At 34.8% G+C, this 222,921-nt stretch carries 184 protein-coding genes, 2 tRNA genes, 2 other RNA genes and 13 pseudogenes (1 of these 201 running past the window's edge); 118 read left to right on the top strand and 83 right to left on the bottom strand.

Annotated features, from left to right (window positions below):
- Positions 1 to 9 precede the first annotated feature (9 nt).
- Positions 10 to 5,373 carry an ankyrin repeat domain-containing protein gene (locus tag ABWU23_RS07230; protein WP_353271021.1) on the top strand — a complete coding sequence of 1,788 codons (5,364 nt, stop codon included), beginning with the start codon at positions 10 to 12 and terminating at the stop codon, positions 5,371 to 5,373.
- A gap of 337 nt (positions 5,374 to 5,710) precedes the next feature.
- Here the strand turns inward: ABWU23_RS07230 and ABWU23_RS07225 are convergent, their stop codons facing one another.
- A complete protein-coding gene (locus tag ABWU23_RS07225) occupies positions 5,711 to 6,607 on the bottom strand; it encodes an Rpn family recombination-promoting nuclease/putative transposase (RefSeq protein ID WP_353270578.1) in 897 nt (298 codons plus the stop codon).
- Between the two features lie 113 nt (positions 6,608 to 6,720).
- Here ABWU23_RS07225 and ABWU23_RS07220 point away from each other — a divergent pair, with 113 nt between their 5' ends.
- The 4 genes from ABWU23_RS07220 (at position 6,721) to ABWU23_RS07205 (ending at position 11,028) form a co-directional block, all read left to right on the top strand.
- The gene (locus ABWU23_RS07220) at positions 6,721 to 7,620 is read left to right on the top strand and encodes a helix-turn-helix domain-containing protein (RefSeq protein ID WP_353270577.1); all 900 of its coding nucleotides are present in this window, start codon (positions 6,721 to 6,723) and stop codon (positions 7,618 to 7,620) included.
- 206 nt (positions 7,621 to 7,826) lie between these two features.
- Entirely contained in the window at positions 7,827 to 8,495 is a 669-nt protein-coding gene (locus tag ABWU23_RS07215; protein WP_262986483.1) for a RadC family protein, read from the top strand.
- A 270-nt stretch (positions 8,496 to 8,765) separates the two neighbouring features.
- On the top strand, positions 8,766 to 10,007 hold the full coding sequence (locus tag ABWU23_RS07210) for a hypothetical protein (protein WP_353270576.1): 1,242 nt from the start codon (positions 8,766 to 8,768) through the stop codon (positions 10,005 to 10,007).
- 91 nt (positions 10,008 to 10,098) lie between these two features.
- Positions 10,099 to 11,028, top strand: coding sequence for a helix-turn-helix domain-containing protein (locus ABWU23_RS07205; RefSeq protein WP_353270575.1), 930 nt, complete (start codon positions 10,099 to 10,101; stop codon positions 11,026 to 11,028).
- A 59-nt stretch (positions 11,029 to 11,087) separates the two neighbouring features.
- Here the strand turns inward: ABWU23_RS07205 and ABWU23_RS07200 are convergent, their stop codons facing one another.
- The 24 genes and pseudogenes from ABWU23_RS07200 to ABWU23_RS07085 all read right to left on the bottom strand — a co-directional run bounded on the left by ABWU23_RS07200 (position 11,088) and on the right by ABWU23_RS07085 (position 34,521).
- Positions 11,088 to 12,008, bottom strand: a complete 921-nt coding sequence (locus ABWU23_RS07200) for a patatin-like phospholipase family protein (protein WP_353270574.1) — start codon at positions 12,006 to 12,008, stop codon at positions 11,088 to 11,090.
- Positions 12,009 to 12,028: 20 nt separating this feature from the next.
- Entirely contained in the window at positions 12,029 to 12,256 is a 228-nt protein-coding gene (locus ABWU23_RS07195) for a hypothetical protein (protein WP_353270573.1), read from the bottom strand.
- Positions 12,257 to 12,323: 67 nt separating this feature from the next.
- On the bottom strand, positions 12,324 to 12,854 hold the full coding sequence (locus tag ABWU23_RS07190; RefSeq protein WP_353270572.1) for an ankyrin repeat domain-containing protein: 531 nt from the start codon (positions 12,852 to 12,854) through the stop codon (positions 12,324 to 12,326).
- A 52-nt stretch (positions 12,855 to 12,906) separates the two neighbouring features.
- Positions 12,907 to 13,842 (bottom strand): contractile injection system protein, VgrG/Pvc8 family, encoded by a 936-nt coding sequence (locus ABWU23_RS07185; protein WP_213863737.1) that lies wholly within the window; start codon positions 13,840 to 13,842, stop codon positions 12,907 to 12,909.
- A pseudogene (locus tag ABWU23_RS07180) lies at positions 13,843 to 14,051 on the bottom strand (tail protein X).
- Positions 14,048 to 14,404 carry a phage tail protein gene (locus tag ABWU23_RS07175; protein ID WP_353270571.1) on the bottom strand — a complete coding sequence of 119 codons (357 nt, stop codon included), beginning with the start codon at positions 14,402 to 14,404 and terminating at the stop codon, positions 14,048 to 14,050. Before ABWU23_RS07175 ends, ABWU23_RS07180 begins: the two are co-directional and overlap by 4 nt.
- Positions 14,404 to 16,668: a phage tail tape measure protein gene (locus tag ABWU23_RS07170; protein WP_353270570.1), complete on the bottom strand. Its 2,265-nt coding sequence runs from the start codon at positions 16,666 to 16,668 to the stop codon at positions 14,404 to 14,406. Before ABWU23_RS07170 ends, ABWU23_RS07175 begins: the two co-directional genes overlap by 1 nt.
- A gap of 115 nt (positions 16,669 to 16,783) precedes the next feature.
- A complete protein-coding gene (locus ABWU23_RS07165) occupies positions 16,784 to 17,038 on the bottom strand; it encodes a phage tail assembly protein (protein WP_353270569.1) in 255 nt (84 codons plus the stop codon).
- Between the two features lie 88 nt (positions 17,039 to 17,126).
- Complete coding sequence (locus ABWU23_RS07160; RefSeq protein WP_353270568.1) at positions 17,127 to 17,633, bottom strand: phage major tail tube protein; 507 nt, start codon at positions 17,631 to 17,633, stop codon at positions 17,127 to 17,129.
- A 14-nt stretch (positions 17,634 to 17,647) separates the two neighbouring features.
- Positions 17,648 to 18,805 (bottom strand): phage tail sheath C-terminal domain-containing protein, encoded by a 1,158-nt coding sequence (locus tag ABWU23_RS07155; protein ID WP_353270567.1) that lies wholly within the window; start codon positions 18,803 to 18,805, stop codon positions 17,648 to 17,650.
- 15 nt (positions 18,806 to 18,820) lie between these two features.
- Positions 18,821 to 19,378, bottom strand: a complete 558-nt coding sequence (locus ABWU23_RS07150) for a hypothetical protein (RefSeq protein WP_353271022.1) — start codon at positions 19,376 to 19,378, stop codon at positions 18,821 to 18,823.
- 22 nt (positions 19,379 to 19,400) lie between these two features.
- Positions 19,401 to 20,856: pseudogene (locus ABWU23_RS07145) on the bottom strand (hypothetical protein).
- Complete coding sequence (locus tag ABWU23_RS07140; protein ID WP_265022291.1) at positions 20,853 to 21,047, bottom strand: hypothetical protein; 195 nt, start codon at positions 21,045 to 21,047, stop codon at positions 20,853 to 20,855. The pseudogene ABWU23_RS07145 and the gene ABWU23_RS07140 overlap by 4 nt, the downstream one beginning before the upstream one ends.
- Complete coding sequence (locus ABWU23_RS07135; protein WP_353270566.1) at positions 21,047 to 22,039, bottom strand: hypothetical protein; 993 nt, start codon at positions 22,037 to 22,039, stop codon at positions 21,047 to 21,049. The genes ABWU23_RS07140 and ABWU23_RS07135 overlap by 1 nt, the downstream gene beginning before the upstream one ends.
- Before the next feature lie 128 nt (positions 22,040 to 22,167).
- Positions 22,168 to 23,457, bottom strand: a complete 1,290-nt coding sequence (ltrA, locus tag ABWU23_RS07130; protein ID WP_353270565.1) for a group II intron reverse transcriptase/maturase — start codon at positions 23,455 to 23,457, stop codon at positions 22,168 to 22,170.
- 510 nt (positions 23,458 to 23,967) lie between these two features.
- Positions 23,968 to 24,219 (bottom strand): annotated as a pseudogene (locus tag ABWU23_RS07125) (hypothetical protein); the annotation flags it as partial.
- Between the two features lie 11 nt (positions 24,220 to 24,230).
- Complete coding sequence (locus tag ABWU23_RS07120; RefSeq protein WP_353271020.1) at positions 24,231 to 26,165, bottom strand: DUF4815 domain-containing protein; 1,935 nt, start codon at positions 26,163 to 26,165, stop codon at positions 24,231 to 24,233.
- A 1-nt stretch (position 26,166) separates the two neighbouring features.
- Positions 26,167 to 26,667: a hypothetical protein gene (locus ABWU23_RS07115; protein ID WP_353271019.1), complete on the bottom strand. Its 501-nt coding sequence runs from the start codon at positions 26,665 to 26,667 to the stop codon at positions 26,167 to 26,169.
- Positions 26,621 to 27,994: a hypothetical protein gene (locus ABWU23_RS07110; RefSeq protein WP_353271018.1), complete on the bottom strand. Its 1,374-nt coding sequence runs from the start codon at positions 27,992 to 27,994 to the stop codon at positions 26,621 to 26,623. The genes ABWU23_RS07115 and ABWU23_RS07110 overlap by 47 nt, the downstream gene beginning before the upstream one ends.
- Before the next feature lie 41 nt (positions 27,995 to 28,035).
- A complete protein-coding gene (locus ABWU23_RS07105; protein WP_353271017.1) occupies positions 28,036 to 28,821 on the bottom strand; it encodes a hypothetical protein in 786 nt (261 codons plus the stop codon).
- 10 nt (positions 28,822 to 28,831) lie between these two features.
- Positions 28,832 to 32,647, bottom strand: coding sequence for a neuraminidase-like domain-containing protein (locus tag ABWU23_RS07100; protein ID WP_353271016.1), 3,816 nt, complete (start codon positions 32,645 to 32,647; stop codon positions 28,832 to 28,834).
- A 98-nt stretch (positions 32,648 to 32,745) separates the two neighbouring features.
- Positions 32,746 to 33,498 (bottom strand): Tc toxin subunit A, encoded by a 753-nt coding sequence (locus ABWU23_RS07095; RefSeq protein ID WP_353270559.1) that lies wholly within the window; start codon positions 33,496 to 33,498, stop codon positions 32,746 to 32,748.
- Between the two features lie 17 nt (positions 33,499 to 33,515).
- A complete protein-coding gene (locus ABWU23_RS07090; protein ID WP_353270560.1) occupies positions 33,516 to 33,812 on the bottom strand; it encodes a hypothetical protein in 297 nt (98 codons plus the stop codon).
- 25 nt (positions 33,813 to 33,837) lie between these two features.
- On the bottom strand, positions 33,838 to 34,521 hold the full coding sequence (locus ABWU23_RS07085) for a hypothetical protein (RefSeq protein ID WP_265027167.1): 684 nt from the start codon (positions 34,519 to 34,521) through the stop codon (positions 33,838 to 33,840).
- Positions 34,522 to 34,772: 251 nt separating this feature from the next.
- Between ABWU23_RS07085 and ABWU23_RS07080 the strand changes: the two genes are divergently transcribed.
- From ABWU23_RS07080 to ABWU23_RS06985, 20 genes and pseudogenes are all read left to right on the top strand, one after another.
- A complete protein-coding gene (locus tag ABWU23_RS07080) occupies positions 34,773 to 35,261 on the top strand; it encodes a sigma-70 family RNA polymerase sigma factor (protein ID WP_065095315.1) in 489 nt (162 codons plus the stop codon).
- A 52-nt stretch (positions 35,262 to 35,313) separates the two neighbouring features.
- The gene (locus tag ABWU23_RS07075) at positions 35,314 to 36,126 is read left to right on the top strand and encodes an ATP-binding protein (RefSeq protein ID WP_353270561.1); all 813 of its coding nucleotides are present in this window, start codon (positions 35,314 to 35,316) and stop codon (positions 36,124 to 36,126) included.
- 23 nt (positions 36,127 to 36,149) lie between these two features.
- Positions 36,150 to 36,956 (top strand): AAA family ATPase, encoded by an 807-nt coding sequence (locus ABWU23_RS07070; RefSeq protein WP_353270562.1) that lies wholly within the window; start codon positions 36,150 to 36,152, stop codon positions 36,954 to 36,956.
- A gap of 31 nt (positions 36,957 to 36,987) precedes the next feature.
- Complete coding sequence (locus ABWU23_RS07065) at positions 36,988 to 37,479, top strand: hypothetical protein (protein ID WP_264374871.1); 492 nt, start codon at positions 36,988 to 36,990, stop codon at positions 37,477 to 37,479.
- A complete protein-coding gene (locus tag ABWU23_RS07060) occupies positions 37,476 to 38,660 on the top strand; it encodes an AAA family ATPase (protein ID WP_353270563.1) in 1,185 nt (394 codons plus the stop codon). Before ABWU23_RS07065 ends, ABWU23_RS07060 begins: the two co-directional genes overlap by 4 nt.
- 35 nt (positions 38,661 to 38,695) lie before the next feature.
- Positions 38,696 to 40,786 (top strand): AAA family ATPase, encoded by a 2,091-nt coding sequence (locus ABWU23_RS07055; protein WP_353270564.1) that lies wholly within the window; start codon positions 38,696 to 38,698, stop codon positions 40,784 to 40,786.
- 150 nt (positions 40,787 to 40,936) lie between these two features.
- Positions 40,937 to 42,460 (top strand): hypothetical protein, encoded by a 1,524-nt coding sequence (locus ABWU23_RS07050; RefSeq protein ID WP_262986568.1) that lies wholly within the window; start codon positions 40,937 to 40,939, stop codon positions 42,458 to 42,460.
- A 90-nt stretch (positions 42,461 to 42,550) separates the two neighbouring features.
- Positions 42,551 to 43,317: pseudogene (locus ABWU23_RS07045) on the top strand (IS5 family transposase).
- A gap of 1,325 nt (positions 43,318 to 44,642) precedes the next feature.
- Positions 44,643 to 45,932: a group II intron reverse transcriptase/maturase gene (gene ltrA, locus ABWU23_RS07040; RefSeq protein WP_353270565.1), complete on the top strand. Its 1,290-nt coding sequence runs from the start codon at positions 44,643 to 44,645 to the stop codon at positions 45,930 to 45,932.
- Between the two features lie 128 nt (positions 45,933 to 46,060).
- Positions 46,061 to 47,053, top strand: coding sequence for a hypothetical protein (locus ABWU23_RS07035; RefSeq protein ID WP_353270566.1), 993 nt, complete (start codon positions 46,061 to 46,063; stop codon positions 47,051 to 47,053).
- On the top strand, positions 47,053 to 47,247 hold the full coding sequence (locus ABWU23_RS07030) for a hypothetical protein (protein WP_265022291.1): 195 nt from the start codon (positions 47,053 to 47,055) through the stop codon (positions 47,245 to 47,247). The genes ABWU23_RS07035 and ABWU23_RS07030 overlap by 1 nt, the downstream gene beginning before the upstream one ends.
- Positions 47,244 to 48,699: pseudogene (locus ABWU23_RS07025) on the top strand (hypothetical protein). The gene ABWU23_RS07030 and the pseudogene ABWU23_RS07025 overlap by 4 nt, the downstream one beginning before the upstream one ends.
- A gap of 22 nt (positions 48,700 to 48,721) precedes the next feature.
- Positions 48,722 to 49,279: a hypothetical protein gene (locus ABWU23_RS07020; RefSeq protein ID WP_353271022.1), complete on the top strand. Its 558-nt coding sequence runs from the start codon at positions 48,722 to 48,724 to the stop codon at positions 49,277 to 49,279.
- A 15-nt stretch (positions 49,280 to 49,294) separates the two neighbouring features.
- The gene (locus tag ABWU23_RS07015) at positions 49,295 to 50,452 is read left to right on the top strand and encodes a phage tail sheath C-terminal domain-containing protein (protein ID WP_353270567.1); all 1,158 of its coding nucleotides are present in this window, start codon (positions 49,295 to 49,297) and stop codon (positions 50,450 to 50,452) included.
- Positions 50,453 to 50,466: 14 nt separating this feature from the next.
- Entirely contained in the window at positions 50,467 to 50,967 is a 501-nt protein-coding gene (locus tag ABWU23_RS07010; protein WP_065094343.1) for a phage major tail tube protein, read from the top strand.
- A 16-nt stretch (positions 50,968 to 50,983) separates the two neighbouring features.
- Entirely contained in the window at positions 50,984 to 51,235 is a 252-nt protein-coding gene (locus tag ABWU23_RS07005; protein WP_015588509.1) for a phage tail assembly protein, read from the top strand.
- A gap of 112 nt (positions 51,236 to 51,347) precedes the next feature.
- Positions 51,348 to 53,519, top strand: a complete 2,172-nt coding sequence (locus ABWU23_RS07000) for a phage tail tape measure protein (RefSeq protein WP_353271015.1) — start codon at positions 51,348 to 51,350, stop codon at positions 53,517 to 53,519.
- A gap of 3 nt (positions 53,520 to 53,522) precedes the next feature.
- A complete protein-coding gene (locus ABWU23_RS06995; protein ID WP_353271014.1) occupies positions 53,523 to 53,939 on the top strand; it encodes a phage tail protein in 417 nt (138 codons plus the stop codon).
- 10 nt (positions 53,940 to 53,949) lie between these two features.
- Positions 53,950 to 54,123: a tail protein X gene (locus tag ABWU23_RS06990; RefSeq protein ID WP_255586148.1), complete on the top strand. Its 174-nt coding sequence runs from the start codon at positions 53,950 to 53,952 to the stop codon at positions 54,121 to 54,123.
- A 1-nt stretch (position 54,124) separates the two neighbouring features.
- Complete coding sequence (locus tag ABWU23_RS06985) at positions 54,125 to 55,093, top strand: phage late control D family protein (protein ID WP_353271013.1); 969 nt, start codon at positions 54,125 to 54,127, stop codon at positions 55,091 to 55,093.
- Here ABWU23_RS06985 and ABWU23_RS06980 read toward each other — a convergent pair.
- The gene (locus ABWU23_RS06980) at positions 55,070 to 55,606 is read right to left on the bottom strand and encodes an ankyrin repeat domain-containing protein (protein WP_353271012.1); all 537 of its coding nucleotides are present in this window, start codon (positions 55,604 to 55,606) and stop codon (positions 55,070 to 55,072) included. The two genes, ABWU23_RS06985 and ABWU23_RS06980, sit on opposite strands and share 24 nt — an antisense overlap.
- Before the next feature lie 124 nt (positions 55,607 to 55,730).
- Between ABWU23_RS06980 and ABWU23_RS06975 the strand changes: the two genes are divergently transcribed.
- Both ABWU23_RS06975 and ABWU23_RS06970 read left to right on the top strand, forming a co-directional pair.
- Positions 55,731 to 55,949 (top strand): hypothetical protein, encoded by a 219-nt coding sequence (locus tag ABWU23_RS06975; protein ID WP_191110950.1) that lies wholly within the window; start codon positions 55,731 to 55,733, stop codon positions 55,947 to 55,949.
- A gap of 4 nt (positions 55,950 to 55,953) precedes the next feature.
- Positions 55,954 to 56,872, top strand: a pseudogene (locus ABWU23_RS06970) (patatin-like phospholipase family protein).
- A gap of 201 nt (positions 56,873 to 57,073) precedes the next feature.
- On the opposite strand, the gene ABWU23_RS06965 reads toward ABWU23_RS06970, so the two are convergent.
- Positions 57,074 to 57,226: a hypothetical protein gene (locus ABWU23_RS06965; protein WP_174516912.1), complete on the bottom strand. Its 153-nt coding sequence runs from the start codon at positions 57,224 to 57,226 to the stop codon at positions 57,074 to 57,076.
- Between the two features lie 517 nt (positions 57,227 to 57,743).
- On the opposite strand from ABWU23_RS06965, the gene ABWU23_RS06960 reads away from it, so the two are divergent.
- The 11 genes from ABWU23_RS06960 (at position 57,744) to ABWU23_RS06910 (ending at position 81,235) form a co-directional block, all read left to right on the top strand.
- The gene (locus ABWU23_RS06960; RefSeq protein ID WP_353271011.1) at positions 57,744 to 60,344 is read left to right on the top strand and encodes an ankyrin repeat domain-containing protein; all 2,601 of its coding nucleotides are present in this window, start codon (positions 57,744 to 57,746) and stop codon (positions 60,342 to 60,344) included.
- A gap of 95 nt (positions 60,345 to 60,439) precedes the next feature.
- Entirely contained in the window at positions 60,440 to 61,519 is a 1,080-nt protein-coding gene (locus tag ABWU23_RS06955) for an ankyrin repeat domain-containing protein (RefSeq protein WP_208571648.1), read from the top strand.
- A 372-nt stretch (positions 61,520 to 61,891) separates the two neighbouring features.
- The gene (locus ABWU23_RS06950; RefSeq protein ID WP_353271010.1) at positions 61,892 to 70,489 is read left to right on the top strand and encodes an ankyrin repeat domain-containing protein; all 8,598 of its coding nucleotides are present in this window, start codon (positions 61,892 to 61,894) and stop codon (positions 70,487 to 70,489) included.
- Between the two features lie 121 nt (positions 70,490 to 70,610).
- Positions 70,611 to 71,360 carry an NTP transferase domain-containing protein gene (locus tag ABWU23_RS06945; RefSeq protein ID WP_265027770.1) on the top strand — a complete coding sequence of 250 codons (750 nt, stop codon included), beginning with the start codon at positions 70,611 to 70,613 and terminating at the stop codon, positions 71,358 to 71,360.
- 124 nt (positions 71,361 to 71,484) lie between these two features.
- Positions 71,485 to 72,438, top strand: coding sequence for an NAD-dependent epimerase/dehydratase family protein (locus ABWU23_RS06940; RefSeq protein WP_353271009.1), 954 nt, complete (start codon positions 71,485 to 71,487; stop codon positions 72,436 to 72,438).
- The gene (locus ABWU23_RS06935) at positions 72,395 to 74,722 is read left to right on the top strand and encodes a glycosyltransferase (RefSeq protein ID WP_353271008.1); all 2,328 of its coding nucleotides are present in this window, start codon (positions 72,395 to 72,397) and stop codon (positions 74,720 to 74,722) included. Before ABWU23_RS06940 ends, ABWU23_RS06935 begins: the two co-directional genes overlap by 44 nt.
- On the top strand, positions 74,683 to 76,359 hold the full coding sequence (locus ABWU23_RS06930; protein WP_353271007.1) for a WG repeat-containing protein: 1,677 nt from the start codon (positions 74,683 to 74,685) through the stop codon (positions 76,357 to 76,359). The genes ABWU23_RS06935 and ABWU23_RS06930 overlap by 40 nt, the downstream gene beginning before the upstream one ends.
- A gap of 4 nt (positions 76,360 to 76,363) precedes the next feature.
- Positions 76,364 to 77,353 carry a phytanoyl-CoA dioxygenase family protein gene (locus tag ABWU23_RS06925; protein WP_353271006.1) on the top strand — a complete coding sequence of 330 codons (990 nt, stop codon included), beginning with the start codon at positions 76,364 to 76,366 and terminating at the stop codon, positions 77,351 to 77,353.
- Entirely contained in the window at positions 77,354 to 79,129 is a 1,776-nt protein-coding gene (locus tag ABWU23_RS06920) for an ABC transporter ATP-binding protein (protein ID WP_353271005.1), read from the top strand.
- Between the two features lies 1 nt (position 79,130).
- Positions 79,131 to 80,180, top strand: a complete 1,050-nt coding sequence (locus tag ABWU23_RS06915) for a threonine aldolase family protein (RefSeq protein ID WP_353271050.1) — start codon at positions 79,131 to 79,133, stop codon at positions 80,178 to 80,180.
- A complete protein-coding gene (locus ABWU23_RS06910) occupies positions 80,177 to 81,235 on the top strand; it encodes a threonine aldolase family protein (RefSeq protein WP_353271004.1) in 1,059 nt (352 codons plus the stop codon). The genes ABWU23_RS06915 and ABWU23_RS06910 overlap by 4 nt, the downstream gene beginning before the upstream one ends.
- Here the strand turns inward: ABWU23_RS06910 and ABWU23_RS06905 are convergent.
- Positions 81,232 to 82,234, bottom strand: a protein-coding gene (locus tag ABWU23_RS06905) for an IS630-like element ISWpi10 family transposase (RefSeq protein ID WP_353271003.1) whose coding sequence is annotated in 2 segments (ribosomal slippage) — positions 81,232 to 81,723 and positions 81,725 to 82,234 — 1,002 coding nt in all. Because the reading frame shifts where the segments join, the coding sequence is not laid out codon by codon here. The genes ABWU23_RS06910 and ABWU23_RS06905 overlap by 4 nt on opposite strands.
- Positions 82,235 to 82,464: 230 nt before the next feature.
- Here ABWU23_RS06905 and ABWU23_RS06900 point away from each other — a divergent pair.
- Positions 82,465 to 83,610, top strand: coding sequence for an MFS transporter (locus tag ABWU23_RS06900; RefSeq protein WP_010405355.1), 1,146 nt, complete (start codon positions 82,465 to 82,467; stop codon positions 83,608 to 83,610).
- A gap of 17 nt (positions 83,611 to 83,627) precedes the next feature.
- Here ABWU23_RS06900 and ABWU23_RS06895 read toward each other — a convergent pair whose 3' ends face one another.
- Both ABWU23_RS06895 and ABWU23_RS06890 read right to left on the bottom strand, forming a co-directional pair.
- Positions 83,628 to 84,935, bottom strand: a complete 1,308-nt coding sequence (locus ABWU23_RS06895) for a UDP-glucose dehydrogenase family protein (protein ID WP_353271002.1) — start codon at positions 84,933 to 84,935, stop codon at positions 83,628 to 83,630.
- Between the two features lie 47 nt (positions 84,936 to 84,982).
- Positions 84,983 to 85,882 carry a DMT family transporter gene (locus ABWU23_RS06890; RefSeq protein WP_353271001.1) on the bottom strand — a complete coding sequence of 300 codons (900 nt, stop codon included), beginning with the start codon at positions 85,880 to 85,882 and terminating at the stop codon, positions 84,983 to 84,985.
- 408 nt (positions 85,883 to 86,290) lie between these two features.
- Between ABWU23_RS06890 and ABWU23_RS06885 the strand changes: the two genes are divergently transcribed.
- A complete protein-coding gene (locus ABWU23_RS06885; protein WP_149168725.1) occupies positions 86,291 to 87,763 on the top strand; it encodes a hypothetical protein in 1,473 nt (490 codons plus the stop codon).
- Positions 87,764 to 87,771: 8 nt separating this feature from the next.
- Positions 87,772 to 89,862: a hypothetical protein gene (locus tag ABWU23_RS06880; RefSeq protein ID WP_353271000.1), complete on the top strand. Its 2,091-nt coding sequence runs from the start codon at positions 87,772 to 87,774 to the stop codon at positions 89,860 to 89,862.
- A 667-nt stretch (positions 89,863 to 90,529) separates the two neighbouring features.
- On the opposite strand, the pseudogene ABWU23_RS06875 reads toward ABWU23_RS06880, so the two are convergent.
- From ABWU23_RS06875 to ABWU23_RS06850, 6 genes and pseudogenes are all read right to left on the bottom strand, one after another.
- Positions 90,530 to 91,637 (bottom strand): annotated as a pseudogene (locus ABWU23_RS06875) (IS3 family transposase).
- 84 nt (positions 91,638 to 91,721) lie between these two features.
- A complete protein-coding gene (locus ABWU23_RS06870) occupies positions 91,722 to 91,928 on the bottom strand; it encodes an ankyrin repeat domain-containing protein (RefSeq protein ID WP_353271049.1) in 207 nt (68 codons plus the stop codon).
- A gap of 9 nt (positions 91,929 to 91,937) precedes the next feature.
- A complete protein-coding gene (locus ABWU23_RS06865; RefSeq protein WP_007551899.1) occupies positions 91,938 to 92,069 on the bottom strand; it encodes an ankyrin repeat domain-containing protein in 132 nt (43 codons plus the stop codon).
- A 297-nt stretch (positions 92,070 to 92,366) separates the two neighbouring features.
- A complete protein-coding gene (locus ABWU23_RS06860) occupies positions 92,367 to 92,741 on the bottom strand; it encodes a helix-turn-helix domain-containing protein (RefSeq protein ID WP_007549999.1) in 375 nt (124 codons plus the stop codon).
- A 22-nt stretch (positions 92,742 to 92,763) separates the two neighbouring features.
- Complete coding sequence (locus ABWU23_RS06855) at positions 92,764 to 93,093, bottom strand: helix-turn-helix domain-containing protein (protein WP_007549995.1); 330 nt, start codon at positions 93,091 to 93,093, stop codon at positions 92,764 to 92,766.
- 51 nt (positions 93,094 to 93,144) lie between these two features.
- Positions 93,145 to 94,068: a hypothetical protein gene (locus ABWU23_RS06850; RefSeq protein ID WP_012673225.1), complete on the bottom strand. Its 924-nt coding sequence runs from the start codon at positions 94,066 to 94,068 to the stop codon at positions 93,145 to 93,147.
- A 198-nt stretch (positions 94,069 to 94,266) separates the two neighbouring features.
- Here ABWU23_RS06850 and ABWU23_RS06845 point away from each other — a divergent pair, with 198 nt between their 5' ends.
- Positions 94,267 to 94,815, top strand: a complete 549-nt coding sequence (locus tag ABWU23_RS06845) for a hypothetical protein (protein ID WP_353270999.1) — start codon at positions 94,267 to 94,269, stop codon at positions 94,813 to 94,815.
- A 104-nt stretch (positions 94,816 to 94,919) separates the two neighbouring features.
- Positions 94,920 to 95,348 carry a hypothetical protein gene (locus ABWU23_RS06840; protein WP_353270998.1) on the top strand — a complete coding sequence of 143 codons (429 nt, stop codon included), beginning with the start codon at positions 94,920 to 94,922 and terminating at the stop codon, positions 95,346 to 95,348.
- A gap of 136 nt (positions 95,349 to 95,484) precedes the next feature.
- Here ABWU23_RS06840 and ABWU23_RS06835 read toward each other — a convergent pair whose 3' ends face one another.
- From ABWU23_RS06835 to ABWU23_RS06825, 3 genes are all read right to left on the bottom strand, one after another.
- Positions 95,485 to 95,856 carry a helix-turn-helix domain-containing protein gene (locus ABWU23_RS06835; protein ID WP_041582616.1) on the bottom strand — a complete coding sequence of 124 codons (372 nt, stop codon included), beginning with the start codon at positions 95,854 to 95,856 and terminating at the stop codon, positions 95,485 to 95,487.
- A 34-nt stretch (positions 95,857 to 95,890) separates the two neighbouring features.
- A complete protein-coding gene (locus ABWU23_RS06830) occupies positions 95,891 to 96,223 on the bottom strand; it encodes a helix-turn-helix domain-containing protein (RefSeq protein ID WP_041582615.1) in 333 nt (110 codons plus the stop codon).
- A 103-nt stretch (positions 96,224 to 96,326) separates the two neighbouring features.
- Entirely contained in the window at positions 96,327 to 96,986 is a 660-nt protein-coding gene (locus tag ABWU23_RS06825) for a RadC family protein (RefSeq protein ID WP_012673223.1), read from the bottom strand.
- A 332-nt stretch (positions 96,987 to 97,318) separates the two neighbouring features.
- On the opposite strand from ABWU23_RS06825, the gene ABWU23_RS06820 reads away from it, so the two are divergent.
- The 5 genes from ABWU23_RS06820 to ABWU23_RS06800 all read left to right on the top strand — a co-directional run bounded on the left by ABWU23_RS06820 (position 97,319) and on the right by ABWU23_RS06800 (position 105,127).
- Positions 97,319 to 98,158, top strand: a complete 840-nt coding sequence (locus ABWU23_RS06820) for a polysaccharide deacetylase family protein (RefSeq protein WP_265016630.1) — start codon at positions 97,319 to 97,321, stop codon at positions 98,156 to 98,158.
- Positions 98,113 to 99,669: a penicillin-binding transpeptidase domain-containing protein gene (locus tag ABWU23_RS06815; protein WP_264687761.1), complete on the top strand. Its 1,557-nt coding sequence runs from the start codon at positions 98,113 to 98,115 to the stop codon at positions 99,667 to 99,669. Before ABWU23_RS06820 ends, ABWU23_RS06815 begins: the two co-directional genes overlap by 46 nt.
- Positions 99,670 to 99,795: 126 nt before the next feature.
- Positions 99,796 to 100,869 (top strand): hypothetical protein, encoded by a 1,074-nt coding sequence (locus ABWU23_RS06810; RefSeq protein WP_353270997.1) that lies wholly within the window; start codon positions 99,796 to 99,798, stop codon positions 100,867 to 100,869.
- 1,072 nt (positions 100,870 to 101,941) lie between these two features.
- On the top strand, positions 101,942 to 103,315 hold the full coding sequence (locus ABWU23_RS06805) for an ankyrin repeat domain-containing protein (protein ID WP_353270996.1): 1,374 nt from the start codon (positions 101,942 to 101,944) through the stop codon (positions 103,313 to 103,315).
- Positions 103,316 to 103,612: 297 nt separating this feature from the next.
- Complete coding sequence (locus ABWU23_RS06800) at positions 103,613 to 105,127, top strand: secretion system protein (protein ID WP_353270995.1); 1,515 nt, start codon at positions 103,613 to 103,615, stop codon at positions 105,125 to 105,127.
- A 7-nt stretch (positions 105,128 to 105,134) separates the two neighbouring features.
- Here ABWU23_RS06800 and ABWU23_RS06795 read toward each other — a convergent pair whose 3' ends face one another.
- The 7 genes from ABWU23_RS06795 to ffs form a co-directional block, all read right to left on the bottom strand.
- Positions 105,135 to 106,070: an outer membrane protein gene (locus ABWU23_RS06795; RefSeq protein ID WP_253309242.1), complete on the bottom strand. Its 936-nt coding sequence runs from the start codon at positions 106,068 to 106,070 to the stop codon at positions 105,135 to 105,137.
- A 66-nt stretch (positions 106,071 to 106,136) separates the two neighbouring features.
- Entirely contained in the window at positions 106,137 to 107,372 is a 1,236-nt protein-coding gene (mtaB, locus tag ABWU23_RS06790; RefSeq protein WP_253309241.1) for a tRNA (N(6)-L-threonylcarbamoyladenosine(37)-C(2))-methylthiotransferase MtaB, read from the bottom strand.
- Positions 107,373 to 107,643: 271 nt separating this feature from the next.
- Positions 107,644 to 107,802, bottom strand: a complete 159-nt coding sequence (locus tag ABWU23_RS06785; RefSeq protein WP_253309240.1) for a hypothetical protein — start codon at positions 107,800 to 107,802, stop codon at positions 107,644 to 107,646.
- A gap of 141 nt (positions 107,803 to 107,943) precedes the next feature.
- Positions 107,944 to 108,615: a P44/Msp2 family outer membrane protein gene (locus tag ABWU23_RS06780; protein WP_353270994.1), complete on the bottom strand. Its 672-nt coding sequence runs from the start codon at positions 108,613 to 108,615 to the stop codon at positions 107,944 to 107,946.
- Between the two features lie 566 nt (positions 108,616 to 109,181).
- A complete protein-coding gene (locus ABWU23_RS06775; protein WP_064125278.1) occupies positions 109,182 to 109,496 on the bottom strand; it encodes a YbaB/EbfC family nucleoid-associated protein in 315 nt (104 codons plus the stop codon).
- Positions 109,497 to 109,517: 21 nt separating this feature from the next.
- Positions 109,518 to 111,002 (bottom strand): DNA polymerase III subunit gamma/tau, encoded by a 1,485-nt coding sequence (gene dnaX, locus ABWU23_RS06770; protein ID WP_265016627.1) that lies wholly within the window; start codon positions 111,000 to 111,002, stop codon positions 109,518 to 109,520.
- Positions 111,003 to 111,022: 20 nt separating this feature from the next.
- Positions 111,023 to 111,112, bottom strand: an RNA gene (gene ffs, locus ABWU23_RS06765) — signal recognition particle sRNA small type.
- A 61-nt stretch (positions 111,113 to 111,173) separates the two neighbouring features.
- Here ffs and ABWU23_RS06760 point away from each other — a divergent pair.
- Positions 111,174 to 111,338 carry a hypothetical protein gene (locus ABWU23_RS06760; protein ID WP_187297265.1) on the top strand — a complete coding sequence of 55 codons (165 nt, stop codon included), beginning with the start codon at positions 111,174 to 111,176 and terminating at the stop codon, positions 111,336 to 111,338.
- A complete protein-coding gene (locus ABWU23_RS06755) occupies positions 111,335 to 111,988 on the top strand; it encodes a glutathione S-transferase family protein (protein WP_064125276.1) in 654 nt (217 codons plus the stop codon). The genes ABWU23_RS06760 and ABWU23_RS06755 overlap by 4 nt, the downstream gene beginning before the upstream one ends.
- 1 nt (position 111,989) lies before the next feature.
- Here the strand turns inward: ABWU23_RS06755 and ABWU23_RS06750 are convergent, their stop codons facing one another.
- On the bottom strand, positions 111,990 to 112,637 hold the full coding sequence (locus tag ABWU23_RS06750) for an O-methyltransferase (RefSeq protein WP_253309236.1): 648 nt from the start codon (positions 112,635 to 112,637) through the stop codon (positions 111,990 to 111,992).
- Between the two features lie 258 nt (positions 112,638 to 112,895).
- On the opposite strand from ABWU23_RS06750, the gene ABWU23_RS06745 reads away from it, so the two are divergent.
- Entirely contained in the window at positions 112,896 to 113,174 is a 279-nt protein-coding gene (locus ABWU23_RS06745) for a DUF2671 domain-containing protein (RefSeq protein ID WP_253309235.1), read from the top strand.
- Between the two features lie 29 nt (positions 113,175 to 113,203).
- Here ABWU23_RS06745 and ABWU23_RS06740 read toward each other — a convergent pair whose 3' ends face one another.
- From ABWU23_RS06740 to ssrS, 3 genes are all read right to left on the bottom strand, one after another.
- Positions 113,204 to 113,902, bottom strand: coding sequence for a DsbA family protein (locus ABWU23_RS06740; RefSeq protein WP_253309234.1), 699 nt, complete (start codon positions 113,900 to 113,902; stop codon positions 113,204 to 113,206).
- A 53-nt stretch (positions 113,903 to 113,955) separates the two neighbouring features.
- On the bottom strand, positions 113,956 to 114,417 hold the full coding sequence (locus tag ABWU23_RS06735; protein ID WP_253309233.1) for a type II toxin-antitoxin system RatA family toxin: 462 nt from the start codon (positions 114,415 to 114,417) through the stop codon (positions 113,956 to 113,958).
- A 19-nt stretch (positions 114,418 to 114,436) separates the two neighbouring features.
- Positions 114,437 to 114,598, bottom strand: a non-coding RNA gene (ssrS, locus tag ABWU23_RS06730) — 6S RNA.
- Between the two features lie 109 nt (positions 114,599 to 114,707).
- Here ssrS and ABWU23_RS06725 point away from each other — a divergent pair.
- The gene (locus tag ABWU23_RS06725) at positions 114,708 to 115,319 is read left to right on the top strand and encodes a phospholipid-binding protein MlaC (RefSeq protein WP_353270993.1); all 612 of its coding nucleotides are present in this window, start codon (positions 114,708 to 114,710) and stop codon (positions 115,317 to 115,319) included.
- Positions 115,294 to 116,583, top strand: coding sequence for a bifunctional folylpolyglutamate synthase/dihydrofolate synthase (locus ABWU23_RS06720; protein ID WP_265045152.1), 1,290 nt, complete (start codon positions 115,294 to 115,296; stop codon positions 116,581 to 116,583). The genes ABWU23_RS06725 and ABWU23_RS06720 overlap by 26 nt, the downstream gene beginning before the upstream one ends.
- An 812-nt stretch (positions 116,584 to 117,395) precedes the next feature.
- Here the strand turns inward: ABWU23_RS06720 and ABWU23_RS07290 are convergent.
- Positions 117,396 to 117,545, bottom strand: a pseudogene (locus ABWU23_RS07290) (DnaJ domain-containing protein); the annotation flags it as partial.
- Between the two features lie 932 nt (positions 117,546 to 118,477).
- Entirely contained in the window at positions 118,478 to 118,897 is a 420-nt protein-coding gene (gene ndk / locus ABWU23_RS06710; RefSeq protein ID WP_253309229.1) for a nucleoside-diphosphate kinase, read from the bottom strand.
- Between the two features lie 113 nt (positions 118,898 to 119,010).
- Here ndk and ABWU23_RS06705 point away from each other — a divergent pair, with 113 nt between their 5' ends.
- The 3 genes from ABWU23_RS06705 to ABWU23_RS06695 all read left to right on the top strand — a co-directional run bounded on the left by ABWU23_RS06705 (position 119,011) and on the right by ABWU23_RS06695 (position 121,719).
- On the top strand, positions 119,011 to 119,871 hold the full coding sequence (locus ABWU23_RS06705; protein ID WP_353270991.1) for a hypothetical protein: 861 nt from the start codon (positions 119,011 to 119,013) through the stop codon (positions 119,869 to 119,871).
- Complete coding sequence (hemH, locus tag ABWU23_RS06700; protein WP_353270990.1) at positions 119,872 to 120,819, top strand: ferrochelatase; 948 nt, start codon at positions 119,872 to 119,874, stop codon at positions 120,817 to 120,819.
- 78 nt (positions 120,820 to 120,897) lie between these two features.
- Entirely contained in the window at positions 120,898 to 121,719 is an 822-nt protein-coding gene (locus ABWU23_RS06695; protein WP_353270989.1) for a hypothetical protein, read from the top strand.
- A 3-nt stretch (positions 121,720 to 121,722) separates the two neighbouring features.
- On the opposite strand, the gene gshA is transcribed toward ABWU23_RS06695, so the two are convergent.
- Positions 121,723 to 122,883, bottom strand: a complete 1,161-nt coding sequence (gene gshA / locus ABWU23_RS06690; protein ID WP_353270988.1) for a glutamate--cysteine ligase — start codon at positions 122,881 to 122,883, stop codon at positions 121,723 to 121,725.
- Positions 122,884 to 123,010: 127 nt separating this feature from the next.
- On the opposite strand from gshA, the gene hslV reads away from it, so the two are divergent.
- Both hslV and hslU read left to right on the top strand, forming a co-directional pair.
- On the top strand, positions 123,011 to 123,565 hold the full coding sequence (gene hslV / locus ABWU23_RS06685) for an ATP-dependent protease subunit HslV (protein WP_096617344.1): 555 nt from the start codon (positions 123,011 to 123,013) through the stop codon (positions 123,563 to 123,565).
- 1 nt (position 123,566) lies between these two features.
- The gene (hslU, locus tag ABWU23_RS06680) at positions 123,567 to 125,057 is read left to right on the top strand and encodes an ATP-dependent protease ATPase subunit HslU (RefSeq protein ID WP_353270987.1); all 1,491 of its coding nucleotides are present in this window, start codon (positions 123,567 to 123,569) and stop codon (positions 125,055 to 125,057) included.
- 68 nt (positions 125,058 to 125,125) lie between these two features.
- Here hslU and ABWU23_RS06675 read toward each other — a convergent pair whose 3' ends face one another.
- Both ABWU23_RS06675 and ABWU23_RS06670 read right to left on the bottom strand, forming a co-directional pair.
- Entirely contained in the window at positions 125,126 to 126,067 is a 942-nt protein-coding gene (locus tag ABWU23_RS06675; protein WP_264731576.1) for an FKBP-type peptidyl-prolyl cis-trans isomerase, read from the bottom strand.
- Positions 126,060 to 126,851, bottom strand: a complete 792-nt coding sequence (locus tag ABWU23_RS06670; protein ID WP_253309222.1) for a polyprenyl synthetase family protein — start codon at positions 126,849 to 126,851, stop codon at positions 126,060 to 126,062. Before ABWU23_RS06670 ends, ABWU23_RS06675 begins: the two co-directional genes overlap by 8 nt.
- A 145-nt stretch (positions 126,852 to 126,996) precedes the next feature.
- Here ABWU23_RS06670 and acpP point away from each other — a divergent pair, with 145 nt between their 5' ends.
- The 4 genes from acpP (at position 126,997) to thyX (ending at position 130,803) form a co-directional block, all read left to right on the top strand.
- On the top strand, positions 126,997 to 127,257 hold the full coding sequence (acpP, locus tag ABWU23_RS06665) for an acyl carrier protein (protein ID WP_341811841.1): 261 nt from the start codon (positions 126,997 to 126,999) through the stop codon (positions 127,255 to 127,257).
- Positions 127,258 to 127,270: 13 nt separating this feature from the next.
- Positions 127,271 to 128,539: a beta-ketoacyl-ACP synthase II gene (gene fabF / locus ABWU23_RS06660; protein WP_253309221.1), complete on the top strand. Its 1,269-nt coding sequence runs from the start codon at positions 127,271 to 127,273 to the stop codon at positions 128,537 to 128,539.
- A 122-nt stretch (positions 128,540 to 128,661) separates the two neighbouring features.
- Positions 128,662 to 129,939, top strand: a complete 1,278-nt coding sequence (murA, locus tag ABWU23_RS06655; RefSeq protein WP_353270986.1) for a UDP-N-acetylglucosamine 1-carboxyvinyltransferase — start codon at positions 128,662 to 128,664, stop codon at positions 129,937 to 129,939.
- Positions 129,940 to 129,948: 9 nt separating this feature from the next.
- The gene (gene thyX, locus ABWU23_RS06650) at positions 129,949 to 130,803 is read left to right on the top strand and encodes an FAD-dependent thymidylate synthase (protein WP_265017404.1); all 855 of its coding nucleotides are present in this window, start codon (positions 129,949 to 129,951) and stop codon (positions 130,801 to 130,803) included.
- Between the two features lie 72 nt (positions 130,804 to 130,875).
- Here thyX and ABWU23_RS06645 read toward each other — a convergent pair whose 3' ends face one another.
- Positions 130,876 to 133,722, bottom strand: a complete 2,847-nt coding sequence (locus ABWU23_RS06645; protein ID WP_309165694.1) for an ankyrin repeat domain-containing protein — start codon at positions 133,720 to 133,722, stop codon at positions 130,876 to 130,878.
- A gap of 742 nt (positions 133,723 to 134,464) precedes the next feature.
- On the bottom strand, positions 134,465 to 135,286 hold the full coding sequence (locus tag ABWU23_RS06640) for a hypothetical protein (RefSeq protein ID WP_353270985.1): 822 nt from the start codon (positions 135,284 to 135,286) through the stop codon (positions 134,465 to 134,467).
- 97 nt (positions 135,287 to 135,383) lie between these two features.
- On the opposite strand from ABWU23_RS06640, the gene ABWU23_RS06635 reads away from it, so the two are divergent.
- On the top strand, positions 135,384 to 135,605 hold the full coding sequence (locus ABWU23_RS06635) for a hypothetical protein (RefSeq protein WP_253309216.1): 222 nt from the start codon (positions 135,384 to 135,386) through the stop codon (positions 135,603 to 135,605).
- Positions 135,596 to 135,871, top strand: a complete 276-nt coding sequence (locus tag ABWU23_RS06630; protein WP_353270984.1) for a type II toxin-antitoxin system RelE family toxin — start codon at positions 135,596 to 135,598, stop codon at positions 135,869 to 135,871. Before ABWU23_RS06635 ends, ABWU23_RS06630 begins: the two co-directional genes overlap by 10 nt.
- Before the next feature lie 43 nt (positions 135,872 to 135,914).
- Here ABWU23_RS06630 and ABWU23_RS06625 read toward each other — a convergent pair whose 3' ends face one another.
- The gene (locus tag ABWU23_RS06625; protein WP_253309214.1) at positions 135,915 to 136,418 is read right to left on the bottom strand and encodes a hypothetical protein; all 504 of its coding nucleotides are present in this window, start codon (positions 136,416 to 136,418) and stop codon (positions 135,915 to 135,917) included.
- A gap of 75 nt (positions 136,419 to 136,493) precedes the next feature.
- Here ABWU23_RS06625 and ABWU23_RS06620 point away from each other — a divergent pair.
- The 3 genes and pseudogenes from ABWU23_RS06620 to ABWU23_RS06610 all read left to right on the top strand — a co-directional run.
- A pseudogene (locus ABWU23_RS06620) lies at positions 136,494 to 136,771 on the top strand (IS630 family transposase); the annotation flags it as partial.
- A gap of 267 nt (positions 136,772 to 137,038) precedes the next feature.
- Positions 137,039 to 138,368: pseudogene (locus ABWU23_RS06615) on the top strand (IS110 family transposase).
- On the top strand, positions 138,365 to 139,642 hold the full coding sequence (locus ABWU23_RS06610) for an ankyrin repeat domain-containing protein (protein WP_353270983.1): 1,278 nt from the start codon (positions 138,365 to 138,367) through the stop codon (positions 139,640 to 139,642). The pseudogene ABWU23_RS06615 and the gene ABWU23_RS06610 overlap by 4 nt, the downstream one beginning before the upstream one ends.
- 85 nt (positions 139,643 to 139,727) lie before the next feature.
- On the opposite strand, the gene ABWU23_RS06605 is transcribed toward ABWU23_RS06610, so the two are convergent.
- The 6 genes from ABWU23_RS06605 to ABWU23_RS06580 all read right to left on the bottom strand — a co-directional run bounded on the left by ABWU23_RS06605 (position 139,728) and on the right by ABWU23_RS06580 (position 144,856).
- A complete protein-coding gene (locus ABWU23_RS06605; RefSeq protein ID WP_253309412.1) occupies positions 139,728 to 140,147 on the bottom strand; it encodes a DedA family protein in 420 nt (139 codons plus the stop codon).
- Positions 140,148 to 140,153: 6 nt separating this feature from the next.
- The gene (gene cysS / locus ABWU23_RS06600) at positions 140,154 to 141,527 is read right to left on the bottom strand and encodes a cysteine--tRNA ligase (protein WP_253309411.1); all 1,374 of its coding nucleotides are present in this window, start codon (positions 141,525 to 141,527) and stop codon (positions 140,154 to 140,156) included.
- Positions 141,520 to 142,176 carry an exopolysaccharide biosynthesis protein gene (locus ABWU23_RS06595; RefSeq protein WP_253309410.1) on the bottom strand — a complete coding sequence of 219 codons (657 nt, stop codon included), beginning with the start codon at positions 142,174 to 142,176 and terminating at the stop codon, positions 141,520 to 141,522. The genes cysS and ABWU23_RS06595 overlap by 8 nt, the downstream gene beginning before the upstream one ends.
- Before the next feature lie 226 nt (positions 142,177 to 142,402).
- Positions 142,403 to 143,497, bottom strand: a complete 1,095-nt coding sequence (locus ABWU23_RS06590) for a hypothetical protein (RefSeq protein ID WP_353270982.1) — start codon at positions 143,495 to 143,497, stop codon at positions 142,403 to 142,405.
- Between the two features lie 289 nt (positions 143,498 to 143,786).
- Positions 143,787 to 143,954 carry a twin-arginine translocase TatA/TatE family subunit gene (locus ABWU23_RS06585; protein ID WP_006013840.1) on the bottom strand — a complete coding sequence of 56 codons (168 nt, stop codon included), beginning with the start codon at positions 143,952 to 143,954 and terminating at the stop codon, positions 143,787 to 143,789.
- Between the two features lie 173 nt (positions 143,955 to 144,127).
- Complete coding sequence (locus ABWU23_RS06580) at positions 144,128 to 144,856, bottom strand: ABC transporter ATP-binding protein (RefSeq protein WP_253309408.1); 729 nt, start codon at positions 144,854 to 144,856, stop codon at positions 144,128 to 144,130.
- 148 nt (positions 144,857 to 145,004) lie between these two features.
- On the opposite strand from ABWU23_RS06580, the gene ABWU23_RS06575 reads away from it, so the two are divergent.
- The 14 genes from ABWU23_RS06575 to ABWU23_RS06510 all read left to right on the top strand — a co-directional run bounded on the left by ABWU23_RS06575 (position 145,005) and on the right by ABWU23_RS06510 (position 161,657).
- Positions 145,005 to 145,081: transfer RNA gene (locus ABWU23_RS06575), tRNA-Arg, on the top strand.
- 433 nt (positions 145,082 to 145,514) lie between these two features.
- Complete coding sequence (locus ABWU23_RS06570; RefSeq protein WP_353270981.1) at positions 145,515 to 145,664, top strand: hypothetical protein; 150 nt, start codon at positions 145,515 to 145,517, stop codon at positions 145,662 to 145,664.
- Between the two features lie 91 nt (positions 145,665 to 145,755).
- On the top strand, positions 145,756 to 146,130 hold the full coding sequence (gene rpsL / locus ABWU23_RS06565) for a 30S ribosomal protein S12 (protein WP_353270980.1): 375 nt from the start codon (positions 145,756 to 145,758) through the stop codon (positions 146,128 to 146,130).
- 5 nt (positions 146,131 to 146,135) lie between these two features.
- Positions 146,136 to 146,615 carry a 30S ribosomal protein S7 gene (gene rpsG, locus ABWU23_RS06560; protein ID WP_253307294.1) on the top strand — a complete coding sequence of 160 codons (480 nt, stop codon included), beginning with the start codon at positions 146,136 to 146,138 and terminating at the stop codon, positions 146,613 to 146,615.
- A 21-nt stretch (positions 146,616 to 146,636) separates the two neighbouring features.
- On the top strand, positions 146,637 to 148,709 hold the full coding sequence (gene fusA, locus ABWU23_RS06555; RefSeq protein ID WP_253307295.1) for an elongation factor G: 2,073 nt from the start codon (positions 146,637 to 146,639) through the stop codon (positions 148,707 to 148,709).
- 11 nt (positions 148,710 to 148,720) lie between these two features.
- A complete protein-coding gene (gene tuf / locus ABWU23_RS06550; protein WP_353270736.1) occupies positions 148,721 to 149,893 on the top strand; it encodes an elongation factor Tu in 1,173 nt (390 codons plus the stop codon).
- Positions 149,894 to 149,906: 13 nt separating this feature from the next.
- Positions 149,907 to 149,979 (top strand) — tRNA-Trp (locus ABWU23_RS06545).
- 19 nt (positions 149,980 to 149,998) lie between these two features.
- Positions 149,999 to 150,199 carry a preprotein translocase subunit SecE gene (gene secE / locus ABWU23_RS06540; RefSeq protein WP_205517846.1) on the top strand — a complete coding sequence of 67 codons (201 nt, stop codon included), beginning with the start codon at positions 149,999 to 150,001 and terminating at the stop codon, positions 150,197 to 150,199.
- Complete coding sequence (nusG, locus tag ABWU23_RS06535) at positions 150,189 to 151,025, top strand: transcription termination/antitermination protein NusG (protein ID WP_309166466.1); 837 nt, start codon at positions 150,189 to 150,191, stop codon at positions 151,023 to 151,025. The genes secE and nusG overlap by 11 nt, the downstream gene beginning before the upstream one ends.
- A 2-nt stretch (positions 151,026 to 151,027) precedes the next feature.
- Positions 151,028 to 151,468 carry a 50S ribosomal protein L11 gene (locus tag ABWU23_RS06530; RefSeq protein ID WP_253307298.1) on the top strand — a complete coding sequence of 147 codons (441 nt, stop codon included), beginning with the start codon at positions 151,028 to 151,030 and terminating at the stop codon, positions 151,466 to 151,468.
- Positions 151,469 to 151,472: 4 nt separating this feature from the next.
- Positions 151,473 to 152,126 (top strand): 50S ribosomal protein L1, encoded by a 654-nt coding sequence (rplA, locus tag ABWU23_RS06525; RefSeq protein ID WP_253307299.1) that lies wholly within the window; start codon positions 151,473 to 151,475, stop codon positions 152,124 to 152,126.
- Between the two features lie 12 nt (positions 152,127 to 152,138).
- A complete protein-coding gene (gene rplJ, locus ABWU23_RS06520) occupies positions 152,139 to 152,657 on the top strand; it encodes a 50S ribosomal protein L10 (protein ID WP_253307300.1) in 519 nt (172 codons plus the stop codon).
- Between the two features lie 26 nt (positions 152,658 to 152,683).
- The gene (gene rplL / locus ABWU23_RS06515; protein ID WP_253307301.1) at positions 152,684 to 153,085 is read left to right on the top strand and encodes a 50S ribosomal protein L7/L12; all 402 of its coding nucleotides are present in this window, start codon (positions 152,684 to 152,686) and stop codon (positions 153,083 to 153,085) included.
- Between the two features lie 58 nt (positions 153,086 to 153,143).
- On the top strand, positions 153,144 to 161,657 hold the full coding sequence (locus ABWU23_RS06510) for a DNA-directed RNA polymerase subunit beta/beta' (RefSeq protein WP_353270979.1): 8,514 nt from the start codon (positions 153,144 to 153,146) through the stop codon (positions 161,655 to 161,657).
- 6 nt (positions 161,658 to 161,663) lie between these two features.
- On the opposite strand, the gene dusB is transcribed toward ABWU23_RS06510, so the two are convergent.
- The gene (gene dusB, locus ABWU23_RS06505) at positions 161,664 to 162,626 is read right to left on the bottom strand and encodes a tRNA dihydrouridine synthase DusB (protein WP_264735904.1); all 963 of its coding nucleotides are present in this window, start codon (positions 162,624 to 162,626) and stop codon (positions 161,664 to 161,666) included.
- Between the two features lie 28 nt (positions 162,627 to 162,654).
- Positions 162,655 to 163,935, bottom strand: a complete 1,281-nt coding sequence (locus tag ABWU23_RS06500; RefSeq protein WP_265045400.1) for a hypothetical protein — start codon at positions 163,933 to 163,935, stop codon at positions 162,655 to 162,657.
- A 143-nt stretch (positions 163,936 to 164,078) separates the two neighbouring features.
- On the opposite strand from ABWU23_RS06500, the gene serS reads away from it, so the two are divergent.
- The 6 genes and pseudogenes from serS to ABWU23_RS06470 all read left to right on the top strand — a co-directional run.
- Entirely contained in the window at positions 164,079 to 165,356 is a 1,278-nt protein-coding gene (gene serS / locus ABWU23_RS06495) for a serine--tRNA ligase (RefSeq protein WP_264687727.1), read from the top strand.
- A 34-nt stretch (positions 165,357 to 165,390) separates the two neighbouring features.
- Entirely contained in the window at positions 165,391 to 166,662 is a 1,272-nt protein-coding gene (gene purD / locus ABWU23_RS06490) for a phosphoribosylamine--glycine ligase (RefSeq protein WP_253307305.1), read from the top strand.
- A gap of 368 nt (positions 166,663 to 167,030) precedes the next feature.
- Entirely contained in the window at positions 167,031 to 168,338 is a 1,308-nt protein-coding gene (locus ABWU23_RS06485) for a hypothetical protein (RefSeq protein ID WP_353270978.1), read from the top strand.
- The gene (locus tag ABWU23_RS06480) at positions 168,331 to 175,152 is read left to right on the top strand and encodes an ankyrin repeat domain-containing protein (protein ID WP_353270977.1); all 6,822 of its coding nucleotides are present in this window, start codon (positions 168,331 to 168,333) and stop codon (positions 175,150 to 175,152) included. Before ABWU23_RS06485 ends, ABWU23_RS06480 begins: the two co-directional genes overlap by 8 nt.
- Positions 175,153 to 175,391: 239 nt before the next feature.
- Positions 175,392 to 175,769: a head decoration protein gene (locus tag ABWU23_RS06475; RefSeq protein ID WP_264687786.1), complete on the top strand. Its 378-nt coding sequence runs from the start codon at positions 175,392 to 175,394 to the stop codon at positions 175,767 to 175,769.
- A 34-nt stretch (positions 175,770 to 175,803) separates the two neighbouring features.
- Positions 175,804 to 176,013 (top strand): annotated as a pseudogene (locus ABWU23_RS06470) (major capsid protein); the annotation flags it as partial.
- Between the two features lie 112 nt (positions 176,014 to 176,125).
- On the opposite strand, the gene ABWU23_RS06465 reads toward ABWU23_RS06470, so the two are convergent.
- A complete protein-coding gene (locus ABWU23_RS06465; RefSeq protein WP_353270976.1) occupies positions 176,126 to 177,085 on the bottom strand; it encodes an IS110 family transposase in 960 nt (319 codons plus the stop codon).
- Positions 177,086 to 177,312: 227 nt separating this feature from the next.
- On the opposite strand from ABWU23_RS06465, the gene ABWU23_RS06460 reads away from it, so the two are divergent.
- From ABWU23_RS06460 to ABWU23_RS06370, 19 genes and pseudogenes are all read left to right on the top strand, one after another.
- Entirely contained in the window at positions 177,313 to 177,642 is a 330-nt protein-coding gene (locus ABWU23_RS06460) for a head decoration protein (RefSeq protein ID WP_264688489.1), read from the top strand.
- 72 nt (positions 177,643 to 177,714) lie between these two features.
- A complete protein-coding gene (locus ABWU23_RS06455; RefSeq protein ID WP_353270913.1) occupies positions 177,715 to 178,719 on the top strand; it encodes a major capsid protein in 1,005 nt (334 codons plus the stop codon).
- A gap of 102 nt (positions 178,720 to 178,821) precedes the next feature.
- On the top strand, positions 178,822 to 179,127 hold the full coding sequence (locus tag ABWU23_RS06450; protein WP_353270975.1) for a hypothetical protein: 306 nt from the start codon (positions 178,822 to 178,824) through the stop codon (positions 179,125 to 179,127).
- Complete coding sequence (locus ABWU23_RS06445; protein WP_253308966.1) at positions 179,128 to 179,511, top strand: phage tail protein; 384 nt, start codon at positions 179,128 to 179,130, stop codon at positions 179,509 to 179,511.
- Between the two features lie 108 nt (positions 179,512 to 179,619).
- The gene (locus tag ABWU23_RS06440) at positions 179,620 to 180,096 is read left to right on the top strand and encodes a hypothetical protein (protein ID WP_264688407.1); all 477 of its coding nucleotides are present in this window, start codon (positions 179,620 to 179,622) and stop codon (positions 180,094 to 180,096) included.
- On the top strand, positions 180,083 to 180,538 hold the full coding sequence (locus ABWU23_RS06435) for a phage baseplate assembly protein V (RefSeq protein ID WP_253308964.1): 456 nt from the start codon (positions 180,083 to 180,085) through the stop codon (positions 180,536 to 180,538). Before ABWU23_RS06440 ends, ABWU23_RS06435 begins: the two co-directional genes overlap by 14 nt.
- 8 nt (positions 180,539 to 180,546) lie before the next feature.
- Complete coding sequence (locus ABWU23_RS06430) at positions 180,547 to 180,801, top strand: PAAR domain-containing protein (protein WP_353270974.1); 255 nt, start codon at positions 180,547 to 180,549, stop codon at positions 180,799 to 180,801.
- Positions 180,785 to 181,888 (top strand): YhcG family protein, encoded by a 1,104-nt coding sequence (locus tag ABWU23_RS06425; protein WP_253308962.1) that lies wholly within the window; start codon positions 180,785 to 180,787, stop codon positions 181,886 to 181,888. The genes ABWU23_RS06430 and ABWU23_RS06425 overlap by 17 nt, the downstream gene beginning before the upstream one ends.
- 19 nt (positions 181,889 to 181,907) lie before the next feature.
- The gene (locus ABWU23_RS06420; RefSeq protein ID WP_253308961.1) at positions 181,908 to 182,243 is read left to right on the top strand and encodes a GPW/gp25 family protein; all 336 of its coding nucleotides are present in this window, start codon (positions 181,908 to 181,910) and stop codon (positions 182,241 to 182,243) included.
- A gap of 2 nt (positions 182,244 to 182,245) precedes the next feature.
- A complete protein-coding gene (locus ABWU23_RS06415; protein WP_253308960.1) occupies positions 182,246 to 183,028 on the top strand; it encodes a baseplate J/gp47 family protein in 783 nt (260 codons plus the stop codon).
- Entirely contained in the window at positions 183,028 to 184,188 is a 1,161-nt protein-coding gene (locus ABWU23_RS06410; protein WP_264688208.1) for a phage tail protein, read from the top strand. The genes ABWU23_RS06415 and ABWU23_RS06410 overlap by 1 nt, the downstream gene beginning before the upstream one ends.
- A gap of 194 nt (positions 184,189 to 184,382) precedes the next feature.
- A complete protein-coding gene (locus tag ABWU23_RS06405; RefSeq protein WP_265016401.1) occupies positions 184,383 to 185,183 on the top strand; it encodes an ankyrin repeat domain-containing protein in 801 nt (266 codons plus the stop codon).
- A gap of 313 nt (positions 185,184 to 185,496) precedes the next feature.
- Positions 185,497 to 185,997, top strand: a complete 501-nt coding sequence (locus tag ABWU23_RS06400; RefSeq protein WP_264688210.1) for an ankyrin repeat domain-containing protein — start codon at positions 185,497 to 185,499, stop codon at positions 185,995 to 185,997.
- Positions 185,998 to 186,268: 271 nt separating this feature from the next.
- Positions 186,269 to 186,511, top strand: a complete 243-nt coding sequence (locus ABWU23_RS06395) for a hypothetical protein (protein ID WP_253309514.1) — start codon at positions 186,269 to 186,271, stop codon at positions 186,509 to 186,511.
- A complete protein-coding gene (locus tag ABWU23_RS06390; RefSeq protein ID WP_265045279.1) occupies positions 186,471 to 188,063 on the top strand; it encodes a recombinase family protein in 1,593 nt (530 codons plus the stop codon). The genes ABWU23_RS06395 and ABWU23_RS06390 overlap by 41 nt, the downstream gene beginning before the upstream one ends.
- 57 nt (positions 188,064 to 188,120) lie before the next feature.
- Positions 188,121 to 189,351 (top strand): annotated as a pseudogene (locus ABWU23_RS06385) (IS256-like element ISWpi15 family transposase).
- A gap of 256 nt (positions 189,352 to 189,607) precedes the next feature.
- On the top strand, positions 189,608 to 190,876 hold the full coding sequence (gene proS / locus ABWU23_RS06380; protein ID WP_264688213.1) for a proline--tRNA ligase: 1,269 nt from the start codon (positions 189,608 to 189,610) through the stop codon (positions 190,874 to 190,876).
- Positions 190,873 to 191,244 carry a holo-[acyl-carrier-protein] synthase gene (locus ABWU23_RS06375; protein ID WP_253309486.1) on the top strand — a complete coding sequence of 124 codons (372 nt, stop codon included), beginning with the start codon at positions 190,873 to 190,875 and terminating at the stop codon, positions 191,242 to 191,244. The genes proS and ABWU23_RS06375 overlap by 4 nt, the downstream gene beginning before the upstream one ends.
- Before the next feature lie 517 nt (positions 191,245 to 191,761).
- The gene (locus ABWU23_RS06370; RefSeq protein WP_253309487.1) at positions 191,762 to 193,258 is read left to right on the top strand and encodes a proton-conducting transporter membrane subunit; all 1,497 of its coding nucleotides are present in this window, start codon (positions 191,762 to 191,764) and stop codon (positions 193,256 to 193,258) included.
- On the opposite strand, the gene ABWU23_RS06365 is transcribed toward ABWU23_RS06370, so the two are convergent.
- From ABWU23_RS06365 to ABWU23_RS06345, 5 genes are all read right to left on the bottom strand, one after another.
- The gene (locus tag ABWU23_RS06365; RefSeq protein ID WP_253309488.1) at positions 193,255 to 193,926 is read right to left on the bottom strand and encodes a VirB8/TrbF family protein; all 672 of its coding nucleotides are present in this window, start codon (positions 193,924 to 193,926) and stop codon (positions 193,255 to 193,257) included. The two genes, ABWU23_RS06370 and ABWU23_RS06365, sit on opposite strands and share 4 nt — an antisense overlap.
- Before the next feature lie 58 nt (positions 193,927 to 193,984).
- Positions 193,985 to 194,779 carry a hypothetical protein gene (locus ABWU23_RS06360; RefSeq protein WP_253309489.1) on the bottom strand — a complete coding sequence of 265 codons (795 nt, stop codon included), beginning with the start codon at positions 194,777 to 194,779 and terminating at the stop codon, positions 193,985 to 193,987.
- 73 nt (positions 194,780 to 194,852) lie between these two features.
- Positions 194,853 to 195,674 (bottom strand): DNA polymerase III subunit delta', encoded by an 822-nt coding sequence (locus ABWU23_RS06355; RefSeq protein WP_253309490.1) that lies wholly within the window; start codon positions 195,672 to 195,674, stop codon positions 194,853 to 194,855.
- A gap of 17 nt (positions 195,675 to 195,691) precedes the next feature.
- Positions 195,692 to 196,279 carry an L-threonylcarbamoyladenylate synthase gene (locus ABWU23_RS06350; RefSeq protein ID WP_253309491.1) on the bottom strand — a complete coding sequence of 196 codons (588 nt, stop codon included), beginning with the start codon at positions 196,277 to 196,279 and terminating at the stop codon, positions 195,692 to 195,694.
- Between the two features lie 118 nt (positions 196,280 to 196,397).
- Positions 196,398 to 196,868 (bottom strand): hypothetical protein, encoded by a 471-nt coding sequence (locus ABWU23_RS06345; RefSeq protein ID WP_264688217.1) that lies wholly within the window; start codon positions 196,866 to 196,868, stop codon positions 196,398 to 196,400.
- A 75-nt stretch (positions 196,869 to 196,943) separates the two neighbouring features.
- Between ABWU23_RS06345 and miaA the strand changes: the two genes are divergently transcribed.
- Positions 196,944 to 197,837 (top strand): tRNA (adenosine(37)-N6)-dimethylallyltransferase MiaA, encoded by an 894-nt coding sequence (miaA, locus tag ABWU23_RS06340; protein ID WP_253309493.1) that lies wholly within the window; start codon positions 196,944 to 196,946, stop codon positions 197,835 to 197,837.
- Positions 197,838 to 197,840: 3 nt separating this feature from the next.
- On the opposite strand, the gene ABWU23_RS06335 is transcribed toward miaA, so the two are convergent.
- Entirely contained in the window at positions 197,841 to 198,779 is a 939-nt protein-coding gene (locus tag ABWU23_RS06335; protein ID WP_264688491.1) for a hypothetical protein, read from the bottom strand.
- A 257-nt stretch (positions 198,780 to 199,036) separates the two neighbouring features.
- On the opposite strand from ABWU23_RS06335, the gene recG reads away from it, so the two are divergent.
- Complete coding sequence (gene recG / locus ABWU23_RS06330; RefSeq protein WP_353271048.1) at positions 199,037 to 201,076, top strand: ATP-dependent DNA helicase RecG; 2,040 nt, start codon at positions 199,037 to 199,039, stop codon at positions 201,074 to 201,076.
- Positions 201,077 to 201,693: 617 nt separating this feature from the next.
- On the opposite strand, the gene cgtA is transcribed toward recG, so the two are convergent.
- The 3 genes from cgtA to murC are packed head-to-tail and all read right to left on the bottom strand — an operon-like array spanning position 201,694 to position 205,497.
- The gene (gene cgtA, locus ABWU23_RS06325) at positions 201,694 to 202,716 is read right to left on the bottom strand and encodes an Obg family GTPase CgtA (protein WP_264688220.1); all 1,023 of its coding nucleotides are present in this window, start codon (positions 202,714 to 202,716) and stop codon (positions 201,694 to 201,696) included.
- Positions 202,704 to 203,969: a phosphopyruvate hydratase gene (gene eno, locus ABWU23_RS06320; protein WP_253309496.1), complete on the bottom strand. Its 1,266-nt coding sequence runs from the start codon at positions 203,967 to 203,969 to the stop codon at positions 202,704 to 202,706. The genes cgtA and eno overlap by 13 nt, the downstream gene beginning before the upstream one ends.
- Positions 203,970 to 203,973: 4 nt before the next feature.
- Positions 203,974 to 205,497, bottom strand: coding sequence for a UDP-N-acetylmuramate--L-alanine ligase (murC, locus tag ABWU23_RS06315; protein ID WP_353270973.1), 1,524 nt, complete (start codon positions 205,495 to 205,497; stop codon positions 203,974 to 203,976).
- A 26-nt stretch (positions 205,498 to 205,523) separates the two neighbouring features.
- Between murC and ABWU23_RS06310 the strand changes: the two genes are divergently transcribed.
- Both ABWU23_RS06310 and ABWU23_RS06305 read left to right on the top strand, forming a co-directional pair.
- Positions 205,524 to 206,198 carry a septal ring lytic transglycosylase RlpA family protein gene (locus tag ABWU23_RS06310; protein ID WP_253309498.1) on the top strand — a complete coding sequence of 225 codons (675 nt, stop codon included), beginning with the start codon at positions 205,524 to 205,526 and terminating at the stop codon, positions 206,196 to 206,198.
- Positions 206,199 to 206,543: 345 nt separating this feature from the next.
- Positions 206,544 to 207,965 (top strand): AAA family ATPase, encoded by a 1,422-nt coding sequence (locus tag ABWU23_RS06305; RefSeq protein WP_253309500.1) that lies wholly within the window; start codon positions 206,544 to 206,546, stop codon positions 207,963 to 207,965.
- A 598-nt stretch (positions 207,966 to 208,563) separates the two neighbouring features.
- Here ABWU23_RS06305 and glyA read toward each other — a convergent pair.
- The 3 genes from glyA to ABWU23_RS06290 form a co-directional block, all read right to left on the bottom strand.
- Entirely contained in the window at positions 208,564 to 209,841 is a 1,278-nt protein-coding gene (gene glyA, locus ABWU23_RS06300) for a serine hydroxymethyltransferase (protein ID WP_264688225.1), read from the bottom strand.
- 46 nt (positions 209,842 to 209,887) lie between these two features.
- The gene (locus ABWU23_RS06295; RefSeq protein ID WP_353271047.1) at positions 209,888 to 211,093 is read right to left on the bottom strand and encodes an MFS transporter; all 1,206 of its coding nucleotides are present in this window, start codon (positions 211,091 to 211,093) and stop codon (positions 209,888 to 209,890) included.
- A 184-nt stretch (positions 211,094 to 211,277) separates the two neighbouring features.
- On the bottom strand, positions 211,278 to 211,439 hold the full coding sequence (locus ABWU23_RS06290) for a hypothetical protein (RefSeq protein WP_264735850.1): 162 nt from the start codon (positions 211,437 to 211,439) through the stop codon (positions 211,278 to 211,280).
- 142 nt (positions 211,440 to 211,581) lie between these two features.
- Between ABWU23_RS06290 and ABWU23_RS06285 the strand changes: the two genes are divergently transcribed.
- Positions 211,582 to 212,070, top strand: coding sequence for a hypothetical protein (locus tag ABWU23_RS06285; protein WP_353270972.1), 489 nt, complete (start codon positions 211,582 to 211,584; stop codon positions 212,068 to 212,070).
- An 82-nt stretch (positions 212,071 to 212,152) separates the two neighbouring features.
- Positions 212,153 to 213,383: pseudogene (locus tag ABWU23_RS06280) on the top strand (IS256-like element ISWpi15 family transposase).
- 85 nt (positions 213,384 to 213,468) lie between these two features.
- On the opposite strand, the gene ABWU23_RS06275 reads toward ABWU23_RS06280, so the two are convergent.
- Both ABWU23_RS06275 and hemE read right to left on the bottom strand, forming a co-directional pair.
- Entirely contained in the window at positions 213,469 to 214,662 is a 1,194-nt protein-coding gene (locus ABWU23_RS06275) for a pyridoxal phosphate-dependent aminotransferase (RefSeq protein ID WP_264687845.1), read from the bottom strand.
- A gap of 69 nt (positions 214,663 to 214,731) precedes the next feature.
- Positions 214,732 to 215,748 carry a uroporphyrinogen decarboxylase gene (gene hemE, locus ABWU23_RS06270; protein ID WP_353270971.1) on the bottom strand — a complete coding sequence of 339 codons (1,017 nt, stop codon included), beginning with the start codon at positions 215,746 to 215,748 and terminating at the stop codon, positions 214,732 to 214,734.
- A 402-nt stretch (positions 215,749 to 216,150) separates the two neighbouring features.
- Here hemE and ABWU23_RS06265 point away from each other — a divergent pair, with 402 nt between their 5' ends.
- Positions 216,151 to 216,969, top strand: coding sequence for a transporter associated domain-containing protein (locus ABWU23_RS06265; RefSeq protein WP_253307227.1), 819 nt, complete (start codon positions 216,151 to 216,153; stop codon positions 216,967 to 216,969).
- A gap of 71 nt (positions 216,970 to 217,040) precedes the next feature.
- On the opposite strand, the gene ABWU23_RS06260 is transcribed toward ABWU23_RS06265, so the two are convergent.
- Positions 217,041 to 217,694 (bottom strand): histidine phosphotransferase family protein, encoded by a 654-nt coding sequence (locus ABWU23_RS06260; protein ID WP_353270970.1) that lies wholly within the window; start codon positions 217,692 to 217,694, stop codon positions 217,041 to 217,043.
- A gap of 133 nt (positions 217,695 to 217,827) precedes the next feature.
- Here ABWU23_RS06260 and purM point away from each other — a divergent pair, with 133 nt between their 5' ends.
- Positions 217,828 to 218,865 carry a phosphoribosylformylglycinamidine cyclo-ligase gene (gene purM / locus ABWU23_RS06255; RefSeq protein WP_353270969.1) on the top strand — a complete coding sequence of 346 codons (1,038 nt, stop codon included), beginning with the start codon at positions 217,828 to 217,830 and terminating at the stop codon, positions 218,863 to 218,865.
- Here purM and purC read toward each other — a convergent pair.
- Positions 218,862 to 219,584, bottom strand: coding sequence for a phosphoribosylaminoimidazolesuccinocarboxamide synthase (purC, locus tag ABWU23_RS06250; RefSeq protein WP_253307224.1), 723 nt, complete (start codon positions 219,582 to 219,584; stop codon positions 218,862 to 218,864). The two genes, purM and purC, sit on opposite strands and share 4 nt — an antisense overlap.
- Positions 219,585 to 219,658: 74 nt before the next feature.
- Between purC and trmD the strand changes: the two genes are divergently transcribed.
- The 4 genes from trmD to ABWU23_RS06230 all read left to right on the top strand — a co-directional run.
- A complete protein-coding gene (gene trmD, locus ABWU23_RS06245; RefSeq protein ID WP_264328690.1) occupies positions 219,659 to 220,369 on the top strand; it encodes a tRNA (guanosine(37)-N1)-methyltransferase TrmD in 711 nt (236 codons plus the stop codon).
- Positions 220,353 to 220,730, top strand: a complete 378-nt coding sequence (gene rplS / locus ABWU23_RS06240) for a 50S ribosomal protein L19 (protein WP_253307222.1) — start codon at positions 220,353 to 220,355, stop codon at positions 220,728 to 220,730. The genes trmD and rplS overlap by 17 nt, the downstream gene beginning before the upstream one ends.
- A gap of 249 nt (positions 220,731 to 220,979) precedes the next feature.
- Positions 220,980 to 222,230 carry a PstA family ABC transporter permease gene (locus tag ABWU23_RS06235; protein ID WP_353270968.1) on the top strand — a complete coding sequence of 417 codons (1,251 nt, stop codon included), beginning with the start codon at positions 220,980 to 220,982 and terminating at the stop codon, positions 222,228 to 222,230.
- Between the two features lie 6 nt (positions 222,231 to 222,236).
- Positions 222,237 to 222,921: the 5' portion of a phosphoribosylformylglycinamidine synthase subunit PurQ gene (locus tag ABWU23_RS06230; protein WP_264687850.1), read on the top strand. Its footprint extends 113 nt past the window's final position; the window shows 685 of its 798 coding nt (coding positions 1-685); it begins with the start codon at positions 222,237 to 222,239; its stop codon lies off the right edge, out of view.

Genomic DNA, 222,921 nt, shown 5'->3' with positions numbered 1-222,921 from the left:
AAAAACCATATGGGAGTACCTAGTGAAAAAGTGATAATTGCTGGCATGTACTCAGGTCAAGTCATTGTTGATTTTAGCTATAGTAGCTCTGACGTTACAAGTAGTTATCAGAAATACCTTAATGGTGGACGGAACTATGGTTATGATCACTATCTGATGCTGTGTAATTACTATCAGGACATTACAATAGAAGGAGAGAAAGGGCAACACCAGTATATTATCAAACTACCAGATACATTAAATAGCAAAACTTCATTGTCGCCAATAAGGCTCAATTTAAAAATAAAAAACAAAGTGGTGTCTTATCAAAACATACCTTATAGTATCATTGATTTTGCTGAGTTAAGTGTAACAGATGTTGATGGTATAAGCATAGAAGAAGGTAAAAGGGATTATATAAATGAATGTTATGGCAAATCAATCTCTGACCTTACAGAGGGTAGTTTAGAGATACAAGATATTACAATACTTGATAGTAAAGGTACTAAATGGTCTTTATCCATTGGGTTAGTTGATTATTTTAAAAATCCAGAGAATCAACAAATTGTATTACGAATAAACAATGAGCTTTATAAAATCGATAGTACAAACTTAAGGCTTGAGCATCTAGAGATCAATCCTAGCTTTTTCAGATACTATCAACCAGAGGAACAAGGATTACAAATTTATCATAATCAACCTATCGATAAAAATGATATTGGTTTGGTTGATTTTAGAGATAAGTCTATATTGGATTTTGATACCGAGATTACTGATGATAGTTTAGTGTTATCACATAAAAATAATACCTTAGCAAAAGTAGAAAATTGGAATACCTATCAACCAGCAAGAGAAATGGTGTTCGCTTTTAATGATACGATGGTTTCTAATTTGAAATGCATAGTTTCTGCTTGTAATTCGGAAGATATTCTAGAGGACTTTAATAAGGAGAAAGTAACTTTATTAAAGGAGAAAATGTTTGATGCTATAGTGCGAAACAATATTAATGAAGCTAAAGGTTTAATTAGAAAAATTGAAAGTGTGAATACTGAAAGTAAGAATGAATTAACGCCTTTATGTATGGCTATTCAAGGAGGTAGGTTAGATGTAGTAAAAGTTCTTTTTGATAGAAAGGATTTTAGTGTTGAAAATAAGGACGCCCTTCCTCTGCACTTAGCTGCTCAGGAGGGTAAATTAAATATAGCTGAGTTCCTTATCGATAAAGGTTATGATATTAAAGCTGAAGATAAAGATAGTAGAACACCTCTTCGTATAGCTGGTTGCAATGGTAATTTAGATGTGGTCAAATTCTTCCTTAGTAAGGATGCAACAAATATTGAGGATAGAAACAACGATCCATATAAGATGATGGAAAGGGTTAAGGTTTTAAAGAAGGAGATTATTAATCAAGCAGAAACCGTGCCTAACGTAAAAAGATGGGCAGAGTTTTTTGTAGAAAAGTTAAAATATTCAATAAAAAATGTAGTAAAAGAGAAGCTAAAGGATGGTATGTTACATGATCGTTATGGTTCGGTTAATACACTTGCTAATGACATTTATAATTTCGATCAAAGGTTGTTTAATAATACAATTAAGGGAGTGATAAATGACGTATATGGGAAAGTAGATACGAAAAAAATATTAAGTTGTGTAGAAAGCCATAATGATGTTAGTCAGCGTATATTGGGTTATGTGGCTGTATTTAACGCAATGCAAAGAAATAATGATTTAAATAATGATGCAGTATTTAAGTTAGCTTACTATGTCAAAGAAGTAATGGAGATGAAGAACTATTCTGATGTCAATCAAGAAGATAGATCTAACCTTGAGAAACTAAAAGGCAGATTGCCAGAATCAGTGAGAAATGCAGTATTTGCGTCAGAAGTATGCATTAAAAATATTGATCATAATGAATATTTATATGCTGCTAATAGTTGTTTTAATTATGACAGCAATAGAAGAAGAGTATTTACTTGGATTTCAAAGGATGAAAAAAATGATAAGTTTAGGTGGAAGATTAAACCTGATGGTGACAACTTTAATATAGTGAATGCTGAATTTAATGAAAATTTATATGCTGCTAGTGATTATTTCAATTATGACAACGACAGGAGAATGGTATTTACTTGGGTTTCAGGTGGAGGAGTTGCACGAGATGTGTGGATGATTAAACCTGATGGTAACAACTGTTCTATAATGAATGTTAAGCTTAAAGAACATTTATATGCTGCTGATTATGCTAAATATGACAATGATAGGCGTAGAGTATTTACTTGGATTCCAGGAGATCAGGTTCTGCAAGGGATGTGGATAATTGAAGATTGTGGGTCTAATGTAAGAAAAACGAGAAATGCAGATGCTGGTTCTAGTTTAGATATAGTAAGGGTTTCAAGGCAAGCACAATTAGATCATGCATTGTTGAATGTAACAAAAGTTGGCAATATTAGTGAAGTAACAGGCCTTGTTAATCAAGGAGCTAATGTTAATACTGAAGACAGAGATGGTAATACTCCTGCACGCAATGCTGTATTAAAAGGTCACTTTGGTATATTTAAATACCTTGTTGAAAATGGCGTTAGTTTAGAGGGTAAAGATCATCGTTGTGGCCCTTCTATATGTGATGCTTCTTATAGTGGTAATTTGGATATACTAAAGTACCTTATTAGCAAATGTGTTGATATTAATGATACTGATAAAAATGGTTGGACACCGCTACATTTTGCTGCATGGAGAGGCTTCTTAGAAGTTGCTAACTTTTTAATAGAAAAGGGTGCTGATATTAACGCTGAGAACATTTTTGGCAGAAAACCTATACAAATTGCCGCTGAAAACAATAACAAAGACATTATAGATTTTTTTCTCAGCAAAGGAATGAGCATTGATGATACTGGTAGAGATGGTCGGACGTTACTATACTTGGCCTCTCGGAATGGTCACTTGGATTTAGTAAGGTACCTCGTAGATAAGGGGGCTAACGTTTACACTCAAGACAAAGGCGGTAAAACATTGCTGGATATTGCTACTGATCAAAAACACAATAATATTGTAGAGTATTTAAAACGAGTGCAATTAGATAAAGAATTATTGATTGCAGCACAATATGGAAATCTTAGCAAAGTTGAAGATCTTGTAAGTCAAGGAGCTAGCTTAAGTGCTAAGTATAGCGATGGCCGAACTCTTATGCATTGTGCTGCTTATGGGGGCGAGCTAAATGTAGTAAAATATCTTGTGGTAGGTGAAAAAAGTAGTTTAAAAATTAAAGATAATAGTGGTAGAACTCCCCTTCACTATGCTGCTTACAATGGTAAACTAGATATAGTAAAATATTTTATAGACGAAGAAAAAATTGATGTTAATATTAAAGATCATGGTGGCTGGGCGCCTCTATATTATGCTTCTTGTGGTGGTTATTCTAATGTAATAAACTACCTTGGTAAAATACATAATTCAGATTTGATAAGTAACTTACAAGGAAATTCTACGTCTTTAGAAATCCCAAATAGTAATAACATTGAGGTTCAAGACGAACTTGGTAGAACACCCTTACATCTTGCTGCCAAAGCAGGTGATCTGAGCAAAATAAACCTTCTTTGTGATGATTATAATGCTAATATTGAAGCTCAAGACAATTTTGGTTATACACCAATTTTTTTCGCTACTCAATCAGGAAAATTGAATGTAGTGAGTCTTGTTCTTTATTATGGTGCTAATATTAATGCTCAAGATATGTATGGTTCTACGCCTTTACACTATGCTGCTCAAGAAGGTAACTTAGGTATGATTCAGCTTCTTCTTAGTAGATGTGCTAGGATTGAGCTTCTAGATAGGAATGGTTGGACACCTATACTTTTTGCTGCTCGAGAAAGTAAATGGAATGCAGTAGAACTTCTCGTTAGTAAGGGTGCTAAATTTAATAATGAAATAACGTATCAGGGAACACCTTTACATTTTGCTGTTCGAGAGGGTAATTTGGATACGGTTAAATTTCTTATTGATAAAGGTGCTAATATTGAGTCTCAAGACGACTATAATAAAAAACCTTTGCATCTTGCTGTTAGGGTGAACAGATTGGATATAGTAAAATTTCTTCTTGATAAGCACGCTAACATTGAGGCTAGAGACATGGATGGTGATGTACCTTTAGAATTGGCTATTCAAAGTGGTTACAAAGATATAGAGGAAGTCTTAAGGCAAGCACAATTAGATCTAGATAAAGAATTATTGAATGCTGCAAAAAGCGGAGACCTTGATAAAGTTAAAGAATGTATCAAACGGGGTGCTTATATTAATACTAAGAGTAGTAATGGAAGGACTTCTTTACACTGGGCTGCATTTGAAGGTTGCTTACCCGGAGTAGAGTATCTTATAAAGGAAGTTGCTGACATTAATGCTAAGGATAACACTAGTAGGACTCCTCTACACTATGCTGCTAGAAATGGTCATTTAGATGTAGTAAAATACCTTATAGAAGAAGGTGCTGATTTTGAAGTTAAAGACAAGGATGATAAAACACCGTTGGATCTTGCTTCTTGGAAAAAACATAATGATGTTGTAAAATATTTAGAGAAAATCAAAGAAGAAAGAGACAAAACTGTTCAACGCAAACGCCGTCATCACCATGGAGATCATGCTCGTCACCATATGTCAAGAAAACCACTTGCTATAGATTCAAGTAATCAACCTGAAATAGCAACAAGCAGTGCAATAAAACCATCTTCCTGGATAAATGATTTATTTAATTGGGTAAAAGGCTCTGTAGGTGGATTATTAAATTCTAAACCTACATTATCTAAGGAAACATCAAGCACTTCAAGTCCAATCTCACAAGTTGATGCAAAAATGGATGTAAATGGTACAATAATGTTACTTGACGTGCTCGTTAGAAAGGTTACGGGTCAGAAGTATATTTCTACTGTAGATCAGTCTATATCTCCACTAGAAGCACAGGGCTATGCACTCAATATTACAAAGGGATTTGAGAAAGTAGTAGAGCAAGCTGCATTAAAAAGTGGCATATCAATGCACCGGTTAAATATTGATTATATGGGAATGCAGAAAGAGATTACCAGAGAAGTCATGAGTGGTAAATTTAATGAAATTTCAGGGATTTTAAAATCGTATGTAGAGAAAGCATGTCCTGGTGAAGAAGCTGGTAAATTAAGTCCAAAGAAATTTGAAAAGTTTATAGCTAAATTTAATAAGGGTCTGCTAAATCAATCAATAGAGCAGATATTACACAACAGAGATGGTAGATTAGAAGTTGATGGTGCAAAGCAAATGAGTTTAGAGCCTCAAAGTTATTTAAGTAATGCTTCAGTTCACAGCCATTCAGAAGTATCAACTTGTCTTTCTGAGATAGGAGTAACCAAGCTTGGAGGTAATCTCAATAGGTAGGTTATAATATAAGAGGTGGAGCTATAATATGCCAAGTAGTAGAAAATTTAAAGTGAGGGTAGTCAAAATAATTAGGGAACCAGTATCAAGTTTGATGGTCTTAATACTAAAATGGATAAAGTAGACATTAAATGCTAAGTGGTTAATGTGTTTTCCATATTGAACTTACAGCACGTAGCTTTGATATAGAAGTTTGGGTAACGTTATGATAGTAATTTATATAATTCTATGTGTAATCTTTATAGCCATTTTAGACAGTTCACTAGATTCTTAATGAGGGGATATTTCTAACTTAGAGAAGGTTTGCATAAATGTTGAAGTGAATAAGTTGTAGTATTTATGTTTTTTCCCTGAGTTGTAAAATTTCAGAATGAGAGAGACCGGTAATTTGAGCTATAACATCTATAGGGACACCGGCCTTGAGTGAGTTTTTGGCTACTTCAATATCCCTTTCTTTGCGACCTTCCACTCTGCCTTTTTCATGGCCGATTTGGATGCCTTCATGTTTAGCATCATCAAGTTTTTGTTCCAAGATAGCAGCTTCTTTTTGTAAATCCATTACCCTTTCTTCATAAGCTACAAGATCTTTCTCATTCCAATGAAATTTATCTAACTCATCATATGCTAACTTTATTATTGGTGATTTTTCTGCTATTTTTCTTAAATCTTCATCAGTTGTTTCTTCTGCATACTTAAAGAAAAAGCACCATCTCTCAACCGTAGTTTCCAACTGCTCTACTTTGCTTTTTGTAAATTTAGGTAGTTCAATAAAGACAAATTGAAAATCTTTTAAATAATGTCCGTTAGTCTTTATATCGCGTACATTATGAGTGGAAATATAATAAACATCTGAAGGAAAAAGAGTACTATTAGAAATAGCAATAAAGAATACTTTCTTAAAATCAATGTAATTACCAGACTGTCTTGAGTAAGCCTTAGCAGCATAGAGTTGAGCACGTTTTTCAAAGCCTTTATCACGAGCGAGCTGCATTTCCGCAATATATCTATTTCCGAGAGAATCCTTACAGAGGACATCAACGATACTCTGTTTATCAGAAGCAATCTCAGGATTCATAATGGTGCTGAGGAACTCAACATCCTGAATAGCATTGACTCCAGTAAAGCCTAAGATATCATTCAAAAAATGGATAAGGATATTCTTATTTTTTTCAGTACCAAAAATTTTCTTAAATGTTAAGTCTAATTTTGGATCGAGAAACTTGGAAAGAGCCATGAGAAAGTAAGATAAAAAGCATTAATAATTATACACAATTGTGAAGAAATATTCAACTAAAATGCAAACATTTTGTATATCTTTATTTGGTAGTATTAACCTGTATAATATTTATGGCAAATATCTCGATAAGGTACCAGATAGCACAAAAAGTAAGGAGCTGGAGGTTAAAGAGAAAATATACTCTGAAAGACTTAGTAGACAAAGCAAGCATAAACTACCACACGCTGCTAAGATATGAGCAAGGAACATGTGGTATTCCAGTTGAAAAGTTAAAAATCATAGCAGAGTCGTTATCAATCCCTATTAGAAATCTCTTTCCTAGACGAAAAGTACTAAAAGAAAGTAGTTGTTTCGACAAAGCTAAGACCCAGGAAATGTATAATTTTATAGAAAAAACAGGAGGACACAAAGCAATTTATGCATTAACCAAATCTATCCGAGCTGAGGAAGAAAGTAATATAAAAGCAGCAAGAATAAAAATTGCAAAGAATCTAGTTAAAGCAGGGTTTGATAATGACATTATCTATCGAGCAACAGGCTTACCAATTGAAGAATATGCTGATAGAGAGAATATCGGCTGTACAAGCCAAAACGGAGGACAAGAGATCAAGAAGTGGAGAATAATCAGAGGCTATACGCAAGAAGAATTAGCAAAAAAGCTAGATGTAGGTCCCTCACAGATACATCACTATGAACAAGGTAGCGTTACTCTTTTAAGTGAAAGGTTATGGGAAATAGCAAGAGAATTATCAGTAGATGCTGAAGATCTAATAAAGGAATACAAAGAAAGTGATTGCGAAGGAGAAAATGAATTATTAAGTTTGGCAAGAGAATATAGAAAAATTGACGATCAAGAATCACGAGATGAGCTAAATATATGGGTAGAATTTTTATTGCAAAGAAAGCAAATTTACAAAGAGAAGATTAATAAAATAGAGGAAATGAAAGTTGCAAATAATTTACTTCAGTTAGGTTTTTCTACTGATGCTATTTCTAAAATAATTGATTAATAACAATTTTTTTTACATGAAGAATTAATTTTCAATTAGATAAAAATAAATATCTATTAAGATTTTAACCTATTCATAAGAAAATAAGTAAAAAAGATTGAAAAATTGATTTGACTTCACTCGGAAGCTATGGCTTTATGCCAATGCTGATAAAAAACAGCAGTAAATAATTAAAAACAATTTGTTATTAACGAGGAGTATATTTTATGAATAATGGTAAAAAACTTACAGAAGAAATAGAGAGAGTATTACAGAGTGGAGGAGGAAGTGCTCTATTTGATCGTGAGATAGTGTCAGTGCTTCTAGGAGCAGTTCACGACAGAAAGCAAGCACAAGATGTTACTAAAACTCTAATGGATAACTGCCCAGGAATAGGAGAAATTTTGGGACGAGAAATCGATGATCTGAAAATGATAGAAGGAATGACTGAACATGCAGCTGCAGCAATTGAATGTGTGAAAGAAGCTTATAAGAGAGCACTCAGAGAAGGGTTAAAAAGAGGACCTGTAATGGATAGCCAAGAAAAGCTGATAGAGTATGTAAGGGTAAATATAGGCTTTTCAGCAAAAGAAGCTGTTCAGATAATATATTTGGATAAACAGAACCGTTTGATAAGAGATGAAGTTTATTTTGGTACAATAGACGAAGTACACCTATCTGAAAGGAAAGTGGTAAAAAAGGCATTATCAATGGAAGCAGCATCGATAATATTATCTCATAATCATCCGGGAGGAAGTTTAGAGCCATCAGAAGATGATAAAGTAATGACTAGAGAATTAGTGTCAGCATGTCAAGGAGTGGGAATTGAGTTAGAGGATCACATTATTATGACAGACAAAGGATATTGCAGTTTTAAGGAAAGAGAGCTGTTATAAACCAAATTTCAATTGCTTGAGAAGTTTGGCTACCACACAGTAGCAAAAAAACTTAGTCAAGAATCTGTATTGGAGAATTACAAAATATGAAAGGTCTTTGTATAATTTGTATATTAAGTCGTAATTAAAGAATAAAAATCCTAAAAAGCTATTCTTTTATTATAAATAGTTGCAAGATATACAAGATCTTTTTATAATTTGCGTATTAAGTTAATTATAAAGCAATAAATTGCTCTGTAGACTTGAATAACATGCTTAATAGGAGGCTATATGACTACTAAAAAAACAGTATCATTTGATGATATGGATGGAAATACTTATGAGTTAATCATTGATTCTAAAAAGTTACCAAAAGGACTTTATAGCGCTATTGAAGGTATAAAGCGTACTGATAAAAAAAATCAGCAGCCTATACTTGTAGACGAGACTGATCCGAAAATATTTGATGATAAAAGTAGGTTTGAGAAGCCTGAAGGTGTGCCTTCCCCTAGCGATGTTTCTGAAAAATCAATCAATCTTGGAGAAGGACGTAAGATTTATAACACAAAATCTTCAAATCGTCAAAATCCGTTTATTCCAGCCTTAAGTAAGATAGAGCCAAGTGCAAGTGAAAATGCAGAATTGAGATGGTTTAAAAATGCAGTAGTAAAGGCAAAAAGCGTAGAAGAACTGAACAAAACTATAGACCAAGCATTAAGTTCTGGAATCAGGATAAATGCGTATAGCGAAGGACAGAAGAGTTTTGCTGATACAGTAATATCGAAAGTATCTTCGATCAAATGCAAAAAAAATGAGAAGGAAGACATAATATGTGAATTGATGCTAAATGGAGCAATATTCAGTTACGATCTATTGCAGGATAAGGGAATAAGTGAGATGCATAACAAACTGTATCAAGAGGTTCGTCCACAGATAGATGAGTGGCTTAAAGAACTGAGAGAAATCGGTGAAAGTGCTATTGAAAATGAAGGAATCATAGAAGACGTGGAAATGGATAATCAGACGTTTTTTATGAAATTTTCTGAAAATAGTAAGGTAAATATTGCAAGGGTATTGGAAGGTACAAAAAATTTAGGGTTAACCACAAGGGAGGTAAAATTAGGAGGTGATGTTATAGAAATAGGAAATAGTAAGGTTGAAGTTAGAATTGGAAAAGAAGGTGAAAGGAATTACGTTGATGTGTCTGATAATAGTGCTTTTGAAATAACATTTCCTACAAGTATTGGTAGCCTAAAAATTGTAGTATACCATAATGCGGAAAATGACAGTCAAGTAGAGGTCAGAGTGGCAGATAAAGAAATGTGGTCTGAACTACAAAAGAGAGGGGAAAATATAGGAAAAGGGTGTTTTTTTGGAGGAATGACGGTCACAGAAGCGGTAGAAAAAGGAAGTTTTCCTAGGAGTGGCAAGTGGAGTAAAGATAAGGTTGAAAAGACAATTAGTAATAGCGAAACATTATCGTGGGTTGATAAGGTATGTGGAGGTAGTAAAGAAACTTCTCGGAAACTTTAAACGAAGGGAGGTTTTCTTCCCTTCTTACTTACAACCATAAAATTGAAAAAGGCTTTCTAACAGATGTTTATTTCGGTAAAATTGTTACGATATGGCAAATATCTCTATAAGATACAAAATAGCACAAAAAGTAAGAAGCTGGAGGCTAAAACAAAAGTATACCCTAAAAGATTTAGTAGATAAAACCGGCATAAAATATCATACATTGCTAAGATATGAGCAAGGAGCATGTGGCATTCCAACTAAAAAATTAAAAGTCATAGCGGAAGCATTATCAATTCACGTTGGTAGCTTGTTTCCTAGACAAAAAGTACTGAGAGAAAATTGTTCTTTTAACAAAGAATGGATGATAGCAAAAATAAAGGGACAAGAGTCATGCAAGTTGATTCGCGATTTAACTGGGTTTATTCAAGCTGAAGAGGAAAATAATGTAAAAGCTGCAAGGGTAAGCATGGCCAAGAACTTAGCGAAAGTGGGGTTTGATAATGATATTATCTATCGGGCAACTGGTTTATCAACTGATGAATATGATAATAAGGAGAAAAAAGGCTCTGAACATTCAAACGAAGGACAAGAGATAAAAAAGTGGAGGATAATAAGAGGATATACTCAAGAGGATTTAGCAAGAGAGCTAGATATAGGACCATCACAGATACATCACTATGAACAAGGTAGTGTTACTATTTTAAGCGAAAGATTATGGGAAATAGCAGAGAAGTTATCAGTGAATGCTGAAGATCTGATGAAGAAGTATGAAGAAGATAATTGCAAAGCAGAAAACGAGCTATTAAGTTGGGTGAGAGAGTCTAAAAAAATTGACAATCAAGAATCACGAGATGAACTGGATATATGGGTAGAATTTTTATCGCAAAGAAAGCAAGTTTACAAAGAAAAGATTTATAAAGCAGAGGCAATAAAAGTTGCGAATAATTTACGTATGTTGGACGTTTCTATTGATGCTATTTCTAAAATAACAGATTTATCTATTGATGAGCTTGAAAATTATGCTTTTAAAACTTAGCCTGAACTTCAGTAGTTTGCTTATTCATAAATAATATATTTAAATATTAGAGAGAATGATTATATATTTAATATATCTATACAGAATTTCTCTATCACTTTCTGATTATCCTCTATCATTGCATTTGCCTCTTGCTGAAGAGATTTGATATTTTTTGATGTAATATTATCCATGTCAGGTGATGCTATTTTTAACTGTGATTGTATTCTTAAATACTTACTACCTATAACTTGATCCAACTGATAATTTACTGCATCTAAACTTGAGGCAAAAATTACATTCAACAGCGGTTTTATCCAACCTATCTTTCCAAATTTCCTCGAGTTAGAATACCTTATACTTCTATCTGTTCTGCCAGTACCTATCGATAACAGTAGAATATCATCATTTGGAAATAACCTCTTACCACTTGCATATGCACAAGCCGCTGGATTATTGGCAAAAACCCCTCCATCCACTAATACTCTGTCTATCTGGTTGATTTTTAGATGTTTTGGTATGAAATAAGTAGGTGCAGCTGTTGTAGCTCTGAGTGCATCTTTCAGCTTAATATTACCTTCTTTCCAGCTTTTGAAGAAAAATGGACAATTATTGTTAATATCGTAACTTGTGATTAGCAAATTACTTAATGTCTTTTTTAGAATATCCTCTCCAAAATATTTATCCAGTACAGATTCAATATTTTTATGTGGATATTGTGCGCAGTGAAACCAAGATAGTATTGATCGCCTAAAAAATGAAGACTTAAAAATATATGGTCCATATTCCCGATAGAACTCGACTAAATCATTAGCAGAATATTGAGGTTTATCTTTTTTACATAATCCTGCTACAACAATTCCACCGGTTGAAGTACCTGCTATAAGATCAAAGATTTCAGCTACCCTCTTTCTTGTTCTTTTTTCTATTTCTGCTAGAATAATGGCAGGAATGATTCCTCTAATTCCACCTCCATCAACGGATAAAATATATTTAATCATTATGAATTTAGGTAAGGGTATTAAGATTTAATTTTTCCGCCTAGAACGTGTAATTTAAACTCATCCAATTCCTCAGAAAGATTTTTTACCCTTTCCTCAAGTACTAACACTTTTTCCATTAAACCATATTCAATAAGTTTATCGTGAAATTGTACCCTTGAGTCTAACTTGGATAACCACCATATGATTGCTACTGTTTGGATTAATAACGTGATAATTACTGTAATTGGGATTTTTTGCTTTTTCATGTGAAAGTATTAATCTGTTATGGATAGTTTTGGAAGTTTATATGGAGATCATAAAAAACTTGCAGCTTTAGTGATTTCTTTCTGTTGATTCGTATCGATCCTCTGCTTCTGCAAGTAGCTTTATTATTTCTCTGTAAGGTTTATCTTTATTGTGCCTTGATCTTAGTACAGCTACATCTCTTGGGTTTTTCCCATCTGTGTCTCTAATGGTAGGGTCTGCACCTTTGTCTAATAAAAACTTAATAACTTCTAGGTGTCCTTCACCTGCAGCGTGATGTAAAGCTATTCTTTTAAATGCATTTCTATCAAGTGCGTTTATATTTACTTTTTCCTCTTCTATTAAAAATCTGATAATGTCTAAACATCCTTTTCTTGCTGCAAAATGTAACGTTGTTCCACTCAAGTTTGGAGCCATGTCTTTTACTAAAAGTTTTACTATTTCTAAGTTGCAATTATTAGTAGCCACTTGTAATGTTTTGTTATAATTATCTGCAGCTTTAGATCTTTGGTAGCAATAAGTAATAACAACACATACCATTAATATTATAAACCATACAAAATGTATTTTTTCCTTTTCATTACATTTCAGTTGACTCATATTCAGTAGTTTCTTTACATTGAATAGACTATATACTTATTTTTCCTTAACGTTACTTACTCAAAGATGCTGATAACATAGTAAGGTAGCCTGAGCTATTTAGAGTATGCTCCGCTCTATTAACTATCCATTCACCATCTACCGCTTGGTTAAAGTCTATAAGATTAAGTTTAGCTTCTGCAAAAATTTGAGGATTACCAGGCATAGTTATATCTAAAGTTTCATTGTTACGCTTCAATTGTTTCAACTTGGCATTTGCTGCACTCAGCGCTGACTCTGCATTAGAGTAAAGTTCCAGCATAATATAACTTGGCTCGCTACTACCAACTGTTTCTTTAATAGTTTCGCCCTTTTCATAGCTGTGCCATTTTGCTACTACTGAATTATACTTATCACGTACGGTAAAATGCACTTTCCAATTAATTGTGTCTTGAGTTCTAATAGTCGTTGTTCCTAAAGCTTTTCCTGTGGCTGATTTTGCCATATTTTTTGAAATAAACAATATATACCCACCAGCTAATTTTGCCATTGCTTCACGCTCTGTTGCGATCTTTGTTAACAGACTTATATCACTTTCATCTGCCTGATTAATATGGGGTATCAATACATTCTTAAATTCCTCAGCGACTTTGTATCCATATCCATGTTTTTGAGCTATTTCTTTTACTAAGTTTTCTATGGTAATTTGGCGCCATTCTTTTGATACTTTTGCCTTCAAAGATATTCTTAAATTTGTTGCATGAGCTTTTATTAGTAGGGTCTTAGGTGGGCCTTGTATCGTAACTTCATTGACTGTATATACACCCATTGGAAAGATTCCCGTTTCCTTATAACCTAGTGCTATGTTCAATTCATTTGGAACTTCTACATTTTCATTGCCATAATCAACACATACCTCTGCGATATCATCTATAGTACCAGATTCATCAGTAAGATGCACCGATATTACATGATCTTTTATTCCTTCAATGCTAAATTCAGGTTTCATTTATTCCCACACTTTTAACTTCGATTTTTTTAATTGCTCTTGTATTCTAGGTAACCTGATCTTTAATCCTGCAGGCAAAAAACTTCCATACTCTGCAAGACCAGGATTAGCCTCAATACTATTTCTACTGCTCCAGAGCTATATCCATAGTGCTTAAAACATATGTAATCTAACATTTCATTTTCTCGGGTTATATAATGTACTGTCATACATAACTCCTTAAACTTAAGCTAAATTCAACCTTTTTTGGTAATCCACAGGGAAAATACGACGTTTGCTTTTCTTCCAACCGCACAATAACAAATCTTCCCAAAACATTCCCTAAATTGTCTACTAAGATACTTGGTTCATGATTTTTCTCAGTTTCTTTCATACTTTTTAATTGATTTAAATCATTCAGATTATGGAAATAAACTATTCCTTCTAAGTCTATATTTTCTGTACCTTGGCCAATATTTTGTAATGAAGGTATTTTACCAATACACTCAATTGTACTCCAACGATTTTCTTTACTATACCTTACACTTGTTGGAGAAAGCTTATGTTGACCAAGTGATAGCATTAGTAAATTGGTTCTATTGAATCAAATAGAACGTCTCGCGATTTTTCTCTTATTCTTTTTATCACTGCATCGGCAAGACTACGTACATCTTGGTTAGGTTCTGCTTTAATACTTATATTAAATGTAAAAGTTTGATTGAAAATTTTTTGTTCACACTTTTCACAGTCTTTTAAAACTTTCTCTGAATTATCTGCTACAGAACCTTTTTCTGTAATCACACTTTCAATATTCGTTCTACTATTCGAAATTCCACTAAAAGCATTATTATTTAATAAAGGATTTCCTTTACTAAAAACATTTCTATTTTCACTAGTTGCACTGCCTATTTTTGCTTCTACTGGTTTCTCTAATGCTTTTATTGGATTATCATTAAACAATTTTCCTATACCAATCCAATTTTCTATAGGTTTTGTAATTGATTTCCAGATACTTGAGAAAAAGTCCTTTACCTTTTGCCAATTAGCGATTACAAGTGCTGCACCAACTGATAGTCCAGCAATAGCAGCTCCTATAGGATTGGTTAGCGTTAAAGCTTTCAGTCCCATGATTACTGCTGGAATTACTCGTGCTGATAACGAAGTTAATACTGGCAAAAGTGTTCCATGCAAAATAGCATTAAAAGTTAATAGTCCACCTCCAGCCAATGCAAATGCATAACCAAAACCTACCACTGCAATCTTGCCAATAATAAGAGCTGAAATTATGCTCATAACTCCTGTAGTCAAAATTGGACACTTCTCTGCAAACCAAGCTATACCTGTAGATATAGACCTCAAAATCTTACTTATCCAATTTAAAGGAGGTAGCATAACTGACCCTAAGTTCATTCCTAGCTCTGCTATTGTATTTTTAAGTAGCTGCAAATTATTTGCTGTAGTACTTGCACGGTTATTAAATTCCTTTTGCATAGATTTATTATACTTTTCTTTATCAGTCACAAAACCTATTGCTTTTTTATATTCTTCCAAACTCCCAACTATCAATGCAATATCATCTTGATATTCTTGACCGAAGAGGTTGAGAAGAATTTGCGAACGTTCCTGTTTATCTATTTTCTCTAAAGTTTTAAAAAAGTAGAGTAATGCTTCTTGACCGTTTTGAGCAACTTTTTGTGACATCTCTTCTGCAGTTATTCCTATGGATTCCAATGCTGCTCTGAACTCTTTTCCCTGTCCTTCAGCAGTCTGAAGTTTACTAAGTAGAGCGTTTATTGCAGTTGCTGCTTTTGCTGGTTGTTTACCTAAACTAATGAAGGCATTTACTAAACTACTTGTTTCCTTAATATCAAGACCAAACTGTTTTGCAGTACCACCAACTATTGCTAGAGCTTCAACCATATCTTTTGCTTTGGCAGCAGTGTTATCTGATAGGTAATTTATAACATCACCAACTCCTTCCATCTTCTCTACTGCAATTCCATAAATGTTAGCGAGTTTAGCTATGGAATCACCAGCTTGTTCGGCAGACATGTCAAATGCTGTGGCCATTTTAGCTACTGTTGTGGTAAATTCAAGTAGCTTATCTTTGTCGATACCAAGCTGACCACCACTTGCAGCTATTTTTGCTAACTCTGCAGCCGATAATGGTATTTCACGGGATAATTTCTTCAATTTTCGAGTAAATATATTAGCTTCATTATCACCATTAAATTCTACTACTTTCCTAACGTCAGCCATGGCACTCTCAAAGTCAATCGCAACTTTAATTGGCGCTGCAAGTGAAAGCCCTAGTCCTATAGTCTCCATTACTTGTGATCTATAATGCGCTTTTTTTGCCAAAGCATTTTGCTGTTTTTGTATTACAGATCCTAATTTATTGTATTTCCCTTTGAGTACTTCAATAGATGAACCAAGTTTAGTTTGATCCCTCACTAAAGATTTAATATCCTTTCCACTTTTTCTTATTTCTTCATTTAATGTATGAAGTATATCTCTCTTTTTGATATAAGCCTCTTTTGCCTTTGATGCCGATGCTTTCAATTTTTCGAATTCATTTCTCAGTGCTTTGCTTGGTTCTTTTTTTTCCTTTTTTTCTTTAGCAATTGCTGCAGCTGATTCTTTTGCTTTCTTCTCCGCTTCCTTCCAATTCTTCATGGCTTCAAGGGCATCATGATTTAGTTGCTTAAATTTGGAAACAGATTTCATTGACGAATCAAGTTGCCTTATACTATCACCCAACTTAGAAAGCTTTGCTGCACTACCTGTCATTGCACTATTAAAACTGCCATCTAACGTTGCACCTATTTTTATTGAAAGCATTGACATTTTTTTGTTACTCCTTCACTTACTTCTAACCACTTTAGAAACTCTTTTGTACTCATATTAATAATTTGCTCAATTCCACTTCCTGTTGTTGAGCTAAGTTTTAAAATATTGAATCTTAACTCCTCTGTTCCAGCGGCGACAAAAAACCTTTTAGCACCTTCTGTATTTCTACATAATCTTTAATACATAAATCTTCAACTACTTCTTTTGGTACGGATGCTAGATTAGCAATTAAAGCTACTTCTTTCAAAGCTTCTCCTTCTATGCGTTCTATAGCCAGTAAATCTCTTACTTTAGGTTCACGCATCGATAATTCTGAGACAGAAATTCCATCAACTGTTATTGGGTTATTAAGTGTTATAGTTTCCATAAAATTCTCCTAAAAAATAAAATATTTTTACACTTTTAAAGTTATTTTAATATACTTCTCCTTAAAAAATAAAATTTCAAATAAGTTTTCATATTCCTAGAATCGTTTGCAGCAAGGCCATTTGATCAACACCATTTATCTTTCTAATCATATTTTCAGCGTCGATCTCTATCAGTTCATTACCACCTATCGTAAGTTTATAATAATGGGCAGCTACAGTGCATTTGAGAGTGGCTTTTTCAGCAGGTTTCCAGCTACCAAAATCAAATTCTTTGAATATGCCTCTGAGATTGATTACTACAGCTTCAATATCGTTACTACCACTCCCTTGCATTCCACCACGGAGCGTCAAAGAAACTGAATTCCCATTTATTAGACCAAATAGCCTAAACAGCTCTGTATCGTATTCAGAAAAAGTGAAATCTGCTTCAAGCTTCTCCATGCCCATATCAATATTTATTGGAATATCCATACCACCAGCTCTGTATTCTTCTGTTTTTATGGTAAGTTTTGGCAAGGTTACTTCATCTATTTTTCCTGCATAGCCACGACCATCAACAAATACGTTAAAATTCTTTAGGATCTTTGGTAACATCTCTCTTTCTCCTTTTACAATATTGCGCCACTCACAAGGTGTGACCTGAAAGTAATCTGTTCAGCTGGATATGGCGGTGTAAACTCAAAATCAAAATACACTTTTCCGCTTGCAATATTTGCCGGTGTATTGAGTTCGGGAGTTGCATAACATTTTCCGCTGATAATTGCTCCTTGTGCTTTTAAATTGGCCAAATAAGAATTCACCCCCTCAATCACATCATCTATATAAGTTTTAGTGATATTGCGATCAACTGCCCATAAATGAGCCCTAAGTAAACTATCGTTAATTAAATCTGCAGTCCTTCTCACTGACAAAAAAGCCCATTTTGAGTCATTTGAACATGTTCTATTTCCCCAAAGCCTATAGCCATTTTGATGAATTATCGTTGTTACTTCATTTTCATTCAAGTGGTTTGCTCTACAATTTGTATTACCGAGCGTAAAATCAATAGGCCTGCTTGTTCCAACAATACCGTTTATCTTTTTATTTGAAGGTGAATGCCAAAATCCTTGTTCGCTATCTACTTTTGCTATTAAACCAGCTACAAATGAACTTGGAGGGAGAATTTCTTCTTTTCCTTCAATAAGTACCTTAACCCATGGATCAACTACGTAAACTCTTGAGCTGCCTACACTTTTTCTCCATTTTATTGATTCTTCATCATTAGTATTTGGTCCATCTGCTACTATTATGCTTCTCAGCTTTTCTGCTATAGGAATTAATGCTGCAACTACTGGATTTTTGCCATCTTCTGGTAGTTGGTGAGTAAATTGAGGTGCAATTAATATTCTTGGAGCAATATGAACTATGCTTTCACTGCTTAAGAACGCTTGAATTCCCTGATATTCTCCAGTTTCTTCGTTAACTCCACCAATGACATTGCTGAGCGTCTCTTCTACTTTCTCCTCAACTCGAATAACTACTACTGTTGCACCAATTTGGGAAAAAATTGCATTAATAGCTGAAGGCAAAGTCCCAGATTGACCAAGTTTTGCTGCTTCTTTTAAGCTTCCTGCTATTAATATTGGTTTATTTAGTGGAAACTTTTGCCCGTCAGCATCAGGTGCAGTACCAATTACTCCAATTACCGATGATTTAGCTGTTCGTACTGTCCTCGCTCCTGAGGTAACCTCGATAACATTTACTCCATGTAGAAACTGTTCTGTCATTTCTTTTTCCCCTTTTCAACTTTCTTGCATTTTTTGTTTACAATTATCTAGCAAAGTTTGCAGCTCTTCCTTACTTTTAGCTTCACCGATTTCCCTTTCAGCTATATCCACCAATTCTTCGCACTTGATTATTGCTTTTTTCGCTCTTTTTGCTTTTTCCTGAATTATTCTTGCCATTTCTACTACTGAAATTCCTCGGACTTTTGCTAATGGCTCTATAATTTCTGCATCTTTTTTGTCTATAGATTCTGGTGCTGCTAAAATGTTCTCTGCGGCTTTTGCTTGTATTTCGTACGACTTAGACTTCTGATGAGAATATCCTGCGTATTGGTGAGTATAGTTATCATAATAAGCATGAAGATTAGAAAGTGCAGAAAACTTCGCATTTTGTAGTAACTCCAATTCAATATCTTCTTGATTCCGCTGAGCAATTTTGCCTCCTTCTGTTAAACAATAGCTTTTTTGCCAATCAAAATCTTCTGGTGCTTCATACCAATCATTTTCAGTTGGCTTGCTTTCAAGTGTTGTTGTCTCTACTTGTTTGTTATTTTCAAATCTAATATAAATTGGCATTGGTTTTCTCCGTTTTCTAGTATCAATTCCAAATTTTGTGGGTGGCATCTAATCCTGGACATTGCCAAGCTCTTAGCGTTCTCTCTACGTCCACCTCAAGTCCTGTGGTGAGAAAATTGCTACGTATGTTATAAATTCCCCCACTGGATAAATTGACCATAGTTGTGTACATAATTTGATGCAAGCATACCTTGACTAACTTGTGTTCTGGAATACAGGTAAGATGATGTGTAAAGTAATATTGCAACTGTTTTTCCTGCTGGAATCTCCACATTACCAGATCCAGCTAATTTGCTATCAGAACTCGTGTATTGGTAAACATTTTTCCACATTATTTTAGAGATTCTTGACTTACTGGAATTAGTATTATCTGGCGTTCCCACAAATAATCCTGCACCTCCATACTCCGTACTCGAATATGATGATCCAACAAATTCTATTGCTTTATTTATGTTCACATTGGTTGTATTTTTTACAAATACTACTCCAAGTGCAGCATATGGGTAATAGTATATCTCATCATAACTACCAGAAAAACTTTTTGTGCATAACTCTCCGTAAATAAATGTTCCTTTACTTCCCTCTATAAAACTTAGTTGTCTTGGCCGATAAAAACTAACGTAATCTGTATCGTATGTATGGCTACCTGCTAGTAGTTGTAACATATAGTCAGTTTTTGTTATATCACTACTCCACTTTCCAAGCTCTGTCATAAAAGTTCCGTGGCCAAAGTAATTATTTTTTCTTCCAAGTACACCAAATAAGAAAGGTAATGACCCTGATTCAACCATGTTGCGCTTTCTTATTTCATTTATAAGAGACGCTTTTAACTGTTCATCCCGAGTTTTTACCTCATTAGAGATGTTTTCAATTCGAGTTTCTATTTCTCCTATAATTGATGAGCCAGGTGGTACATTATTAACAGCACGAAAATCTTCTACTAAACCTTTAAGACCATCTTTATGACTGTTACTAATGCTATTTATTGCTGCAATATTGGCATTCTTTCTCGTATCAAGTAGCGATATGTGCGAATCTGATTATGCTTTTAAAGTATTTAAGGAATTATCCCTAAGCTTGTTGATTTCATTAACAGACTCTGTTTTTACTGCAGTTATTGCTGATATTGAGTTTGTTTTATTGCTGTTTATATCATTTAGGTGTTTTTTTGCACTATCAAGAAGTTCTTTTAGCTTACCATCAGTCATTTGCACAATTTCAGAAACCGCACTTTTGTCGACTATTGATTCCAATGCTTTAGCAAGATATGCTAATTGATCTGGTGTACTGTTTTCTACTAAATCCTTAAGCCTCTTTTGTAGTGCATCAATTATTCCTTTTACCTCAGTCATCTGCACAATGTCAGCAATAGCTTTTTTATCTGCTATCAATTCCAGCGATTTTGCAAGATATGCCAGTTGATCAGGTGTGCTATTTGCTGCTAAATCCTTTATTCTTTGGTATATTGCTTCTTTCATTCCCAAAAATTCAAAAAAGTTTCAAATCTAAATCGTTTAAAATTATTTTTTAGTTGATTATGCTCATCTTCTCTTTCGGTAATATCTTCATCTATTTTTTCTATAGCTCTTCGAATACGTACCACATCTTGAACTGCAATATTTTCTGGATGAGGCAGTGGATATTCTCGTTTGGTTTGGTCAACAGTCATTATGTGACAATCACTCTGAGATTTTTTACCTTAGGGCGATAAACAACTGTTCCACTTAAAACTAATTTTACCCTAGTCTCATTGCCATTAAAGTTTGTCAGCACATGAGTTCTCTCTACCCAATTTTCTCCAATTGGTTTTCCTGATGTTAAATTTACTAATTGCCAATCCACGTTTTTTTGTACATATGCTTTAACATCTGCAGTGCCAGGTATTAGCGCATCATAGGTAATTGTTATCTTAGTGTTAGCTCCTGCTGTAATGCTCCTAGTTACATAATCTCCTTTTTCCCCTATATTACCCATAACTAGCTGTAACCCAGGATATAGCACTGGACTTTTTTCTCGCCCTCCTTTTAGGCTTGCTTTTACCGTTAATTCTCCATTTATTCTTTCGCGCAGTGCAAGCGGCAAATTATCAGACAAAAAGTTTTCTCTTCCCTCTTCATCTGTTAAGATAAATTCTACATTGGTATCAAATGCTACTTTTTCAACGTTCGTCAAAACTATCAAATCCGATACATTATTCGCATTGACTTTGCCAAGATTAAAAAGGTGAAAAAGTTCGCTAAATTTTGCAGCTAGTAATCGAAAGGTAAGGTCTAAATTCTGATGTGGTGTCCAGGTACTTGCATTGCTTGATGAAAGTAATACTCCTACTTGATAAGGCTGACTCGTTACCCAACGGCTATTTACTGCATCATATTTGCCAAGCTCTGCTATTTTTACTGCAGTACCAGGATCATCAGTAAGTAGCACTATTGCATACTCTTGTTCTGCATGGCAAAACACTGGTGGCCATTCTATACGTGTTGCTGTTCCATCTATCTTTATATCTTTTGGCTCAATATAACTTTCAGCAATGACAGTCTGCGAGGGCATTCCCACTGCTGTTTCTCTAATCTGCACAACAACACGTTTTTTGCCGTTATTTAGTAGGGTCGAGAACTGGCGCGCCTCTTTAGGGTTTGGTGGCTGATCCATTATTTTCATGTTGGGCCTCAATCCAAAATTCCCATGTTTACGTTTCCAATTCCCGCCTCATCAAACGCAGCATGCGGATTTCCCGCACTACGCTTTCCTAGTAGATTCTTACCAAAGTTTATAACATATTGTGCTGGTTAGGCTTTCGGAACGTAATATCTTATTCTATAGTCCGAATATAGACCAAGGGTCTCATATATACATTCGCTACTCCACCTTTTCCAACCAAATCCTTTTGCTTTTCTGGCTTGCATCATATTGCGTCTTGTTTTCTTCTCTACCCACTGTTTAACGTAGCTGAAGCTTCGACTTGAGTTTCCTATTCTAAAGTAGTTTACCCACCCTCTCAATATCGGATTGATGATCTGAATCACTCTCCGTATTGGTTGCGATTTATAGTTACTGAATACCTTCTTCAACTTTTGAAGTAGGCTTGTTCGTGTTTTCATCTGTGGTGTTATCTGTACTCTCCACTTTCCTTGTTTTGTAATTTTCTTTCGAAAGTCAAATCCTAGAAAGCTGAATGTTTCTCCTCTCTTTAGATTGGCAATTTTTGTCTTTTCTTCATTTACACTTACTTCTAGTTTTGCTAATTCTTCTTGTAACCTTTTGTACACTAATTTCTCGAGCCATTCCCATCTCTGGTACCCATCTATCAGTATCACTAAATCGTCTGCCCATCTGGCGTATTCTATACGTTGATATTTTTCTTCCCTGGTCACCTCTTTTGCTCTCTCTAGCATTTTGTCTACCTCATTGAGGTATATATTGCTCAACAACGGTGAGATCGGCGACCCTTGCGCTATTCCTCGTTTTCCTCCTACCTTAAGGATTAGCTTGATCAAGTGCATGATTTCTTTATCATTTATTCTCTTGGCAATTTTCTCCATGAGAATATGATGTCGTACGTTATCAAAATAGGATTTCAGGTCTACATCAATACATTTTGTATTGCCTTTGATTGCTGCTTTCGCTACTCTGCTTACTGCTTCATGCGCTTTTCTCTTGGGTCTATATCCATATGATCCGTCCTGAAAGTCAGATTCATATATCGGTTCAATTATTAGCTTTAGTGCACTTTGCACTATTCTATCCCGGATGCAGGGTATGTTCAACGTTCTGAGTTTTCCCCCAACTTTTGGTATTTCCTTTCTCCGGTTCCTATTTGGGCTATAGGTTTTGGTTATTAGTTCATGTCTTATTTGCTGAAGATACTTTTCTAAGCCTTCTGCCTCTATCGATTTGAATGTTACCCCATCAATTCCTGGTGCCCCATTGCTTTTCTTTGTTAGCTTATATGCTTCTTCTAGTGTCTCCATCTTGCAGACGTGTACATATATTCCCCAGAATCGCCATTCCGGTTCTGCTTTCGCTTTGATATATATCTTTCTTCTCAGGTCTTGTAATTTTATTGGCATTTTTGTCATTTTTACCTTTACCTTCCTTTTGTTAAAAGATCTCTACTAGTAGGGTGCCTTTGCTCCATGGGCGTTACCCCATTTCTTCGCTACTACACACCCATCCGCCACCCTTTCATCTTCGGTTCATTTCCTGTTTTCCAGTTATAGAACCTACCACTCCAAGGTTTTTCTCCTTGGGATGAGGAGGGTTTCTCCAGTTGCTTTATATGTCCTTATTACCATGCTGCCACTATCACCCCGCTAAAGTAGGTATGCTGTATCATTCGTGTTTCAGCCTCCTATATTGCTTTCGCCCTGGTTTGGTGGGCTCGGCCTTTAGTACTTAGAGTTTTTCGGGGCCACCCATGTGTTCGTTTTCACTGCGGCCTGGTAATTCGCCATTATCCTACGATAACGTTGTCGGTAGGCTTCAACATTTTGGTTTCCCTCCACATTGCTACCCTAGCTACAGGACTCCGACTTTTATCCTGGTGGGTCTGACTCCCACTGAACATCTTCACCTTCTCTGGACACACCAAACCATAACTCTAGACCTCCTATGTGTCTGCTCTCATTTAAAGTAAATGTTTGTGCTAAAGGATCAACTCTTCTTGCTGCGATAACTCTTCTTCTTTCTTCTATAGTAATAGTTTTTTTACCAGTATAAGTTGCCTCTCCATAGCTTCCTTTATCCCCATAAAACTGTACTAATTTAGTACCTGCTGGAATGTTTGCTGGTACTTTCACCTTTCCCTTTAATTTTCCCTGGTTGTTAGCTCTTTTTTCCACTTTTTTTTCCTCTATGCCATAGGTATAATAGAAATGCCATCAAATTTTATTTCCTTAAGCTTTTCATCTGGCTCAAAACCTTCAATTTCAAAATTCTGTACTGCTTCTCTCATAAATTCAGTTTCGTATGAAGTACTTGACAGCAGCTCTGTCGTTTCTTTAGCATTAAATACTCTGGTTACTGGACTTTTCCAATTTGTTTTTACCTCCGTCCAGTGATCAATGTTTTTATTTAGAGTAATTTGTGCCGGGACTGGATCAAAAGCTTGATATGGATTAATCTTTTCTCCTTTAGTCTGTAAAAGCTGCTCCAGTACCGGTTCAAGTTCATATGGCAAAAGATATCTTTCCCCAACTTTTTCAATATCTGCAACTTCTACATCTATTGGCAGAACTAGCTCTCTATTTACTATTGCTGCAGACTGCGAAATTCCTTGATTGCGCATATCATCATCAAAGAACGGATCTACAAATACCCCTTTTTTGGTGGTAGGTTCTCTTGAATTTGCATCACTGCGTAAACCTTCCTCTGCAACCAGCGCATAAAGATCATTTATTCCTTTTTTCATTGCTTCAAGCTCATTCATCGGTACAGCATGAATAGCATTATTCACTATTTTTACCCCTTCTTTTTCCCCGTTTTTCCACGTTTGGTGAATGTAGCAGAGCAAAAGTTGTCCACTAGGTGCTTTAGGCATCGATGGTCGCCAAGGGTGAGAAATTCCTTTTATTCTTCTTACCACTCCTTTGATATCGATAGTAATTAAATCAAAGCGGGGCATTTTCCAGGTGTAATCAACTAAAACCAAGCTATTATCAACTGCTCCTTTTACTTTACATCCCTTTTCATTTATATCTTCAGGGCTCACATGAGTACGACAGCGATAAGTTATTTGATAACTACTCCCAGGTGCTGGTTCTTTGCCAGGTAATGACCAATCAATGTTTCCTGCGTTTAGTTTATAATCTGCACTATTTTCATAAATAACGTCTCCTTGTTTAACTTGAATAATCTCAAGTACCGCAGAGTCAGGTATTGGATCAACAGCTCCTGAGTATGAACCGTGAGTAACAGTAATGGTTTTTTGAACAGTGATATCTACTTTTTTGATTTCACTTATTAGAAAATCATTAACCTTCAGTTCCATTACTCTTTGGCTATTTGGCTGAAAAGTATGTGGTTCTGATTCAACTGATTTTATATCCGGATCTTCATCAAAAGAAACACGAATACTGTGAGGAAGTTCAATCTCATAGCCATCAACATGAGCTTTGCCCTCATTAATCACAAATATTTCTCCCCCTTTTTCGTCCCTTTGCAAAAACATCACTTCAAGGCCATTTACTACGTAGGAACCATTGGCTTCTTTGTCATAACGAGCAAGAGCTGTGGTTACTATGTTTGCTTGTGGAGGTGGTGAGTGCTGAATGAGAACTCCATTTTCAATGTTATAAATTGGATAAAATTCTCCATCAGTGGTGGAAAAACGTGGAGAAAGACCTTCTGCTTGATAACCCCAAATGGTGGAAACTTTAAGTCTTGCTGCCCCTACTTCTTGATAATTACGCGTACCAACTGCAGGATCACGAAGATTCTCATCCTCTAATTCTGTAATAGTGGATAGGGCGAAAAAAACACCGATGCGAACTGTGGTATTCAGTGGAATAATAAATCTTTTTCCCCCTACTTTTCTCACCGCTCCACGAAGATAGATTTTTCCCGATTCAAGTGTGACTTCGCCGGTTTCCCCATCTATGATACAATTGCTTCCTGTTATAACATCACCATCACGAAATATCGCATCTCCTATGCCTTTGAGCTTGAAAAGAGCATACTCTTGAGTCTCGTTTAATTCTGCTGACTGTAAACCCCTTCCTGCCAGGAATAAGCTTTTTTCGTACTCTTTGTCAGGATCAAAGCGATTGTAATAGCCGTTTAAACTCATGTTACTTCCAATTGACTTCAGCCTTATAAGGGATTATCACCGTAATCTCCTCTATTTTATTCGCATTAGTTGCTTTAATGACCCAATCATTCTCCAGCTGAGTTACAGTGACTTTATGAGTATCCTTATCCCAAACGTTATTACCCAGTTTTATATTTACCTCACTCCCATCTGCTATTTTTGGTACGAGATAAACACCGTTTAAATCAATTTCTGGATTTTTGATTCGAGTCGAAAAAGAGGGTTTAAACTTAAACTCTCCTGATTGTTTAAATCTTTGCCACTTTTCTTGATCTACCTCACTTAACTTCACTGCCAACATGTCGTAATAGTACTTTAGCTTCGGCAGAGCTTTTACTTTGTTACTTAACTCTTTTCCTCCGTTAAATGCAGTATAATCAAGATGTATAATCACATCAGAAACTTTTTCAGTATTTTGTAGCTCTAAAATCCAATCAGATACCGCCCCCTGTACCTTCAAATGGTAGATAACGTTCATCATTGAAGTTTAATTCAAATAATCCACTATCTGCTTGGTTTCCTTTTGATATTGCTATCTGTTGACCTGTTTTCCAATTTACCCTTATCGACTCATTTGATTCATCACTTTCACCAAGTAATGATTTTATTGCCTCAATGTCAGGTTTAAGTACTACTCTATTGCCTGTTTGCTGCAAAGTAGCATGAATATCCTGATAAGGAGCAACTTCTTCTCTAATAGTAATCCTTATACTCTTGATCTTACGGCAATAATGACCTGGAAAATCAAGGTCAAACATCTTTTCTGTTAATGCAAACTTACAGCTTCCTTTTGTTTTTAAGTCATTGATTGCAATAGGACTTAGAGGTATTGTTTTAGTAATCTCCAGAGCTCTTTCATTATTATCAAGATACTCTTTAGCCATTTGCTCAAGAGCAAACTTCAAGCTATGACCTGCAAGTAATCCTTCTTTTAAGCTGTTCCAAGAGCTTGCTGTAACAAATACTCTATCGTTATTCAACTCATACTGATAAGTTTTTTCCATCTGTTTTACCATTTCTAAAGCCATCTTATAAGCTTGGAAATAAATCACAGCTATTTGCCCTTTCATCCAGTTATAGAGCTCTTTACTTGTAAATTTACTTTCAAAGAATTCTCTTTTTTCCTGGTTTTGCTTGATTGACTCTTGATGTGCTTTTAATTCTTGCTCAGCAATAGCTTGGTTAATTTGATTAGCCTCTATTGTATGATTAATCTGCTTCACATCACAGGTAGCTAACTTTTTCTGTAAATCCCAATCCTCATCACGTCTTTGATAACTTGCTATAATGTTGCATAATTCAGCACCATCTCTCATATTATCTGCTAAGGCACTGACAGATTCTGCTCCTGCTTCTACGGAAAAACCGGGATGAAAACCGCCATTAGAAAAGCCAAATATTGTAGGTGTCCAATGAGTTAACGCTGCAGCTCCAAATGTACCAGAAGCTCCAAGTCTTGTTGCAATTGCTCCAGAACGCAAAGTTACTCCTGTTAATTCAAGAGCTGATAAACCATGGAGTAATCCACTGAGAATTGGTAAATCAGAAAATACACCAGAACTAATTAATTTTTCATAATGCGATCTACGCTCCTCAGCATTATTTAAACTTGCACTTAGTGCATCTTGTTCTTTCTTTAAAGCTTCTATGGTCCTTTCTTTAATCGATGAGATTAAATTACTGGTTATCCCTTCTTGTTTATTGTAAAAAATAGTTAATGATTCAGCATCTCTCTTTTCCAAAACATCAAGTAACTCTGAGCCAAATTGCATCACAGTTTCAACTATTGATTTTGCATAACTCACCATCTGACTGAATCGATAATGTGGTAGTTGTATTTGTGGTAATTCTACAGAATGGCCTCCAGTTGCTTAGGATTAAGCGGTGGCTGGAATAAAGGCGGTACTGCTTTTTTGCCTCCTATATCTAAACAATGTCTTATCTTGTATAAACGATCTTCAACTTTATCCCAAAGACCAATAAAGCTCTTGTTTTCAGGCTTGCAGAAGTAATTGCTGTATTTGATAAGATCATGAGCTTCATCAGATTGAACTTCAGGTTGTGAACCAGAGGGTAGTTCTGTTTCCAGTTGCAATAAATCATGCTGTTTCAATTCATTGAAGGATTGAGGCTGAACTGAAAAATTCCCTTTTTTAATAGGTTTTGGGCCAAGTAAGTCCCAAGCTCTGATATATAACATCGTAGCTTGATTTAATGCTTCCCATGATCCCTTAGCAAAGAGCATGTCTCTCCAATCGATAAGATTGTTTACGTAAGATATGATGATGTACTTTTCAAATGAAGTTACATGTTGTTTTGCAATGGTGTATGGATCAAATGGATCAATTGCAAGTTCTGTATTAGTTTGCGTATCATTTAGTGATGCAACGATACCGTCATTGTTATGCCCTGCAAAAGGCAAAAACTGCCATGCTTTATCATTGGTAGGGTTGAAGATATATTGATACCATTTTCTTGCTGTAGCAAAATCTTGCTCTTTGTGCAAATGCCAAGCAACCAGCATTGGAATATGGAAAAATATTTCCCATAGATAAAGGCCATAAGCGCCACTGAATTCCAAATCATCACTTGGACGCTCAATTACGCTATCTTGTGGCTTAAATCTCGCAAACAAAAGTTTTTCTTCATTTTGTGGACCTAATATGTGATTCTAAGGTTAAAATACTTTTTGGCCCACCAGCATAAGCTTTTTGACGTAAATAGCGAACATTGCCAGTGATGTTTAACCTCGTAAAAGAGAATTTTATATCTTTAAAATTAGACTTTGGGGTTTCGCTAATATATTCAAACTCAAGTTTATCCTTATTTATCTTATAAGTTGATTGCTCACTAATTGCAGATAAGTTGTAATCTTTAGGTAAAAGCAAGAAAGATTCACGAATATTTTCACGCTCTAAGTTACCTTCAACAATGAACCAGCCTGGTTTGTTTATTACTTGCTGTGATAAGGACTTTTTAAAATCATTTAACAATATTAATTGCTTAGTAGAGTCATTTTCATATAAAAGTGTAGCATTACCATCTTTATTGGTAACATTGGTTTGAAAGATATTTTTGGTTTCTCCTAAAAGAAGCTTATCGTCATAGTTAATTGCATCATAAGATGGATATTGAAATTTATTTAACCGTATTTCACATTTTAATATGTTACCACGTATATCATTACCAAAAAACGTTACTTTGTTATCTTGAATAGAGTGGACAACATGACTTACACCAGTAGTAGTCATAGATGTCCATTTGTTAGTTTCGTCATCATAGATATTGATTTGTTGAGAAGCTCCATCAGCTGGAAAGAAAATAGCCCTTTTGCCTACCACTACTGCTGACACATTAGCTACTGCTCTACTAGCTTCATGAGTTTTCCATTCTCCTTTTTCACTATCGTAAATATCTATTTTTGCAGAATAACGACTTCTTTCAGGAATGTAACCACCAAAGAAAATAGCCTTCTTTCCTACTACTACTGCTGCTGCATCCATTCTCGCTTCACTAGCAGTGTGAGTTGACCATCCTTCTGTTTCACTATCGTAAATATCAACTTGTGCAGAGCTGTGATGATTACTTTTCTGACCACCAAAGAAAATAGCCTTCTTTCCTACTACTACTGCTGGAACCAAACGTGCTTCACTAGAAGTATGAGTTGACCATCTTCCTGCTTCATCATCATAAATATCTATTTGTAATGAGTACTGATCATTACCTTTATTTCCCCCAAAGAAAATAGCTTTCTTACCTAACACTGGTACTGTTGTCTTTTCAAGGTATCGAGCTTCACTAGTGGTATAAGTTGTCCATATTCCTGTTTTATCATCATAAATATCTATTTTTCCAAAGCATTCTTCACCTACACCACCAAAGAAAATGACCTTTTTGTCTATTACTGCTACTCCTGGATATAATCGCGCTTCACTAGCAGTATGAGACGTCCATTGTTTGGTTTTATCATCATAAATATCTATTTTTGCAGAGTATCGGTTTGGTCTCTCTTTATAACCACCAAAAAAAATAGCCTTCTTTCCTACTACCGCTACCTTTGCAGATTGTCTAGCTTCACTAGCGTTGTGAGTTGTCCAATTTCCCGTTTCATCGTCGTAGATATCTATCTTTGAAGAGAATTCAGTCAGATCGTAGGTGTCTCTCTCTGAAGAGGATTTACTTTTTATGCTGCCCCAAAAGAAAATAGCCCTCTTTCCTACTACTGCCACTGCCACTTCACTGCGTGATTCTACAGTGGGATGAGTTATCCAGGTTTCATTGTCATTATCATAAATATCAACTTGAGAAGAATACTGAAAATCAGGGTAACCACGAACCGTACTTCGAAAAAAAAGAACTCTATTGCCAATCACAACACTGTGTGTGTCAGGAAGTTTTTTGTTTAAATTCATAGCACGGGTTTCATAAGTCAGGTTATTAATAAACACTCCCTTCTGATTCTCACTGGCAACTAAATCTTCATCAAGAGTAAATAGATTAGACGGGCTTTCACTATCAAACTTTGTTTCACCTATAATAACTACAATCCGTCTTTCTTCTCCACCTTGTTCTTTTAGATAAAAAACTGCTACTTTCTTCCAGTATAATTTTTTTGCTTCATCAACTGGATCTATTTTAATATCACTTGCAAGCTTTTGTGGTGCTGTCCAACTACCACTTGGTTTTTGAAAGATGTAATTAATCGTTGCATCAATTCTTTTTTCGTTATCTTTCCCTTTTTCAATTTGCTGGACCCAAAATATAAATAATCTGTTGAACGCATATATTGGAGTAACTGTCTCAACTGGAATCGATGCTTCTATTTTCTCCCACGCAGTCCAGTAGAGGATATTTTGGTTTTCTTCATCAAATATTGCTATGCGGTAATAATAATCGTATGGTTGCGCAAGAGTTCTGCCAATAACGTACAGTGTATTTTTTTTATCTACTCTTTCAAAACAGCTATCAACTATCTTTAAGCTGGTTACTTGTTCAAAATCTTCAAAATACTTCATGTATGCATCACTTACTCCTTCATCGGTGATGTTTCCTTGCATTAAAGTATTCTGTAGCTTTTTGTATTCTGGAGTAACAATTCTGCGTAATGTTGGATTTAAGTAGTTTTCTGGATATAATTTTATCTTATTGCTTGCTTCCCACTCCCGATAACTGGACAGCCATTTCCATTTTTCTTCAGTGAATTTCTCATCAACCTTTATATCTTCTTCTATCATAGCGCGATGAATGTATAGCTGAACACTATTTAGTGCTGCTTTAATCGGCGAAATCTTTGAACATTCACTCATTTCAACATCTATCAGCAAGAATCCATAGAGATCCCTCATGTTTTTCAGGTCTTGATTGATATGTATCATGTACCTTGCGAGAATATCCCGCTTTTCTCTTGCTAAATATCCTTCGTCTTCTTCAGTAATGAGCTCCAAATCTCGAGCAACATCAGTGTATTTTTTCCACTCATCATTTCCACTTACTTTTAAATTATATAAATCCTTGAGCTTTAGTAGAACTTTGACGTTAATACCAGCTATATCCATGAGAGGTTTAATCTTCATCAGAGAGCCTACTGGATCTTGCTTCTCAAAACATGGCCTAAATATTTTGACCTCTTTAATAGCTTCTAGCGTATCTTGATTCCAACCAGTTAGCTGAACCATTTTTTCTATTATTTTGTCACTTTTGTAGTCATTTCCATATAGCCAGCTTATGTATTCTGGCAACTTAGAATATAATCCCTTTAGTGTTCTATAGTTTGCTAAAGTCTTGATCTGCTCAATTGACCAGGTTTCTTGTCCTCCATATGCACTCTTGTAATTTGCAATACTCTCTACTTCAAATTTTAATGTTGTAAATACATCTATATTATGAAGAAACTTTTCTAAAAATCCTCTGTCTGAAAATGATTGCGGATTCTCTGGATCAGCAGTAAATGTATAAATAGCATCTAGTATTTCAGGTTGAATATTACCTACAAACTTATACACCTCGTTATAGAAACTTTGCTGATCTTTTACTCCTTGTACTGAATTGTGCAATTGTTCTGCAAGTTGCTTGCTTGAGGCAGGATCAATCAATCTGCGTATTTGCTCTGTCGTAATTGCATGTTTTGTTAGCCAATCATTAAACTCAACTACATTGTCTTGATTTACTCCTTCTATCTTTAATTGTGATAAGAGCTCTGCTATTGGTATGTTTACTAATCTTGCAAGCAGAACTTGTTTGTATACTTTTAAAATTTTTTCTCCGAATACCTCTTGATCATTGTGGTAGTTAATTAAAGAAGTTAATTCATTACTCTTTACTCCTAAAATATTTTGTAATGTACTATAGTTACTTGCTGTGGCAGCTAAATCTTTGAGGCTTTTTTGACTTAAAAGTGCTTTAAATTCTGGTAAACTGTCAATTTTATTTGATATACCCTCTGGTAGACTATCAGCATACAATGCAAATATTTTAGCTAAAGGTTGTTGAAATTTTTCATGTAGATTTTTAATCTTTGCTATTTTTTTCTGATCAATTTTACCCTCACTTAGTGCTTGAGTTAACTCATCAAATGACCAGTGAGTTTGTTTGCTAAACGAATAAAGCGATGTAGAAAGCTTAGTGCTTGGTTATCAAGGTTATCTATAATTTGTTTTTTGTGCTCATCTATAGTTTGTTCTGTAACGGCAAGTATTATTGAACCTTTAATTTTATTATAGCTATCAAGTAATGACTGAAGTTTATCGTGCTCCATACCTGTTTGTGCAATGAATTTATCAACATTTTTTAGTTGATCTATTTCCCCATCTTTTATTCCATATACTTCTTTTAAATAAGTTTCTGTTTTGTTATCAGACGTAATTACTTCATATTCTTCCGGAGAAAGACATAAAAACTCTGCATCAGTATCAGCATTTGCAATGAGTATTTTATATATCTCTGCTAAGCTTGTCTTATGCTTCTTAAGATAAGCACGTATACTCATTAGTGGAAAATTTGCTGGAAGGTTAAAAGGATATTTGGCAGTTGCAAGTTTACTTAGAACATCATCTCCAAGATCATGCTTTAGCTTTTCCTCCATTATCTCATTTACGATTTCAAGATATAACTTCTCTTTGTTGGTATTGTCGCAATCGAGTTTGATATCGTAGAGATCTGGACGACGTTCTTCGAGTGATTTAGTTGGTTGTGCTGTAATATATTTACCAACTATTTCCAATAACTTAACCAGATAAGCTGCAGGACTTAGTACTGATTGGCAACTTTCACACTGATTGTAATCATCAGTATTAAAGATTTTTGATATATGCATGTTTTCCCCTATAAATTTTAATGTATGTTGCAGCAGCGTTGAGCTCGATAATGAAGCTCAGAAATTTCCTTAGCATTTGCTACATAAACTGAAATAAACTTCTTTCTGGCTACAGCTTTTTGGTAGATATCCCGTGCCGTGCTTTCTAAAAATGTATCTTTTACTACTTCAACAAACCTATTCTCGGATAAGTCAGTAATTTTAAACACTGAGTCATATAAGAAGTTTTCATCGTCTTTAAAACTCAGTAGCTGCTCAGCAGTGGAATCATCAAGTCCCATCTTCTGTAAACGAATAAGCGCATCATTTGTCATTTCTTTTTTTCCTTTCATAAATTTTTTAAAATGTTACTACAAAGGCAAATGTTTCCCGGGTTGCTGCAGTTCTGATAAGTGGTACGGTGTGTTCTAAAACTAATAAGATTCCAGGATTTTCCACGTCTTTTGGTTCAAAATATCTTTGTCCTCTAGGTAACCCTTCTTTTACTTTAGTACCAACCATAACCCCTAATTCCCTTATCACTTGATTTGCTGCGTCCGTGAAATCGAAAGTAAATTTAAGATAGAGATTATTAGTTGGTACATTTGAGGGCCTAAACCTTCCAGAAGGGGTCAAAAGCTCTCCATTCTCATCACCTGTGCAGAAGAGCACTTCGTTCGCAGTACGTCTGCCAAGCTCATTGAGCAGTTTTTCAGAAGTTATCAGCTCTGGTGGTGTGCTTTCACTATATTCTACAGTAACTGCACTATTTGCCCTGATAGAGCTATTTCCCGTACGTTTAATTACACCAGTACTGCTATCAACTATATAATCTATACTTGGCTGATAAGTTGTTTGTCCTGTAAAAACCCTTACATCTTTAATAGTATGGTGATTTAGAGCTATTTCACCCTCAATAAAAACTTTTTCGACCTGATGGCTACTTTCCCAATTGGCATCACCACTACCCCAAGCAAGATGTATAACTTGCTCTTTTATGCTGGCTGCTATTGCTGCTCTTCCTGATTGTGTAAGAATTGACACCTGTGATGAGTTTGAAAGGCTTATATAATATATATTCAGGATTTGGAAAATTTTTGTCCAAAAAAAATGAATTTTTGCCTAATTTTTTGTTGCAGTATTATTTAAAAATCGAACTGTATTATTCTCGAAAAAAAACAATAGAATATCAATAGGTTAAAAATTGCATCTGTATTATTTATTTTTGCTCCTGTCCTACAAAGTGCACCTATAAGTTCTCATCCTTAAAGCATTAATTGTTTTAGGGAAAAGTTATGAAACTAAAAACTGCCATAGTTGTTCAAAATATACGGTATCAAGCTAAGAGATTAAAACTTTTTGAATGCTTTGCTCATGAAACTCATGAAGATCTTGAGCAAGAACTTTTCTGTGAAATTTGGACTTATCTTGATAGATATGATGAAAGTAAAGGTAGCTTTAACACTTTTGTAGCAAGATTAACTGAACGTCGTGCCAATAACTTATTGGAGAAACAACTATGTATTAAACGCAACATTAATAACTACGTCAATATTGAGAAAACAGAAGCTTTTGAAGATGAAGTAGCAAAACGTACTGATGTAGATTACATGATTTCAACGCTACCAAGAAAGATGCAAAAGATATGCGAACAACTCAAGTACTTTAACTTATATGAAGTTGCTAAGATGAACAACATATCAAGAACTACTTTAAATACTATGGTAAGAAAAATACGTATAAAACTCTCTTCCATCTACTACAAGAGCAAAAAGAAAAATTGAACATAAATTCTACCTTTCCTGAATATATAACATATACCATTGAGGTGAATAAATGACTTTTAAAATTTTAAACAATAATGAAAGATTGAAAACAACTACAGGCATAAAAGTAGTAATTTTTGGTCCTTACGGTATTGGTAAAACCAGCCTCTTAAAGACTATAAGTGAACCAACACTATGTCTTGACTTTGAAGCAGGTCTGCTTGCTGTTCAAGATTGGCAGGGAGATTCAATTAGTGTTCGTACTTGGAATCAAGCTCGGGATATTGCCTGCCTAATTGGTGGTCCAAACCCTGCGCTGAAATCTGACCAAGCATACAGTCAAAAACACCATGAACATGTATCTGGCAAGTATAAAGATCTTCTTTCTGAAGTTTCTAAATACCGATGCATCTTTGTGGATAGTATAACCGTTGCTTCACGTTTATGTCTTTTATGGGCAAGGATGCAACCTGAGTGTTTTTCTGATAGATCGGGAAAAGAAGATAAAAGAGCTGCTTATGGGTTACTTGCTCAAGAGATGATGGCATGGCTCAATCAGTTTCAACACATCAGAGATAAAGACATCATCATAGTTGGCACACTAGGTCAATATCTTGATGACTGTAATCGTTCAACATGGCTACCTCAATGTGAAGGGGCTAAAACTGCTAGTGAGATTCCAGGGATAGTTGATGAGGTAATCAGCATGGTTGGAATCAAGAAAGATGATGGAACAGAGAAACGTTCATTTGTCTGTCAGACTATTAATTCTTGGGGATATCCAGCTAAAGATCGCAGTGGCTGCTTGAATATGGTTGAAGAACCACATTTGGGTAAATTACTTGCAAAAATTAAAGCCAAAACTTTGGCACCTATTGCTTAATTAAAAATTGGAGAATAATTATTATGGGACAAAGCTTTTTCAATATCGGTCAAAAAATTCCCTTTTTCAGTGTGAAAGAATACTTGAATGATCAATCACCAATACCAGAAGATATAATCTCACCAAGAATTTTAACAAAAAGAGGCTTATTGGTACTGGGTGGCCCACCTAAAATCGGCAAAAGCGACTTTTTGATCTCTTGGCTTGTCTACATGGCTGCTGGTAGATCATTTCTTGGTATGATGCCAAATAGACCTTTGAAGATCTTCTACATGCAAACTGAAATTGAGTATGACTATATGAAGGAACGTTTGCAACAGCTTCAACTTGATAAGGAACTTTTGGATATAGCTGCCAATAACTTAATTATCACGCCAAAAGTGCAATTATCTTTCAGCAGTGAAGAAATAGATGAAATCAAAAATACTGTTAAAGAGCGTTTTAAACCTGATATTATTGCGATTGATCCTCTTCGTAATATCTTTAACTCAAGTGAATATGGCAACGAAAATGACAACAGCGCTATGCTATTCTTCTTGCAAAAAACACTTGAAAGACTGAGAAATGTTATCAATACAGATTCGGGCATAATACTCACTCACCACACAAAAAAACTGTCCAAAAAGATGCTGGAAGAAGATCCATTTCAAGGCCTAAGCGGTGCTGGATCTTTACGTGGATTTTATAGCACTGGCATGGTGATGTTTGCTCATGATGAGGAAAACACTGTCCGTCAAATAGTATTTGAGCTTCGTAATGGTGAGCGTGTAGCAAGCAAGCTTGTCAATAAGATAAATGGTCATTGGCAGCTTGTAGACCAATGGAGTTGATTCTTTTTTTACTTAATTTATAGGGAACAATATGCTAACAGATTTTTTAACTGATTTTAATACTGCAAAATTACAAAGTAATTTAATACCAAAAGGTACAATAGTCAAGGTAAAAATGGCAATTAAACCAGGAGGTTATGAAAATTGGTTCACTAAAAGCTATGCTACCGGCAGCATCTATTTAAACGCTGAATTTACTGTCACTGAAGGTCCATATGCAAAACGCAAGATTTTTCAAGTAATTGGTATTAAAAGTGGCAAAGCAAGAGTTGAAGGAGAAGATGTTTGGGCAGAAGCTGGACGTTCTATGCTTAGAAGTATTTTAGAGTCAGCACGGAACATTCATTCAAATGACACTTCAGAAAAAGCAGCTATTGCTAGAAAAGTCAACTCTATAGCTGACTTTAACGGGGTAGAGTTTACTGCAAAAGTTGGTATTGAAGCTGATCGGTATGGAGAAAAGAACAAGATTGCTACGGTTATTACTCCAGAACAATCTGAAGTTGATTGGTTGCCATTTTGAAGTACGACGAAGAGAAGCTCTGGATTGCTGTAATTGAGAGAGCTATCAAAGATGCAGCAGGAAAAAATCTAGAGCTAAAGAAAGAAGCAATTAAATGGTTTGATTCAGAGTCTTTTGAAACTGTTTGTGAGCTAGCTAATCTCAGCTCTAAACGTATGAAAAGTATGTATGGGGGTTTTATGCAGAGAAAGGAAATAAAAGGATTATTGATTGATAATATTAAGGAGTGTGTACCTTACCTAATTCCAAACGGTAATTTTTATCGAGAGAGGACTTATGTTGGCAACTGTGACGGGGATATGATTACAGTTAAAATAGTGGGTAAAGAAGCTGGAAATTGGCATAATTTTACTAAAGGAATTAGTGGTGATATCATTGATCTTTGGACTTTAGTGAAAGGTGATATAAATTCCGCTAAGAAGTGGTTAAATACTAAAGAAAACACAACAAAACATAAAATTACATCGTTTTCAGCAAGGCATTACTTGAATGATAAATCACCAATGCCAAAAGATATAATAGGCCCAAGAATTCTAGCTCCAAGTGGTCTTTTGGTCATAGGTGGAACTCCAAAAATAGGAAAAAGTAATTTTCTACTTTCCATGTTAGTACATTTAGCTGCTGGAGTATCATTTCTTGGTATGAAGCCTGCAAAGCCACTTAAGATATTCTATCTACAGAATGAAATGGAATATGATTACATAAGAGAGCGCTTACAGAAGCTAAGAATAAGCAAGAAAATCCTTGATGAAGGAACAGAAAACTTAGTTATTACTAAAAAAGTACAGTTAACTTTGAATGTGGAAAAAATAAAGGAAATTATGTCGGAAAATCTCGATGTAAAAACAGTTGATCTTATAGTAATAGACTCTGTTTTTGATTATAGGAGTATGATCTCTTTTCTGCAAAATAGTATTGATGAACTACGCTCTATAACTAATCCTACGGCTGGAGTAATAGTTACACATTACACAAAAAAAGTGTCAACAACCACGTTAAAAAAGAATCCATTTCAAGCATTGAGTGGTGCTAATGTTTTAAGAAGTTTATATACATCTGGAGTAATGATATTTAGGCCAGAAAGGAATACTCTGCAATTGATGTACGAACTTAAAAACGGCAAACCAATACCAACAAAATTCATAAACATGGTTAACGGACGCTGGATAGCCACAGCTTAACCAAATTTCTAAACTTTAAATATATTGGAGATTTTATGGGTATCTATTGTGATTTTAATACTGCAGCTCCACGAAAAAATGCACCGTTAGTAGAAAAAGAACAACTTAAAGCTCAGCTTCTGTTAAATATCAGATCATGCCTTTCATATCTATTACCAAGAGGAACTTTTCGTGGTGATAAGTTTTATGTAGGCAATGTACAAGGTGATAAAGGAAAGAGTCTAGTAGTAGAATTAAGTGGTAGTGAAGCTGGCCTATGGCATGATTTTGCAACAGGAGAAGGTGGTGACATTATCGACCTTTGGGCGGGAGTAAATAGAAAAAGTACAAGAATAGAGTTTCCTGAAGTAATGGCTTCTATAGCTGAATGGTTTGGAAAAAAACATACTAGGAAATATAAAAATCTAGAACAATTTTTAACATGCAGTTGGAACTACTACGATGAAAACAATCAAGTTATTGTCATAGTCAACCGTTATGATCTTCCCGGAGGAAAAGAATATCGTCCTTTTGATGTGAAAAAATCTATTTTTACTGCACCAGAAGTAAGGCCTCTATATAATATTCCAGAAATCTTAAAGTCTGATAAAGTTATTCTGGTTGAAGGAGAAAAATGTGCAGAAGCTCTGATAAAACAAGGTATTACAGCAACAACAGCAATGTCTGGAGCAAATGCACTTATTGAGAAAACAGATTGGACTCCACTTAAAGGTAAAAATATTATTATTTGGCCAGATAATGATGAACCAGGTAAAAAGTATGCTGAAAATGCTACTACAAAACTTATTAGTTTAGGTATTGCATCACTTTCTATGATTAAAATTCCAGAGAATAAACCGAAAGGCTGGGATGCTGCTGACTATTTACAAGAAAGCACAAACGTCTCTGATTTTATCAAGAACAACGCAAAAAAAGTAATGATTAAACCGCCACTAAAGATTTTAGACTGGAGTGCAGAACGCTTTGTAGGTCCGGTACCAGAGCAAAAGTTTCTTGTTGAGGGAGTATTTCCTTTAGGAGTTACTTCAATAGTGGCTGCTATGGGAGATACAGGTAAAGGCATGCTTCTTCTTGATCTAGCACTTAAAGTTATAAGTGATAAAGATCAGATATGTAGTTTTGGTTCATTTGTTACTGAGCATGGATCAGTGGTAATTTTTTCAGCAGAAGATGATGCAAGTGAGATACACCGCCGCTTAGAACGACTCGACCCTAAGTGCGAAAGGTTAAAACATAAAGATAAATTATTTATTGTACCACTGCCAAATGTCAGAGGATCACTTACAATACTCAGAAATGTTCGTGGTAAAATCGTTGAAATTTCTCCTGAATTTGAATCAATCATGAAGCAGCTCGAGGAAATAAAAGATCTAAAACTGATAGTATTTGATCCACTTGCTTCATTTATTCATGCAGATATAAATGCTGATCCTGCTGTAGGAGATTATCTGATGTGTTTGCTATCTGATCTAGCGTGTAGTACTGGAGCTGCAATTATTACTGCTCACCATATGAGAAAACCAAAAGGAGAAAAACCTATACTAACTGTTGAGCAAGCAAGAGATGCAATTAGAGGTACCTCTGCCCTTGTTAATGGTGTTAGATGTTCATATGCTTTTTGGCCAATAGAAGATACAGCTAAGCTAGAAATCTTTAGGTCAATGGGTGAGACTCCAAGACAAAATGCTTTATTTTCCGGGGCAGTTGTTAAAGCAAATGGGTTAGCTGATCGCACTGTACGTACTTACCTAAGAAATCAAGAAACAGGACTACTAGAAGATATAACGGCACAATTAAAAGTTAAAGACATTAGTGATAAAAGTCTTAAGATATACCTTATCAATGCAATTAAACGATCTGCTATTGCAGGACATCCATTTACTCATACAGGAAGCACAGGAGTATATAAACAACGGCATAGGCTACCTGAAATCTTTCACAGTATGGGAAGAGATAGATTAGAACGTGTGGTGCAGGAGCTTTTGCAGGCAAAACAATTAGTAAAAGGAATGTCTAAAGGTTCAAGAGAAGATAAGTGGCTTGACGTTATAACAGGACCATTTGCTTGTGGTATAGGAAAATTCACTCCTGGAGCTGAAGATTTTAGCTGTAGACAAAGCTTATAAGTCTCTATCTTTATTTACAAATCCCTCATACAGGTTTAAAATACTATAAATAGGGATTCTAAAATATACTATCAGTTTTCTTAATATATTATCAAATTATTTATCATTATATGATACAACTTACAGCATATTTATAGTAAGGTGTTAATCATGAAAGAGGCAAAGAAGAATCCAGTAGTTAGATTAAAGGCTACAGCTAAAGAATTTAATTTTCTTAAATTAAGAACAGATCAAGCTAATAAATTAGCGAATTCCGGTGAAACAATGTTCTTAGATTTTCAAAGGATGAATTTTATTATTAACGGAAAAGAGATAGATAAAAATCTTATTATTGCATTTAAGGAAGGAGCTAAAGATTATAAAAATGAGATTTTTAACCGTGATAATTTTGATAACCTCTCTGAAGAAGGTAAAGCTTTTATGGAACCAGTACTTAAGGAGCTTGATCAAGATAGACTATCTGAAGTTTGGGAAAATCATTGTAATAGCCCTACAGTTGCTGATGAAAAAAAAATTGATGAATATAGAAAGGAATTTGAGAGATTTTATAACACAGGGAGAAGCTCTTATCATCTATTCTCCAAAAAAGATTACCGTGCATTAGCAAAGGAAACTTTCAAGGAAATGTTTAGATACGCTGAAGCAGAAATACCAAGTGATGCTATTTTAGAAGAGTTAGTCACCAATTGTAATCAAGCAGGGTATGGGGCTGGTATATTTAATGAATCTCATGCAGCACTCAGTAGTTGTAGCTTAATTCCACACAGTCCTAAAAAAGCGCTAAACATTTACTGCACTGATCACAACTGCATAAAAGTGACGTCTGATATGGCAATGCCTATAACCACGGTTGACAATCCGGAAGAGAAAATATGCGACCTATCCAGCTCATTAGAATTCACACTCGAATCTCAAAATGACAAAGATGATATAATATATAAAGAAGGTAAATTATCACTCACTATTCCTGAAGAGTTAAAAAATTATAAAGATAATGGCAAGAGCTTGTTTGACATTATTAAAGAATATTTTCAGAAATTTTGTGCAGAATTAGGATTTAAACATAAGACAAAAATACAAATAGAGCATGACTTAGGTACTCAAATCAAAGTAAGTAACTACTTAGGTGACACAATATCAATCACAGGATCAGATGCAAATAAAGAGTTTATCCATCTTTTAAGCAAAAATCTCAGAGGGAGGTTATTGGAATCAGGAGTTGCTCTAGGAGATGAAGATGTTGATGGTATTATTGAAGTTAGAGTATCTGCAGTTATGGATCTACTTAGTGATTATGCCAAATTGGAAGATAATAAAGAAAACAGGGAGTTATTAATAAGTGAAGTAGCAGATAATTTAGGGCTTTCCTTTCAAGGTAAAATATCATCAGAAGTATTAGGATCTTTACCTTTTTTGATAAAAGATAAGGTTAATCATAACCAAGTTCAGTTTGTTGTAAATATTTTTACCAATTTAATTATTGAAGGGAAAAGCGAGATGTATGAAAAAAAGGGTGCGATTAATGCAATTGATGCAATTCATCAGAAGGTAGATAAGGCAATTGTTGAACAAGAAAAAAAAGCAACCAACAAACAAGATATAGAAAATGATAAATGGACAGATAGAATCAAAAAACAGAGATTATCTATGGAACCACATGAACATTTACATTAAAAACACTGGTATGCTCTTTAAATATCTTAGAACCTGTCTTGAAAAGAAAAAAAGGGAATGATGAGGTAAGTTAAAAATAGGAGGTAAGAATTGTATCCAAGCGATATAAGTGACAAGGAATGGGAAATTTTGGAGCCACATGTTGCACAAGGAGCAATAGGGAGGCCAAGGAAGCACAACATCAGAGCAATTATTAATGCAATAAGGTATATAATGAGAGGTGGCTGCCAATGGCGAATGCTGCCAAAAGACTTTCCGCCGTGGAAGACTGTGTATGATCATTATTTTAGATGGCGTAATAACGGAAAATTGCAGGAAATACATGACACTTTGGTGAAAAAGGTAAGAGAAATGGTTGGTAAAAATGATACACCATCAGTTGGGATAATAGACAGCCAGTTAGTAAAAACAACTCAAAAAGGGGATCCAGAGGTTACGATGCTGGCAAGACAATAAAAGGCCGTAAACGCCATATTATTGTAGATACATTAGGCCTAATCAATGTAGCTGACGTTCATAGTGCAAGTGTTCAAGATCGTGACGGCGCTCTGAATCTTTTTTCTCAAGCTAAACAGAAAACTCCAACATTACAGAAGTTTTTTGCTGATCAAGGATATACAGGTGAGCTTCAAAATCGCTGTTTTCTGAAGACAGGATGTCTACTCACAATTGCCAAAAAAGCTAGTGATTCTGTAGGGTTTTAGGTCATTCCTAAGCGATGGATTGTTGAAAGAACTTTCGCTTGGCTTTCGAATTTTAGGCGCATGAGTAAGGACTATGAACACTCGCCACTTACTTCAAAAACTAATATCTTCTTTGATATGATTACTATTATGCTTGCTAAATTAACCGTTTAAATCTTTTCAAGACATGCTCTTAGAGTTTAATCTATTTTTTTATTCAATCTACTTAATCAAAAATATTAACTTTGGAGCCAGAAACTACAACCTATTATAAGCTATGATTTCAATTAAAAAGGGATAAGACATCAAATGGTTGAATTACATTCCTGATTCCTGGGTTATTCACTAAACAGTTAGAAATCAAGGAAGCTAAAACCTGCATAAAACCTAGACTTTTTGACCTACATTCCTAAAAGCATTCCTAGTAACTACATACTTAAAGTTAGCTAATATGGCTGATTTTACCATTCCTAAAACTCTTATATATTATATATATATAATAACAATAGTAATAAATAAAATAAATATATAAACTACAAATAAATAAAACTTATCAAAAAGAAGGAAGATCAAAAAGACCACCGAAAAACATTATTTAGATTTAATGAAAAAAATACAATTTAGAGACAATTGCGGTTAGTACGATTTTAAAGGGATTTTACGACTTCATGGTACAATTGATCACTGAGACCTAAGTTGCTCGTGTAGGATAGCTTAAAACTCAATTACGAGGCATTTCTTTTGCTTTAAACTTTTATCTTTGTAAAAGAAACCCTTGCCTAGCTTATCACGTTTTTTATTCGTTGTAAAATATTTTTTCAAAATAATAAACCAGATGAACGGCAAAGAACAGAAGCGACTGCGAGACGGAATGCTTTGTGTTGAAGGCCTTGTTTTCCTTTTCTACCTTACTATAAACTACTGATTAAAGATACAAAAATAAAAAGAAGCAAATACAGTATTTTAAAGCATTTTATGAGTTATGGTTTGGTGTGTCCAGAGAAGGTGAAGATGTTCAGTGGGAGTCAGACCCACCAGGATAAAAGTCGGAGTCCTGTAGCTAGGGTAGCAATGTGGAGGGAAACCAAAATGTTGAAGCCTACCGACAACGTTATCGTAGGATAATGGCGAATTACCAGGCCGCAGTGAAAACGAACACATGGGTGGCCCCGAAAAACTCTAAGTACTAAAGGCCGAGCCCACCAAACCAGGGCGAAAGCAATATAGGAGGCTGAAACACGAATGATACAGCATACCTACTTTAGCGGGGTGATAGTGGCAGCATGGTAATAAGGACATATAAAGCAACTGGAGAAACCCTCCTCATCCCAAGGAGAAAAACCTTGGAGTGGTAGGTTCTATAACTGGAAAACAGGAAATGAACCGAAGATGAAAGGGTGGCGGATGGGTGTGTAGTAGCGAAGAAATGGGGTAACGCCCATGGAGCAAAGGCACCCTACTAGTAGAGATCTTTTAACAAAAGGAAGGTAAAGGTAAAAATGACAAAAATGCCAATAAAATTACAAGACCTGAGAAGAAAGATATATATCAAAGCGAAAGCAGAACCGGAATGGCGATTCTGGGGAATATATGTACACGTCTGCAAGATGGAGACACTAGAAGAAGCATATAAGCTAACAAAGAAAAGCAATGGGGCACCAGGAATTGATGGGGTAACATTCAAATCGATAGAGGCAGAAGGCTTAGAAAAGTATCTTCAGCAAATAAGACATGAACTAATAACCAAAACCTATAGCCCAAATAGGAACCGGAGAAAGGAAATACCAAAAGTTGGGGGAAAACTCAGAACGTTGAACATACCCTGCATCCGGGATAGAATAGTGCAAAGTGCACTAAAGCTAATAATTGAACCGATATATGAATCTGACTTTCAGGACGGATCATATGGATATAGACCCAAGAGAAAAGCGCATGAAGCAGTAAGCAGAGTAGCGAAAGCAGCAATCAAAGGCAATACAAAATGTATTGATGTAGACCTGAAATCCTATTTTGATAACGTACGACATCATATTCTCATGGAGAAAATTGCCAAGAGAATAAATGATAAAGAAATCATGCACTTGATCAAGCTAATCCTTAAGGTAGGAGGAAAACGAGGAATAGCGCAAGGGTCGCCGATCTCACCGTTGTTGAGCAATATATACCTCAATGAGGTAGACAAAATGCTAGAGAGAGCAAAAGAGGTGACCAGGGAAGAAAAATATCAACGTATAGAATACGCCAGATGGGCAGACGATTTAGTGATACTGATAGATGGGTACCAGAGATGGGAATGGCTCGAGAAATTAGTGTACAAAAGGTTACAAGAAGAATTAGCAAAACTAGAAGTAAGTGTAAATGAAGAAAAGACAAAAATTGCCAATCTAAAGAGAGGAGAAACATTCAGCTTTCTAGGATTTGACTTTCGAAAGAAAATTACAAAACAAGGAAAGTGGAGAGTACAGATAACACCACAGATGAAAACACGAACAAGCCTACTTCAAAAGTTGAAGAAGGTATTCAGTAACTATAAATCGCAACCAATACGGAGAGTGATTCAGATCATCAATCCGATATTGAGAGGGTGGGTAAACTACTTTAGAATAGGAAACTCAAGTCGAAGCTTCAGCTACGTTAAACAGTGGGTAGAGAAGAAAACAAGACGCAATATGATGCAAGCCAGAAAAGCAAAAGGATTTGGTTGGAAAAGGTGGAGTAGCGAATGTATATATGAGACCCTTGGTCTATATTCGGACTATAGAATAAGATATTACGTTCCGAAAGCCTAACCAGCACAATATGTTATAAACTTTGGTAAGAATCTACTAGGAAAGCGTAGTGCGGGAAATCCGCATGCTGCGTTTGATGAGGCGGGAATTGGAAACGTAAACATGGGAATTTTGGATTGAGGCCCAACATGAAAATAATGGATCAGCCACCAAACCCTAAAGAGGCGCGCCAGTTCTCGACCCTACTAAATAACGGCAAAAAACGTGTTGTTGTGCAGATTAGAGAAACAGCAGTGGGAATGCCCTCGCAGACTGTCATTGCTGAAAGTTATATTGAGCCAAAAGATATAAAGATAGATGGAACAGCAACACGTATAGAATGGCCACCAGTGTTTTGCCATGCAGAACAAGAGTATGCAATAGTGCTACTTACTGATGATCCTGGTACTGCAGTAAAAATAGCAGAGCTTGGCAAATATGATGCAGTAAATAGCCGTTGGGTAACGAGTCAGCCTTATCAAGTAGGAGTATTACTTTCATCAAGCAATGCAAGTACCTGGACACCACATCAGAATTTAGACCTTACCTTTCGATTACTAGCTGCAAAATTTAGCGAACTTTTTCACCTTTTTAATCTTGGCAAAGTCAATGCGAATAATGTATCGGATTTGATAGTTTTGACGAACGTTGAAAAAGTAGCATTTGATACCAATGTAGAATTTATCTTAACAGATGAAGAGGGAAGAGAAAACTTTTTGTCTGATAATTTGCCGCTTGCACTGCGCGAAAGAATAAATGGAGAATTAACGGTAAAAGCAAGCCTAAAAGGAGGGCGAGAAAAAAGTCCAGTGCTATATCCTGGGTTACAGCTAGTTATGGGTAATATAGGGGAAAAAGGAGATTATGTAACTAGGAGCATTACAGCAGGAGCTAACACTAAGATAACAATTACCTATGATGCGCTAATACCTGGCACTGCAGATGTTAAAGCATATGTACAAAAAAACGTGGATTGGCAATTAGTAAATTTAACATCAGGAAAACCAATTGGAGAAAATTGGGTAGAGAGAACTCATGTGCTGACAAACTTTAATGGCAATGAGACTAGGGTAAAATTAGTTTTAAGTGGAACAGTTGTTTATCGCCCTAAGGTAAAAAATCTCAGAGTGATTGTCACATAATGACTGTTGACCAAACCAAACGAGAATATCCACTGCCTCATCCAGAAAATATTGCAGTTCAAGATGTGGTACGTATTCGAAGAGCTATAGAAAAAATAGATGAAGATATTACCGAAAGAGAAGATGAGCATAATCAACTAAAAAATAATTTTAAACGATTTAGATTTGAAACTTTTTTGAATTTTTGGGAATGAAAGAAGCAATATACCAAAGAATAAAGGATTTAGCAGCAAATAGCACACCTGATCAACTGGCATATCTTGCAAAATCGCTGGAATTGATAGCAGATAAAAAAGCTATTGCTGACATTGTGCAGATGACTGAGGTAAAAGGAATAATTGATGCACTACAAAAGAGGCTTAAGGATTTAGTAGAAAACAGTACACCAGATCAATTAGCATATCTTGCTAAAGCATTGGAATCAATAGTCGACAAAAGTGCGGTTTCTGAAATTGTGCAAATGACTGATGGTAAGCTAAAAGAACTTCTTGATAGTGCAAAAAAACACCTAAATGATATAAACAGCAATAAAACAAACTCAATATCAGCAATAACTGCAGTAAAAACAGAGTCTGTTAATGAAATCAACAAGCTTAGGGATAATTCCTTAAATACTTTAAAAGCATAATCAGATTCGCACATATCGCTACTTGATACGAGAAAGAATGCCAATATTGCAGCAATAAATAGCATTAGTAACAGTCATAAAGATGGTCTTAAAGGTTTAGTAGAAGATTTTCGTGCTGTTAATAATGTACCACCTGGCTCATCAATTATAGGAGAAATAGAAACTCGAATTGAAAACATCTCTAATGAGGTAAAAACTCGGGATGAACAGTTAAAAGCGTCTCTTATAAATGAAATAAGAAAGCGCAACATGGTTGAATCAGGGTCATTACCTTTCTTATTTGGTGTACTTGGAAGAAAAAATAATTACTTTGGCCACGGAACTTTTATGACAGAGCTTGGAAAGTGGAGTAGTGATATAACAAAAACTGACTATATGTTACAACTACTAGCAGGTAGCCATACATACGATACAGATTACGTTAGTTTTTATCGGCCAAGACAACTAAGTTTTATAGAGGGAAGTAAAGGAACATTTATTTACGGAGAGTTATGCACAAAAAGTTTTTCTGGTAGTTATGATGAGATATACTATTACCCATATGCTGCACTTGGAGTAGTATTTGTAAAAAATACAACCAATGTGAACATAAATAAAGCAATAGAATTTGTTGGATCATCATATTCGAGTACGGAGTATGGAGGTGCAGGATTATTTGTGGGAACGCCAGATAATACTAATTCCAGTAAGTCAAGAATCTCTAAAATAATGTGGAAAAATGTTTACCAATACACGAGTTCTGATAGCAAATTAGCTGGATCTGGTAATGTGGAGATTCCAGCAGGAAAAACAGTTGCAATATTACTTTACACATCATCTTACCTGTATTCCAGAACACAAGTTAGTCAAGGTATGCTTGCATCAAATTATGTACACAACTATGGTCAATTTATCCAGTGGGGGAATTTATAACATACGTAGCAATTTTCTCACCACAGGACTTGAGGTGGACGTAGAGAGAACGCTAAGAGCTTGGCAATGTCCAGGATTAGATGCCACCCACAAAATTTGGAATTGATACTAGAAAACGGAGAAAACCAATGCCAATTTATATTAGATTTGAAAATAACAAACAAGTAGAGACAACAACACTTGAAAGCAAGCCAACTGAAAATGATTGGTATGAAGCACCAGAAGATTTTGATTGGCAAAAAAGCTATTGTTTAACAGAAGGAGGCAAAATTGCTCAGCGGAATCAAGAAGATATTGAATTGGAGTTACTACAAAATGCGAAGTTTTCTGCACTTTCTAATCTTCATGCTTATTATGATAACTATACTCACCAATACGCAGGATATTCTCATCAGAAGTCTAAGTCGTACGAAATACAAGCAAAAGCCGCAGAGAACATTTTAGCAGCACCAGAATCTATAGACAAAAAAGATGCAGAAATTATAGAGCCATTAGCAAAAGTCCGAGGAATTTCAGTAGTAGAAATGGCAAGAATAATTCAGGAAAAAGCAAAAAGAGCGAAAAAAGCAATAATCAAGTGCGAAGAATTGGTGGATATAGCTGAAAGGGAAATCGGTGAAGCTAAAAGTAAGGAAGAGCTGCAAACTTTGCTAGATAATTGTAAACAAAAAATGCAAGAAAGTTGAAAAGGGGAAAAAGAAATGACAGAACAGTTTCTACATGGAGTAAATGTTATCGAGGTTACCTCAGGAGCGAGGACAGTACGAACAGCTAAATCATCGGTAATTGGAGTAATTGGTACTGCACCTGATGCTGACGGGCAAAAGTTTCCACTAAATAAACCAATATTAATAGCAGGAAGCTTAAAAGAAGCAGCAAAACTTGGTCAATCTGGGACTTTGCCTTCAGCTATTAATGCAATTTTTTCCCAAATTGGTGCAACAGTAGTAGTTATTCGAGTTGAGGAGAAAGTAGAAGAGACGCTCAGCAATGTCATTGGTGGAGTTAACGAAGAAACTGGAGAATATCAGGGAATTCAAGCGTTCTTAAGCAGTGAAAGCATAGTTCATATTGCTCCAAGAATATTAATTGCACCTCAATTTACTCACCAACTACCAGAAGATGGCAAAAATCCAGTAGTTGCAGCATTAATTCCTATAGCAGAAAAGCTGAGAAGCATAATAGTAGCAGATGGACCAAATACTAATGATGAAGAATCAATAAAATGGAGAAAAAGTGTAGGCAGCTCAAGAGTTTACGTAGTTGATCCATGGGTTAAGGTACTTATTGAAGGAAAAGAAGAAATTCTCCCTCCAAGTTCATTTGTAGCTGGTTTAATAGCAAAAGTAGATAGCGAACAAGGATTTTGGCATTCACCTTCAAATAAAAAGATAAACGGTATTGTTGGAACAAGCAGGCCTATTGATTTTACGCTCGGTAATACAAATTGTAGAGCAAACCACTTGAATGAAAATGAAGTAACAACGATAATTCATCAAAATGGCTATAGGCTTTGGGGAAATAGAACATGTTCAAATGACTCAAAATGGGCTTTTTTGTCAGTGAGAAGGACTGCAGATTTAATTAACGATAGTTTACTTAGGGCTCATTTATGGGCAGTTGATCGCAATATCACTAAAACTTATATAGATGATGTGATTGAGGGGGTGAATTCTTATTTGGCCAATTTAAAAGCACAAGGAGCAATTATCAGCGGAAAATGTTATGCAACTCCCGAACTCAATACACCGGCAAATATTGCAAGCGGAAAAGTGTATTTTGATTTTGAGTTTACACCGCCATATCCAGCTGAACAGATTACTTTCAGGTCACACCTTGTGAGTGGCGCAATATTGTAAAAGGAGAAAGAGAGATGTTACCAAAGATCCTAAAGAATTTTAACGTATTTGTTGATGGTCGTGGCTATGCAGGAAAAATAGATGAAGTAACCTTGCCAAAACTTACCATAAAAACAGAAGAATACAGAGCTGGTGGTATGGATATTCCAATAAATATTGATATGGGCATGGAGAAGCTTGAAGCAGATTTCACTTTTTCTGAATATGACTCTGAGCTCTTTAGACTTTTCGGATTGATAAACAATAATGCTGTTTCTCTTACTTTAAGAGGAGGTTTGCAGGGAAGTAGTGATGCCGAATCAGTAGTAATTAACTTAAGAGGGCTCTTTAAGGAACTTGATTTTGGTAACTGGAAGGCTGCTGAAAAAGCAACACTAAAATGTATAATTGCTGCCAACTATTATAAGCTTACCATTGATGGCAGAGAATTGATTGAAATTGACGCTGAGAATATGATTCGCAAGATCGATGGTGTTGATCAAATGACTTCTATGCGCACAGCTTTAGGAATTTAACTAAAAGGGTAAAACAATGCAAAAAATTAAATTAACTGAACCAATAAAAATCGATGGAATTTTAGTTTCAGAGCTAACTCTACGCCGTCCAAAAGTTCGAGATCGTTTAGCTGTTGAACGTATGGGTAATAGCGATGCAGAGAAAGAAGTAGCACTGATTGCAAATCTTGCAAGTATTTCAAGAGAAGCAGTAGAAGAATTTGATTTAGCAGACTACAATAAGATTCAAGAAACGTTACAAGGTTTTTTGTCTCAGCAGAAGAATTGAGGTTGAGCATATTATCACTTAGCTCAATGGTTGGTGGTGGAATCAATCAGTGGCTTGATATGGATATTGAAGAATTTATTACTTGGTTTGAAAGTAGCGGAAAATTATACAAATGAAGGCAATTTCTATAGTAATTGGAGCAACACTGCAAAGCAGTTTTAATAGTACGATAGCAGGTAGCACGAAGCAACTTTCTCGTATTGGTAGTACGATAAAACAACTTGAATCATCAAGTAAATCAGTATTCAAGTTTAAACAATTAAGCCACGATGCTCTGCTTGCTAGGCGTTCTTGGAATGAACTGGAAATAAAAACAAAATCTCTGGCTAAACAGATAAAAAATGTAGAAGCACCAAGTAAGAGCCTGCAAAATGAATTTACAAGATCCAAAGCTGCAGCACTGAAAGCTAAAACGGCTTATTTACAAAAAAGAAGTGCTCTCCACCTACTACGCACTGAGTTCAGTAAAAGTGGTAGAGATATAAAATCTCTTATTGGAGATCAAGTTAAACTTGGCTCTTCTATTGAAAAGCTTAAAAATAACTATACAGCTTTAAATTCCGTAATGCAAAAACGTAAAGGAGTTTTAGCGCAAAGAGCAAATTTCAAAGCTCAAATGATGGATGCTGTGGCACTTGGCCTCACCCTTGCAGCACCACTTAAGGCTGCAATTAGTTTTGAGAGTGCCATGGCTGATGTAAAGAAAGTTGTAAAGTTTGAAGATACAGATGTAAATGGCTTGACAAAACTTGGTGAAACATTAAAGGGGATGTCACGAACAATTCCGCTATCTGCAGCAGAACTTGCGCAAATTACTGCAAGTGGTGGGCAGCTTGGTATTGAAGCTAAGGATCTTACGGTTTTCACAGACACTGTGGCCAAGATGGCAACTGCATTTGATATGTCAGCAGAAGAGGCAGGAGATGCTATTGCTAAGCTCTCTAATATTTACCAAATTAAAATTGGTGAAATGAAAAGCGTTGGTGATGCGATAAATCATATCTCTGATAACACTGCCGCAAAAGCTAAGGACATTGTTCCTGCACTAAACAGAATTGGTGGTACGGCAAGGCAATTTGGCTTAACTGTAGCGGAAGCAGGAGCTCTGGCAAGTAGCTTCATTAGTCTTGGCAAAACTCCTGAAAAAGCAGGTACGGCAATCAATGCAATGCTTAGCAAGCTGCAAACAGCAAGTAAACAGGGTGGAAACTTTCAAAAAGCTTTTCAGCAGCTAAAAATAAATGCTAAGGAATTTGAGAAAGCAATTGGCAAGAATGCACAAGGCACATTAGTTAAGTTTTTAGAAACAATTGCAAAACTAGATAAGCAAGAACGTTCTAGCGTTCTCTTTGATCTCTTTGGCCTTGAATATCAAGATGATATAGCACTACTTATTGGTAGTCTTGATGAATACAAAAAATCTTTACGATTAATAAACGGGGAATATAAGGGCTCAATGCAAAGGGAGTTTGAAAATAGAGCAAATACTACAGCAAACAACCTTCAGTTACTTAAAAACTCAATAGCAGAAGTAGGAATGAATCTTGGTTCTGTACTATTACCACCTTTAAATTTTACTGTTAATCTTCTGAGGTCAGCAACTACACAAGTAGCACTTTGTGCCAAGGAATATCCAGTACTGACTACAGTGATCATAAGTACGATTGCAACATTGATTAGTATTAAAATAGCAGCCATATCTCTTGGATATGCTTGGACTTTTGTAAAAGGTTCCTTATTTGCTCTTTTATCTACTTGGAAAATGTTTGGATCTGTTGTTACTTTGGTAAAAATAGGTCTTTCTGCAGTTTTTCCAGCAATAATTGCTGGATTTAAAGCATTGACAATTGCCGTAATGAGCAACCCTATGGGGCTGATTATTGGTGGTCTTGCTGTTGCTGCAACTTTGATAATTACCAAATGGCAAGTGGTAAAGAACTTTTTTGTTACTATCTGGGAATCGGTAAAAATTGTATGGAAATCTTTTTCTGATTGGGTAGGAAAGTTTTGGAATAATATTACTCAGCCTTTTAAAACAATCAATAATCTATGGAGCAAAAAAAATGAGGCTAAACTAGAAGTTAGATCTGTAAGTAATACTATAAGCGACGCCCTTAAGCACCCAATTGCAGCGCACAATAAGACTATAGAGAATAAAACACACAATAATCACTTTAATGTTAATATTCACCCAAGCTCTGGACAAGACGTACGTAGTATTGCTGATGAAGTAATGGAGCGAATTAGAGAGCAATTTAGTGGCGCACTTTATGATATAAATTAAATTATGCTGTCTCTTGGTCCATATAGATTTTCATTAACTGAGCGAGGTTTCACACGCAGGAATGAATATCGCTGGCCTGCACTTGAGCGTGTTGGAGAAAAGCCATTACTTCAAAGTATTGGTCCTGGAGAGGACGTTATTGAGCTTGCGGGAGTAATCTATTCAGGAGGACTGGGGCAAATAAATAATATGCGAAATTTATCGAAACCTCTTTTACTCATTGATGGCCAAGGTAACATTTTAGGCCATTTTGTTATTGTGAAAATAGAAGAAACGCAGAGATATTTTTTTCCAAATGGTGAAGCAAGAAAGATTGAGTTTCACTTAAGTTTGAAGCACTATGATAACGTGTTGTCAGACGGATCACTAAATAATCCAGTTGATGATATACAACTTGATAATGATATATTACAAAACTAAGGAAAATGATATGTTAGATTTAATCTGCTGGAACTACTATGGATTCAGCTCAGGAGCAGTTGAGATTGTGTTAAGAGCTAATCCTGGGCTTTCAGAGTACGAACTTCTTCCTGCAGGATTAATCATTAAACTTCCTGTTATTCAAAAAGAGACACAAAAGCAAGTAGTAAAACTATGGGATTAAAATGACACCAGACTTTAGTATTTCAGTAGAGGGAATTTTAATCACTGAGTTGATAAAAAGTCGGTTAGTATCAATGCATATTACTGATGAAGCTGGAGTAATAAGTGATACTGCTGTAATTCATCTTGATGACCGTGATTCATTATTTGAAATTCCTAGAACTGGGGCAAAGCTAAATATTTTACTTGGGTATAAAGAAACTGGCATTGTGCCGATGGGAGATTACATAGTGAATGAAATTACGCTACAAGGCCCGCCACAAGGACTAAAAATCAAGAGTCATGCAGCGGATCTAAAAGAGTCATTAAAGGAACAAGTGTTTAATGAGTGGCATCAAATCACCTTAAATGATTTGGTAAAAAAGATTGCAGACAAATATGGCTATCAAGCTAAGGTTGCTGCAGAGTTTGCAAATATCATGATATCACATATTGATCAGACTGCAGAGAGCGATATGCATTTTTTAACCAGGCTTGCTCAAATTTATGGAGCAATAGCAAAACCTGCTGGAGGGTATTTACTGTTTGTTTCAAAAGGAAAAGCAAAGTCAGTTACCGGAAAAACTTTAAGCACTATTACTTTAACACCTAGAGATATTACAAATTGGAAAGTAAAATTTAATGAGCGTAATCAATATGGCTCGGTTATTGCTTACTGGTATGATTATGAAAAAGCAGAGACAATAACGGAAAAAGTAGGTGATCAAGAACCAAGCTATATTTTGCGAGATATTTATGCAAGTAGTGATTTGGCACAAAGTGCAGCATCTGCGAAGTTGAATCAGCTGATGAGTAATGCAGCAACACTCAATGTCACAATGCCAGGAAATCCTGAATTATTTGCTGAAGCAAAGATTAATCTTTCTGGATTTCGCAAAGGAGTTTATGGTAAATGGATAATAAATAGGGCTGAGCATGTAATTGATAACCTTGGCTATCGTACTATATTAACAGCAGTTATGGGAAAATAAATTGATAATTTCCTCATAAATATCTTTTTTTTCTTTATTATTGTTTAATTCCTCTACAGCAAGATCTAAAGGAGTTTTTTTATCTTTGTTTTTAGCAAGAGGATTTGCTCCATTTTTCAGTAGAAATTTAACAATTTCCAAGCATCCTTCCTGTGCAGCATAGTGCAAAGCTGTCCAGCCAAAAGCATCAGTAGTGTTTACATTAATGCCTTCTTCAATTAGAAATTTTACAACTTCCAAACAGCCTCCGCTTGTAGCATAGTGTAATGATGTTGCACCAAAATGATGAGTAGCATTGATATCTACTACATTTTTTATTAAGGATCTTACAGTATCTAAATTACATTTTTTAGCTGCAGTAGATAATGTTTCCAGATCATTGCCACTTGCCTTACTTTTTATTGGCACATCTTTTGATAATTGGTCTGTACTAAAGTGCTGATACAGAACAATAACGCATATCATCGGTATTATTGAACTTGTTAACAATTTCCAAAAAAGGCTAGATTTCATGTTGATTATATTATTTACATCGCTTGTTTAGTGCAACTAATTAACTTTATTTTAGAAAAGATTTTTTGGACGTATTTTTGATGAATCTTGTATATGTATATATACAACTTTTCCTTTAAAAAAGATGACAAACACAGGAAAGATTCCTATGGCAGTAATTGCTACTATGGTGATACAAACAATAGCATTGATCTGGTGGCTAGCTAAGCTCGACTTAAGAGTGCATATGCATGATAAATTTATAGAGCAAAATCAAAGGACTACAGAAATCATCTATCGCCTTGAAGAAAGAGTTAAAAATCTTGCTGAAGAAGTTAATGAACTTGAGCAGAAACACAAATAAAAAAGTGGCAAAGTATATTTTATCCGTTGATGGAGGTGGAATTAGAGGAATCATTCCTGCCATTATTCTAGCAGAAATTGAATCTAGAACAAGAAAGCCAATTTCCCAGATTTTTGACTTAATGGCAGGAACCTCAACCGGTGGGATTATTGTTGCTGGACTTTGTAAAAGCAATAAACCTCAATACTCTGCCAATGATTTAGTTGGACTTTACCAAGAGTATGGAGCTTATATCTTTCAATCATCATTTTGGAGAAAATCAATTGCTTCTTGGCTGAGTGGTTCTCAGTACTCGTATAGAAATATGGAATTTATTCTCAACAAATACTTTGGTGAAAGTACTATGGCCGATGTTGCAAGTAATCTACTGCTCACCAGTTATGACATTCACAATAGTTGTGAATTTTTCTTCAAAAGTTGGAAAGAAAAAAACATTAAGTTGAAAGATGCACTCAGAGCTACAACAGCTGCTCCAACGTACTTCACACCAAAACGTCTGAAAATTAGCCAAACAGAGAGAGTGTTGATAGATGGCGGAGTGTTTGCTAATAATCCAGCAGCTTGTGCATATGCAAGTGGCAAGAGATTATTTCCAAATGATGAGATTATACTGCTATCAATAGGCACTGGTGGAACAGATAGAAGTATAAAGTATGCTAACTCAAGGAAATTTGGCAAAATAGGGTGGATCAAGCCACTACTGAATGTGATGTTTGCTTCTGGATTGGATTGCGTTGATTATCAACTAGAACAAGTAATAGATGATAAATACATAAGAATACAATCGCAATTGAAAGTAGCATCGACTGAGATGGACAATATTACACTCAAAAATATCAAATTTCTTCAGCAAGAGGCAAGTAAAATGATAGAGGAACCAGAAAGTGATAGACAAATTCTGCAAGCAAAATCGAAAACTATAACTGAGCTAGAAAAACAAAATAAGCGAGTTTCTAGTATCTACTTTAATAAATTTACTAAAATATTTTTTTAATATTATATATTGAATACAGAAGCACAAGAATTTCATCCAGTAATGCAGATAATTAATTATGTAATCACCTTTGTTGGTATTTTAATATATTGTGTAGAAATCAGTAAACTAATGTTGCTTTTAATTCAGGTTAAGTTTTGGAAGCATGATTTTCAAGTTCCTCAATAGATAAATCTGTTATTTTAGAAATAGCATTAACAGAAACGTCCAACATAAGTAGATTATTTGCAACCTTTATTGACTCTGCTTTGTAAATCAGGAATGTTGCACCAAATGTTGACATTAAACTTTATGATATGAGGTATCTTTGATGTTTTTACGCTACTAAATTCATGATATCCATCTCTTGGCGATTTAAGCCTATTTTTAGAGTATTTATAAAAAGACGATAAGACCCCTTCTACATCTAAAGCCTAAAATGCAATTCTCAGATGATCTCTGACAGACGTTTTTTTCATCAACACATTCAAAACAATAAAAAGATTGAATATTTCTTCACAATTGTGTATAATTATTAATGCTTTGGTGCACGTAACGATTATACTTTAAAAAGAATGTTGGCTACTGAGAAGAATGAAGACATCTTCATCAGAAAAAAAAGGGGCAAAAACAGAGAAAATTGATGTAACTACTTAAGGCAGGTGTCTCTATTGCAGCTGAGACAGCTGATCACTCATGATCAAATAAAAAAGTTATAAGCACACAGATTGGATCACAGTATCTTTTTTAAGAAGAAGATTTATCTTGCTTAAAAACTTGTAGATACTATATTTTACATAAATTCTTCATGCGAGGCCTTTATGTTTACTAATAGAATATCTAATAATCTGGATCAGCTACAATTTTTTGTAGAGTTTTTAAACGAAAATTATGAAACTCAGAAACATCTTAGTCTTACACCACTACATTTAGCAGCAGGAAATGGTCAGTTGGATTTAGTCAACACTTTATTAGGAGGGGGTTTAGATATTAACTCAGAGATTAAGTACGATGGCTTTACGCCACTGTATTTTGCAATTGCAAAAAATCACTTAGAGATGGTTAACTTTCTTATTGCTCATGGAGCAGATGTAAACCATAGGGCCATTCTAGGCTTTACACCTTTAAGTTTTGCATCCCAGCAAGGATATTTAGATATAGTCAACACCTTGATTGCAAATGGAGCAGATCTTAGTACTAAAACAGATAAACTTAATACACCTTTACACCTAGCAGCAGAGAATGGTCATCTAGATATAGTAAATGTTTTTATTGAAAAGGGATTAGATGTTAATGCTGTAAATAATGATCGAGCAAGACCTTTGCATTCTGCAGTACAAAATGGTAACCTCGAAGTAGTTAAAGCTCTTATTTCACAAGGGTCTAATATTAACGCTGGATCTTCAGGCATAGGTAATCGTAAAGTTGATGCAAACATTACACCCTTACATCTGGGAACACAAACTGGTAGGTTAGATATAGTTAAAGTTCTGCTTGAAGCGGGAGCAAACGTTAATGCAAAAACAGATGATAAGATTACACCTCTACATTTAGCGTCTCAAAATGGCTTTTTAGAGTTAGTAGACATTTTACTAAAAGCAAAATCTAATGTTAATGCTAAGGATTATGAGAATCTTACACCTCTACATTTAGCAGCAGAACGTAATCACTTTGGAGTAGTTAAGTCTCTTCTTCTCGTAAGGGGAATTGATGTTAATGCTAAGGACCACGATAATTCCACAGCTTTACATATAGGATCTCAGAATGGTCACTTAGAAGTAGTGAAGCTACTAATAGAGAAAAAAGCCAATGTTAATGCTAAAAAAAACGAAGGTTTTACACCTTTGCATCTAGCAATTCAGCAAAGTCATTTCGAGGTGAGTGATTTTTTAATTAAAAATGGAGCAAACATTAACACCGTGGATGATCAGAATTGGACTCCTTTACATAATGCAGCATATAATGGTTTTTCTTTAAAAATAGTAGAGAGCTTAATTGCAAAAGGAGCAAATATAAATGCAAAGATGGATGATGGTAGAAGAGCTCTACATTTGGCAGCAGAACATAATCGCTTGGAAATAATGAATTTCTTGATTGAAAATGGAGCAGATATTAATGTTCTAGATAACAGAAGTTGGACTCCTCTACATTGTGCAGCATATGATGGTAGTTTAGAAGTTGCTAAATCTTTGCTTGATAAAGGAGCAGACATTAATGCTAAAACAGTTAAAAGTACTACACCTCTACACTTTGCAGTAGACCATGATCATTTAGAGGTGGTTGAATTGCTCTTAGAAAAGGAAGCAGATATTAATGCTTTAGATCACACAAATTGGACTCCTTTACATTTTGCAGCAGAAAAAGGTTATGATCAGATAGCAACCGTTCTATTGAAACATGGTGCTGATGTAAATGTAAAAGAAAATCAAAATAAAGGCACAGCCCTACATCTTGCAGCTCAATATGGTCATCCTAAGGTAGTTAAAACTCTTATTATAAATGGAGCGGATGTTAATGCAAAAATGGATAAAAATGCTACGCCTTTACACTTAGGGGCACAAATTGGTAATTTAGATATAGTTAGGTCTCTACTTATGAGCGGATCATACTTTAATGCTAGAGCTGAAGGAGGTAGATATGTTTTACCATTACACTTTGCGGAAAGAAGAGGAAACCCAGAAGTAATAAAATTACTAAAATTGGTTGAGAAGTTATTTAAGGCTATAGAAGATAATAATTATTTAGGAATTGAGAGTTCCATTAGAGATGGAGCAATCATTGATTCGAAGAACGTGGATGGAAGAACGCCATTACATTATGCTGTTAATAATGGGCACATAAAAGTTGTAAATATCTTGCTAGCAAATGGAGCTGATGCTACTCAAGTCACTAACAAGGGTAATACACCATTACACACTGCTGCTTCCAAAGGTCATAAAGAAATTATTGAAGCTTTGTTACAACGTGTAAGCCACAATAAATTGAGTGATTTTATTAATGCTAAAACAATAGTTAAAGGCACTACATCGTTGCATGTTGCTACTGAAAATAGCTTTTTCGAAGCTGTAAAATCTTTGTTGAAACATGGTGCAATTTATAACATCAAGAATAAAGAAGGTAAAACACCACTTGATCTTTCTCGAGACCAGAATATTACTAACCTATTGAAATTAGTAGAAGAGCTATTTGAAAATGCAAAAAATGGTAATGTTGAAATTATCAGTGAGCTGAGAGCAATAAAACCCGATGAGCGCGTAGCTGTAACAAATGCTCGTGATGATCAAGGCAAGTCATTAGTCCAGGTTGCAGTAATCAATAAACACTCAAACCTTGCAAGTAGATTATTAGAAATATTAAAAAGTCCAGATCAGAGTTTACAAGATGTCAGCGTAGAAAATAGAGTAAAGAGTTTAAAGTTATAGCTCTCTTAAATGAAACTCTAATGAGGGTGCCAAGATCTAGAAAATATACAAAAATTTTGTTACAAAATAGTGAAATTTAGGAGGATTTTAAAAATATGCTAAATAATAATATTAACAAAGAATTAGAAAAAGCAGTCTATGAACGAAACTTAGAAAAAGTTAAAGCTCTTTTGTCTGCAGGTGCTAATGCTAACCTTAGAGTAGAAAGGAATAGAGATACGTTACTTCATACTACTAGTAGTGTAGAAATTACTAAAGAGCTTTTGTTAGGTGGTACCGAAGTCAATTCAAGAAACATGTATAGTGAAACTCCACTACATTCTGCTATAACACTGGGGAAGGAATTAGAATTAGTTAGAGAACTTCTGAAACATGGTGCTGATGTAAATGCAACAAACCGTAAAGGCAATACTGCACTGAACCATGCTGTAAAAAAAAGTGGTAAAAATCTGGAAGTAGTTAAAGAACTATTAGAATATGGAGCTGATATTAATATAAGAAATCGTGAACGACGGCTTTATGATAATTGTTCCACATCTTTAGATAACGCTGTAAGTGATCTAGCATGCGCTAAATTGTTGATTAAATTTACTTTAGTAAGGAACTTCAATAAGGATTACGGAAAAATTATTGACTTATCTCCTTATAAAGGATGCAGTAATTACAGTAAATTATCAAGTTATCTAGATGACTGTGTTTGTGAAATTCTTCAAATGAAAACAGATGAAATAAAAGATAGCCTTCCACTATATGAATTTGTTACAAATAACTTCAACATACATGTACTATATAATAATCAATTATCTGTAAGACTAGCAAAAATTGATTATTCCATACGCTATCCTATATATAATGATATCATATTAGATAAGGTAAAACCTTTTTTAGAAAGAGCAGATTTGTTAAATAAGTTAAGTAAGATACAATTTTATACTAAATTAGATGTGGCAGATCAAGATGCCAAAGAAAAGAAAATTATTCTGGATCATGATTCTACATATAATATAACTGAATATCTATCTAATGATAACTTGTTAAACTTTATAGTAGCGTTTGATGATTCCAATAAACGTACTTTTCAATCTTTAAGTTCCTTAAATAATCTCGTAGAGCCTGGTACAAGACTTTATGAAACTTCTATAAGTAATGATACCAAACGTGCAAGATTAGAATAAATACATTTTTTGTCAGTACTAGAGTTTTTTATGAACAACAATTAGTCGTATGGTTCCAGAGAGGTGATACATAAGAGATTGCTATAATGCCAAAACACTAAACTTAGTGCTTTTTTATGTAAGTTGATCATCATTTCTCTTTGTTGTTTTCAAACGGGTTATTATTAGTAGGTGTTACTAAAAATTTAAACAACCAACACATTTCCCACACCCAAAATCAAATGTTGTGAAGGCTTTTCGTCCTGAAATTGCAGGATTAGTAGATATTCTCTCAAAAATATTTTATTAACAAAAGATGCTATTTTAATTTTTGCCATATTAAGTAAACTTTGCTATTCTAATACTGGTGTAAATATATCTCAGAGAGGGTTTATGCATGTACCTAAACAACAAACCAGTTTTTATCAAGAAGATAAACAGTTTTTATCACGTTCTTACACATCAAAAGAGGAGTTTATTAGAGAATATAAAAAGCTCTACCGCAGAAAAGCAAAAGCTGAAGAACTTTATCTCCTGGTTTTAACTGAACTCGAAGAGGCAATATCAGATGGTAATGTCGACAGCTTAAAAAAATTAAGCAATTTTATTAATTACATAAGTGATGCAGAAGATCAAGTAACTTTGAGAGACTATTATGATAATGCTAACAATCCTGTTAAGAGTACTAACTTAGTTATCTTAGCTTGTAAACACAATAAGGTAAAGATTTTAGAATACCTACTTGGCAATAATAGTAAAATTCTCAGTAATTTATCTGTTGGCATCAGAGAAACTACTATATTACCAGATGATGAGGATGAAACATGCCATAATGCGTTTTATTATGCTATACGTTCAGGTAATGTTGAACTTCTTGATACACTCATTAATAAATGGCCAGGTAATTATTTTGCTGTTCATTTCAGGGAATTAGATGAAATTCTTTCACGAGCTTATGAGGAATTAAAGCTAAAGAACGTATTATTATCAGAAGAGATAGAAATTTTTGTTGAAAATAAATTGATAAACCTCCGTTTTTTCTCTAGTGCTTCTGGACAAGATCAGAATGTGAAGAGTTATCTTAATAACATAAGAGAGCGGATTGAGTTAGTACTTCAAAATATTAGCCTGTTAAAGGCAGAGTATTCAAACACAGAAAAAGTAGATGAAAAGTTTTTATTCATAGCAAAATTTATTGCACAAAATATTCATATATTAAAGCGGCAGTTGAAATCAACCTACGATAGACTACCTTGGGAAGAAATGGAATTTTGTTTGATCAGTTTTGTTTCTTCTCACATAAAACGACAGGAAATGAATCTATTCTATAATGCCACATTGAATAAAAGTAAAATACTAGACCACTTGGAAAATTTTGCAAAGAAACTTAAAGAAGAAAAAGATATTATAGAAGGTGTGGACATTGGTAAATTTGCTGATCTCCCGAAGTTAAAACGTGAGAGGGTTGTTGCAGAGATCGTTAGCAATTATCCTCAATTTGGAGAGTTGTATAGCGATTATCAACAAATTAGGGATATTCATTCTTTAGAGAAAATAAGTGATTATATAAAGTTGGCATTATCAGCTAATCCTAAAGAAAGGGAAGGACAGTTAATTATTACAAGGGTTTTACAGGTTATTGGTGAATATTTAAAAAACACTCTAGAATCTCCCAAGTTATCTAGCACTACAAGCGAGCTTCTTCTACTATCATTACCAAAGAACACAAGAGAAGTCATTATAGATTTACGTAACTCACTATCACATGCTTATTCACTCTCTAAAAGAACAGAGATTGAGGAAAATACAGATGTTAATTTTTTTATTGGTGTTCAAAATGACACTAAGAAAGTTGGTGATGTGATTACTAGTATTCTTTATGACAACAAAATTAAAACTGTCAGAATACTTCTAAGAAAAATTATTAATAGTGAGAACTTGGATGAGATAAAAGAAGTCACCGAAGCGTTTAGCAACGCTAAATTAGATGAAATAACCTCAGGAAACTTTGTAACAATGGAACACGAAAAGCTTAAAAAGCTCATTGCAGAACTAAGCAATAGTGTAACTGAAAAGACAAGTCACGAGCAAGAGCTGTTTAATAAAATTAATAACATAATCAATTGTGCAGGAACTCAATCAGAAAATATCAGAACTGATTATATTACAGGGTTTGCATTATTAAAGAGTTTAAGTATTGGCTTTAGTGATAATAAGATTGACCATAACGTTATTAGGGGAATGAAATTTCGTGCTAATAAAACATTAGAGAATATTGTTCCCCGAATAGAATCTCACAGCCTTAAAGAGATTGCTGAGCTATCGAAGAAGATTTCTCATAGTGTTAAGTCAAGAATACAAGAAGACAACCTTGATGAAGTAAATAGATTAACTTGCGAAATTTTTTATATTGCTGAATTTGGAACAGGTGATATCAAATGGATTGAGGAATTAAGAGAAAAGTTGAATGAGAAAGGTTCTTTTATTCCTGCATACAAACAAAAGAAGACTTACAATATAACAGAAGAAAAATATAATAACCAACTTGCACTGAAGCTATCTGAACTGAAAAGTATTTTAAGGAATAACGCATTGAGTGGTAAATTAATTGAAAAACTCCCTTCCTATAAGAGTAATAAGAAATTGCAAGCAGTAGTAGAAATGCTTGTTCTGGATATAATGTCAATCTTAGGCACCTCAAAGAATTATCTAGAAAACAATTTACTTTTCTTAGATGAGAATACTCCTTTACTAACTGGAAAATGTTTGCGTAATCACTTAGCACACGATAATGCCTTGGTTGATGTATTGTTATCTGATCCCTCAATAGCAGTTATCTTAAACGCTAAAAAACTTACTTCAGAAAACATAATGAAAAGTAAGAAAAAAGTTGGCAAGTTAGTGAGAGACGATCCTTCCAAATTGAAGGATAAATACGATCAAGGTCTTATTACTATTACTAATCAGGAAAGAATGTTTGTCGCATTGGAAGAAGGGAATCTCGAAGACTTAAAGAGTTATCTCAAAAAAGGAGCAGACATCAATGCTAGAAGTATTAACTTATGGACTACATTACATTTTGCTGCTAAGGGACCTAGTCTTGAAATTGTAAAATTTGTTCTTAATCAAAATTTAGACGTTAATGTTAAAGATATTAATGGTCAAAGCCCACTACAGATCGCTGCTGCACATGGAAGAAAAAATATTGTGAAGTTTTTTGTAGGGGAAGCTGGTTTATATGTTGATGATGCAGATAATCATGGCAAAACACCACTACACATTGCAGCCCAAAATGGTCACAAGGATACTGTTGAGGTTTTATTAAAAAATAAAGCCAGTACTGTTACTCAAGATATGAGTGGTCTTTCACCTTTATATTATGCAATAAGAAATAATCATGTTAATGTTGCTAAGGTTCTACTAGAAAAAGATACGAATGTTGATATTAATGAGGCCATGGGTGGCTTTACTCCATTGCATGAAGCTGCAGAAAGTGGTCACCTGGAGTTAGTTAATTTCTTACTTCAAAATAAGGCAGACGTTAATGCTAGAAATGACAGAGATTGGACACCATTACATGCAGCGGCGTTTAATGGCCATCTGGAAATAGTAAACGCTTTAATTCTGAAAGGGGCAAATGTTAATGCTAGTGTCATAAATGGTTGTACACCATTACACTATGCAATAGAAAACGGTCATGAAAAGATAGCTAATATTTTATTGAAGCATGGAGCTAATGTTAATGTTGTTGACAAAACCTATAATAACACACCTTTGCACTACGCAGCAAAAGATGGACATGAGAAAATTGTTAAGGCTTTACTGACAAATAAGGCAAATGCTAGTATTGCCACTGTGGAAGGTATAACCCCACTACATTTTGCAGTGCAGAGTGGCCACTTGAAGATAGTTGTTGCTCTTCTTGAGCATGGGGTTAACATTCGCGCTAAAGATAAAAATAATGCTACGCCATTACACTATGCAGCAGAGAGTGGTCATAAGGCAGTTGCTGAGCTTTTAATAAAAAATGGAGTAGAAATCAATGATAAAGCCAATAATAATCTAACACCATTACATGTAGCTGCTCTGAAAGGTCACAAAGATATTATTGAACTCCTAATAAGAAATAAAGCTGAAGTTAGAGCTCAAGACATTAAGGGTAGTACACCATTACATGCAGCTGCTATGAACGGTAGCAAAGATGTTATTGATCTCTTGATAAAAAATAAAGCTGAAGTCGATGCTAGAACTAATGATGGTATGACACCATTACATTCAGCTGCTCTAAATGGCCGTGGAGATGCTGTTGTTTTCCTAATAAAAAATAAAGCTGAAGTAAATGCTAAAGCTAATTATGGTCTTACACCGTTACATGCAGCTGTTGTAGAAGACCATAAAGACGTTGTTAATCTTTTAATAAAAAATAAAGCTAAAGTTAACGCGGAAGGTATTGCAGGCAGTACACCATTACATGTAGCTGTGGAAGCAGGTCATAAGGAAATCGTTGAGATTCTGGTAGCAAATGGAGCCAATGTTAATGTTAAGAGCAATAACCTAACACCATTGCTTTCTGCTATTAAATATAATCATAAGGAAATCGTCGAAGTTCTTATAGCAAATGGAGCTAGTGTTAATGTAGAAGGTGGTGAACCTTTATTACTCGCAGTTCTTGCTGGCTACAGAGATATTGTAGAGATTTTGCTAAGAAATAAAGCTTATGTTAACACAAAAGGTCCTGAAAATACTACACTATTGCATTTGGCTGCTAAAAGAGGTGATAAGGAGATAGTAAATGCTCTGATAACAAAAGGAGCTAATGTTGATGCTATGACTATTAATGGTACAACACCGTTATATCTTGCAGCACAAGAAGGTCATGGGGAAATTGCTGAAACTTTGATAGCAAATAGGGCTAATGTTAACATTGTAAATGTTGAAGGTGCTCCGCTACATATAGCTGCAGGACACGGCCATGATAATGTTGTTGAAGTCCTATTAAGTAATGGAGCAAAAATTAATGTTAAAGACAATAAGAGTAGAACATCTTTAGAATTAGCAGTGTCACATGGTCATTTGCAAGTGGTTAAAATGTTACTGCAGTATAAAAAAGTAGATATGAATGCTAAAGGCAATGATGATTGGACTATACTGCACATTGCTTCACAGGAAAGTAACTTGGAAATGGTAAAATGTCTAGTAGATGAAGGGTCTAATATTAATGCTAAAAATGCCTCTGGATCAAAGCCTATACACATTGCAGCTAGAGAAGGTTATAAAAATACCGTAGAGTTTTTCCTTAGCAAGGGGTTGAGTATTAATGAGCTTGGTGCAGCTAACCAGACATTACTACACTATGCTGCAATGAAAGGTCGGTTAGAAGTTGTAAAGTATTTGATAGCACAAGGTGCTGACGTTAATGCTAAAGATACTAATGGCTTAACCCCTATGCATATTGCTGCTAATTTTGGTTATAAAGACGTTATTGAAGTTTTATTAAAAAATGGTGCAGTTTATAACGCTGTTGACAAGCTTTGTAGAAGACCATTAGAAATGACTAACGATAAAGACGTTATCAATCTATTAGCATCAACTGAGAAATTATTTGAGGCTGTAAAACGTAATAGCTCTTCAGAGGTTGAGAATTACATTCAAGCAGGAGCGTTTGTTAATGCCAAAAATGCTGATAGTGTAACACCATTATATTATGCTGCATGGAAGGGCTATGATGGAGTTGTCAATATTCTATTACAAAATAAAGCTAATCCTAATGTGGTTGGTAACAAGGGGTTTACTCCTCTGCATTATGCTGCTAAGTTCTCTCACTTAAAAGTTGTAAAGGCCCTATTGTCTAATGGTGCAGTATACAATGCTGTCTCTGACAGTGGGAAAACACCATCAGATTTTACTGTGGATAAAAGTATAACTAGCTTATTTAAACTAGTCAGTGAATCATTTAAAAAGGTTAAAGATGGTAATGCTCAAGTTATTAATGACCTAAATAAGATAAAGGATATTGATACAGTAAAAGCAGTGATGAGTGCTCGTAATAGAGAGAACAAAACGTTAGTAGTTGCTGCAGTACATAGTAACTTTTCAAAAGTCGAGCAGTTGAAGCAGATATCGCAAAGTGACGTATCCGCTCAGATTGATACAGCTTTAGTGCTCTTGAATCAAGGCAATTACCAAAAAGCCTTAAGTATTTTCAGAAGCGCATTTGAAAGAAGAAAAGAAATACTAGGACCAGACAATCCTGGTACTTTAGATATTCAGACATATATAGCCAAAGTGCTATATAAGCAAGGAATTTACCAAGAAGCTTTAAATATGCTTGAAGAGATTTTTCAGAAACAAAAAGAAATGCTGGGTTTAAACGATAAGGATACTTTAAGTACAAGAAGTACAATCGCTTTAGTGCTGCATAGACAGGGGAAAGATGAAGAAGCTTTTAATATTTATCAAGAAGTCTATCAGAGACAAAAGGAAATACTAGGGTCAAATCATTCAGATACCTTAAATACTCAGTTTCACATGGCATTAGTATTAGATAAACAGGGAAAATATGAAGAAGCGTTAAATATCAATAGGGCAGTTTTTGAAAAGAGGAAAGAAACACTAGGTACACATGATCTAGCCACTGTGAGTGCCAAAAATAATATAGCAATGGTACTAGCTAACCAAGGTAAATACGAAGAGTCCTTAAAAATCTATAAAGAGGTTTTTGAAAAGAAGAAAATAATTTTAGGTATTAATCATGCTGATACCTTGAGAACGTTACATAACATTGCTGGGGTACTCTTCAATCAAAATAAACATCATGAAGCCTTGAAAGCTTTTCAAGAGGTTTTAAATATCCAGAAAAAAGCTTTACAACAAAATCACCCAGAAACCTTGAATACTCAATACAACATAGCAAATGTACTTTTTGCTCAAGGGAAATGGATCAGCGCACTTAAAGTCTACAGAGAAAGTTTTGATCAAAGAAAAGCTGTTTTTGGACCAAGTCATCCGAGTGTTTTAGATATTTTAAAAAAGATAGAGATGATTAATTTTAGATTTAAGCTTGAGGGTAGCGAAGCATCAGAGGTTCTCCAGCATCTGCAGAAAGATATCAACATTGCTGCTAGTAAAGGTGATATACGAACTGTTCAGCGTCTGTTAAAAGATGGAGCTGATGCCAACGATAAAGATATTGATGGAAGAAAACCGTTGCATTACGCTGTTAGCAATGGACACATAGATATAGTAAACATCTTACTAACAAATGGAGCTAATGTTAGTCAAGTTACTAATAAAGGTAATACACCATTACACACTGCTACTTCCAAATGTTACAAAGAAATTGTTGAGGTTCTGTTACAACATATCAGTCGTGATAAATTAAATGACTTTGTTAATGCTAAAACTACTTCTAGTGGTACTACATCACTTCATGTTGCAGCTAAAGGTGGCTCCTTGGAAGTTGTAAAATCTTTATTAAAACATGGTGCAATTTATAACATCAAGAATAAAGAAGGTAAAATACCTATTGATCTTTCTAAGGACCAAAGAGTTACTAACTTACTGAAATTGATCGAAGAATTGTTTAGAGATATAAAAAATGGTAATGTTGAATCTATCAGCAAGCTAAGAGCAGTAAAACCTGATGAGTTCTTAGCTATAACAAATGCTCGTAATAATCAAGGGAATACATTATTGCAAGTTGCTATAGCCAATAAACATAAGAATATTGCAACTAAATTGTTAAAAATGCTGAAGGAGCCAGATCAAGTTCAATCACAGTTTAGCCCTGAATGTGAGTTGGATCAACTTGAGAAGCTTAAAAGTGCTACAGAGGTGCATATCCGTTTTTCTGAGCTTTACCTTCCTATGTTGCGTAGCATGTCGCAACCATATAGTTCAGAAAAGAATACTTCTCCTTGGAAAACTCTTAAGGAAGGTTCTTATTACCTAGGAAATGCATATCGCTTAGTTGAGGTATACAAAGATTGTGTACCTGGTTCGATAAATAATAAAAGCATACAGTCAGTAAATGATATGCTAGTAGCACTAGAATTTGATCCAAAACACATAACGTCAGGGTATACAGATGAAGCTTACGGTGGGAAGGCTGAATGCTTCGTTTCCAAAGGGCAAGGTACAAAATATTATAAGTTATTGCATAGTGAGTTAAAGAAAGATGTAAGATCGTTCATAGAAATGGTTGAACTTAATATTGACATTCCTGTAAAAAGGTTTTTAGAGTCAATCAATCAGAGGTTACAGTCTGCTTTTTCTGAAAAGTTACTTGAGGCCATAGAAAATGACAATCCTTTAGCGGTTGAGAATTGCATCAAAAGAGGGGTAATTGTTAACTTCAAAGATACCGATGGAAGAACACCATTACACCATGCTGTTAACAACGGCAACATAGATGTTGTAAGTACCTTATTAAAAAATGGAGCTGAAGTTGCTCAAATTACTAACAAGGGCAATACGCCATTACATATAGCTTCTTCCAAAGGTTACAGAGAAGTTGTTGAAGTTTTATTACAATATGTAAGTCGTGATAAATTAAATGACTTTATTAATGCTAGAACAACTTCTGGTGGTACTACATCACTTCATGTTGCGGCTAAAGGTGGCTCCTTGGAAGTTGTAAAATCTTTATTAAAACATGGTGCAATTTATAACATCAAGAATAAAGAAGGTAAAGCACCACTTGATCTTTCTCGAGACCAAAATATTACTAACCTATTGAAATTAGTAGAAGAGCTGTTTGAGAATGCAAAAAATGGTAATGTTGAAATTATCAGTAAGCTGAAAGCAATAAAACCTGATGAGCGCGTAGCTGTAACAAATGCTCGTAATGATCAAGACAAGTCATTAGTCCAGGTTGCAGTAATCAATAAACACTCAAACCTTGCAAGTAGATTATTAGAAATATTAAAAAGTCCAGATCAGAGTTTACAAGATGTCAGCGTAGAAAATAGAGTAAAGAGTTTAAAGTTATAGCTCTCTTAAATGAAACTCTAATGAGGGTGCCAAGATCTAGAAAATATACAAAAATTACAGTGGGATTTACATCTTACTAATTATGAATTAACTTACTACCTAATCAATTCCTGAGTTATGTATGAGTAACATTTTGATAATATTAGCAGCAGGAAAGAGCAGTAGAATGAATTCTGAATATTCAAAAGCGTTGCACCAAGTGGGAAATCTTACTCTTTTAGAACATATAATTTCTAATGCAAAATTGCTGAGTCTAAAAAGCTTATCAATTGTTGTTAACAACTCCCTTCTAAAAGATTTAGAAAACTTTGATAGCCTAAAAAGTATAATCGATCAATATAATATAAAACTAATAATGCAAGAAGATATTACAGGCACTGGCACTGCAGTTAAAATTGCTCTAGAAAATCTGGAGGAGTTATCTGATCAAGACATAGTTTTAATACAGTATGGAGACACTCCCTTTATATCTAGTGATACAGTTATGAAAATGACTGATTGTTTAAAGTATAATAATTTAGTTCTTCTTGGATTCAATAGTCAAGATGAACAATATGGAAGATTAGTAATTGATAATTACGGAAATGTTCAAAAAATCCTAAAAAATGGAGATAAAATGCTTCTTGCAAACTCTGGAATAATGGTTTCATATGCTAAAGATCTCTTTACCTTAGTAAAAGAAATAAAATTTAATAATTCGACCAATGAATATTGTCTTAATGATATAGTGCCCATTGCAGCAACCAATAACTTGAGTGTAGGTTATGTAGTTTCTGATGAAAGAGAAGCAATGGGAGTAAATAATAAGGAGGATTTGATTAAAGCCGAACACTATTTTCAAGAAAGAAGGCAGCCAACTTTTCTTTCATAACTACATTTTTTTATTCATTAATTTAAGTTGACATTTGTTTTATACTGGTTTTATAATACCCTTTAATTCTTACTTGTAAGATAATTGGTATGACAAATTTTCCTAGTTGTAGTAGAGGGTATACATGGGGATATTAATAACAGGTGCTGCAGGTTTGATAGGGTCAACCTTGGTGAAAAAGTTAGAAAACCAAGGCCATGAAGTAATAAGCTGCGATATTAGGTTTCGCGATAATCCACTCAGTTTTTTTTCAGAAGATATAGTACCACTACTTGCTAAGTGTACAGGAATTATTCATCTGGCTGCAATTTCTCGAGTTATACATGGTGAACTTTATCCTGAACTGTGTAGAAAAATTAATGTTGATGGTACAATGCAGTTTTTAGGGTTATGTAAGTCACTTTCAAATAAACCATGGTTTATATATGCAAGTAGTAGGGAAGTCTATGGAGAGCAGAAGGAACTGCCAGTTACAGAATCTGCTAGTATCGATCCAATAAATAATTATGCCAAAGGTAAAGCATTTATTGAGGAACAAATAACAAGTTCAAAAGATTTTAATGTAGCAATATTACGCTTTTCAAATGTATACGGTGGTTTACTAGATCATAACAGTAGAGTAATTCCTGCACTCTGTATTAATGCATTAAGAGGTGATCCAATTAAAATAGAAGGTAAAGAATGTGTTTTTGATTTTACCTATTTGGATGATGTTATAGAGGGTATATGCTTAACTGTTCAATATTTACAAAGCGAAAAATCTTCTCTTCCTGCTATTCATCTTACTACTAATAGCCCATGTACTTTAGAAAACTTAGCAAAAACAATATTAAAAGTCACAAAAAGTGATTCTAGAATTGATTTTTATCCTCCAAGAAATTTTGATGTAACTAAGTTTCATGGTGATTTTACTAGAGCTAAAGAGCTACTTGGTTGGTCTCCAAAACATTCATTAGAAGTAGGATTAAGTAAATTTATAAAAAGTCTACAAAACAATACACAAGAATATCCTAACAATATAGATATGGTAATATATGAAAATATTAAAAGTTATTCATGGTTACCCTCCGTATTATAGTGCTGGTTCAGAGGTTTATAGCCAAACTCTTGCTCATGAACTAGCAAATAACAATGAGGTACAAGTATTTACTAGGTATGAAAATAGCTTTTTACCTGATTTTTATTACACTACAGTCCTAGATAGTAGTGACTCTCGAATCTTACTGCATTTAATTAATATACCCACAGCTAAATATCGTTACAAATTTATCAATGAAGAAGTAGATATACAATTTAAAAGAGTAATAGATAACTTTCAGCCAGATCTTATACATTTTGGTCATCTTAATCATCTATCAATTACTTTACCAGAAATTGCTTTTAAAGAAAATATACCTACAATTTTTACGCTACATGACTTTTGGTTAATGTGTCCAAGAGGAAGGTTTATTCAACGCAATTCTGAAGATTTGTTACGGCTTTGTGATGGACAAAAGGATCAAAAATGTGCAACTCAATGTTACAAAGGATATTTTACAGGAGATGAAGAATTCCTGAATTTAGACATAAATTATTGGGAACAATGGGTTGCAACTAGAATGAAGCACACAAGGAAAATAATAGACTATATAGATTACTTTATTTCCCCATCGAAATTCTTGATGGACAAATTTACTCAGGATTTTAATGTTCCGATAAACAAAATTTCTTATCTTGATTATGGTTTTGATCTCAATCGTCTTAAGAATAGAAATAGAGCACAAGAAAAAGAGTTTATTTTCGGTTATATTGGTACTCATACTCCCGAAAAAGGTATTGATCTATTATTGAAAGCTTTTTCTCACTTATCATCTAAAGTAAAACTTAGAATTTGGGGAGCAGCAAGAGAAGAAACTAAAGCCTTAAAAGCGATTGCCAATCAGTTTTCACCTGTTGTTAAAGAAAGAATAGAGTGGATGGGAAGTTATGATAATAAGAATATAGTTACTGACGTATTTAATAAAGTCGATGCAATAGTCGTTCCTTCAATTTGGGGTGAAAATTCACCGTTAGTAATACATGAAGCACAGCAACTTAGAATACCAGTTATAACAGCCGATTATGGTGGCATGGCAGAATATGTAAGAGATGGACTATTATTTAAGCACAGAGATGCAAGTAGTTTGTCAGAAAAAATGCAAGTCCTATCTACAAATCAGGAGTTATACAATAAACTTACCCAAAAAGGCTATCCTTATACTGAAAATGGAAATATACCTTCTATAAGTGAGCATACTGAAAAACTTAACAAGATTTACCGTAATGCTATTGAAAAGAAAGGCAAATCAGTAGCTGTTAAACCCGGTCCTTGGAGAATTACTTTTGATACTAATCCAGATTACTGCAATTTTGCTTGTATAATGTGCGAATGTTTTTCACCATACAGCAAAGTTAAAGAAGAAAAGAAAGCTAAAGGAATAAAACCTAAGATACTGTCGATAGAAACTATCAGAAAAGTAATTAAGGAAGCAGCTGGAACACCTTTAAGGGAAATCATTCCTTCTACTATGGGTGAGCCTTTAATGTATAAAAGCTTTGATGAAATAATCAATTTGTGCCATGAGTTCGGCCTGAAGCTTAACCTCACGACCAATGGTTCTTTTCCTATTAAAGGAGCTAGAAAATGGGCTGAACTACTGGTACCAATTTTATCTGATGTTAAGATTTCCTGGAATGGGGCAACTAAAGAAACTCATGAAAGAATCATGAAAGGTTCAAAATGGGAAGTAGTGACAGAAAATTTAAAAACTTTCCTTGAAGTTAGAGATAAATACTTTAGCGATACAGGTGAAAGGTGTACCGTTACTTTACAATTAACATTTTTGGAAAGTAATTTACATGAACTCTATGACATAGTTAAGATGGCCATAAAAAATGGCATAGATAGAGTTAAAGGACATCATCTTTGGGCACATTTTGAGGAAATTAAGGATCTATCTATGAGAAGAGATGAGTTAGCAATTAGTAGATGGAATACAGAGGTGAGAAGGTTATATGAGCTTAGAGATAATATGCTATTACCAAATGGTAAAAAGATAAAATTAGAAAATTTTACAATTCTTTCTCAAGAAGGTATTAAGGATTTGGCTCCAGGTGGTCAATGCCCATTTTTAGGTAAAGAAGCATGGATAAACAATGAAGGAAAGTTTAGTCCTTGCTGTGCTCCAGATGAACTCCGTAAGACATTAGGAAATTTTGGTAATGTTAATGAGGTTAAACTCGAGGAAATATGGCAGAGTAGTGAGTACCTAAGCTTACAAAAGAATTATTTAAATTACAAATTATGCAAAACATGCAACATGAGAAAACCTTTGATCAATTAATCAAAGATAATCTTAGATCTATTAAAATTTCACCGTGTGAGAGCTTTCACGAATTACTAGGAAATCCTTTGTATGAAAATAGGTTTATAAAGGTTGGTAAATTTCATGAGCCCGGTCTTGCACCGGTTTATGATCAGACAGGTGCTTATCATATCAATGTAAGAGGAGAAGCAGTTTATCATAATAGATTTCTAAAAACTTTTGGATTCTACTTTAATAGAGCAGCCGTAGAAGATGATACAGGGTGTTACCATATTGATTCATCTGGATGTAGAGTATACAAACAGTCTTATCAATGGATTGGAAATTATCAGGAAGATGCTTGTGTAGTTAGAAGACATGATAAATGTTTTCATATTAATTTAAATGGCAACAGGATTTATCAGGAGGAATATGATTATGTTGGAGATTTTAAGGATGGTATCGCTGTAGTCTATAAGGATGGTAAAGCTACACATATTAATCATCATGGAAAGTTGGTACATAATAAATGGTATAAAAAACTTAATGTTTTTCATAAAGGGTATTCTATTGCAGAAGATCAACATGGTTGGTTTCATATAGATATTAATGGTGATCCTGTTTACCAGCAGAGATTTAAAATGGTAGAAGCATTTTATAATGGGATGGCAAAAGTTGAAACTTTTGAAGGTGTGTTAGGACAAATCGATATTACCGGAAATGTAAAGTTTAGTATTTTTGATTTAGGTAAAGAATCTCAAGTGCATAGGATTTCTGCAGAACTTTCAGCCTTTTGGAAAACTTACCTAACAAGCGTTGCTATTGAACTTGATTTGTTAAACATTTTACCTGCAACTGTGCCGTTTTTATCTAAAAAGTTAAACATTATCGTACCAAATCTAGAAAGGCTGTTAAGGGCGTTGTGGGAAATAGGGTTTATTGATTATGATAAGGACGAGGACTTATGGAAACTATCATCAAAAGGTAAGTGTTTTAAGGAAATACCATTTTTGCCAAAAGCAGCAACAATGTGGGCAAGAGTTGCCGCTGAAAAGAATTGGTTAAATATTGCCGATATACTAAAACAGAAGTCAATCTCTTCATTTGAATCTTTTAAGGAAAGAGAAGCATCAGAAGATAAGAAAATAGCATTTTACCAAGCATTGCTAGGATATTCTAGGTTTGATACTAAAGAGTTTAATTCTAGGATTAATATAGATGGTGCTAAGAATATATTGCTATTTGGTGTACATTCTTTATTTCTTGCTTATTCTGATATACACAATAAAGGTTCCATAGGCCTATATAACGAACATAAAGTGCCAAGACAGTTAGTAGAAAATTTAAAAGTCAAACTTATAACTCAGGAAAAACTATCAGCTACAAATTATGAATTAGGTGTCTTTTGCCGCTTTCTACAGCATTATGATGATGATAAAGTATTGTCTTATTTAAAATTGGTCAAAGGAATATCTCGTATTTTATTGATAGAAACTATTTTAGATTACCGCTCTCCAGCTGGAGGCTCTGTAGATATTAATGTCATGGTTGAAACAGGAGGTAAACTAAGAACATTAAGCGATTGGGAAAAAATACTCAAACAAGTAAAAGGATTCAAAATTTCTTCTGTTGTACCTTTAACAGATTACTTATCAGTCATTGATGTCAGGTGTTAATCATATGGAAATACTACAAAAAAATGGTTTTTTTATTATCAAAAATCTGGTTCCTTTAAAGCTAATAACTCAGTCTTTAAGTGATATAACAAATAAAATATCAAAGCTATCCCAAGAATTAAGTGTTTCAACTTCTGACTACTTAAACTGTAACGGCAGATGGGGCATGTTATCTCAAGTAACTAGAATTATCTCTCAAGCATTAGATAAAATTATTAAAAATTACCTTGAAAAGTCACTTCAGTGTCAGATACTGCAGAAAAAATCAAATGTTATATGTAAAACTGCTGATTTAATAGATGCAGTTCCCTTCCATCAAGACATCTCCTATAGTTTTAATGATCCTTACCACTTTTCCGTTTGGTTAGCTTTGAATAATGTCAGTGAAACTTCAGGTGCACTACAAATTATAGAAAACAGTCATAAATGGGAAATACAGCCTTTAGTTGATTTTTGGTACCCATATTTTTTTGATCAGTACTCAAATAACCGAGAAAATTACAAAATTAAGTCACTACCTATTTCAGCAGGAGATGCAATAATTTTTGATTCACGGTTATGGCATGGTAGTGATAAGAATACAGATGCTAAAGATAGATTTGCTTATGTAACAAGGTGGATTGTAAAAGATCAAAACCTTCCCTATGTGCCAAAACCTCAGCCTTCAGTTTTTGGTATACTCAATTGTGGTGAGTTAACAGAATCTATACTGAGAGAATGCTTGTCATTATTTGGCTACCAGGAAAGTATAAAAGCAAAAAACATGGAAGAACTTATCAAGAGCTGGTTAGCCTTTATTACAGACACAACTACAAATATTTCTGAGATCGACACTACTAAGGCTAAGCGAGATTTATATAAGCTACTTATTCTCAATCAAGCATCAGCACTACATGATGCTGGAGACATCTCAGGAAAAATATACAAAAATTTATGGTTTTCACTACTTGTATTTCTCAATAAAAAAGTCAACGTAGTGGAGCTAGCATTATAAATGAACAGAAGTAGAGTTGATAGCTTCAAATGTGTATTGATGTTCATCCTGAATATAGTATCTAAATTCAAACTTAATGTACTTATAATGTCTTTAGTTGCCCTGGTGGTAGCTGTTGATTTGTCTTTTAGAAAGTATTTAGTAAAAAATATTCTAGATACAGCTGTAAAATATCAGGAAGGTAATGTAATTGAAAATCTTTTATTACCTGTAAGCGCTTATCTTGGTATGGCATTACTTATCACTACTGCTTTTAGATTCTATGGCTATTTTGTTGACATTCGAATGTTTACCTTAATGCGTCAAAAGATAGCTGATATGTCTTTTTGTAGGCTACTCCAACACGACCATTCCTATTATCAGAACAATTTATCTGGAAGCTTAGTACATAAGGTCAGTAACTTAATGGATAGTGTGATAGAGTTAATAAGATTGCTTATAGATTGTTTTTTCGGTTACAGCATAGCATTAGTCTTAGCTATTTATACCTTATCATTAGTAAACATAAAATTTGCAATCGCTACATTCACTTGGGTAAGCATTTTTATTTTAGTATCGATTTTCAGCTTTCGTGTACTTACTGAACTAGCTGATAATTACTCTAAACAAAATTCACAAGTAATAGCTAGTATAGCAGATAGTATTTTAAATGTTATATCAGTAAGGTTATTTTCTCAGCAAGCACATGAGAGACACAAATTTTTTCAAATATGCAAGAAAAGAACTATTGCAGAGAGAAAATTGCAGTGGGCATACTTTTGTCTTTGGTTTATATATGGCTATTCATTCGATATACTCCAAGCAGTAAACTTGTATTTTTTAATTCATGATTATCAATTGAACAAGATCGCAATAGGAGATATTGCTCTTGTACTTGGAATTAATATATCGATTATAGAGTTTCTTAACCATCTAACTAGGAATCTTACCCAATTTTCTACTCATTTCGGCAAAGTTTCAGATGCATTGCCAATCTTGACTACTGTACCAGAAATTCAAGATAAGGAAAATGCTAAAGAATTAAATTTATTAAGTGGAAGAATAACGTTTAATAATGTTTCTTTTTCTTATGAAGGTCAGGAGTCATTATTTCAAGATTTTTCAGTTACCATTAATCCTTGCGAAAAAGTAGGTCTAGTTGGTTATTCTGGAGGTGGTAAATCTACTTTTATAAACTTAATCCTAAGGCTATTTGATGTTAAAAAAGGTAATATACAGATTGATAATCAAATAGTATCAGAAGTTACACAGAGTTCTTTGAGGCAACAAATATCTGTAATACCTCAAGACCCATTGTTATTTCATGATACTATTTTAGCAAACATCATATATGGTAAACTTCAATCTACTATCGAAGAAATAATGAGAGCTGCAAAGCTGGCTGGTATTCACGATTTCATTATGACTCTACCAGATCAATATGGAACTACAGTCGGAGAAAAAGGCATCAAGCTATCTGGAGGAGAAAGACAAAGAATAATAATAGCAAGGGCATTTTTAAAAAACGCTCCAATACTATTTCTCGATGAACCAACTAGTCAGTTAGATTCTATAACAGAAAAAACAATTCAAATGAGTTTATTTAAACTGATGCAAAATAAAACTACGATTACTATAGCACACCGTATTTCTACACTTTTACACATGGACCGAATTCTAGTATTTAACAAAGGAAAAATTGTCCAAGATGGTAAACATGCTGAACTAGTTTCTAAGCAAGGTCTTTACAAGGAACTTTGGAATGCTCAAATTGGTTGTTTGAATGGCAAAAAATAAGATGGAAAAAATTATTGATCTGAGAAGTGACACTACAACTCTGCAGAGCTCCAACGTTATACATGCAATAAGTAATGCAACTGTTGGAGATTTTGCTTATGGTGAAGACAAAAGCTGTAATGACTTATCAGAATATTGCAAACAATTATTCAAAGTAGAAGAAGCATTATTTGTAACCAGCGGTATGCTTGCAAATAGATTAGCCATTGCCAGTCAAACAAGTCCTGGTGATGAACTAATAACTCATTATAATTATCACGTTAATTTTTTCGATAGTGCAGGCAATGCAAAAGTAAATAATATCGTATTTAATTGTATTAGAAATAATAGCGGAATCTTAGATGTTGCTGAAGTAGAATATGCTATTAATTCTAAGCCGAGGTATAAAATTTTTGCTCAGGTGAGTCTTGTTTCTATAGAAAATAGTATAAATGGTTTTAATGGTAAAATTTATCCTTTTGAAAAACAAGTCGAGTTATATCACTTTTTAAAAGCTCACAATGTAAATCTTCATTTAGACGGTGCAAGAATATTTAATGCTCATATCGAAACAAATATTGCTTTAGCAGATTATGCTAAATATGTGGATACAATGAGCTTTTCTTTTACTAAAGGACTTGGCGCTCCTTTTGGTTCAATGCTTATGGGTAAAAGAGAGATAATTGAAAGGGCTAAAAAGCTACAGGTTTGGCTAGGTAGTGGTTATCATCAGATAGGGTATTGTGCTAATGCAGCAAAATACGTACTACAGAATAATATCTCTAGGCTTAAAGAAGATAATAAGCTCGCTAAATTACTTGCAGATAAGATTAAAGAAATTCCACACATAAAACTGGTACTACCTTATCCAGAAACTAATATAGTAAGCTTTAGTATAAAAGCACTAAATGTAACTAATGAGGTTTTCTTGAGTAAGTGCCAAGCTTATGGTTTATTGCTTTTTCCTTGGCTCGAGTCTCATATAAGAGCAGTTACCCATCTTGGCACAAAGGAAACAGACATCATGAAAGCTGCTGAAATTATAAAGGAGGTTGTGTTAAATTTAATATGAGAATAAAAATAGATTTCTTTAGCGATTCAAACACTGACCCTTCAGCTAAAATGAGGGAAGCGATGGCTAAAGCAAAAGTTGGAAACGAAGCTGCATGTGAAGATCCAACTGTGAACGAATTAGTGGCAACCGCATGTAAAATATTAGGTAAACCTGCAGGAATCTTTTTGATTTCAGGAACGATGTCCAATGTAATTGCTTATAAAGTACACATTCAAAGACCTGGTGATTACTTGCTGCTTGATGAAACTTCACATCCGCTCATAGTACAATCTGGCTTGATTGCAGCCCAGGCACATGCTACTCCTTTGCCCATCAAAGGTACGAGAGGAATATTTACTGGAGAACAAATTGTTGAGTTTATTACTCGTCCTAGTTTAAGAAATATTCCGAGAGTTGGGCTTGTTTCTATCGAACAAACGACAAATTTTGGTGGTGGAGCTGTGTGGCCTTTAGAATATATTCAAGAGATCTCAAGTCTCTGCAAAGAGAATGACGTATTCACTCATTTAGATGGAGCAAGACTGTTCAACGCTTGTGCTCATACTAAAATATCTCCAAAGGAGTATGCAAGTTATTTTGATTCGGTATTTATTGATTTTAGTAAAGGATTAGGTGCTCCAATGGGCGCAATATTGCTTGGAAGTGAAGATTTTATTGAAAAAGCTTGGTACTATAAGTTTCAAATTGGCGGAGGTATGCACCAAGCTGGCATTATTTCAGCTGCATGTTTATATGCTCTACATAATAATGTAAATTCTTTAGAAGAAGATCATAAAAAAATGCAGCACCTTATAGAAGGCCTAGACTCCATAGATCAAGTTATAATTGATATTGACCTGTATAAAACTAATATAGCGTATTTTTCATTACTTACTAATTGTATATCTACTCAAGAATTAATAAACGTACTAATGACAAATTATGGAATTAGAATGGCTAACATCAAAGGTAAAATCAGAGCTATAACACATAGAGATATAAGCTATGAAGATATTAATACTACTGTATCTGCTATAAGAAAGATACTAAGTAATACCAAACTCCATTACTAATCGAACAAATAAGAAACATTACAAACTCGTTTAATAGTAGCACTGGAAATACTGACAATAAAATTACACAGAACATCTTCAAGTAAGCCTATGGTATCGTAGACTCTGTTGCGTAAAGTATTGTGCTTGATATATTGCCACAACCTCTCAACAGGATTCAGTTCTGGTGAATAAGGAGGCAAGTATATAATGGTAATGTTTTTCTGAATTTTCAAACTTTTTGATCTATGCCAGCCTGCACAATCCATTACAAGAAAGGCTTTTTTCGTGCCTAAATCTTTCGACATCTGCTCCAGAAATATATTCATACAATCAGTGTTTACATATGGAGCAAGTAGGCTAATTTTCTTACCACTTCTTGGATTTACCGCACTGTAGATATAGAAATTTTGTCTACCAATTTTCATTTTAACCTGCGTTCTGACCCCTTTTTTAAACCATCCGTGTCCGATTTTTGAATGAGTTCCAAATCGTGATTCATCAAAAAAATACCTCCTTTTCAGGGTGGGAATTGACTATTTTATTGAAGTATTTTTTAAACTCTTCTTGCTTGTTTTTATCTTGTTTATGGTGAATTGGCCTCGGTGTTATATAAGAAAACTTCATCCTTTGTATCTCACGATGCACTGTTGATTTGCTAATGTTTAGGCCAAATTTCTCTGAGATTTTTATTTGCACTTCCTTAATAGTAATATTTGGATTTCTTTCTACCCATATTTCAATTTGCTCACGTTGATTTTTGTTTAATTTGCTTTTTCTTCGCCGCTGAGAAGGGGAAAATAATTTTTCTACTCTACCAAATTTTAGATGCTTTATCCATTCAGTCAAAGCAGTCCTTGAAATTTTACATATTCTTGCAACAGCGCTTATACTACTTTCTTTTCCTGCTATCACCGCTTGTAATTTTTTTGAAACATATGCGTTATTTCTTACCTTTTTTAACATTTCTTTCGCTAAATTTACAACTCTTTCGTCTAATAGTTTTGACCTTAATGCCATTTATACCTCGCTATTTCACTTACTCTAGTATGACTTTTTTCCCCATTATTCTCTATCTGTTCTTTCTATAGCGGGAATTGGTATAAGTAATTTTCTGCACTAATTGTTTGCAAACTTCTTGTCAAACAATATTATACCAATATAGTATTATGCTAGCATCTGCATAGAGCTATTTGGGAATAGGTGTGAACTTTGTCTTCTTTCAATATTTACTATTCTTCTGTGGATATATGCTGCTTTATTTATCAAGACAAAGTATACCAATTGCTCTGCCACTGTTAATAGATACTGACCATGTAAAATTAAGCTATTTTTTTGCCTGCTTTTCTTTTTTTTATGGAGTATCAAAATTTGTTAATGGAATAATAATGGACTCCAAAAATAATCCATTATTTATGTTTGGGCTATGCAATATTGCAACTGGATTATTAACCATTGGTATAACTTTATCATATAATAATCTAACTTTATTACTGTTAACATTAATATTATTAGCTTGGACACAAGGGTTAGGTTGGCCAGCTATTACCAAGTTTATGGTTACAAACTCTAGCATCTCTTCAATTGCATCATCATGGGGAGTTATGAGCGCATCTCAGCAACTTGGTTCTTGTATTACTTTAATTGTATTACCAAGTATAATTAAAATATATGATGCAAAAAGTGCATTTTTGTACTCTGGTTTCTTATGCTTACTTTTTGGAATTTATATAATATTAAAGGCATATTACAAAGAAAGTGCCAACTTTACTACCTATTATAAGGTGCAGAAATCTCAAATAGGTATCAAGGTAACAAGTTCCATATGGTTTCTATGTTGTGCTACTTTTTGTGCTTATATTATAAAAATGGGAATCTTCTTTTGGTTTCCTATAATTTTAAAGAATAAATTACAAATTTCTCTTGTACAATCCTCACTAATAACAGGCGTATATGATTTAGGTGGAATCCTTGGAACTTTAATCACAGGAAGAATTAGTGATATGTACTTCTTTCAAAATAGAAGCTTGCTGGCATCACTTTATATGTTGGGTATAGCACTCACTTTTATTGCAATGAACTTTGGTCAAAACATAATTCTTATGAACCTTGGTGCAATCTTATCAGGATTCTTTATATTTGGAGTGCAAGTACTGACAGGTGTTATAGCTGTAGAAATTGCTCCACAAAATAATGTATGTGCAATTGTAAGCTTAACAGGATTATTTGGGTATATTGCAAGTTCAATATTTTCATGCGTGCTCTTAGGAGTACTTGTTAAGCACTGTGGTAACAGTATTATGTTTTCATTTTTTTCCATTTGCTCTGTTGTTGCACTCGTTTGCTTTTCCATACTATCAAGCAAAGATCTAAAAAAACTAAGTAAAGCGGTGTAAAAAAAATTTCTCAACAGTTAAACTTTGTAGATAGACTTTTTACCCAAGGAATAAACATGGTAACCATATCTTAGTAATAGCTCGCTATCTAATAAATTACGGAAATCAAAAACATTAGGTGCAGCCATAATACTCTTTAAACTTGCAAAATCTTGATTTTTAAATTCTTTCCACTCCGTTAATAATAATAAGGCTTTCGCGTCTCTTGCAGCTCCTATAGCGCTGTCCGCGTACTCTATATCCTTTAGAATTTGCCTAGCATTATCCATCCCTACTGGGTCATATGCAGTAATTTTAGCCTTGTTATTCACTAACAATTTTGCAATATCTATAGCTGGGCTATTTCTTACATCATCAGTACCAGACTTAAAAGTTAGCCCCCATATCGCTATTTTTTTATTTTGGACTCCATTTAATACATATTCTACCTTTTTAGCAATGTTTGTTATATGATTATAGTTAGATTCCTTAACTGAATTTAAAATTTGTAGCTTGACATTGTGATCTTCAGCAAGCCCTATTAAAGCTGACAAATCTTTAGGAAAACATGATCCTCCAAATCCTGGACCAGCTTTGAGAAATTCCTTACCTATTCTATGATCCATTCCCATACTGTTAGCTAAAAGGTCAATGTCTGCTCCTAATAGCTCACATAAACCTGCCATCTCATTGATAAAAGCAACCTTTGTTGCTAGAAAAGCATTAGAAGCATATTTAATCATTTCAGCAGTAACTGTATCAGTGACTATTAACGGAATATTCTTATCTATAAATGATCTATATATAACTTCTAGTTTTGCCCTAGCTAGCTTAGTTTTTACTCCTATTATTATCCTATCTGGGTATAAAAAATCTGATACTGCAGAGCCTTGCTTGAGAAACTCTGGATTAACTCCCAAATCAAAGTTATAGCCCTTATTAGATAAATAATTATATATATTTTCTGCAGTACCAGGAGGAACAGTTGACTTTATCACTATTAAGCAATCTTGATTAACTCTCTCAGACACTTCACTTACTGCATTATATACATTCTTTAAATTTGCATTTCCTAGGGAGTCTGATGGAGTATCTACAGTTATAAATACTACTTCTGTATTGGGATTTATTTGAAAATACGAATCGAAAAATCTTATCCTTTGTGACTTTATATTATTCTCTAAATAATCTGCTAATCCAGGTTCATATAGAGGAATTTTCCCTGATTTCAAAAGTTCAATCTTCTCAGTATTTATGTCAATGCAATCAACTTTATGGCCCTGCTCCGATAACATTGTACCAGATACTAAGCCTACATACCCTACTCCTATAATAGTTATGTGCATTTTATTATCACCTTAAAAATATAGCTTAGCATCTAAAATAAATACCATTAACAATTATAAACTTTTGTTGTTACATTATTTTTTTTAATTGCCTTACTTTCCGAATAAGCTATAAATAAGGTTGATGGTATTAATATCAAAGTACCATATAAAGCACTTTTATCAGGTAATTCATTAAATATAACGTATGTTACTATTGCAGAAATTATTAGCTCTATGTATCTATACGGTGCAAGTGCAGTAGCATCAGTAAGAGCAAAAGCTTTTAACATGAAGAACAGAATTAGGTTTGAACTTATTCCTAAAATCAGCAGTAATACTAACTCCAACAAGGAAGGCATATGCCAATAAAATAACAAAGGTGGAGTAGAAAAAATAGTTGTCGTTAGAGCTGAATAAAATAACATACTTATTACTGACTCTTTTATTACAAGTTTCTTATTAAGTATATCTAATATAGCAAAGATCAATGCAGATACAATAAAAATAAGAATTTTAGGATTAAAATCTTCACTATGAGCTTTAGTAGTAATAGCAATACCAATAAAACCAATGACAGCTACTACCCATCTTTGCCAAATTATATTTTCTTCCAGAAAAGGAATTGCAAGAAGTATAACAAATAATGGTATAGAAAAACTTATAATCGTTGCAGTTACTATGGGGAAAACAGTCAACCCGTAAGTCCATAAGGTCATTCCACAAAACAACAACCCACCCCTGGTTATTTGAGTAGATATTTGACTTGTTTTAAAGGTTTCTATTCCATAGTAAAACATAAAAGGTACAAGGGTAATAGTGGTAAACAGAAAGCGGAAAAAAATTATTTCAAAACTCTGAAGATGTAAACTTAGATATTTTGATATAGTATCATTAGCTACACTACTAAGTAAGCTAAGTATAAACCAGATAACCCCAAACAAATAAGCTCTCAATCTGTAATCCATAAAGCTTCTGATTTAATAGATACGATGTACTCATATAATTTTACTACAAAACTAATAATATAAAAGTTTTCTGATGTACGTCCCCAGAATGTGATCGTAAGGGTTCATTATAAATAATTCGGGAAATTTCGTCTCTTTAGACATATTAAGAGCTATGTAACGAACGTTTATATTTGTGAGTAATAGTAAGGCTCAAGGTAAGGAAAATGCTAGTGAGGTAAAGTAGAATAACGTTAATTTGATAATTTAAGCTCATTCCCTCTTGCTACATCTCTCTTTAATATCTCCTCTTTTGCAGCAGGTCTATAATTACTGCTTAAATTTAGGTGCACACTAATTTTTCGATTTATATATTATTCTAATGCTTGTATAATACCTTCATTGAATATTTGATTTTGAGGTAATTAGATGCCAAAAAGTAAAACTAAACGTGGAACGGAAGATTTGAAGGGTAATGCAGGCCCAAGCAAAAGATCTCGTCTCAGTTCTGATCCTAAAAAAAATAAAGAGATTATCTCTAGCAAAGTAATAAGTAAGCTAAAGGATGTTGTTAAAGGTGATAGAACTTCAGCTATTGAGGAATGGGTCAAGTCTCACCCTGTAACAGTAGAGGGTCTAACCGTTGAGCAATCGGACCTCTTATGTAATGCGTTTCGTGATGAATCTTGTTGGTCAGGTGCGACACTAGATGTTGCTAAATTGGTAGGAGAATTAGCTAAATCAGGTGTGTTGAATCCATTTGCTATATATAAAATAGCATGTATTGAGTGTGTAGAGAGTGAAATTAAGCAATTATTTGACAAGGCGTTAGAGTCTTTTAGATCTGACTTATCTCATAAAGGTGCATGTGAGGAAGATAGGAATTTAGCTTGCAGTGATAAGCTTGCAAGAGTTGAATTGTTAAGTTCCATGGGAAGACGTGATCCTGTTTTCAATTTCTGGATTGATCAAGAATCAGGTAACCTTAGAGAAAATATAGAAGCAGAAGATGGATTTAATAAGGCTGTAGATTTCAAGTGGAGTAAGGGAGTGGAACACTTCTATAATCGTCTGTGTTCTGAAGAAAAATTAGTGAAAGAAGAGAGAGAAAAATTGCTAGTTTCTGCTATTGCAAAATTATCTCCATTGCAATCTAGCTATAAACTTGCTTCTACCTTAAATTCCCTTCTAGGTAAAGTCATAAGCGCAAAAGTAGATCATAAGTCACTACTTGGGCTACCGAATAAGAAAGATAGGGGTGTGATCTATCGTCCTCTTAGTTACTTAGTAGAGCACGGTTTTCTTTGCACAACTAAGTATGTTATCCAGTACTTGAGCGAGGGATGTTCAAGATCTGAAGTAGAGAAAATGCTTTCACCTAGAGGATATGCACATCTTCTCTCATCGCTTTCATTTGTTGTAGTTTCTAAAGATTATGACTTGGATAACAGGAATGAAGCAAGGTCAGCTATTAGCAGTCTTTGGGAATCTAGTGTATTTAACCAAAATAAAATAAATGTTGTCGATCCTTTTAAAGATAGGATTGCTTTTGTTGCAATGGAAAATGCAATTTCAAATTTGATTGTAGATCAGGAGAACAGCAAGGATACTCAAAGTGCTGGCGATGGTGAAAAAGTTGATTTGGTCTTGAGTATTTTAAAGTTTGCTAAAGATTGTTGTTCAGACAAAAGCTTTAAATCATTAAAAGAGAGGATAGCAAATAGTTTAGATAAAACAAGGAATTCTAAGATGATAGATGCAACTAGCTCCTGCAATTTAATAGAAGAGTTGTGTAAGTCAGCGAGAAATTTGAATTTATTCTCTGCTAGCACTGAAGGTCCTCAATCTACGTTAGTGGGTACTAATGTTAGTATTTCGCCTGCTGCAGTTGTTAACAAATAGGAGTATTTATGCATGGTAATAATGAAGATCGTGAATTAGTTAGGGCTTTATTAAGTGGAGGTTGTGATGAGTTTAGTAGACAATTTGTAGGTTTTTTAAACAACTGTCCATCTTTTTTGCATTCGGCTAATAAGCCTGGCTTTTTTCCTACATTCTTTTTTGGTATGTTTTCTACTGCACATGATGCAGGTATATTAGTTGAAGATGAAAGAGTCTATTTTCGTTTTGACAATTATGGAAATCTAAAAGTTGCTGTTCTCACTAATAAAGAAAATAGAAGAATAGTCAGGTGTTATACTGTTGCTGATAATGAGAACAGCCCTGGGTCAAGGTTTAGTGCAGAAGAGAAGCAGCAGGTAGAAGAGAATCTTCCACAAGAATTACAGGAAGATGAGGATCTGGATTGGGAAGAGTATAAAATATTTCGGTTTGGAGAAGAATGTAGGTTTATTCATGAAATAGATAGATTTCCTCAACGTGATGAACCTGGAGCTCCAATTTTTCATGAAATTAACCCAATCAGAGAACAAGGTGAATTGTTAGACCTGATGAGTGAGTTGGCAAATGACGATACAGGAGAAGTGCGTACTAATGTTAAAAGAATTTTGGAATATGTTATTGATATCCATGATGAACATGAAGATAGCTTAGTGTTTCGTGCAGAGTCTGATTACCACGGTTTTCTGTGTGGGTTTTTAGTAAATTTTAGATACCGAGCTGTGGCTGATTTCTACCCAGAGCTACTTATAGGAAAAGGTTATGCAGATGTTGTTTTGCTTGTTCGTGGTGTTGATCAGACAAATGATTCGGTTCCAATTATAATTGAGTTGAAGGTTGGTGATGAGGAAGGATTAGAGCAAGCTAAAGATTATGCTAAAAGTTGTTCTGTTTCGTCTTTGCCTATTCATACCTCATCACCAAGTGCTGTTTGTGTAGCGTTAAATTTTCAATTACGTGGAGGTGCTGGTCTCCGAACTTCTGTGCAGGCCTTTTCAGAAGGTGGTCTTTCCTTAATACCGGGTTTACTACATCCTCATGGAAATGGAGTTAGGGGAAATGTAAAACGTTTTTTACAACCCATAGCATCAGAGTTCACTCAATCGCATCATTGTAACACTTTTTCCTGTACGTCATCGTTTGTTTTTGGAAATGTTTTATCTACAAGGAGGGACTTAGAAACAAATGATGGGCGGGAGGTAAGGGTTACCAAGTATCTATTTAACCACTCTCAGGGAGAGAAAATGAAACGTACAGGTGGTAGGGGAGATGCAGCAGATATTGTAAGCCATGCGTTAACTTTAGCTCTATTTTTATCAAATATTGGTTTTTTTGTGCTTCACATTTTTCGTCGTTTAAAGTGGCAGACTTTACCAGACAAGGCATTGAACCTGTCGTTACTGCCTCAAGCCACAGATGATGCTAAGGTGCGTCAAGTACTTTGTGAAGTAGACGTCCAGGGTCATCTGGAAGTGGCTTCTGCAAAGAAATTCGAATCACTACGTGCTTACTCACGTTCTCATAGTGAAGGTTATTTCGAGGGAAGGTTTTCAGAACAAATGGGTAATGTTAGGAATTTACATCAACTTGCAGATCAGTTGATGAGTGCTGAGCCTAATTTTGGTAATGATAGTAATGTTAATGGTGAGTACAGGGCTAGGTATGAAGTTTTATTTAATGAGATTTCTCGTCTGTTGTCTCCGTTATTAAATGGAAACCGTCTACTCGTGAACAATGAAGCTAAATTTCAGGCTTTGTTGCGTGGGATATTTCAAAGTTGCGATAATCCTGCCAAGGTAATTATTGAGTTCCAGCTACAGAGAGGAAGGAAAATAGACCTAGTATTATCAAAATCTGCGGAAAATGATGATACTCATCCAATTGGAATAGAGTTGAAGTATGCTAACACCGCAGAACAAGTTGAACGAAAAAGGGTGGAGGCAAATCGACAGTTAAGTGAATACGAATTTTGTGGAGGATGCAAGCGTATTACTGGGGGAGATGCGATGGTTTTGTTATACGCTATATTAAATGCTGTAGGACAAGAGCAGGATCTGATATTGATTGGTGGGCTTCGTAGAGCATCTGGGTTTTCTAGATGACTTGTAACTAATAAAAGTACCAAAGATAAGGTTGTTTATGGGTAAAATTATGCATTAAGCTAGAGTACGTTTGAGTAAGGTTGGAGAAAAAGCAAGGTCTTTGAGCAAGAAAATTTGATTTATGTTTTCTTAAGTTAAAGTTAACCTGATGAAGTTTGTATAATTTATTGTTGGAGTTTTTTTGTTCTATTTTTACTGTAAGTTCAATCTGCTCTATCTTTGGTCTTTTTTTCTTAGTTTTGCGGCAAGTCTAATATTTTTACTACTTAATGGAATAACTTGCAGAAAGTGGAGATATAATGCTAAGGCAGAGGAGCTCAGACAGTTATCTTAAACAATAAAGAAATACTAAAGGCAAAAGATACGCTTGCGTAGTTCGAAAGCTTTCTATAGGATAAGCCTCACCTGATTTACAAATAGAATTGTTATGTTAGATGTTTGCTATTTATTCTTAAGCTCATTTTAACAGCATTTTGCTTTTTTTAGTATGTAGGGGTTTTCTAGGAATTATCCTACTGAATTCTATGATATTATTTTTTGTAACATTGTTATACATTATAATGCACCCATTTGTCTAGACCATTTTTTTCAAAGTGATCCGATTTTTAAAATGAATATGTTGATAAATACGTCGACACATATTTAAAGTATTTATGAATATATTCATTTACTGTTTATGATAATAGAGATCAGCAGGAACTTTATAATGTAGAGTCTGATGTCGCCTTCTATAGTTATACCAAGCAACAAAATCGTTTATTATAAGATTCAAATCTCTGATACTATTTGGTCTATAATAATATATAGCTTCTTGCTTTAAAGTTCTCCATAAGCGCTCAACAAATATATTGTCGAAGCAACGTCCTTTATGGTCCATACTGATTTTAATATTAGCACGCTCTAATTCCATAATAAAGTTGTAGCTAGTAAACTGCACCCCTTGATCACTATTAAAAATCTCAGGTTTACCTTGTTTTAGAGCTTCTTTGAGAGTATAAAGGCAAAATCCAGCATCGAGATATGGTGATAATGAATGAGCAATAATATAGCGACTATACAAGTCCATTATTGCCACAAAATAGACAAACTTACCTTCTACCATAATATATGTTATATCAGTAGCCCATACCTGATTAACTCTACAAATAATCAAATCTTTGAGTAAATAAGGATATATTTTATGCTTTTTTTCTTTAATACTTGTATTACATCTTTTTCTACAATACAGCCCACTAATCTTCATTTTTTTCATAATTCTTAAGATTTTTTTGTGATTGACTACTACTCCACTCGCTATGATCTCAGCAGTAATTTTACGATATCCATAACGGCAATCAGAAGCCAAATATACTTCTTGAATCAAATTTCACTTTCGTTATTAATTATAGGCCTATAATATAGGCTAGATCTGCAAATCCCCAGTAAATCAGCCTGTTTCCTAATTGACAGATCAGAATCTTTTTCTATAAATCTTACTCTATCTTTTTTGCTTATTTCAGTAATTTTTTTTTCAAATAACTATTTTCCACTGTCAATTCTCCTATTACTTTATGTAAACTTTCTATTTCTTGCGCTAAGATTCTTTGTTTTCTCGCACTTTCACTTTCTTCAACAAATAGGTCTTTTAACCTTGCCAATACTCTATCACGCCAATCATATAGATTTGTTGATGGTATTTTATATTCACTACATATCTCAGCTGTGCTTCTTTGATTTTTTATTGCTTCCAAAGCTATCTTTGCTTTTAACTCTGGTTCATATTTTTTTGTTGCCATACTTTTACCCCTTTACTTTCCTACTCGGATCAACCATTTTTTTTTGGTCTAGTTTATGGGGTGCATTATATTCTATGAGAAATTCTACAGATGGTAAATGGCCTTCCTTGGCAGCATAGTAGACTGATCTGTAGTTTTAGAATTATTAATAAATGATTCTTGTTGTTGCTTTTCTATTAGAAGCTTTACAATTCCTAGATATCCTTTATTGGTAGCATAATGCAAAGGAGTCCAATTGTTTTTACCTTTTGTACCAACTTCTACTCCCTTATTAAGAGAAAATTTTACAATATCGATATTTCAAAAATCAGCTGCAATATGAATAGGCTTGTTTTCGTCATTAGTTTTAGCGTTAAAACTTACACCTTTATTATTTACTAAAAATTTTGTTACTTCTAAGCTATCAAACTTAGCTGGATGGTGCACAGCCACCTTGACCAAAAAATCATCCCCCTATCGCGTTCTTATCATTATGCCTTATACGCTGTATTACACCTTCAGATATAGTCATTGCTAACCTCCAACATCCTTGCTAATAAACCCTCGCTAAAACTGCCGAAAAGACTTTATAAGTTAATATTCTAAATCTCAATATTTTATGGTGCAGGTTTTTATTTTTAAAACATTATACTTTGTGTAGGGTATAACTACACGCATCAAAGTGAAAGAAAAGCAAAATGATGAAGAAAATGAAAGTTTAAGTTTTCTTCAACGACTCAAGGAGAGAATTTATGCTTTAAAGCCTGTATTAGCAAGAGCCTTAATCACTAAATGAACAATGTCACGCAGAGTTTCATCCTCAATTTTTCTATATTCCCTCACTAGCCTTGATATTTCTTCGCTGCCTACATCGCTATGGAAGGCCTTATCATGTAAGTCTTCAGAGGCTTTGGTAAAAAAATACGACATATCAACCGATAGTACTTCTGCTAATTTATATAACCTATCAACTACAAGCCTAATCTCTCCGCTTTCATATCCTTGTACATGCTGAAATGAAATTTCAAGCTTTTTTCCTAAGTCTCTTTGACTAAAACCACACATTAGCCTTCTTTTCCTTATTCTTTCACCTATTTGTTTATCGATAGGATGTTGTATAGTCATTTTACGTATCAGGTAATATTAACTATGTATTATCACTTTGAGAAAAAGATTTTACCAATATATAAACTGCACTACGTAACCTTTTGCTCTTAATTTCGTTATATCCTTTGACTAACTTTAGTATTTCTTCATCATAAGCTTCATGTGAGTCAGTGTGCATATCAGTAAAAAAGTTAGCAACATCTATCGATAGTGCTTTTGCTAAATCATATAATCTACTGGCCAAAACACAATTTGAACCATTTTCGTACTTTTGTATCTGTCTATACGAAACACCTATTCTCTTTCCCAATTCGGTCTGTGTCAAAGCACGATCTAACCTAAGTTGTTTTATTTTTTTACCTAATTGCACTTTTCACCTCTTATTCAAATTTACAACAAATTTTATGAAGTGGAAAAAAAGCTAGCAAAGTAATTGCTTTAATAATTTCTGCCTCTCGCTAATTAAATCGTTTGGCCTTACGTATTTTTTCTCAATTTCCCTCATCTCTTTTTCTCGTTCTGCAATGCTATTTCGTATTACTTCAGCCGAGTATCTGCTTTTGCCACTTGCAAACTCTGATCTTAATCTTCTAACCTTGTATTCGAGCTCAGCAAATCTTTCGTGTTGCTCAAGAAGTTCTATCATATGACTAATTTCAGAGTTTAGCTTTTTTTCCTCAACATCTCTTACAATAAAAGAAAGTAGAAGCTTATCTATTTGGTAATCAATATTTGGTTGAGCAGCAAATAGATCAATTATGGCTTTTACGTCAGTAGGATTTGTAACTAGTAAGTTAAAATTACTACATAAAAAACTATAGAACTTTATCGTCTTCTCAAGATAATTTTTCATATCTTGTGATAATTGCAATTCTTTGTGAATTCCTGACAGCAATATTTTCAATTCTTCCAAGTATTTCGTGTCAAAATTACTTACTTCTGTAGGTGAAAGGATCATTAGCAGCTTTTTTACAAGCTCAACATCATTTAACTTTACTGCATTATAAAGAGCTTTTTCTTTATCTTCTTTTAAATCATAAAGCTCTGATGAGTTATCTATGCTGAATAGATATTCAGTATTTCCTTGAGGAGAGTAGATTAAAATGTCCACTTCTCTTAGCGGGTGATCATCATTAAACTTTTCTAGTAACTGCTTATCGGTAGTTTCCTCTATTGCTACAACTGCTTTGCTTACCTCTTTCAACTTTGCAATATCATCTCTTGAGTTTTCAAGTATATCTTTAGCCTTGTCTAGCAGCTGCTCATATAGAACTATTTTTTCTTCATCATCAAGTAGCTGACAATGCTTTTTCAGCTTTTCAGTAGAGTAAGATAGGATATCCATTTTTTTCAATTTTACGATTACGATACCCCATTTTTGTTGAAACTGAAATAATTTTTATAGGATGTGTTTTTCTAGTGTAGATGCCCGCAAAACTTGTTATTATAATATACAGTAAATCAATAAGTCGTATAATATTAACAATTAAATAATATTTATCACGATATGATCGAATAGTAATGAAATTAAGTGAGGGTTACAATGAAAAAAATAAATGGTAAAAAATTGTCTAGTAAAATGTTAAAAGCGGTAGAGCGAATAGCAAAAGAAGGGTTATTACCTAATTTTATAAAAGCTGCTCCAACAGCAAATAAAAAGATTAGTAAATTACCTGTCTTAACATATCCTGAGGAGCTCAATCCATTTCGATCAGCTTTATGCAAGATAAGGCTAAGTGAATATGAAAATGTGAAATTAAATGAATTCTTGGAAAAAGCTATTGCAGCTGAAAATCTAGACAAATTAAGTAAAATCGTCGATGAAGCTTTGGATTTAGGAATAAGAGTAAACGCTCGCAACGAAGATGGCTTTAGCTTCACTAACGTTACAATGTTTAAGATGTATCGTGATGAATTCAAAGAAAATAAACAAGAAGATATAATCAGAAAGTTAGCCTTACATGGAGCAGATTTTAATGTACAAGTTGATAAGAAAATAGCTGAAATGTATCAAAAAGTGCAAAAAAAATTGAGCCACAAATATATAGTAGGCTCAAGAAACTTAGGGAAGTTGGAGAAGACGCTACTATAGAAGGAACTGTTGAAGATGTAGAAATCGATAATAAGACCTTCTATATTGAATTTTCACATAGCTGCATAGTTGATGTTGCCAAAGTTGTAGAAGGTGCAAAAAATTTGGGCTTAAGTAAAGGAGACTTAAATCTTGGCGGTAGTATCATAAAAATAGGTGATGGTGAAGTTGAGGTCAAAACTGGGAAAGACGGTAAAAGAAATTACGTAGATATATCCGATAACAGCGCTTTTACAGTAACACTTTGCACTAGCCTAGGAGAGCTAAATTTAATGGTATATCATGACACAGAAGACTATCATCAAGTACAAGTTGAGGTAGAAGATGAAGAAATGTGGAACGAGTTGCAAGAAATAGGAGAAATCGTAGGAAAGGGTTGTTTATTTGGTGGAATGTCTGTTAAAGAAGTAGTGGAAAAAGGCAGCTTTACTAGATGTGGAAGGTGGGGCGACCAAAATTCTAAAAGTAGTGAGACCTTTTCTTGGGTGAGCAAATTAAAAGATACCAAAACGACATCTGTAGGACGTTCTTGATTGGTGGCTATGTTTTTACATAGCCATAATTATTGCAAAGTAAAGTAGTTCTTGAAATTTAATCAAAATTACCATAAAAAATTTACCTTAACTAGCATTGCTTGTAGAAGTGGATTGAAGATATATTCAGGCAATATTATTTATTGGCAAGCGCTTTTATCACTGAATGCACAATATCACGCAACGTTTCATCCTTAATTTTCCTGTATTCCCTCACTAGCCTTGATATTTCTTCACTACCCACATCGCTACAAAAGGCCTTATCGTGTAAGTCTTCAGAAGCTTTGGTAAAAAAATATGACATATCAACGGACAAAGCTTCTGCCAAATTATACAATCTATCAATTACAAGCCTTACCTCTCCAGTTTCATATCCTTGTATATGCTGAAATGAAATTCCGAGCTTTTTTCCTAAGTCTCTTTGGCTAAAACCGCATATTAACCTTCTCTTCCTTATTCTTTCACCTATTTGTTTATCAATAGGATGTTGTTCATCTTGTACAATCATTTATTAATATATTAACTGAGGTATTGAAGCAATACTAACTCTCATTGTAACTTTGAGAAAAAGATTTTACCAATATATAAACTACGCTACGTAACCTTTTGCTTTTAATTTCATTATATCCTTTGACTAATTTTAGTATTTCTTCATCATAAGTTTCATGTGAGTCGACATGCACATCAGTAAAAAAATCAGCCACATTAATCGATAGTGCTTTTGCTAAGTCGTATAGCCTACTGGCCAAAATTTGGTTTGAACTATTTTCGTACCTTTGTATTTGTCTATACGAAACGCCTATTTTCTTTCCCAACTCAGTTTGTGTTAAACCACAGTATAATCTAAGTTCTTTTATTTTTTTGCCTAATTCCACCTTTCATTACTAATTTTAGCTGCTCAAGCTTATATTGAATTTTTTAATTTATGAAGTAGAAAAAAAGAAGGAAAGTTGGAGAACTTTCCTTCCGGTCTACAGATTACAATAAACCACTATCATAAAAACTAAAGTGGCTCTTCTGTGTTACGATTATGTGATCTATTAATTTCATTCCTACATTTTCGCAGGTTGCAGCTAATGTAAGTGTGTTATCCTCATCCTCCTTTGATGGTTCTGTATCTCCACTTGGATGATTATGTGAAATTGCAATAGATGATGCATCGATCAGTAATCCCTGTTTGATTATTTCTCTCACATATAGAGGTACTCTGTCTATAGTTCCACAGTCTTGAATATACTCGTATATCAAATGACCACTTCGATCTAAGTATATTACTCGCAAGCTTTCCTTTCGTGACTGCCCTATTGCTGTTTTAAAGTATTTTAGTAGCTCTTCTCTGTTATCAAGAATCGACAGCTTTTTTAACTTACCTTTCAGTATCCTATCGAAAATCTCTTTCAGACAAAAGATACTTGCTATTGCTCCATCATTCATTCCTGTAACATTTTTTAGCTCATGAAAGTCAGCGTTAATTACCCTTCCTAAACTACTAAAGAGCTCTATTAGCTTTTTGGCCACTTCTCTTCCTTCTTCACATTCAGATAGAGTACGTTCCAGTAGCTCATGGTCAAGTAAAGACCTGCCTCTACTTGATAAAATGCGAGTTTCCAATTTTTCTTTTCTCTCACTATTATTCATAAAAACCTCCAAGGTCAACATTATATACAAATTCAACGCCAGCTTTCTGACGCAGTAGTTCTCGAGGAATAACCCTTTTGAACTCTAAATTTGCAATGTTGTCCTTGTTGCTTTAAAAGCTGGAATACCATTTGCCATATGAATTTGTGCATTGACATTTACTGTGCTAATTCCCTGAAGCGCAACGGTATTTATATTTGCAATCATAATATATTATATAAAATTGTTAATATAATATATTAAAGAAGTGATGAAGTAAAGGCTACAGCAATTAAAGATGGCTTAACTTAGCAAAAAAGTGCATAGTATCCTATCACTTTGCTGATTACAAAATGTTTATAAGGATAATAACTTTTCTTTTGCTATACTCAAGCGCGGTTTTCTGTGGTGATTGTAATTTTAATTTACCATACTGTGGGCTCAGTTGTAATCTGGATCTATCATATAGAAATTTAAGTAATATAAAAAAATTGTTGAATAACGACGATAAGTTTGTTGCGCTTACGTTTGATGATGGGCCTTCCAACAATAGAGTAAACGATATTATTAATGTTCTGGAAAGCTATGAAGCAAAAGCAACGTTTTTTGTGCTTGGTGAACGTATAAATAAAAAAACATATGAGATAGTAAAGAAAATCCATGAAGCAGGTCATGAGTTAGGCAATCACTCTTGGTCGCATAGGAAGTTGACATCACTTTCAAGTGAGGAACAATTGCAAGAATTGGAAAAGACAAATACAGCAATTAAAAATGCAATAAAACAAGATGTAAAATGGTTTCGCCCGCCATATGGATGTCATGACGATAATCTGATTGAAAATACTGATCAATTAAATATGTATTCAATATTATGGACAGTTGATTCGCTAGATTGGCAAGGTGATAAACCAGAAGCTTTAGTTGAAAGAGTTTTAAGTAATGTACATAATGGAGCAGTTATACTGTTTCATGATCACAATAACAGATCAAACACAATTGAAGCTTTACCTCATATTATTAAAATACTAAAAAAATCGGGTTACAAGTTTGTTACCTTAAGTGAGTGGGAGGAAAGGGTTTGTAATACGGTAAAAGCCAGAAGTGTAACAATAAAAGAGGGGGAAAAAGTGCGTTTTGAAGGAATGTTATGTGGACAAAAAACAAAGTCTTTAACCGCAGAGCATTCATATTAGGTGGTATTCAGCTTACCATTTCCGCTATTTTTAGCTATAGGTTATATAATTTACAAATACGAAACAGACAAAAGTACGAAGCACTATCTAATAGTAATAGAATAAGAGTCGCTACTATTATGCCTCAGCGGGGCAAAATTTTAGATAGGAATAGCACTGAACTTGCGGTAAACAAAATTTCGTATGTTGTTCTGTTTGATGGGCAAAAAACTTCTGGTGAGGAGGTCGATTTGCAAACATTATCAGAAGTCGAGTCTAAAATAGCAAGATCGTCAGAAACAAAAGTAACTGCTCTTTATAAACGTTATTACCCGTTTGGTTCAATATGTTCTCATGTAATTGGATATACAAAAAGACAGCAAGGCATAAACGAAGTAGGAATCAGCGGTATTGAATATACATATGATCATATATTGAAAGGCAAGTCAGGAAAATCTGAGCAGGAAATAAATTCTAAAAAACGCGTCATAAAAGAATTATCAAGCATACCACAACAAGACGGACAAGATATACAGCTAACAATTGATATTAATCTGCAAGAGAAAATCGCAAAGGTATTTAAAGATCACCAAGGCTCCGCAGTGGTAATTGATGTAAGTAACGGAGAAATTTTAGCACTATATAATTCACCTTCTTACGATAATAATCTTTTTGCTAGCAGACTATCAAATGAGACTTGGGAAAGCTTGAATACTCCTTCATTACCACTTGTGAATCGTGCATTGTCGTATCAAATTCCACCTGGTTCAATATTTAAAGTAATAGTTGCGCTTGCGGGTTTAAAAGACGGGATAATAATACCAGAAGAGAAATTCTCGTGTAAGGGCTATATGAAAATAGGTGAGCGGAAATTTCGTTGCCTGAAAAGCAAAGTCCATGGGTATGTATCTTTAAATGAGGCAATGGCATTATCATGCAACACTTACTTTTATAACATAGGAAAAAAAATAAGTGTAGACTCTCTGGTGGAAATGGCCAGAAAATTTGGTATTGGCGGTGGGTCGCTGATTGGAACGTTTAAGGAAGAAGCTCCGGGATTGTTGCCCGATAGAGATTGGCGCGCACGAAAACTATATTCGCAGTGGTATTTAGGTGACACTATCAACTTAGTTATAGGACAAGGGTATTTGCTTACAACACCACTGCAGCTTGCAGTTCTTGCAGCGAGGATTGCAACAGGAAAAGAGGTAATTCCCCACATTGAAATGAGTAATACAGTGCAAAATTTCCCTGACATTGATGTAGATTATGAGCATTTTAGCATAATTCGAAAAGCTATGTTTGACGTGGTGAATTCTAACTATAGAAAAGGGCTAAGCAGCATACAAATTGCCGGCAAAACCGGTACACCAGAGATAAACTCTAAGGGTGAAAGTCATAAGTTATTTATCGCTTATGGTCCTTACCATAACCCGCGCTACGCAATCTCTGTGTTTATAGAACACGGCAAAGCCCCGCGCCAAGATGTTGCTATGGCTAATGAGATATTTCAATACATGCTTGAAAAGTAACTATAAATATTATGGCTATTACTTGTCGTGTATTATCTTAATATAAACATTAATTTAGTCATAAACTATTGACGAATGATGATAATCTAGTTATTATTAAATTATCATTAACAAGTGAAGTAAAAAATGCGTACATCAAATCTTGGTCCTTTAATTGCTGTTTTATCATTATCTGCATTTAGTTTCACAGCTGGTCAATATCTTCCTTATGTTATTACAGCAATTTCTGGTTCTGGTGCCATTGCAGCAGTTCCTTTAGCAATTTTTGCTGTTTCTACGGTTGTTGCATTGGCTTCAGTGATATATCTTATTAAACGGGCCATTTCTATAGCTGGTAATGAGAAAAAAATAGATCTGAGTGGAAAAGAATTTGATCAGTCTGACCAACAACATACTGAATTTCCAGAACCAACAAAAAAATCTGTGTGTGAAAATGGTACTGATCTGAAGAATAAGTCAAGTACGCCTACTCTTTCACAACATCAGCTAACACTTGGTGTAGCAATTCCTCCATTAACTGGTACTCCACCACCACCACCTCCTCCTATGCCAACTCCTGAGCAATTGAATCAAGCAAGTGGTGCACCAGCTCCCAAGCTTACGATGCAAACCAAGGATGATGATATGTTCGCAGGGATAAAGAATGTAAAACTAAAGGAAACTGGTGGTCCTAGTATGCCTAAAGCTAATAATGATTTGCTTAAGGCAATAAAAAAAGGAACAAAACTCACGAACAAGAAAGAGTCTGACAAGAGGGAGAAAGAGAGGTTAAATAAACTGGAAGATGTGCAACCAAAAAATCTTATAGATGTTTTGTCCAAAAAGCTTCAGTCTCGATTTAAAGCAAATTATTCGAGTGATAGTGATGACGAAGATGACGATCAAAATCGTACACTTAATAGTGAATGGGAAGATGAACATCAAACACCTCCAAACCACCAATCAGACGATGAAAAAGGAACAAGCACTCCCGAGAGTGGTTATAGATCTGATGATGTGGATCAACAATATCCTAAAATTGCAGCTTTGCCAAGCCACCAACCAAATACAGAAAAGCCACCAATACCTCCTAAGCCTGCTAATTTACAAACAGGACCTCAAGCTCCTCCTGCAACAACAGTGACTGAGGTGAATAGTGAGGTGAAAGATCCATCTACTCTTCCTTTTAAGGATCGCAAGGCACAGTTTGAGGGCAAATGAATTTCTTCCATTTGCCCTCTTCATAAGTAGCTATACAACAAAGCCCACTGGGATCCAGAAAAAAGGATGGTGTCATCCAAGTAGCTGACACTGGTTCCTTTATGACGGCAGTGCCCAGACACTGGTTCACTCTATAATAGTATCATTCCAGTGCCCCTTTCTCCTGTCATCCGAGTAGCTCCTTTCTTGTCATTCCAGTGCTCCTTTTTTTGTCATTCCAGTGCGTGACACTGGAATCCAGCCTTTTCATAATCATCAAAACGTTGTATTTTAACATAAAACGGCTACTTTTATACTCACCAACTTAGCTAGATCCCAGTGCCCTCTTCTTGTCATTCCAGTGCGTGAAACTGGAATCCAGCCTTTTCATAATCATCAAAACGTTGTATTTTAACATAAAACGGCTACTTTTCACTCACTAACTTAGCTAGATCCCAGTGCCCTCTTCTTGTCATTCCAGTGCGTGACACTGGAATCCAGCCTTTTCATAATCATCAAAACGTTGTATTTTAACATAAAACGGCTACTTTTATACTCACCAACTTAGCTAGATCCCAATGTCTGGGCACTGGGATGACAAAAAAAGGAGCACTGGAATGACACCTCTCTTGGGCTCTTTTAGCTACAAATATTTAAGAAATTTACCAAATGAAAAAAAAGGCAAAAGAAGCCCCGAGTAGCGAGTTTTGACTCTATATTACTGTAAGTGGCGCTGTAATAATGTGCTGACGCTTAGTTTAAGCGCGGTTTGGCTGAATGTAGAAAAAATTTAAAAGACATGCAGCCGCTATAATTTTATGTAATCCGCCAAAAAATACCCTAAGTTTTTTACTGAATTTTGTCATTGAGCCTGCAGGTCAAAAACAAGTTTTGAGTCATAAATACCCTTATTATCATAATAAGGGGGCTGGAGGAGTTTGTCAAGTGGTTTTTTTGTTTCATCCAACGCGCTGCCAAAAGTTTGTTATGCAAGAATGCATAGTATCCTAGCCATTTCTCACAGATTCATTTAAACTTAATCAAGTAGGAGTATTATTAACGCGAAAAGGGTTCAATTAGAGACTTAAGTGATATGGCGCGTGAGGAAGATATAAACCAATTAGTAGAAAATGGATTTGATATTAACTCAAAAGATGCAAGTGGAATCACTCTCTTGCATAAGTTCACAAAAGAAGGCGATTTAGTTGGAGTAAAATCATTGCTAGAGCACGAAGCTGATTTTAATGTCGTAGACAACGAAAATAGAAACCCACTGCATTACGCCATTATGCATGGACACAAGAAAATTGCTAAACTTTTTGTTAATCAACTGACAATCAATTCCAAGGATAAAAATGGATTCACTCCACTGCACCTTGCTGCACTACAAGATGACACGGAATTAATAGATTTTTTGATAACAAAAGGCGCAAAAATTAATGAAAAAGACGCCAAAGAGGGCTATACTCCTCTTCATATAGCTTCACTATACGGTTCTAAAAAAAGCGTCCAAATTTTAATTGATAGCGGAGCAAATCTCGAATGTGAAGATAACAATTTTCGCACTCCTTTGTTTTTAACTATCTATCAATGCACTGCACATTATGACAGCAGAGCAGAAATTATAGAATATCTGATAAAGAAAGGTGCAAATATAGAAGCCAAAGATGCAGAAAATAACACTACGCTTTTCCTAGCAGCGTATAACAACAAAATGCAAATAGTTAAACTTATTGCAAAAAGACAGCAAGCAAGTAACGATGAAATTAAACTTAAAGAGTTTTTTTGCACAAAAAACAACCATGGTTTTGATGCATTAGATTGCGCTATTGAGCATAATAATAGAAAAATGGTAACATTTCTTGTATCAAAAGGAATAGATGCAAATGATCAAGATTTTAATGGCAACGCCAGGCTGCATAAAGCTAGCCATAATGGTAACACTAAAACAGTTAAGCTCTTATTGAAGCTTAAGGTAAACATTAATGCTGTTACTAAATGTAACAGCACTCCCTTGCTACTGGCAGTTAAAAAAGGCCATACAAAAATTGTGAAAATGTTATTGGAAGTTAGAGCCAATATGAACATTTGTGAGCAACAAGGTTTTGCACCTCTACATCTTGCTGTTCAAAAGGATTATTTTGATATAGCTCAGCTGTTAACAGAAAAAGGTGCAGACCTTAACATTAAGTGTAATAACGGTCATACCGCAATAGATATATTCATTAGCAAGGCTCATAGCAAAAAAAACATCGAAGAAAATTACAAAAAATTTTGTAGATTTTTGATGCTTTACCTGAAAGAGCTACATAGTAAACACAAAGCCTGTTGTATACTTTCAACCCTAGCTCTAAGCTTAACAATTATAGGCTTACCATTTATTTTTAAGCCTATTATTAAATATAGAGAAAGAAGTAAAATATATAAAAAAACTAAGGCTATGCTGGAAAACTTACTCTACATTTAAGTACAAGAGGGGCGTACAAAAAAACATATATAGCTATACCGCCACGGCGCTAACGAGTAGCGGAATGACGAGTTACTATACCGCCGCGAACCGTCATACCGTCACGGTATCTCTAGATCCCGCTAACACGTAGCGGGATGACGGTTTTTCAAATCGTCGGTAAATCTAAGTCAGTTTAGCTATAGCCAGTGTAGGTCAAGCTAATATATGACAATTATCTGCTCGATGAAAACGAAATTAAATACATTTTTAATATTTTTATAGAAATCTATTAGTATAGATCTATATGCTGTTCTAATGGCTATTTTTAAATGCTTAATACTCCTCTTCATTATTTCTTGCACACACCTGCCTACTAAGCAACATCTCACTAATATAGGCAACGAAGATCATCATGATATAGGTGAGCACGATTATTCGTTGCAGCAATACAACACCTCTTTGGAGATTAATGAACCGGCAATACCAGAAATTATGCCTTTACCAATAGAGTTTCCCGATCTCACAATCAGTAATCAGCTTATTTCTATTAATGTTAGTGAAGAAGTATCAGTAAAAGATTTGCTGATTGAGATAGGAAAACTTTCTGACGTTAACTTGGATATAGACCCAAAAATATCAGGTAATATTATTTTAAAGCTAAAAGATAAGAATATAAATGAAGTAATTCAGAGTATAGCAAATAGCGCCAAATTGCGTTACTCAACAAGCAATGGTGTAATTAGAATTGAGCAGGACTTGCCATACACGCAAAATTATTACGCAGACTTCATTAATATTCAACATTCTGCTCAAAGCAGTTTCGTCATTAGTAACAATATTACTAACAGTGATGGAAGTCACACTGATAGGGACTATAACAATGTTATGAAGTCTCAATACAGTAGTGACTTATGGAATTCATTAGAAAAAGGCTTGAATGCAATAATGGATGTTAACGGGGTGGATGATGGCGAATTCCTTTCATCCAACAGAGAAGCTGGTGTTATTATTTTGAATGCTAGAAAAGATATCCATAAAGCTGTTGAAGAATATATTAATAAGGTTAAGAAATTAGCGTCTTCTCAAGTAATGATAGAGGCAAAAATAGTTGAAGTTGTGTTAGATGACAAATATCTTTCTGGTATAAACTTAAATGACTTACGCGATGGAACTAAGTCTATAATAAATCAAGATAACTCCATTATTAACCTAGCAATGAACTTTGGTGCGAGTGATCTAGGAGATTTAGTAAGAAATTTAGACAAATTTGGCACTTCAACTGTAATTTCAAGCCCCAGAGTACATGCTATAAATAATCAGCAAGCGATGATTTCATTTACTAAAAACCATATTTATTTTACTTCCGACATACAAAAAGATACTAGAAATTCTAATCAGACCTTAATTACCAAGATGAATAGTGTTCCAATAGGTGTTGTGCTAATAATCCACCCAAGCATTAACATTGATACTAGTGAAATATTCATGGATATACATCCAACTTTATCAAGAATTAACGGCTACATTAAAGATCCAGATATAGAGTACATCGCACAGCAGAGTAAAATGAAATTAAATAGCGACATTCCAATTGTTGAAATCAGAGAAATGAACTCTATGTTAAAAATTAAGAGCGGTGAAATTATGGTAATCGGCGGGCTTATAGAACATAGGGAAGATAAGCAAAGCTTTAAAGCTACATTACATCAGAAGTCAAAAAGGCTAGCGAATAACATTAGAACAGTAGAAACTGTCATTTTTTTAAAAGCAACAATCGTACCAACATTTGGTTTGTTAGATAGAAAAGATAAGAATTTATATATATATTAAATCACTACTAAAAATTAAATATCAAACCAACTTCAATATTATGAGTGGATATGTCATCTGCAACAGGTATCGGAACGCTAAAGTAACGATAGCCGAGAAAGGTTTTGACTTCTGGGATTATTGAATAGTTAATACCAAGCTTTATTTGATAAGCAAACCAAGGAACATTAAGTGGCATTGAACTTTGGGGTGATCCATTAATTCTTTTTAATCTAAAAACTGTTGGTCCTATACCAAGGCCGATGTATGGAGCAAATTGCGTATCCTGAAAGCTGGGATTATAATATAAGTTTAACAAAAACGCAAATATACTTGCTGATTTATCAAATACCAGAGGAGAATTACTATTTTCAATATTGGCTCTAGAATACATGGCTTCAAAATCAACTCGGCCATTTTCTCCAGCATAGTAACCTAAAGATATGCTGTTAACCCATTGGAAATCAATTTTACCATTAAATTCTTTTATGCTTTTAATTTCATTTGCCACTATATTTTTTATCATAAAACCATAATGACTTTCAACTAAAGTTAGGACTCTCTCCCCTATTGCCTTTATACCCTTTACAAATGTTTCTGAATTATCATGGTATACCTTACCACCGTTAGCACTAACATAAAAATCAAGTTTTTTTGATTTTTCTTTTGTAGGCTGCTCATTATCAGCTTGATCTGCAATACGTGACCACATATTTTTCTGATCAGCTACTTGGAGAATAGAAGGTTGTTCAGTAGGACTACTTTCAAGTTCTTGATATTTTAAATCATTTATTAGTATTTTTTTCTCAGTAACCTCTTCAGAATGCATTACATCTTCATTATTGTCCGTTTCTAGTTTTAAGAGTTGTACTTGCTCAATGTGTGTATTACTAATATAAGTAATAAAAAAATAGACACATGGAATGAAAATCAAAAATAAAGTAATAGATATTTTAGTTATCACAAATGAACCCATAATTATCATTTATAGTATAACTACTATATCATATATTTCTTTAATGTACAAAAATTAAGAAAGAATATTTCCAATTAGATAATTATTTTCCACTCCTTTAACATTAACTTTCACAATACTCTTGGCTTGAGCTTTTGATTCAAGCTTTACTAATGCAAAATTTTCTGTTCTACCGACATTATTTTGCTCAACCAGAACGCTTTGTTCAGTGCCTATCAAAGATTGATAAAAGCTACTCATCATTTCTCTATTCATTTCTCTTAAATTTTTTACTCGTTCTTTACGCACATTCTCTGGTACTTGTGGCATTCGTGCAGCAGGTGTATTCTTCCGCTCTGAATATGGAAAAGCATGTAGGTAAACTATATTTGTTTTTTTCAGTAAATCAACTGTATCCTGAAACATTTCATCAGTTTCTGTTGGAAATCCAGCAATAATATCAGCGCCAAATGCTATATTAGGCCTCAAGCTCTTCATTTTATGACAAAATTCTATTACTTGTTCTCTGTTGTGACGACGCTTCATTCTCTTTAGTATTAAATTATTACCAGATTGTAGACTCAAATGTAAATGAGGCATAAGTCTTGACTCATTAGCTATTAAATCCATTAATTCGTCGTCAACTTCAGCAACATCGATAGAGGAAAGTCTTAGCCTCTTCAACTCTGGTATATCTTTTAAAACTCTCCTAATCATTGAACCAAGTGATGGCTTGGCAAACAAATCTGTACCAAAGTCAGTAATATCAACACCTGTAAACACTACTTCTTGATATCCATTTTCTACAAAGATCCTAATTTGCTCTATAATACTGTTTATTGGCACAGATTGATTATTCCCTCTTGCCTCAGTAATTGAGCAAAATGTGCAGCTATGATTACAACCATTTTGAATTTCAATAAATGCCCTTGATTTATCTTCAAATCCATTAATTAGAACAGGTTCTGATTTGTTTACTTGGTTATCACTGACTAAGATTTTATCGTCATTTAGTAAGTAATTTTCAGCTTTTAGCTTATCTTGATTACCGAGCACTTTACTTACACCAGGAATGCTACTGTAAACTTCTGGATCCAACTGAACAGCACAACCAACTACGATAATTTCTTTACTTGGGTCGTTTTTATAGATCTTACGTATTTTTTGCTTTACTTGGCGTTCTGCTTCGTTTGTCACTGCACAGCTATGTACCACAACAACATTTTTTCTTTCTGCTTTTTTTAATGCTTCTTTGATTAACTCACTCTCGTAAAAATTTAGACGACAACCAAATGTTATCACTTCATTCATGCTAGTATTTTTTAGACCTTACAATTTAAATTATATCACACATCCAAGCAAAGTCTCTTGCATGACCATTGTTTTGGTAGATAAATGCTATGCAAGCAGCAGACACTGGGATGGCTTTGTTGCATAGCAACGTAAGTTTTTTCCAGAGTAAATAATTTTATGCGACTATTTCAAATTTAGGCATACCAATTACGTTGCAAATATCATTTTATAAACCCGACTGTTTGTCTCAAACCTATTCTGAACAGATGGGTTATTATATGTATCAAAATTACCACTTTGTTGCTGTAAATATTGTTGCCACCCTGCATTTTGGCCCAATTTCATACCAATTTTCTATGGCTTCGTTGATATCATGAAAAATATTTCCTCTTTTTTCTAGAAACTTGTTATATTCGTTTTGGTTACTGACTCTCATTTTTTGTGGCATATTTATCCTTAAATCGTCATTTTATAATGAATTTAGTCAGTAATCACTAGTTTTTCTGAACGCTATGCAACAAAGCCACCCCAGTGTCATGCTACTTGAATGACAAGAAAAAACCCACTGGGATAACAAGATTGAGATAGACTAGAAATTAAACGCTACTCCAGCTTCTGCACCAACAGTGCTGTAAAGAACTTTGAGTTCCCCTTTGCCGTCTTTGTCAGTTTTATCAAAGTTAGCACCATAAGAACCGAAATAGCGAGCTCCAGCGTAAAGTTTGACTTCTGGAGTTACATCGTAACTAACACCAGCTCTTGCTTGACCAGCAAAAGCAAATTTACCATTTTGACTACTCACAGCAGTTGCCAAAGGTGTGCTAATATACGCTGCACCAACACCAACACCAACATATGGAGTGATAGGCATGTCTTCAATCGCTACATCGTAATAAACGTTAACTAATCCTGAAATTGCTGTTAAGCTTTCTGCAACTGTATCACCTACTACATCTGCATCTTTATTCAACCATGAGTAAAGTCCTTCAACGTCAACCCTGATGTCGTCCATTTTATAACCAAACGCACCACCGCCAGCTATAAAAGATGCTTTTAAGGGACTATTATTGTCTGTGCCTGATTTATGTGCAATACCATCAACTTTTGTGAAAAGAGGTAAAATTTCACCGTTGTATTGCAAACGAACGTAGTAGCTAGTTTCTTCATCACTTATTGGACCAACAGGATCTGAGAAAGCAGAGTTTGATAAACTTAGCAACGTTGCTAAAGCGGCTGCTGAAAAAAACTTTTTATAATGCATAATTGTCCTCGTAAAAAAAAATTAAAATTCCACTTTAGCAGTCTAAGTAACAACTAAAGTTAAGTCAAGTGCTAACTTAATAACACAAAATATTCTACATTTTAACTAATTTTTAGGAGAAGACAAAGATTTTATTAATGAATAAATAGAGTTACACGACTTTTGATTTTTTGGTATAGCTAACATAGGTAAGATTTACTATCGAAAGACCTCGTCATTCCGCTGCTTGTTAGCGGATGAGATACCGTGACGGTATGACGTAGGACTGCTGTCATTCCGCCACGTGTTAGCGGGATCTAGAGATACCGTGACGGTATGACGTAGGACTTGCTGTCATTCCGCTACGTGTTAGCGGCTGAGATACCGCGAATGAATCGCGGTATGACGGTTCGTGGCAGCAGACGATAACCTCATCATCCCGCTACATGTTAGCGGATGAGATACCGCGAATGAACCGCGGTATGACGTAGGGCTGTGCTAGCTATAGGTGCATTATATGAAGAAGTACTGGCGTTAGAAATATTAAAAAAGAAATACTTACACTAAAAGAAACTTCAGTAGTAAATTCAAAAAGGAAGTTTAAACCCAGGTGGTAAACCCATCATACCTGCAAGATCAGAAGTTGCATTTGCCATATCTTCTTCTGCTTTTTTAACGGCATCATTAAACGCTGCTGTTACTAAATCCTCTACTATATCTTTTTCCTCATTTCTCATAAGTTCTAAGTCTATGTTCACCTTTTTAGCTTTATAGCTACCTATTTTTATGACTTCCACTAATACAGAAACTTTGCCACCACCAGAAATACCTTGAAACTCTTTCCCAACATATTTTTCTTGAGCTTCTGCAAGCTTTTTTTGCATCTCTTGCGCTTGTTTCATTATTTGACTAAAATCCACAACTTACTCCTTATTTTCTATATTAACTACTTTTGCACCTTTAAATGTATCAAGTATATCCTTAACTGCAGGTGCATAATTTAAATTACTCACTTCCCTATTTATATAACCCGTATCAACTGTAATAACCCACTCCTGCTGAGTCACCTGGTTTAAGTAATTTTTTAAATCATTGCAAAAATTACTATCCAACTTAGATACAGCTTTTAATTTTAAATATCCAGGTTTACAATCTATTAATTGTAGATTATTACACAGTTGTTTGTAAAGATAAATTTGGTTACTCCGCCTTAATAGTTGCAAAACTTTGTCAAAATCATAATTTTGTTGCTGTTCATTTCCTATACTATGCGTATTTCCCTGCTGTGCATTCTGCGAAAGAATTTTTTTGACCACTTGCTCCGGAGAAGGCAGATCAGAAAGATAACAGAGGCTAATTAACATCATTTCAGCAGCAACATCGTTGCATGTTGAAGTTTTTATATCTTGAATACCTTTAAGCAACACCTTCCACAATCTCGAAAAAAATATTAAAGACTTCTTTATACTTAAATCTTTTATCCTGTTCTTTTCATACTCTGTAACTGCATTATCAATTTCTTTTGTAATCAAAAAACGGCATACTAACTGAATTGTTTGCAATAGACCTTCAAAAATACTAAGTGGGTTTGCTGTTTTTATCGCCTTGTCAAACACTGATAGAGCTTTCTGTAAATCACCTTCTAATATTGCTCCTAATAGATCGAATATAATATCTTTATCCACTAGGCCAAGTATGTCTATCACATTTTTAGTGGATATTGCACCATCTTTGCTATATAGCACTGCTTGATTCATCAAAAACAAGGCGTTACGCATTGAATTTCCAGAATGTCGTGCAATTAACTCTAATGCCCCCTTTTCAATGGAATAACTCTCTTTTTGTGCAACATCATTTAAACGTTCTACTATTTTAGCTACAGGAATGTTGTGTAAATCAAATCTTTGACAACGTGCAATAATAGTTATTGGTATCTTTTTTATTTCTGTAGTTGCTAAAATGAATTTTACACTAGAGGGTGGCTCTTCTAGGGTTTTAAGTAATGCGTTAAATGCACTGCTGGATAACATGTGTACTTCATCTATAATGTAGACTTTGAATTTAGAGCTTATAGGTGAATAGCAAATATCTCCCAGGATTACTTTAACATCGTCAATGCTAGTGTGACTTGCTGCATCAATTTCAATCACATCTGGATGGCTTGAATTTTTTATTGCTAGACAATTTTCACATGATCCGCAAGGTTCAAAAATTGGCCCCAGGGAACAATTCAAACATAAAGCTATTATCCTTGCAGTGGTGGTTTTACCAACTCCACTACTACCAGAGAGCAGTATAGACTGTGGGATTTTGTTTAAAATAAAAGCATTTTCTAATACACGCACTAATATATCTTGACCTACTAGATCTTTAAAGCTACTAGGACGATGTTTTAATGCTATATTCATAGCCTCTGATAAAACAAATAAGAAATAGGTATGCAACCCAAAAAGGTTCTGATATGGCTGCTTCATTTCTGATCTGACCAAATTACAGAGTTTTTGCCTGCATACCTTATAAAATATTATACTTTTTTTTTTATTTAGCAAGGTATATCCTATATTAGTCTTATAATTTATATGTTAGACCTTTTGCAACATTACTTTGGAGTAAACAACTGTTACCTAAAATACTCTTCTCTTGTCATTCCAACTTGGATCCAGAGAAAAAAGATGTGGATTTCAGTGTCACACACTGGAATAACAACCTATAGGTACTGGGATAACAAAAGAGGAATATTATGATTTTATATCATTTTCCTCTTTGTCCATTTTCACGAAAAGTTAGAACTTTTCTAAAAGAAAAAAAATTAGGCTGCGATCTAGTGTATGAAAATCCGTGGGAAAAACGGAATGAATTTATGGAGATCAATCCAACTGGGCAAGTACCAGTATTAATAGATAATAACTTTGTAATAGCGGATAGTAATGCCATTTGTGAATATATAGAAGAGACTTACAATAGCGACGTCAAATTACTTGGTTCATCCACTATTATTAAGTCTAAAATACGCGCTCTAATCAATTGGTTCGACAACAAATTTTACAATGAAGTTACTAAGTATATTATGAATGAAAAAGTAATTACTAACCGCAGCCCTGACTCTAGATTTCTTCATGCAGCTCAGCATAACCTGCCTTGCCATATGGAATACATCGAACACTTAATTAACAAGAACGTTTGGCTTGCAACTGATAAGTTCACTTTGGCTGATATTGCTTTAGCATCGCATATTTCCGTAATGGATTATGTAAGTAGTTTTCCATGGGAAAAAAGTAAAATTTTAAAAGAATGGTACTCCATTGTTAAATCAAAGCCTTGTTTTCGTGAGATATTATTAGAGAGAGTTTCCGGTTTAACCCCTCCTAAACATTACGCTGACCTTGATTTTTAACTTATGTTAGCTTTAAAGCTACAGTCATTCCTTCATCAGTTGGAATCAATATAGAGAAATATTTCTTTTCATCTGATAATCTATTATTAAACTCCCTCATAGCATGCCATGATTTTTCTGATACTTCTTTTGGAGGCGATTCTAAAAATACTGTATTAAATAATAGAGTGTTATCTGCAACGATTAGCCCATCTTGTTTAATGTATGACTCTGCCCAATCTAAATACTTAGGATAACTACTTTTGTCAGCATCGATGAATATCATGTCAAATGGTGCCTTTGCTGATAATTCATTAATTTTTTCCAATGCATCACCTTCTATTAGAGTAATTTTATCACTTAGATTAAAAGCACTAAAATTTTTTTTTGCTATTCTTGAGTGTTGAGGATTATTTTCTATTGTATATATATGACCGTCTTTCAGTAGAGCTTTTGCCATGCAAATCGACGAATAACCGTATAACGTGCCAATCTCAACAATACTTTTGATTTTATGGATTTTTATAAATAAACTTAATAGCTTTCCTTCTTCAGGGCCAATCTGAATATGTTGCTTTTTTTCAAGAATACAATATTCTTCTATTTTTTTATATTCTTTTGCAAATAGATTTCTTATATATGATAATTTTATACTAAAATTATTACGCATTACGTTTTATATTATAAATTAGGGAAGCTTAATTCATACACAGTTTATAAATATAATAATATAGTTTAAAATAATAAAAACATTTATTTTAAGTTATTATTTCATAGTATAAAATTTTAAGTGACAAAAATTATTATATATCGTACTATGGTTAACTAGTATAATAAACAATCGATTATTATACTAGAATTAAAGGGATTGTTTATGCGCATTTCTCTTTTTAAAATATAATTTTTATAATCAATTAGAGGGGGTTATATGTCTTATACTATTGCTAGTGAAGTTGAAACGTTAAACAAAAAATCTAACAAGAATGAAGGGGTTATGTTACTACATAATCCAGCTTATCGTGAAAAGTATAAAGAACGTTTTAATGAAGCTCAGAGAAAAGTTATGGATATGGTTCAGTTTTATGATGGGACAATAGTATTAATAGAGAATAAAATCGCTATGTATTACTACACTTGGCACAGTAAAAAAAGAGAGTTTGAGCGTAAAAAACAACAAACAGTAGTGAAAAACAATGACTCAGCATAGAGTCTTTTATATGGTAAGCTACAGTGGTATTACTTCACTATAGCTTTTCCATATAATTTATCTATCACATCAGTAAGATATTTCAGCTCTTTATACCCTTCATGTTTAACTTTATTATGCTCTATATATGACTTACCATCATCGTTAAGCTTGATGAAAAATATTGGAGTGGCTGTGATACCAAGTTTATTGATTGCCAGTGATTTATCATTTACGATTTTATCCATAATTTTCTTATCATTAATGCATTGGTTAAATGCATCTTGCTTTAAGTTGCTTAGTGCAGCAATTCTTTGTAGTAAAGTCAAATCACTTAAATTGTAGTAATTCCACGAATCTATTGAGTTAAAAACAGCTTTGTTAAAATTAAAGTAGTCTTCTTGTTTTTCGTAGCAATGACTTAGCATTGCAGCCTTTAGCCCTCTGTAATCCAAAGGAAAATGACGAAATATATATAACATCTTACCTGTGTCTATATATTTCTCTTTAATTTTAGGAAAAACATTCTTATGAAAAAGAGAGCAGTGATAGCAAGTTAATGAAGCATATTCTATCATTAGAATTGGTGCTTTTGGATCTCCTAATAATTTATCATCAGGTAATAGTGATAGTAACTCCTTTGATGTTATTTCATTAGTTTCTTTTTGAATATGTTGGTTACTGGATTTAACAACTGCATAAGAATTAACACTCATAAGAATTAGTAAAAACAATAGTCTGAAAATCATTACAATACAAACACTTAACTTACTAAAAAAATTACATATTTATATTAATAATGTCAAGATAACTTTTGTTTAGCAAGGCTTTCAGCCCTATCTTTAAATGCAGCAATTATTTTACTCTGTGTATATTTATATACTGAGTTTAATAAAGTGGAAAATGAGTTGGACTTAAACTTAAACTCTATATAAAACTTTACCATAGTTTTATTTTCATCTATGGGAATGAATTGCCATTCATTGTATAGATGTTTAAATATTCCATTTGATGATACAGCTTTTATCCAACCTTCATTTGTTCCACTTGGAGAAAGAAAGGTTACTTCTGATGTGTACTTTCCTTTAATTCCATGAAAAACTGCGAGAAGATCCACAACCATTTGGTTGTCAATTTTTTCTTTTATATAAACGGCTTTGCACCAAGGAACAAAATCAGGATACCTTTCAACATCAATTACAATTTGGAATACTTCATTAGGCGAACATAGGAAGGTACCTTGTTCTCTGCATTGATGAAGCATAAATTTAGTACCAATCAAAAAAGGATCCGTATCTACCGTCAGCCTTAGTAGATTCCTGAGACCTGAAGTTAAGGTGGGCATCGCATATTAGTTTCAACGAAACCAGCAGAGGCAATTCCCTTCTCTAGAAATTATCGCTCGGGAAATTTAACTTAACTCATAACGCATAGCACAGACCCTTACTTGAATTATAGATGATTTACACAGGGCATGTCTATAGGTATATTAAAGTCAGCGATTATTATTTAATCTTTATTAAATTTTGCATTTTAAGTATTATAGTTTATCTTATGAACATTACTAAAGTTTTAATCATTATTGTTTTTATTGCAATTTCTTCAAGAGCTTACACTAGTTGTACAGATCACAAAATTTTTGTGCATACTATGAAGCAACAAGTGGATGGTATATCTACAAAAGGAAATAGAAAAAACCTAGGGCATGTACACGAAAAGCTTCAGGAGGTCATTCAGAATAATGTTAACCTCAAAGGAATATCGCAATTCGTTATAGGAAAACATTGGGCTTTAGTTAAACAAAAAGAAAAAGAAGATTTTTTAAGAGAGTATGAAGTGTATCTTACGCGTTTGTGCGTTAAAATTTTATATAAATACATGCATGATAGTGAAATGATCATAATGAGTACAAAAGCAGTTGACGATGAAACTTGCTTAATTGGTACAAGATTTTCTTACGGTGATGAAGAATTTACAAATATTGATTTTAAAGTTACTAAAAATAACAGTTCTTTCTTGATAAGTGATGTTGTAATGAGTGGAATAAGTATTGCTATTAATCAACGTTCTCAATTTAGTGAAAAAATCGACACGCATGGCATAGCAAGCGTTATAGCTGAATTAAAATGCAATACAATCCATGATATATATGCCTCATTGGCCTAAACCGCTTGGTAGTAGACCAAAGGATTTTTCTCTTGATCGCATAAAAAGCTTTCTAAATAAATTGGACAATCCTGAGAAAAAAATGCCTCCCGTAATTTATATAGCTGGGACTAACGGGAAAGGCTCAACACTAGCATTTATAAGATATATAATGCAAGCAGCAGGGTATAAGGTCCATGCATACACTTCTCCACATTTGGTGAATTTTAATGAAAGAATAGTTATTGCAGGCAGTTATATCGACGATAATGAATTATATAGCTTATTAGAAGAATGCCGTGCCGTGATTGCAGAACAACCTATCACTCTGTTTGAAGCTGCAACTATTGCAGCTTTTTTAGCTTTTTCTCGTCATAAAGCCGATATTACTTTAGTTGAAGTAGGTATGGGCGGAAGACTTGATGCAACAAATGTTATAGATAGTCCGATTTTAACAATAATTACTTCCATTGCCCTTGATCATACAGAATATCTTGGCCCTACTGTAGAAATTATAGCAGGTGAAAAGGCTGGAATAATGAAACCTAATGTTCCTTGCGTAATAGCACCACAAGAAAAGTCTGTGATGAGTACACTAGAATTCCATGCAATAAATAAGAAATCTCCTCTATATAGAGGAGGTCTTGAATGGAATTGCAAAAAAAAGAACAACAAAATGGTTTTCCAATCAGCTATTCAATCAATAGAATTTCCTTTGCCATCTCTGAAGGGTGAACACCAAATAATCAATGCAGGAAACGCCATTGCAGCATGTAGTATTTTAAGTGGAAAATATGGATTTGATATTGGAGAAGAGGATATCACTTCAGGTTTACAGCGTACCTACTGGCCTGCACGACTAGAGCTAATAAAAGAGGATAATTTAATTTCCCTACTACCGAAAGATTGGCAATTATTTTTAGATGGTGCGCACAATAATGACGGTGCTAGAGTGCTATCTCAGTGGGTAAAAGATAATTTTGCTGAAGGTATCTATATAATTTTTGGTGTTACTCGTAACAGAAATGTGGCAGAGTTCTTAGAGCACTTAAAGCCATATATCAAGCTACTATGTGCGGTTTGTGTTAAGTCTGAACCTAAAGCAACAAATACAAATTTGATTAGGGAAAAAGCCAATAACATAGGAATAAAAGCAGTTGAATGTGAATCAATTGGCGATGCAATATCAAATCACATATTAAAAGCCTCTATCCAAAACATCAAAACCATACTAATCTGTGGCTCATTGTTCCTAGCTAGAGACTTCGCTATGGAGAATAACTAACTTTGATGATATGTGAGCATTAACTGACCGATGGGGAAATAACTTTGATTGCTCATAGTACTGCTTGGTTGTTCGTCATCAACTTCTACAAGTGGACCATCACCTTTAAATTGCTCCTCAATTGAATTTATAGTCGTCTTTTTGAGAATATAATTACTTGCAGCATTGAAAACAGGTGAAGTAACAATTAAAAGCTTGAATGGTAATGAAAGTAATAAGCCGGATAACATCATAGAGTTAGTTATACCAAAGCCGTTGGCAACTAAATCTAATCCCACACCGAAAAACATTAAAGATGTACAGATTATGTTGCTCAAAATAAATGAATTTTTTAGCCACTTTAATTTAGTCCTATCACTCTTTGAAAAATTTTCGCATTCTTGGTCAAAGTAAAACAATAATAAAATATTAGTCTGATTATTAAACTCTTTTCCATTTCTAGTATAGATGCTCTTGATAGCTGAACTCAAAATAAATCCTGCTAACAAGGGAGCAAGAAAACCTACTGCTATTGGTACATTACAAGAAATACCATTAATGATTAAAAATGCAATTGATGTGAAGAATACTAAAAGACTTCCTAAGAGATGTGAATAAGAAGAATATTTTGAATAAGCAGTTACATTATTGTTAATTGACTGCTGCTTATTATAGAGTTTATTTCTGTGCTTATCATCTAAGTATTTTTGCAATTCTTCATAACTGCGACTCCACAACTTACCGCGTAATTCTTTTATTAAATTATTTCTTTTATTGAGACCTTTCTCCAACGGCTCTATTATAAATTCTTCAAAAAATGGCTTATTTAATGCAATAACCTTAAATTTCTCCTCCGCTTCTTTATTGTTTGGGTTTTTATCTGGGTGATATTTTAACGATAATTTACGATATTGTTCACTAAACTTTTTATTAATATTCTCAATGCCAGAATTTACCACATCCTTCTTCTGAATACCAAACATTAAAAAAAACCGCTTAAAAGCGTGATACTCATTTTCATTCAAAATCTTTCTAGCCATATTACACCTACAAATTAACTAACTATTAATGTTCTATAATATACATATTTCCAAACTATGTCAATTATTTCATCAATATCTCTGGTAAAAATTATTTCTGTTATGACTAGCATGATAAGTGTATGAAGCGACTAAAATTGTCATTACAGCGCTTAGTGTACGACAGTGCTCCAACATTTAGGGTTGCAGTTTACTTGTAAGCAAGCAAACTGAGTTGGTGAGTATAAAAGTATAGCTTCTACGTCATAACGCCGCGGTATCTCTAGATCCCGCTAACAAGTAGCGGGATGACGAGATGCCACCGCGAACCGTCATACCGCGATTCATTCGCGGTATCTCTTAGCCGCTAACAAGCAGCGGAATGACGAATTTGTCGTCATGCTGCCGCGAACCGTCATACCGCCGCGGTATCTCAGCCGCTAACAAGTAGCGGGATGACGGTTGTCGTTTAGCTATAAATATTTAAGAAATTTACCAAACGAAAAAAAAGGCAAAGAAATCCCGTGGTAATTAGTGTTCACTCCCTAATCCTGCAAATTGGCGTACTATACTGTCTTAAACGACTTATAAGCGCGTTTCAGCTTATATAGGCAAAAACCTAGAAATGTTGTGAAGACATAGGATGCACATAGTGCAAAAAATTAAAAATAAGACGCCAACTACGTTGTTTTTTTGCTGTTTAATCTGCACAGATGAAGATAACTGAATACCTTCAGTACCATGATAAGAGGGCTGGCGGAGTTTGTCAAGGAATTTTTTCGTTTCTATGTTGTCAGCTACTTGGATTTGCCACCTGTTAATTACAACGTTCGTACAGATGTATGCTTGACATAGGATCCAGAAAATTTAGTTATATATAGGAAAATCTGATTTGACTACACCAACTCACGTTCAGCAAAAAAGAAAGCTATCTCCTTACGAGCATTTTCTAGACTATCCGAGCCGTGAACTCTATTTTCACTAATGTCATCAGCAAAATCACCCCTGATTGTACCTTTATCTGCCTGCTTTGGATCGGTAGCTCCCATGATTTGTCTGTATTTACTTACTGCATTTTCACCAACTAAAACTTGAACTATCACAGGACCAGAAGTCATAAACTCTACCAATTCCCCAAAAAAAGACCTATCTTTATGAATTTCATAAAACAGCTCTGCTTGTTTTTTTGTCAGTAACATCATTTTTTGTGCTATAATTTTGAGCCCAGAGCTTTCAATGTATGAATTTATCTTGCCTGTAATATTATTTTTTACTGCATCAGGTTTTAATATCGAAAGTGTTCTCTCAATTGCCATATTATCTCCTTATATAAAATAGTATATTTATAGATTTATTTTATTGTAAATTTTGATTTGATAAAAGCAGTTTTTTATTTATAGTTAAGAATAAACCATCAAGGGAGTATTGTATGCATACTTGTTGTAAAAAAACTAATGAAAAACCTGAATCTACTACCAAACAACTGGTTGAAACTGAATCTACTGCTAAAAAATTGGTCAATAACTTGAAATCGTCAATTTTTTGTGGAGCAAAAGGGTTTTTAACTTTTAATTTGGCTTTTTTAAGTTATTTAGAATATGGTATGTGTGACCATATTCTACAAAAGCAAGGAAAAAGTAATAATCAATACACGGAGCTAAAAAAAGGCGCTGCCTTTGCAATAAAAAGAAACACTATTCCATTTCTTGAAATGGCTATCATAGTGCCATTTGTTTGTTTTGCGCTGCCAGCTATGGTAGGTAGTATAAGTCTTATGCAGTGTGCGCTTATATGTGCTGCATTGATGGTTACAACATGCTTTTTTGTAAGAACTTTTCACGTGCGTGAGTGGTCACTAGAAAAATGGACCAAACATAGTACACAAGAAATAGATGGGCAATTTAAGAAAGATACTATAAAATTTCCTATCTTTGATCAAAATAGAAAGCATATTGAGTATAATTCGCCTAACTCAGGGCGACCACTGGATGAAACAAGTAGCACCTCTCTTTTCGTTAAAGTTTTACTTTTTCCCCTCAAGGTTCTTCTGAATGTCCTGCAAAGTTGTATAATGCTATCTTTAGCTGCTGTTGAACTTCTTGAAACGGTACCAAGTCTTTTTGTCGATACATTTTTCGATTGGAACTTCACATCCACCAAGAGTAACCTGAAGAGATCAGGCCACTTATTGTATGCCAGTGTAAGAAATTTAGTGCCTATAACTAAATTTGATGAGTGTGTAGCTAATTTTATAGGCATCCCAGAAGTAACTTGTTGTAGTAGTGCGTAGGTGAAAAAGGCAGTTATCTTATTTAATCTTGGCGGGCCTGATTCACTAAATGCGGTCCGTCCTTTTTTATTCAACCTTTTTTATGACAGGAGAATAATCAATCTACCGAATCCCTTTCGGTTTCTTTTAGCAAAGTTTATATCTGCGAAACGAGAAAATACTGCACGAAAAATATACGAGGAAATCGGAGGTAAATCGCCAATTCTGGAGAATACAAAAATGCAAGCTAATGCTTTAGAACTAAAATTAAATGAAGATAGAAACCATGTACACAAGGTATTCATTTGCATGCGCTATTGGCATCCATTTGCTGACGAAGTTGTTAAAAGTGTAAAACAGTTTGATCCTGATGAAGTAATTTTGCTGCCACTATACCCTCAATATTCAACTACCACAACTTTGTCATCCATCGAAAATTGGCAAAAAAATGCTAAAAAGCATGGCCTAAAATGCAATACAAAAATAATTCATCATTATTATGACAATGAAAACTTTATTGAGGCTCATACTAACTTGATAGCCAAGTACTACAAATTAGCCAGCAGGATTGGTAAGCCAAGAGTCCTATTTTCAGCTCATAGCTTGCCCCTTAGCGTTATTAAAAAAGGCGACCCTTACGCTTCACAGGTAGAAAGAAGCGTAGAGTTAATAGTAGAAAAGTTAGCTATCAATAACTTAGATTGGTCAATATGTTATCAGAGTAAGATTGTTCCTGTAAAATGGCTAGAGCCAAGCACTGAAAGTGAGCTATCACGTACAAAAGCTGATGGTGTACCTGTAGTTTTATCACCTATATCTTTTGTTTCTGAGCATTCAGAAACTCTAGTTGAACTTGATATAGAATATAAAGCAATTATCAAGGATGGATATTATTTTCGCGTACCAACTCTCAGTATTGATTCCTTGTTTATAAAATGCTTAGCCGATTTATGCATAAATCACCCTTAAAGTCCTGATTTATAGGGCTTTTCTTCAAGGCTTTTATGTGATAGAATAAAAGGGAGTTATTATTTTGTTAACTATTTCATGCCAAACAAGCTAAAAAAGAAATCTAACATACTCGCACAAAAGGTGCATGATATTTATGATCATGATTTCAGGAAGGTAATCTGCATCACAACAGTTTTAACAGCCCTATTGTGTAAGATTTCACTGCAATTTTGCTGCGAGTTCATTGACAATAATAGATACAATATCTTTCTTATACGGAATGTTGCTCGACTAGTAAAGTTTCCGACATCTATTCTATATATTGCCCATTCTGCATTTACTCTACAGGATCTAATTAAGGATTACAGAAACCCTGAGAGTAAAAAAGAGCTGGCAAAAGTTGTGGGTAAATCGGCTAATCTTGCAAGCAGCATCATAGAAGCATTGATGATGTTGAAAGTCATCCATTTTTTTACTAGGGGTAATGGAGACGTAATAAGTCACATTCACTTAACATCAACGATCCTATTTCTGTTTATTTCAGAACCTATAAGCTACTATTATTCATGGAGAAAATACCTAGATAATAAGGATCCTGAAAAGTCTGCTAAGTGTAAGAAGGACCTTATTATCAGCACATTAACTTTGTCATTAGGTTTGTTAAACTTCATATTAAAAAGAATGGAGACTGCAACCATACCAATAAACTTAGGTAATGGTATAATCTATAATTTCAACTTAAGCGTAACAGTTAGCATAATATATAGTGCAGTATTTCTGGCAGTTCAGCTTGACAAATTGTTTCAACAACCTGTCAATGATGATCCTTCCACTGAACTTGATAATGCTGGCCATAACCATATTCAGCCCGGTAATGATGATAATGATCTGCCCGATGGCAACGCTGTGGGAATGTAAGGGTTAGAGGTGAAAAGATTTTATTTCTACTGCCAACGCTAGTACTGCTAATTTGCCAACAATACTCCAAAGTGACAGAATTTTACCTTCCACAACCTGGCTAACATCATGAAACTCGCAGTCAGTGGCATTCAAGCTAGAATATACATCTTTCCTGCTATTACATCGGTATAAGTAACATGTTGGAGTATCTCCTATATAGTATATCAGCGGTTCTGCAGAACTGCTTTTAAATATGTCAATGGTTGGTACACCTTCTTGTATAATAACGCTATTGATTGCTATTCCTTCTTTTATCTTTTTCATTTTATGACGCTTTTTTTTATTGAGATTTAATATTTCCTCTCCACTTGTTGCTGTTATAATGCCCATCCCATATGTGCCATTGCTTGCTTTGATAAAAACGTAAGGTTGTGTTTTTATTTCATATTCCTCATACTTTTTTTGCACTAGAGATAATATTTGGTCAACTTTAGTCGCTACTGCTCCTAGTAATGAATCATCATTAAAGTCAACTCCATTACAGCTTTCTGTAAGCACAGAAATAAGCCATGGGTCCATTTTAAATTCGCTACAAAATTCGGACGCTAATTCTTGATAGATTTCAAAATACTTAAATTTCTGTCTGCTATGCCAACCGTATAGTGGGCTTGGTACTATATCTTGCTTTACGTCTTTTAGCGTGTCTGGAATGTGGCTCGTCACATCACGATTCAGTATAATAACATCAGGCACAAATCCTGAAGTTGTCTTTAGCAGAGAGTTTTCTTTCACGATAGTTTCATATGGTTCTATTAAATTATATGCTTCGTTGTGAAAGAGGCCAATTCTAGTTTCAAAACCTGCGAGCTGCAGTACTTTCTCTATAACAAATACGTTTTCTATATACATTTTATTTCGTGTGTAATTCTCCGGTATTATAAGAGTCTTTTTATATTGTTTTGTTTCAAAATAACTTTTTATTAGTTTTGCTGCTGTTGCTCTTGATGTCTCACTTAGATTGTTGAACCCTGCAGGAAATAAATTAGCGTCCACTGGGGCAATTTTGTAGCTGGAGTTTCTAAGATCTATAGAGCTATAAAATGGCAATGTAAGGCCGTTAAATTTTGCCTCAAACCAATTATTTATACTTTTTTCCAAATCTGGGTGAATTATGTTTTGCATCTACACTTTAAATGTTATAAGGAAGGTATTATATTATAAGCTATAATTAAACATATTTAGCAAATTTGACTAAAGATTAAAGTAAAGATTAAAGTATAATGAGATTCTTATTTAAAGTAATAGAAAAATGATTCAACACGATAACAATAAAATGTATGGAACTACTATACTGTCAATTAGAAAAGATAAAAGCGTAGTAGTAATAGGTGATGGACAGGTTTCACTGGGCCACACTGTTATAAAATCCGGAGCAAAAAAAGTTAGGCGTCTTTCTGGTGATTCTGTAATTGCCGGTTTTGCTGGAGCAACAGCCGATGCATTTACTCTCTTTGAAAGACTAGAATCTAAACTTGACAAGCACCCAGGGCAATTAATGAGAGCATGTGTTGAACTTGCAAAAGACTGGAGAATGGATAAATATCTAAGAAAATTAGAGGCTATGATGATTGTTGCAGATAAATCTATTTCATTAGTAATTACGGGAACAGGTGATGTTCTTGAACCTGAAGATGGAATCGCAGCTATTGGCTCTGGGGGAAATTTTGCTCTATCTGCAGCAAGAGCTTTAATTGACATTAAAGGAATATCAATAGAAGAGATTGCAAAAAAGGCTATGAAGATAGCTGGCGATATATGTGTTTATACAAATCATAATGTAGTTATTGAAAAGATAGAGGAGTGATATGTCTTCCAAGCAAAAAACTTTGTGCACTAATTTTTCCAATCAGCCTATAACCCTTTCAGAAGGGCGGCCTTGTAGTAGTGACACCTATGATGAAAAAAATGACCTCTATAAAGATACTAAGAGTGGTTTTGATTCAAATGACAGCGATATTCAAGTTAATGACAGTACTCAAGTTTTGTTAGATGACCTGCCACCACAGAAGATAGTTAAAGAATTAGATAGATTCATAATCGGACAGGATGATGCAAAGCGTGCTGTTGCTATTGCGCTCAGAAATCGTTGGCGTCGCAATCAGGTTCCATTTCCATTGCGTGATGAAATCATACCTAAGAATATATTGATGATCGGTCATACAGGGGTTGGTAAAACTGAAATAGCTCGCCGCTTAGCAAAACTTGCCGGTGCACCGTTCATAAAAATTGAGGCAACGAAGTTTACTGAAATAGGATACGTTGGACGTGACGTTGATTCGATAATACGCGATTTAGTTGATGCAGCAATAGTTTTAGTTAAAGAGAAAGCCCGTAAAGCCTTAGCTAACAAGGCTTTAATTTTAGCTGAGAAAACAATAGTAAACTCTATGGTAGGCGAAAATGCAACCGAAGAGAGTAAAAAAATTTTTAGAGAAAGGTTGAGGAATAAAGAGTTTGAGGACGGAGAAGTTTCTATTAACGTCAGAGAGAGCAAGAGTATGTTACCTACTTTCGATATACCAGGCATGCCAGGTGGGCAAGTTGGTATGATGAATATAACAGAAATAGTGGGCAAGATGTTTAACGGGAGCAAAAAAACAAAAACTATTACGGTGAAGGTAAAAGAAGCGCGTGAAATATTAATTAATGAAGAAAGTGAAAGGCTAATCGATGAAGATAAGATAATCAAAGAAGCCATTGATCTTGTTAGTAATGACGGTATAGTATTTTTGGATGAAATAGACAAAATTGCAGCGCATACAGAAGTAAAAGGTGAAGTAAACAGAGAAGGAGTGCAACGCGATCTGTTACCACTACTTGAAGGAACAACTGTTACAACTAAGTATGGCCATGTAAAAACAGACTATATATTATTTATTGCATCTGGTGCTTTTCATCAGTCTAAACCATCTGACCTCTTACCGGAATTACAGGGCAGATTACCGATCAGGGTAGAACTTAAGGCACTTACTCAAGAGGATTTAATAAGAATATTAAAGGAACCAGAATCTAGTTTGTTAAAGCAGTACATAGCTTTAATGAAAACAGAAAATGTGATGCTTGAGTTCACTGATGATGGTATAAAAACCATAGCTGAAATAGTGTTTACAGTTAATAGGCAAGTGGAAAATATAGGCGCAAGAAGGCTTCACACTATCATGGAGAAGCTTTTAGATGAAATAAGTTTCATTGCTTCTGAGAAAAATAGCGAAAAATTCATTATAGACAGCAAGTATGTAAAAGATAAACTTGAGTCAATTTCGAAGCAGCTTGATTTATCTAAGTTTATACTTTAGGAAAAACAAAAAGCCTACTTTAAGTAGTATAGAGAGTGTTCAGAAGGTCAGCCAGTAAGCCTAAAATTTCAGCTATATTCTTTAGGCTGTTTTTCAACAGTAGAATGGTGTGCTGCGACCTCTTGCTTAATATCTAAGCTTAAGTCAATTATTGAGATATTTTCTTCATCATAATCTATGTCTTTTATTAACATATCGTCAGTAATAGTCAAAAGGTCAGGCGGAGAAAGAATAGTTCTTTTATTACCAGCTCTCATTCCCACAACTCCAAGCTCTATAGCAAGTGGTATTTTTTTATCGCCAACCCTAAATTGCACTGTTTGATCTTTGACTATATATTCCCCATTATGCTCCTTTACGCTATATTTAACTGATATCTCATCACCGCACCTTACTTGTTTTCCAGTCTTGTTAATTAAGTCATTAAAAACCATCAGATTATTCACTGAGTCGGGATATTTATCCTTTACTTCGATCAGTTTGACGTAATAAGAATTAAAATTCATTTTGTTATCATTGGCAATAGTAACTACACGCTCTCCGCCTTCTTTCATACCTATCACCCCTAAACCCACTTCTTTTAGGTCATCTTGACCTATTTTCAAAGTAACATCAGAAACTTTGCTAGGGAGTGTTGCTGAGTTATTATTAGAAATTTTATATATTTGCAATAGGACTTCCATGCCACAGAAAGCCTTGCTGCCACTGCCTTCAGTAATTTCATAAAAATTTATCGAATCTTCTTCCTTTTGCTGCGTCATTTCTTCTAAATATTCTGTTAGCCCATGCTTTTCAATATAGCGGTCGAGTGCTGATTCAAGTATTGGCTTCACTAGATAATGTGCTATTGTCTGTATCAAACCACCATGCGTGGCACTTATCTCATAAAGCTTGTCCTTTTTTCCCGGTTTACCTTTGTTTATATAGACAATAGTAAACATAAAAGCAGAGGTTAAAGTGAGAATCATTACTATGGAAATAAGCATTTGTAATATAATTTTTCTAACCATCTTTCTTTACTTGATTCAATAAATCATATAAATAATTAGTATCCCCTGAAAGCGCACTCAAATTATCCAAGCCTTGTTTAAAGAGGGCGTCTATATAGTCCTCTACTTCACTTTTACCAAGTACAGACATTAGATTATTTGTTTTATCTTGTTCGTAATCTTCAATATCATCCTTAGCTTGAAAGATAAGCCCTAGGTTTATCCCGTAGTTATATAACGCTTTACGTTGCTTATCTGTAGCATTCCCTATTATAGCACCTATTTCACATGAAGCTGCAAATAGTTTTGCGGTTTTCATCAAATGAATTTCTTTTATTTTGTTAAAATCTGCACCAATATCTAAAATCTGTCCTCCTACCATTCCCCTAATTCCTATTGCCTGAGAAAGAACTTTCATGATTTCACAGCATTTCTCATTTAACGAAGATAATACCTCAAAAGCCAGAGTAAGTAGTGCATCTCCGGCAAGCACTGCTGTTGCTTCATCAAATTTTTTATGGCAGCTTAGCTGGCTTCTGCGAGTATCACTGTTGTCCATGCACGGTAAATCATCGTGAATTAGAGAGTAAGCATGAACAAATTCAATTGCTGCAGCAACTGATATTACTTTTTTAGCTTCCGCGTTAAACACTCGCGATGAAGCTACGACTAAAAAGGAGCGTATATGTTTTGCAGGAGCAAGGAGTATATAACGCATAGCTGATATAAGCTTATTCTCGCTATTTTCTGGTAAAAGTTTATTTACTTCTACAATAAGCAAATTTTTTGTTGTTTCGTCTAGCATTTTTGAATTGTTAATTGTTTAGCACGTAACGCTAGCCAGCTAGGGCAGTAGAAAACTTTGCTGTAGTTTACCAGTTATAAAAGATATTGCAAACATAAAAATTTTTTATAACATCAAAGAATAGGTTATTTTTTTGGTAAGAAATGTGAATAGCGAACTAGCAAAGAGCACTAGAGAAGACATAGAAGAGAAAGTGAAAAAGATTATACTAGAGCACATTAGTAAGGATGTAGAGAAATTCAACAGCTCTTCAAAGCTTTCGGAGCATGGTGCAGACAGTTTAGATGCAGTTGAAATCATCATGGCAGCAGAAGAAGAGTTCGGAATAGAAATTCCAGATGAAGACGCACAAAAAATGGAAACTATGGAGCAAATAGTTGAGTACATTAATAGTAAAAAAGGCTAATAGTTAGTGTTAAATGAGCAGAAGAGTAGTAGTCACTGGTGTTGGTTTAATCACTCCACTAGCGGCAGATGTTGACAACACTTGGTCAAGGCTGATAAAAGGCGAGTCTGGCATAAAAGCAATCAATACAGATAGATTTGACTCTTCTGATCTTGCTTGCAAGGTTGCAGGGCAGGTGCCTGTGCAATCCGATAACATTGAGAATTACTTTAATCCTGTAGGTTATATTTTTGAAAAAGATCTAAAAAGAACGGATCGTTTTATTCATTACGGCATTGCAGCAGCGATTCAAGCTGTGGAAGATTCATCTTTAGAAGATTCAAAAGTAGATAGAGAACGTGTTGGCGTAACTATTGGCTCTGGTATAGGTGGTCTTCCGTCAATTCAGGAAAATGTTATTACCATGCAGGAAAAAGGGCCCAGACGTGTCAGTCCATTTTTTGTCCCTGCAAGTCTAATAAATTTGATATCTGGCCATATTTCTATTAAATACGAATTTACAGGTCCAAACGATTCAGCAGTAACCGCATGTGCAACAGGTGCGCATGCAATCATAAATTCAGCAAGAACTATAAAACTTGGTGAAGCGGATATTATGATTGCAGGTGGAGCAGAAAGTGCACTGTGTAGAGTTGGAATTGCAGGTTTTGCGTCTATGAAGGCATTATCAACTAAATTCAATGATAAACCGGAAGAAGCTTCAAGGCCATGGGATGCAGAACGCGATGGTTTTGTTATGGGTGAAGGAGCAGGTATATTGGTGCTGGAGGAATACGAACATGCAAAAAAAAGGGGGGCAAAAATACATGCAGAACTGGTTGGGTACGGACTCACAGGAGATGCGCACCACATTACAGCACCACATCCAGAAGGAAGAGGCGCATTTAAGGCAATGCAGCTTGCCTTAAAAAGTGCGCAAATTAATCCAAATCAAGTAGGATATATCAATGCACATGGAACTTCAACGCCACTTGGAGATAAAATTGAAGTAATAGCAATGAAACAGTTATTTGGTGACTACGTTTATAAAATACCTGTTTCTTCAACTAAATCTTCTATAGGACATTTACTTGGTGCTGCAGGGAGCGTTGAAGCAATATTCAGTATTCTTGCGTTAAATAATGGAATTATTCCGCCAACCTTAAATTTACATAAACCTTCAGAAGGATGTGATTTAAATTTTGTACCGTTTAAAGCTCAGGAGCATAAAATTCAATATGCACTTTCTAATTCGTTTGGTTTTGGTGGCACTAATGCATCGCTCATCTTTGGACAAGTGTAATCAATTTTGCTGCTAAATAGCTAAAATGTACGAACATTATGATCTGTGATAGCTATATTATCTGTAATTTGCCTTTTACTGTCGATTTACTATACTTATTTGGTAAGATCTAGCTTAATTAAATGCACAAAATATTAGTAAGTAGTAACCATAAACCTCTGGTCGGAAAAATCAAGATTAATGGCTCAAAAAATGCTGTTTTACCAATAATGGCAGCAAGTCTATTGAGTAGCTTCTTGGTAATTTTGCATAATGTACCTGATTTAATTGATGTGCATCTAATGTCTAAGCTGCTTGAGAGTCTTGGAGCGAAAGTGAATTTTACACGCAATAAAGATTATAAAGCAAATCATACTTTGGAAATTGATTGCAGTAATATCAACAATCACGTAATGTCACACGAAACTGCAAGTAAGCTGCGAGCATCTCTTTTAATGCTAGGTCCAATTCTCAGTAGATTTGGTAAAATCACAACAGTCTTTCCTGGTGGATGCAATATCGGAAAGCGTCCCGTTGATATGCATATCAAAGCATTAGAAGAAATGGGAGCTAAAATTGAAGTTGAAGGCTGTAATATAATTGCAACAGTGAAAGGAAAGCTACAAGGAAAAGAAGTTATACTTGAGAAAATAAGCGTTGGTGCAACAGAAAATGTAATAATGGCAGCAACACTTGCAGAAGGAGTGACAATAATAAACAATGCTGCAACGGAGCCGGAAGTTCTTGATTTAATAGAGTTCCTAAAGAAAATGGGTGCTAATATTGAGATTAGTGATACAAGGATCACAATAACAGGAGTTGAAGAATTAAATGGATGTGTTCATAAAATAATACCAGATCGCATAGAAGCAGGCACCTATGCACTAGCTGCTATAATAACCGGTGGTAAGTTGGAGTTAGAAGGAATAAGTCTATCTGATATAAGATGTATTGTGAATGAATTGAAGGCTATAGGGGCTAATGTTGAACTATATAATGAGGGGGTTATGATTTCCAGAAAAAATTGCTCTATTAGGTCTGCTAACATTGCAACAGATCCATACCCCAACTTTCCCAGTGATATGCAACCACAACTGATGTCTGCAATGTGCATCGCTGATGGGATATCAGTAATTGAAGAGAACATTTTTGAAAACAGATTTGCACATGCAGATGAATTGAGAAAGTTAGGCGCTAATATCAGCATCGAGAAAAGCAAAGCTACTATAAGTGGAATAAAAAGCTTATCTGGAGCTAATCTGTGTGCCACTGACTTAAGGTCAACAGCAGCTTTGGTACTTGCTTCTTTGGTAGCTGGTGGAGAAACTACAATAAATAATTCGCATCATTTATGGAGAGGATATGAAGCAATGCACGAAAAACTCAATTCATGTGGAGCTGATATTTCCATTTCATCTTGAGGATATTTTATGAATGAAGCAACTAAACGAACTACAGTAAAAGAAATAGATGAAATCTTATATGAAGAACATAAGGTATTAGACCATGGATTTATTCGAGTAGTGGATTATATGGGCTCTGATAGCGCTATAGTTCAAGCTGCTCGTGTTTCTTATGGCAAGGGAACAAAACAGATAAGTCAGGATGAAGCACTTATAAAGTATTTAATGAGACATCATCATACAACTCCATTTGAAATGTGTGAAATTAAGTTTCACGTGAAACTTCCAATTTTTGTTGCAAGGCAATGGATAAGGCATAGAACTGCAAATGTGAATGAATATTCGGCAAGATATTCAATACTTGACAATGAATTTTATATACCAAAACCAGAACAGATTGCAAAACAATCTGATAATAATAAACAAGGTAGCGGTGAAGCTTTTGATCCGGATACCTCAAAGGAAATAATAGATTCTCTAACAAACGACTCTAATTTAGTATATTCTCATTATGAAAAATTTATTGAGCAGGGGCTTGCAAGAGAAATTGCCCGAACTAATCTAACGCTTAATTACTACACGCAATTTTATTGGAAAATAGATCTGCATAACCTCCTTCATTTTTTGAAGCTTAGAGCTGATAAGCATGCCCAATATGAAATCAGAGTTTATGCAGAAGTTATGCTGGATATAATAAAAAAATGGGTCCCATTGGCCTACAATGCCTTTGTTGAATATTGCCTAGAATCAGCTTGTATTTCAAGAACTGGTCTAGAAATAATTCGCAAATTAATTAAAGGGGAAAACGTTACTAGAGAAGAAAGTAATATTGGTAAAAGAGAATGGGACGAGCTGATGTCTATACTTGATAAACAATCTTAAAGATAAAGGCATACGTGTCAATCTCCTCTGTCAGTTAACTCTCGTTCACCAAATTGAATCTTGCTTTTTACATCACATTAACTCATCACTTCTATAGAACATCTCATTAAAATCATCCAAAGTTCCAAAATCTTTATTTTGAACAAATAGATGACCATCTGTTATGTATGCCTTAGGCAGGGTAAATGGTTTATCATAATGCTGCGATGCTGGCCTAACAATTTCATTATATAAAACCATTACTTGCTCGTAGTTATATCCATCACCAGCATGATATTTACCACGTACGGTATCATAAAAATTCTTTATATCATCATATGTCACTTGCAGCTCCACCTCATACTTCCCCACCTCAAGAGGACTTCCTGTCCTTATTTTTAAGGGATGTTGTGCATTTGCAATACTGTTAGAATCTTCTGCTTCACTATCAGAATTTTTATCCATATTTTCTATCACACTTGCCATAACAGTTTCTTGTTCGTCTTCTATTGGTTTTGCTTGTTTTTCAATTTTATTATTGCTACTGTCAGTTTCCACAGTGACTTTTCTTGTTTCCATATCTTTTTGAGCTTTCTCATTACTTTGCTTGCGTATTTCATCTCCATGCAATTTCTCCTGCAGAGCTTTTTCCATGTCAGCATAACCGTCACGATTGCTTTGCAAAGCTGGTTGATCTTCAACATAACTGCTGCTATCATCTGCTTGCATTTGATCTATATAGTTAGATTCTTCTTCCTGTATAGTATTTTTTGTAACTCCCTTAAGGTAATCAAGCATATCTTTTCCAGTCTTTTCCCAACTTGCAGCATCTGCATATTTTCTATCATTATTGATTACATCCTTTAATATTCTTCTATCATCTATCCATTGTTCAGCATGCTCAAATAGCGTCCATCCTTCATTACCACAAATATCAACATCAGCTCCATTCTCTATCAGGTACTTTACTTTGTCCAATTGCCCATGCCTTACTGCATGAATAAGTGGTGTCCAGCCTTCACTATCTCGAACCTCAATATTTGCATTATTCTTTATTAAATATTCTAATATCTCTTGATTTCCTAAATTAACAGCAAAGTGTAAAGGTGCTAAACCGTAACTATCTTTAACATTAACATCTGCACCATGCTTTATTAGATATTTAGCCACTTCCATGTTTTTTATACTCATAGCAAAATGTAATGGAGATTTACCAGAACTAATATCTCGAGTATTAATATCTACATTGTGATCTATTAAGTATTTAGCTATCTCTGTATGTTTGAGTTCAATAGCATAATGTAGTAGTGTTTGAGCAGAGGTGTTTTTGACATTAAGATCTGCACCATGTTGAGCTAAATATTCCACCATATCCAGGTCACCTAGCTTAACAAAATGGAATATCGGATTACGTACATTAATATCTGCACCATTGTCCACAAGATATTTTACTAAAGCTGTGTTCTTTATAGCATAGTCGAGCGGCCTGAGATTGTGAGCATCTGGAATATTAGGATTTGCACCATGTTCCACTAAGTATTCAACTATTTCCATGTTTCCCGATTTTATGGCATAGTGCAAAGGTGTCTTAAAACAAGAGTAATCAGTTCCTTCGTAATAAATATCTTGAGAATTGAGATTTGCACCTTGATCGATAAGATATTTTGCTATTTCTGTATTTCCTGATTTAATAGCATGATGTAGCGGTGTTTGTCCGGCTTTATCTTTCGCGTCAATATTTGCGCTATGTTCTACAAGTTCGATAACTTCATTCAAATCCCCTGATAAAGAAGCAGAGTGCAAACGCGTCGCACCGGTTACCTCATTTGTTTCATTTATGTTTCCTATAGTATCTTCTGCATTATCTTCTTCAACTGCCCTTTTCTTTCTAGATTTGACTTCACTTTTCACTGTAACTTCTTCGTTCATAGGTTGATCACTAAACATAACTTCTGCATCTATCTGGTTACTATCTTTCTCCAACTCATGAGATAATTTTTCAGATAGCTGATCACCACTCAAATATGGTTCCTTTGAATATTTAGCATAATTATAGGGATCAGTGCTGTCTGCTGAATAAAACCCACTTTCAAAGTCTGAGTAGAAGCTTTGATTGAGCGCGAAAAATAAATTTTCATAATCAAGTAGCATGTCATAATCAGAGCTAACACAATGCAAGAATTCACTATCTTCATAATCTGCTATATAGAATTTTTCGGAATCAAGGGTAATTTCATTTGTCCCCTTACCTTCTGCAGTAAACTGTAAAACTACTTCTGAACGCCCGTTACCTACGTCATTACCTTTTACCACTTTAAACAAGGTAATTTCACCTTTTTCTATGAACTCCTTTAATTTCTCATTCTTTTGATCTAATTCTTCTTCTGCTTGTCTTTTCTCTCTTATCAATTTCTCCTCTTTTTCAGTAGCTCCATTTTGCAACTGTAAAAACATCTCTTGTGTGGTTAAGCTATTTGTGTTGCTTAAAAAATTATCTAACATATTTGATGCAATTGGTGACAATTCACCGTGATCATCAAATACTTTTTCCTTTGCCTTATCATAGTGATTTGGGTTATAGATTGCATAAAGAGGATAAAAGCCATAATCTGCTATTGACGCCCCATCAGATGATAGTTCCATTGAGAATCCATAGTGATTAAGTGGAAGATTGGAAGTTAAATATCTACCGTTATCATCCCTAACGTATAGCTCACTTCTACCATTGTGCTCACTATATTTATTGTAGTAGATATAAAAATTCTCATGGTTAAGATTGAAGTGATCATCTAGGTTATCGAATTGAATTGTACTGCCAAGCTTCTCACGCAAAAGATTTTTGCTTTCATCTGTAAGCCTCATACGTGCAGAAAAGTAGTATCGATCTATAGGTTCGCCTTTTTCTATCTCAAAGTTCAAAGTAATCTTGTCGTTGACCATTGGTAGCCTCCAAACATTATGTAAATCTATTCATTATTTTATTTATCAATCATACGGTGTGTACTATGAAAAATGTGTTAAGTATTAAGATTTTTTTTTCTGTATCTAGATAAGGTAACAGTAATCTGTCATTTCAGCGCGTGAAGCTGGAATCCAGCTTTTTAAGTCATGAGAGCTACGAAAAATTACTTTACAAACTCCGCCAGCCCCCTTATCATGAAACTGAAGCTATTTATTTATCTTCGCAATCTGTGCAGGTTAATGACAAAAAACTTAGGGTATTTGGCGTCTCATGTTTAATTTTTCGCACTACGTGCATCGCATGTCTTTAAAAATTTCTGGGTTTTTACCTATAAAAGCCGAAACGCGCTTACAAAGCGTTTAAGACAGCAAAAAACGTCAAATTGACAAGGGAGAATTTGAATGCTAGCTACTACGGGGTTTCTTTGCCTTTTTTTCCGCTCAGTAAATTTCTTAACGTTTATAATTTAGGTTAGTTGCAAGTTAAAAGCAGCTAAATCGCTCTTAATCAAGCGTTTTAGAATAAAAAAACGCCGATATTTTAGTACATAGTAAATAGCCAACCACCAACGGGGTTTCTTTTGCCTTTTTTCTTCGTTTAGTAAATTTCTTAATGTTTATAGCTAAAGTAACTTAGGTTCATCGAAAATCGTCATCCCGCTACGTGTTAGCGGGATCTATGCTAAGAGATACCGCGAATGAATCGCGGTATGACGGTTAATTATTCCGTGACGGTATCTGCTTTTTCCTTGATCCTAAGTTCCTGCATTGGCAATCTATTCTCATCAATACTCGTGCCATCTTCAAGTACTGCAGGTATTATGATCTTCTCAAACTGTCGCTCTGATTTTTTCTCTAAATAACCAAATATGTCGTAAACACTGATCCTTTGACCAATCACTAAAAATGGCGTATCAGCAGTATTACGCCTTGAAGTTATGCATTGTTCAAACTTTTGACAGGCACTGATCAGCGATACCCGACTATAAGCGCAGCTTGCATCATGTAAATCATCAAGGATAATGCAACCACCGTACTTTCGACCTTCATCAAAATCAAGAGAACTATCCCCAGCTCCTGTACCTGTTACATGCCCTGATATTGAAAAGCCATTAACAAAACCTCCTTCTTTAGTTCTAATTACTCGCGTACTTTTGCGACCAACTACTTTTACGTTTGGAAAGACTTGACGGTAAAATGGAGACTCAAGGACAATGTGCAGTTCATTGATTTTTTCACGCATCAAATCTCTTTGGTGCGTAATATACATAAACTTTGCCCTTGGATTATTACCGAGGGCAAACGCCACATGAAATATAAAACCCAGTGTTGTCTTAGCACAGCGTGGTGGTATGTTCCACCATTGACTGTGTTCTTTTTCAAACACCAAGCGATTAATGCTGCTGAACAGCATCCACAAATAGTTTTTGCTGCCATCTTTTCTTTTTAAATTTAATCTGATATTAAACACTCGCAGCATGCCTTGAAACGCAAAGAAACCAAAATCTTTGCGGCATAAAATAATATCCTCCTGAGATAGCATTTTTCATCCTTTAAACTAATTCCAGCATACACTAATTTATTGAAAAATTAAAAAAAATGTTGTAAAATTGTTACAGTAGTAGATTTTGGTAAAACTTATGGCAGACTTAAACGCTAATATAGTTCTCAGTAAAGAAACTTTACTGCACCTTGCCGAGCTAGCTGAGCTCACTAAGCAGCCTGCTCAAGAATTAGCAGAGAAACTACTCAAAGAAGCAATTGAGCTTGAAATCGAGGATTTTTTAGTGTCTAAAATTTCTGATGAGCGTGATGTTGAAGGCGCAGAAACAGTTGATTTTGAAGATATTAAGTGGGACTAGAACGTTATAAAATTAAGTCTCTAAAGAGCGTTACTGAAAGGGATTTACCAAATCTTCCAAAGACAATAAGGCTAAGAGTTCAAAAGGCTATAAAAGAACGACTTACAGTCGATCCAGTAAATCTTGGTGAACCACTACATCATAGCTTAAAAGGGCTCAGAAGGTTAAGAGTAGGTGACTATCGCGTGGTCTACAGGGTAGATCAATCAGAACGTACAGTGGTTATCACAGAGATAGGACATAGAGATACTATTTACAAGAGATAAGTACATTCTTTTCTTTATTGAAAAAATAAAATGCTGTAGTTGGCTATATTGCAGCCTTACCCGCAACCTGACCAAAATTATCTAACATTTGATTCATAGCTATCCAACGATCATTTAAAGATTTTCCGTAAGAAGTGTAACCACCACCTAGATTTTGACCAATTTGTGCACCAAGTCCATGTGCTCCGATAAGACTTTGCAGCCCTCCTAAAGATGAACCGATAAAGTCATTCAAGCCACGCGACGCAAGTTCAGAGTTTAAACTTGCAACTTTAGATAGACCATAGCTTGATTGATCAAGCCTACTTGCTCTTAATTGGTTGCCAATCATTTGATTGCTAATAAACTGCTGGTAAGGATTGCCTTGATATTGCGATGCTATTTGATTAATAAATCCTCCTGGACCATCTTTTCCTAAGCCCCCAAGACTATCCATGAATTTATTGTACCGACCATACAATTCTTTTTGTACTCCGATATTATTTTCAAATTGGCGATTAGCTTTAGAACTACCAAAAAGAAAGTCAAATAAATCTCCTAATACCAATTCCCGCTATACAAGTAACGGATAGACAATAATGGAAAAAAGCCATACTGGAGTAAGTAAAATAGCGAGGTTTAAATGGCATTAAGATCAAAATTATTGGATGAAAAAGTGAGCAAAAGAAATGCTGAAGAAAGTAAGAAATAATGCATATGTTGCAAAAAAACTAAATGCTGTAATTGCAGCAAAAAAGCATAGTATAACAGCCGTAGCAAAAATATGTTGCATTTCAAGAAAGGCACTTACTGCATGACCTAAAATTTGGCAGAGAAGAAAAATTATTTGCTCCACCTCAACGCCGTAGAAAAACTATATTGAACCAAAGCCAACTTGAACAAGTTGAAGCATGGATACAAGCATCGAACAGACGAAATCTGTCAAATCAGAAAGAAACACACAAATTTAAGTTTTTAGTAGTTTTCAAGTATAGTTGTACAGAGAGCGCCTCTGCAGTTATGACCGACATTTTCAATGGTGCCTAAGTGCCCGTATGCAAGCATGGTTTTGGAAGGAACGGTCAAATCATTGATGGAGTCATTTAGACTACCTCGGTTAGGAGATTGTACTATCAACCGTTCCAAGCTGAAGCGTTTCCCTATTACAAATTATATGTAGGAGTTACCATGAAAAAAGCAAAAAGTAAATTAGAAATAGTGAATCCTAATGCAGCAGGAATAGACATTGGTTCAGCTGTACACTATGTGTGTGTACCTGAAGGAAGAGATGAACAACGCGTTCAGAAATTTGGCTGCTTTACTGAAGACCTTCATAACTTAGCACAGTGGTTGAAAAAGTGTAAAGTTACAACAGTAGCTATGGAATCAACAGGAGTATACTGGATTCCTTTATTTCAAATACTTGAGTCATACAAATTCGAGGTAAAATGCACGGCATGTAAAGAATGTACCTGGTAGGAAGTCTGACGTTCAAGATTGCCAATGGCTCCAACAACTGCATAGCTACGGACTGCTTCATGGATCGTTTAGGCCAGATAATCAGATGTGTGTATTGCGCAGTTACGTGCGGCAACGCAAAAATCTCACTGAAAGTGCATCTACACATATTCTGCGTATGCAGAAGGCATTAATTCAAATGAATATACAATTACACAAGGTTATTAGTCATATTACTGGGATAACTGGTATGAAAATCATTGAAGCTATAATTGAAGGCGAAAGAGATTCTGAAAAATTAGCAGAATTCAGGGACGTGCGAATGAAAAATGATCAGTCTACTATTGCAAAAGCGTTAGCTGGTGACTATAGAGAGGAACACTTATTCACGCTAAAGCAAGAATTTGAATTATATAATATTTATCAAGAAAAAATAGCAGAATGTGATAGAAATATTGAAGCCTATTATAAAACGTTTGAAACAAAGTCTTGTGAAAGCAAACAGCTAAGTAAGCAAAAGAATAAAAATAGCAAAAGTAAGCCAAGCTTTGCTTTGTATGAGGAACTGCACCGAATAACTGGTATGGATTTCACTAAAATTCCTGGATTTGATGTATTAAGTATACAAACCATAATTTCAGAAGTTGGTATAAACCATAGTAAATGGCCAACAGAAAAGCACTTTTCGTCGTGGTTGGGACTCAGTCCTGCTAATAAAGTTACAGGGGAAAAAGTGTTTAACACAAGAACACGTAAAGTCATTAACCGTGCTGCGAATGCTTTGCGAATAGCTGCTCATTCTGTAGGAAATAGTAAAAGTGCGTTGGGTGCATACTACAGAAGATTGAAAAAACGACTAGGAGCACCAAAAGCAATAACAGCTACTGCAAGAAAAATGGCATGCATATTTTATAGTATGCTCAAATACGGACAGGAATATGTAGAAAAAGGAATGGAATACTATGAAACACGCTATAAAGATAGAACTGTAAAAAATTTGATCAAAAAAGCGAGCGAATTTGGCTACATATTAGTTCAACAAGAAGAGTTAGTTGAGTGAGTTTCTTAGGAGAAGATACCTTAAGAAAAGTTCTGGAATTGATAAACGGCAGTGATTTAGTAATAGATAATTTTATTCATGTTGCATCTATTTGGGGACATGCAAGTAAGCACAGTAGGTTGATTGATGATTTTTATTTTAGTTCTATTTATTCTGAGCACAAAAGTACTATATTACATTTACTAGCTGAAAATAGTGACTGTGAAGCAATTCAAGGAATACTAACGCATATAAAAGAAAAACATTCAGATAGATTTAGTTGTGTTCTTAATGCTAAGAATAAGTATAATATTACCCCATTACATTCAGCTGTTTATGGTGGAAACTTGAATGTAATAGAATATCTTGTTGAAAAAAACGCAGATATCAACGCTAAAGATAAAGACGGTTTAATTCCATTACACGTGGCTGCTGAGTATGAAAACTTAGAAGCAGTAAAGTACTTCATTGAGAAAGGTATTGATGTGAACGTTAAAGATGGATGTGGTAGTACGCCATTACATATGGCTGCTTTGTATGGAAATTTGGAGATAGTGGAATATCTTGTTGTAAGAGGTGCAGATATTAATGCTGAGGCTAAAGGAATATTTTACAGTGGGACTTCATTACATATGGCTGCTAAAGGTGGAAACTTGGAAGTAGTGGAATATCTCGTTAAAAGAGGAGCTTATTTAAGTGCTGAGGATAAAGATGGTATGACTCTATTACACGTTGCTGCTGAGAATGGTAACTTGGATATAGTTAAGTACTTCGTTAACAAAGGTGCTGACATTAACGCTAGGAATAGTATTGGTAATACTCCATTATATATGGCAGCTTTTTGTGGAAAGTTGGAGGTAGTGGAATATCTTGCGGACAAAGGTGCTAACGCTAACATCAAGAACAAAGCTGGCAATACTCCATTACATCTTGCTGCTATCAGAGAAAAAGTTAATATAGCTAAAGTGCTACTAGAACACAATGCAGATATTAATGCTGAAAATGATGAGGGAGCAACAGTGTTACACTATGCTATTATAGGAAAAAACTTGGAGGTGGTGAAGTACATTATCGAAAAAGGTGCCAATGTCAACGCTAAGGATAAAGATGGCAAAACACCACTACATCATGCTGTTCTGATGGGAAAAGTTGATATAGCTATGGTATTACTAAAACACAATGCAAATGTTAATGCTAGAAATAATTGGGGAATGAAAGTATTAGGTTATGCCGCTGATGACCACCAAGAGCTTGTGGAATTGCTTTTAGCTCATGGTGCATCCTATGACTACTAGAAATTTTGCATTTAATTTATAGCTCCGCTTCTATCAGGGCATAGGATGACAGAAGTGGGCTTTAATAGCTGTAGTACTATAGCTGTTATACTCCAAAAGTAAGTATTAGATATAACAAATAGAAGAAATTAGATAGAATGATTAAAGGGGCAAGGATATAAAGGTTTAACTTGAAATAACCTGATAAAATTTGAATCACACTTCCAAGTGCTGGCACCCATGAAAGTAATAAAGTTGCAAAAATTAGCAAATTTTTTGTAACTTTTGGCATTGTATATTCGTTTTCTAATTTGTGGTATGATTCTCGCATTAAGATTGTTATTCTACCTAAATACCAGTTAACTATTCCACCAAGGCTTGATCCTAGTACTCCAAAAAATAACATAAGTAGTAGATTGTGATGTGATCTAAAGTACAGCATAGCTTCAAACATAAAGCCTTGGTGTATAGGCAAGATTAACGATGATAATAGGCTATCTTTAAACAGCAGAAAGTAATCTTCCATATAAGTTTACCAAGTTGTTGTACCATCTTCATTGTCAGAAATTGTAACCCCCATTTGTTTCAACTGATCCCTTATTTTGTCTGCAGTATCGTAATTTTTATTTTTTTTTGCAATTTTTCTTAAGTCTATCAACCTTTCTATTTCTTGATGATTTACATCCACAGCAAACCACTCTTGATAACTTGACTCAAGAAGACCAATAAATCTGGCACTCTTAACAAAACTCTCAGTTAATTTAAGCTTTTCACTTTCATTACTCATTTTGTTAATTTTTGCAGCCATTTCATGCAGTATAGCTAGAGCTTCAGGAATGTTTAAGTCGTTTTTTAAAGCGTCTATAAAATCTTTAGAAATCTCTGCGTTACTTTCATCAATATTCGTTGTATCTAAGCCACGTAATAACCGATAAAATTTATTTAAGGTTTCCTGTGCATCAGAAATAACGTTTTCTGTCCAATCAAGTGGTTTTCTGTAGTGAGTTTTGAGCAGTGCATAGCGTATTACTTCACCCTTTATTCCACTATCTAGCAAATCTCTTACTTTGACTATATTAAATAAGGACTTGCTCATTTTTTCTTCACTTACTGTAAGAAAGCCGTTATGTATCCAGTATTTTGCAAACATTGATCCAGCAAATGCAGACTTACTCTGTGCAATTTCATTTTCATGGTGAGGAAATTGTAAATCTATGCCGCCACCATGAATATCAAAATCTTTGCCAAGATAAGCATATGACATTGCTGAGCATTCTATATGCCATCCAGGCCTGCCCTCTCCCCATGGGCTATTCCAATAACTTGAAAGTTTGTAGTCAATATCACTTGCAGGCTTCCACAGTACAAAATCTCCAGGGTGCTTTTTATTTTCATTAACTTCAACTCTGCTACCTGGAACCAATTCATCAGTTTTTTTTCCTGATAAAGCACCATATTCATGGTAAGATTCTATATTAAAATACACGTGTTTGTCAGACTCGTAAGCGTGGCCTGATTGCAGTAAATGTTCAATTAATTCTATAATATAATCTACGTTTTCCGTTGCTTTTGGTTCGTGTGTTGGCTCTTTACAATTTATGCTTTCCATATCATCATGAAAAGCTTTAATGTAATATGTGGTTATACTTTCTATGTTGCTATTTTTCTCACTTGCTGCATTGATTATCTTATCATCAATGTCGGTTATGTTACGCACATAGGTAACTTTGCCATAACAAAACTTAAGTAGCTGAAATAACACATCATACACAACAACAGACCGTGCATTGCCTATATGTGCTGTGTCATATACTGTTGGTCCGCAAACATACATTTTCACATGATCTTTATCGATTGGTGTAAAAAGTTCCTTTTTTTTTGTTAAGGTGTTGTAAAGCCTAACCATATACGAAGCTTTTGAGAAAAGAAAATGCCCCAATGATAAGTTGTGGCCCTTTGACTACTACAACAAGAGTAAGCAATAGTCCGCACAATGATATTAAAACTCCCAATATGGATAGAAACCCATCTTTACTCATAATACCAAGTGAAATAAGAGTCGTACCAATTGCAGGAATAAAGTTGGTAAGAGGTAATGGAAGAGCTATTGATAATGCACAAAGCAACATTACAAAAGCTAAAATTTTTTCGCCAGGCCCATAGAAAATAAAAGACATTCTTGGCTTCATGAATTTTTCTATTTTTCTTAATGCTGGAGAAGTTTTCTCCACCACAAGAGCTAGTGTTGAACGTTGAAAAGATCTTCTTTCTAGCCAACTGGGCATCCAAGGAGAATCAAATCCAAATAGAAGCTGCAGTGAGAATAAGATTAAAGGTATAGAAAGAATAGTTGTATAACCAGGTGGAACCGGTATAGGCACCGATAGTGGCAAGGAGAAGATGATTATTAAAATACCAAAACCGCGCTCATGCAAAGCTGTTTTAATATCGAACAAAGTTACTTTATCGCTATCATTGTTATTGGTATCTGCAACCTCTTTTAGAATATCAGAAGCTAGTTTTTTATCTTTAGTTAGTTTCTCACTTTTTTGCACAATTATCCTTTAATCAAACTATTCCTTTTAAACTAACGTAATTATTGCTGTATTTCAATATAAATTTATTATTGTTAATTGTTAGAGTTAAAGTACAATCGTAATTTTGTCATTATACTTGCAGTTGGTGCAAATGAAGTTGTTTGTTACAGCATCAATGCAATACAGTTTTCCCTTGCGTGTTTTTTGGGTTACACGCAAGGGTTAAACTACCTATAAAAAAAAGTTATAGTATATCATTAGTATCTGACTGTGAATAATGACTTTCGTCACTTAATGGATCAGAATACAATGAACTCTGTGATAATTCGATAGATTCACTTTCTTCTTCTGTGCCCCATATCCATGATATAAAACTTCTAAAAATAGATGCAATAGATGAAAATACATCAGGTTCACTCGTTTGTGTAGATTGACTTTCTTCTGTGTTATCATCTAACTTAGCGGTTTCTTTTTGCACTTCTCTTTTTTCTCTATAGAGTTCTTTGTTATTATATAGTGTATCTCCTTCTGTTTCCTCTTCCTCCACTATATTTGTTTTTTTATCATCTTCATTGCTTTCTCTAAGCTCTAATGCCTTGTTATGAGCTGGATTTTCATATTCTTCAGTTTGATATTCTTTTATCTCTCCACTATCTATATCTTTTTTGTTTTCTTTTTCTACTTGACTCCCAATTAAATTTCCAACTAATTCAGGGTCTAATGAATTCTTCATACTTGTTAATAGCTCATTTTGGAACACATGGCCCAGCTCATGACCTAAAACAAAGTCCATACCGGCAAATTTGTATACTACTATCGCTTTACCATCAGTTGCACCATAAGCATTATCTGCGTCAATGCCAGCTAATTCATTATATTTTTGGTAATCATTCTTGTTGTTAAAAACATTAACTTCTAAATTTAAAGTTGTTTCAGGTTTGTTTACATCAAACAATTTTTTAAAATTTTCATAAGCAGCATGAATGTCCTTTTGAATTTGGAACTTCTCTTGTGATGACATGTCATCATACCTTATATTATATTTTATACCTTCATCTTGGAATGAAAATACTTTTGGTAATACTTCCTCTATAGTTTCTGGTGCTTTGTCAAAGATCTTTGACTCTGAAGGCTTATATATCTTATTAAAGAATTTTGGTATACATTGTTCTCTAATGTTATATATATGATTCCCATCCATATCACGAACTTCATAATTGTATACAGGATTTGAGTTATTTTTGATTAATTGAAACTTTTGTCCATTAGTGTTAATACCTATTTTACCATTATAATCTTCAGAATAGTTTTTGTATTGTTGATTGTTATTTTTACTCATTTTCGTACCTCACTATTTAAATAAATTTACTCTTACATTATCAGTATAGTATGTATAAAAATTTATTAATAATAATGATTGTATTTTTAAATTTTCACTACAAGACTTGTTTGTATGCTATATAAAGTGACCGCGAAAATTTCTATAAAGCATTTTAACAATATTAGAAAAATTATGAATTCAGAGGAAGGTGAAGCAGACGCAACAGCTTAAGCGGAAAGATTGAAAAATAATTGATGCTTTAAGTGAGTAACACGCACCTTAGTGCGTGTCACGAAGTATGAGGACGCTAACGATCTGGTTCATTAGACGATAATTTTTCTGAGTCCTTAAGCTCCTGTTTAAGGTTTTTGATGCCTTTTCCTAAATCACCCATAACTTGCGGTAATCTGCCTGCACCAAACAGAACTAAAATTATTATTAAGACTAGAAACAATTGCCATGGTCCTAAACTCATTTTCACCTCCATTTAAAATATTAACCTTTAAATATTAAAACTTGACTGAAGTCAAGTAACACATAGATTATATCACCTTTATTTAATTATAAATCAAGGTTTTTTAATTATTTTATAACAATTCCAAATTAGATTGTTTTCTTGCAGCGAATAAGTGGAAACTTTTCGCTTAACTATAGAGTAGAGGAGAGCTCACTAAAAAACTTTGCTAGCGTATCATCTTTAGGCCTATGGTATATATCGCTAGAAACTCCTGATTGAATAATTTTACCATTTTTCATTACGTAGATAAAATCTGCAACTTTCAATGCTTCTTGCGGGTCATGAGTTACCATTAGCACAGGGATATTTTTACTTCTAAAAAGGGACAATATATGTTGTCTTATTCGGCACTTGAGCAGTATATCCAAATTAGAAAATGGTTCATCTAACAACACAACATCAGGGTTTTGTGCCATCACTCTTGCTATTGCAACTAATTGTTGCTGTCCTCCAGATAAGGCGTTAGGGTACATATTTTCATATTTTTCTATATTGAGTAACTTCAAGATTTCCAATGCAATTAGGTGCTTTTCTCTCTTGGAAGAGCTGCGGATAGCAAAGGTTATATTTTCTACTACTGTTTTGTGAGGAAATAATGCAGAATGCTGAAAAATCAATCCGATATTTCTATGCTCTATAGCGACTGATGCCTTATTGCTTGCAACTAACCTATCATTTATAAAAATAGTTCCAGATTTTGGATTTTCTATCCCTGCAATTAATTTCAAAATTGTTGACTTGCCACAGCCAGAATGCCCCAATAAACATGCAACACTTCCTTTTTTTACTTTAATGTTTATATTGCTTAAAGCAAAGTCGTCTTGATTGTTATAGAAATAACCAATGTTGTTAACTAGCATTAATCTTACTTAAACCATGTTATTAAATATAATAGCATTATACTCAAGAAGTACAGAAATGTTTCTTGTCGTCATAAATTGGTTATGCAAAAAATCTAGAAAAGAGAAGGATTTTTTGCTATAACTTTACATAAATGGTAGGAAACACGGGACTATAGCTCAGCAGGATAGAGCGTTGGACTCCTAATCTGAAGGTCGTGCGTTCGAATCGCACTAGTCCCACCACATTGCTTCACAAATTTCATGGAGATTTTTTTTCACAAATACACACACCTATTCCAGTGTCAAGCACTGGAATGACAAGTTCTTGGCAACCCCTACGTCATACCGCCGCGGTATCTCTTAGCATAGATCCCGCTAACACGTAGCGGGATACTTGACCTTTACAGGGATGACGGTTGTCGTTTAGTTATAAATATTTAAGAAATTTACCAGGCAGAAAAAAAAGGCAAAGAACTCCCGTGGTGCGAGTTTTGACCCTATAATAATTTAAACTGGCGCTGTAATAATGTGCTAACGCTTAAAATAAGCGCGATTTGGCTGAATGTAGAAAAAATTTAAAAGACATGCAGCCGCTATAATTTTATGTAATCCGCCAAAAAATACCCTAAGTTTTTTACTGAATTTTGTCATTGAGCCTGCAGGTCAAAAACAAGTTTTGAGTCATGAATACCCTTACTATCATAATAAGGGGGCTGGCGGAGTTTGTCAAGGAAGTTTTTTGTTTCTACTGAATGACAGTTGTGGCTTGGGAGGTAGTGCAAGAAGTCTACTGATGGCTTTCAAAGCAGTTGAGCTTAATTATTAGAGTAGTAATGTTTATTTTTATATTGACTATTGAGGTTTATTATTTTATAATTAAAGACTTAGTTATTTTAATGAGCTTGAATTTATAACATATGCCTACGATAAATCAATTAATACGTAAGGGTAGATTAGGATTGACCCATAAGAAAAAGGTACCAGCTTTGGGAGAAAGCAACCCTCAAAGGAGGGGTGTTTGCACTAAGGTGTATACTACAACTCCTAGGAAGCCTAACTCAGCACTCCGTAAAGTAGCCAGAGTAAAAATTAGTGGGTATGGTGAAGCGACAGCTTATATACCTGGTGAAGGTCATAATTTACAAGAGCATTCTGTTGTTTTGATACGTGGTGGGCGGGTTAAAGATTTGCCAGGTGTGCGTTATCACATAATAAGAGGTGCCCTTGATCTGCGTGGCGTGCAAAATCGAAAGAAAGCTCGTTCAAAATATGGTGTAAAGAAATCTGGTTAAAATTTATGGCTCGTCGGAATAAAGCAAAAAAAAGAGAAATAAGTCCTGATTCGCGTTATGGCAGTGTTTTGCTGATGCGTTTCATTAATACAATCATGAAATGTGGTAAAAAATCTACTGCAGAAAAGATTATCTATGACGCTTTGTCTTTAGCTGAAAAGAAAATAGGCGAAGGTGGGTTATCAATTTTTGAAACAGCGGTAGGAAATGTTACTCCTTCTATAGAAGTGCGTTCTCGACGCATTGGTGGTGCAACTTATCAAGTGCCTGTTGAAGTTCGACAAGATAGAGCGATTTCTTTAGCGTTAAGGTGGATTGCTAAAGCAACTTCTGCTGCTCGAAAAAAGAGTGGAAAAACCACTGTTGATTGTTTGCAATCTGAAATACTGGATGCTTATAATAAACGCGGTGGTGCGTTTAAGATGTGCGAAGAAAAATATAAAATGGCTGAGGCTAATAAGGCATTTTCTCATCTTCGTTTTTAATGTTAGCTAATTAATTGTGATATGGAAATTGGGATATCTAAATACAGAAATATAGGAATAATGGCTCACATAGATGCTGGTAAGACTACCACAACAGAGCGTATTTTATTTTATACTGGTAAGCAAAATAGAATTGGTGAAGTGCACGATGGGGCAGCTTCTATGGATTGGATGGAGCAGGAAAAAGAGCGTGGTATTACAATCACATCTGCTGCAACAACATGTTTTTGGAATGATCATAGGGTCAATATAATAGACACTCCAGGTCACGTTGATTTCACTATTGAAGTTGAGAGATCTTTAAGGGTTTTGGATGGTGCAGTTGCTGTATTTGATGGAGTTGCTGGAGTTGAACCTCAATCTGAAACAGTTTGGCGTCAAGCTGATAAATATAGCGTTCCTCGTATCTGCTTTGTTAATAAGATGGATAGAATAGGGGCAAATTTTTATCGATGTGTTGATATGATAAAGACGAAGCTTGGTGCAGCACCTTTAGTCATTCAGTTGCCAATAGGAAGTGAGAAAGATTTCAAAGGTATAATTGACCTTATTTCTATGAAAGCCATTATATGGCAAGAAGAAACGTTGGGTGCTAAATTTTCTTATGAAGATATTCCTTCTGATTTGCTTGACAAGGCTCAAGAATATCGAAATCTTTTATTAGATGCTGCAGCTGAGATGGATGATGAAGCGATGAATACTTACTTTGAGTCTAATGATCTGCCAGTAGATTTACTGAAAAAATGCGTGAGAAATGGAACTATCAAAGGAAAATTTGTTCCTGTATTATGTGGATCAGCTTTTAAAAATAAAGGCGTACAACCACTTTTAGATGGTGTGGTTGACTTTTTACCTTCTCCTATTGATGTTGATGTAATTGTTGGAACTGATCCTAAAGATTCAGAAAAGAAAATTGAGATCAAACCTTCAGAAAAAGAGAAATTCGTTGCTCTTGCGTTTAAAGTGATGACGGATAAGTTTGTAGGCAGCTTGACGTTTATTCGTATTTATTCCGGTAAGTTAAAATCCAAATCCGCTGTGTTAAATGCGGGAAAAAATGAGACTGAAGGAATTGGCAGAATGCTGCTTATGCATGCAAATAACAGAGAAGATATAAACGAAGCTAAAGTTGGCGATATAGTTGCCTTAGTTGGATTAAAGAGAACAATTACTGGTGACACTTTATGTTCACCTGATTTTCCTATATTATTAGAGCGTATGGAATTTCCTGAGCCTGTTATTGAAATTGCTGTGGAACCTAAAACTACTTCAGATCAGGAAAAATTAGGTGTTGCTTTAAATAGATTGGTTGCAGAAGATCCTTCTTTAAGAATGTCAGTAAATGCGGAGAGTGGACAGACTATATTGAAAGGCATGGGTGAGCTGCATCTTGAGATTATTGTTGATAGAATGAAGCGCGAGTTTAACGTTGAAGCTAACGTCGGTGCGCCTCAAGTTGCATATCGTGAAACTATCACTAAATCTGTTGAAATTGATTATACTCATAAAAAACAGTCCGGCGGTGCTGGCCAATTTGCAAAAGTAAAGATTATATTTGAACCTCTTGAGCCTGGTTCTGGGTTTCAATTTGAAAGTAAAATTGTAGGTGGTGCAATTCCAAAAGAATATATTCCTGGTGTACAAAATGGTTTAGAGTTGATAAAAGAAGGAGGCATGATCTCTGGTTTTCCGGTTATTGATTTTAAGGCTACCCTTATTGATGGTGCTTTTCATGAAGTTGATTCTAGTCCTTTAGCTTTTGAACTTGCTGCTAAAGGTGCTTTTAAAGAGATGGCAAATAAAGCTGGTCCAAAAATGTTAGAACCTATAATGAAAGTTGAAATCATTACGCCTGAAGAGTATATGGGCGATATCATGGGCGATGTAAATAGCAGAAGGGGGCAAGTTTCAAGTATGGAAACGCATAATAGTAGCACTATAATTCTTGCTTTCGTACCTCTTGCGAATATGTTTGGTTATATAAATGTTTTGCGTTCTATATCTCAGGGAAGAGCTCAGTATAGTATGCATTTTTCTTATTATGAACAAGTACCACAATATGTGGTTGATGAGTTAAAGTTAAAGTATAATTAAGGGTAATAATTATGACAGCAGTAGTGGAAGCATTTGGAAAGCCGCATGTAAATGTGGGAACAATAGGACATGTGGATCATGGGAAGACAACGTTAACAGCGGCGATAACAAAGCATTATGGAAGTTTTGTAGCGTACGATCAGATAGATAAGGCGCCAGAAGAAAGGAAAAGGGGGATAACGATAGCAACAGCGCATGTTGAGTATCAGACGGAAAAAAGGCATTATGCACACGTTGATTGTCCTGGACATGCTGACTATGTAAAGAACATGATAGTAGGTGCAGCACAGATGGATGCAGCGATATTGGTAGTGTCGGGGATTGATGGGCCAATGCCACAAACGAGAGAGCATATATTGCTAGCGAAGCAGGTAGGTGTTGGATATATCGTGGTGTATATAAATAAAGCTGATGTTGCTGATGCTGATATGATAGATTTGGTAGAAATGGAAGTGAGGGAATTGCTGAATAAATACGGATTTCCAGGGGATGAAGTGCCTGTGGTAGTGGGGTCTGCATTGAAAGCGCTGGAGGATGACAGTAGCGAATATGGAAAGAAATCAATAGATAAATTGATGGAAAAGTTAGATGAGTATGTGGCGGTTCCACCAAGGCCTGTGGATTTACCATTTTTATTGCCAATCGAGGATGTATTTTCGATATCGGGGCGAGGAACGGTGGTAACAGGAAGGATAGAGAAGGGAGAGATAAAGACGGGAGAAGAGATAGAGATAATAGGTCTGAAAGCGACGCAAAAGACGATATGCACAGGTGTAGAAATGTTTAAGAAGTTGCTGGATAAGGGGAGTGCAGGACTCAATGTAGGAATATTGTTAAGAGGAACAAAAAGAGAAGAAGTGGAGAGAGGGCAAGTATTAGCAAAACCGGGGACGATAACGCCGCATAGAAAGTTTAGGGCGGAGGTTTATATATTAAAGAAAGAGGAAGGAGGAAGGCATACACCATTTTTTGCGAATTACCAGCCACAGTTTTATTTAAGGACAACGGATGTAACCGGGAGCATAAAATTGCTAGATGGGAAGGAGATGGTAATGCCAGGAGATAATGTGAGTGTAGAAGTAGAATTGCAAGTACCGATAGCAATGGATAAGGGATTGCGTTTTGCGATAAGAGAAGGCGGTAGAACTGTTGGTTCTGGTGTTGTTTCTGAAATTTTGGAGTGAGAGTTTGAGTTATAGGAGTGTAGCTCAATTGGTAGAGCGCTGGTCTCCAAAACCAGAGGTTGTAGGTTCAATTCCTATCGCTCCTGCATTAATGTTGTGGTGAAAATGTTAAAAAGTTTGTGTGTTTTTTTCTATGATATAAAGCAAGAAATACGAAGAATTGCTTGGGTAAAGAAACAGGAGGTGTTGTCATCTCTATTTGTTGTGATGATTGTTATATTATGCTTTTCGATTTTCTTCTGTTTTGTGGATTTTATGTCTCTTTACGTAATTAAGGCTTTATTTGGAATTATTTATGGAATGTGAATATAAATGGTATATCATTAGAGTTGATTATGGATATGAGCAAAATATACGCGAATTGGTAAGTAATGCTGTTTATTTTAAGGAAGTGTTTATTCCTTATCAAACGGTATGTAATTCAAAGTCTGATATAAAAGAGTTATGTGAAGTGTATGTATATATGCATCTATGTGATGAAAGCAAAAATATTTTGAATCAAACGCCTGGATTCTGCAGTGGCGAATCTGGTGATTTTGAGATGATTTCAGATGATGAGATAAGTTTAAAGTGTAAAGAATTTAATAGATATAAATGGTATATCTTGAGAGTTGCTTCCAATTGTGAAGAGAAAGTGCGCCAACATATATTGGAAAATTCTATGAGATTGAGTGTTAATGGTTACTTTAAGGAAGTTTTTATTCCATATGAAGAGCTAAGTGAAGTAGAGTTGAAATCTAAGAAAATTGCTACACGAAGGAAATGCTTTCCTGGTTATGTCTTTTTATACGTGAATTTATGCGATGAAGTATTGAATTTTATCAATAATATACCAAAATCTCTTAAGGTTTATGGATTTTTGAAAAATGGTAATATTCCAAAGGTGATTTTGGATGATGAGATTCACTCAATGTGTAATGCACTTTATAATGCTCAAGAGACAAAGAAGTTAGGTTATGGTTATGAAAAAGGTGAAAAAGTGAAAATTAATGATGGTCTTTTTCAAAATTTTACTGGTAAGGTAAATATGGTAAACGATGAGAAAAAAATTATTAATGTGGAAGTATCAATTTTAGGTAAGCCGACAATAATAGAGCTTGATCTGGCTCAAGTAGAGAAAATAGAGGATTAATTATGAGTGTTATAGTTGCTAAGATTAACTTACTTATGGAAGCTGGGAAAGCAATTCCAGGACCGAAAATTGCTTCAGTACTTGGTCCACGTGGTATACCTGTTCCTAAGTTTTGTGAAGCTTTTAATAAAGTTACTAGCGCTGCTAACGCTAATTATAAAGTAGGCGATTTAGTAACAGTGCGAATTTCCATAAAGGATGATCGCTCTCATGATTTTACTGTCAGCGGTCCACCTGTGGCTTATTTACTTAAGCAGGAGGCTAAATTAAGTAAAAGTTCTGGTAATCCTGGTAAAGAATTAGTGGCTAAATTACCTATGTCTGCTATAATTAAAGTGGCAAAGTGCAAGATGGTTGATATGAAAGTGGATAATGAAGATTCAGCAGTGAAAATGGTTGTAGGCACTGCAAAATCTATGGGTATAGAAGTTGTGGAAGGTTAGGTAAATGAATACATATAATGATAATCCTAAGCAGTGTTTGAAGAAGATTATTGAGTCTGCTTCAGCAAAATTTAATGAATCAGTTGATATTGCAGTCAATTTAGGCGTAGATTCACGTAAATCTGAAGAGCAGGTGCGTGGTACAGTAGTTTTGCCTAAAGGTATCGGGAAGAATATTAAAGTAGCTGTTTTCGCTCAAGATAAACATTTATTAGAAGCTGAAAAAGCTGGTGCTGATATTGCAGGAGGAGAGGATTTAGTTGAAGAAATAAAAAAGGGTAGAAAATTAGATGTTGATTGGTGCATTACTACTCCTGATTTTATGGCAAAAATCACTCCTATTGCAAAAATATTGGGTGCTAAAGGGCTGATGCCTAACCCTAAATTTGGTACTGTGACTTCTAACATTGCAGAAGCTATTAAAACCATTAAGTCTGGTCAGATAAAATTTAGAACAGATAAAAATGGTGTTATTCATGGTAAATTAGGAAATATTAAATTTGATATTGATGACTTGCTAGAAAATTTAAAAGCCTTTCTTAAAGTAATTAAAGATAATAAACCTATTTCTGCGAAAGGAATTTACTTTAAGGGTGTTTTTTTAAATTCAACTATGGGTGAAGCTTATAAGATAAGCAAAGTGGAAGATATAATTTAAGGGAGTGATACCGTGAAGCGTAAAAATAAGGATGAATTTATACAGAGCACAATAAACGTATTTGTAAATAATGATTTCTTGATATTAGTAAATTTTAAATCTATAAATGCTAATGATTCATTAACTCTGAGGAATAGCCTGAAGTCTATAGCAGGTGGGGTATTAGTAGTTAAAAACACTCTAGCGCGCTTGGCTTTGGAAAGGACTGGTAAATTTTCTTATTTATCAGGCAAATTTTCTGGTTCTGTTGCTATTATATACTCTAGTGGCATAGTAGAAGCTGCAAAGTTAATAGTTGATTTTATTAATGCTAACAAAGAAAAAATGTCTGTGATTTGCGCGGCTCATATAAATGAATTGTTAACAGTGGAAGATGTTAATAAACTGGCTAAGTTGCCTTCTTTGGATGAGTTGCGTGTTAAAATTATGCGTTTAATATCTTATGATATTCCTGCTCGATTGGCGTTGTCTATTAATTCATCTTCTATGAGGCTTATGAGAGTTTTGGATTATTATAGTTCTAAAAAATAAATTTGTTGTTAAGTAAGGTGGTAATTATGAGTAATGTAACAAGTGATTTGGTTGATAAAATATTATCTTTAAACCTATTAGAGGCTTCTGAACTTGTAAAAGTTCTAGAAGAGAAAATAGGGTTGCCTGCTGGTTCTTTTCTTGGTGGGGCTGTTGGTGCTGGGGCGCCTATTAGTGATAATGCTGCTGCTCCTGCTGCTCAAGAAAAAGCTGAGTATAAAGTTGTGATTAAAGAAATTGATGCGAGTAAAAAAATAGGAGTTATTAAAGCTGTGAGAGAAGTTAATTCTACATTGGGTTTAAAAGAAGCAAAAGAGTTGGTTGAATCTTTACCTAAAGATTTAACTGCTAATGTTCCTAAAGACGAAGCAGAAAAAATCAAGCAAAAACTTATTGAAGCAGGAGCAACTAAAGTGGAGCTTGAATAATATTTAATGTATTAATTTTATATTGATATAGCTCTTTTAATTAGTTTGGGGTATTTTAATGGTTGATTCTTCTTATATGTATGCTTCTGGTGCTTTTGTCCCTAGAGTTTCTTATTCTAGGTCGATTGATTTAAAAGATTCTTTATTGGATTTGGTTAAGGTTCAAAAAGAATCGTATGATTCATTTGCTCCTAAGAATAAGGGTAATGAAAGACTTGAAGTTATCTTTCATACAATCTTTCCAATAAATGATCCTTTGCGTAGGGCTACTATTGAGTTTATAAGTTGTAGGGTAGATGATCCTAAGTATGATGAATCTGAGTGTATAAAGCGTGGTGTAACTTTTTCTGCTCAGGTTATTGCTTCTATACGTCTTGTTGTTATGCAGGATGGTATTTCTCTTGATGAATATAAATCGATTAAAGAGAGTGGAGATCATTCTAAACTTGCAACCGTTGTAAAATCTATAGAAGAGCAGGAAGTCCACTTTTGTGGGTTGCCTATGATGACTGATAAGGGCACTTTCATCATTAATGGTGTAGAAAAAGTTATTGTCTCACAAATGCATAGGTCTCCTGGTGTATTTTTTGATAGCGATAAGGGAAAAACTTACAATTCTGGTAAATTGATCTATTCTGCTAGAATTATTCCTTATAGGGGTTCTTGGCTTGATATTGAATTTGATGTTAAAGACCATTTGTATTTTCGTGTTGATAGAAAAAGAAAATTGCCAATCTCAGTTTTGTTAAAGGCGTTAGGCCTATCAAATAATGATATACTCGATAGATTTTATGAGAAAATAAAGTATGTAAAACATAAAGATGGTTGGAAAGTGCCTTTTGTTCCTGATAAATTTAAAGGAGTGAGGTTGCCTTTCGACTTAATGGATATTGAAGGTAATGTGCTGCTTAAAGCTAACGTTCGTATCACCTCAAGACTAGCTAAAAAGCTATATGATAATGAATTGAAAGAGTATCTGGTTCCTTTTAATTCTATATGTGGTTTATTCCTCGCAGAAGATTTAATGGATAGTGCTAGCTCTACGAAAATTTTATCTGCTGGTGAATCTATAAAGCTGGAAGACATAAAGAAGCTTGAGTTATTGTCTGTGGATGAAATATCAGTATTGAACATAGATAATGTATCTGTTGGACCTTATATATTAAATACGCTTTTCTTAGACGAAAACATGTCTTATCAGGATGCGCTATATGAAATATATAGAGTTTTGCGTCCTGGTGAAGTTCCTGTTTTAGAGATAGTAGAGGAGTTTTTCCGTAATCTTTTCTTCAGTCCGGAATATTATGATTTGTCTAACATTGGTAGGTTGAAGCTTAACTCTTACCTTGGATTAAATTATGATGAGGATTTAACTGTTTTAACGTATGAAGATATTATTGAAATTGTAAAAAAAATAGTATTGTTACGTGACGGTCAAGGATCTGTAGATGATATTGATCATTTAGGAAACAGAAGAGTAAGATCAGTTGGAGAGTTTATAGAAAATCAATTTAGAACTGGGTTGTTGAAATTGGAACGCGCAATAGTTGATTCTATGTCCACTTCTAGTTTAGATAAAGTTTCTCCATCTGATTTTATTAATCCAAAAGTGTTAACTAATGTCTTAAGAGATTTCTTCAATTCTTCTCAATTATCTCAATTTATGGATCAGACTAATCCGTTATCTGAAATAACACATAAAAGAAGGTTGTCCGCGTTAGGTCCTGGCGGTTTAACAAGAGAACGGGCAGGATTTGAAGTGCGTGATGTTCATCCAACTCATTATGGAAGAATTTGCCCTATTGAGACTCCTGAAGGGCAAAACATAGGGTTAATCAACAGTTTAGCTATATACGCGCGTATTAATAAATATGGTTTCATTGAAAGTCCTTATAGAAAAGTAGTTAATAGGGTTGTTACTGATCAAATTGAGTATCTGTCTGCCATAGATGAAGGTTTATATTATATAGCTGATACCAGCGCAAAGCTCGATGAAAATAATTGCTTTGTTGATGATATGCTATACTGTAGATATGCTAGTAGTTTCATTATGGTAAGTAGTGATCAGGTGAGTTACATTGACGTATCTCCTAAGCAGGTAATATCAGTTGCGGCTTCCTTGATTCCATTTTTAGAAAATGATGATGCTAATAGAGCATTAATGGGCTCAAATATGCAACGTCAGGCCGTACCTTTATTGAAGCCTACCGCTCCTCTGGTTGCTACTGGTATGGAGTCTTTTGTAGCTTCTGGCTCTGGTGCTGTAGTTTTAGCAAAACGCGATGGCATAGTTGATAGTTCTGATAGTAACTCTATAGTTATACGTGCTTTTGATAAAGAAAGGGTTAACTACTTGGACGTAGATATTTATCATCTAAGGAAATTTCAGCGTTCTAACCATAATACTTGTATTAATCAAAGACCGCTAGTGTGCGTAGGTGATTATGTTAAAAAGGGTGATGTAATAGCTGATGGTCCTGCAATTAACAATGGTGAGTTGGCGCTTGGTAAAAATTTGCTAGTCGCTTTTATGTCTTGGCAAGGTTATAATTTTGAAGACTCTATTATTATTTCTAGTGAAGTTGTTAAAAAAGATCTCTTTACTTCTATTCATATAGAAGAATTTGACTGTGTTGTACATGATACCCCTTTAGGATCAGAAAAAATAACTCGTGCTATACCTGGTGTTAATGAAGAAAATCTATATCACTTGGATGATAGTGGTATAGTGAAAATTGGTACAAGAGTTGGTCCAGGCTATATTCTGGTAGGTAAAGTTACACCTAAACCTTCTCTTTCATTGCCTCCTGAAACGAAGTTATTAATGACAATTTTTGGTGAAAAGTCATTCGATTGTGCAGATTCCTCTTTATATACATCTCCAGATGTTGAAGGGACAGTAATTGATGTACAAGTCTTTACACGCAGGGGGGTTGAAGAAAATGAAAGGGCATTACTCATCAAACAAAAAGAGGTAAATGACTTTGAGGAAGAGCGAGATTATATAATCAATGTTACTAGTGAATATTTCTATGATGAACTGAAGAAACTTCTTATTAATTCTGGTTCTCAAGATCGAGAAAAATTTGACTCTATTGAACGTGAGCAATGGTGGGGTATAGGATTAAAAAACCAACCCATTTCTGAGCAAGTTAAGAGCTTAAAAAAAGATTTTGATGAAAAAGTATCACATGCAATAGCACAGTTTAAGCGAAAAGTAGAAAAATTACATGAAGGTTATGACCTACCTCAAGGTGTGTCGATGTCAGTAAAAGTTTTCATTGCTGTGAAACATAGTCTGCAACCAGGGGATAAAATGGCTGGTAGACATGGGAATAAAGGTGTGATCTCTCGAGTTGTGCCAGTGGAAGATATGCCTTATTTGGAAGATGGTACTCCTGTTGATATTATTCTTAACCCTCTTGGTGTTCCTTCACGAATGAATGTAGGGCAAATACTGGAAACGCATGTAGGTTGGGCTTGTAGAAAATTAGGGGAAAGGGTAAGTAATATTCTCGATGAGATCAATAAAATCAAAAGTGCTTTTTGCAAGGGAATTAGGTCCCTTAACGATGATAATTTTACACAATTTGCAGTAGCATACCTTGACAATAAAAAAATTGAAAATATTGATGATGATGAAATAATGGCTTCTGTTTTAAATACACCTAATAAAAATGCACTAAATGACGAGTTGAATGCGTTAGTAGAGAACTATTTGAACTCTTGTAAAAGTTCATACAGCAATTTACGTAATTTCCTGATTGAGGTTTATAGCTATGGTAGTAACGTATCTATCTGTAATGATATTCGTAATATTAGTGATAATAATCTCATTGAATTTGCACGTAAATTACGTGATGGCGTTCCTGTTGCTGCACCTGTATTTGAGGGTCCAAAAGATGAACAAATAGCAAAATTATTTGAACTTGCTGGTTTGGATAACTCTGGACAAGCTGTATTATATGACGGTTGCAGTGGTGAAAAATTCGACCGCAAGGTTACAGTTGGTTACATGTACATGCTTAAGTTGCACCACTTGGTTGATGGTAAAATTCATGCGCGTTCAGTAGGGCCTTATAGTTTGGTTACTCAACAACCTCTAGGAGGAAAATCTCATTTTGGTGGTCAGCGTTTTGGTGAAATGGAATGTTGGGCATTACAAGCCTATGGTGCTGCTTATACTTTGCAGGAAATGTTAACTGTGAAGTCTGATGATATTAATGGTAGAGTTAAGATTTACGAATCGATAATAAAAGGTGACAGTAATTTTGAATGTGGAATTCCTGAATCCTTTAATGTGATGATAAAAGAACTACGTTCTTTATGTTTAAATGTAGATTTAAAGCAAAATGATGTAGTGATTGAAGATATATCTCACACTAACATTGCACAACCTTTTAATGAGGTTAGCATATCGATTGCTAGCCCTGAAAGTATTAAGCGTATATCTTGTGGTGAGATAGAAGATGTTTCAACTGCAAATTATCGTACGTTCAAAGTTGAGAAAGGTGGATTATTTTGCCCTAAGGTTTTTGGCCCTGTCAATGACGATGAATGTTTATGTGGAAAATACAAAAAAAGAAGACACAGAGGTCGCATATGTGAAAAATGCGGAGTAGAAGTTACATCTTCTAAAGTAAGAAGAGAAAGGATGGGTCATATAGAGCTTGCATCTCCTGTTGCTCATATATGGTTTTTGAAATCGCTTCCTTCAAGAATTGGAGCATTATTGGATATGTCTCTCAGAGATATTGAGAATATTTTATATAGCGATAATTATATCGTGATAGATCCTCTTGTTTCGCCTTTTGAAAAAGGTGAGATTATTAGTGAAAAAGCTTATAATGAAGCTAAAGATAGCTATGGGATCGATAGTTTTGTAGCTATGCAAGGTGTTGAAGCTATAAGAGAGTTGCTAACGCGCCTTGATTTACATGAAATTAGGAAGGATTTAAGACTAGAATTAGAGTCTGTTGCTTCTGAGATAAGAAGAAAGAAAATTATAAAGAGATTGCGTATTATTGAAAACTTCATTAAATCTGGAAATAGGCCTGAGTGGATGATACTTACAACTATACCTATTTTACCACCTGATTTGCGTCCTTTGGTATCGCTTGAAAGTGGTCGTCCTGCAGTTTCTGATCTGAATCATCATTATAGGACTATTATTAATAGAAATAACAGGTTGAGGAAATTGTTGAGCTTAAATCCTCCTGAGATTATGATTCGTAATGAAAAAAGGATGTTACAAGAAGCAGTTGATTCTCTTTTTGATAATAGTCGTCGTAATACTTTGGTAAACAAAGCTGGTGCTGTTGGATATAAAAAGTCCATTAGTGATATGTTAAAAGGAAAACAGGGTCGTTTTCGCCAGAACCTCTTAGGAAAAAGGGTAGACTACTCTGGACGTTCTGTAATAGTTGTTGGTCCAACTTTGAAACTAAATCAGTGTGGATTACCAAAAAGAATGGCTCTTGAACTATTCAAACCTTTTGTTTACTCAAAGCTTAAGATGTATGGTATGGCTCCAACTATTAAGTTTGCTAGTAAGTTGATAAGAGCAGAAAAACCAGAAGTTTGGGATATGCTTGAAGAGGTAATAAAAGAGCATCCTGTTTTGTTGAATAGAGCGCCTACGCTACATAGACTTGGTATTCAGGCTTTTGAGCCAATCCTTATTGAAGGCAAAGCAATACAGCTTCATCCGCTTGTCTGTACGGCGTTTAATGCTGATTTTGATGGTGACCAAATGGCAGTGCATGTGCCAATTTCATTGGAAGCTCAGCTTGAAGCTAGGGTGTTGATGATGTCCACTAATAACGTTTTAAGTCCTTCTAATGGCAGACCGATTATAGTTCCTAGTAAAGATATAGTACTTGGTATATATTATCTGACTTTACAAGAACCTAAGGAAGATAATTTACCATCTTTTGGTGCTTTTTGTGAAGTTGAGCATTCTTTGAGTGATGGTACTTTACATATTCATTCTAGTATAAAGTATAGGATGGAGTATATTAATAGCAGCGGTGAAACTCACTATAAAACTGTTTGTACAACTCCTGGCCGTTTAATATTATGGCAAATTTTTCCTAAGCATGAGAATCTAGGCTTCGATCTAATAAATCAGATATTAACAGTCAAGGAAATAACTGGTATAGTTGATTTAGTATATCGTAACTGTGGTCAAAGTGCTACAGTGGCATTTTCTGATAAATTAATGGTACTTGGCTTTGAGTATGCCACATTTTCTGGTGTTTCTTTTGGTCGTTGTGATCTGGTTATACCTGAAACTAAAGCTACACATGTTGATCACGCGAGGGGTGAAATTAAGAAATTCTCTATGCAATATCAAGATGGGCTAATAACTAGAAGTGAGAGGTATAACAAGGTTATAGATGAATGGTCTAAGTGTACGGATATGATAGCTAATGATATGTTAAAAGCAATATCTATATATGATGGAAATAGTAAGTACAACTCAGTGTATATGATGGTTAACTCTGGTGCAAGGGGTTCTACTTCACAGATGAAACAGCTAGCAGGAATGCGAGGGCTCATGACCAAACCTTCTGGTGAGATTATAGAAACACCTATAATTTCTAATTTCCGTGAAGGATTGAACGTATTTGAATACTTTAATTCTACTCACGGTGCGCGTAAAGGTTTAGCTGACACTGCGCTTAAAACTGCAAACTCTGGATACTTAACTCGTCGTTTAGTTGATGTGTCTCAAAATTGCATAGTTACAAAGCATGACTGTAAAACAAAAAATGGTCTTGTTGTGAGAGCTACAGTTGAAGGAAGTACTATAGTTGCATCTCTAGAGAGTGTTGTGCTGGGTAGAACATCTGCAAATGGTATATATAACCCAGTGACAAAAGAATTATTAGTAAAAGCAGGGGAATTAATTGATGAGGATAAAGTAAAGCAAATCAGCATTGCAGGTCTTGATGCTGTAAAAATTAGATCGCCTTTAACTTGTGAAATAAGTCCTGGTGTGTGTTCTTTGTGTTATGGAAGAGACCTTGCAACTGGTAAAATTGTTTCAATAGGTGAAGCAGTTGGTGTTATAGCTGCTCAATCTGTTGGAGAGCCAGGTACTCAGTTAACGATGCGTACTTTCCATATAGGTGGGGTAATGACTAGAGGCGTTGAATCCTCAAATATTATAGCTTCTATTAGTGCTAAAATAAAGTTAAACAATAGTAATATAATTATAGATAGAAACGGAAATAAAATTGTGATAAGCCGTTCCTGTGAAGTCGTGTTGGTTGATAGCCTTGGTAGTGAGAAGTTGAAGCATAGTGTACCTTATGGTGCTAAACTTTATGTGGATGAGAGTGGGTCAGTAAAAATTGGCGATAAAGTTGCGGAATGGGATCCTTATACATTGCCTATTATCACGGAGAAGACTGGTACAGTGTCTTATCAGGACTTAAAAGATGGAATTTCGATCACTGAAGTGATGGATGAATCTACAGGAATATCAAGCAAAGTAGTAAAAGACTGGAAATTGCATTCTGGTGGAGCTAGTTTACGTCCTCGTATTGTGCTGCTTGACGATAATGGTGAAGTAATGACACTCGCAAGTGGCGTTGAAGCATGTTATTTTATACCAATTGGTGCAGTGCTCAATGTACAAAATGGCCAGAAGGTTCATGCAGGTGATGTTATTACAAGAACACCAAGAGAGTCAGTTAAAACTCGTGATATTACTGGTGGTTTACCGAGGGTTATAGAGTTATTTGAAGCACGTCGTCCTAAAGAGCATGCTATTGTTAGTGAGATAGATGGCTATGTAGCGTTTTCTGAAAAAGACCGTAGAGGAAAACGCAGTATATTAATTAAACCTGTAGATGAACAAATTTCTCCAGTTGAATATTTGGTATCAAGAAGTAAGCATGTAATAGTCAATGAAGGTGATTTTGTACGTAAAGGTGATCTATTGATGGATGGTGACCCTGATCTCCATGATATTTTACGTGTGCTTGGGTTAGAAGCTTTAGCGCACTATATGATTTCTGAAATACAGCAAGTTTATAGATTGCAGGGTGTTCGTATAGACAACAAGCATTTAGAGGTGATCTTAAAACAAATGCTACAAAAAGTGGAAATTACTGATCCTGGTGATACTATGTACTTGGTTGGCGAAAGCATTGACAAGCTGGAAGTTGATAGGGAAAATGATGCTATGAGTAACTCTGGCAAACGGCCTGCTCATTATCTTCCTATTCTGCAGGGGATTACTAGGGCAAGTCTTGAAACTAGCTCCTTTATTTCTGCTGCTTCTTTCCAAGAGACAACAAAAGTACTTACAGAAGCAGCATTCTGCGGGAAGAGTGATCCTTTAAGTGGATTAAAAGAAAATGTTATAGTAGGAAGATTAATTCCTGCTGGTACAGGTTTGATTATGAATAAGATCAGAGCACTTTCACTTTGTGATAATATAGATAAATATGAAAAATATTTTGATATTGAAACTTATGACGAGAAATGGTTTATGGATAATAATTGTCATTTACACTCTGGTGAGGAAGAGAGCGTAGTGGCATATGATCAGTCGAATTGAGTACAGCTAGTGTGTCTCTTGACCAAAAAAGCCAATAATATTTTCTTTCACTTCTGTGCTATCTGTCATGTTATTTACTCTCATGCGAAATTCAGATGAGCTTTGAAGCCCGCTACTGTACCAACCTATGTGTTTGCGGGCCATCTTTATTCCTGTGTTATTTCCATAGTACTCAAGAATATTGTCGTAATGCTCGAGTATGATGCTTAATCTCTCTGAAGCTGTTGGCTCAGAAGTTTCACTTCCACTGAGAAAGTTCATTGCTTGATTAATCAGCCAAGGTTTACCGTAGGCACCACGACCTATCATCACTCCGTCTGCTCCAGATTCTTTGAGAGCATTCTGAATATCATTTAAATTTTTAATATCGCCATTTACTATAACTGGAATTTTCACTTGCTCCTTAACATTTCTAACGAATTTCCAATCTGCTTGGCCGTTATAGAGCTGTGCCCTCGTTCTTCCATGCACAGTGATCATTTTTGCTCCTAAGTCTTCGGCAATTTTCGCAAGCCTCGGTGCATTGCGATTTTCATCGTTCCATCCAGTGCGCATTTTTACCGTAACTGGCACATTCACTGCTTTGACCACGGCCTCAATTATCTCAGCGGCTTTTTTCTCATCGCGCATTAGTGCTGATCCTGCATAACCGTTTACAACTTTTTTAACAGGACAACCGAAATTTATATCTATTATTTTTGCACCCATATCCTCGTTGAGCTTTGCAGCCTCTGCCATTACATCCGGCTCGCATCCAGCAAGCTGCACAGCAGTTAATTCATCGACTTTTGCTTTTTGCAGACTCTGGCGAGTTTGCATAATCATGGCTCTGCTTGCAATCATTTCTGAAACTAACAAACTTGCACCTAGCTTCTTTACAATACTTCTAAACGGATAATCAGTTACCCCTGACATTGGAGCTAAAATAACTGAAGAATCAATCGTCAAACTTCCTATTTGGAGGGGCATAAGGTTAATGGTAATCCTTCATTGTAAACTATATAGCAAACTGAGCTGTATTCTGCACCCTTGAGGTAAGAGAGGTGTCCGTTCCTGGTGGAAGATCGCATAAAAGCCCGTTTTCTAGATCTTCCTTCCATTTTTCATCTTCCATAAGCGCTTTTGTAAACTCTCTTCTTTTCTTTTGCAATTGTTCTGGATTAGGCTTGTATTCCGATAACTCTGCGTCAATTTCATCAAATGATTTACCTTCGTTGAGCATTTGCGTAATCCTATGAGCGTTTTCCAATGCAAATATTCCACAATTATGTCCATCGCTTTGTTGTTTGGCTCCGGAGCTTCTTATATTACAGTTCTCTATTTCCAAAACTGCTTCCAGTGCGCTCACTATATTATCAGTATTTATTGGGACATTAATTAATTCATTTTTCTTGTTCCGACACGTTTGTGCTGTCTCTTTGACATCTTTACTCATTTCTTTTTTTCCTTGCGCATTCAACTCACTAGCTTGATCAGTAAGAGGTGTAACCAATTCTTTAATTGCATTTGCAAGTTCTATTTTCTTACGTTGACTACCAGGACTTGGTAAATCAGCACTAAAAGAATCACAATAATAAGCTCTAAATTGTTTATTATCCGAGTTGTATGCAACAACTAGCGTTACCCAATGATTACCACCCAAATTAATAACTGAAGTAAATATCCTTTTCGAACTCTCTCGTTCTGCTTTATTTTTATATTCTCCCAACCTTTCACTCAAGGTTTCAAGATTACCAGGAATACAGAAGAATACACCATCCGTAAAATCTTCTGAATACTTATATTTAATTCTTGCAATATTAGCAATATCATGTTGCTGCAACCAGTAAGCGTAATTCTTTCTATTTGTTTGATGCACAAGAGTGTCCAAATTTTCATGAAACTCTTTACCACCCAAACCACTATCCAAAGAGCTTCTACGACTACTGTTCCTTGAATCGGGTTCACTGCCTGGTACAACACCACTATCTCCATCTTGAGTTTTTTGCTCACCTTGACCTGCTCCTTTTCCATTAACATAACCTTTTACCAAGTGAAATAAAGGTTTAACAATCATTTTGTATGCTGCTGTAAGGACTACTCCCATTATAATCCAAATCACAGGATGAGAAATTAGCATAGCAAGTGGAAAGGTCAATAGAGGAAATCCTATTATCAACCCCAAACAGCCAACAGCAAATGTGGCTGCTAGGCATACGCAAGTAGCGTAGATAACGAATTTCCCACCAGCAAAGTAAGTGCTCTCTTTAAATTGATTATATTTTTCTGTGATGCCCATACTACATCCTATGAATGCTAAGTTAATTAAATTTTAACAAATTCTAACAAAAAAATCAACCATAATAATTTTAGTAGTATGAGAAAATATTGAATATTAAGAGCTTTTGAAGTACAGTAACAGTGTTAGTAATAGCACAATATATGCACGATATAGAATATATACGCAAAAACCCTGAAGGATTTGAAAAGGCAATGAAAAGCAGGGGGATAAGAGAGTTTACTGCAAAAGAGATATTAGAAATTGATCACGAGAAAAGGTCATTAACCACTAAATTGCAAGATTTAAATAGGCAGCGCAATGAAATCACAGAGGAAATAAAGAAGCTTAAAATGAGCAAGAGCCCTTGTGAAGAGCAAATAGAGTTGTCAAAAGACATCACGAATGAGATAGAGGCAATTAGCTTAAAGGAACAAGCAGAAAAGGATAAGTTAGTGAATGTTTTATCTAACTTGCCGAATATTCCTGCGCAAGATGTGCCAATAGGCGCAGATGAGAACTCTAATTTAGAGGTGAGAAGATATGGAGGAAAAAGACAGTTTGATTTTGTACCAGAATCTCATTATGAACTCGGAGAAAAATTAGGTTTAATGGACTTCGAACAAGCGGCGAAAATTTCCGGATCAAGATTTGCGATATTAAAAGGACAGTTAGCTAAGCTTGGACGAGCGCTAATAAATTTTATGCTTGAAATGCATGTTAATGAATTTGGCTATACTGAGGTGTACCACCCAGCTTTGGTGAAAAACGAAGCTATGTATAACGTTGGTCAGCTACCAAAATTTTCTGACGATTCGTATTTAACTACCGACGAATTGAGGTTGATTCCCACAAGTGAAGTGTTTTTAACAAATTTGGTTGCTGATAAAATAGTAGAGGAAAAAGAACTGCCTATTCGTTTTACTGCGTATTCAGAGTGTTTTCGTAAAGAAGCAGGCAGCGCAGGGCGAGACACGAGAGGCATGATAAGGCAACACCAATTTGGTAAAGTGGAGTTGGTGAGTATTACAACTGAAGACCAATCAAATGATGAACTTGAGCGCATGACGAGTGTTGTTGAAGAGATATTAAAAAAACTAGAATTACCGTATAGAGTAATGCTACTGTGTAGTGGTGATATGGGTTTTGCTGCACAAAGGACTTATGACATAGAGGTATGGTTACCTGAGCAAAATAAATATAGAGAAATATCAAGCTGCTCAAATTGTGGTGCATTTCAAGCAAGAAGGATGAACGCTAAATACTCTTCAGAAACTGATAAAAAGATAAAAAAATATGTTCACACTTTAAACGGCTCAGCTTTAGCTATAGGAAGAACGATTGTTGCCATAATGGAGAATCATCAAAATTCTGACGGGTCGATTGCAATACCAAACGTGTTGCAAAAATACATGAGTAATGATACTGTTATAAGCAAATAATAATTTTGACATATAGAAAAGCGAGGAAATAAAGATGAAGGTTCTGGTTATAGGTTCTGGTGGACGTGAGCACGCTCTACTTTGGGCTCTAAAAAAATCTCCTATCTTGACTGAGTTATATGTAACTCCTGGTCGCCAAGCTATGAAAGATCTTGGGACTCTTGTGGATGTAAATATTCAAAATTCAGTGGATGTTACACAATTTTGCAAGAGAGAAAATATAGAGTTGGTTGTTATTGGTCCAGAACAACCAATAATTGATGGACTTGCTGATGATTTAGTTGCAGAGGGAATAAATGTTTTTGCTCCGAGTCAAGCAACTGCAAAACTTGAGGGATCAAAGTCTTTCACCAAAGGACTATGCAAGCGATATGGCATACCAACTGCCAAGTACGAGTGTTTTGTTGATGAAGGATTAGCTAAAGATTTTGTACGTAGCAATAAAATAAAGTTTCCACTTGTAGTGAAAGCAAATGGAATTGCGGCAGGGAAAGGCGTGATGATATGTTGCGCAGAAAACGAAGCTTTTTCAGCAATAGATTCAATGCTAGTGGAGAAAGAATTTGGTGAATCAGGTGAAGAAATAATCATAGAAGAATTTTTAATTGGAGAAGAAGTAAGCTTTTTTGCTCTTGTTGATGGGTTGAAAGTAGTAACTCTTGGGTGCGCAAAAGATTATAAGAGAGTGAATGAAAATAATGAAGGCCAAAATACTGGGGGTATGGGATCGTACTCATCACCTTCAATTATAAGTAAGGACATGGAGCAAAAAATCATCCAAAAAATAATATACCCTACAGCTCAAGCATTGGTTAACATGGGTACGCCTTATAAGGGAGTACTCTTTGCTGGTTTAATGATTTGCAGAGATGGCCCAAAACTTCTCGAGTATAACGTTAGATTCGGTGATCCAGAAACGCAATCTATATTACCTAGATTTGATTCAAATTGCGATTTGTTAAAATTGATGTTGTCAGTTGCAGAAGGAAAGTTAAATGTCAAAATGGTGGAACTTAACAACAAATCTACAGTTTGTGTAGTTGTTGCAAGTAAAGGCTATCCGGGTGATTATCAAAAGGGAGAAGTAATTAAGGGATTAGATAAAATTGAAAGCATTCCTGGTATATTGGTATTTCACGCTGGTACTAAATTAGATGAGAGTGGTAATTGGGTTTCAGATGGCGGAAGAGTGCTAAATATAGTAGCAGAAGGGAGCACTATAGAGGAAGCCAAAAGTAAGGTGTACTCAGCATTAAATTTTTTAGAATGGCCAGGGGGCTTCTTCAGATACGATATTGGTAGTTAATGTTAGCTGTCGGTTAGCAGGTAGACCACACGATCCCAAAACGAAATGTTCTCACCGCCCTTGTTTTTTGGTGCTGGAAATGGTTGCTTTACTTGAGATCTTAACAATATATCTTGCTAAGTTAATAATAATTTGTTTGTGGAAGAATTAAGATAAACTTATAAAAAACAGAATTTAAAAATAAATAAAATATCATATATTCAGCCTATTAAAAGGCTTTCATTGAAAATTACTTTGGGTTAGAAAGTTTTTCTAAAATAGTGATTGACAGGTTACAAAGATGTAGTACGATGTTAAAAATGATATAGAATGTATAAATTATCATAGTTCTATATCTTAATACGCTTTTGTTTGTGGAGGTAAGAATTATGGACTTAGATGACCTAACCAAGGCAGCTTTCTCTATTATTAAGGATGACGATCCTTATAAAGAATCTAAGCAACTTCAAATAAGGAATTGGGGGCGTGGGTACTTGGAGACTATTAATACCGGAAACCTTCCTTTTTTCCTTGATATATTGTCAGATGAAGAATGTTGGGAAAAAACCGATACGATACATGGTATCAAACTCAATAGAAGAATAGTGGCTAAAAAGATGATTGAACCCAAGAGTTGGAAAGGTACAAATAATCCGCTAGATGATTTTGATCGTTACCAAATTGCATGTTGGTGTTGCTTAGAAGAAGACATCATTACCCTATTTGAGCATTTTAAACGGGAAGATGAAATAAAGGATGGAGATTCAGATGCATTAAAAAAGTTAGTCAAATCAGTAAGTGGAAGTTGGTATACAGATGCGATGATGCAATTTTGGTCGCATTTCGTTAGTGGATACATTGCAGAGTTAGATCTAAAAGATCAGCATCCCTATGTGCTTGGTTTACACCGTGCAGCAATAAGTATGCGTAGAAAACGTGTAGAAGCAGTAGAGTTCTTTTGGAATAAGATAAAATCATTACCTGAAAGTGAGTTAAGTGCTCAGGAAAAAGATAAGGTTTTTATGAAAATTGCAGTGCATGCAGCACACGATAATGGATATCCTGATGTGTTTGAATTTTGTTTAAGCCAAATAAATCCTGATAGATATCCAGAGCTTTTGAAAAGAGATTTGGAGAAAAATGGTTATTATGGTTCTCTAGGTAGAATGTTAGAAATGTTTAACTTTGATCAATTTCAAAAGTTATTCGACTGCTTAAAGCCAAGTGATGTGGTGGTGGGTAGTTATTATTGTATCTGGTTAAGAAATATAAAAATTGGAGGTTGTTCTGGGCAATACTTAAATGTAGGTGCGAAGCTTTTGATGCATATGTTGATGAAAGATGGATTCGATAGTCATCGTACCTTAGCATTAAATGGAGAAGTGATGAACAATTCTACTTTTCAAGGAAGTTTATTAGTACCTTTGGTTGAGAAAGGTTGTATGGAGCAAGTGTGGGCAATATTGGACAAAACTAATTCTAAACAGATTGAAGAATTTATGAATTCTAAGCGAGCAGGTTACATATGTTCCATCTTAGAGCAAGGAGATCGCGCTTCATTAAATAAGTTTTTATCTTATAGTGGTTCTGTTGATGTAGATCTTGACCAAAAGAGTATACCTGGTCCAAGTGGTGATTTATCTGATGTAAAGCTTAACAAAATGCATGATAAATCTCATATAAGGTTAGGTGAATAAAAAGTTATTATATAATTTAGGGGGCTATATGTTAAGTCAAGAAAAACCACAAGATTTTGAATTAATAGAGCTGTTAATTCGAGAGACAGCGGGAGTTAGTCAACCTGGCCCAAGTACTTCAACCCAACAAAAAAGTGATTTTGAATCTTTCAAAGCAAGGTTTCAATCATACATTGACCAGGTTCCATCATATTTACATTCGGTAGGTAAAGAAGGGTTTTTTTCGCATTTCTTTTTAGGAAGCTTTTCTATTTTACCAGATACACAAATTGCGGAAAGATTAGGTGTTAAAAAAGTTTATTTTCGTTTTGACACTGCAAAAACATTAAAGGTAGTTGTTGTTAAAAATAGTCAAATTAAAAGTGATGTAGATGCTATTGAAGGTATAGAACTATTTTCTATTTCAGAAGATGGTAATTCTGGTCATCAATTTACTTCTGGTGAACTGGAATATATATTAAAAGAAAATTTGCATCCTGACACTCAACAAAAGATCGGTACGGCACGAGGTATTAAAGATAGAATTAAAGGTAGGGTTAAATCTAAGTTAGTGCAAATCAACAAAAATGAAGAAAATATTTTTGTTGAAACACAAGATAAAGAAATACTTGACTCTGCTATTAGTCATAATTTTTACGAAATTAAAAAAGAAGAGGAAATATGGAAAGATCAAAATGATAATACAAAAAGCAAGCCCGAGGATTATATAGCTGAGTTAACTAATTCTGATGCAAGTAAAGTTGAAGAATCTTCCAAGAAAGTCATTGACAGAATCAGTAAAGTTCACTCAAAATACAAGGGTTCGTTTACTTATGCTGATAAAGCACGAGAAGCAGCACATCATGGGTTTATAGCAGGTGCTTTAGTAAATTTTCGCTATAGACATAATCTCAGGGTTTACTTAGAGCAATTTGCAGGAAGAGGTTACGCTGATATTGTTCTAGTGCCTCGTGGTAAGGATAGATCATTAAATGCTGTTCCTATTATTATAGAACTGAAAGCTGCCACTAAAGAAGAGTTAAAAGAGTTAGAGAAAGGAGGTAAAGTAAAAGATGGGAGTCAAACTACACCAGCTATTGCATTAGAGCAAGCAAAAGATTATGCAAAAGGCTTTCAGCCAAATACAATGCGTGTTTTGACTATTTCAGATAATGTACTGTGTGTAGGGTTAAATTTGGATTCAACTGAAGGTGAAAAATTTTCAATGCATATATCACCTCGTGAAGACAGAGAAATTGCTCTACCTACAATGCAAGCACTCTTGAAGGAAGCTTCAGATTGGGATGGAAGACAAGATACGGTCACTAATGTTAAAGAAAAAATCAAGCAGCCACTGGAGCGTATTTATCACACATTTCCTGGTACGCCAGAGAAAGGAGGTAATTACTTTAGTAGATTTCTCTTAGGGCAACTTCTTCTTGCTGATAAATTTAAAAGAGCGGATCTAAAGAAATTTATATTTTCATACGGTGAATATTCTCTTGCTTCTACCACAAGATCCGGAAAGCCTGTAACAACTTTTGCGTTGATTAGAGAAGGTCGTAGTAAAGAGGTATTTATTTTTCATGTTAGAGAAGGGGGAAGAGGGGATCGTAGCAGTAAAAAGATACCTATACCTGGTGATCTACCGGAGCAAAGCAAAATCACAGAGGTATACATAAGTTTACATGAGGAAAAGAAGTCAGATTTTTTTAACATAGAGGAGGTTAATAGATATAATTCCTTAAATGAATACAAAAAAGGGAAAGAGTTTTTCAAAGGAGAATTAAAAGATGTTCCTTACCCTAATGGACTAAGAGAGGCATTTGATGAGGCACTTAAGTCTCAAGTTACTCCTGCAGCAGGTCAGTCTCTACCAGTAGATAAATATAATTCACTACTAAAGAAAGTTGGAGAAGGAATGTTTTCTTTTAGAGATTTTATTAATGAAGAGGCTCATTTTCAAGGAGTGTTACATGGGGCATTTAGTTATTATAGTGATTTGAAATTAGAAGAATCTCCTAGAGCATTAGTATTAACAGAGTTTCAAACTGGCAGGGGAAAACGTATTGATATGCTGGTTCATGGTATTAAGTTTGCAGAAGGAGCTAGTAATGCTAAGGAGTATGATCCAGTAGGATTAGAGCTTAAGGGACCAAGGGAAGGTAAAACAGCTGATGCATTAGTAAAAGAGGCAAATGATCAGATAAATAAGGAGTATGTAAAAGGTGTTACTTATAAAACGCTTACAGATGGCAGGAAAGTGGCTTTTATGGGTGTTGTTTTTGACAAAGGAGCGAGTAATGCAGATTCTCTTATTCTACCAAGCAAAAATGAGTTTACTCCTGTTAAGGTAGTTCATAGTTCTATTTTTAGTTTTAGCCAATGTGCAACAAGGAAAAGACGTGATATAGGTATACCCTGCATAGATTCACGTGATGAAGAAAAGGTTACAAAGGAAGAAAAAAAGCAACGTGTTAAAGAGCTATTTGATATTGATAATGCTAAGGATTTAACTAATGAAATTGTAGATATAGGTCGTGAGCAAGTGTTTGATATGATAGGCAATGCTGATAGGACTGATGTATATGTAAAAGTAAAAGATAACAATGGTAATGATAAAAAATTGATAATAGGTGATATTATAGAAATGAAGAATGCAGAAAGATATTTTGTAGATGATTATAGTGATGGTATTGAGATCTTAGTAAAAGTAGTCAGAGATAAGGATCGCGTTATAAAAGAAAAAATAAAAGGACAAAATATTGAGTATTATTTAAGCATCGATGGCTATGAAGTAAAATTCGATGATATAATTAAAAATTTTACTACAGATGCAGAAAGAGAGAAAATTCATAATAAATTACATCAACTATCAAATGATAAGCAGTTGTTAGAGAATAAAAAATACATTGAAGATATAGGTGATGTTCAAACTAATCAAGATTACTCTAATATTGTAGAGGAAATTAAACAGAACTTGCTAGCAAAAGGTGTTAGGGAAGATACTTTTGATACGTTTAAAAATCATTTTGATGATCTTGGTGAAAAAGTTTTTGCAGATTATATTAGTAATGTAGAAAGCAGCCTTCAAGAAAAAGGAATTGCATTTGATCGTGATAAATTTGATTCAGCGAAAATAAAAGGAGCAAAAGGTGGAAAGTTTTTTTCCATGATGGCTATATATGACTTGCTTGATAGTATAAGTGATACAGCAACACTTGGACGACATGATAATAATGCTTTAAAGCAAGTATTTGGTATCAATGGTATACTAGATGCTATGGATGATGTTAGGACAAGCGTAAGTATTTCTCCTAATAGTAAAGTGGGAAAATTGATTAGTAAGGTACCACAGCCTGTACGTCAAACGTTTGTTAAGATTATCAGTAATCCTATAGTTCAAAGTATTACATTTGCAACTATTGCTTATCAATTTGGATATAGTATAAACGAAATAGCTCAAGGTAATCATCATCCACTAAATTATTATTGGACAGCTAGTAGTGGTGTAAAACTAGCAAGCATGAGCATAAGGCCTGTAAGTGCAGGAGTTAGCTTTACAGTGAAAAGTGTAAGTACAACTACTAAGATTTTAAGAGGATTATCTGCTGCAGGCAAAGTTTTGGGTAGGGCAGCAGTAGTTACTATGGTTGCTGATGTATTAATAACAATTGGTGTAGAAATTCATGAGAGAATAGAGTATACAAAAGCAATAGCAGAACAAGTACCTCTATTACCTGGTGGTGAACAAGCGGAAGTATTTTTTGCAGGGGTAATCAAGTTTTTTACAGGAAGAGATGTAGAAAAAGAATATGAAGACACAATTAGAATAAAAGGTTATTTAACTTACGTAAAAGAAGCAGCTATTAAACTGTTAAATGACAATTATGACATAGATGCGGTTGTACAATACGTAATCTCCATTGAAGAGAAATATAGTGAGGTGATTAAAAATATGGGTGCACAGGCTATATGTATTATGCCATCACCGTATGGTCCTGAGTGTGCGACGCAGATGAAGTGGACATGTGATTTAGAAAAAAAATATAAAGATATCTCTTTTGACAAGATCAATATAGCCTCTAGTGTAAAAAGAGATTTGTCTTCTATTGATATCTCTAAGATATTGACTATGACACCTTATACTTTGGTTATGAGTGAAGGTTGGGAAAGGTTTATCTGTGGTATAAAGAATAGTCCTCAATGCTATCAAGAGATTGAAGAAAAGAAAGTTTATGTTGTTAATACGGATGCAAAACATATCCCTCATCTAACAAAATACGAGTATGAAAATCTTGGCTTAAGAATTGTAGATGCACCATTAACAAATCCGATACAAAAATCTCAATGCAGCAAAACAATCAATACAAAGCACAAAGGTGACGATGCGTTCGCTCCATGTAACAGTGGCAAAATTTATAGAAATTGTCAAGAGAGCTTTACTCTCTCAGGAGAACCTTTTATCTTTACTAATCCAACAAGAAAAGAGCATAGTAATACAAAAAAGCAAACATTTCCTAGAGGATCAGTATTATATATTTCAGGACCTAAAACATTAACAGCAGCAGCAAATTATCCAGCAGTAATGCATATTTCAGAGGGTAGTAATATACGTTATGTCGGCTCAAAAAATAATGAAACTATTTTTATTATTAATGACTATATGTCTGGTACTCTTGAAGGTGGACCAGGAAAAGAAAATACTCTAGTAATGAATGTTAAAGCTAATAATATCGCTGCAAATTTGCATAGTGGAACTATACGTTATGGTAATAGTAATAACATAAGATTGGTTAACACATATAACTATGTGTCTAATTCTGACAGCAAGCAAAATATTACTACTCACTGTAAAACAAGATTGATTAATGTAAAAAATGCAGAAGTCTGGGAGAATTCATTTAACTGCACAGACAAAGATTATGAAGTTAGAGTAGTTAACAAAGAAAATGTGCATAACAGGGGATTAAAACAAACAATATTTGTTGTTAATGAAGATAGTGATAATGCTAAGATAGTAAGTGATTTGGGCAGTACAGGAAAAATAAAAGGAAATATTGACATAATAAAGGTTCAAGTTGCTAATATCACACAGTGGGGAATAAGTGAAGATATAGAAAAGGTCGGCTATAGCTTAGATGTTTTAGCTAATAATACACAAAGTATTGTTTCAAGTACTAAAATCAATGATTTTAAAAATCTAGTAATTCAAGTAAATAGCAATGGAATAACAGAGTCTGTTGCAATACAAGATAAGTCTTTGTCTGATACAATAGAAGATATTAGATATCAAGAGCTGAAAAGTTCAGGAAGTGATATTAGTAGAGAGGTAATACAAAATAGTGCAAAAAAGTTAAAAGCATTTATACAAGCAAGTATTCTAGACCAACAATTACTTGATACTTACCAAATTGCAAAAGATATTGTCAATAACAATAATTTTGACATACCAGTATCTCAAGTAGAAGTTATTAAAAACCATATGGGAGTACCTAGTGAAAAAGTGATAATTGCTGGCATGTACTCAGGTCAAGTCATTGTTGATTTTAGCTATAGTAGCTCTGACGTTACAAGTAGTTATCAGAAATACCTTAATGGTGGACGGAACTATGGTTATGATCACTATCTGATGCTGTGTAATTACTATCAGGACATTACAATAGAAGGAGAGAAAGGGCAACACCAGTATATTATCAAACTACCAGATACATTAAATAGCAAAACTTCATTGTCGCCAATAAGGCTCAATTTAAAAATAAAAAACAAAGTGGTGTCTTATCAAAACATACCTTATAGTATCATTGATTTTGCTGAGTTAAGTGTAACAGATGTTGATGGTATAAGCATAGAAGAAGGTAAAAGGGATTATATAAATGAATGTTATGGCAAATCAATCTCTGACCTTACAGAGGGTAGTTTAGAGATACAAGATATTACAATACTTGATAGTAAAGGTACTAAATGGTCTTTATCCATTGGGTTAGTTGATTATTTTAAAAATCCAGAGAATCAACAAATTGTATTACGAATAAACAATGAGCTTTATAAAATCGATAGTACAAACTTAAGGCTTGAGCATCTAGAGATCAATCCTAGCTTTTTCAGATACTATCAACCAGAGGAACAAGGATTACAAATTTATCATAATCAACCTATCAGCAAGAATGACATTGGTTTAGTTGATTTTAGAGATAAGTCTGTATTGGGTTTTGATATGGAGATTGCTGATGGTAGTTTAGTGCTATCATATGGAAATAGCACCATTGCAAAAGTGGAGAATTGGAGTAATTATCAACCTGCAAGAGAAATGATGTTCGCTTTTAATGATACAATGGTTTCTAATCCAAAGTGCATAGTCTCTGTTTGTAATTCAGAGGATATTATAGAGGACTTTAACAAGGAGAAAGTAAATTTATTAAAAGAGCAGGTATTTAATGCTATAGTGCAAAGTGATATCAGTGAAGCTGAAGATTTAACTAGAAAAATTGAAACTATTGATATTGAAGGTAAACGTTTAACACCTTTATACATTGCTATCCAAAAAGGTAGGTTGGACATAGTAGAAATTCTTTTTGATAGGAAGCATTTTAGTGTTAAAGATAAAGACATCTATGGTTGTAACCCTCTGCACTGGACTGCTCAGCAAGGCAATTTGAATATAGCTAAGTTTCTTGTGGATAAAGGTGCTGATATTGGAGCTAAAGATAATGATGGTAGAACACCTCTGCATGTAGCCGCTTATAGTGGTGACCTAGATATGGTCAAATTTTTTCTTGATAAGAATGCTAGTATTGAAGCTAAAAGTAGCGACCCATATAAGCAGTTGTGTTAAAAGTCAATAGAGAAATGAAAAATACTGAAAAATAATTTTTACTTGGTGGGCTATAAAGCCAAAGATGCTTTTAACATATTTTACGTAATTTCGGAGGATTTATTGATGCAGGCAGCCAAGGCACGACAAAATATATAAACCTACAAAGCTAAAGCTATTCCGCGGACTATAGCAACTACAAATTCAGCGGAAAAAACAAAATTAATAACTTTATCAGCCAAAATTTCCAAGAGAAAAACATGTCTTGTATAACTGAACCAAATAATCTTGGTGACCTCTTAAAATATGAGGCATCAAATCTATACTCACGTGACCAAATTACTGTTGCTAAGGGACAAAACCTAAAGCTTGGAGCAGTGGTTAGCAAAAAGACAGATGATGGGGGCTTTATAAGAGCTCTAAATCCGCTAGGCACAGATGGTACTCAAACAGCAATAGGTGTGATTATAAACGATGTAAATAGTAAAGATGCAGATATTAAAGCAGTAATCATTACTCGCGTAGCTTTACTTGCTGATCATGCAATTGTCTGGCCAGCAAATATAACTGAAGAGCAAAAAACAGCAGCAATAAAACAACTTGAAGAGAGGGGTATTATTGTCCGTAAAGGAATCTGAATTTTATATTAATTTTTAATAGGAGCTAAACATTATGCAAAATCCACTTTCAAATCCAGCATTCAATATGACAGCATTAACTGGAGCTATTAATATTTTACCAATTAGTTTTGGTCGAACTGAAAGTTTAAAACTTTTTCCGAGTAAATCAGTAAGGTTTCGCCATATTGCCATTGAAGAACAAAACGGTTTTTTAGCACTACTTCCAACTCAAGTTCCAGGAGCACCAGCAACTGTTGGAAAAATAAGTTGTAATATTTGATTTAAATTCTTTTAAAAAGTGTGGATGTGGATAAGTGCTTTCAGTCTGTGTAAGCGCACTTATCCACATCCACACTAATCTGCTAGTGTTGGATCTAAGCAGACTTAGGGCTGTATTCCTCAGTAAAAACCCTGTCATCTCTTACTAAAGAGTTAGCAAGTAAAAGTAACTTTCTCATAGCAGCAGTGGAAGCAACTTTATATGGTTTTTTATATTGATTATGTAACCTATCAAAAAAAGTTTTTATGAAAGAATTCCATTTCCGCGCACTAAGAATACACATATACAAGACTGTTCTAATTTGTGACCTACCGCCTTGAATGCACCTTTTTCCTTTATTAAAACCACTGTCTCGATTAAAAGGTGCAACTCCGGCAATGCTAGATATTTGCTTTCTTTGAAGAGTTCCTAATTCTGGCAGATAACAAATAATAGTAATAGCTGTGATTTTACTTACACCTGGTATACTAGTTATTGATATGTATTTTTTTTTAAGCTCTTGACTTTGTTCAATCAACTCAATCATCTCATCTTCTAAAACTTGAATTTGATTCTGTAATATGACAAGTAGCTCTTCCATTTGTTTGATTATGGATATATCAGTTACTTGATGAGCTTGAGTTTTTTGTATTTTTGCCATTTCTACTAGTTGATTTTTACGAGATAGCTTTTGCCTCAAGAAGTCAACATTACTAACTTTTAAAGGAGTAACGCGCATATCTGTATTATTAATATAACGTGAGATAATGCTGCAGTCTATTTTATCAGTTTTAGTAGCAATACCAAGGCTTTTTGCATAGTCTCTCACCCATCTAGGTTGAATTACATATACTTCGAAACCATTGCTTAGTAAAGTATAAGCACATAATTTTTCGTACCCACCAGTTGCTTCAAGTCCAACTTTGATTACATTATGTAAATGCAAAAAGTCGAGTATTTGATCAATAGCTTGAACGTTATTTTCAAATACTTTATAATGTCCAAGTGGATGAATGTGGATATCTAGTTTATTTTTGCTAACATCAATGCCAGCAATGATATTTGATAAATTCATAATTCCTCCATAGAATAACATGTAATACTGCATTTTCCACCCTTATATACGAGCCTAAAAGCTCAATCAGTTGTTCGGAACTTTTCAGTAAATAATCAGGGAAGAGAACCTTGCTAAATTACGGTCCTTTATGACCAAGGCGATCTACGGTTCCTCTTCTCTGCATGTTCTTAATATTACCACTTTGTAATATTTATGAACTTGTTTTTAACATATAAGGTGACCTTCTGAAATATGAAGTATATAGAGATTATACAAGAGAGGAAATAACCGTAGCCAAAGGACAAAACCTCAAACTTGGAACAGTTGTTGGCTATGATAAAGATAACATGATTAAGATAATAAATCCAACGGCCACGGATGGAACACAAACAGCGATAGGTGTAATAACAAGTGATGTAAACGCAACGGAAACCACCAAAGCAGTAATCATTACTCGTATTGCAATGTTAGCAGATCATGCAGTGGTGTGGCCAGCAAATATAACAGAAGAGCAAAAAGCTGCAGCAATAAAACAACTTGAAGCACGAGGCGTTATCATCCGCAAGGGAGTTTAACGAGCTACCAGACTCAGCAACTTACATAGAAACAACTTAAAACACACAGCATTAAAGGGAAAGGGGGAAAGAATGCAAAATCCATTTACAAATCCAGCATTTAGTATGACGAAATTAACTAAAGCAATAAACATATTGCCGATAAATTATGGTCGCGTCGAAAATTTAAATTTATTTCCAAGTAGATCGGTAAGATTTCGACATATTACGATAGAAGAGCAAAACGGAGTATTGAGTTTATTACCAACGCAAGTTCCGGGAGCACCAGCAACAGTGGGAAAACGTGGAAAACGAAAAATAAGAACATTTACGATACCACATATTCCCCATGATGATGTAGTGTTACCAGAGGAAGTGCAAGGAATAAGAGCATTTGGGTCAGAGAATGAACTGAAAGCGTTGGCGAGTGTAGTAACAGATCACCTGGAGTTGATGAGAAACAAACATGCGATAACGTTAGAACATTTGCGGATGGGGGCGTTAAAAGGGATTATTCTGGATGCTGATGGCAGTGAGTTATTAAACCTTTACAACGAATTTGAAATTACGCCAAAAGTAGTAAATTTTGCGCTGGGAACAGCAACCACCGATGTCAAGCGTAAGTGTCTGGAAGTATTGAGGCATGTTGAGGACAACTTAAGTGGTGAATATATGACCGGGATTCATGCGCTGGTAAGCCCAGAGTTTTTTGACGCTTTAACTTCTCATACCAAGGTAAAAGAAGCATACGAGAGATGGCAAGAAGGAGCAGCACTCCGGAACGACATGAGATCAGGATTTACGTTCTGTGGAATAACATTTGAGGAGTACAGAGGGCAAGCAACTGACCCTGAAGGAAATGTGAGAAGATTTATAGAAAAAGACACGGGACACTGTTTTCCACTAGGAACAGCAAGCACATTTACTACTTACTTTGCCCCAGCGGACTTCAATGAAACAGTAAATACACTAGGGCAACCGTTATATGCAAAACAAGAGCCAAGAAGATTTGATAGAGGGACCGATTTACATACTCAGTCAAATCCTTTACCAATGTGCCATCGCCCAGGAATATTAATCAAAGTCGTTGCAGCATAACAATACTGGTAGAGCAACTACAAAAGTGGTGAGGCATGAAAGTGCTCTACCAGTATGCCCCTTCTTAGCGTGCATGTAGAGATTAGTGCATAAAGGTAAAGTATGCAAGAAAAAATAAAAAGATTATTGAAAGATTGTTTTGCACATCTAGGGCAGCAAGCGTTGTATGAATCAAAGGATAAGTCATACATGGTGCAGATATTAAAGCAACAGCCAGATAGATTATACGGGATTGGTGAAGGGCAATTTGTAGGAGAAATTTTGACTTTAGAAGTAAGTGTGTTTGATGTATTAAAGCCAATGGTGGGAGATACTTTTTCTATAGGTAGTTGTAGATACAGAGTACACTCACCGCCGCTTAGGAATAATTCAGGAATAATCTGGAAAATTCAAGCGTCAGGGGTGTAAATGCGTATTAACGTTGAAGTTACCGGTAGTATTGAAAAGGTAATACAAAGTATAGATGCTGAAAGGAAAAAAGTGGAAAAAGCGACGGTGAGGGCATTAAACAAAACAGCACTATGGGTAAGATCGCAAACTGTCAAACAAGTTAGCGAAGAAAAACAAATACCAAAAAAAGCAATGAGAAAAAAGTTAAGTGTGGATAAAGCAAATAGAAAGCGTTTATGGTCAGTAGTGAAGCTGAGTTCGCAGTGGATAGGAGTAGCAAAACTTGGGAGTATAAAACAGACAAAGATAGGAGCAAAAGTAGGAAGCCGTATGTATGAAGGAGCATTTATAGCAACAATGAAAAATGGTCATATAGAAAAGAAGGTACATACCAATAGATGAAATTAAAGTAAACACGCAAGCTCGGGAAATAATGAAAGAGTTAGTTGATAATGAAGTAGAGAGAGTATTTGAGAAGTATTTTGATCAGCAAATGAGTTATATGAAATAATGTTCTGGGGAAATTTACATCAGGCAATTTGTAAAACGCTAAAAGAAGAAATCCCAGCAATACAAACGTGCGAAATGTATAGAGCAGAACGTCGGGAAATAATAGCGCCAGCAGTGTTTGTAGAGCTTGCAAGTTTAGAACCAGGAAAAGATCCGGGGACTGAGGAATTAGCGTTGAGGGCAAGATTTGAGGCAAGAGTAGTAGTTGATGGAACAGTCGAGGATTCTCAGGTAGTGGTAAGGTCACTGGCAGCGGAAGTTGCAAGGGTTGTAAGTAAAAATACTTGGAACGTGGAAAATGTTTCGCCAGGAGAATTTATATCTGCGGAAATTGACGGATTTAGGCCAGAGTTGGATGCGTATTTAGTGTGGTTAGTTGAATGGGTTCACGAGCTGCATTTGGGAGAATCAGTCTGGTTAGAGGGAAAAATTAAGCCACATACCATAAACGTGGGAAATATAAATGTTAGACCATAATTTTGCCATTGCAGAGCTAAATAGAAGGCTAGCGAATATTATTCGTATAGGTCTAGTGAAAGAAATCGACTATGAAAAAGCAAGAGTAAGGGTCAAAGTAGGAGAATTTTTAACAGATTGGTTACCATGGATTACTTGCCGAGCTGAAAGCTGGTCACCACCGAATATTGATGAGCAAGTGGTAGTGTTATCACCATTTGGGGAATTATCATTAGGAGTGGTGTTACCGGCAATATATCAGGAGAAATATCCGCCTCCGGAGAATAAAAAGGAAATAAATAGTGTAAAATTTCAAGATGGAACAAAATTATCGTACGACAAGGAGAATCATCATCTTGAGATTGAAGTAGTAGATAAAATAACGTTGAAAGTAGAAGGATCAAGCGTAGAGATGACAAAGGATGGAATAAAACTTAAGGCACAAAGAATAAATCTAAATTAGGAAAAGGAATGAATAAATCAGTTATATGCCTAGGAGATCACTGCGGGGAAGCGTTGCCGCATTTTTATATAAGTGGAAGCAGAGATATATTTGTAAACGGAAGACCAGTTTGTCGGCAAGGAGATAGTTTTACAGAAGGTAAGGTAATGGCACAAGGGTCAAAAACAGTGTTTGCAAATGGTCATGGTATAGGAAGAGTTGGGGATTCAGTATCTTGTGGTTTTAAGGTAATAAGTGGAAGTAGTAATGTTTTTTCAGAATAAAAATAAACCATGTGCTATACTTACCAAAAGTAAAATTATGAACATGGATATAACTACTAGCCTATTAGGAGACGTTAGTAATTTAATAGATAGAGCAAAGAATCATCTTTCTGTTCAATTCAATTCTACTCTAGTATTGTTAAACTGGGAAATTGGCTCCAGAATTGATCAAGATATCCTAAAGCACAAACGTGCAGATTATGGGAAGCAAATCATCTCCCAACTTGCAAAAGAACTTCAGATGAAATATGGACGTGGATTTGATAGAGCTTCATTGTTTCGGATGGTGCAATTTTCCAAATTCTTTCCCGATCAAGAAATTGTCGCGACACTGTCACAACAATTGAGTTGGTCACATTTTGTAGAAATTATTGCAATTTCTGATGAGCTGAAGCGTAATTATTATATAGAAATGTGTCGTATTGAAAGATGGAGTGTTAGAGCACTACGTAGTAGAATCGATACCATGTTGTATGAACGTACAGCACTAGCAAAAAAGCCTGAGGACTTCATAAGACAAAGCATCAAACAGTTACGTGAAGAAAATACGTTAGCCCCCGAATTCATTTTTCACGATCCATACTTCCTTAACTTTGTGGAATTGCCATCAAGTCATAGTGAGACTGATCTAGAAAATACGATTTTGGATGAATTGGTAAAATTTTTACAAGAGTTTGGTAATGATTTTTGTTTTGTGACACGTCAAAAAAGGATGAGTACCGAAAGAATTGATAGGTATTTAGACTTGCTATTTTTTCATAGGGGATTAAGGCGCCTTATTGCAATAGAACTAAAAATTGGTCGATTTGAACCAGCTTATAAAGGACAGATGGAATGGTACTTAAATTGGTTAGATAAAAATGAACGAAAACCAGATGAAGAAAAACCCCTAGGGATTATTTTGTGTGCTGATAAGGATCAAGAAGATATAGAATACCTGGAGCTTGAAGGATCTAATATTCATGTTGCACAGTATTTAAGACAGTTGCCTCCTAAGGAAATCCTTGAGGAGAAGTTGAGAAAAGCTATCTCTATAGCTCGTGAAAAATACGCAAGTACTAAGAAGAAAATGATTAAACAGATATAACACAAAAGGCAACGTGTTTATGCGAGGAATGGACGTTAATACTGGAAAAGAGTTAGAAGGAATAGAACATTTAAAGCAATCAATAGTTAATATTTTAACTACTCCTATTAACAGCAGAATAATGCGCAGGAACTATGGGTCAAGATTACTTGAGTTAGTTGACCGGCCAATCAATCGTGATTTTACGTTAGAAATTTACGCAGCAACAGCAGAAGCACTACAAAAGTGGGAAAAGAGATTTAAGTTAGAAAAAGTAAAAATAACAGAAGTGAAAGAAGGAAAAGTAACGCTTGACCTAGAAGGATTGTACTTACCAATGGGGGAAAAGATTCGCTTTGATGGAGTTGTGGTATAAAGATGGAGCAGCCTAACATTATTGAGCCACTGAACTTCGAAGAAATCTTTTCACGTATGAAGGAGGAGTTGATACGTCGAGACTCAAGTTTTACAGCATTAGTAGAAAGTGACCCAGCAATAAAGATTTTAGAGGTAGCAGCATGGCGAGAACTTTTGCTGAGAGAAAGAATAAACGAAGCAGCAAGGGGCAACTTACTTAAGTTTGCAAGGGGAGAAGAACTTGATGATTTAGCTGAATTTTACGGAGTGGAAAGGGAGAACGGGGAAAAGGATGAACGATTTAGAAAAAGAATCAAGGCAAGAATAGTTGGCTCAAGCACAGGAGGAAATTATCGGTATTATGCATTATCAGCAGATACGAGAGTAAAAGATGCATTAGTAGAATCACCTGTACCAGGAAAAGTACAAGTTTCAATCTTATCCACAGAATTATCCACACTGCCAGAAGAATTACTAGAAATTGTCAGAAATCAGCTAAACAGGGAGGATGTGAGGATTTTAACAGATACAATAGAAGTGGTAAGTTGCAATATTATAGAAATAGATATCCACAGTAAAATTAGCATTAAAAGACCAGATATTATTGAAACGGTGAAGAAGCAATTTATAGAAAAATTTGAAACAACGAAAAGATTAGGATGGAAAGTAACGAAATCATGGATTATAGCCAACCTGTTTGTGGATGGGGTAGAAAACGTAGAATTAATCGAGCCAAGAGAGGATGTTGTGGTACTGGGGAATGAGTGTGCTGCCTTAAGAAGTTTAAATGTTGAGTTGAATTAATGCTATTACCACCAAACGCAACAAAGCAAGAAAAAGCGCTGATTGATGCAATCGATTACAAAGTAGACCCAAGCTGTGTAAAAGGATTTAAATTTAGCCTAGGGGAAAAAATATTGCCGTGGTTGGTTGAAGAATATGGATTGGGGGAAATTCTACGCTGGGTAAAAGACAAAAGAAAGGCGATAAAAGAAGGAATAAAATTTCAGCGTTTGAGAGGAACACCAGCATCGCTGAAAATAGCACTGAAGTGGGCAAATATAGAAGATATTACAATTATTGAAGAGCCACCCGGAGAACACTTTTTTGAATTACAGATAGGGATAAAAGATGTTCCGAACGACTTCTTCGTTGATGCAGTAGTAGAATTAGCAAAACTATCATTGCCAGCAAGATCACGGCTAATGAGGATTTTTAACGATTATTATAATGCGCAGAGATTTATATTGGATGAGAGTTTATTTGGAGATCTTCTTTCTGACTATTCGGGGGTAAAAATAGAAAAAGATGGACCAGTGTTATCATTTGGGAGAGTAAATTTTTTCAGGTCTAGTGGTCCAGTTATTAGGATTATAGAAAACTATCTACGCGATCATTATGAGCAGGCATTAAGTAATGATCTGTATAGGCTAGATGTAGCAATCCTTGGAGAAACCGAGCCTCACACAAAGAATTATAACGGTATTTATGAAAGAAGTCATCAGTGGAATAATTTAAAAACGTTATATCCGCTACCACAGAGCTTATTACCTGAGATTAAGTTTGCTAAAGCGCAGATAGTATTATCGGACAGTTGGAGTTTAGGAGAAATAAACGCATGTTTTCCAGTAAGTAGTATAGAAGAGAGGGGAAAAAGGTTTTTACTAGGAAGTGATAAGCTATCTGAACAACTGTGGAATTTAAAATACAAGCCAATTTTAGAAAGATTTTTTGCCGTTCACCACTATCAAGTAAAGAATTTCTCTACCCCCAAAATAATAAGATTTAGCGTAGCAGAACACTACATTCATTTTGAAAACGAATTGGATTCAAAGCAAAAAAATGCAACATACGAGCTAGAAAACTACATTTTAGTGTTTTACCCAGGTGTACTAACATGGCATGAACATCGACATTTGAACAGGTCCTGGGAAGAAAAACAACCTATATGCTTAATGAATTAAATACATATATTTATATCTTCATATACTACATTAACATTCGGTAAAAATGTGTGTTTTTTGAAAAAAAGAAGTTGCTTTTCCATGCCAAAACAGCTATAAATTAGGTAGGTGTAGGTAAACATAAGAAATTGATCTTGCACTGAAGTGAGCCAAATTGGCGACTTTATGTATGTTTTTATAGTGAGGTAACTAAAATGTTCAATTTAAATAAAAGACTGGAAAAATTAAAGGAGAATTCATTTCGTGGAATAAATGAAAAAGACGCAGCAGGTTGCACAATATTGCACCGAGCAGCACAAGTGTCAAATCCAGAAGTAATAAAGTTATTAATAGAAAAAGGTGCAGGTACAAACGATAGAAACAATAGAGGCGAGACACCATTGCACCTAGCGGCATTCTATGGAAAGGTAGAGAATGTAAAAGCACTGATAGAAGGAGGAGCAAATGTAAATGCTATAGATGATGGAGGATATACGGCATTACATAGTGCGAGCTTAATGAGTTGTGAAAAGACAGTAAGGGAGCTAATAAAAGCAGGGTCGAATGTTAATACTGGGAACTACATAGGAAGGACCCCCCTACATGAAGCAGTATTTATGAGGGAAATAGTGAACGTGAGGGCAATATTAGAAGCGGGAGGTGACGTAAATGCGAAAGACCAAAAAGGATATACACCACTACATATAGCATGCAAGACAGGAGAAACAAAAGAGATAATAAAAGAGCTAGTAAAAGCTGGAGCAAATGTAGAGCAAAAGGATAAATTTGGCAAAACAGCAATGTATTATGCGAGAACTGAAGAGTTGCTAGAAAAACTAAGGGAGTTGTCGGAGCGGACAGTAGATGCGATATTTAGCCTAGATTTAAAAGAAAAAGGAGAAAGAAGGTTTGAAGAAATAAGGGAAAAGTTAGAAGAAGCGCCATTGGTCAAGAAGGCACTGATGGAAGTGGAAAAAGAGCTAGAAGATATGGATGAGAAGATAAAAGGGCTATAAAAAGAGCTTTCTGTAAGAGAAGGGAGTAAAAGGGTTGGCTACAAGATAATAGGAAAAATAGGAAGCCTAAATTTAAAAGAAAAAGCTGACAACAGCAGGAGAGGAACCGCTTATTATTTAACAGATTAAGTATATAGATTTATATCTTAATCTAATATGCGAAAAAAATGTGTATATTTTGTAAAAAAAACTTGCTTTTTATGCCAAAACAGCCCTAAGTGAAAAAGTAGCTAGTAAATAAACAAGATTTGCTAAGCGCTAAAGTGAGCCAAATTGGAGGCACTTTAAATTGCATTAATAACTGAGGAACATTATGGTAAAATTTAGTAAGAAAGAAAGAGAAGAGTTTAATAAGTCGTGGAAAGAAGTATTAGATAACTCAATAGAAAATATTAATAAAAAAGACACAAAAGGAAGGACGATATTGCATTACGCGGTGGGAATGCCAGATCCAAAAAAAGTGAGGTTATTAATCAAAAAAGGAGCAGATATAAATGTGGCAGATGCGGGACAATATAGACCATTGCACTTAGCAGTAATGGGACAACGTGTAGAAAATACAAAGGAGCTGATAAAGGCAGGAGTAGAGGTAAACGCAGTGGAACGAAGTAGCAAATTTGCCGCGTTACACCTGGCATGCATGGTAAGTGAGGTAAAAATAGTAGAAGAGCTAGTAAAAGCGGGAGCAAATGTAGAGCAAAAGGATAAATTTGGCAAAACGGCAATGGATTATGCGAGAAATAATAAAGAGATAAAAGAAGTGTTAGAGAACGTAAAAATCGCAAATAAGCAGAGAGAGTTCATAGAAAAATAAGGGTCGTATCAGCAGCAGGTGTGATAGTGGCAAAAGAAGAGCTTGTGAAAATTTAGAAGGGCTGTGGCTAAGAAAGAGGTGATTATGGAAAAAGGGAAATTTTATCATTAGAGGGAAAAAAGAAGCTTGATGATTTGGGAGAGTGCTCAATTGATGAAAGATAGCGTATGTGTTTCTAAAATTTTGCATAAAAGCTGAGAGAAATAAAGGTTAACAGTTGCGTCTTTTTCGCAAGAGTAATGGATTTATGGAAAAAGGGAGTGCCTGAACTATGAAAACATTTACAGGAGAAATTATGAGAAAGAGAACGTTAACTGTGACCTGTCGATATGAGCCTGATGAGTTAGCAGATAAACATTTATCAGAAGCTTACGAGCAGTTACTAAAGTATTCAGTAAAAAGAAACAACGAAAAGGAGGTAGAAAAAGATGATAACGGTGGCCTTGTATGCAAGAGTTTCATCAGACCGACAAGTGCGGGATCATACAATAGAGAGCCAAATTGCAGAGCTTAAGCGTAGAATTGCTGTAGATGGACATGAGTTATTGGAAGAATATGTATTCACTGACGATGGCCGTAGAGGGTCAAATTTAGAGCGTGAAGGTTTAAAGAAATTACGTGATAAAGTAGCAGAAGGAAAAATTAATAAGATTTATATCTATTCACTAGATCGGTTGTCACGTGATCCTGTAGATCAAAGAGATGTAATAGATGAATTTAAGAGAGCAAGAGTAGAAATAATCTTTTCAAATCATAAGGTTGATGATACACCAGAGTCCGATTTAATGACAGATGTGCAAGGAGCAGTAGGAAGGTTTGAACTGAGACAAATCTTGATACGAAGCATGAGGGGAAAACTGCATGCAGCAAGAGAAGGTTGTGTGAGTGTAATAAGCAATGCACCTTATGGTTATCGATATATAAGAAAGCATGTAAAAGGAGGAGAAAACAAATTTGAAATTAATGAAGAGGAAGCAAAAGTAGTGAGAGAGGTGTTCATGTGGATTGGAGAGGAAAGGATAAGTATTAGAGAAGCGGTAAAGAGACTAAGAGAAGCTTCTGTTAGAACACAAACAGGAAAAGAGGTGTGGCATTCAAGCACCATCCATAAGATGTTAAAAAATCCAGCATACAAGGGGCTAGCAGCATATGGTAAAACAAAGGCGGGCCCAGTAATGCTAGAAGTCAAACCAAAAAAAAGCAACAGCCGGCGAACTCACTCTATTTACAGTACAGATGAGGAGAATTGGATTCATATACCGGTGCCGAAAATAGTTGACGAGGATTTGTTTAATGTAGTACAAGAACAATTGATTGAGAATAAACAGAGAGCAAGAGTGCAGCAAAGAAAAGAGACATATCTGTTGCAAAAGCTAGTTGTGTGTAAGTGTTGTGGACGTGCTTACTGCGGAAGGCGAAATTACAGCAAAGAAAAAAAGATTGTGTATACTTATTACACTTGCCTGGGTACAAGAAATTTTTACGGTAATAAGGTATGCACTAACGGATCTATTCGTGGAGAAGTGTTAGAAACAGGTGTGTGGGAAGAAGTAAAAAGTGTATTAAAAAATCCAGATAGGATGGTAAAGGAGTACCAATGTAGAATTTCAGAACATAAGAATGAATTATTAGATGAAAGGTTTGCAAGACGTGAGAGTCAATTAAAACAAAATATTAAAGAACTTATCAATGATTATTATATTCAAGAGAATACAAGTGAGGAAAAATATATAAGTAAGGAAGACTTTAAGCAGGCAATGAAAAAAATGAAGGAACGTTTAAAAGAGATTGAAGGAGAGAAGAAAAAGGTGATTGATCAAAAGGGACTACAGCAGAAAATGAATCTTATTACAAATAGCATAAAGGGCTTTTATTCTAGTGTTAAATCGGAATTGGAACACCTAGATTGGCAAGCTAAACGTAGTCTTATTAGGACATTAGTAAAAGAAGTCAACATTGATCTTGATGAAGTAAATGTAGTATTTAAGATCAGAGAACTCAACAATCCCGCCCAGAATGGACAAAATCAGAAGTTGGCAGATTGTCTAAGGGGGAGTGTTAAATAAACTGTGTCAAACCGAAAAAAAAGTAATAAATTGATATAAAAAAATGGAGGTTTGACAATGAGTCAGAAAGTAGTAAACAGAACTACCGGTTTGGTAGATTATAAAGAATTAGAAACAAATATCCTGTCGTCTATACGAGAAGGAAGACCGTTGACAGGAAGAGATGGAGCATTAACACCGTTTATAAAAAAGTTGCTGGAGATAAGCCTGGAAGGTGAAATAGAAAACCACTTGTCGGCTGAAAGCGAAGAGAATAATCGAAGAAATGGGAGGAATGCAAAGACTTTACGTACAAGCGCAGGGTCATTTGAGCTTTTGACGCCAAGAGATAGGGAAGGAAGTTTCGAACCACAAATAGTCAAAAAAAGGCAAACAAACTTACATCCAGAGCTTGAAACGAAGATTTTGAGCACATTTGCCAGTGGTATGGGCTATAGAGATATAGTGTCACATGTTGAGGAAATTTATGATCACAAAATATCGGTGGCAGAGATATCAAGTATTACTGACAAATTGCTACCAGTAATCAACGAATGGCGTAGTCGCCCGCTGCAGTCTGTATATCCGATAGTTTTCATGGTTTTTTAAAGTCAAAGAGGACGGGCATTGCGTAAGTAAATGCATGTATAACATATTAGGCATAGATCAAAATGGCAAAAAAGAAGTATTAGGTTTTTATTTGGCTGAAAGTGAAGGAGCTAACTTCTGGTTGGGAGTGCTAAATGACCTCAAAGAAAGAGGAGTAGAAGATATCCTTATTGCCTGCGTTGATGGGCTGAAAAGCTTTCCTGCAGCTATAAACAGTGTCTTTCCTAATGCGGAAGTGCAGATGTGTATAGTGCATCAGATACGCAACTCACTGAAGTATGTGGCCAGTAAAGATGCGAAGAGTTTTTTGAGCGATTTAAAGAAGGTATATCAAGCTTCAAGCAAGGAAATTGCCGAGAATTATCTGTTGGAATTAGATGAAAAATGGGGCACAAAGTACCCTATGGTTATAAAATCTTGGCAGAATAATTGGGAAAACTTGTCTGGTTATTTTAAGTATTCTGGTCCAGTTAGGAGGATAATCTACACCACCAATCCCATAGAGGGGCTACATAGGCAAATTAGGAAATTCACTAAGACCAAAGGCTCATTTACCAGCATAAATGCCTTGTATAAGCAGGTATATTGTGCTATAAAGAAGGCAGAGGAAAAGTGGACGATGCCTGTACATGATTGGGCATTAACTATCTCTCAACTTGATGTTTTCTTTCCTGGCAGATTGAAAATTGAGTTGAACTAAAAATGCGGTTTGACACAGTTTATTTAACACTCCCGTCTAAGGTGTCTGGGCACTGGGATGACATCATAGGGGCGCTGGGATGACACCCTGACAATCGTCATCCCGCTACTTGTTAGCGGGATGAAAATGTTGTACCAAGACCACGGTAGCTATAAAATTATCAAGGGAAGTACCACACACTTCCCTTCTTTTTCAAAATAAGTTTACCTACAGGTCTGATTGTATTAAGATTACTTAATACAATCAGGTCTATTATATGCGTTTATCCAAATATTACCTACCAACTCTAAAGGAAAAGCCTACCCATGCTAAAATTATCTCCCATCAATATTCTTTACGTGCAGGTTTAATAAAGCAGATAGCATCTGGCATCTATACGTGGTTGCCGCTTGGTCTGCGCGTGCTTAAGAATATTGAAGATATTATCAGAGATGAAATGGATAAATCTGGTGCAATTGAAGCATTAATGCCTTGTGTGCAACCAGCAAATCTTTGGCGAGAATCGGGACGTTACGATGATTACGGTAAGGAAATGCTACGTATAAGGGATAGGCATGAGGAAGATATGCTTTTCGGTCCAACGCATGAGGAGGTAGCAACTGATCTAATTAGAGATGTGGTAAAAAGTTACAAAGATTTGCCACTTTGTTTGTATCATATCCAGTGGAAATTCCGTGATGAGGTAAGACCACGTTATGGTGTTATGAGGGGTAGGGAATTTCTGATGAAGGATGCATACAGTTTTGATGTAGATTACGAAGGTGCACTGAATTCATATAATTTGATGTACAAAACTTACATAAAAATCTTCAAACGCATGGGACTTACTCCAATTGGAGTGAGAGCGGACACTGGGCCAATTGGAGGAAATTTGAGCCACGAGTTTCATATATTGGCAAACACTGGTGAGAGCACTTTATATTATGACAATAAATTTTCTGAACTACTGGAAAGTGAAGATGTTGAAAGTTTGAAGAATATATATGCAGTTGCAGATGATATGCACGACCCTAAAACTTGCCTTGTGCCGCAAGAGCAGTTAAATGTTAGTAAAGGTATTGAAATAGGGCATATTTTTTATTTTGGCGACAAATACTCAAAGCCTATGAAGGCAAGTGTTACTTCTCAAGATGGAAAAAATGTCAACATGCATATGGGTTCGTATGGCATTGGGGTTTCAAGGCTTGTCGGTGCAATAATAGAAGCTTTTCATGATGATAAGGGAATTATCTGGCCAGAAGCGGTAGCTCCTTTCAGAATTGGTTTAATCAATTTACAAACGAAAGTAACGGAGGCTGCAGATAAAATATACAAAGCTTTGAAAAGTGATGAAGTGCTTTACGATGATACGGAAAGAAGTATAGGAGTAAAATTTTCTAGAATGGATCTGATAGGCTTGCCGTGGCAAATAATTGTTGGAAAAAAGGCAATAGATGAAAATATAGTTGAAGTAAAAAATAGAGCAACTGGAGAGGTAAAAGAAATGCAGATTGAGGAAGCAATAAATCGCTTTAGCACAAAATGATACGCGGTATCGGCACTGACATAGTATATATACCAAGAGTATTGAGAATATTACAAAAATACGGGGAAAAATTTCTCAATAGAATCTACACTGAAAAAGAAATAGAGCTAAGTAGAAAGTATAATAGTCAAGAAATGCGAGCAAGGTATTTTGCCAAACGCTTTGCAGCAAAAGAAGCTTTTGTTAAAGCACGAGGTACTGGATTTAGCCAGGGCATTATAATGAAAGATATAGAAATATACAGCGATGTAAGAGGAAAACCATATATTGCTGTCAGAAAGGATTTCATCTCAAAGGACTACAAGATTCATCTTTCTCTGAGTGACGATGGAGATTACGCTACTGCATTTGTTATAATTTGCGTCTAGCAGATATTGTTTCAATTTATGCAGTTGACTTTATGCTATCTATATAGCTAAACTGACTTAGGTTTACCGACAATTTGAAAAACCGTCATTCCGCTACTAGTTAGCGCCGCGGCGGTATGACGGTTCGCGGTGGCATGACGATAAGCTTTTCATCCCGCTACGTGTTAGCGGATGAGATGCCGCGAATGAATCGCGGTATGACGTAACGACAAGTTCGTCATACCGCTACGTGTTAGCGGGATCTATGCTAAGAGATACCGTGAATAAATCACGGTATGACGGTTCGCAGTGGTATGACGATAACCTCATATCCCGCTACTAGTTAGCGGATGAGATACCGCGAATGAATCGCGGGATGACGTAACGACAAATTCGTCATCCCGCTACGTGTTAGCGGGATCTAGAGATACCGCGGCGGTATAGCTATAGCATACACAAACAACTAGTTTGCCAAAAAAACATGGCGGTTTTTCTATGATTTGAGTATAATTCTAGCTTTACCTAAACAGAAAATTTAATGGACTATATCTTAATGTATCTTTCCTTACCATTTTCAATTACTGAGAATTACTTATTAATTACTGCGTTGATTCCGCTTTTAAGTGCTTTTGTTATCTTTTTTACTGGTAAATGGCCCGGAGTGAACAATAGTATTACTGTCATTTCTTCTGTACTTCTGTTTACGTATACGTGTCTGTGCACTTTATATTGGGTATATGGTGATCATTCTCAATTTATTCTCATGGATTTTGGTAATAATTTGCACATTAGTTTAAAGCTAGAGTCTACCGGAGTAATATTCAGTTTATTAATATCGTTTTTATGGATACTAACCAGTATATATGCAATATGTTATATGCAGAATAACTATGCTGATGGCAATCACTCAAGTTTTCTATGCTTTTTTTCAATATCGATTAGCTGTGCAATGTTTATTGCTTTTTCTGGAGATTTGCTCACTACATTTGTTTTTTATGAGCTTCTAACTATTAGTACATACCCTCTGGTTACTTACAACTCAACAAATGAATCAATGATTGCAGGGCGCTATTACTTTGGCGTGCTATTTTTCTCTTCTTTAGTATTATTTTTTCCTGCAATAGGCCTTTTATATAATGAATTTCATACTTTAGACTTTGTAAGTGGTGGAATATTCAAATTTGATACTTCACTCATCACTTTCATTGCAGTGTGTTTTGCTATGCTGATTTATGGAATAGGAAAAGCTGCATTAATGCCAATGCATTTTTGGTTACCAAAAGCAATGGTTGCACCAACTCCTGTGAGTGCACTATTACATGCTGTTGCTGTTGTGAAATCCGGAGTTTTCATCATCATAAAAGTTATATTATACACTTTCGGCGTCGATAACATACAACGTTTTGTGCAGCAAAATTGGTTTGCTGGAGGGTGGCTTCCGTACGCTGCTGGATTTACTATTATTACTGCATCATTGATTGCATTAAAGCAAAAAGAATTAAAGAAATTGCTTGCTTACTCTACCATCTCTCAATTGTCGTATATTATATTATTTGCTTCAATTTTTAGTGAGCTCAGCATGAGGGTTGCAATTTTTCAATTAGTTTGCCACGCATTTGCAAAAATCACTTTGTTTTTCATTGCCGGAGCAATAATAACGAAAACAGGTGAGAAATATATAGATAAGATTCACGGTATAGGACGCAGTATGCCAATTAACATGACAGCATTTGCTATAGGTGCATTGTCTATGATAGGGGTGCCGCCTGCTCCGACTTTTTGGGGTAAATTTCTCATTTTTCAAGCTGTTTTCAACTCTGGCAATGTAATACTTTCTGTGTTTGTAACTCTAGTGTTAATTGTTAGTACTATACTTAACGCTCTGTACTTTTTACCAATAATTTACAATGCCTTTTTCTTAAAACCTTCTCAGAATTACTTTATTAAAAAAACGCCAATTCTTCTAGTTTTACCTCCAGTTATTACTGCTACATGCACTTTAGTTATTTTTTTTAGCTACCAAGTAATATTTTAAAATCTGTATTTATAACCATTAACAATAAATTTAAATGGTATTATACCAGCCAGAGTTGCTTTTATACTCGACAAAGTGAAGCTAATCTCCACAGTATGATCTTTCACCTCCTTATTTTGCTCGGTTGTAAAAACTACAGTAGCATTTCCAGCAAATGTAACTAAGTCCTTGGTCGATCGATCAATAGATAATGTTATTACATTTATGTTGGCAGTTTTTCTTTTGGATGAAGGTGAACTAACAGCTTCATTGTTCGTTTTTTCCTGAAAGCCTTGATAGATTTTATGTATAGAATTGTTTCTTATAAAATTTTCTTGGTACTTCGGTTCAACGATCTTAATGGACTCGTATATTTCAATGTATTTACTTATTAAGTACCTCGCTGTGGAAGTGTATTCATCTTCCTTTTTACTGAAACTAAGCTTATGCATTGCAGAGAACTCATCTTCTGTGTGGTTCATGTACTTCACAAAATTTAAATCTTTTTTAACAGGAAATAACAGGTATATGTTTAATATTAATAAACATAAGCATACTAGGAGAAGCGATACTATTAATGCCATCCAAGATCTTTCTGCTACACAAAACAGATACCTATGGCAGTACCATTCGACTGCTTTACTGAAATAACTTTTGTTTTTTACTGATTCAAGCAATTTATCTTCCATAACACAATGCTACCAAACCCAATTATAATAACAATAAGATTAGATACTCTAAAAAACTTTAAAATATGTCTAAATTTTCCAAAATAGGATGAATGATTATATCACCTTGTTCCGCAATAAGGTAGAATTTATCGATTTTGCTCACATCTACATTGATCATTTTTACACTGAAATTTTCAGGATTGTAAATATTACTTTCAGCACTTTTGTGATAATTATAATAATGTAATTTATTTTGATCATCAAAATAACCAAATTCATCAGCGAGGGTTCCCACTTTGCTACCTTTACCACTTTTGACTAGCTCAAATAGATCAATTGCATGGTTTTGAGATCCAGGCTCAATAGGCCCTTCTGCAGCAAAAAACTTAGGTGCATGACCAACGTATTCCTTAAATTTTAGATTATGAGTCTTTTTTACACTACCAAAATCCACAAACTTATATTCATCTGAAACGCCAGAATATTGTGGATCATACTTTTTATATTCAAAGAACTCATTACCTAAAAAATTACAAAACGTTAATTTATAATCATCATGATCGGATTTAACGACTTTAAGGTAATGAAAATCTCTAGGAATCTTTACTTCCTCTTCCGTGATATGATTACGTACAACAAGCTCACCATTTAGCATATGATAGCCAATTTTTGGCAAAGTAGCTATATTGATTGCCTTGTTTAGCTTAAAATTTGCTTCATAAATGCCGCTTAACAACTCCTTTCCTTTTTCTAAGGTGACGTCCTGGTCTAAAGCTATATTCTTGATTGAACTTAATTCTTTCTGCATGTTTAGTATGGCTTTCGTCAAAACTTCTATTGATTGCCATACAGTTAATTTATTATCAGTCAAATTATATACTTCGAGTATTAAATTAACAGAATTTTATCATGAATTTATGTTAAAAGTATTATACTTTGTAAACTTATGTCATGATATTAACTACATTAGCTAAAACATGCTTTTTATCTAAGTGAAGTTGCTTAGCAACAACGAAAAGTTCATCTATTTTTTTCCACTGACCTAGTAAAATTTCAACACCATTTACCTCTCTCTTTATGCTTTCTAAAATGAAGGCCTGAATTATATATGATGCTAGTTCTAGTTCGATTTCGCTATTAATTACTTTATTAATCATATTGGGATTCTTTAAATCATGAAGAAATTTATAAAAGCATTTGTATGCTTCATAAGCATCACTACTTATTGCATTTATTATCATTCCTGGCATTCCAGGAAATAAAGTAATCATTTCGTCAAACGTTTGATCATCAAATTTACATTGAGATGAAGCAACTTGCTTTGTTTCGTCATAAGTTAATGGAAGTAAATTTAGCTGAAAGCACCTACACTGGATAGTAGTTTGTATATCATATGGCTTATGGCTAATTATAAATATCTTAGAATTTTTTGGCGGCTCTTCTAATATTTTCAATATTGCGTTTTTAGCGTTATTAGTCATTGCCTCTAAGCTATCTATTATAGCTATTTTGTGTTCTGATTGAATGGGACTTAAGTGTAGAAAGTTTTTCATTTCTCTGACTTTTTCTATTCCGATAGTATCACCTTCAACAATGTGTAAGTCCAATGCTACTTCATTATAGCTTTTTATGAGTAACCAATTGGAGAAGGATTTTGCAAGTGTTGCTTTTCCTATACCTTTTTTACCACAGATCAGCCAAGACTGAACAGATAAGTTGTTCATTAATTTTTTTTTGGCCTGGTTGTGACCTATTACTTTTTTCATTCTTTCTCCTATAGATCTTAGTTTGAAAATGCATTGGTTACTGTTTGTAATAAAATTGCACCTTCCCTTAAAACCTTAATCTTATCTTCGGTTAAGTCAATAATAGTAGATTCTATACCAGAAACTAATTCATCATCTTCAATCACTGCAGATAAATGTTGCTTAATGGATTGTGGTATATCGTCTGCCTTACATACACTTTTTTCTCCTGAAATATTTATACTAGTTGCAACTATTGGAACTTTCAGTTTGTTTAGTATTGAAATTGCAATAGGATGCTCAGGGATTCTGATGCCTATACTATCTTTAAAGAATTCGTTTGGCAATATATTATTGTTTTTAAGTGGTAAAATATAGGTAATCGGTCCAGGAGAAAAGTGATTTACTAAACCAATATACTTTTTCTCTAGCTTTGCTATTCTCATCAAGCTGCAAATATCACTAACAAATATAGACAGTGGTTTATTTTGAGAGCGTTTCTTTATCTGATATATTTTTCCTATAGATTCATTATTTAATGCATTACAAGCAAGAGCATACACTGTTTCTGTTGGAAAACACACTAACAAGTTGTTCTGTATTGCATTTATTATTTTAGATACCATATAGCTAAAAACTTATTCATAACAACTAGATCAGTTTTGTTGCATTGTATCTTATATAGTAACTGCTAGTTTTTGTGAACGCAATGCAACGCAGCTTACCATTTGTTATGCAGACTTGCTACAACCCAAACTCTTCATTGACTTTATCAACTATTGCCTGTGGTGGATCCTCTCCCCATCCTGAATACAAAATCTCTCCATAGTCTGCAACATCTATAGAGCCAGTTCTGCTTTTTGCTAGAAACATTTCTCTTTTCTCTTTATCAACTAATACATAATGCCACGCTGATTTTCCACGATCTTTACCACGGACTAAATATATAAGATCTGACCTACTTCTTTTTGTTGCATCAGCAAAAGATCTTTCATTGACAGTTCTGCTTTTACTTTTTATGCCGCCACTTTCAGAAAAAGCTTCCTTGGATTCGGTTTTTTTGTTTGCTAATTCAGAAATTCCCCCTTTTTCCCCTAATGCCCGTTCTTTGGTGTTTTGAGACGAATACTTACTGGAAAAACCTTCCCCTGTACCGCCAGGAGTCCTGTTTGTGAAACGCTTAATAAATGAATTATTGTCGTTGTTTTCTGCCATAAAAATCTCCAAACTTTAGATTGTAGGACCCAAATTTTTACTACACTCTATCATATGTTAATTAAATTAATATAAATGAAAAATAATATAGTAATTATTACAGGAATTACAGCTTCAGGTAAATCAGAATTGTGTGATAACCTGATAAAAAAATATAATAATATCAGCATAATAAATTGTGATTCAAAGCAGGTATATGAAGAAATTCCCATAATTACTGCTCAACCACTAAAGCAAGAAGAATTTTATAAATTATATGGTTATGTTTCAGCAAAAGAAAATTATTCCGTGGGTCTATGGTTAGAGGATTTAGAAAAAGAAGTTAATCACGCATTAGAAAATGCTCAAATACCTATCATCACTGGAGGAAGCGGGCTTTACATCAGCAGTTTAATCAAAGGCTTATCATCAATGCCACAAATAAGTCAGAAAGTAAGGAAAAATGTAAGCGAATTAAGGAAAAATTTAAGTAAAGAGGAGTTTTACAAATTAGTGCTAAGCAAAGATCCAAGGATTCAAGGTAAAGTATTCATGAATGACTCGCACCGCCTTTCAAGGGCACTTGAAGTTATCACTGAAACTGGTAAGACAATCTTTGTATGGCAAGAAAATAGACAGCCTCCTTTATTCGATAATTTTAAGATATATACAATTTTGCCTAAACGTGAGGATGTATACCAAAAAATAAATTCTCGTTTTATCAAAATGATCGAAAATGGAGCAATTGATGAAGTAAAAAAGCTACTTAGTATGAACTTAGCTCCACATTTGCCAGCTATGAAAGCACATGGAGTGCCAGAAATTGTAAAGTATTTGAAAGGTGAGATTACTTTAGACGAAGCGATACAGATTGCTCAAACAAACACAAGACACTACGCAAAACGCCAGTACACTTGGTTTAAAAACCAGTTCCCAAGTTCTGAAGTAATTGATTGTGCAAATGAGCTAACAGCGCTTGAAATATTTTAATTGTTAGTTTCCAGGTGTATTTCCATGCTCATTGCTATGAATGGGCGGTTCCATATTTTCCAGATGGCTGTTTACTTCTAGTGGATTACCTAAACTATGTTCTATCTCTGCTTCAAACTTAAATCCTAACTTCTCGCAAAATTTCTGGAAATACTCTTTAATAATATCAAATAAATTTTTGCCATCAATTTTGTAATTTTTCAGTTCTCGAGGAGCAGTAAGTAACAATTTACCATCTTTATATGTTACATCATTTTTCTCATCTTGGAATGCAAGTGTAAACTCTAATGAGCTATTTATCTGACAAACTTCTTCTTCTGGATTATCAGATTTTACCGTAGGCACTGCCATCTCAGATTTGACTTTTACATGATTTGGATCAGTGCAATCAATAACTATTGTTTTTTGAGGACTTAGTAGCGTAAATTCGGACTGGCGAAATGCTTGAAAGAGAACATCAGTGAATAAAGTGCCTTCATACCCTGCTTGATTACAATTAGTAATTAGCTCTTCTAGAATAGAATCACTTGGAACTTTTGCTTCAGCATATTTAAACATTTCCTTAAAAACTTCTTTTGCAAACGGGCGATAATTTCTGGCTTCTTCCTTTGGTAATAGGTGAGCATACTCCTTGCCTAAATTGTAAAATCTCTCAAATTCCTTTTCATACTGGTCAGTTTTTTTATGATCAGGAGTATTGTCATTTTCACAATATTCGCTCCAAATTTTATCGAATTCACGTTGCTTAGCTCCTTCCATCAACGCACTAGTTAAAGTTTGGTCTATACTTTTACCATTAATAACAAAATCCATTCTATTGATGTCTTTATACATCTGTTCACCAGAGTTTGCTTCAGCATTATCTTTACCAGCTCTTAATTTGCCAAAATCAAACTCTTCTGCTTGAGCCCTTAATGTAACTACTGGATTGGTACTATTCATTTCTATCATAGACCTATTAACATCATAATTAATTATATCACAAATTATTAATAATTCAATAAAATACCTGCTATAAGCCCTATGATAGCAAATATAGTTAGGGGTAACTTAGGCTTACCGACAACCGTCATCCCGCTGCTTGTTAGCACCGCGGTGGTATGATGTTAGAGAGCTGTGCTAGCTATAGTGCATACCTGACCATAAGGTGACAAGATTTTAAAAAGGCTCTATTATTGATAAACAGTTTTTACACATGTATGAATCTCAATGAGCAATTAGATGTGCTGGCTTTTCTAAATGGCAAGCTGGAAAATATGCTTAAGTTCCATTCCGCAATATTACCTAAACTCTGTGGTGGGAACAAAGTGGTGGACCTGCTGTTTTATAGGCCGCTTGGTTATATAGATAGAAGTAAGTCACTACTTGATACTCAAGTTGGAGAATTTACAACTTTCATGGCAAAAGTTTATGAGCATCAGTCGCCCACTTTTAGAGGTAGACCATATAAAATAGTCGTTGAAAGTGAGAGTCAGTATATATTCATAGTCTTTTTTAATCACTCAGTTAAGTATTTATATAAACTATTTCCAGTTGGAGCCTATGTAATCATCAGTGGCAAACTCGAAAAATTTGCTGAGCATTGGCAGATTACTCATCCAGATTACGTGTCGCTTGACATCAACCAATTTAAAGAAATAGCTCGCATAGAGCCAGTCTACCAATTATGCCGTGGCATTACCAATAAGAGCATTGGGAACATAATAAGCTCTAACCTGAAAGAATTGCCTGATTTGCCAGAGTGGATAGATGATACATTAATCAAGCAAAAAAAATGGCTAAGTTGGAGGGAAAGCATCATAAAGTTGCACAGACCAAGCTCATTGGCGGAAGCCGAGGTTTGTAGAAAAAGGCTTGCTTATGATGAATTGTTTGCGTATCAGCTAGCACTGAAACTTGCAAGAGAAAATCATGTAAAAAAAAGGGAAAGAGAATTTATAGTATTGAATAAATATAAAGAGCAAGTTTTAAATGAATTATCGTTTCAATTAACAAACGATCAAATTCGTGCAATAGATGAAATTTCAGAGAGGCAAAAATCCAAGTATCGCATGATGAGCTTGCTGCAAGGTGATGTTGGTAGTGGCAAAACCGTAGTTGCACTTTTTGCGATGCTAAATGTGGTAGAAAACAACATGCAGGTAGCTCTAATGGCACCGACTACTATCTTGGCGGAGCAACATTATAATTGGATTGAGGAAGTTTTATCCTGTACCGATATAAAAGTTGCGCTGCTTACTGGTAAAACTTCGCGCAAGGAAAGAAAGATTATCATGAACGAACTTGCAAGTGGTGTTTTAAATATAGTGATTGGCACCCACGCGTTATTTCAAGCTAACGTTACATTTAAAAATTTAGGGCTTGCAGTCATAGACGAGCAACAGCGATTTGGAGTGATGCAGAGAAATCGCTTGGTAGGAAAAGGAGAAAATGCCGATATACTTTTCGTTACTGCAACTCCCATTCCAAGAACCTTGCAGCAAGCTATGTATGGTGACGTTGAATGTTCAATTTTGAGAGAAAAACCAAAATCCAGATTGCCAATAAAAACTGTAACTATGAACATTAGTAGGGTGCCAGATGTTATTGAAAAGCTAAAAGGTGCTATAAACAGGGGCGAAAAAGCATATTGGATTTGTCCATATATAGAAGAAAACGAAGAGACCAATATTGCTGCAGCAGAGATGCGTTTTCAGGAATTACAAAAAACATTTTTTGATAGAGTCGGGATAATACACGGAAAATTGACTCAGGAGCAGAAAGATCAAGTTATGTTTTCCTTCAAAAGAAATGAATTTTCTTTGCTTGTTGCAACCACTGTGATAGAAGTTGGTATAGATGTGCCAGATGCAACCATTATGATTATAGAAAATGCAGAGCAATTTGGGTTATCGCAATTACATCAGTTAAGAGGCAGAGTAGGGCGAGGAAACAAGCCATCTTTTTGTGTATTATTATACGATAATTTAAGTAAAAGCTCATCTTCAAAGTTAAAGATCATGTGTGAGTCACAGGACGGATTTTACATTGCTGAAAGGGATATGATGCTAAGAGGCAGTGGAGATATTTTAGGCACAAAACAATCAGGATGTATGGAATTTAAATTTGCTGATTTATATCAGGACAAAGAGCTGCTCAATCTCGCGTATAATAACGCAAAAGGCGCAATGGCTAATTTTGAATTACTGCTTGATATATTTGAATATAGAAGTAGATTACATTTTTCAAAATTTCAGTAGGAAAACCAGGTAGCTCGCAGAAACGAATTAAATGCAAAAATTCCTTGACAAACTCCGCCAGCCCCCTTATCATGATAGTGAAGGTATTCAGTTATCTTCATCTGTGCAGATTAAACAGCAAGAAAACAACGTAGTTGGCGTCTTATTTTTAATTTTTTGCACTATGTGCACCTTATGTCTTCACAACATTTCTGGGTTTTTACCTATATAAGCTGAAACGCGCTTATAAGTCGTTTAAGACAGTATAGTACGCCAATTTGCAGGATTAGAGAGTGACAACTAGCTAACACGGGATTTCTTTTGCCTTTTTTTCTGCTTAGTAAATTTCTTAAACATTTAAACTAAGGTTAGTTGCATTAAAAAGCAGCTGAGTCGCGGTTATTAGACGTTTAAAACATAAAAAAACGCCAATACTGAAAATAGACAATGACTAGGGCTTCTTTTGCCTTTTTTTTCGTTTGGTAAATTTCTTAAATATTTATAGCTAACATGAACTGGGCAGTGCGTCACGCGCTGACCATTTACTGTGCAAATCACCTTCAAAAACAAACGTTCGTACACATATATTCTAGTTATATGATAAAATAAATGAAAAACATCAATTATCTAAATGAAATTCACATCTTAAAAGGATCATATACATCGATTTCCTTAGAATTACTCTTTTTCAATTTTTCACTTAATAATCTTAAAATAGGCTGTAAATCACCATTAATTGATAAGCACAGCACTTCTTTATTGAGATAATTAGCTAGGTGATTCTTCTTTTCCAGAATTTCTGCTTCCCTCAATAAGTCGCATTTGTTTAATACTACAATCTCTTCTTTTTCAACAAGATCACTATTGTAAAGTTCCAATTCATTATGGATACAACTATAAGCCGAAACAACGTCATCGTGAGTTACATCGATTAAATGAAGTAAAATTTGACACCTTTCTATGTGCTTTAAAAATTTATGCCCGAGCCCAACTCCAAGGTGAGCATCAGTAATTATTCCAGGAATATCTGCTATTACAACTTCGCTATCATCCACTTTTGTCACACCTAAGTGGGGTCTTACGGTGGTAAATGGATAATCGCCTACTTTTGTATCGGAATTTGAGCAGCGAGTCAAAAATTTTGATTTACCTGCGTTTGGCATGCCAATAATTCCAACATCTGATAAAACTTTTAGTTTTAATAATACATGTTTTTCTTCGCCAGGCTGACCGTAAGTAAAATGTCTTGGTGCCTTATTAGTAGAAGATTTAAAATTAGTATTTCCAAGTCCACCTTTTCCACCCTGTGCTACTTGAAATTCCATACCAGGCTTGTCAAGATCTACTATTATCTCTTCACTTTCTTCATCAATTATTTGTGCACCGACTGGAACTCGAAGTATAACGTCTTTCCCTGCTGTGCCAGATCTATCCCTGCCTGCACCATTTTTCCCATTATCTGCTTTAATGTGTCTTCTATAACGAAAATGAAGCAAAGTGTTGAGATTAGCGTCGCTGATGAAAACTATGTTTCCACCCTTTCCTCCATTACCACCATTTGGACCACCAAATTCAACGAACTTTTCTCGACGAAAACTTGCACAACCGTCACCACCATCACCGGCTTTTAAGTACAATTTTACTTCGTCTATAAAACCCATGCTAACCCATGATAATATTTAGCATCTTTTCCTAATGTGCCTTCTATTCTCATTAGCTCGTTATACTTCGCGAGCCTATCAGAACGCGACAGCGACCCGGTTTTTATTTGCCCGCAATTTGATGCAACTGCTATATGAGATATTGTTGTGTCTTCTGTTTCACCTGAGCGGTGAGAAATAACAGCTTTGTAGTTGTTTGATTTTGCCATTTCAATAGCAGCAAAAGTTTCTGTTAACGTCCCTATTTGATTTGGCTTGATCAGTACAGCATTTGCCATTTTTTCTTCTATTCCTTTGCCTATTAGTTCACAATTTGTAACAAATAAATCATCCCCAACCAATTGAATTTTACTCCCCAATTTTGCAGTAAGTAATTTCCAACCTTCGTAATCGTCTTCACTCATTGCATCTTCTATAGAAATTATTGGATATCTTTCCACAAGACTACAATAATATTCAGTCAATTCTTTTGAAGTAAGCTCTTTATTTTCAAATTTGTAAATTCCATCTTCATAAAAAGTAGATGAAGCAACATCAAGGCCTAGTGCAAAATCACTTTGCGCTGAATAACCTGCTGATTCTATAGCGTATATGATCAAGTCAAGTGCTTCTTCAGTACTTTCAATATTTGGTGCAAAACCGCCTTCATCTCCTACGTTTGTGCTATAACCCTTTTTCTTAAGAATGCTACGTAAGTTGTGGAACACCTCCGCAGATATTCTGATTGCTTCACTGAAAGTCTCAGCACCGACCGGAAGAATCATGAATTCTTGGAAATCGAGCTTATTGTCTGCATGTACTCCACCATTAATTATGTTAATGAGTGGAACCGGCATCTGCTCTCCTCCCAAATATCTATACAACGGTATTTTGAAACTGTTTGCTGCTGCTTTTGCAACCGCAAGAGACACACCCAAAGTTGCATTTGCTCCAAGTTTAGATTTATTTTTTGTTCCATCTAGTTCAATTAATGCTTTATCAATTGCACTTTGGTTTGTTGCATCCATGCCAATGATTTCATTTGCTATCACTCCATTTACAGCTTGAACAGCTTTCAGCACTCCTTTACCACAATACCTTTTCTCATCTTGGTCTCTGAGTTCCAAGGCTTCTAATTTACCAGTTGAAGCTCCAGAAGGTACAGAGGCCCTACCTATTGCTCCATCACAGAGTTCAATTTCCACCTCAACAGTGGGGTAACCCCTGCTATCTAAAATTTCTCTTGCAAATACGTTGTTGATTATCTTATTCATCGCATTAAACCTTAACTTCCGCAATAAGTGCTGCAGTTTCCTTTGCCAATTTAGCTATATTACTACCAGCACCAATAAATAATACTATATCACCTGGACTTGTCGAATCACTAATAAAATGTGAAATGAGTAGAGCATCATTCATAATCTTTACATCATTAAACCCATTACTGATTAAAGCTTTTTGTATATCATCAATCCCACAACCAGGAATAGGCTTGTCTTCTGGGGGATGAATAGGAGTAAGGATTACATAGTCAAACATCATAAAGATCCTTATGAATTCACCAAAAAAATTACGAACGCGAGCAAAACGAAGTGGTTCGATAATTCCTATTACTTTTCCTTTAGTAATCGAACGTGCAGCCGTTAAAGTTGCATATATTTCATTTGGATGATGGGCATAATCCTCAATTAACTTAACACCTTTAATATTGGCAATCAAAGAGAATCTTCTTGCTACTCCTTGAAATTCCAAAAGGCCTTTTTTAATCTCTGCATTGCTAATCCCGAGCTTTATCGCAACTGATATTGTAGCCAAGGCGTTACTCATTTTGTGAATACCTATTGCGTTTGATAGTACTATGTTTTTTAAAGGGCTGGATCCCAGTGTCACGCACTGGGATGACAGAGGGTGATGGGATGACAGAAGGTGATGGGATGACACCTGCTTTTTTGTCATGCAAGTAGCTGATGCTGGAATCCAGTTGTTCAACACGTCAAATTCTATGCTGTTAGCATGCTGTTTAATGTTGCTGGCTCTTATGCTACCATTCTCAAACCCAAACGTTATAGAATTACTCGCATCATAATTAATGCCTACAGAATCAGGCAAAACTGCAAAACCGGCTTTGCTTATAAACTGAGAAAACGCATTTTTAATATCGTCGAATGTACCATAATGATCCATATGATCGTCGTTAATACTCGTTATGACAGCAATATTTGCAGGAATTTTTAGCATGGTTCCATCAGACTCATCAGCTTCGATTAAAAAAATGTCACTCTTTCCAAGTCTTGAATTACTCTGATACGAATTTAGTATTCCTCCTACAATTACAGTCGCATCAATGCCAGAATGATCAAAAATAGAAGCAATCATAGCCGTTGTTGTCGTCTTTCCACTTGAACCTGAAACTGCTATCACATATTTATCTTTCATAATTTCAGCAAGTATGTCTGATCTATGCAAAATGGTTTTATTGTTATTTCTCGCTGTTACTAACTCCACATTATCAGATTCTATCGCAGAAGAATGTACAACTATTTGAGCTTGGCTTATATTATTAGCATTGTGACCAATAAAAACCTCTATGCCCAGCCTTTGTAATCTATCTACATTGTTGTTTGATTGTGCATCACTGCCTTGAACTTTGTAATTGGAATTGTGAAGAATTTCAGCAATGGCACTCATTCCGATTCCACCTATACCAATTATATGTATTATTCTTTTTTGAGTTTTGTTAATATTTAGCAGTAGATGTTTACTCATTACTAAATTTATTATAGTATAATTTAAAATCCTCATAGTATCGAACCCTCTTACCGAATACAATGATAAAAAACCTAGCCTTCCTATGTCTAATATTTGTTTTGATAAGTAGTTGCAGTTTTAGCAACAGGTTTAATTGCACTGCAGGTCATTATAAAATTGGCTGCAGCTACACAATAAATGGTATAACTTATTATCCAAAAAACTGTAAACACTATGAAGAGATAGGGATAGCGTCGTGGTATGGAATAGAAGATCATGGCACGCTTACAGCAAATGGTGAAGTGTTTAACCGTCACTTGATCTCTGCAGCGCATAAGACTTTGCCCCTACCCTGCTTTGCTCTTGTCACTAATTTAGAAAATGGAAGAAAGCTTGTTGTAAGGATTAACGATAGAGGGCCTTTTATTGAAGGCAGAATAATAGACTTATCAGAAAAAGCAGCTCAAGTCTTAGGATTTCATAAAGTAGGGCTTGCAAAGGTAAAAGTTCAATACCTAAGAAAGATGTCAGAACAATTGATACAAAATACTCCTCATTACAGAAAGCAATATGAAAAAGAAATGCAGAAACGTCACCCGAAACAAGACAGTGCAGAAAGTAAGGGATATGTTGCATTTTTTAAAAGTGCTCAGGCTGCTAAATCAGCTGCATCAAAGCTTCGCAATCAAGGAATAAAAAATGTTAGATTGCTTTTTAAGAACGATCAATATTGCGTGAAAGTGAGTTATAGGTAGTGGTGAGTGCAGAATTCGAAAGATTTGGTTAATGTAAGAAACGCTGGCTAACTATTGTAAGTTAAAAATGTGATATAAAAAAGATATCAACAATTTATAGCTATACCGCCGCGGCGCTAACACGTAGCGGAATGACGAGTTACTATACCACCGCGAACCGTCATACCGCGATTCATTCGCGGTATCCCAGCATAGATTCCGCTAACACGTAGCGGAATGACGGTTTTTCAAATTGTCGTAAGTCAGTTTAGCTATAGCACTATAGAGACAAAGATCGAAATTTACTTATTTACGTCTCCAATTTCATTGTGTATAATGGAGACAAAGATTTATATTTTGTATTTTATGTCTCCATCATTTATTGGTAGGCAAACCGAGTTGAAGCAACTGCTGGAGCTTACGGAAAAAAACACTGCATCTTTTGTAGTAGTCAAAGGAAGGCGTCGTATAGGAAAAAGTCGTTTAATTCAAGAGTTTGGTAAACATTTCGAACAACATTACTCATTTGCAGGTTTGCCACCAGAAAAGCATACTACAACATCCCACCAACTTAATGAATTTTCTAGACAAGTTGCTAGACAATTTAATACATCTTTTGCTAGATATGACGACTGGAGTGACTTACTATGGGCAGTTGGTGAACGTTTACTATCTGGCAAAATATTATTGCTCCTTGATGAAATTTCTTGGATGGGCTCAAAAGATCCAACTTTTTTAGGCAAAATAAAGAATTTTTGGGATACACAGCTAAAAAATAATAACAAGCTAATTTTTGTTGTCTGTGGATCAGCTTCATCCTGGATTGAAAAAAATATACTTAGTAGTACTGGTTTTGTAGGAAGAATATCGTTGACTTTAACACTCGGGGAGTTATCACTTTCTGATTGCAATGAATTTTGGCCAAAAAATATTTCAGCATACGAAAAGTTTAAGGTGCTTGCAGTAACCGGTGGAATTCCAAAATATTTAGAAGAGGTAAATTTTAAACATGGTACTGAAGAAAATATTAAAAAGCTTTGTTTTACAAAAGGTGGGTTTTTAGTTGAGGAGTTTGACCAAATATTTTCAGATCTATTCATGCGAAAAACAGCTTTTTATAAGCAAGTAGTGAGAGCTCTTTCTACTGGAGCTAAAGAACAGGAAGAAATTTGTACTGCTTTAAACATTGCAAGACACGGACGCATTTCTGAGTATCTATATGAGCTCGAGCTTGCCGGTTTTATTGCAAAGGATCACACTTGGGATATAAAAACGGGTACTGATTCACGACTCAGGAAGTACAGACTTCAAGATAATTATTTAAGGTTTTATCTAAAATATATTGAAAAAAATCTAGGAAAAATTAATCGCGACACCTACTCTATAGGGTTACTTACATCTCTACCAGAGTGGCATACAATTATTGGACTTCAGTTTGAAAATTTGGTGCTTAACAATAGAAAGAGCATACATAATATCTTGAGAATTGATGGAATAGTAAGCGAAAATCCATTTTTTCAGAGGAAGACAGGTGCTGGTTGTCAAATTGATTACATGATTCAAACAAGGTTTAACACTCTCTACATTTGCGAAATCAAATTTTCAAAAAATAAAATCGGTCATTCAATAATACAAGAAGTACAAAAGAAAATAGATACACTAAAGCGTCCAAAAGGCTTTTCATGTCGTCCAGTCCTTATTCACGTTAACGGTGTGAGTGATGACGTTATAGATAGTGATTACTTTTCAAACATAATTGATTTTGGAGAATTATTGAATTGCAAGTAATTCTTGCTCTACTTTTTCAACTTTGTGTTGTTTAACATTGGAACAAGATTCCAGATGACATCTTTCATGAACTCTTATTATAACAATGTTCGTACAGATGTGTGCCACGCGCTGGAATGACATGGTGAGGTGTCATCCTGCTGCTCCTTTCTTGTCATCCCGCGCGGAATAATTAACCGTCATACCGCCGCGGTATCTCACATAGATCCCGCTAACAAGCAGCGGGATGACACCTCTCTTGGGCTCTTTTAGCTATAAACATTAAGAAATTTACCAAATGAAAAAAAAGGCAAAGAACTCCCGTGGTGCGAGTTTTGACTCTATATTACTGTAAGTGGCGCTGTAATAATGTGCTAACGCTTAAAATAAGCGAGGTTTGGCTGAATGTAGAAAAAATTTAAAAGACATGCAGCCGCTATAATTTTATGTAATCCGCCAAAAAATACCCTGAGTTTTTTACTGAATTTTGTCATTGAGCCTGCAGGTCAAAAACAAGTTTTGAGTCATAAATACCCTTATCGTCATAATAAGGGGGCTGGCGGAGTTTGTCAAGTAAGTTTTTTCGTTTCTACCAGCTACTTGGATGACACCACATAAATTAATAAATAGGAAAATTACTACAAATCTTTTCAACTTTAGTTTTTACTGCTTTTTCGACACTTGAGCTATTTCCGCTGATTAATCCCTGAACCACTTCATTTACTAGGCTGGCTATCTCTTTAAAATTTTCTGCCTCAAGTCCGCGTGTTGTCTCAGCAGCGGTGCCAAAACGGAGCCCTGAAGTGATGGTTGGCTTTTCTGTATCAAATGGTACAGAGTTTTTATTGCAGGTAATGCCAGCCCTCTCAAGGCTATCTACAACGTCTTTTCCAGTTAATTTCTGCGATCTTAAGTCAACTAGCACTATATGAGAGTCAGTGCCACCGGTTATAATGTCGAGTCCATGCTTTTGCAATTCTTGAGCTAGTACTTTCGCATTTTCCACGATTTTCTTGCTATAAGTCTTAAACTCTGGCGCTAATGCTTCTTTAAATGCAACAGCTTTTGCAGCTATTACATGCATAAGTGGCCCGCCCTGCAATCCTGGAAAAACTGCAGATTGAATTTTTTTGTGTAATATTTCATCATTGGTCATCACTATTCCACCACGAGGACCACGCAAAGTTTTGTGAGTCGTGGAAGTCATAACATGTGCATATTCAGCAGGAGATGGATATTCGCCCGCTGCAATAAGCCCTGCATAGTGAGCAATGTCTGCAAGCAAATAAGCACCAACTTTATCTGCAATTTCGCGAAAGCGTTTGAAGTCCATTTTTCTCGGATAAGCAGAAGCACCAGCTATGATCAATTTTGGTTTATGCTCCAGCGCCAGCTTTTCTATCTCATCCATATTGAGCAGATAAGTGTCTTTGTTAACTGTATACTGAATTGACTTAAACCATTTACCAGAAAAGCTTGGTGCCGCACCATGAGTTAGATGTCCACCGCAACTCAGTGATAATCCAAGTATTGTATCGCCTGGAGTAAGCAGTGAAGCAAATACCGCCTGATTTGCCTGAGAACCAGAGTGAGGTTGAACGTTTGCAAATTTAACACCGAACAGCTTACAAAGTCTTTCTATAGCTAGACTTTCAACTTTGTCCACATGCTCACAACCACAGTAATACCTTTTGCCTGGATAGCCTTCTGCATATTTATTAGTCAGAAAAGAGCCTTGTGCTTCCATTACTGCTTTACTTGCAAAATTCTCTGATGCAATTAATTGCAATTGTGACTTTTGACGTTGTAACTCTTTTTCTATAAACTGATAAACCTCGTTATCAAAAGACTTTAAACTATTTTTAGAGCCACAGATTTTTTTTAAAACACTCATCATAGATCAAACCTCGCTTTAATTTTAAGATGCACAAGCAATTTTAAGACTACTTATCCTGCTTTTTTAACCATAAGAGCCCAAAAACAGCTATTAGCAAACATACAGGAATAATAGATGTTGCTTTTATCAGCAATTCAGCACTATACACAGGATTTCCTTGTATTACTGTTCTATCCCAACACAAATTTATTATTTTTGCGATTCCAGTGTGAAAAAAATAGCCAAAACCCATGACTATCATGTTTGACACAGCTGTAGCTAAGCCTACTAAGTTATTATTTACATAACTTAGTGCTTTATAAATTGTAACTACTTGATATCCAGATGCAAAGCCGATAATAAAAAGCGTAGGTAATACAACATACAAGCCACCAATCTGAGTAAAAAGTAATAGAAAACCGGCGATCATTGCAAATGAGCATGAAATTATTACTTCATAATGCTTATTTTTATACTTTTCCAATAAATAAGCCAAAGAGAATGATCCTGTTAACATTCCTATCAATATTACGGAAGAGAGAGAAGATGCCAAGCCTTCATTCATTTCATATACTTCAAAAAAGAATGCTTTCGCCCAACCATCAGCAAAACCTTGCATTGGACCGACCATGAGTCCACCAAAAAAGCTAATTAGAATAATATGCTTGTTGAAAAGTATGTTTTTCAAGTCTCTAATGCTAACTTTTTCCTGTTGAGCATTGCTTTCAGGCGTTACTAAGAACAGTAACAGAGCAAGTAAACACCCGAATGCTGAGAAGGTATAGATAACATAATTCCAGCCAAATTTATTGAGTAAGAAGTCTAACGGTAATCCGCCACATATCCCCCCCAAAGTTCCTATAATTATGGATAAACTAGCCATTCTTGCTGATTTTTCTTGCGCAAAATACATGCTTGCAACTTTAAAAAGCCCAATTGCTGAAGCGGACGACCCAATTCCAACGACTATTCTGCCAAGTATTGAATAATACCACTCATCAAAACATATAAGCGGTAATGTTCCGGTAAATGTTAAAACAATACAAGCAGGCAAAACAAATTTTGGCCCAAATCTATCAAGGAAAAGACCAATAGGTATATGAGCTAGCGTATAGCCTACATAGTATAACCCACCAAACTGGCCAACATCTGTAATACTTATGTTAAATTTTGTTATCAATCCAGGCGCAATTATGTTTGGAATTACGCGTAATATATATTGGTACGCATAAAACAGTGACGCCAACAACCAGATTAAAAAATTCCTCTGCAGTACTTTACCCCAAAGCTAGTATTATAGATACTCTGTTTATAGAAAACAATATTTTTATGAATACTTATTTTAATTTACCGGAATTTTATACAGTTGAACTCATAGCCAACATAAGTAGTTTATGCATTAACTAAATTTTCCAGGTTCAAGTTTGGATGATGGAAAAAGTTCACTTTTTCTATTTTTAAAAGAGACCTTTTATTTTACTTATAATTTTTTCTACCATATCTACAACTGGCTCATGAATAAGGTATATGAAAAAAATTACACCACAAATGACAAGTATATTTATGATTTTGCCCTTATTCATCTTTATCTTGAGCTTCACTTTTGTTACAAGATCCATTTTATTTATGTTTTTATTTCATGCTAACAATTATATATTAAATACTATAATTTTCAGTAAAATTTGACTTCAGAAGTACCCTATTAACTCAATATTAACCTTTCTACATGTAAAATAGTTAATATAACATTGAGGTAGGTTGATGAACATAAGCACAATAGACAACACACTGCAAAATTACATAACAAAATACATTGAACAAACATTCGCTACACATGTGTCAGGCAATAGATATGACAAATTGTATAGGGAACTTCTAAGTGGTATAGAAGAGATAATAAAACTCACTATAAACGAAGCAAAACATTATGACAAAAGTTTGGAAAATCTATATAACGATTCAAGATTTAATAAGAAATTTATTCAAGCTGTTGCTAAACATCAGGTGTCGGAATTTTTAAATACTCACCCGAAAAGAAAAGAAATTGTTGCAGAATTTTACAATGAACATCACATTAACGAAAGTAATTTAAAGACTCTGGAGAAAGGGAAAGATTTAGTAAATAAAATAAATAACATTAACTTACTGCAACAAAATGAAAAAAATGAGGAATTCAATATTAGAAAGACACTTGCTCACTCAATAAAAATGCCTTCCATAGAAAAATACAAGTTAGAACATTCAAGATAACCTTAGTGAAGGGAGTGTTAAATAAACTGTGTCAAACCGAAAAAAAAGTAATAAATTGATATAAAAAAATGGAGGTTTGACAATGAGTCAGAAAGTAGTAAACAGAACTACCGGTTTGGTAGATTATAAAGAATTAGAAACAAATATCCTGTCGTCTATACGAGAAGGAAGACCGTTGACAGGAAGAGATGGAGCATTAACACCGTTTATAAAAAAGTTGCTGGAGGTAAGCCTGGAAGGTGAAATAGAAAACCACTTGTCGGCTGAAAGCGAAGAGAATAATCGAAGAAATGGGAGGAATGCAAAGACTTTACGTACAAGCGCAGGGTCATTTGAGCTTTTGACGCCAAGAGATAGGGAAGGAAGTTTCGAACCACAAATAGTCAAAAAAAGGCAAACAAACTTACATCCAGAGCTTGAAACGAAGATTTTGAGCACATTTGCCAGTGGTATGGGCTATAGAGATATAGTGTCACATGTTGAGGAAATTTATGATCACAAAATATCGGTGGCAGAGATATCAAGTATTACTGACAAATTGCTACCAGTAATCAACGAATGGCGTAGTCGCCCGCTGCAGTCTGTATATCCGATAGTTTTCATGGTTTTTTAAAGTCAAAGAGGACGGGCATTGCGTAAGTAAATGCATGTATAACATATTAGGCATAGATCAAAATGGCAAAAAAGAAGTATTAGGTTTTTATTTGGCTGAAAGTGAAGGAGCTAACTTCTGGTTGGGAGTGCTAAATGACCTCAAAGAAAGAGGAGTAGAAGATATCCTTATTGCCTGCGTTGATGGGCTGAAAAGCTTTCCTGCAGCTATAAACAGTGTCTTTCCTAATGCGGAAGTGCAGATGTGTATAGTGCATCAGATACGCAACTCACTGAAGTATGTGGCCAGTAAAGATGCGAAGAGTTTTTTGAGCGATTTAAAGAAGGTATATCAAGCTTCAAGCAAGGAAATTGCCGAGAATTATCTGTTGGAATTAGATGAAAAATGGGGCACAAAGTACCCTATGGTTATAAAATCTTGGCAGAATAATTGGGAAAACTTGTCTGGTTATTTTAAGTATTCTGGTCCAGTTAGGAGGATAATCTACACCACCAATCCCATAGAGGGGCTACATAGGCAAATTAGGAAATTCACTAAGACCAAAGGCTCATTTACCAGCATAAATGCCTTGTATAAGCAGGTATATTGTGCTATAAAGAAGGCAGAGGAAAAGTGGACGATGCCTGTACATGATTGGGCATTAACTATCTCTCAACTTGATGTTTTCTTTCCTGGCAGATTGAAAATTGAGTTGAACTAAAAATGCGGTTTGACACAGTTTATTTAACACTCCCTTAGTGAATATTTTTGACGCGGTGAAATGGGTAATTTATGGATAGTCTATTTCATTTTAACTCCTGGCACGCTTTAGTAATACTATCACATCCAATTTCTAATTGTTCCTGAGAGGTTGCATAAGAAATTCTGATAAAATTTTCTAGACCAAACGCAATTCCTGGAACCACAGCAACTAAATGATCCTCTAGCAGGTATTCAGTGAAATCAAGATCATTATTTATTACTTTACCACTTTTTGTACTCTTACTGAGCAATCCTTCACACGAGACAAATAAATAAAATGCGCCTTGCGGAATGGATGCTGATAATCCCGGAGCAGAATTTAGCTTTTTCACCATAAAATCTCTACGACTCTTAAAAATCCTTGTTCTTTCTTTCAAAAAACTATGGTCACCGTTTAATGCTGCTGCTGCTGCTGCTTGTGCTATCGAATTTGGGTTAGAAGTGCTCTGAGACTGCAGCGTAGAGATAGCTTTTACTACATCACTTCTACCTGCAATATACCCTATTCTCCAGCCTGTCATTGCATAGGCTTTTGACACTCCATTGACTACAAAAACTCTGTTGTAAAGCTTTGGCTCAACCTGAGTGATAGTAAAAAACTTTTCGTCGTATATTATATGCTCATAAATATCATCTGTAACGACATTCACATGTGGATATTCAAGTAATATTTGTGCTATGTCTTTCAATTCATCATATGTGTACACAACTCCTGCAGGATTGTTCGGTGAGTTAAGAATTAACCATTTAGTTTTTTTAGTTATCCTGCTTTTCAATAATTCCGCTGTCAGTTTAAAATTTTGTTTGCATTCCACTACAACTGGTAAGCCCCCAAAAAGATTTACCATATCAACATATGAAACCCAATAAGGAGCTGGAATAATAACTTCATCTCCAGAGTTAATTGTTGCCATAAACAAATTGAATAACACCTGCTTAGCGCCAGTACCAACACAGATTTGGTTAAACGTGTACTCGAGGTTATTATCCCTTCTTAACTTATTAATTATTGCTTCTTTCAGCTCACGCGTTCCATCAACAGCAGTATACTTAGTTTTACCTTCACTTATTGCTTGAATAGCTGCTTTTTTTATATGATCTGGAGTATCAAAATCCGGTTCTCCTGCAGCTAAAACACAGATCTTTTTTCCTTTATTTTTCAACTTATTTGCCTTATCAGTTACAGCAATCGTAGGTGATGGTTTTATTAGGGACATTCTTTTTGCAAGGTCTGACATATCTTACTGAAGCTAAATTCAAATGATAAACCCTGTACAGCAAAAAAGCTAGGAATTTTGTGTATTGTATTAGTAGCTTTTTACCAAATTCACCAACGCAGTGATATTTTCAACTGGAGTATCAGGGAGTACTCCATGTCCGAGATTAAATATGAAGGGTGAATCTCTAAAGCAATCTATTATACGTTTTGCTTCTTTTATTGCTTCCGTTTTATTATAGGCTAAAAGATTAGGATCAAGATTTCCTTGTAGAGGGATTTTTAGATTCGCTTTCGCCCATTCTATTGGGACATTATAATCTATACTTACTGCAGATACACCTGTTTGTTCGCAGTAATCCTTATAAAGATTTCCAGCAGACCTTGGAAATCCTATTATTGGAAAATCAGAAAATCTATCCTTTATTGCCAAGGTAATTCTCTTTGTTGGTTCGATAACATATTCTTTAAACAATGGTTCCGATAATGCACCAGCATTACTGTCAAATAGCTGAATAACATCTGCTCCAAATTCTATCTGTTTAATTAGATAAATAATCGTTGCTTCCGTTATTCGTTCAATTATTTCCTTCAAATACGAAGGGTAAAAATTTAATACTTTGGAAAAAGTTTTGCTGCTTCCACCTTCTATGATATATGAAGCTACTGTCCATGGGCCACCAGCAAATCCTATAAGAGACTTTTTTTTTGATAGCTGACTTCTGACTTTCTTTATAGCGTTTAGAATTGGTAAAATTTTAGCTTCAATGTCTTGTGGACTTTTCAATTCTTTAGGATTCTTTATAGGTTTTATTCTCGGGCCCACATTGCGCAGGAAATTCACGTCACAACCCAAAACATCAGCTATTATTAAAATGTCTGAAAAAATTATCGCCGCATCCACGTCAAATCTTGTCAATGGCTGTAACGTCAATTCTGTCACTAAATCTGTGTTGTAGCATATCTCCATAAAATTATTCATATTTTCCACTGCTTTGCGGTACTCAGGAAGAGACCTGCCAGCCTGACGCATTAGCCAAATAGGCACTCTTTCACCTGGCTCATTTTGTTTGATAACTTCTACTATTGTTGTTTTGCTGCTTTCCAATCTATTTTATCTATTTTTCTGTATACTAAAGTATAGTAGTAATAATAGTTCTATCAACAACTTGTTACTAACTTAAAATTCAGTAAAAATTGGCGTTGTTTAATTTGTGGATAAATATGTTAACAACTTCTATATGCTATTGATTTTCTGTTATGATTTATGTGTATAAGTAAGATGTTCAGAGTGTTAGTAATTTTCTTTTATGGAAAACATTTTACCATCATGCATTGTTACATAACTATGTATATGTCGTTGAAAAAACTGTTGATCAATTGTTGGTATTTTATATCAACAAATAATTCACAAATTAATTTGACATTATTCACATGCTTATTAAACATTTAATAACAGTTTTCTTGATAAATCTGATCTGAAAACGTTTTTGCCATTACAGGGAATAAATTGAGTAAAAAAGGAACCTTAGTAGAAAAAATAGCATATAGAATTTTTCTCTTCCTTTTCAAAAAAGCTTCTGTGTTGAAAAAGTGTGCGACTGAAGCATTAATGAAAGATCTGCCAGACCTTAATATATTTAATGGTCTATTAAAATTCCGCGATTGTGGTATAATGGATATAATGACTCCACGTACAGAGATATGCGCAGTAGACATTGAGTCAAGCGAGCGTGAAATAATAAAGAAGATAAAAAACACTTGCCACACTAAAATACCAATTTATAGAAATAACTTTGATAACGTAATAGGCTTTTTTTATGTAAAAGATGTTATTTTTAATAGGGATAAAAATTTTAATCTGAGAAATATTATACAAAGCGTAATATTTGTTCCGCCCTCGATGAAGACAACTAATCTTTTTGTTAGGATGAAATCTTCTAAGTCATACTTAGCTATTGTATTGGATGAATATGGTGGAACTGATGGTTTAATTTCAATGACCGATCTTATAGAGGAGCTAATACCAAACATTGATAGTGAGAACGAAATAAATTCAGAATATACCATTACTGAATTGTCTCAAAATAAGTTTGAAGTGTCAGCAAGGGTTCTTATAAAGGATATAGAAGAGGATCTAAAAATAGAATTACGTGACCCTGAAGAAGACTATGTTACACTTGGTGGTTTGATTCTTTCGATTGCTGGTAAAGTGCCTTCTGTAGATGAAGTCATTAAATATAAAAATGGTATGAAGTTTATCATCAAAGATGCAAATGAGCGCTACATTAATAAAATAGTACTAGACTTAAGTGATTACAAAAATTAGATTTGGTACCCCTTGTCGGGGAATGTCTTGCCTTGAAACGAAGAAAAAGTTGTAATAACCAAATATGCAACTCAAGGTATAGTTAAACCTATCTCCAGCAAATTATTTTCGCAAGTACAATGCATTTCAGCTTTATAGTACTCTAATAATAAAGAGGTCATATAGATATTAATATCTTTTGTATTTAAATTAGTGTCATTTTTTTTGATTAATTTGTCTACTAATGATTTGCTTATTGGTTTGTGTTCATTTAGAATTTTTATAGTTAATAGCATTTTATCTTCTGTTTGACTCAGTAAAACAGACACTAGTTCAACTTCCGCCACTGCGCTGGCTATAGTTAGCACCATATTAGAAATTATCTTATTTATCTTTTCAATTAAATCTTCCTTATTTTTTGCAGAGTATGCGTCTATTTTCCACGTAAGCTTTACTTTTTTTTTTAATAAATAATTTTCGATATTAGATTTGGTCTGATCAAAGCTGTAATTATCTGCTGAAGAAGAATATGCCTGCTTCATAACTTTATGTTTATATATTAAATCATCGGAGCTTTCTTTAAGAAACGACAACGCTTCCTTCTGCGCATCAGCATCGTTCTTATCTATTACTTCAAGCTCTTCTAAGCCAAACATTATTCCATTCATAGAGTTAGCAAAGTCATGAAGCAGCCGTCCTGATAGCAGCTCCTTTATTAACAGTATGTTTTTGATGTTTTTGTTCATTGGATAATTATAAATGATTTAAGTTACCCTATATTGGTAAACATATAATAGTCAATTAAGAGAAAGTTTCGTTGCACTTTTTATATCAAGGCATTAATATAGTATTAACAATTTTAAAATTTATAGAAGGATTATGAATACTTATATCAGATCAGGAATAGATCTTGAACTATATAATAAGTTAATAAAAGAAGTCAAGCCTATTGCTCAAGAAACTACTAGAGAAGAAGTAATCAGCGAAATAGGTTCATTTTCTGCGTTGTTTGATTTTGCTGCACTAAGTAAGAAATATGACCATCCAGTACTTGTTTCCTCAACTGATGGAGTAGGTACGAAACTATTGATAGCTCAAGAAGTGAATAGGCATGATACTATAGGTATAGATTTAGCTGCAATGTGTGTAAATGACTTACTTGCACAAGGAGCAACGCCTTTATTTTTCCTTGATTACTTTGCAACAGGTGTTTTGAGCAAGGACGTTTTATTATCTGTGGTCCAAGGCATTGCAAAGGGGTGCAAGCAAGCTAAAATAGCATTGGTTGGTGGGGAAACTGCAGAAATGCCTGGAATGTATGATAATAATCACTATGACCTTGCAGGGTTTGTGGTTGGTGTAGTTGATCGAAAGCAAATTCTTCCAAGCTGTAGCATGATGAAAGTAGGTGATTATATAGTTGGCTTAGAGTCAAGTGGAATTCACTCAAATGGGTTTTCTTTGGTGCGCCATATTTTCAAAGGCTTAGGTATAAATTATAACGACTCATCTCCATGGAATAATCAGCTTTGGAAAGAAGTGTTGCTCGAACCAACAAAAATATATGTTGATTCTTTGTTGCCTATTATGCCAAAGGTAAAAGGCATTGCACATATAACAGGTGGTGGCTTGATAGATAATATTCCGCGGATTCTTCCAAAAAACTTATTTGCAAACATAGACATTAATTCCTGGAAATGGCCAGATATATTTTTATGGCTAACAAAGGAGGGTAAAATAGAGAAGAAAGAAATGCTAAAAACATTTAATTGTGGTATTGGCATGGTATTGATCGTAAGTCCTGAGAATATGCAAAACGTGAAAAATCATTTCCAAAAACGTGGAGAAAAAATTGAAATTATTGGAAAACTTGATGAGGCATGTAACCCTCCACTTGATAGAGTAGTATTTAGTTAGTCTAACTTTACTGACAGTCTTTTTGCAACTTCTAGGTACGCTTCCTTTAAATCTCCTAAATTCAAACGAAAGACGTCTTTATCTAGCTTTTTATAAGTATTTTTATCCCATAACCTGCAGTTATCAGGGCTGATTTCATCGGCTAAAATGATTTTAGTACTGTCATTTATTAATCTGCCAAATTCTAACTTGAGATCAACTAAATATATACTTGCATTTGAAAATAGGTGGACTAAGATTTCGTTGATTTTTAAAGTTGTAGTTTTAACTTCATCCATTTCTTTGCTAGATAGCCAATCAAAATACAGTATGTGATTTTCATTCACCATTGGGTCGGCTAGGTCATCATTTTTGTAAAAAAACTCGATTATAGGAGATGTAAGTGCCTCACCTTCTTTGATATTAAAACGTTTGCAAAAGCTGCCAGCTGCAACATTTCTAACTACCACCTCAAGAGGTATTATCTTGAGCTTTTTGACTAGCTGTTCTCTTTCATTTAGAGTTTTTATAAAGTGCGTGCTAGTTCCTGCTTCTTCAAGCTTTTCCATGATAAAAGCACTAACATGATTATTAATTATTCCTTTGCCCTCAATAATTTCATATTTTTTCTTATTGAATGCTGTAACATCATCTTTAAAGTGCTGTATAACAGTTGATGAGTCTTCAGTTTCAATAATGGCTTTCGCTTTACCTTCGTATATTGTTTTATTCAGTGACATGCTTAATTTAACTATATATTATATCAATTTACTGTTCTTAGAGTATAGCTCCAAATAACTTAAAATAAACCTTAATGGCATTCAATGTTACAATATTAACCATATTTCCAGAAATGTTCCCCGGGTTTTTGAACTATTCTCTTGCCGGAAAAGCGTTAGAAAAAAAAATATGGAACCTTGAAGTAATAAATATTCGTTCTTTTGCGAAAGATAAACATTCAACTGTGGATGATGTTCCATATGGAGGTGGAGCAGGAATGGTTATGCGTTCTGATGTAGTTGGTGATGCAGTAGATAGTATGCTCTCTGTTCATAAAAACACTAAGTTTATTTACATGACTCCATCTGGAACTAAGTTTAATCAGAATATTGCCAGAGAATTATTAGAGTTTCCTCATATAACAATATTGTGTGGTCGATTTGAAGGTATTGACCAAAGGATAATTGATGCGTATACTCCTTATGAATTAAGTATCGGAGATTATATACTTTCAGGAGGTGAGCCAGCTGCGATGGTGGTTCTCGATGCATGCATTAGACTTCTTCCAGGTGTAGTAAATAATTCCGATAGTATTATTGAAGAAAGTTTTAGTTATGATGGTGGTATGCTTGAATATCCTCAATATACTAGACCTGAGCAGTGGAAGGGATATAAAGTACCTGAGGTTTTGTTATCTGGCAATCACAAAAAAATAAGTGATTGGAGGCAGAAGCAGTCTCATGTTATAACAAAAAAGCGTAGGCCTGAATTATTGAATGGAGAGATAAATGACAAATTTACTTAAAAAATTTAACGAACAGCAAATGCAAGTGTTAGCTAAAGAAATACCAGAATTTCGTCCTGGTGATGATTTGAAGGTCACTTTTAAAGTAGTTGACGGTGCAAGTGAACGTATACAGATATTTGGAGGTGTATGTATATCAAAAAGGAACCGCGGGTTGCATTCTTCTTTTGCAGTCAGAAAAGTGAGCCATGGAGAAAGTATAGTGTCTCAATTTTTTGTTTATTCTCCTGCACTGGTTTCAGTGCAAGTGACAAGAAAAGGAAAGGTTCGTAGAGCAAAACTGTATTATCTATGCAAACTATTTGGAAAAGCTGCAAGGATCAAAGAGCGTACTACTTATGTTAAAAAGAAATCTAAGTAGATACAATAGGGAGTGATGTCAATTGTGTCATCCCAGCACTTCCCCAGTGTCATCCAAGTAGCTGATACTGGGATCTACCTTATTCTATATCATGGATGTTATTTTTAGCATGGAGTCTGTTACCAATTGCCTGATTTGTAAATATTTTTATAACTGGATTCCAGTGTCAAGCACTGGAATGACATCAACGTTTATTAAAATGGACGTTTGTACAGCTGTGGGCTTGACGATAGGATCCAGGGAAAATAAATGAGTATAAAGAAAAAATTCCTTAAATTACTTCAGTCAAGGCGTGTACATGCTCGTATAAAAAGGAAAAATAAAAAGAACAGAGCGTTACGCTTTTGCTCTTTCACGGCACTAGTTATCTCACTTGGCTGTCCTGTGTGTATATTGTTGAGTATATTAGTTAACTCTTACAGTGCCTTAACAGTAACGAAAATTTTATTGCCAATTGAAATAAGTGCTGATCTTACTTTAACAAATAATCCTAGTGATTTGCGGTATAAGTCCATTGGCTTACTCAACGATTCTTTACGTAAGGTGTTTAAAGGAACTGATTTTAAAGACAGTGACGAAATTTTAAGTCGTAATTCTTACAAAGAACTAGAGAAATTTTTTCGTAAGAAAGTAAAAGATAGTGGTGAATATGAGATCTGGTTTACCGCGTCAAGTATAATTAATTCAATAAATAAAGATAAACATTTGAATGATCGTTATGCTAAATTACTTGATTGGCTAAAAGAAAAGAGGAGAGTGAAAAAATTTTTTAATAAGTCTTTATTCCTTAAATCTGACTCTTGTGAACCTGAGAATGCAGGGATTTTAGGGGCATTTATCGGTTCATTAATGACAATTATAGTGTGCCTAGCATTAGCATTACCAATAGGAATTATGTCGGGCATCTGTCTTTACGAATTTATGCCTAAAAATAGGCTAATGACTAATATTGTAGAAATTAGCATGAATAATCTTGCTGCAGTGCCTTCAATAATATTTGGTGTAGTGGGCTTAACTCTCTATCTTGGCATATTTGGGCTACCGCGCTCTTCACCACTTGTTGGTGGAATGACTCTTTCATTTATGATGTTACCTAATATTATAATTGCAACAAAAAATGCCTTTGCGAATGTTCCTATTACGATAAAAGATGCAGCGTTTGCGCTCGGTGCGCCTCACATCAAGGTGATATTAGATCACTCTTTACCGATTGCGTTACCAAGAATAATACATGATACTGTGCTTGCAATTGCAAGGATTTTAGGTGAATCTTCCCCTTTACTTATGATAGGTATGGTGGCATTTATTGCTGATACACCTACGTCCTTTTTCGATCCGGCGACTGTTCTGCCTGTGCAAATATACATATGGTCAAGTAGTCCTGAAATTGCATTTATTGAACTTGCTGCTATTGCAATTATAGCTTTATTATTGGTGTTATTTGCGTTAAATTTAGTAGCAAATTTTGTAAAAAAGAAATTCGAATTTTTTAATTTTTAGCAATTCATGAAAATCACAGTCCTATCTGGTTATGGCTTAAATTGCGAAAAAGAAACCGCATTTGCATTTATGGAATGCAGCAGAAAACTTGGTATTAGTAATATTGAAGTAAAAATCGTTCACATTAATGATATCATAGATAATCCAAGTGAACTGAAATTAAGCAATATACTTGCAATTCCAGGAGGTTTTTCCTATGGTGATAACACTGGTGCTGGTAATGCGTTTGCTTTACGTATTAAAAACAACTTGTTGGATGAGTTTCAAGAGTTTTTATCTCAGGACAAGCTGATTATAGGAATATGTAATGGTTGTCAGATATTAGTAAAATTAATTCCAGAGTTCTCTAGTCTAGCTTTAATCCATAATGATATAGGCAATTATCAATGCCGTTGGATTAGAGTGGGAGTTAATCCGCAGAGTAATTCTGTTTGGCTACGGGGCCTGAGTGAACTATATCTCCCTATTGCTCATGGGGAAGGCAAATTTTTTATGGATCAAGATATTTTGAACCAATTGATTGAGAGCAATTCCACCGCATTACGTTACATTGATGAAAATGGCAACTATGCTAACCTACAATTTCCTTACAATCCGAACGGATCTACATACGACCTAGCAGCTTTATCAGATAAAAGTGGAAGAGTGCTAGCTTTAATGCCCCATCCAGAGAGGGGAATATTTTTTACTC

This window comes from Wolbachia endosymbiont (group A) of Hedychridium roseum, assembly GCF_964028325.1.
Lineage (GTDB): Bacteria > Pseudomonadota > Alphaproteobacteria > Rickettsiales > Anaplasmataceae > Wolbachia.
This window is presented reverse-complemented; position numbering and strand designations above follow the sequence as displayed.

Coding starts and splice junctions, on each gene's coding strand:
- ABWU23_RS07230 (WP_353271021.1), top strand. CDS start 10: ATGGGAGTACCTAGTGAAAAAGTGATAATTGCTGGCATGTACTCAGGT.
- ABWU23_RS07225 (WP_353270578.1), bottom strand. CDS start 6,607: ATGGCTCTTTCCAAGTTTCTCGATCCAAAATTAGACTTAACATTTAAG.
- ABWU23_RS07220 (WP_353270577.1), top strand. CDS start 6,721: ATGGCAAATATCTCGATAAGGTACCAGATAGCACAAAAAGTAAGGAGC.
- ABWU23_RS07215 (WP_262986483.1), top strand. CDS start 7,827: ATGAATAATGGTAAAAAACTTACAGAAGAAATAGAGAGAGTATTACAG.
- ABWU23_RS07210 (WP_353270576.1), top strand. CDS start 8,766: ATGACTACTAAAAAAACAGTATCATTTGATGATATGGATGGAAATACT.
- ABWU23_RS07205 (WP_353270575.1), top strand. CDS start 10,099: ATGGCAAATATCTCTATAAGATACAAAATAGCACAAAAAGTAAGAAGC.
- ABWU23_RS07200 (WP_353270574.1), bottom strand. CDS start 12,008: ATGATTAAATATATTTTATCCGTTGATGGAGGTGGAATTAGAGGAATC.
- ABWU23_RS07195 (WP_353270573.1), bottom strand. CDS start 12,256: ATGAAAAAGCAAAAAATCCCAATTACAGTAATTATCACGTTATTAATC.
- ABWU23_RS07190 (WP_353270572.1), bottom strand. CDS start 12,854: ATGAGTCAACTGAAATGTAATGAAAAGGAAAAAATACATTTTGTATGG.
- ABWU23_RS07185 (WP_213863737.1), bottom strand. CDS start 13,842: ATGAAACCTGAATTTAGCATTGAAGGAATAAAAGATCATGTAATATCG.
- ABWU23_RS07175 (WP_353270571.1), bottom strand. CDS start 14,404: ATGCTATCACTTGGTCAACATAAGCTTTCTCCAACAAGTGTAAGGTAT.
- ABWU23_RS07170 (WP_353270570.1), bottom strand. CDS start 16,668: ATGTCAATGCTTTCAATAAAAATAGGTGCAACGTTAGATGGCAGTTTT.
- ABWU23_RS07165 (WP_353270569.1), bottom strand. CDS start 17,038: ATGGAAACTATAACACTTAATAACCCAATAACAGTTGATGGAATTTCT.
- ABWU23_RS07160 (WP_353270568.1), bottom strand. CDS start 17,633: ATGTTACCAAAGATCCTAAAGAATTTTAACGTATTTGTTGATGGTCGT.
- ABWU23_RS07155 (WP_353270567.1), bottom strand. CDS start 18,805: ATGACAGAACAGTTTCTACATGGAGTAAATGTTATCGAGGTTACCTCA.
- ABWU23_RS07150 (WP_353271022.1), bottom strand. CDS start 19,378: ATGCCAATTTATATTAGATTTGAAAATAACAAACAAGTAGAGACAACA.
- ABWU23_RS07140 (WP_265022291.1), bottom strand. CDS start 21,047: ATGACTGTTGACCAAACCAAACGAGAATATCCACTGCCTCATCCAGAA.
- ABWU23_RS07135 (WP_353270566.1), bottom strand. CDS start 22,039: ATGAAAATAATGGATCAGCCACCAAACCCTAAAGAGGCGCGCCAGTTC.
- ltrA (WP_353270565.1), bottom strand. CDS start 23,457: ATGACAAAAATGCCAATAAAATTACAAGACCTGAGAAGAAAGATATAT.
- ABWU23_RS07120 (WP_353271020.1), bottom strand. CDS start 26,165: ATGAGTTTAAACGGCTATTACAATCGCTTTGATCCTGACAAAGAGTAC.
- ABWU23_RS07115 (WP_353271019.1), bottom strand. CDS start 26,667: ATGATGAACGTTATCTACCATTTGAAGGTACAGGGGGCGGTATCTGAT.
- ABWU23_RS07110 (WP_353271018.1), bottom strand. CDS start 27,994: ATGGTGAGTTATGCAAAATCAATAGTTGAAACTGTGATGCAATTTGGC.
- ABWU23_RS07095 (WP_353270559.1), bottom strand. CDS start 33,498: ATGCATATATCAAAAATCTTTAATACTGATGATTACAATCAGTGTGAA.
- ABWU23_RS07090 (WP_353270560.1), bottom strand. CDS start 33,812: ATGACAAATGATGCGCTTATTCGTTTACAGAAGATGGGACTTGATGAT.
- ABWU23_RS07080 (WP_065095315.1), top strand. CDS start 34,773: ATGAAACTAAAAACTGCCATAGTTGTTCAAAATATACGGTATCAAGCT.
- ABWU23_RS07075 (WP_353270561.1), top strand. CDS start 35,314: ATGACTTTTAAAATTTTAAACAATAATGAAAGATTGAAAACAACTACA.
- ABWU23_RS07070 (WP_353270562.1), top strand. CDS start 36,150: ATGGGACAAAGCTTTTTCAATATCGGTCAAAAAATTCCCTTTTTCAGT.
- ABWU23_RS07065 (WP_264374871.1), top strand. CDS start 36,988: ATGCTAACAGATTTTTTAACTGATTTTAATACTGCAAAATTACAAAGT.
- ABWU23_RS07055 (WP_353270564.1), top strand. CDS start 38,696: ATGGGTATCTATTGTGATTTTAATACTGCAGCTCCACGAAAAAATGCA.
- ABWU23_RS07050 (WP_262986568.1), top strand. CDS start 40,937: ATGAAAGAGGCAAAGAAGAATCCAGTAGTTAGATTAAAGGCTACAGCT.
- ltrA (WP_353270565.1), top strand. CDS start 44,643: ATGACAAAAATGCCAATAAAATTACAAGACCTGAGAAGAAAGATATAT.
- ABWU23_RS07035 (WP_353270566.1), top strand. CDS start 46,061: ATGAAAATAATGGATCAGCCACCAAACCCTAAAGAGGCGCGCCAGTTC.
- ABWU23_RS07030 (WP_265022291.1), top strand. CDS start 47,053: ATGACTGTTGACCAAACCAAACGAGAATATCCACTGCCTCATCCAGAA.
- ABWU23_RS07020 (WP_353271022.1), top strand. CDS start 48,722: ATGCCAATTTATATTAGATTTGAAAATAACAAACAAGTAGAGACAACA.
- ABWU23_RS07015 (WP_353270567.1), top strand. CDS start 49,295: ATGACAGAACAGTTTCTACATGGAGTAAATGTTATCGAGGTTACCTCA.
- ABWU23_RS07010 (WP_065094343.1), top strand. CDS start 50,467: ATGTTACCAAAGATCCTAAAGAATTTTAACGTATTTGTTGATGGTCGT.
- ABWU23_RS07005 (WP_015588509.1), top strand. CDS start 50,984: ATGCAAAAAATTAAATTAACTGAACCAATAAAAATCGATGGAATTTTA.
- ABWU23_RS07000 (WP_353271015.1), top strand. CDS start 51,348: ATGAAGGCAATTTCTATAGTAATTGGAGCAACACTGCAAAGCAGTTTT.
- ABWU23_RS06995 (WP_353271014.1), top strand. CDS start 53,523: ATGCTGTCTCTTGGTCCATATAGATTTTCATTAACTGAGCGAGGTTTC.
- ABWU23_RS06990 (WP_255586148.1), top strand. CDS start 53,950: ATGTTAGATTTAATCTGCTGGAACTACTATGGATTCAGCTCAGGAGCA.
- ABWU23_RS06985 (WP_353271013.1), top strand. CDS start 54,125: ATGACACCAGACTTTAGTATTTCAGTAGAGGGAATTTTAATCACTGAG.
- ABWU23_RS06980 (WP_353271012.1), bottom strand. CDS start 55,606: ATGAAATCTAGCCTTTTTTGGAAATTGTTAACAAGTTCAATAATACCG.
- ABWU23_RS06975 (WP_191110950.1), top strand. CDS start 55,731: ATGACAAACACAGGAAAGATTCCTATGGCAGTAATTGCTACTATGGTG.
- ABWU23_RS06965 (WP_174516912.1), bottom strand. CDS start 57,226: ATGTCAACATTTGGTGCAACATTCCTGATTTACAAAGCAGAGTCAATA.
- ABWU23_RS06960 (WP_353271011.1), top strand. CDS start 57,744: ATGTTTACTAATAGAATATCTAATAATCTGGATCAGCTACAATTTTTT.
- ABWU23_RS06955 (WP_208571648.1), top strand. CDS start 60,440: ATGCTAAATAATAATATTAACAAAGAATTAGAAAAAGCAGTCTATGAA.
- ABWU23_RS06950 (WP_353271010.1), top strand. CDS start 61,892: ATGCATGTACCTAAACAACAAACCAGTTTTTATCAAGAAGATAAACAG.
- ABWU23_RS06945 (WP_265027770.1), top strand. CDS start 70,611: ATGAGTAACATTTTGATAATATTAGCAGCAGGAAAGAGCAGTAGAATG.
- ABWU23_RS06940 (WP_353271009.1), top strand. CDS start 71,485: ATGGGGATATTAATAACAGGTGCTGCAGGTTTGATAGGGTCAACCTTG.
- ABWU23_RS06935 (WP_353271008.1), top strand. CDS start 72,395: ATGAAAATATTAAAAGTTATTCATGGTTACCCTCCGTATTATAGTGCT.
- ABWU23_RS06930 (WP_353271007.1), top strand. CDS start 74,683: ATGCAAAACATGCAACATGAGAAAACCTTTGATCAATTAATCAAAGAT.
- ABWU23_RS06925 (WP_353271006.1), top strand. CDS start 76,364: ATGGAAATACTACAAAAAAATGGTTTTTTTATTATCAAAAATCTGGTT.
- ABWU23_RS06920 (WP_353271005.1), top strand. CDS start 77,354: ATGAACAGAAGTAGAGTTGATAGCTTCAAATGTGTATTGATGTTCATC.
- ABWU23_RS06915 (WP_353271050.1), top strand. CDS start 79,131: ATGGAAAAAATTATTGATCTGAGAAGTGACACTACAACTCTGCAGAGC.
- ABWU23_RS06910 (WP_353271004.1), top strand. CDS start 80,177: ATGAGAATAAAAATAGATTTCTTTAGCGATTCAAACACTGACCCTTCA.
- ABWU23_RS06900 (WP_010405355.1), top strand. CDS start 82,465: ATGCTGCTTTATTTATCAAGACAAAGTATACCAATTGCTCTGCCACTG.
- ABWU23_RS06895 (WP_353271002.1), bottom strand. CDS start 84,935: ATGCACATAACTATTATAGGAGTAGGGTATGTAGGCTTAGTATCTGGT.
- ABWU23_RS06890 (WP_353271001.1), bottom strand. CDS start 85,882: ATGGATTACAGATTGAGAGCTTATTTGTTTGGGGTTATCTGGTTTATA.
- ABWU23_RS06885 (WP_149168725.1), top strand. CDS start 86,291: ATGCCAAAAAGTAAAACTAAACGTGGAACGGAAGATTTGAAGGGTAAT.
- ABWU23_RS06880 (WP_353271000.1), top strand. CDS start 87,772: ATGCATGGTAATAATGAAGATCGTGAATTAGTTAGGGCTTTATTAAGT.
- ABWU23_RS06860 (WP_007549999.1), bottom strand. CDS start 92,741: ATGACTATACAACATCCTATCGATAAACAAATAGGTGAAAGAATAAGG.
- ABWU23_RS06850 (WP_012673225.1), bottom strand. CDS start 94,068: ATGGATATCCTATCTTACTCTACTGAAAAGCTGAAAAAGCATTGTCAG.
- ABWU23_RS06845 (WP_353270999.1), top strand. CDS start 94,267: ATGAAAAAAATAAATGGTAAAAAATTGTCTAGTAAAATGTTAAAAGCG.
- ABWU23_RS06835 (WP_041582616.1), bottom strand. CDS start 95,856: ATGATTGTACAAGATGAACAACATCCTATTGATAAACAAATAGGTGAA.
- ABWU23_RS06825 (WP_012673223.1), bottom strand. CDS start 96,986: ATGAATAATAGTGAGAGAAAAGAAAAATTGGAAACTCGCATTTTATCA.
- ABWU23_RS06820 (WP_265016630.1), top strand. CDS start 97,319: ATGTTTATAAGGATAATAACTTTTCTTTTGCTATACTCAAGCGCGGTT.
- ABWU23_RS06815 (WP_264687761.1), top strand. CDS start 98,113: ATGTGGACAAAAAACAAAGTCTTTAACCGCAGAGCATTCATATTAGGT.
- ABWU23_RS06810 (WP_353270997.1), top strand. CDS start 99,796: ATGCGTACATCAAATCTTGGTCCTTTAATTGCTGTTTTATCATTATCT.
- ABWU23_RS06805 (WP_353270996.1), top strand. CDS start 101,942: ATGGCGCGTGAGGAAGATATAAACCAATTAGTAGAAAATGGATTTGAT.
- ABWU23_RS06800 (WP_353270995.1), top strand. CDS start 103,613: ATGGCTATTTTTAAATGCTTAATACTCCTCTTCATTATTTCTTGCACA.
- mtaB (WP_253309241.1), bottom strand. CDS start 107,372: ATGAATGAAGTGATAACATTTGGTTGTCGTCTAAATTTTTACGAGAGT.
- ABWU23_RS06785 (WP_253309240.1), bottom strand. CDS start 107,802: ATGCCACAAAAAATGAGAGTCAGTAACCAAAACGAATATAACAAGTTT.
- ABWU23_RS06780 (WP_353270994.1), bottom strand. CDS start 108,615: ATGCATTATAAAAAGTTTTTTTCAGCAGCCGCTTTAGCAACGTTGCTA.
- ABWU23_RS06775 (WP_064125278.1), bottom strand. CDS start 109,496: ATGAAACAAGCGCAAGAGATGCAAAAAAAGCTTGCAGAAGCTCAAGAA.
- dnaX (WP_265016627.1), bottom strand. CDS start 111,002: ATGAATATAGCATTAAAACATCGTCCTAGTAGCTTTAAAGATCTAGTA.
- ABWU23_RS06760 (WP_187297265.1), top strand. CDS start 111,174: ATGTTAGACCTTTTGCAACATTACTTTGGAGTAAACAACTGTTACCTA.
- ABWU23_RS06755 (WP_064125276.1), top strand. CDS start 111,335: ATGATTTTATATCATTTTCCTCTTTGTCCATTTTCACGAAAAGTTAGA.
- ABWU23_RS06750 (WP_253309236.1), bottom strand. CDS start 112,637: ATGCGTAATAATTTTAGTATAAAATTATCATATATAAGAAATCTATTT.
- ABWU23_RS06745 (WP_253309235.1), top strand. CDS start 112,896: ATGTCTTATACTATTGCTAGTGAAGTTGAAACGTTAAACAAAAAATCT.
- ABWU23_RS06740 (WP_253309234.1), bottom strand. CDS start 113,902: ATGATTTTCAGACTATTGTTTTTACTAATTCTTATGAGTGTTAATTCT.
- ABWU23_RS06735 (WP_253309233.1), bottom strand. CDS start 114,417: ATGCTTCATCAATGCAGAGAACAAGGTACCTTCCTATGTTCGCCTAAT.
- ABWU23_RS06725 (WP_353270993.1), top strand. CDS start 114,708: ATGAACATTACTAAAGTTTTAATCATTATTGTTTTTATTGCAATTTCT.
- ABWU23_RS06720 (WP_265045152.1), top strand. CDS start 115,294: ATGATATATATGCCTCATTGGCCTAAACCGCTTGGTAGTAGACCAAAG.
- ndk (WP_253309229.1), bottom strand. CDS start 118,897: ATGGCAATTGAGAGAACACTTTCGATATTAAAACCTGATGCAGTAAAA.
- ABWU23_RS06705 (WP_353270991.1), top strand. CDS start 119,011: ATGCATACTTGTTGTAAAAAAACTAATGAAAAACCTGAATCTACTACC.
- ABWU23_RS06695 (WP_353270989.1), top strand. CDS start 120,898: ATGCCAAACAAGCTAAAAAAGAAATCTAACATACTCGCACAAAAGGTG.
- gshA (WP_353270988.1), bottom strand. CDS start 122,883: ATGCAAAACATAATTCACCCAGATTTGGAAAAAAGTATAAATAATTGG.
- hslV (WP_096617344.1), top strand. CDS start 123,011: ATGATTCAACACGATAACAATAAAATGTATGGAACTACTATACTGTCA.
- hslU (WP_353270987.1), top strand. CDS start 123,567: ATGTCTTCCAAGCAAAAAACTTTGTGCACTAATTTTTCCAATCAGCCT.
- ABWU23_RS06675 (WP_264731576.1), bottom strand. CDS start 126,067: ATGGTTAGAAAAATTATATTACAAATGCTTATTTCCATAGTAATGATT.
- ABWU23_RS06670 (WP_253309222.1), bottom strand. CDS start 126,851: ATGCTAGACGAAACAACAAAAAATTTGCTTATTGTAGAAGTAAATAAA.
- fabF (WP_253309221.1), top strand. CDS start 127,271: ATGAGCAGAAGAGTAGTAGTCACTGGTGTTGGTTTAATCACTCCACTA.
- murA (WP_353270986.1), top strand. CDS start 128,662: ATGCACAAAATATTAGTAAGTAGTAACCATAAACCTCTGGTCGGAAAA.
- thyX (WP_265017404.1), top strand. CDS start 129,949: ATGAATGAAGCAACTAAACGAACTACAGTAAAAGAAATAGATGAAATC.
- ABWU23_RS06645 (WP_309165694.1), bottom strand. CDS start 133,722: ATGGTCAACGACAAGATTACTTTGAACTTTGAGATAGAAAAAGGCGAA.
- ABWU23_RS06640 (WP_353270985.1), bottom strand. CDS start 135,286: ATGCTATCTCAGGAGGATATTATTTTATGCCGCAAAGATTTTGGTTTC.
- ABWU23_RS06635 (WP_253309216.1), top strand. CDS start 135,384: ATGGCAGACTTAAACGCTAATATAGTTCTCAGTAAAGAAACTTTACTG.
- ABWU23_RS06605 (WP_253309412.1), bottom strand. CDS start 140,147: ATGGAAGATTACTTTCTGCTGTTTAAAGATAGCCTATTATCATCGTTA.
- cysS (WP_253309411.1), bottom strand. CDS start 141,527: ATGGTTAGGCTTTACAACACCTTAACAAAAAAAAAGGAACTTTTTACA.
- ABWU23_RS06590 (WP_353270982.1), bottom strand. CDS start 143,497: ATGAGTAAAAATAACAATCAACAATACAAAAACTATTCTGAAGATTAT.
- ABWU23_RS06585 (WP_006013840.1), bottom strand. CDS start 143,954: ATGAGTTTAGGACCATGGCAATTGTTTCTAGTCTTAATAATAATTTTA.
- ABWU23_RS06580 (WP_253309408.1), bottom strand. CDS start 144,856: ATGCTAGTTAACAACATTGGTTATTTCTATAACAATCAAGACGACTTT.
- rpsL (WP_353270980.1), top strand. CDS start 145,756: ATGCCTACGATAAATCAATTAATACGTAAGGGTAGATTAGGATTGACC.
- rpsG (WP_253307294.1), top strand. CDS start 146,136: ATGGCTCGTCGGAATAAAGCAAAAAAAAGAGAAATAAGTCCTGATTCG.
- fusA (WP_253307295.1), top strand. CDS start 146,637: ATGGAAATTGGGATATCTAAATACAGAAATATAGGAATAATGGCTCAC.
- tuf (WP_353270736.1), top strand. CDS start 148,721: ATGACAGCAGTAGTGGAAGCATTTGGAAAGCCGCATGTAAATGTGGGA.
- secE (WP_205517846.1), top strand. CDS start 149,999: ATGTTAAAAAGTTTGTGTGTTTTTTTCTATGATATAAAGCAAGAAATA.
- nusG (WP_309166466.1), top strand. CDS start 150,189: ATGGAATGTGAATATAAATGGTATATCATTAGAGTTGATTATGGATAT.
- ABWU23_RS06530 (WP_253307298.1), top strand. CDS start 151,028: ATGAGTGTTATAGTTGCTAAGATTAACTTACTTATGGAAGCTGGGAAA.
- rplA (WP_253307299.1), top strand. CDS start 151,473: ATGAATACATATAATGATAATCCTAAGCAGTGTTTGAAGAAGATTATT.
- rplL (WP_253307301.1), top strand. CDS start 152,684: ATGAGTAATGTAACAAGTGATTTGGTTGATAAAATATTATCTTTAAAC.
- ABWU23_RS06510 (WP_353270979.1), top strand. CDS start 153,144: ATGGTTGATTCTTCTTATATGTATGCTTCTGGTGCTTTTGTCCCTAGA.
- dusB (WP_264735904.1), bottom strand. CDS start 162,626: ATGCCCCTCCAAATAGGAAGTTTGACGATTGATTCTTCAGTTATTTTA.
- ABWU23_RS06500 (WP_265045400.1), bottom strand. CDS start 163,935: ATGGGCATCACAGAAAAATATAATCAATTTAAAGAGAGCACTTACTTT.
- serS (WP_264687727.1), top strand. CDS start 164,079: ATGCACGATATAGAATATATACGCAAAAACCCTGAAGGATTTGAAAAG.
- purD (WP_253307305.1), top strand. CDS start 165,391: ATGAAGGTTCTGGTTATAGGTTCTGGTGGACGTGAGCACGCTCTACTT.
- ABWU23_RS06485 (WP_353270978.1), top strand. CDS start 167,031: ATGGACTTAGATGACCTAACCAAGGCAGCTTTCTCTATTATTAAGGAT.
- ABWU23_RS06475 (WP_264687786.1), top strand. CDS start 175,392: ATGTCTTGTATAACTGAACCAAATAATCTTGGTGACCTCTTAAAATAT.
- ABWU23_RS06465 (WP_353270976.1), bottom strand. CDS start 177,085: ATGAATTTATCAAATATCATTGCTGGCATTGATGTTAGCAAAAATAAA.
- ABWU23_RS06455 (WP_353270913.1), top strand. CDS start 177,715: ATGCAAAATCCATTTACAAATCCAGCATTTAGTATGACGAAATTAACT.
- ABWU23_RS06450 (WP_353270975.1), top strand. CDS start 178,822: ATGCAAGAAAAAATAAAAAGATTATTGAAAGATTGTTTTGCACATCTA.
- ABWU23_RS06445 (WP_253308966.1), top strand. CDS start 179,128: ATGCGTATTAACGTTGAAGTTACCGGTAGTATTGAAAAGGTAATACAA.
- ABWU23_RS06440 (WP_264688407.1), top strand. CDS start 179,620: ATGTTCTGGGGAAATTTACATCAGGCAATTTGTAAAACGCTAAAAGAA.
- ABWU23_RS06435 (WP_253308964.1), top strand. CDS start 180,083: ATGTTAGACCATAATTTTGCCATTGCAGAGCTAAATAGAAGGCTAGCG.
- ABWU23_RS06430 (WP_353270974.1), top strand. CDS start 180,547: ATGAATAAATCAGTTATATGCCTAGGAGATCACTGCGGGGAAGCGTTG.
- ABWU23_RS06425 (WP_253308962.1), top strand. CDS start 180,785: ATGTTTTTTCAGAATAAAAATAAACCATGTGCTATACTTACCAAAAGT.
- ABWU23_RS06420 (WP_253308961.1), top strand. CDS start 181,908: ATGCGAGGAATGGACGTTAATACTGGAAAAGAGTTAGAAGGAATAGAA.
- ABWU23_RS06415 (WP_253308960.1), top strand. CDS start 182,246: ATGGAGCAGCCTAACATTATTGAGCCACTGAACTTCGAAGAAATCTTT.
- ABWU23_RS06410 (WP_264688208.1), top strand. CDS start 183,028: ATGCTATTACCACCAAACGCAACAAAGCAAGAAAAAGCGCTGATTGAT.
- ABWU23_RS06405 (WP_265016401.1), top strand. CDS start 184,383: ATGTTCAATTTAAATAAAAGACTGGAAAAATTAAAGGAGAATTCATTT.
- ABWU23_RS06400 (WP_264688210.1), top strand. CDS start 185,497: ATGGTAAAATTTAGTAAGAAAGAAAGAGAAGAGTTTAATAAGTCGTGG.
- ABWU23_RS06395 (WP_253309514.1), top strand. CDS start 186,269: ATGAAAACATTTACAGGAGAAATTATGAGAAAGAGAACGTTAACTGTG.
- proS (WP_264688213.1), top strand. CDS start 189,608: ATGCGTTTATCCAAATATTACCTACCAACTCTAAAGGAAAAGCCTACC.
- ABWU23_RS06375 (WP_253309486.1), top strand. CDS start 190,873: ATGATACGCGGTATCGGCACTGACATAGTATATATACCAAGAGTATTG.
- ABWU23_RS06370 (WP_253309487.1), top strand. CDS start 191,762: ATGGACTATATCTTAATGTATCTTTCCTTACCATTTTCAATTACTGAG.
- ABWU23_RS06365 (WP_253309488.1), bottom strand. CDS start 193,926: ATGGAAGATAAATTGCTTGAATCAGTAAAAAACAAAAGTTATTTCAGT.
- ABWU23_RS06355 (WP_253309490.1), bottom strand. CDS start 195,674: ATGAAAAAAGTAATAGGTCACAACCAGGCCAAAAAAAAATTAATGAAC.
- ABWU23_RS06350 (WP_253309491.1), bottom strand. CDS start 196,279: ATGGTATCTAAAATAATAAATGCAATACAGAACAACTTGTTAGTGTGT.
- ABWU23_RS06345 (WP_264688217.1), bottom strand. CDS start 196,868: ATGGCAGAAAACAACGACAATAATTCATTTATTAAGCGTTTCACAAAC.
- miaA (WP_253309493.1), top strand. CDS start 196,944: ATGAAAAATAATATAGTAATTATTACAGGAATTACAGCTTCAGGTAAA.
- ABWU23_RS06335 (WP_264688491.1), bottom strand. CDS start 198,779: ATGAATAGTACCAATCCAGTAGTTACATTAAGGGCTCAAGCAGAAGAG.
- recG (WP_353271048.1), top strand. CDS start 199,037: ATGAATCTCAATGAGCAATTAGATGTGCTGGCTTTTCTAAATGGCAAG.
- cgtA (WP_264688220.1), bottom strand. CDS start 202,716: ATGGGTTTTATAGACGAAGTAAAATTGTACTTAAAAGCCGGTGATGGT.
- eno (WP_253309496.1), bottom strand. CDS start 203,969: ATGAATAAGATAATCAACAACGTATTTGCAAGAGAAATTTTAGATAGC.
- murC (WP_353270973.1), bottom strand. CDS start 205,497: ATGAGGATTTTAAATTATACTATAATAAATTTAGTAATGAGTAAACAT.
- ABWU23_RS06310 (WP_253309498.1), top strand. CDS start 205,524: ATGATAAAAAACCTAGCCTTCCTATGTCTAATATTTGTTTTGATAAGT.
- ABWU23_RS06305 (WP_253309500.1), top strand. CDS start 206,544: ATGTCTCCATCATTTATTGGTAGGCAAACCGAGTTGAAGCAACTGCTG.
- glyA (WP_264688225.1), bottom strand. CDS start 209,841: ATGATGAGTGTTTTAAAAAAAATCTGTGGCTCTAAAAATAGTTTAAAG.
- ABWU23_RS06290 (WP_264735850.1), bottom strand. CDS start 211,439: ATGGATCTTGTAACAAAAGTGAAGCTCAAGATAAAGATGAATAAGGGC.
- ABWU23_RS06285 (WP_353270972.1), top strand. CDS start 211,582: ATGAACATAAGCACAATAGACAACACACTGCAAAATTACATAACAAAA.
- ABWU23_RS06275 (WP_264687845.1), bottom strand. CDS start 214,662: ATGTCAGACCTTGCAAAAAGAATGTCCCTAATAAAACCATCACCTACG.
- ABWU23_RS06260 (WP_353270970.1), bottom strand. CDS start 217,694: ATGAACAAAAACATCAAAAACATACTGTTAATAAAGGAGCTGCTATCA.
- purM (WP_353270969.1), top strand. CDS start 217,828: ATGAATACTTATATCAGATCAGGAATAGATCTTGAACTATATAATAAG.
- purC (WP_253307224.1), bottom strand. CDS start 219,584: ATGTCACTGAATAAAACAATATACGAAGGTAAAGCGAAAGCCATTATT.
- trmD (WP_264328690.1), top strand. CDS start 219,659: ATGGCATTCAATGTTACAATATTAACCATATTTCCAGAAATGTTCCCC.
- rplS (WP_253307222.1), top strand. CDS start 220,353: ATGACAAATTTACTTAAAAAATTTAACGAACAGCAAATGCAAGTGTTA.
- ABWU23_RS06235 (WP_353270968.1), top strand. CDS start 220,980: ATGAGTATAAAGAAAAAATTCCTTAAATTACTTCAGTCAAGGCGTGTA.